At 43.0% G+C, this 176,816-nt stretch carries 162 protein-coding genes, 2 tRNA genes, 1 other RNA gene and 1 riboswitch (2 of these 166 running past the window's edge); of the genes, 76 read left to right on the top strand and 89 right to left on the bottom strand.

The window, feature by feature from the left end; genetic code table 11:
* From PBT90_RS03740 to PBT90_RS03720, 5 genes are all read right to left on the bottom strand, one after another.
* Positions 1-1,711 carry the 5' portion of a PKD domain-containing protein gene (locus tag PBT90_RS03740; RefSeq protein WP_270131662.1) on the bottom strand. 635 nt of this gene lie to the left of the window's left edge, so 1,711 of the gene's 2,346 nt are visible here — the first part of the coding sequence; its start codon is at positions 1,709-1,711; the stop codon falls past the left edge of the window.
* A gap of 97 nt (positions 1,712-1,808) precedes the next feature.
* Positions 1,809-3,080, bottom strand: a complete 1,272-nt coding sequence (locus PBT90_RS03735) for an adenylosuccinate synthase (protein ID WP_270131660.1) — start codon at positions 3,078-3,080, stop codon at positions 1,809-1,811.
* A gap of 152 nt (positions 3,081-3,232) precedes the next feature.
* Entirely contained in the window at positions 3,233-3,574 is a 342-nt protein-coding gene (locus PBT90_RS03730; protein ID WP_264809051.1) for an STAS domain-containing protein, read from the bottom strand.
* A complete protein-coding gene (locus PBT90_RS03725; RefSeq protein ID WP_264809050.1) occupies positions 3,571-4,047 on the bottom strand; it encodes a Fur family transcriptional regulator in 477 nt (158 codons plus the stop codon). Before PBT90_RS03725 ends, PBT90_RS03730 begins: the two co-directional genes overlap by 4 nt.
* A gap of 54 nt (positions 4,048-4,101) precedes the next feature.
* A complete protein-coding gene (locus tag PBT90_RS03720; protein ID WP_264809049.1) occupies positions 4,102-6,318 on the bottom strand; it encodes a RelA/SpoT family protein in 2,217 nt (738 codons plus the stop codon).
* Between the two features lie 156 nt (positions 6,319-6,474).
* Between PBT90_RS03720 and PBT90_RS03715 the strand changes: the two genes are divergently transcribed.
* The 4 genes from PBT90_RS03715 to clpX all read left to right on the top strand — a co-directional run bounded on the left by PBT90_RS03715 (position 6,475) and on the right by clpX (position 9,944).
* Positions 6,475-6,556 (top strand) — tRNA-Leu (locus PBT90_RS03715).
* An 89-nt stretch (positions 6,557-6,645) separates the two neighbouring features.
* The gene (locus tag PBT90_RS03710) at positions 6,646-7,971 is read left to right on the top strand and encodes a trigger factor (RefSeq protein ID WP_264809048.1); all 1,326 of its coding nucleotides are present in this window, start codon (positions 6,646-6,648) and stop codon (positions 7,969-7,971) included.
* 75 nt (positions 7,972-8,046) lie between these two features.
* On the top strand, positions 8,047-8,721 hold the full coding sequence (locus PBT90_RS03705) for a ClpP family protease (RefSeq protein WP_264809047.1): 675 nt from the start codon (positions 8,047-8,049) through the stop codon (positions 8,719-8,721).
* Complete coding sequence (gene clpX / locus PBT90_RS03700) at positions 8,721-9,944, top strand: ATP-dependent Clp protease ATP-binding subunit ClpX (protein ID WP_264809046.1); 1,224 nt, start codon at positions 8,721-8,723, stop codon at positions 9,942-9,944. The genes PBT90_RS03705 and clpX overlap by 1 nt, the downstream gene beginning before the upstream one ends.
* Before the next feature lie 38 nt (positions 9,945-9,982).
* Here the strand turns inward: clpX and lpxB are convergent, their stop codons facing one another.
* The 4 genes from lpxB to PBT90_RS03680 form a co-directional block, all read right to left on the bottom strand.
* Positions 9,983-11,098, bottom strand: coding sequence for a lipid-A-disaccharide synthase (gene lpxB, locus PBT90_RS03695; protein ID WP_264809044.1), 1,116 nt, complete (start codon positions 11,096-11,098; stop codon positions 9,983-9,985).
* 23 nt (positions 11,099-11,121) lie between these two features.
* On the bottom strand, positions 11,122-11,541 hold the full coding sequence (locus tag PBT90_RS03690; RefSeq protein ID WP_264809043.1) for a 6-pyruvoyl trahydropterin synthase family protein: 420 nt from the start codon (positions 11,539-11,541) through the stop codon (positions 11,122-11,124).
* 74 nt (positions 11,542-11,615) lie between these two features.
* Positions 11,616-13,538: an OmpA family protein gene (locus PBT90_RS03685; RefSeq protein WP_264809042.1), complete on the bottom strand. Its 1,923-nt coding sequence runs from the start codon at positions 13,536-13,538 to the stop codon at positions 11,616-11,618.
* Between the two features lie 4 nt (positions 13,539-13,542).
* Complete coding sequence (locus PBT90_RS03680) at positions 13,543-14,169, bottom strand: 7-carboxy-7-deazaguanine synthase QueE (RefSeq protein WP_264809041.1); 627 nt, start codon at positions 14,167-14,169, stop codon at positions 13,543-13,545.
* Between the two features lie 239 nt (positions 14,170-14,408).
* Here PBT90_RS03680 and leuS point away from each other — a divergent pair, with 239 nt between their 5' ends.
* The 5 genes from leuS (at position 14,409) to PBT90_RS03655 (ending at position 21,687) form a co-directional block, all read left to right on the top strand.
* Positions 14,409-17,183: a leucine--tRNA ligase gene (gene leuS / locus PBT90_RS03675; RefSeq protein WP_270131655.1), complete on the top strand. Its 2,775-nt coding sequence runs from the start codon at positions 14,409-14,411 to the stop codon at positions 17,181-17,183.
* 101 nt (positions 17,184-17,284) lie between these two features.
* Positions 17,285-18,313, top strand: a complete 1,029-nt coding sequence (locus PBT90_RS03670) for a glycosyltransferase family 4 protein (protein ID WP_264809039.1) — start codon at positions 17,285-17,287, stop codon at positions 18,311-18,313.
* Positions 18,314-18,921: 608 nt separating this feature from the next.
* Entirely contained in the window at positions 18,922-20,082 is a 1,161-nt protein-coding gene (locus PBT90_RS03665; RefSeq protein ID WP_264809038.1) for a dipeptidase, read from the top strand.
* Complete coding sequence (locus PBT90_RS03660; protein WP_264809037.1) at positions 20,083-20,808, top strand: VIT1/CCC1 transporter family protein; 726 nt, start codon at positions 20,083-20,085, stop codon at positions 20,806-20,808. It begins immediately after the preceding gene.
* A 117-nt stretch (positions 20,809-20,925) separates the two neighbouring features.
* Positions 20,926-21,687: a DUF5995 family protein gene (locus tag PBT90_RS03655; RefSeq protein ID WP_264809036.1), complete on the top strand. Its 762-nt coding sequence runs from the start codon at positions 20,926-20,928 to the stop codon at positions 21,685-21,687.
* A gap of 12 nt (positions 21,688-21,699) precedes the next feature.
* Here the strand turns inward: PBT90_RS03655 and PBT90_RS03650 are convergent, their stop codons facing one another.
* The gene (locus PBT90_RS03650) at positions 21,700-22,821 is read right to left on the bottom strand and encodes a DUF4407 domain-containing protein (RefSeq protein WP_264809035.1); all 1,122 of its coding nucleotides are present in this window, start codon (positions 22,819-22,821) and stop codon (positions 21,700-21,702) included.
* A gap of 309 nt (positions 22,822-23,130) precedes the next feature.
* Here PBT90_RS03650 and PBT90_RS03645 point away from each other — a divergent pair, with 309 nt between their 5' ends.
* The gene (locus PBT90_RS03645; RefSeq protein ID WP_264809034.1) at positions 23,131-23,787 is read left to right on the top strand and encodes a GDSL-type esterase/lipase family protein; all 657 of its coding nucleotides are present in this window, start codon (positions 23,131-23,133) and stop codon (positions 23,785-23,787) included.
* Between the two features lie 18 nt (positions 23,788-23,805).
* Here PBT90_RS03645 and PBT90_RS03640 read toward each other — a convergent pair whose 3' ends face one another.
* A complete protein-coding gene (locus PBT90_RS03640) occupies positions 23,806-24,384 on the bottom strand; it encodes a PorT family protein (RefSeq protein WP_264809033.1) in 579 nt (192 codons plus the stop codon).
* A 174-nt stretch (positions 24,385-24,558) separates the two neighbouring features.
* Between PBT90_RS03640 and msrA the strand changes: the two genes are divergently transcribed.
* Positions 24,559-25,659: a peptide-methionine (S)-S-oxide reductase MsrA gene (msrA, locus tag PBT90_RS03635; RefSeq protein ID WP_264809032.1), complete on the top strand. Its 1,101-nt coding sequence runs from the start codon at positions 24,559-24,561 to the stop codon at positions 25,657-25,659.
* 127 nt (positions 25,660-25,786) lie between these two features.
* Positions 25,787-26,194 carry a hypothetical protein gene (locus PBT90_RS03630; RefSeq protein WP_264809031.1) on the top strand — a complete coding sequence of 136 codons (408 nt, stop codon included), beginning with the start codon at positions 25,787-25,789 and terminating at the stop codon, positions 26,192-26,194.
* On the opposite strand, the gene PBT90_RS03625 is transcribed toward PBT90_RS03630, so the two are convergent.
* The gene (locus tag PBT90_RS03625) at positions 26,195-26,626 is read right to left on the bottom strand and encodes a Dabb family protein (RefSeq protein WP_264809029.1); all 432 of its coding nucleotides are present in this window, start codon (positions 26,624-26,626) and stop codon (positions 26,195-26,197) included.
* Between the two features lie 186 nt (positions 26,627-26,812).
* On the opposite strand from PBT90_RS03625, the gene PBT90_RS03620 reads away from it, so the two are divergent.
* Positions 26,813-27,802 carry a 2-hydroxyacid dehydrogenase gene (locus PBT90_RS03620; RefSeq protein ID WP_270131649.1) on the top strand — a complete coding sequence of 330 codons (990 nt, stop codon included), beginning with the start codon at positions 26,813-26,815 and terminating at the stop codon, positions 27,800-27,802.
* An 89-nt stretch (positions 27,803-27,891) separates the two neighbouring features.
* Here PBT90_RS03620 and PBT90_RS03615 read toward each other — a convergent pair whose 3' ends face one another.
* The 12 genes from PBT90_RS03615 to trxA form a co-directional block, all read right to left on the bottom strand.
* On the bottom strand, positions 27,892-28,086 hold the full coding sequence (locus PBT90_RS03615) for a cold-shock protein (protein ID WP_264809027.1): 195 nt from the start codon (positions 28,084-28,086) through the stop codon (positions 27,892-27,894).
* Positions 28,087-28,088: 2 nt separating this feature from the next.
* Complete coding sequence (locus PBT90_RS03610) at positions 28,089-28,373, bottom strand: cold-shock protein (protein ID WP_264809025.1); 285 nt, start codon at positions 28,371-28,373, stop codon at positions 28,089-28,091.
* Between the two features lie 10 nt (positions 28,374-28,383).
* The gene (locus tag PBT90_RS03605) at positions 28,384-29,604 is read right to left on the bottom strand and encodes a DEAD/DEAH box helicase (protein WP_264809024.1); all 1,221 of its coding nucleotides are present in this window, start codon (positions 29,602-29,604) and stop codon (positions 28,384-28,386) included.
* A 7-nt stretch (positions 29,605-29,611) separates the two neighbouring features.
* On the bottom strand, positions 29,612-30,577 hold the full coding sequence (locus PBT90_RS03600) for a fatty acid desaturase family protein (protein ID WP_264809023.1): 966 nt from the start codon (positions 30,575-30,577) through the stop codon (positions 29,612-29,614).
* A gap of 454 nt (positions 30,578-31,031) precedes the next feature.
* Positions 31,032-32,378, bottom strand: coding sequence for a hypothetical protein (locus PBT90_RS03595; protein ID WP_264809021.1), 1,347 nt, complete (start codon positions 32,376-32,378; stop codon positions 31,032-31,034).
* On the bottom strand, positions 32,375-33,421 hold the full coding sequence (locus PBT90_RS03590) for a c-type cytochrome (protein ID WP_264809019.1): 1,047 nt from the start codon (positions 33,419-33,421) through the stop codon (positions 32,375-32,377). Before PBT90_RS03590 ends, PBT90_RS03595 begins: the two co-directional genes overlap by 4 nt.
* An 80-nt stretch (positions 33,422-33,501) precedes the next feature.
* Entirely contained in the window at positions 33,502-34,218 is a 717-nt protein-coding gene (locus tag PBT90_RS03585; protein WP_264809017.1) for an acyl-[acyl-carrier-protein] thioesterase, read from the bottom strand.
* Between the two features lie 3 nt (positions 34,219-34,221).
* Positions 34,222-35,388: an MFS transporter gene (locus PBT90_RS03580; protein ID WP_264809015.1), complete on the bottom strand. Its 1,167-nt coding sequence runs from the start codon at positions 35,386-35,388 to the stop codon at positions 34,222-34,224.
* Between the two features lie 251 nt (positions 35,389-35,639).
* Positions 35,640-36,125, bottom strand: a complete 486-nt coding sequence (locus PBT90_RS03575) for a DUF6691 family protein (RefSeq protein ID WP_264809014.1) — start codon at positions 36,123-36,125, stop codon at positions 35,640-35,642.
* A 12-nt stretch (positions 36,126-36,137) separates the two neighbouring features.
* The gene (locus tag PBT90_RS03570; protein ID WP_264809012.1) at positions 36,138-36,719 is read right to left on the bottom strand and encodes a YeeE/YedE family protein; all 582 of its coding nucleotides are present in this window, start codon (positions 36,717-36,719) and stop codon (positions 36,138-36,140) included.
* Between the two features lie 173 nt (positions 36,720-36,892).
* A complete protein-coding gene (locus PBT90_RS03565; RefSeq protein ID WP_270131642.1) occupies positions 36,893-38,314 on the bottom strand; it encodes an MBL fold metallo-hydrolase in 1,422 nt (473 codons plus the stop codon).
* An 83-nt stretch (positions 38,315-38,397) separates the two neighbouring features.
* The gene (gene trxA, locus PBT90_RS03560; protein WP_264809009.1) at positions 38,398-38,718 is read right to left on the bottom strand and encodes a thioredoxin; all 321 of its coding nucleotides are present in this window, start codon (positions 38,716-38,718) and stop codon (positions 38,398-38,400) included.
* Between the two features lie 169 nt (positions 38,719-38,887).
* Between trxA and PBT90_RS03555 the strand changes: the two genes are divergently transcribed.
* The gene (locus tag PBT90_RS03555) at positions 38,888-41,869 is read left to right on the top strand and encodes a glycosyltransferase family 117 protein (protein ID WP_270131639.1); all 2,982 of its coding nucleotides are present in this window, start codon (positions 38,888-38,890) and stop codon (positions 41,867-41,869) included.
* A gap of 131 nt (positions 41,870-42,000) precedes the next feature.
* Here PBT90_RS03555 and PBT90_RS03550 read toward each other — a convergent pair whose 3' ends face one another.
* On the bottom strand, positions 42,001-42,777 hold the full coding sequence (locus tag PBT90_RS03550; RefSeq protein WP_270131637.1) for a class I SAM-dependent methyltransferase: 777 nt from the start codon (positions 42,775-42,777) through the stop codon (positions 42,001-42,003).
* 61 nt (positions 42,778-42,838) lie between these two features.
* Here PBT90_RS03550 and PBT90_RS03545 point away from each other — a divergent pair, with 61 nt between their 5' ends.
* Positions 42,839-44,074 (top strand): GWxTD domain-containing protein, encoded by a 1,236-nt coding sequence (locus PBT90_RS03545; protein ID WP_264809005.1) that lies wholly within the window; start codon positions 42,839-42,841, stop codon positions 44,072-44,074.
* Entirely contained in the window at positions 44,047-44,820 is a 774-nt protein-coding gene (gene rlmB / locus PBT90_RS03540; protein WP_264809004.1) for a 23S rRNA (guanosine(2251)-2'-O)-methyltransferase RlmB, read from the top strand. The genes PBT90_RS03545 and rlmB overlap by 28 nt, the downstream gene beginning before the upstream one ends.
* Before the next feature lie 33 nt (positions 44,821-44,853).
* Here rlmB and PBT90_RS03535 read toward each other — a convergent pair whose 3' ends face one another.
* Complete coding sequence (locus PBT90_RS03535; protein ID WP_264809003.1) at positions 44,854-45,927, bottom strand: mannose-1-phosphate guanylyltransferase; 1,074 nt, start codon at positions 45,925-45,927, stop codon at positions 44,854-44,856.
* Positions 45,928-45,935: 8 nt separating this feature from the next.
* A complete protein-coding gene (locus PBT90_RS03530) occupies positions 45,936-46,904 on the bottom strand; it encodes a KpsF/GutQ family sugar-phosphate isomerase (protein WP_264809002.1) in 969 nt (322 codons plus the stop codon).
* A 96-nt stretch (positions 46,905-47,000) separates the two neighbouring features.
* On the opposite strand from PBT90_RS03530, the gene recQ reads away from it, so the two are divergent.
* The 4 genes from recQ (at position 47,001) to PBT90_RS03510 (ending at position 52,457) form a co-directional block, all read left to right on the top strand.
* Positions 47,001-49,178 carry a DNA helicase RecQ gene (recQ, locus tag PBT90_RS03525; RefSeq protein WP_270131633.1) on the top strand — a complete coding sequence of 726 codons (2,178 nt, stop codon included), beginning with the start codon at positions 47,001-47,003 and terminating at the stop codon, positions 49,176-49,178.
* A 13-nt stretch (positions 49,179-49,191) separates the two neighbouring features.
* The gene (gene purD, locus PBT90_RS03520) at positions 49,192-50,484 is read left to right on the top strand and encodes a phosphoribosylamine--glycine ligase (RefSeq protein WP_270131630.1); all 1,293 of its coding nucleotides are present in this window, start codon (positions 49,192-49,194) and stop codon (positions 50,482-50,484) included.
* A 127-nt stretch (positions 50,485-50,611) separates the two neighbouring features.
* Entirely contained in the window at positions 50,612-52,012 is a 1,401-nt protein-coding gene (gene ricT / locus PBT90_RS03515; protein ID WP_270131628.1) for a PSP1 domain-containing protein, read from the top strand.
* On the top strand, positions 52,005-52,457 hold the full coding sequence (locus tag PBT90_RS03510) for a gliding motility lipoprotein GldH (protein WP_270131626.1): 453 nt from the start codon (positions 52,005-52,007) through the stop codon (positions 52,455-52,457). Before ricT ends, PBT90_RS03510 begins: the two co-directional genes overlap by 8 nt.
* Before the next feature lie 119 nt (positions 52,458-52,576).
* Here the strand turns inward: PBT90_RS03510 and PBT90_RS03505 are convergent, their stop codons facing one another.
* The 4 genes from PBT90_RS03505 to pgi all read right to left on the bottom strand — a co-directional run bounded on the left by PBT90_RS03505 (position 52,577) and on the right by pgi (position 56,766).
* Positions 52,577-53,761: a 6-bladed beta-propeller gene (locus tag PBT90_RS03505; RefSeq protein ID WP_270131624.1), complete on the bottom strand. Its 1,185-nt coding sequence runs from the start codon at positions 53,759-53,761 to the stop codon at positions 52,577-52,579.
* A 177-nt stretch (positions 53,762-53,938) separates the two neighbouring features.
* Positions 53,939-54,232 carry a hypothetical protein gene (locus PBT90_RS03500; protein WP_270131622.1) on the bottom strand — a complete coding sequence of 98 codons (294 nt, stop codon included), beginning with the start codon at positions 54,230-54,232 and terminating at the stop codon, positions 53,939-53,941.
* 196 nt (positions 54,233-54,428) lie between these two features.
* Entirely contained in the window at positions 54,429-54,881 is a 453-nt protein-coding gene (locus tag PBT90_RS03495) for a GNAT family N-acetyltransferase (RefSeq protein ID WP_270131619.1), read from the bottom strand.
* A 241-nt stretch (positions 54,882-55,122) separates the two neighbouring features.
* Positions 55,123-56,766: a glucose-6-phosphate isomerase gene (pgi, locus tag PBT90_RS03490; RefSeq protein WP_270131617.1), complete on the bottom strand. Its 1,644-nt coding sequence runs from the start codon at positions 56,764-56,766 to the stop codon at positions 55,123-55,125.
* Between the two features lie 203 nt (positions 56,767-56,969).
* Between pgi and PBT90_RS03485 the strand changes: the two genes are divergently transcribed.
* Positions 56,970-57,713, top strand: coding sequence for an energy transducer TonB (locus PBT90_RS03485; RefSeq protein ID WP_270131615.1), 744 nt, complete (start codon positions 56,970-56,972; stop codon positions 57,711-57,713).
* A gap of 97 nt (positions 57,714-57,810) precedes the next feature.
* On the opposite strand, the gene acnA is transcribed toward PBT90_RS03485, so the two are convergent.
* Positions 57,811-60,588 carry an aconitate hydratase AcnA gene (acnA, locus tag PBT90_RS03480; RefSeq protein WP_270131613.1) on the bottom strand — a complete coding sequence of 926 codons (2,778 nt, stop codon included), beginning with the start codon at positions 60,586-60,588 and terminating at the stop codon, positions 57,811-57,813.
* A gap of 151 nt (positions 60,589-60,739) precedes the next feature.
* On the opposite strand from acnA, the gene PBT90_RS03475 reads away from it, so the two are divergent.
* The gene (locus PBT90_RS03475) at positions 60,740-61,798 is read left to right on the top strand and encodes an endonuclease/exonuclease/phosphatase family protein (protein WP_270131611.1); all 1,059 of its coding nucleotides are present in this window, start codon (positions 60,740-60,742) and stop codon (positions 61,796-61,798) included.
* Positions 61,799-61,815: 17 nt separating this feature from the next.
* Positions 61,816-63,198, top strand: a complete 1,383-nt coding sequence (locus PBT90_RS03470) for a S41 family peptidase (protein WP_270131609.1) — start codon at positions 61,816-61,818, stop codon at positions 63,196-63,198.
* Between the two features lie 20 nt (positions 63,199-63,218).
* On the opposite strand, the gene PBT90_RS03465 is transcribed toward PBT90_RS03470, so the two are convergent.
* From PBT90_RS03465 to PBT90_RS03455, 3 genes are read right to left on the bottom strand one after another with little or no spacing between them, the layout of a single operon-like run.
* Positions 63,219-64,196: an MlaD family protein gene (locus PBT90_RS03465; protein ID WP_270131607.1), complete on the bottom strand. Its 978-nt coding sequence runs from the start codon at positions 64,194-64,196 to the stop codon at positions 63,219-63,221.
* Positions 64,193-64,945, bottom strand: a complete 753-nt coding sequence (locus PBT90_RS03460) for an ABC transporter ATP-binding protein (protein ID WP_264808983.1) — start codon at positions 64,943-64,945, stop codon at positions 64,193-64,195. The genes PBT90_RS03465 and PBT90_RS03460 overlap by 4 nt, the downstream gene beginning before the upstream one ends.
* A 3-nt stretch (positions 64,946-64,948) precedes the next feature.
* Positions 64,949-65,746: an MlaE family ABC transporter permease gene (locus tag PBT90_RS03455; protein WP_264808982.1), complete on the bottom strand. Its 798-nt coding sequence runs from the start codon at positions 65,744-65,746 to the stop codon at positions 64,949-64,951.
* Between the two features lie 852 nt (positions 65,747-66,598).
* Between PBT90_RS03455 and PBT90_RS03450 the strand changes: the two genes are divergently transcribed.
* Both PBT90_RS03450 and PBT90_RS03445 read left to right on the top strand, forming a co-directional pair.
* Positions 66,599-67,975 (top strand): TIGR00341 family protein, encoded by a 1,377-nt coding sequence (locus PBT90_RS03450; RefSeq protein WP_264808981.1) that lies wholly within the window; start codon positions 66,599-66,601, stop codon positions 67,973-67,975.
* Between the two features lie 11 nt (positions 67,976-67,986).
* Positions 67,987-68,442 carry a YciI family protein gene (locus PBT90_RS03445; RefSeq protein WP_264808979.1) on the top strand — a complete coding sequence of 152 codons (456 nt, stop codon included), beginning with the start codon at positions 67,987-67,989 and terminating at the stop codon, positions 68,440-68,442.
* 17 nt (positions 68,443-68,459) lie between these two features.
* On the opposite strand, the gene PBT90_RS03440 is transcribed toward PBT90_RS03445, so the two are convergent.
* Positions 68,460-69,374 carry a glutaminase gene (locus PBT90_RS03440; RefSeq protein WP_264808978.1) on the bottom strand — a complete coding sequence of 305 codons (915 nt, stop codon included), beginning with the start codon at positions 69,372-69,374 and terminating at the stop codon, positions 68,460-68,462.
* Positions 69,375-69,763: 389 nt separating this feature from the next.
* Here PBT90_RS03440 and PBT90_RS03435 point away from each other — a divergent pair, with 389 nt between their 5' ends.
* The 6 genes from PBT90_RS03435 (at position 69,764) to typA (ending at position 74,768) form a co-directional block, all read left to right on the top strand.
* On the top strand, positions 69,764-70,111 hold the full coding sequence (locus tag PBT90_RS03435; protein ID WP_091694647.1) for a PadR family transcriptional regulator: 348 nt from the start codon (positions 69,764-69,766) through the stop codon (positions 70,109-70,111).
* Between the two features lie 19 nt (positions 70,112-70,130).
* Complete coding sequence (locus tag PBT90_RS03430) at positions 70,131-70,817, top strand: hypothetical protein (protein WP_264808976.1); 687 nt, start codon at positions 70,131-70,133, stop codon at positions 70,815-70,817.
* Positions 70,814-71,497 carry a hypothetical protein gene (locus PBT90_RS03425; RefSeq protein ID WP_264808975.1) on the top strand — a complete coding sequence of 228 codons (684 nt, stop codon included), beginning with the start codon at positions 70,814-70,816 and terminating at the stop codon, positions 71,495-71,497. Before PBT90_RS03430 ends, PBT90_RS03425 begins: the two co-directional genes overlap by 4 nt.
* Complete coding sequence (locus PBT90_RS03420) at positions 71,494-72,117, top strand: hypothetical protein (RefSeq protein ID WP_264808973.1); 624 nt, start codon at positions 71,494-71,496, stop codon at positions 72,115-72,117. The genes PBT90_RS03425 and PBT90_RS03420 overlap by 4 nt, the downstream gene beginning before the upstream one ends.
* Complete coding sequence (locus tag PBT90_RS03415) at positions 72,114-72,812, top strand: hypothetical protein (protein WP_264808971.1); 699 nt, start codon at positions 72,114-72,116, stop codon at positions 72,810-72,812. Before PBT90_RS03420 ends, PBT90_RS03415 begins: the two co-directional genes overlap by 4 nt.
* Positions 72,813-72,962: 150 nt before the next feature.
* Complete coding sequence (gene typA / locus PBT90_RS03410; protein WP_264808970.1) at positions 72,963-74,768, top strand: translational GTPase TypA; 1,806 nt, start codon at positions 72,963-72,965, stop codon at positions 74,766-74,768.
* Positions 74,769-74,862: 94 nt separating this feature from the next.
* Here typA and PBT90_RS03405 read toward each other — a convergent pair whose 3' ends face one another.
* Positions 74,863-75,849: an aldo/keto reductase gene (locus PBT90_RS03405; protein WP_270131598.1), complete on the bottom strand. Its 987-nt coding sequence runs from the start codon at positions 75,847-75,849 to the stop codon at positions 74,863-74,865.
* Positions 75,850-76,103: 254 nt separating this feature from the next.
* Between PBT90_RS03405 and PBT90_RS03400 the strand changes: the two genes are divergently transcribed.
* Both PBT90_RS03400 and PBT90_RS03395 read left to right on the top strand, forming a co-directional pair.
* Positions 76,104-76,412 (top strand): Dabb family protein, encoded by a 309-nt coding sequence (locus PBT90_RS03400; protein ID WP_270131596.1) that lies wholly within the window; start codon positions 76,104-76,106, stop codon positions 76,410-76,412.
* Between the two features lie 155 nt (positions 76,413-76,567).
* On the top strand, positions 76,568-77,887 hold the full coding sequence (locus tag PBT90_RS03395; RefSeq protein ID WP_270131594.1) for a S41 family peptidase: 1,320 nt from the start codon (positions 76,568-76,570) through the stop codon (positions 77,885-77,887).
* On the opposite strand, the gene PBT90_RS03390 is transcribed toward PBT90_RS03395, so the two are convergent.
* The 17 genes from PBT90_RS03390 to PBT90_RS03310 all read right to left on the bottom strand — a co-directional run bounded on the left by PBT90_RS03390 (position 77,884) and on the right by PBT90_RS03310 (position 93,323).
* Positions 77,884-78,750: a universal stress protein gene (locus PBT90_RS03390; RefSeq protein WP_270131591.1), complete on the bottom strand. Its 867-nt coding sequence runs from the start codon at positions 78,748-78,750 to the stop codon at positions 77,884-77,886. The two genes, PBT90_RS03395 and PBT90_RS03390, sit on opposite strands and share 4 nt — an antisense overlap.
* Complete coding sequence (locus PBT90_RS03385) at positions 78,747-80,348, bottom strand: BCCT family transporter (RefSeq protein WP_264808963.1); 1,602 nt, start codon at positions 80,346-80,348, stop codon at positions 78,747-78,749. Before PBT90_RS03385 ends, PBT90_RS03390 begins: the two co-directional genes overlap by 4 nt.
* A gap of 150 nt (positions 80,349-80,498) precedes the next feature.
* A complete protein-coding gene (hisIE, locus tag PBT90_RS03380; protein ID WP_270133130.1) occupies positions 80,499-81,104 on the bottom strand; it encodes a bifunctional phosphoribosyl-AMP cyclohydrolase/phosphoribosyl-ATP diphosphatase HisIE in 606 nt (201 codons plus the stop codon).
* A gap of 131 nt (positions 81,105-81,235) precedes the next feature.
* Complete coding sequence (hisF, locus tag PBT90_RS03375; RefSeq protein WP_264808962.1) at positions 81,236-81,991, bottom strand: imidazole glycerol phosphate synthase subunit HisF; 756 nt, start codon at positions 81,989-81,991, stop codon at positions 81,236-81,238.
* Between the two features lie 208 nt (positions 81,992-82,199).
* Positions 82,200-82,916: a 1-(5-phosphoribosyl)-5-[(5-phosphoribosylamino)methylideneamino]imidazole-4-carboxamide isomerase gene (gene hisA, locus PBT90_RS03370; protein ID WP_270131588.1), complete on the bottom strand. Its 717-nt coding sequence runs from the start codon at positions 82,914-82,916 to the stop codon at positions 82,200-82,202.
* Between the two features lie 105 nt (positions 82,917-83,021).
* On the bottom strand, positions 83,022-83,621 hold the full coding sequence (gene hisH / locus PBT90_RS03365) for an imidazole glycerol phosphate synthase subunit HisH (RefSeq protein ID WP_270131586.1): 600 nt from the start codon (positions 83,619-83,621) through the stop codon (positions 83,022-83,024).
* A 72-nt stretch (positions 83,622-83,693) separates the two neighbouring features.
* Entirely contained in the window at positions 83,694-84,479 is a 786-nt protein-coding gene (locus PBT90_RS03360; protein ID WP_270131583.1) for a phenylalanine 4-monooxygenase, read from the bottom strand.
* Between the two features lie 300 nt (positions 84,480-84,779).
* Positions 84,780-85,799 (bottom strand): bifunctional 3-deoxy-7-phosphoheptulonate synthase/chorismate mutase, encoded by a 1,020-nt coding sequence (locus PBT90_RS03355; RefSeq protein WP_264808957.1) that lies wholly within the window; start codon positions 85,797-85,799, stop codon positions 84,780-84,782.
* Positions 85,800-85,905: 106 nt separating this feature from the next.
* A complete protein-coding gene (trpA, locus tag PBT90_RS03350) occupies positions 85,906-86,679 on the bottom strand; it encodes a tryptophan synthase subunit alpha (RefSeq protein WP_264808955.1) in 774 nt (257 codons plus the stop codon).
* A gap of 325 nt (positions 86,680-87,004) precedes the next feature.
* Positions 87,005-88,183, bottom strand: a complete 1,179-nt coding sequence (gene trpB / locus PBT90_RS03345) for a tryptophan synthase subunit beta (RefSeq protein ID WP_264808954.1) — start codon at positions 88,181-88,183, stop codon at positions 87,005-87,007.
* Positions 88,184-88,229: 46 nt separating this feature from the next.
* Positions 88,230-88,856, bottom strand: a complete 627-nt coding sequence (locus tag PBT90_RS03340) for a phosphoribosylanthranilate isomerase (protein ID WP_264808953.1) — start codon at positions 88,854-88,856, stop codon at positions 88,230-88,232.
* Entirely contained in the window at positions 88,856-89,677 is an 822-nt protein-coding gene (trpC, locus tag PBT90_RS03335) for an indole-3-glycerol phosphate synthase TrpC (RefSeq protein WP_264808951.1), read from the bottom strand. Before trpC ends, PBT90_RS03340 begins: the two co-directional genes overlap by 1 nt.
* A gap of 73 nt (positions 89,678-89,750) precedes the next feature.
* Positions 89,751-90,761, bottom strand: a complete 1,011-nt coding sequence (trpD, locus tag PBT90_RS03330; protein ID WP_264808950.1) for an anthranilate phosphoribosyltransferase — start codon at positions 90,759-90,761, stop codon at positions 89,751-89,753.
* Positions 90,762-90,791: 30 nt separating this feature from the next.
* The gene (locus tag PBT90_RS03325) at positions 90,792-91,358 is read right to left on the bottom strand and encodes an anthranilate synthase component II (RefSeq protein WP_264808949.1); all 567 of its coding nucleotides are present in this window, start codon (positions 91,356-91,358) and stop codon (positions 90,792-90,794) included.
* A 200-nt stretch (positions 91,359-91,558) separates the two neighbouring features.
* Positions 91,559-91,693, bottom strand: coding sequence for a four helix bundle protein (locus PBT90_RS03320; RefSeq protein WP_264808948.1), 135 nt, complete (start codon positions 91,691-91,693; stop codon positions 91,559-91,561).
* Complete coding sequence (locus PBT90_RS03315) at positions 91,690-91,884, bottom strand: four helix bundle protein (RefSeq protein ID WP_264808947.1); 195 nt, start codon at positions 91,882-91,884, stop codon at positions 91,690-91,692. The genes PBT90_RS03320 and PBT90_RS03315 overlap by 4 nt, the downstream gene beginning before the upstream one ends.
* 26 nt (positions 91,885-91,910) lie before the next feature.
* Positions 91,911-93,323 carry an anthranilate synthase component I family protein gene (locus PBT90_RS03310; RefSeq protein ID WP_264808945.1) on the bottom strand — a complete coding sequence of 471 codons (1,413 nt, stop codon included), beginning with the start codon at positions 93,321-93,323 and terminating at the stop codon, positions 91,911-91,913.
* A 308-nt stretch (positions 93,324-93,631) separates the two neighbouring features.
* Here PBT90_RS03310 and PBT90_RS03305 point away from each other — a divergent pair, with 308 nt between their 5' ends.
* The 8 genes from PBT90_RS03305 to PBT90_RS03270 all read left to right on the top strand — a co-directional run bounded on the left by PBT90_RS03305 (position 93,632) and on the right by PBT90_RS03270 (position 98,189).
* Positions 93,632-94,183: a hypothetical protein gene (locus tag PBT90_RS03305; RefSeq protein WP_264808944.1), complete on the top strand. Its 552-nt coding sequence runs from the start codon at positions 93,632-93,634 to the stop codon at positions 94,181-94,183.
* Between the two features lie 27 nt (positions 94,184-94,210).
* Complete coding sequence (locus tag PBT90_RS03300; RefSeq protein ID WP_264808942.1) at positions 94,211-94,441, top strand: hypothetical protein; 231 nt, start codon at positions 94,211-94,213, stop codon at positions 94,439-94,441.
* A 119-nt stretch (positions 94,442-94,560) separates the two neighbouring features.
* Positions 94,561-94,647, top strand: an RNA gene (gene ffs, locus PBT90_RS03295) — signal recognition particle sRNA small type.
* A 91-nt stretch (positions 94,648-94,738) separates the two neighbouring features.
* A complete protein-coding gene (gene fsa, locus PBT90_RS03290; protein WP_264808941.1) occupies positions 94,739-95,398 on the top strand; it encodes a fructose-6-phosphate aldolase in 660 nt (219 codons plus the stop codon).
* A 45-nt stretch (positions 95,399-95,443) separates the two neighbouring features.
* Positions 95,444-95,647: a fructose-6-phosphate aldolase gene (locus PBT90_RS03285; protein WP_264808939.1), complete on the top strand. Its 204-nt coding sequence runs from the start codon at positions 95,444-95,446 to the stop codon at positions 95,645-95,647.
* A gap of 2 nt (positions 95,648-95,649) precedes the next feature.
* Positions 95,650-96,360, top strand: coding sequence for a cell division ATP-binding protein FtsE (locus PBT90_RS03280; protein ID WP_264808937.1), 711 nt, complete (start codon positions 95,650-95,652; stop codon positions 96,358-96,360).
* 62 nt (positions 96,361-96,422) lie between these two features.
* The gene (locus PBT90_RS03275) at positions 96,423-97,835 is read left to right on the top strand and encodes a S41 family peptidase (RefSeq protein WP_264808936.1); all 1,413 of its coding nucleotides are present in this window, start codon (positions 96,423-96,425) and stop codon (positions 97,833-97,835) included.
* A gap of 138 nt (positions 97,836-97,973) precedes the next feature.
* Positions 97,974-98,189, top strand: a complete 216-nt coding sequence (locus PBT90_RS03270; RefSeq protein WP_264808935.1) for a hypothetical protein — start codon at positions 97,974-97,976, stop codon at positions 98,187-98,189.
* Positions 98,190-98,320: 131 nt separating this feature from the next.
* Here PBT90_RS03270 and PBT90_RS03265 read toward each other — a convergent pair whose 3' ends face one another.
* From PBT90_RS03265 to PBT90_RS03235, 7 genes are all read right to left on the bottom strand, one after another.
* Complete coding sequence (locus tag PBT90_RS03265) at positions 98,321-101,089, bottom strand: TonB-dependent receptor (RefSeq protein WP_264808933.1); 2,769 nt, start codon at positions 101,087-101,089, stop codon at positions 98,321-98,323.
* A 17-nt stretch (positions 101,090-101,106) separates the two neighbouring features.
* Positions 101,107-102,192 (bottom strand): phytase, encoded by a 1,086-nt coding sequence (locus PBT90_RS03260; RefSeq protein ID WP_270131571.1) that lies wholly within the window; start codon positions 102,190-102,192, stop codon positions 101,107-101,109.
* A 192-nt stretch (positions 102,193-102,384) separates the two neighbouring features.
* The gene (locus PBT90_RS03255; RefSeq protein ID WP_270131569.1) at positions 102,385-104,028 is read right to left on the bottom strand and encodes a tetratricopeptide repeat protein; all 1,644 of its coding nucleotides are present in this window, start codon (positions 104,026-104,028) and stop codon (positions 102,385-102,387) included.
* 144 nt (positions 104,029-104,172) lie between these two features.
* A complete protein-coding gene (locus PBT90_RS03250) occupies positions 104,173-104,880 on the bottom strand; it encodes a tetratricopeptide repeat protein (RefSeq protein ID WP_264808928.1) in 708 nt (235 codons plus the stop codon).
* Positions 104,881-104,901: 21 nt separating this feature from the next.
* Complete coding sequence (locus tag PBT90_RS03245) at positions 104,902-106,344, bottom strand: CCA tRNA nucleotidyltransferase (protein WP_270131566.1); 1,443 nt, start codon at positions 106,342-106,344, stop codon at positions 104,902-104,904.
* On the bottom strand, positions 106,341-106,811 hold the full coding sequence (locus tag PBT90_RS03240) for a hypothetical protein (RefSeq protein ID WP_264808926.1): 471 nt from the start codon (positions 106,809-106,811) through the stop codon (positions 106,341-106,343). Before PBT90_RS03240 ends, PBT90_RS03245 begins: the two co-directional genes overlap by 4 nt.
* Positions 106,812-106,926: 115 nt before the next feature.
* Positions 106,927-107,265, bottom strand: coding sequence for a DUF6249 domain-containing protein (locus PBT90_RS03235; RefSeq protein ID WP_270131564.1), 339 nt, complete (start codon positions 107,263-107,265; stop codon positions 106,927-106,929).
* A gap of 105 nt (positions 107,266-107,370) precedes the next feature.
* On the opposite strand from PBT90_RS03235, the gene PBT90_RS03230 reads away from it, so the two are divergent.
* Positions 107,371-107,946, top strand: coding sequence for an RNA polymerase sigma factor (locus tag PBT90_RS03230; RefSeq protein ID WP_270131561.1), 576 nt, complete (start codon positions 107,371-107,373; stop codon positions 107,944-107,946).
* Between the two features lie 5 nt (positions 107,947-107,951).
* Positions 107,952-108,356 (top strand): hypothetical protein, encoded by a 405-nt coding sequence (locus PBT90_RS03225; RefSeq protein WP_264808920.1) that lies wholly within the window; start codon positions 107,952-107,954, stop codon positions 108,354-108,356.
* 245 nt (positions 108,357-108,601) lie between these two features.
* Here the strand turns inward: PBT90_RS03225 and PBT90_RS03220 are convergent, their stop codons facing one another.
* Positions 108,602-109,006: a hypothetical protein gene (locus PBT90_RS03220; protein ID WP_270131558.1), complete on the bottom strand. Its 405-nt coding sequence runs from the start codon at positions 109,004-109,006 to the stop codon at positions 108,602-108,604.
* 882 nt (positions 109,007-109,888) lie between these two features.
* Between PBT90_RS03220 and PBT90_RS03215 the strand changes: the two genes are divergently transcribed.
* The 7 genes from PBT90_RS03215 (at position 109,889) to lepB (ending at position 117,884) form a co-directional block, all read left to right on the top strand.
* Positions 109,889-111,505 (top strand): CTP synthase, encoded by a 1,617-nt coding sequence (locus PBT90_RS03215; protein ID WP_264808918.1) that lies wholly within the window; start codon positions 109,889-109,891, stop codon positions 111,503-111,505.
* Positions 111,506-111,547: 42 nt separating this feature from the next.
* Entirely contained in the window at positions 111,548-113,353 is a 1,806-nt protein-coding gene (yidC, locus tag PBT90_RS03210; RefSeq protein WP_270131555.1) for a membrane protein insertase YidC, read from the top strand.
* Between the two features lie 403 nt (positions 113,354-113,756).
* Complete coding sequence (locus PBT90_RS03205) at positions 113,757-114,539, top strand: ParA family protein (RefSeq protein WP_264808916.1); 783 nt, start codon at positions 113,757-113,759, stop codon at positions 114,537-114,539.
* 2 nt (positions 114,540-114,541) lie between these two features.
* Positions 114,542-115,453: a ParB/RepB/Spo0J family partition protein gene (locus PBT90_RS03200; RefSeq protein WP_264808915.1), complete on the top strand. Its 912-nt coding sequence runs from the start codon at positions 114,542-114,544 to the stop codon at positions 115,451-115,453.
* A gap of 77 nt (positions 115,454-115,530) precedes the next feature.
* Positions 115,531-116,067 (top strand): DUF5683 domain-containing protein, encoded by a 537-nt coding sequence (locus PBT90_RS03195; protein WP_264808914.1) that lies wholly within the window; start codon positions 115,531-115,533, stop codon positions 116,065-116,067.
* A gap of 2 nt (positions 116,068-116,069) precedes the next feature.
* On the top strand, positions 116,070-116,792 hold the full coding sequence (dapB, locus tag PBT90_RS03190) for a 4-hydroxy-tetrahydrodipicolinate reductase (protein WP_264808913.1): 723 nt from the start codon (positions 116,070-116,072) through the stop codon (positions 116,790-116,792).
* A gap of 15 nt (positions 116,793-116,807) precedes the next feature.
* Positions 116,808-117,884, top strand: coding sequence for a signal peptidase I (gene lepB, locus PBT90_RS03185; RefSeq protein ID WP_264808912.1), 1,077 nt, complete (start codon positions 116,808-116,810; stop codon positions 117,882-117,884).
* A gap of 32 nt (positions 117,885-117,916) precedes the next feature.
* Here the strand turns inward: lepB and ung are convergent, their stop codons facing one another.
* Positions 117,917-118,579 (bottom strand): uracil-DNA glycosylase, encoded by a 663-nt coding sequence (gene ung, locus PBT90_RS03180; protein WP_264808911.1) that lies wholly within the window; start codon positions 118,577-118,579, stop codon positions 117,917-117,919.
* A 61-nt stretch (positions 118,580-118,640) separates the two neighbouring features.
* Between ung and apaG the strand changes: the two genes are divergently transcribed.
* Entirely contained in the window at positions 118,641-119,027 is a 387-nt protein-coding gene (apaG, locus tag PBT90_RS03175) for a Co2+/Mg2+ efflux protein ApaG (RefSeq protein WP_264808909.1), read from the top strand.
* The gene (locus PBT90_RS03170; protein WP_264808907.1) at positions 119,028-119,807 is read left to right on the top strand and encodes an O-methyltransferase; all 780 of its coding nucleotides are present in this window, start codon (positions 119,028-119,030) and stop codon (positions 119,805-119,807) included.
* On the opposite strand, the gene PBT90_RS03165 is transcribed toward PBT90_RS03170, so the two are convergent.
* Positions 119,790-120,386, bottom strand: a complete 597-nt coding sequence (locus tag PBT90_RS03165; RefSeq protein ID WP_264808906.1) for a TPMT family class I SAM-dependent methyltransferase — start codon at positions 120,384-120,386, stop codon at positions 119,790-119,792. The genes PBT90_RS03170 and PBT90_RS03165 overlap by 18 nt on opposite strands.
* Positions 120,387-120,410: 24 nt before the next feature.
* Here PBT90_RS03165 and PBT90_RS03160 point away from each other — a divergent pair, with 24 nt between their 5' ends.
* The 4 genes from PBT90_RS03160 to rplI all read left to right on the top strand — a co-directional run bounded on the left by PBT90_RS03160 (position 120,411) and on the right by rplI (position 122,644).
* Positions 120,411-121,340 carry a coiled-coil domain-containing protein gene (locus PBT90_RS03160; RefSeq protein WP_264808905.1) on the top strand — a complete coding sequence of 310 codons (930 nt, stop codon included), beginning with the start codon at positions 120,411-120,413 and terminating at the stop codon, positions 121,338-121,340.
* Positions 121,341-121,544: 204 nt separating this feature from the next.
* Positions 121,545-121,916: a 30S ribosomal protein S6 gene (gene rpsF / locus PBT90_RS03155; RefSeq protein WP_264808904.1), complete on the top strand. Its 372-nt coding sequence runs from the start codon at positions 121,545-121,547 to the stop codon at positions 121,914-121,916.
* Positions 121,913-122,164: a 30S ribosomal protein S18 gene (gene rpsR / locus PBT90_RS03150; protein WP_264808903.1), complete on the top strand. Its 252-nt coding sequence runs from the start codon at positions 121,913-121,915 to the stop codon at positions 122,162-122,164. The genes rpsF and rpsR overlap by 4 nt, the downstream gene beginning before the upstream one ends.
* 36 nt (positions 122,165-122,200) lie before the next feature.
* Complete coding sequence (gene rplI / locus PBT90_RS03145; RefSeq protein ID WP_264808902.1) at positions 122,201-122,644, top strand: 50S ribosomal protein L9; 444 nt, start codon at positions 122,201-122,203, stop codon at positions 122,642-122,644.
* 55 nt (positions 122,645-122,699) lie between these two features.
* On the opposite strand, the gene PBT90_RS03140 is transcribed toward rplI, so the two are convergent.
* Entirely contained in the window at positions 122,700-122,945 is a 246-nt protein-coding gene (locus PBT90_RS03140) for a hypothetical protein (RefSeq protein WP_264808901.1), read from the bottom strand.
* Between the two features lie 317 nt (positions 122,946-123,262).
* Between PBT90_RS03140 and PBT90_RS03135 the strand changes: the two genes are divergently transcribed.
* A tRNA-Gln gene (locus PBT90_RS03135) sits at positions 123,263-123,335 on the top strand.
* A gap of 53 nt (positions 123,336-123,388) precedes the next feature.
* Here PBT90_RS03135 and PBT90_RS03130 read toward each other — a convergent pair.
* The 3 genes from PBT90_RS03130 to PBT90_RS03120 form a co-directional block, all read right to left on the bottom strand.
* Positions 123,389-124,546 carry an aminotransferase class V-fold PLP-dependent enzyme gene (locus PBT90_RS03130; RefSeq protein WP_264808900.1) on the bottom strand — a complete coding sequence of 386 codons (1,158 nt, stop codon included), beginning with the start codon at positions 124,544-124,546 and terminating at the stop codon, positions 123,389-123,391.
* 58 nt (positions 124,547-124,604) lie between these two features.
* Positions 124,605-125,330 (bottom strand): EcsC family protein, encoded by a 726-nt coding sequence (locus PBT90_RS03125; RefSeq protein WP_264808898.1) that lies wholly within the window; start codon positions 125,328-125,330, stop codon positions 124,605-124,607.
* Positions 125,331-125,461: 131 nt separating this feature from the next.
* On the bottom strand, positions 125,462-128,164 hold the full coding sequence (locus PBT90_RS03120) for a M14 metallopeptidase family protein (RefSeq protein WP_396127659.1): 2,703 nt from the start codon (positions 128,162-128,164) through the stop codon (positions 125,462-125,464).
* A gap of 293 nt (positions 128,165-128,457) precedes the next feature.
* Between PBT90_RS03120 and PBT90_RS03115 the strand changes: the two genes are divergently transcribed.
* The 4 genes from PBT90_RS03115 (at position 128,458) to PBT90_RS03100 (ending at position 132,074) form a co-directional block, all read left to right on the top strand.
* A complete protein-coding gene (locus tag PBT90_RS03115) occupies positions 128,458-129,384 on the top strand; it encodes a ribose-phosphate pyrophosphokinase (protein WP_264808897.1) in 927 nt (308 codons plus the stop codon).
* 24 nt (positions 129,385-129,408) lie between these two features.
* The gene (locus PBT90_RS03110; RefSeq protein WP_264808896.1) at positions 129,409-129,993 is read left to right on the top strand and encodes a 50S ribosomal protein L25/general stress protein Ctc; all 585 of its coding nucleotides are present in this window, start codon (positions 129,409-129,411) and stop codon (positions 129,991-129,993) included.
* Positions 129,994-130,076: 83 nt separating this feature from the next.
* Positions 130,077-130,637, top strand: a complete 561-nt coding sequence (gene pth / locus PBT90_RS03105; protein WP_264808895.1) for an aminoacyl-tRNA hydrolase — start codon at positions 130,077-130,079, stop codon at positions 130,635-130,637.
* A 59-nt stretch (positions 130,638-130,696) separates the two neighbouring features.
* A riboswitch (SAM riboswitch) is annotated at positions 130,697-130,799 on the top strand.
* Between the two features lie 102 nt (positions 130,800-130,901).
* Positions 130,902-132,074, top strand: a complete 1,173-nt coding sequence (locus tag PBT90_RS03100; RefSeq protein ID WP_270131544.1) for a trans-sulfuration enzyme family protein — start codon at positions 130,902-130,904, stop codon at positions 132,072-132,074.
* Positions 132,075-132,127: 53 nt separating this feature from the next.
* Here PBT90_RS03100 and PBT90_RS03095 read toward each other — a convergent pair whose 3' ends face one another.
* The 4 genes from PBT90_RS03095 to PBT90_RS03080 form a co-directional block, all read right to left on the bottom strand.
* Positions 132,128-132,589: a CBS domain-containing protein gene (locus PBT90_RS03095; RefSeq protein ID WP_270131542.1), complete on the bottom strand. Its 462-nt coding sequence runs from the start codon at positions 132,587-132,589 to the stop codon at positions 132,128-132,130.
* A gap of 121 nt (positions 132,590-132,710) precedes the next feature.
* Positions 132,711-134,249, bottom strand: coding sequence for an FG-GAP repeat domain-containing protein (locus tag PBT90_RS03090; RefSeq protein WP_270131540.1), 1,539 nt, complete (start codon positions 134,247-134,249; stop codon positions 132,711-132,713).
* A complete protein-coding gene (locus PBT90_RS03085; RefSeq protein WP_270131538.1) occupies positions 134,249-134,986 on the bottom strand; it encodes a copper homeostasis protein CutC in 738 nt (245 codons plus the stop codon). Before PBT90_RS03085 ends, PBT90_RS03090 begins: the two co-directional genes overlap by 1 nt.
* Positions 134,986-135,966 carry an isoaspartyl peptidase/L-asparaginase family protein gene (locus PBT90_RS03080; RefSeq protein WP_264808889.1) on the bottom strand — a complete coding sequence of 327 codons (981 nt, stop codon included), beginning with the start codon at positions 135,964-135,966 and terminating at the stop codon, positions 134,986-134,988. Before PBT90_RS03080 ends, PBT90_RS03085 begins: the two co-directional genes overlap by 1 nt.
* Positions 135,967-136,121: 155 nt before the next feature.
* On the opposite strand from PBT90_RS03080, the gene PBT90_RS03075 reads away from it, so the two are divergent.
* Positions 136,122-136,883: a creatininase family protein gene (locus tag PBT90_RS03075; RefSeq protein WP_270131535.1), complete on the top strand. Its 762-nt coding sequence runs from the start codon at positions 136,122-136,124 to the stop codon at positions 136,881-136,883.
* Here the strand turns inward: PBT90_RS03075 and PBT90_RS03070 are convergent, their stop codons facing one another.
* The 4 genes from PBT90_RS03070 to PBT90_RS03055 all read right to left on the bottom strand — a co-directional run bounded on the left by PBT90_RS03070 (position 136,884) and on the right by PBT90_RS03055 (position 147,797).
* Positions 136,884-140,411, bottom strand: a complete 3,528-nt coding sequence (locus PBT90_RS03070; RefSeq protein WP_270131533.1) for an FG-GAP-like repeat-containing protein — start codon at positions 140,409-140,411, stop codon at positions 136,884-136,886.
* A 141-nt stretch (positions 140,412-140,552) separates the two neighbouring features.
* Entirely contained in the window at positions 140,553-142,283 is a 1,731-nt protein-coding gene (locus tag PBT90_RS03065; RefSeq protein ID WP_270131531.1) for a RagB/SusD family nutrient uptake outer membrane protein, read from the bottom strand.
* 51 nt (positions 142,284-142,334) lie between these two features.
* On the bottom strand, positions 142,335-145,589 hold the full coding sequence (locus PBT90_RS03060) for a SusC/RagA family TonB-linked outer membrane protein (RefSeq protein WP_270131529.1): 3,255 nt from the start codon (positions 145,587-145,589) through the stop codon (positions 142,335-142,337).
* 480 nt (positions 145,590-146,069) lie between these two features.
* Positions 146,070-147,797 (bottom strand): TPR end-of-group domain-containing protein, encoded by a 1,728-nt coding sequence (locus tag PBT90_RS03055; protein ID WP_270131527.1) that lies wholly within the window; start codon positions 147,795-147,797, stop codon positions 146,070-146,072.
* A gap of 136 nt (positions 147,798-147,933) precedes the next feature.
* Between PBT90_RS03055 and PBT90_RS03050 the strand changes: the two genes are divergently transcribed.
* Positions 147,934-148,152, top strand: a complete 219-nt coding sequence (locus tag PBT90_RS03050) for a PspC domain-containing protein (protein WP_264808882.1) — start codon at positions 147,934-147,936, stop codon at positions 148,150-148,152.
* Here the strand turns inward: PBT90_RS03050 and PBT90_RS03045 are convergent.
* Positions 148,149-149,156 (bottom strand): glycosyltransferase family 2 protein, encoded by a 1,008-nt coding sequence (locus PBT90_RS03045; protein WP_270131525.1) that lies wholly within the window; start codon positions 149,154-149,156, stop codon positions 148,149-148,151. The genes PBT90_RS03050 and PBT90_RS03045 overlap by 4 nt on opposite strands.
* Positions 149,153-149,488: a YbaB/EbfC family nucleoid-associated protein gene (locus PBT90_RS03040; RefSeq protein ID WP_270131523.1), complete on the bottom strand. Its 336-nt coding sequence runs from the start codon at positions 149,486-149,488 to the stop codon at positions 149,153-149,155. The genes PBT90_RS03045 and PBT90_RS03040 overlap by 4 nt, the downstream gene beginning before the upstream one ends.
* Before the next feature lie 274 nt (positions 149,489-149,762).
* Between PBT90_RS03040 and PBT90_RS03035 the strand changes: the two genes are divergently transcribed.
* The gene (locus tag PBT90_RS03035; RefSeq protein WP_270131521.1) at positions 149,763-150,044 is read left to right on the top strand and encodes a hypothetical protein; all 282 of its coding nucleotides are present in this window, start codon (positions 149,763-149,765) and stop codon (positions 150,042-150,044) included.
* On the opposite strand, the gene hisS is transcribed toward PBT90_RS03035, so the two are convergent.
* Positions 150,041-151,405, bottom strand: coding sequence for a histidine--tRNA ligase (gene hisS, locus PBT90_RS03030; protein ID WP_270131519.1), 1,365 nt, complete (start codon positions 151,403-151,405; stop codon positions 150,041-150,043). The two genes, PBT90_RS03035 and hisS, sit on opposite strands and share 4 nt — an antisense overlap.
* A gap of 168 nt (positions 151,406-151,573) precedes the next feature.
* Here hisS and PBT90_RS03025 point away from each other — a divergent pair, with 168 nt between their 5' ends.
* A complete protein-coding gene (locus tag PBT90_RS03025; protein WP_264808876.1) occupies positions 151,574-151,717 on the top strand; it encodes a hypothetical protein in 144 nt (47 codons plus the stop codon).
* Positions 151,718-151,879: 162 nt separating this feature from the next.
* On the opposite strand, the gene PBT90_RS03020 is transcribed toward PBT90_RS03025, so the two are convergent.
* A complete protein-coding gene (locus tag PBT90_RS03020) occupies positions 151,880-152,392 on the bottom strand; it encodes a metallophosphoesterase family protein (RefSeq protein ID WP_270131516.1) in 513 nt (170 codons plus the stop codon).
* A gap of 68 nt (positions 152,393-152,460) precedes the next feature.
* Between PBT90_RS03020 and PBT90_RS03015 the strand changes: the two genes are divergently transcribed.
* The 3 genes from PBT90_RS03015 (at position 152,461) to PBT90_RS03005 (ending at position 155,289) form a co-directional block, all read left to right on the top strand.
* On the top strand, positions 152,461-152,859 hold the full coding sequence (locus PBT90_RS03015) for a rhodanese-like domain-containing protein (RefSeq protein ID WP_270131514.1): 399 nt from the start codon (positions 152,461-152,463) through the stop codon (positions 152,857-152,859).
* Positions 152,856-154,226 (top strand): NAD-dependent succinate-semialdehyde dehydrogenase, encoded by a 1,371-nt coding sequence (locus PBT90_RS03010; protein ID WP_264808872.1) that lies wholly within the window; start codon positions 152,856-152,858, stop codon positions 154,224-154,226. Before PBT90_RS03015 ends, PBT90_RS03010 begins: the two co-directional genes overlap by 4 nt.
* An 82-nt stretch (positions 154,227-154,308) precedes the next feature.
* Entirely contained in the window at positions 154,309-155,289 is a 981-nt protein-coding gene (locus PBT90_RS03005; RefSeq protein WP_264808871.1) for a pyruvate dehydrogenase complex E1 component subunit beta, read from the top strand.
* Positions 155,290-155,583: 294 nt separating this feature from the next.
* Here the strand turns inward: PBT90_RS03005 and PBT90_RS03000 are convergent, their stop codons facing one another.
* On the bottom strand, positions 155,584-158,100 hold the full coding sequence (locus PBT90_RS03000; protein WP_270131511.1) for a TonB-dependent receptor domain-containing protein: 2,517 nt from the start codon (positions 158,098-158,100) through the stop codon (positions 155,584-155,586).
* Between the two features lie 327 nt (positions 158,101-158,427).
* Between PBT90_RS03000 and PBT90_RS02995 the strand changes: the two genes are divergently transcribed.
* Positions 158,428-159,501: a sensor histidine kinase gene (locus PBT90_RS02995; protein WP_264808869.1), complete on the top strand. Its 1,074-nt coding sequence runs from the start codon at positions 158,428-158,430 to the stop codon at positions 159,499-159,501.
* Positions 159,502-159,613: 112 nt separating this feature from the next.
* Positions 159,614-160,354, top strand: coding sequence for a LytR/AlgR family response regulator transcription factor (locus tag PBT90_RS02990; protein WP_264808868.1), 741 nt, complete (start codon positions 159,614-159,616; stop codon positions 160,352-160,354).
* Positions 160,355-160,359: 5 nt separating this feature from the next.
* On the opposite strand, the gene PBT90_RS02985 is transcribed toward PBT90_RS02990, so the two are convergent.
* The 5 genes from PBT90_RS02985 to ffh all read right to left on the bottom strand — a co-directional run bounded on the left by PBT90_RS02985 (position 160,360) and on the right by ffh (position 163,845).
* Positions 160,360-160,773: a type II toxin-antitoxin system VapC family toxin gene (locus tag PBT90_RS02985; protein WP_264808866.1), complete on the bottom strand. Its 414-nt coding sequence runs from the start codon at positions 160,771-160,773 to the stop codon at positions 160,360-160,362.
* Entirely contained in the window at positions 160,770-161,018 is a 249-nt protein-coding gene (locus tag PBT90_RS02980) for a DUF6364 family protein (RefSeq protein WP_264808865.1), read from the bottom strand. Before PBT90_RS02980 ends, PBT90_RS02985 begins: the two co-directional genes overlap by 4 nt.
* 226 nt (positions 161,019-161,244) lie before the next feature.
* Positions 161,245-161,724 (bottom strand): lipocalin family protein, encoded by a 480-nt coding sequence (locus tag PBT90_RS02975; protein WP_264808864.1) that lies wholly within the window; start codon positions 161,722-161,724, stop codon positions 161,245-161,247.
* Between the two features lie 123 nt (positions 161,725-161,847).
* Positions 161,848-162,327 (bottom strand): hypothetical protein, encoded by a 480-nt coding sequence (locus tag PBT90_RS02970; protein WP_264808863.1) that lies wholly within the window; start codon positions 162,325-162,327, stop codon positions 161,848-161,850.
* Positions 162,328-162,504: 177 nt separating this feature from the next.
* A complete protein-coding gene (ffh, locus tag PBT90_RS02965; RefSeq protein WP_264808861.1) occupies positions 162,505-163,845 on the bottom strand; it encodes a signal recognition particle protein in 1,341 nt (446 codons plus the stop codon).
* Between the two features lie 160 nt (positions 163,846-164,005).
* On the opposite strand from ffh, the gene PBT90_RS02960 reads away from it, so the two are divergent.
* Genes PBT90_RS02960 through PBT90_RS02950 form a run of 3 tightly spaced genes read left to right on the top strand, consistent with a single transcriptional unit; the run spans position 164,006 to position 167,709 of the window.
* Positions 164,006-166,417 carry a YfhO family protein gene (locus PBT90_RS02960; RefSeq protein WP_264808860.1) on the top strand — a complete coding sequence of 804 codons (2,412 nt, stop codon included), beginning with the start codon at positions 164,006-164,008 and terminating at the stop codon, positions 166,415-166,417.
* Complete coding sequence (locus PBT90_RS02955; RefSeq protein ID WP_264808859.1) at positions 166,404-167,123, top strand: class I SAM-dependent methyltransferase; 720 nt, start codon at positions 166,404-166,406, stop codon at positions 167,121-167,123. The genes PBT90_RS02960 and PBT90_RS02955 overlap by 14 nt, the downstream gene beginning before the upstream one ends.
* 58 nt (positions 167,124-167,181) lie before the next feature.
* Positions 167,182-167,709 (top strand): FKBP-type peptidyl-prolyl cis-trans isomerase, encoded by a 528-nt coding sequence (locus PBT90_RS02950; RefSeq protein ID WP_264808858.1) that lies wholly within the window; start codon positions 167,182-167,184, stop codon positions 167,707-167,709.
* A 79-nt stretch (positions 167,710-167,788) separates the two neighbouring features.
* Here PBT90_RS02950 and PBT90_RS02945 read toward each other — a convergent pair whose 3' ends face one another.
* Positions 167,789-170,263, bottom strand: a complete 2,475-nt coding sequence (locus tag PBT90_RS02945; RefSeq protein WP_264808857.1) for a S9 family peptidase — start codon at positions 170,261-170,263, stop codon at positions 167,789-167,791.
* A 262-nt stretch (positions 170,264-170,525) separates the two neighbouring features.
* On the opposite strand from PBT90_RS02945, the gene PBT90_RS02940 reads away from it, so the two are divergent.
* Together PBT90_RS02940 and PBT90_RS02935 are read left to right on the top strand one after the other, a co-directional pair.
* The gene (locus PBT90_RS02940; protein WP_264808856.1) at positions 170,526-171,401 is read left to right on the top strand and encodes a UDP-2,3-diacylglucosamine diphosphatase; all 876 of its coding nucleotides are present in this window, start codon (positions 170,526-170,528) and stop codon (positions 171,399-171,401) included.
* Between the two features lie 59 nt (positions 171,402-171,460).
* Positions 171,461-172,576: a glycosyltransferase family protein gene (locus PBT90_RS02935; RefSeq protein WP_264808855.1), complete on the top strand. Its 1,116-nt coding sequence runs from the start codon at positions 171,461-171,463 to the stop codon at positions 172,574-172,576.
* A 35-nt stretch (positions 172,577-172,611) separates the two neighbouring features.
* Here PBT90_RS02935 and PBT90_RS02930 read toward each other — a convergent pair whose 3' ends face one another.
* Together PBT90_RS02930 and PBT90_RS02925 are read right to left on the bottom strand one after the other, a co-directional pair.
* Positions 172,612-175,572: a M56 family metallopeptidase gene (locus PBT90_RS02930; protein WP_264808853.1), complete on the bottom strand. Its 2,961-nt coding sequence runs from the start codon at positions 175,570-175,572 to the stop codon at positions 172,612-172,614.
* Positions 175,572-175,940, bottom strand: a complete 369-nt coding sequence (locus tag PBT90_RS02925) for a BlaI/MecI/CopY family transcriptional regulator (protein WP_264808851.1) — start codon at positions 175,938-175,940, stop codon at positions 175,572-175,574. Before PBT90_RS02925 ends, PBT90_RS02930 begins: the two co-directional genes overlap by 1 nt.
* Before the next feature lie 323 nt (positions 175,941-176,263).
* On the opposite strand from PBT90_RS02925, the gene PBT90_RS02920 reads away from it, so the two are divergent.
* Positions 176,264-176,816: the 5' portion of an MGH1-like glycoside hydrolase domain-containing protein gene (locus PBT90_RS02920; RefSeq protein ID WP_264808850.1), read on the top strand. 2,120 nt of this gene lie beyond the right edge of the window; only the first 553 of its 2,673 coding nucleotides appear in the window; the start codon lies at positions 176,264-176,266; the stop codon falls past the right edge of the window.

Here is a 176,816-nt window from a genome sequence, read left to right as displayed (position 1 = left end):
CTTCAGCTATACTGCGTAACTCTTCATTGATAAATTGCTCACCTGCAGTATTTACTAATCTGTAATCATACAAGATAAGGTCAAAGCCAGCTATGACAGCACTGACGTCCACTGGTTCTCCTGGGGTGCATCCCACTACCCTATCCTCCACCTCAAACCCGGGGAATTCTGGGAAAACCAAAGTAATCTCATTCGACTTGGCAGGGCAATTTTTCCTATTGTAAGCATACACTTGATACACTCCTTTCTCTCCAGCTATGAGTTGAGGTGAAGCCTCTCCTTCGATCAGCTCACCATCTTTATACCATTCGTATCGGTCGTATGCTTCATTGCCCTCCGACTGGAGACTTACTGACTCGCCCCCACAAAGTCTAATTTCTGTTTCAGGATTACTTGCATCCTCGACAAATAACGTAACTGGCTCTGGCGATTCCTGAATTTTCAAGGTCATACTATTACCTGTGGAAGACTTTCCGTAATTGTCTGTAATGGTATAATACACGGTCACTTCCTGATCGGTAAAACCTTCATTTGGAAAAAAGGTAAAGTCACCTCCATCATCACCCGCTCTAAAAGTACCTTCTGGCAAAACCAGTTCTCTGGTATCTTCCCGGCATTTACCTTGGGCGCAAATATCCTCACTTTCCTCTTCGATCTCTTCCAAAGAGGCATAGAACTGAAGACATCGAATTTCAGAGTTTTCATTTGGTAAGACGACCTCCTCATCCGTAATGTAATATTGATTCTCCTGCCCTTCACATGAGGCAAAATCTGAAAAGTCCACGCCTTGCGGATTTTGTAGATCTTCCTCGTTTGAAACTTCAAGCAAAAGATTTTTTATTTCATGGATATTAGTTTCACCTCCAGTGGATGCTGCAAAGCCAATTTTTAAATTCTTCGGAGCCTGCAAGGTAAATGCAGTGGACTGGAAAATGGTAATCGTCCTGGGTTCATTCTGAACAGTGGTTACCACCATCTCTAGTTTCACCAAGTAGCCCACACCATTGGGGTGAGGCTCTAATTCAAGAAAAACTTTTCTATAGCCGGGCTGATTCAGGTCTTCTACCCGAGTAGTTCCAAATCCTCCTGAGCTGAGCGGAAACTGATATTCTACATCCAATGCAATCTGAGCGGTCCCTGGAGGCGGATCATTGGTTATCTTCCCGTTCACAAATTCGTACCCGGTAAGCCCGCTTCCTCCTCTCCTGAGGACAATGCTATTTGGAAAAAGTGAGGTGCTTCCAGCTAGGAACCCTCCATTTCGATTTTCATTGGTATTCCCAAAATTACCAAAAGCATCAAAACCTAACCCCAAATAGGCTCCGGTGAGCCCTGGTGTATTGTTTCGCTGCGCATATCCCAGCGAACCACCAAATCCACCTGGTTGAAAATTTTGTGTTTCGGCATCAAATAAAAAAACGGTTAAACCATCAGCCCCACTGCCTCCATACATAAAATATTCAAAAGAAGCCTTGATCCCATAAGCTGAAGAAAATGGCACATCTATATATACATAGCCACTTTGCTCCATCACGGATTCAGTCAGCCTCAAGGCTCCATCGACCATTTTGGCTGAGCCACCCAGAATCGTGGCCGCTTGTGTCTCCCCATCGGCAAAAGATTCACAGTAAGGAAATCCTATTTGGCCTTTTGCAATGAAGGAACCAGTTAATAAGCAAAGGAAAAGCGTTAAACGTAGGATTCTAAGCAAGCCGGTTAAATTTTGGATCTCCAAAATACACCTTTAAGGTGGAGAAATAAAAAAGCCTTTGACGAATCATCAAAGGCTTCTATATAATATGCTCTATTTACCGCTGGATAGTCTGGGTACGATCCGGTCCGACGGAAACTAATTTGATCGGAACTTGAAGTTCTTCTTCCAGGTAGGTCACATAGTCTTTTAGCTCAGACGGGAAATCATCATAGGAGTGGATGTTTTCCAAAGAACAGTTCCAACCCTTCAAAGTTTTATACACTGGCTTCACCTCCTGCTCGGTAATTTCAAAACTGAGTTTGTCGATTTTTTCCCCTGTAGGCAATTCATAATGCGTACATACTTTGATTTCTTTAAAAATATTCAGGACGTCAGCTTTCATCATGAATAATTCTGTGACTCCATTGATCATGATAGAATATCGAAGCGCCGGCAGATCCAGCCATCCACACCTTCTAGGTCGGCCTGTAGTGCTTCCAAACTCGTTGCCTTCTTTACGCATGTCGTCACCATCCTGATCAAAAAGCTCCGTAGGGAATGGACCACTACCTACGCGCGTGCAGTAGGCTTTGAAAATCCCAAAGACATCACCGATTTTGGATGGGGCCACGCCCAACCCTGTACAGGCTCCCGCCGTCATGGTACTGCTGCTGGTTACGAACGGGTAACTTCCAAAATCCACATCTAGCAAGGAACCCTGGGCTCCTTCAGCCAAAATACGTTTTTGAGCACCTAATGCCTCATTTACCACATATTCGCTATCTATCAGATTTAGGGTCTTGAAAAACTCAATGGCTTGGAAAAACTGCTCTTCCATTCCTGGCAAGTCGTCCAATGGATGATCATAGAAAGAAAGCGTGGTTTTATGCTTGGCCACAAGGCCTTCATATTTCTCTTTGAAGTCCGGGCTCAATATATCCCCTACGCGCAGTGCTGTTCTGCCGATTTTATCCTGATAGGTCGGCCCGATTCCTTTTAGGGTAGATCCGATTTTTTTATCTCCTTTGGATTGCTCCAAGGCTGCATCAAGCAATTTATGGGTAGGGATGATAATCGTGGCTTTCTTGGAGATCACCAGATTTTTCATATAATCGATGGAAAACTTACCTAAGCCGTCGATCTCTCTCTTTAGGACTATGGGATCGAGAACGACTCCATTTCCAATTATATTAAGTATCTGTGAGCGAAAAATCCCTGAGGGGATCTGGTGCAAAACATGCTTTATGCCGTCAAACTCAAGCGTATGTCCGGCATTTGGACCACCTTGAAAACGGGCTACAATTTCATATTCTGGCGCTAAAACGTCTACTATTTTTCCTTTTCCTTCATCTCCCCACTGGAGACCTAGAAGTACATCCATCTTCATTTGATGTGCGGTCTTATCTGTTACACTTGACTTTTTGAAGCGTGAAATTTGCGATAAGCCCAAAGAAAACCAAGAGAAATATGGTAATTATTTCTTTTGGGCTAGGTTGATAACAGCCAAAAAACAATCCTGAACTGCCAAATAGAAGCAAGCTAGACGCTTTTTTTAAATTCGCCTACCGAATCAAAAACTGTAAAAATATTATTCAGTTTGGTGATAATCAGCAGTTTCTTTACATGGTCAGATGGTGCAGTCAAATATACCTCTCCGTCTTTATTGCGCATTTTGGTAAGCATGGTAATCAAAAGCCCTATACCACTGGAGCTGATGTATCTTACCTTGCTCAGGTCTACCACAAATTTCTTTGCTCCCTCCTCTATCGCGTCTGATACTACCTCCACCAGCTTTGGCCCCATCTCATCTCCGATCAGGTCTCCTTCTATATATAAGTAATGTGCCAGCTCATCTTTGCTGGAGTTATAGGTCAATTTCATGATTCAGCTTCTTCTTTACGGTTTTCGCAGTTTTCTTTGGTACAGTTCCCATACAAAATCAGGGAATGATGTAGTACCTGAAAGTTTAGAATCTCACCTACGGTATTTTGGATGTTTTGGATACGTGGATCGCAGAATTCCAGCACCTGGTTACAATCTGTACAGATCAAATGGTCATGCTGCTTGTATCCATAGGACTTTTCGAATTGAGCGAGATTCTTGCCAAACTGATGCTTGGTGACCAAATCGCACTCTACCAGTAAATCTAAGGTATTATAAACCGTCGCCCTACTCACTCGATAGTTCTTGTTTTTCATGCTGATATAGAGAGATTCTACATCAAAATGGCCGGTACGGGAATAGATTTCTTCAAGGATTGCGTATCGCTCTGGCGTTTTCCGAAGTTTTTGTGTCTCTAGGTAAGCTGTAAATATTTTTTTTACCTCTTCGAAATGAATTGGGTTCAGTGGCATTATCTGGGTATTTTTTCAAATATAACTTTTGTGGTTTAGAAATGATTCAATTCATCAATCAAACCTTGTCACCTTTAAGATTCCCTCTACCTCAGTGAGTGTATCGATCAGGTTATCTAGATGCTCAGTACTGTGTACATAAAGCTTAATCGTCCCTTCAAAAATACCTGCATCTGAATCCACAGTGATCGATCGCATATTCACTTTCAATTCACTGGAAATCACCTGTGTCACATCATTAATAAGGCCTACTCTATCTGTACCTAGAATTCTCAACCCTGCCAAAAATGCAATTTCCTTTTGACTGGTCCACCGGGCTTTGATCACTCGGTTTCCATGATTAGAGAGCAGCTCCAGTGCATTGGGACAGGAAGTTCTATGGATTTTAATCCCCTCGTTCACAGTCACAAATCCAAACACATCGTCGCCAGGGATAGGATTGCAGCATTTGGCAAGGATATAATCCACTACGTCCATATCTTCCCCTATCAGGAGTTGATCGTGATCTGGGCCTTTGAGGCTTTTGATCTCTTTAGTAAATGATGATTCATCTCTTACTTTTTCTTGGGTGGATTTGTTCTGAAGCTTCTGAGTGGCCTTAAAGTCCTTGAAGGATTTGATGGAAGTAGGATCTATGATCCCTTTGCCTACTCTATAATAAAACTCATTGGCAGTTTTCAATTCGAAAAATGCCCGCAACTTCTCCACAGATTCGGAATTGAAATCCATCTTCATCTGCTTCAGCTTGCGCTGCACGATTTCCTTGCCGTCGAGAATTGAAGATTTTTTTTCTTCCCTGAGCGCATCCTTGATTTTTGCTTTAGCTCGAGACGTAACCACATTGTTAAGCCAGTCTTCCGTAGGCTTCTGCTTGTTGGACGTGAGGATTTCTACTTGATCTCCATTTTTCAGCTTGTGTGAAATAGGAACCAGTCGCTGATTTACTTTGGCACCTATACACCTCGCTCCTATTTCTGTATGGATCTCGAAAGCAAAGTCCAAGGCAGTAGATTCGAAAGGCAACACTTTCAGGTCACCTTTTGGAGTAAACACAAACACCTCGTCATGGAACAAGTTACCCCGAAAATCATCCATGAATTCTATGGCGTTCCCGTCATTCGATTCCAGCAAGCCTCTCACCTGCATGATCCAATCATCCAGACCGGAAGGAGCTTTGGAACTGTCTTTCTCTTTGTACTTCCAATGCGCAGCATAGCCACGCTCAGCGATTTCATCCATTCTTTCGGTCCGGATCTGCACTTCGACCCACTGGCCGGTATTACTCATTACCGTAGTATGAAGTGATTCATAGCCATTGGATCTGGGGGTGCTGATCCAGTCGCGAAGTCGATCCGGGTTAGGTCTATAAAAATCCGTGACTATGGAATAAACCTGCCAGCAATCTGCTTTCTCGTTTTCCAGTTCACTATTGAGAATAATCCGAATAGCAAAAAGATCATAAACTTCCTCAAAAGGAATCCCCTGTTTCTTCATTTTATTATATATAGAAAAAACAGACTTAGGCCTCCCCTTAATGGTAAATTCCAATCCGGTGTGCTTTAATTCTTCTTCTATGGGGAGAATGAAATTCCTGATAAACTTATTCCGGTATGACTTTGACTCATTGATTTTTTGAACTATATCCTTATAAGTAGCAGTGTCGGTGTATTTCAGATATAAATCCTCTAGCTCGGACTTAATGGCATACAATCCCAGTCTGTGGGCCAATGGCGCATACAGGTACATGGTCTCTGAGGCTATCTTCAGCTGCTTATGCCTTGGCATGCTTACCAAGGTCCTCATATTGTTCAGTCGGTCTGCGAGCTTGATCAAAATCACCCGTACATCATCTGACAGAGTCAAAAGCATCTTGCGGAAATTCTCAGCTTGCTGAGAGCTCCCATATTCAAATACCCCTGCTATTTTGGTAAGACCATCTATAATGGTCATTACTTTATAACCAAATTCCCGCTCAATATCCTCTAGCTCCCAGTCCGTGTCTTCAACCACATCGTGAAGCAGAGCAGCCACAATGGAAGTCGTGCCAAGGCCGATCTCTTCGACGCAAACCAATGCTACCTCCAGCGGATGATAAATGTATGGCTCACCAGATTTGCGGCGCATATCTTTATGCGCCTCCATAGACACGTTAAAGGCCTTTTTTATAAACTTAGCATCCCCTTCTTTCAATACGGGTTTGGCGTTCCTAAGTAGCCTTCTATAGCGCTTCAGTATTTCTTTTCGTTCTACTTCGGTATCAACTTCTATCATATAAGAGGAATTTTACACAAAAATGGCAGGCAAATGACAACTTCAATAATTTGATAAATATTTTTTCTCCACACTATTGTATTTTCTGTTTTAGTACCTACATTTGCATCCACAAAACGACAAGGATGCATGATCCAAGTCAGATTTGTACGTATTGCGGATGTGGCGAAATTGGTAGACGCACTAGACTTAGGATCTAGCGCCGCGAGGCATGGGGGTTCGAGTCCCTCTATCCGCACTAATACCGAACCCTCAATCACTCAACTGTACCATGCAGGAAAGGGATTGGGGGTTTTTAGTTAATCTTCATTCTTAATAGTTAGAGCTTTGGAAATCACATTAGACAAGCACTCAGCAAATCAAGCTTCAATTAAAATTAAATTAAACGAAGCAGATTACCAACCTAAGGTTGACGCAAAACTTAAGGACTTTGCCAAAAAATCAAACATCAAAGGATTTCGACCTGGCAAGGCCCCGATCTCCATGGTGAAAAACATCTACGGTACATCCGTTTTGGTAGAAGAGATCAACGGTATTCTGAGCGAGTCTCTTAATAATTACCTCAAAGAGCAAACTTTCAAAATCCTGGGCGAACCTCTTCCTGTAGAGCAGTCTGAAACCATTGACTGGAAAACCCAAAAAGATTTCGAGTTTGATTACAAAATAGGCTTTGTAGAAAATATTGATCTTAATCTTGACTCAAAGATCAAAGCTACCAAGTACCAAATTAAAGTTGACGACAAGCTAGTTAAAGAAACCATAGACAATCTTTTGTCTCAATACGGAAACAGCACCAATCCAGAAGTAAGTGAAGAAGGAGACCATATCTATGGAGACCTCAAGGCTACCGAAGGTGAATTTGAAAAAACTGTAACCCTGGACCCTACCCCTATCACTAAAAAGCTTGCTGGTAAATTTATTAAAGTAAGCAAAGGCGATGTAGTGGAATTTGACGCCAAAGACGTGAAGAAAGGCCAGTGGCAGGAAGCATTTGGATTGAGCGACGAAGAAGCTGCTGAGATCTCCGGACCGATGACGCTAACAGTCCAAAACATCAACAGAACGGAAGCCGCAGAATTGAACCAGGAATTTTTCGATAAAATTTTCGGTCCAGATACCGTGAAGTCTGAAGAAGAATTCACAACCAAAGTACAGGAAACACTTCAGTCCAACTACGATAAGGAATCTAAAGTATTCACCGAAGAGGAGCTGAAAAAAGTATTGACTGAGACTGCAAAGGTAGACCTACCGGAAGAGTTTTTGAAGGAGTGGTTGATCCTTGCAAACGAAGGCAAAGTATCTGCCGAAGATGTGGAAAAAGAATTCCCCATGTATGCGAAGCAGTTGACCTGGTCTCTGATCTCCAACAAGGTAGCTACAGAGAACGACATCAAGGCAGAGCATGAGGAAGTCATAGAAAAGACAAAGCAAATGGTACGTGAGCAGTTTGCTGCATCCGGACTAGGCGCTCAAATGGAGGACAGCATGGACATGTTTGTCGATAATTACTTGAAAGGCGAAGAAGGTCAGAACTATATGAACATGTTGACCTCAATACAAAATGAAAAAGTTCTTGCTTTTGCCCTGGACAAAATCAGCGTGAAGGAGAAAGAAATCAGCATTGATGAATTCAAGGAACTTTTAGAAAAGTAATTCGCTTAAATCATCATAAAAAAGTCCTTATTAAAGGGCTTTTTTTATTTTTGTTTACCACAACAAACTACAAAGATGATCAACAAAGAAGAATTCAGAAAATACGCCATTCACAATCAGGGCGTAAGCGGTACGGCATTTGACCAGTACACCCAGCATATTGAGAATATGACTCGCTCAGTGATTGAAGAGCGACCTCAGAATTTCCGGGAAATAGACGTATTCTCCAGATTGATCATGGACAGGATAATTTTCCTGGGCACAGGAGTGGATGATCATATTGCAAATATCATCGTAGCCCAGCTGCTTTTCTTAGAATCTGTAGATTCGAAAAAAGATGTGCTACTCTATATCAATAGTCCGGGAGGATCTGTGACAGCGGGATTAGGTATCTATGACACCATGCAGTACATTAATCCGGATGTGGCCACCATCTGCACAGGTATCGCTGCCTCTATGGGAGCAGTACTACTCGCAGGAGGCGCCAAAGACAAAAGATCTGCCCTGAAGCATGCCCGAGTGATGATCCACCAGCCATCTGGAGGAATGCAAGGTAAATCTACCGATATGGAGATCTCCTTAAAACTCATCCTTTCTATGAGAGAGGAATTGTATCAAATCCTGGCAGATCACACCGGCAAAACCTACGATCAAATAGAAAAAGATTCTGAAAGAGACTATTGGCTAAAAGCTCCAGAGGCGAAAGAATATGGTCTAATCGACGAAGTACTAGTAAAAAAACCTAAGTAATGGCTCAAGTTACCTGCTCCTTTTGTGGTAGAAATAAGAAAGATGTAGATCTGATGGTGTCAGGAATATCTGCCCACATCTGTAATTTCTGCATAGAACAAGCCCACATGATTCTTGGTGAAGAAGAAAAAACCAAGAAGCCTGGAGCAAAACCTAAAATCAAGCTTAAAAAACCAAAAGAACTGACTCAGTATCTTGACCAATATGTCATCGGCCAAGAGGATGCCAAGAAAGTTCTGACTGTGGCTGTATATAACCACTACAAACGCCTGTTCCAAAAGGAAGAGAAAGATGAAGTGAAGATTGAAAAATCAAACATCATCATGGTGGGTGATACAGGTACCGGTAAAACATACCTTGCAAAAACACTAGCAAAGACACTTGAAGTCCCATTTTGCATCGCAGATGCCACAGTACTCACTGAGGCCGGCTATGTGGGCGAAGATGTAGAAAGCATTCTCACACGCCTGCTACAAGCGGCAGATTATAATGTGGAAGCAGCTGAGCGGGGAATAGTATACATAGATGAGCTGGATAAAATTGCCAGAAAATCTGACAATCCATCCATTACCCGTGATGTAAGTGGTGAAGGTGTACAGCAGGCTATGCTGAAATTACTGGAAGGCACCGTGGTCAATGTACCACCTCAAGGTGGCAGAAAGCACCCAGACCAGAAAATGATCGCAGTGAATACGGAAAACATCCTCTTCATCTGCGGTGGAGCTTTTGACGGGATTGCCAGACATATAGGTAAAAGACTGAATACCCAGCCAATGGGATTTAGCAAGTCTGCTAATGAAAATGTGGCAGACCGCGAAAACTTACTACAATATGTTACCGCGCAGGATCTAAAAGCATTTGGGTTAATTCCTGAGTTAATCGGAAGGCTACCTGTACTGACACACTTGGATCCATTGCATGCAGATGCGTTGAAGCGAATCCTTACTGAACCTAAGAATGCCTTGGTTAAGCAATACGCCAAACTGATGGACTATGAAGGCGTAAAAGTCGTATTCGAGGAAAGCGGACTGGATTTTATCGTGGAAAAGGCGGTGGAATTCAATCTTGGCGCACGAGGGCTGCGGTCTATTTGCGAAGCGATCATCACAGATGCGATGTATGATATTCCTTCTGATGATTCTATCAAGGAACTGGTCATAGACGAGAAATATGCCAGAGAGAAATTCGACAAGTCAAAGTTTAAAAGACTCCAAGTCGCATAAACCCAAACCCTGCTTCATACGAGGCAGGGTTTATTTTTTTAGTCTAGGCTTTCTAAAATCAGCTTGGCAGTGGTCTCAGAAGCACTTTGGCTCCCTATTCTCGCCTTGATCAGATCATATCCTTGTAGCATGTGACCCTTATAGATCTGGTTGCTAAGAATTTGCTGGAGTTCGGCTTTCACTTTGGCTATGGAAAAATCACTTTGAATCAACTCCTTCACTACTTCATACTCAGCGATCAAATTGGGCAGAGATATAAACGGAACCATGATTAAATTTTTAGCGATCGCATAAGAAATAGCGCTAGTTCTATATACCACCACTTGAGGAACACGGAACAAGGCCGTCTCCAAAGTAGCTGTACCAGAAGTCACCACCGCTGCCACCGCATGGGATAATAAATCGTAAGTCTGATCATAAATCACCCGAATACCGGCCTCCAGGCCTCTTTGGTAGATCTCCTGCCCCAGGTCACCTACTCCCGCAATGACGAATTGCGCATTCGGAAATTCCTTCACCAACGCTATCATTCGGTCCAGCATTGCATTGATCTCTTGTTTTCGGCTGCCTGGCAGCAATGCTATGATAGGTTGGTAACTCAGCTCATTTTTCTGAAAGAAAAACTGATGGGCTTCAAACTTATTAATCTCATCCAGCAATGGATTCCCCACATAGTTCACTTTCAGATCATACTTCTCAAAAAAGGAAGTTTCAAAAGGAAGAATGGAATAAATATGATCGGTAAATGCTTTAAGCTTTAAGGCCCTTTTCTGGTTCCATGCCCATACTTTAGGGGGAATATAATAATGTACTGGAATCTTATTTTCCTTGGCAAAGGCGGCAATTTTCATATTAAAACCGCCATAATCCACCAAAATGATCGCATCTGGATTATATGCGAGAATATCCTTTTTGACTAATTTCAGATAGTTGAGAACTTTTCGAAATCCCAACACAACTTCTAAGAAGCCCATCAAAGCGACATCTGAGTAATCTACTGCCAGTTCCACTCCTGCCTTTTCCGAATAGCTCCCCCCCATTCCCCGAACCGCCAAATTTGGATTCTGGGCTTTCAAAGCAAGGACCAAATTTGAAGCATGTAGATCGCCTGAGCGCTCTCCAGAGATGATGTATAACTTGGTTTGAGATTTCAAATTTCAGATTTCAGATGTAAAAATTACTCACCAAAGTACTCCACAAAATTCCTCGGTGTCTCATAGAGCGTAAGCTTATGGAGCCCACCCTGAGAGGTTATCTCCTTTACTGCTGGCTCTAATATTTTCCAAAACTCCATTACCAGATTTTCACAGCTGGCTAATTTGCCCTGCATAAAATCTACGTCCACATTTAGGTTCTTATGGTCCACCTTATCAATGACTAGAGTTCGGATAATGGTACTGAGTTTTTTCAGGTCCACCACGAAGCCGGTTTCCGGATCTGGCAATCCCTTTACCATCACGATCAGCTCAAAGTTATGCCCATGCCAGTTGACATTGGCACAAGGCCCGAAAACCTCCACATTTCTCTCATCCGACCAGTTCGGGTTCCAAAGTTTGTGGGCAGCATTAAAATGTTCTTTTCGGCAAACGTAAATCATATCATTCTGAAATTCGGGGCAAAGTTAGCCAAAAAGTAAGGATTAATCGAAGCACAATGCCATATTCCCATAGCTTAAAGTACCTTAATGGTTATCCTACGATTTAAGGCTTGATTTTCCGGTGTGTTATTGGGAACCATAGGCAATTTATCCCCCTTTCCCTCCACCATCGCACGTCCCTGGTGAATTCCGCTCTCCATCAGAAATTCTTGTACACTTTTAGCACGCTGTAGACTCAGGTTCAAATTGTATGCGGCGGAGCCCACATTATCCGTGTGTCCGGTGATCAAAATGTTCACATTCGGATTTTCTCCTAGAAATTTCACCAATCGCTTTAGCGAAGAAACCGACTCATTTTTTAAGCTATAATCATCAAACTCAAAGAAGACATTTTCAAAGACAAACTCCTCTCCTGAGGCCACCGGCACCAATTCTACTTTGAGGTCTTTTACATTTTGAATTTTATCCCGCTCTACATTGTAGATCTTTGGCAAATAGCCTTTTTTCTCCACATATAGACCCGAAATAGCCTTATCTGGATATAACATCATGAAATCGCCAGTTTTACCGTCAGACTTAAACTGGTAAAGCGTGCTGTCATTTGTCAATGATACAAGCGATAAATTAGCCTCAATAGGTTCTCCGGTTTTGGAGTTAAAAACCTGCCCCTCTGTGACTGTCAGGTTCTCGCCCAGGTATATTTCCTCGGGAAACTTGAAACGGTAGAGTAAGGAGCGGTCATGCTCCTTCTCACCTGTACTCAGTTCAGTGAAATAGGCGTAATCCTTCTGAGCTGTGATGAAAAGTGCGACCTGATCTAACTGGTCGTTGATCGCCATGCCTAAGTTTTCTGGAGCGGTAAACTCCCCTTCCTTCACGCGTGAAAGCTGTATATCCATTCCTCCGAAGCCAGGGTGCCCGTTAGATGAGAAAAACAAAATTTCATTGTTGAAAAACATAAAAGGAGAAATCTCATCTTTCGGAGTATTCACCGTATCACCTAGGTTTGCTGCCACAGACCAAGAACCGTCATTCTGCATTACAGTATACCAAATATCATTGCCTCCATACCCTCCCTTTCGATTGGAAGAAAAAAACAAAATTCTTCCATCTGCCGAGAGTGAAGGCTGGGAATCCCATGACCTGGAGTTCACATTTTTGCCCATGTTTTTGGGTCTCTGCCATCTTCCATTTTGCTTGTAAGCAATGTATAGATCACAACTGCCCTCGGTATCCGGAGCATCGCAGGAGGTGTAAATCAGAATATTCCCATCTGCTGTAATGGAGCAGGTTCCTTCATTGTATGGTGAATTAATGGCATCCGCTATACCTTCTGGTTTTGTCCAGCCACCGTCCGGTGACATGAATGACATAAAAATATCCTCTTTGTCATTATTACCTACACCATCTCTTTTGGTGAACAAAATCTGCTCACCATTTGCCGTCAAAACCGGAAAATACTGGAGCTGGAACTCATTAAGCGGCGAGGCTAGCATTTCCTTTTCTATCTGCTGTGCCCCGGCTAGATGATCGGACAGAAAATCCATCTGTTCTTTCATTTCCACATAATATCCCGTGTTTTTAAAGTCCGCATCAAAAAGTGGATCGGTCTGCTGAAACTCCTCATAGGCTTTCAGAAATTCTCCTTGTTTTAAGTACAAATTGGTGAAAACCCACCCGATATCGGCCTTATGCTTAGTGGTGGCTTTTGGGTTTCCAAGTCTGGATTTTCCAGCCACCGCAGTAGCTTCGGCATCGTCCAGCATACCCATCGTAATCTGCAGCTGCGCCAGCTTCACATAAGCCTCCACAAAAGAGGCCTCCCGCTTGATGGCATCCTTATATTTATCTATTGCTGCGTCGTACTGTCTAGATAGTGTAAGATCTTCGGCTTCTTGATACATCCTGATTGCTTTCCCATCTATAATGGAATAGCTCTGGCAAAAGGCTGCCGAAAGGTTGATAAAAAACAAAAAGAACAGTAAAACAGGGCGCATGGACTTAGGGTATGTCCATAAATTTATGAGTTTGAAGCGAAATTTTCCATTTTGGGTGATTTTTTGCAAAATCAATGATCACAGGCGTAAACTTTTCGGCCTTACTCCACTCAGGTTGGAGACGTAGTTCACAATTAGAATTTACCAGCTCCGCATGCTCTTCTGCAAAAGCAAAATCACTTTGGTGAAAGACCACCACTTTCAGTTCGTCTGCCTGCTGATAAATGGATGGATGCGGTTTTTTGAATTTCTTGGGAGAAAAGCAAACCCAGTCAAAATCACCCGAAAATGGGTGAGCTCCTGAGGTCTCAATATTAGTAGTAAATCCTTTGGATTTCAAAAGTGACGTCAAAGGCCCCAAATCATACATCAATGGCTCACCACCAGTGATCACAACTAACCTACCCGGATAAGCCAAGGCATCTTCTACAATCTTTTCTATGGCTAAAACCGGCCACTTGCCAGCCTCCCAGGATTCTTTGACATCACACCAAACACATCCCACATCACAGCCTCCCAGCCGGATAAAATAAGCGGGATGCCCGGTAAATCTTCCTTCTCCTTGTATGGTGTAAAAAGCCTCCATCAACGGAAGCTCCAATCCTTTCGCTACTAACTCCTTCGTATTCATATTCATCTGAATTTTTGGTAAAGCGGGCAATTGAACCGCTGGGTGAATGATGCCGCAAAGGTAAGGTTTTGGATTGGTAATTCGAAGTTTGAAAAAATGAATGCTATTTAAGGAAATAATTAAGCCTTCTGAACAATCCTAGCTGCTTACGGAGGATCAATTATCAATTTGGATTCGAAAGCCCGTCAATTTTTCTATTTTTGCAGGCGTTCAGCTAAAAAATAAGAAAAAAGACAATCATGGCGGAGTACAACTTTAAGGATATAGAGAAAAAATGGCAGGCTTACTGGGAAAACAACCAAACTTTCCTTGCCAAGGTAAATCCTGACAAACCTAAATTCTATTCTCTCGACATGTTCCCTTACCCATCCGGCGCTGGTCTCCATGTGGGACACCCACTGGGCTACATCGCCTCGGATATTGTCAGCAGATTCAAAAAACTAAAGGGTTTCAACGTTCTTCACCCAATGGGTTACGACAGTTTTGGTCTACCGGCTGAACAGTATGCTATCCAAACTGGTCAACATCCTGCTATTACTACTGAGCAAAATATCAAACGCTACACCGAGCAACTAAAGAATATTGGGTTTGCATTCGACTGGAGCAAAGAAGTGAGAACTTCCAATCCAGACTATTATAAATGGACGCAGTGGATCTTCATGCAGCTTTTCAACAGCTATTACGATCAGGATGCTGACAAAGCATTGTCCATTGACTCATTGATTTCTAGGTTTGAAAAAGAAGGAAATTCGAATGTGAAAGCAGTTTGTGACGACGAGACTCCAAAGTTTACTGCAGAAAAATGGAATGCTTTCTCCGAAAAGGAAAAGCAGGAAATGCTCCTGAAATACAGACTCACTTTCCTGGCTGAAACCACCGTAAACTGGTGTGCTGCTTTGGGGACGGTACTTTCCAACGACGAAGTGAAAGACGGATTCTCTGAGCGAGGCGGACATCCTGTCGAGCGCAAGAAAATGATGCAGTGGTCCATGCGAATCACGGCCTATGCTGACCGCTTGTTAAAAGGGCTGGATAAATTAGATTGGTCTGAGCCGATCAAGGAAATGCAGCGAAACTGGATTGGTAAATCCATCGGTGCGGAAGTGATTTTCCAGGTGAAAGATTCTGAAGAAACTATCAAAGTCTTCACCACACGTGTGGATACTATTTATGGTGTCACCTATTTGGCTTTGGCTCCAGAATCTGATCTGGCGGCCGCACTGATCACAGAAGATCAACGGGAAAAAGCTGAGGCCTACATAGAAGTAGCAAAAAACCGCTCCGAACGTGAGCGCATGAGTGATGTCAAAACCATCTCTGGCGCATTCACAGGATCCTATGCGATCAATCCTTTCAACGGAGAAGAAATCCAGATCTGGGTAGCTGATTACGTTTTGGCGGGCTATGGAACTGGCGCTGTAATGGCCGTGCCAGCGCATGACGAGCGGGATTACAACTTTGCGAAGCACTTCGATCTGGAAATCAGACAAGTGATCGATGGCTCCATGGAAGAAGGATCTTTCCCTGGAAAAGGCGGTTTGATTATCAATTCTGGCTTCATTTCGAATCTTTACATGAAAGATGCCATGAACAAAGCCATTGAGTTCTTGGAAGAAAAAGGAATAGGAAAAGGCAAAATCCAATACAGAATGCGGGACGCGATTTTCACCCGTCAGCGCTATTGGGGCGAGCCACTACCTGTTTATTTCAAAGATGGGCTTCCATACTTAATAGCAGAAAAAGACCTGCCTTTGGTTTTGCCGGAGGTAGATAAATACCTGCCAACTGAGGACGGAGAGCCTCCACTTGCCAGAGCAAAAGATTGGAACTACAAAACTGCTGAAGGTCAATTTCCTTTGGAAAGAAGCACCATGCCAGGTTGGGCAGGATCCAGCTGGTATTTCTTCAGATACACCGATCCGAAGAATGAAACTACCTTTGCTGACAAAGCAAAAACAGATTACTGGGGTGCTGTAGATTTATACATCGGAGGATCTGAGCATGCAACCGGACACTTATTGTATTCCAGATTTTGGACCAAATTCCTATATGATCTTGGAGTAGTGAGCATAGACGAGCCATTCCAAAAGATGATCAACCAAGGCATGATCCAGGGTAGATCAAACTTTGTGTATCGTGTTAAAGGAACCAATCAATTTGTGAGCAAAGGATTGAAAGATCAGTACGACACTTTTGAAATGCATGTGGACGTGAATATCGTTTACAACGATCAATTAAACTTGGATAAATTCAAAGCCTGGAGACCTGATTTGGCAGATGCTGAATTCATCCTGGAAGACGGCAAGTACATCTGCGGAGCTGAAGTGGAAAAAATGTCCAAATCCAAGTACAACGTCGTGAATCCTGATGACATCATCGAGCGATATGGCGCAGATACCCTGAGATTGTACGAGATGTTCTTGGGGCCTTTGGAGCAATTCAAGCCTTGGAATACCAACGGCATTGATGGGGTTTTCAAGTTCCTCCGCAAGCTTTGGAATCTATACCACACCAACTCCGGTGAGTTCCAGGTTTCAGACGCTGAGCCAAGCAAGGAAGAATACAAAGCCCTACACAAAGCCATCAAGAAGATGGAGGAAGACATGGCCAACTTCTCGTTCAACACCTCTGTGTCCAGCTTTATGATTTGTGTAAACGAACTCACAGCTCTGAAAAGCAACAAACGTAAGATCCTAGAACCACTGGCACTATTGGTATCACCTTATTCCCCGCATATTGCTGAAGAACTTTGGAGCTTATTAGGTCATGAAACCTCCATCACGGAAGCTACCTTCCCGGCTTTTGACGAAAGCTATTTGAAGGAAAGTGCTTTCGAATATCCGGTGATGATCAATGGTAAGATGCGGGCAAAGCTTAATCTAGACCTTTCACTTTCCAAAGATGAGATCCAGGAAGCTGCCTTGGCCGATGAAACCGTTCAGAAATGGCTGGAAGGTAAAGCACCTAAGAAAATCATTATCGTTCCAGGCAAAATTGTGAACCTGGTAATATAACCAAGATTTACTTTTAAATAAGGAGCAAAGAACAAGTATGCTGTTTTCTTTGCTCCTTTCTTTTTTTATGCCCTATTTTTAATCGTTAATCAAATCCTGAAATGATCATCTACACATACCCTGTACGAACCGCTTTTACAGATCGAGATCTGGAGATGATCAGTCCTGAAGTGAAAATAAAGGCACTGGAGTTTACCCAAAGCCCAGTTGCACTTCCCTTCTACTTCGTTTTACAGTTTTTTCAATTGCTTTGGTTCCTCCCAAGAACAACCCAATACCTATGCTTCTTCGGTGGCTATCATTCAGTTTTGCCGGTTTGGTTTGGAAAAGTGTTTGGAAAAAAATGCACTATCCAGGCAGGTGGCACTGATTGTATCAACATGCCTGAAATCGGCTATGGAAACTTCCGCAAAAAATGGCTGCGAAAAGCGACTGTATACAGTTTCAAAAACTGCTCCTTGATTTTGCCTGTAGCTGAATCCTTGGTCAAACAAAACTACCAGTACGACCCTTCTATTTCTCCCAAGCAGGGGCTTCTAAATCTAATACCAGATCTCAAAACTCCAATCCAAGTCGTACATAACGGTTTTGATACAGAGTTCTGGAAAAATACAGATCAAGACCGGCTACCCAACTCCTTTATTTCTGTAGCCACCGGTACATCCAATCAATCCAGAGCAATCATTAAGGGGTATGATCTTATAGAACAGCTGGCCTCTCTTCACCCGGAATATTCATTTACCTTAGTAGGCGACCCGGAATATTTTTCACCCTACTCTAACATTCGTGTATTGGGGAAATTGCCGCCGGCGGATTTACTGAAATTATATAATTCGCATCAGTTCTACCTACAGCTTTCCACCTCAGAGGGTTTTCCCAATGCACTGGGTGAAGCTATGGCTTGTGGATGCATACCCATTGGATCGGCCGTGGGAGCAATACCGGAAATCATCGGAAACGAGTCACTCATCCTAGTGCAGAAGAACTTCCACGTGCTCACCCAAATTATAAAAAACCTGAGGCATCAGGAGCTGACTGAAATCCAAAAGCATTCTCAAAATCAAATCCAGCAAAACTTCAGCTATTCAAATCGAAAAAAAGCCATTCTGGAAATTTTGCAATTCGACTAGATCAACCTCCACAATTCCCAGGTTAACACCGCTACATTTTCCTAGAAGCCAGCTCCTATAGTTAACCAAAATTTAAAATACAGCTATTGAAAAGATAAATTTGACTTAGATCAAATTTCAAACCTTCGCAAAAACGGTCTTTCCGAAATTTTCGTGATGGCTTTCTCATTTTGCCCATATAATTATTTGGAAGTGTTTTTCAGGCAAACATTTAATCTTGAAAACCACTTTTTTCATTTTTAACAAAAAAATGATCCAAATGACAACTTTTTTAAACCGGATATTTCCATCTACTCAAAAAACGAAAAAAAACGAGCACAAAAAAAGGGGGCTTTTTTGGAAAAAGCCCCCAGGAGTGGGTCTATTGTCAATCTTCTAAAACCAAATAAACTTTTGTAATCCTTGCTGTTGATTTGTTTTTTAGATTATTATGTTTTGATAAACATAGGTAAAATGTTTCAAACAGCCCAAAAACAAACAATAATTTTTTCAATAAAAATTAATTTGAAATAACTCAGGCCGGGATAATTCCTACATTTATTTCAAGATCTAGCCTATTTTCTCAAATAGGCCTTTTTTACTTAACTTCCCTTGTACAAGAATTTCTCATGAAGAAAATATTAATTATCATCGGGGTCCTCGCACTTATTTACTTTGTCGCCACACTCACTATCCCTCCTTACATAGAGCAACAAAGAAACCCGGTCAAGACTGCTCCTCCCTACCAGGTTTCCACAGAAGCTCAGGCCTTATATAATAGACTGGATTTTATAGCAGACCTCCACTGTGATGCTTTGCTCTGGGGCAGAGATTTGACAGAGCGAGGCACCCGAGGTCAGGTGGACTTCCCGAGAATGCGCGAAGCCAACGTAGCATTGGAGATGTTCACCATAGTTTCGAAATCACCAGCTGGTCAAAACATGCAAAGTAATAGCTCGGAGGCATTCGACAATATCACCCCTCTGACCATCGCTAAAGGTGAATCCCCTGCCAATTGGTTTAGCCTAATCAACAGGACACTTTCCCAATCCCGACAACTCAAGGAATTTGCAGAAGAAGACGGACAAACTATTTTCGTCAGAGATAAAGCAGATTTACAGCAGCTACTGGAGGCTAGAAAATCAAACCCAAAAGTAATAGGCGCTATGCTAGGCATAGAAGGGGCTCATGCCTTAGAGGGGTCTCTAGCAAACCTGGACAAAGTCATAGAAGCTGGGGTACGTATGATCGGCCTGACCCACTTTTTTGACAATGAACTTGGAGGATCTGCTCATGGCGAAACCCTAGCAGGTTTGACAGATTTTGGTAAAGAAGTGGTGCGGAAAATGAACGAAAATGGAATATTCGTAGATCTTGCACACTGCTCACCGGCGATAGTAGACGATGTCCTGAATATGAGCACTGCCCCGGTGATCGTTTCCCACACCGGAGTGCAGGGGATTTTGGATTCGCAGAGAAATCTCAGCGATACCCAAATTCGAAAAATAGCTGCTCAAGGAGGAATTATAGGCATTGCTTTTTTTGATGGAGCCGTAGGCACTCCTGAGCTACCAAACATCATCGCCTCCATCAAGCATGTGCGAGACCTGGTAGGAATAGAATATGTGGCGTTAGGCTCTGACTATGATGGCTCGGTGGCTGTGCCCTTTGATGTCACTGGACTACCTTTACTGGTAGATGGATTGATGAAGGCAGGCTTTACAGAAGCAGAAATCAAGGCAGTGATGGGGGAAAACGTAAAACGATTCTTTCTTGAAAACCTGCGCTAGATGAACGAAAGCTACCTACACCAAGAGAGTAAATATTTCAAAAAACTCCAGGAGTACCTGCCTGAATTTGTATATGGGGGCATAGATGGAGCTGTGACCACCTTTGCGGTGGTAGCAGGTGGTTTTGGGGCGGATTTAGACCCTGGAATCATTATTATCTTAGGATTCGCCAATCTTCTTGCAGACGGATTTTCTATGTCCGTAGGCGCCTATCTTTCGTCGAAAAGTGACAATGAAAACTACAAGAAACACGAGCAAATAGAGCGCTGGGAAATAGAAAACCTACCTGATACCGAGCGGGAAGAAATCGCTGAAATCTATAGAGCTAAGGGATTTGAAGGAGAGCTACTGGAAAAAGTTGTGGATAAGATCACCTCCAACAAGGAACTTTGGGTAGCCGAAATGATGAAGGATGAACTCAATTTGCTAGAAGATGAAAAAAGCCCCTTCAAAACCGGACTGGCCACTTTCATATCATTTATCATCGTAGGTTTTATTCCCTTACTGGTTTATCTCTGGACTTTCTTCTACCCTATGGATATCAATGTTTTTCTTTGGACTAGTGTGCTTACCGGTTTGGCATTTGTGGTAGTGGGTGTCCTCAAGTCCATTGTCAATCAAACTTCGGTGGTCAAGAGCGTGGCAGAAACACTGGCTCTGGGAGTTTTGGCTGCGGTGGTAGCCTTTTACGTGGGAGATATTTTAGAAAGTTTCTTCATCAAATAAGGCTTTAAAAAGTAAAAATTCAACCTATGAAATCGAGCATGTCGGAAGCGACACACAGAGGGATGATTATAATTCATGCGAAGATTCCATGTGACCTTAAAAAAAAATTATAAACACATGAAAACTATCGATGAAGTACTGGAAAAAATGGATGAAATCGTGCAGGAATGCAAGTCCGGTGATTCCAGAATCGGCTATTTTGCTATCCTATACAGACAGGTAACCCGAAGAATACAGGATGGGATTGTCGCCGGGGAATTTGAAGACAATCCACGAATGGAAAGACTGGATGTACTTTTCGCAGGTAGATTTATAGACGCCTACGAAGATTATAAAGTGGGCAATAAACCAACAGAAAGCTGGTTTTTGGCATTTGAAGCCAGCAAAGCCAAAAAACACCTGGTCCTGCAGCACCTTTTCTTGGGTATCAATGCCCATATCAATCTAGACCTCGGCATCTCTGCTGCAGACACCATGGGTAAGGAGCCGCTAGAAGGAATAGAACGGGACTTTAATTTGATCAATGCGATTTTGGCAGAGCTGGTCGATGGAGTGAAGGAAAATATCGCGAAGGTTTCGCCGATCTTCGGTCTGCTCATCCCTCTCGCCAAAGGTCGAGATGAAATGTTACTTAACTTCTCCATTCAATTGGCTAGAGATGGAGCCTGGAAATATGCAGGCGAATATTATGAATGCGAAGACCGAGCAGCATCGATTCGGGAAAGGGATTCCAACATAGCTAAACTCGCTTCCAAACTCATCAATCCGGGAAAATTTCTATCTTTTATAATCAAAATAGTCGGGTTTGCCGAATGGAAGTCAGTAGTCAAAACCATGGACCAACTAGATGTGGTGGTCAAAAAAGTTCAAACAATTTAGGAGAATTGAGTTTTAGACATCATTATTCCACTTCCCTTCTAACTCTGCAAGTTCAGCTTCAGTTTGGGTTTTATTTTTACGGTTGGTTTTTTCTTTTTCCAACTCAGTAGCGTAAAAGTGTGTCCCCTGAAAATAGTCCACCCTTGCCTCTGACTCTCCTTTGGAAAAGGTCCATTTTTCACCTTTGAAGAGCTTCACCTTGTCCTCGTGAAGTTCCAAGTATTCATCATAAGGACCACGGGGAGAAATCAGTTTTACAAAAATCGGGGCTGTTTCAATTGCTATAAAAAGTAACATGATAAAGGTATTGGCCAAGGCCATTGCGGCACTTTCTGAAGTGAGCACACTTAAAGCATCCATCCTTGCCGCCAAGCCATCAAAACCTTCTATACCTGGCTGTTGCTTTTCAAATTCTGCCTGTCTCAATGCTATAAACTGTCTGATCTGTGCCTCCAGAGTATCAATTCTCACTTGGTTTCTTTCCCTTAGTTTTACCAATTCTACCTGGGCCGCATCCAGCTGTTCTTCCTTTTTCTTGGCATTGGTACCTAATCCTACTATCCCGCTGGTGCTGGCTGTTTTCTCACCAAATCGCTCAGCATCATATTCATCTTGAAGTTGGTTTCTGTAAGCTTCGAAAGAGGTAATCTCTGCTTGCAGGTCAGTTATTTTTGACTCCAGTTCATCAATTTCCGGGAATCCTTTGGCCAAATTTTCCTTGGATGCGGTGATAAACTCAATTCTTTTCTCATCGATTTTCCGGTTGATTTCCCTTTCAAACATTTTGAGCTCTAGGGGTTTTGAAATCACCAAAGCCAATAAAACTGCCAGCACAAGCCTAGGAATAGCTAATTTCCACTCCGACCAGGAACTCTCCTTTTTCCTCATACTCGACACAATAAATCTATCCAGATTGAAAATCATTAGTCCCCAGAGTATGCCAAAGCAAACTGCTGGCAAAAGGGTCTGGAAAACCGTAAACAAAGCGTAACCAGCCGCAAGTGCAGCCAGTACCCCGGTGAAAAACACAGTAGCTCCTATACCAATGTATTTATTTGACTCTGTAGGCGAGCGTTTTAAAATTGATAAATTAGCTCCACTACAAAACCAAAAAAAACGCGTAAGATTATTCATGCCAAGGGGGTTAGGTTGATCTAAAAGAATAACGCTAAAACTTCACCACATTCGGCATAAACATGTCTTTTTGGTAGAAAATGTGATGAAATCAGCGCAAAACCCTCCATTCTGCAGATGCGGGCAGATAAAAAGTGACGAAGAAAGCGCAATAGACTGAACGGACAAAAATCGGAGAATGTACGAAATGTTCGATACTGTGCACTTCCTGATCGCTTTTGTGCAGCCAGCCAATTTTTCCTTCTAAGATCCGCCTAGCTTAGCAGCCAAGAAAGTAGAACTTTTGATCCCTTTCCCTATCTTGTAACTATGAAAACAATACTAAAGTCCACCCTAGTAATCCTGACGATGTGCTTGATCCAGTACTCCTTTGCCCAGGAAGTCCCGTTTCAAGAAGAGGTAAATAACAGAGCCAAAGAAATCGATGCTGCCGGCTGGGAACCAGGCGGCGTGGTTTTCACCGGTAGCTCAAGTATAAGGATGTGGAAAACCCTCCAAGAGCAGTTCCCCGACATTCCTATAATCAATTCCGCCTTTGGAGGTTCTCAGGCAGATCAATTGCTCATGCATTTGGAGCAAACCGTCCTGCGTTTCGAGCCTTCAAAGGTATTCATTTACGAAGGGGACAATGATATAAATGCAGGCCAAGAAGTCTCAGCGATCATGAAAAACCTGGATGAGCTGGTCACACAAATCCAAGACAAAAATCCTGAAACTATAGTCAATTTGATCGCTGCGAAGCCTAGTCCGTCACGATGGGATAAGAAAACTTCTTACCTCGCTCTGAATGACCTGATGCGCCAATATGCCACCACTCATGATCAGGTAAATTTTGTCAATATCTGGGATGTCATGCTAGATGCATCCGGCAAGCCTATGGAGGATATTTTCATCGAAGATGAACTGCATATGAATGAAAAAGGATATGAAATCTGGAAAAAATCCTTCACTCCATTCCTGAGATAATCAATTATCACACCTGCTTCAAAACTGGAAAGACAGCGCCAAAATCACTTGTTCGGATTTGAAGCTGTCTTTTCGCTTTAAAACCTCATCAAGTGTAATCTTCTGGTCATTCAGAACCCGCTCATAGCGTAAATCCAAGCCTGCAGGACCTATATTAATCCCAAGACCAAACTGATAACCAAAGTCAACCTTACTCCCGGAATCTACTCCCAAAGCCTCCGGAAAACGCTCCTTCAAAGCGTAATGAAATGAAGGCCCTCCTACTAGGCTAAAAATTTTAAACATATGCAGCCCCACCATCACAGGAGCATCTAGCCTATCATAGCTTACTTCCCCCATTCCTGTTTCGAACTTATTATGCGTATAAAGCAGCTCTGGCCTCAAAAAAATATCATAAGAGGCGAATTTGTAGAAAGCCCCAAATTGATACCCCACTGATCCCCCTGGCTCCTCCCAGATCGCACCTGCGTCTTGAAAGTATTTGCCCGAAGTGTTGTAATTCGCACCTGCCTTCAACCCAAAGCCCGAACCTTTATGCTGGGCAAATGCTTGTATAGTAAGTCCGAAAACAAAAAGAATGATTAGGAGGTTTTTCATACGAGTCAGCAGATTGGGGATCCTTCCAAAGCATCGGGCAGTTTTAGCAATGTAAACCGAAGATTAAGTACTTTCGTAATTTCCGGTATAATTCTATTACCCAATCAGCTTGAGATCAGAACTCAAATTATAGAAAGCTTTATCACAACTTAAAACAAAAACGAAACCAAAAATATGCTTCACCCAAATAAACTCTTCTACCCTATCCTAGTTTCTTTGCTTGGACTAGTGTTTGCCTGCGGAAATACCTCAGTAAAAAATGAAGAACAATCTACAGAATCTAAGGCGATTGCGGATTACAAAGGACCAAAAGAATTGGCAACCTTCGCAGGAGGCTGCTTTTGGTGCGTGGAAGCTCCCTTCGAGGGGCTTGATGGTGTAATCGCGGTGATATCCGGCTATGCAGGTGGCAAGGAGAAAAACCCAACCTACGGGGAGGTATCCAGTGGCAAAACTTCACATCGTGAGGCGGTTCAAATCACCTTTGATCCCGAAGTTATCAGCTACTCAGAGCTGGTAGATATCTTCTGGCAAACCTATGATCCTACAGATGTGGGAGGCTCATTTTACGACAGAGGATCACAATACGAATCGGCTATATGGTATCATGACAACGAGCAGAAAAAAGTAGCCGAAGAGTCTAAAAAGCGACTGGACAAGTCCGGTAAATTCGATAAACCTATAGCTACTCCTATCCTAAAATACAGTAATTTTTACCCAGCAGAGGACTATCATCAAGATTATTACAAGAAAAATCCCACGGACTATTATGCGTATAGAAATGGGTCTGGAAGGGATAAATTCATCCAGGAACACTGGCCAGAATTGAGCGAGGAAAAGTACCCTGCACCTCCCAAGTCCGAGCTAAAAAACAAACTGACCAAACTACAGTACGAGGTCACTCAGGAAGACGCCACTGAGCTTTCCTTCCAAAATGAGTACAATGGAAACAAGGAGGATGGCATATATGTGGATATAGTTTCTGGAGCGCCGCTGTTCAGTTCCAAAGACAAATACGAATCAGGATCCGGCTGGCCCAGTTTTACCAAACCCATAGACGCACGCGCCTTGGAAAAGCCTGTGGACAAATCAGCAGGAATGACTCGTGTAGAAGTCAGAAGCAAGTTCGGAGACAGCCATGTAGGCCATGTATTCTATGATGGTCCTGAGCCTACCCAACTGCGATATTGTATGAACTCAGCCGCGATGAAGTTCATCCCCAAAGAAGAAATGGAAGCAGCAGGCTATGGAGAATACCTGTGGCTAGTAGATTAACTACCTTTTAAGAGGCAATTCAGCTACGAGTTGCCTCTTTTTCTTTGAAAAAACATTACGCGATTTTTGACAGATTTTTCCATTAAAATTCATCCCGATTTCTATCTTTATTCAAATTTAAGAACGCATGAAAAAGTTTGCTTGGATTGCCGGGATCATTTTGGTTGGAGTTTTGGCAGGAATCTTTTGGTACAAATTCTACTTTGTCTTTGGTGAAGGAGTAAAAGCCGGAAGTCTAAATTATTTCGTAAAAAAGGGAGTAATCTTCAAGACCTATGAAGGACGCGTAGTACAGGAAGGATTTCAAAGTCCTACAGCCGGCGGGCTTCAGAGCAATGAATTCAGATTTTCTGTAGTGGACGCTGAGGTTGCTGAAAAACTGGAAAGAGCTTCCGGAAAGTTTGTCGAGCTGAGGTATGAGGAGTTCAATGGTATGCTCCCCTGGAGAGGTACCAGCAATTTTGTAGTGACTGATGTGCTGACGGTCAAAGATCCGGGCAAAACCGAAGGTGCGGCTTTGCCCTTTGATCAATGATTAAGGCCTGGTCCAGAAATCGACTACAGTTACCTTGTCCAAGTGTGGACCTAGTAGCTCACCAAAAGCCTGGTGCGCAGGATGTGGCAAATAAGCATCTCTCGCTTCATCCGAGTGGAAAGTTAGCACAAAAGCATGGGTCAATCCTTGGTTTAGTCCTTCTGGACTGGAGTTGATGCCCCATTCAAAATGTTCTATTCCATCGATTTCATTCTGAAGGTTTCTGAATGCGTCGATGATCGCTTGAATATCCTCCTGAGAGGAGCTTTCCTTGAAGCTAAAAAACACATTATGCTTCAAAACTGAGTCCGGTTTACTAGTCATAGGTTCTTCTCGTATTTCTTCTGTGATTTCTTTTTCAATGATTTTTTCTTCCTTTTGCGCACATGAAAGTGCTAAAAGCAATGGGAGAAAGTAGATGAGTTTTTTCATAGGTTTTCGATTTTTTTCGAATCTAAGGACAAATCTTAGCAATGCGCAAACCTTCTGTACATAATTAGCATAACTTTTCCATAAGCGACTTCCAAATTACTCTGATTTTATAGCTCTCTCACCACTTTCATCGTTTTCCTTTGTATTTTTCGGTAAGCCATTGTTTTCAAAACCAAATTTGATTGTATGCGAGTAGCCTGTTTTTCTTCCAAATCCTACGATGAAGTAAGTTTCAAAAGCCTTCTACCCAAGTTTGAACATGAGTTCACCTTTTTTGAGCCTAAGCTTGATCTCCACACTATAGCACTAGCCGAAGGATACGATGCCATCTGCACTTTTGTCAATGACTATATCGATGAAAAGGTATTGCAAAAATTAAGCAAAATGGGGATTCAACAAATCGTTTTGCGCTGTGCAGGATACAATCAGGTGGATCTGAAAAAAGCAGCAGAGCTTGAAATAAAAATCTGCAGAGTACCAGCATATAGTCCAGAGGCTGTAGCGGAGCATGCTTTGGCACTTTTACTTACACTGAGCCGCAAAACCCATAAGGCATTCAACCGGGTCCGAGACAATAATTTTTCACTCGAAGGTCTGACCGGTTTCAACATACATGGTAAAACGGCCGGTGTGATAGGAACAGGAGCAATTGGCAAAGCATTCTGTAAAATCATGCTGGGCATGGGCTGCAAAGTACTCGCCTATGACCTCTACGTAAACGAGGAGTTAAAAGAACTGGGGGTCCAATACCTCTCCATAAAAGATCTGCTGGAGCAAAGTGAAATTGTTTCCCTGCATTGCCCACTCACGGAAGACACCTTTCACCTCATCAATGACAATACTATCCGGATGATGAAAGATCATGCCACCCTGATCAATACAAGTAGGGGTGCTCTAATCGATACGGAAGCAGTAATAAATGCACTGAAAAACAAAAAAATCGGGAATTTAGGAATAGATGTGTATGAGCAAGAAGAAGATCTCTTTTTCCAAAATAGATCAGAAGAAATCCTTCAAAATGAGCAAATAGCCAGACTGATGGGATTTCCCAATGTACTGATCACCGGCCATCAGGCATTTCTCACGCAGGAGGCACTGTCCCATATCGCTGAAACTACCTTACAAAACCTGGATGAGCTGGCCGCAGGCAAGGAACTGAGCAACCAGGTACTATAGGGGCCTTTCATGCAAACAAAAAAATGCCTGCAAATCCGAGATCTGCAGGCATTACACTAGTATTTCTGATGGGTCAGACCCAACCGGAATTACTGAACAACTTTTACATTAACTGCATTAACGCCTTTCTTACCTTGAACTACGTCATAAGTTACTGCATCGTTTTCACGGATTTCGTGTACTAGACCAGAGTGGTGTACAAATACGTCTTCACTGTTGTCTGATGGCGTAATAAAGCCAAAACCTTTAGTTGTATTAAAGAATTTTACTGTTCCTTCATTCATGATTACTCTTTTTTAAATTTGGTGTTTCTATTAAATTTTTGATGTTGTGCACTTTGCGGTCTAGACGGATTATGCGGTCTAGGGGCATTTTCTTTCTTCGGAGGCTCCGGCTCCGGCGGTGTATCAGAGATGTTTCCAAACTCATCTACATAGGCGATCATATCTTCCAGATCACCGCTCTTTGGCTGGTCCTTTCGGGCAGCCATTTTCTCTTGTTTTTCTCTTTTCTTTCTTTTTTTAAGTTCTGCTTTTTGTTTTTTGATAAATGTGTTTTGGTTTTTTGACATTGCGGCGATTTTAATTGACAAATGTTATGGCCTTACCGGTTTTTCCGGCACGACCTGTCCGGCCTATTCTGTGGATGTAACTATCCATAGACATGGGGAGCTGGTAGTTGATCACATGGGTCACATCAGCTACGTCTATACCTCTGGCTGCCACATCTGTAGCTACCAGTACTCTAGTCATTCCAGTTTTGAACTCATCTATGGTTCTGTTCCGGAAGTTTTGGGATTTATTTCCATGAATCAATCCGGATTTTATCCCTGAGTGATTCAGTTTTTTACTTAGTTTATCGGCGATTCTCTTGGTTTCAGTAAAAATGATCACCTTATCCAAATCATCTTTTCTGAACAAGTTTTCCAGTACTTCGAATTTGTCCTGACCATCCGGTACACGAATGACCTCCTGGTCTACATTTTCACTGGTGGTCCCTCCAGAATTCACCTTTACTTCCACCGGATTGTTCAAAAGGCTACTGATCAAGCTCTTCTGACTAGGTTCTAGTGTAGCAGAAAAGAGCATAGTTTGGTTCCTTTTAGACATGGGAGCTACTAACTTTTTCACGTCGTTTACAAATCCCATATCAAGCATTCGATCAAACTCATCCAGCACTAGGGTGTTTACCTGGTTCAGCTTAAGGAATTTTCTATGGTACAGGTCCAGTAGTCTCCCCGGAGTCCCTACTATAATCTGAAGCTTTCTTCCCAGCGTCTTGATATCTGTATTGATGTTAGTGCCTCCTATGAAGGTGGCAGAATACAGATTCATTCCTCTGGACAAACTCACAAACTCCTCCTCGATCTGTAAAGCCAGTTCACGGGTCGGGGTCACGATCAGCGCAGTGAAATTTCTAGGGTCTAGCTGAGCCTGCTCTATGATAGGAATCAAAAAAGCACCGGTTTTACCGGAACCCGTATTTGAAATCCCCATTAAATCTCTTCCTTCCAATAATGCAGGTACAGACTGTTCCTGAATATAGGTCATGGTTTGATACCCTTTGGACACCAGGTTTTGAAGAAGTTTGCTACTCAGATCCAAACTATCAAAATGAGTTTCGGATTTAAAACCTGCACTTCCACTAGGCTGTGCTTTCTTCACCAAAAGATTAGGATCCAATTTGGACACCATTTTTTTCTTTGGGCTTCTTTGACCCTGAGCCGGTCTTCCTTTGCTCTGATGAGCAGAAGGACGCCCGTTTCTACTGGGTCTGGAATTTCTATTTGAATTTGTATTCATTGCTTTTTTAGACTTTTACAGGCTCCAATTTTGGGCTATTTCCCAGTACATAGAGCATTTTGAAATGGTCTAATACAGCAAGAATAAAATTCGGTTTCGAATAATAAGGCACGTTGAATTCCTGTGCAGTTGCTTTTACAATAGGAGCTATTTTCCGGTAATGCACATGGCAAATATCCGGGAATAGATGATGCTCTACCTGGTAATTCAATCCTCCGACAAACCACCCGAGGGCACGTGAGTTGGGCGAAAAATTACAAGTAGTCGCAAGTTGGTGAAGCATTCTTTCTCCTTCTACAATGCCCTCATGATCAGCTACCGGAAAATCCACCACCTCTACAATATGTGCGATCTGAAAAACCATGGTAATGGTAAATCCGGTCACAAAATGCATGGCTACAAAGGCCAGTAGAATTAACCCCACTGAGAAGCTAGTGAAGATGATAGGAAGACCTAAAACGATAAAGAAGTAGATCAACTTGAATGCAATTAATTTAAGTATGGTATTTCTATAGGCGTTTTTACCCTTCACCAATCCTTTTTTATGGTAGCGGGTCAGACGGATAAAATCTTTGGCCGTAACCCAGGATAAGGTAGATAGTGAATAAAAAAACCAAGCATATAAATGCTGATATTTATGCAACCCATTTAACTCTCCATTGGGAGAAAATCTTAAAAAAAACGGTGCATTGATATCGTCATCGTGCTCATCTATATTGGTATAGCTATGATGGAGCACATTGTGCTGAATCTTCCAAACCATGGAACTTGCTCCTACCATCTCTAAGGTAGAGCCCACCAGGGTGTTGATTGATTTCTTTTTGGAATAGGAGCCATGATTGGCATCATGCATTACGCCCATACCTACACCAGCCATCCCTATTCCCGCTGTGATATAGCAAGCGAATAGTTGAAAGGTAGTGGTCGCCACGCCGGTGATTACCAAAGCGATAGGCACTAGATACAACGACACTAGCACAAATGTTTTCAAGTACATTTCGCTATTGCCATACTTAGAAAGGTCATTGGATTTGAAGTGTCCGTAAACTCTTTTCTTTAGTGTTTGTGAGAATTCAGATAAATCTGATTCAGAGAATCTTACTGTCTTAATACAACTGTGATTAAATGATAAACTTTATTTTCCCGTGGAATTAGATCTGCAAGTTTTAATCCAAAAAATGACTAGAAGCCATGTTATGAATCAAAAAAGTAGAAAGATGAAGAATTAAAACCTATGCAGGGGAAACTCTTGAATTTGCTACTTAAGCAGGTTGATAATCAACGCATACTTTATTTCAAGTAAAAAGGATGAATGCTCAGCGCCTTTATGCGTACAAAGGTGAGGAGAAGAATCGGTATATCCTAATCCTTGTTATTCCACCTTGAATTAAAGATAACAATTCGATGGAAAATTGAAAACATTTAGCTCAATTCCATCGCCAGTTTGCAATCAAATTCACATGAATAAGCTGTACTTTATTGTATATCTGCCGGGGATTTAAAACTTTATCACCCAAAGCCTCTTTGTTCATCACCAGCAGCTGAAAATCCAGTTTGTTTATCATTGCCGGCTGATATTTTACCCCGAGATTCAGCTGCCTGTAGGAGGGCATATTGTATTTGTTTGCCTCTGGCGAATCCAGGGCCGGCAACCAATGAATCCCCAGATGTGCGAAGAATTTTAGCCGGTCTTGTAGCAGGGAATACGCTGCAAATGCAGTAAGTGCATCCACGGATGAGTTCCCTTCATTTCTCTCCCTAGGTATAAAGGTGTACCAAGCGTCCTTGCCCCACTCCCTGGGACTCAACCACCTACCCTGCCCACCTACTTTAGTGTAGTTCAGATGAAAATTCCAATGGGGAACTTCATAACCGACCCTAGTGGAAAAAACCCAGTTCCTATCCTTTGGATTCTTGTATTGGAGGTTAAAATCCGGGTTACCTCCTTCCCCAAGTCCTGACTGAAAACCGGCCTGAATTCCCCATAGCCAAATGGTTGTAGCCTCACTGTTTTTCCAGCTTTTCTCAGTTTGGAGCCAGAGGGTATTGGAAATATTCTGTACTAAGGTATTGGACATATTCAGCTTCACCTCCCCCCATTTTTTGGATACTTCCAAAATACCAATCCAATCACTCGCTGTGTTTCCAGGGTATTGAGAAGGCTGTCCGTTTACGTCACGTGCTCCGGGAAACACTCCTATGCTTTCTCCCACTGAAAGCCATTCGCTCGTCCCGCGCACGCTCATTTTGCCGATTCCCCAGGCTGAAAGTCTCCAATCACTCTTTGTTTCGTACCAAATATTCCCACCTTCAATGCCTGTGGGTGAAAGTCTGCCGTCCTGACTATTTACCCAGTCTGAATGTACGCCCATCCTTCCCAAAGAAAATCCCCAGTTATCTGCGGTATAGCTCAATGATATGGATTCCAGCTTCCCAAAAAACCTATCTTCCTTGTCCAGCAAATCAAACAGCCCCACCTCGTACCGATTGCTCCCGTTGCTCACAGGATCCAATGCTGAAAGATCTGAGCTCGACAAATTGGCATAGGTTCTAAATCCTGCACGAACCTGCCATTGCTCCTTGAAACTGACTTTCCCGCCAAGCAAAAAACTAGTGCCCAAAGCATAGTCATCCTTATACTCACCTGGATAGCTCGTACTCATCCAATACACGCGCAAATGCATATCCGGAGTGAATGTCACCTGCTTCTTCTCTTGTTGGGAAAAGGATAGAAATGGCAGTACCACTAGCAATCCCAAGAAAAAATTTCTCATGGTTTCTGCGCAGCTATGATTTCTTTAAATGGGCCATACTTATGCTGATTTTCCGAGAACTCATCTGCATAGGGTCCAAAAGGATGATCCATAGGTTTTTTGGAAATATCCGGCCAATCATCCGGGAAATCCCGGTCAGGCCTCTGTAAGCTATTCACATATGCAGCCACATCCCAGGCTTCTTCATCTGTTAGAATGGGGTTTTCATAAGTTGCACCAAATGGCATATTTGCCTTTACATATCCAGCAAATTTGGAAATTCTAAAAAGCCCTGCACGCTGATTATAACTATTTGCGCCCCAGAGGGGTGGGTAAATGTATCCGGTTTGGTCAGCTTTCATCATCCCTTGACCATCCTCCCCATGGCAGGTTACACATTGTTTTTGATAGACTACCTTACCCAAAATGGGATCAGCAGCCCTATCTAAGACTGGCACCTCGTAGATCCCTGCTCCGGTGGGTTTCTGCCCTTTGGGCACTGCCTGACCAAGCCAGTTCATGTAGGCGACCATGGCCTTCATCTCCTTGCTGTTTTTAGGCAAACTTTCGCCGTTTAGGCTTCGCTGAAAACAACCATTGATCCGCATCACCACATCTTCAGAATGCCCAGACCTACCCCGAACTTTGGGATAAGTAGAGGCTACTCCGAGGTAATTGTTTCCAAGCGGTGCAGTACCTGCTTGCAGATGACAGTTTTGGCAATTCAGTCCATTGGAGATCTTCTTCACCTTCCCATTTGGCCCGAGGTATTCAGCAGTATTGGCGATTAGCTCCTTCCCATATTTGATCTCATCAGCATTTGGTTCTGAGTCTACCTTGGCCCAATCTGGTGCTGTCCAAACTTCAGCAGGATCTATCAGAGCATTGGATTTTACGGGCTCGGTAGCACTTTTGACCAATGCCTTTTCTTCAATGGGATTTTTCACTCCCACTACATCCAAATAAAGAATCAATCCAACCCCTAGAATGAGGAATGTTACCAGGCCTACCAAGCTCAGCGTGAGATTGAAGAGTTGCAATATGGGTTTCGCTATCTTATTCATTACGTATTCTGAAAGTACAAAAATGCCCATTCTGCTCCTCTCATTCTGTGATTCTCATCACTTAGCCATAAAAGGAAGACTCAGAATGCTTTTGCCAGGAACACCTGAACATTTCCTACCAGCCCTACTCCATAGTATGCCCCATCAAAGGAATAAAACGCGATGGTCAATGAGTCGCCCAACTTGCATTCAGCAAGGTAATTGATAGAAAATCGTTGGGCTTGAATGCCGTTTTCTCTTAAAATATTTTCCATCCAGCGTATATAACTGGTGTTATTCACATGGTTGTTCAGATCCAGATCAGAATACCGTACGATAAGCTCCTCCTTTTTCAAGAGTTCACCCTCCACCTTAATTTTCTCTGGCTGCCATGCAGGAATTTCATTGAGTTGAAAAAGTTCTTGAGGGAGTACCTGCCCCGGTCTTTGCAGTCGCTTAGTCTCGAAATTCAGCAAAACCCAAGAGCTCATCCCCTGGGCCACCACCTCTCCTGAAGGAGAAGTAATCAGAAACTCCCGAAAGGCAAACAATTTATCCACCCCTCTCCCAGCGGTGTACACTTTGATAGAATCGCCCCAAGAAGGTAGATTTTCACATTTAATATCCATCCGGGACAGAATCCAAGCCAGATTTTGATCCTGAAGACTTCTGCCAAAATCAGCCGAATCAGCATGTCTCCAGGCGATCTCCTGAAACAAATCAGACAAGGCTTTAATGCTCAATTTACCATCCGGATCTACTTGATAAGACCTGATCTCAAAATCCTTGTGAAACTGAAATGGCTGAGTTGACTTCATAAATCAATGCGTACTTCCCTTTACCGGGATCAGAAAAACCTGCTTGCGGAAGCTAGACAGAATGGTAATACCCAGGGCACTCACCGCTATCATAGCAAAAGATGTCTTTAAGTTAAACAAATCTGCAATAAAGCCGATCAATGGAGGCCCCAGTAAAAAACCAAAAAATGAAATGGTAGAAACTAGAGCAAGTGCAACACTAGGCGCGTATAATTTAGACCGGCCCGCTATGCTATAAGAAAGTGGAATGATTGAAGCTATCCCAAACCCAACCAAAAAGAATCCGAGTGTGGCCACCACTACCGTTGGGAAAATCACTGCCAAAGCCAAGCCCGCAGAAATCAACAATCCGCTCACCTGTATGACAGCTACTTTGGTGTATTTAGCTGCGATCTTATCGGTGATAAACCTACCCGATGCCATGGTAGCCATAAAGGCCACATAGCCCAGAGCAATGAGCGATGGGTCCGCTTGTACCACTTTTTTGAAATAAACACCTGACCAGTCAAACATACAGCCTTCGCACATCATCCCCAGAAATGCGATCAAACTGATCCGCATCAGTAGGGCATCGGGCTTTTTCAGCACCATTCCTCCTCCACCTTGAGAAGTGGCTTCTTGCTTGACTATATAACGCTGAGCAGACAGAATAATCACCAGAGAAATCAGCATCACAACGGCATAGTGTATGGCAGGAGAAAGCCCCAAGAATATCATCAGTGCTCCAATCCCGGCTCCTGTAAATCCAGCCATACTCCAGAGCCCATGGAAAGATGCTAATATGCTTTTCCCCATTTCATCCTCCAAAGCCAAGGCCTGAGTATTCAGGGAAATATTCATCACATTTCCCAACATCCCATAAAGGACAAGTACCGGAAGTAGTGTCCATATGCTGGGTGCCAAACCTATCATAGGTAATGTCAGTGCATAGGCCACACTCCCAAACATGATCACAGCCCTACTACCGTACTGGTGTACTGCCCAGCCCGCAATGGGTAGCCCGATCACTGAACCCAAGGGTAAAAAAAGCAACAAAGTACCCAATTGCCCTTCGGAAAGATCAAATTTGGACTGAATATCAGGAATACGTGCTGCCCATGAAGCGAAGCAAAGACCTACAAAAAAGAAAAATGCCCCAAGGGCAACTCGTCTCTTGGAAAGTGTGTTCATGTTCGATAGCTAGGTTTAAGAGGCACACAAAAGTAAGGAACATTCATTCAAAATCACGACTCCTTTCAAACATTGCCCCTGCAAATGGGTTACCTTAGCCTCATACACTTACACCAAATTTCCATGGAACTGCTCATAGCTGGCGCCGTAATCGTTACCGCCATTTTTATAGTTCGCTTTATCATCAAAAAAGTATTCGACTAAAAAAGCCACTCCCTTTTCAGAAAGTGGCTCCTTAAGCTCAGAGATTCTTAATTCGGTAGCATATCGGAAAATTTCCCATACACCCATGTGCCAGCTATGGCTGAGAGTAAAGTCACGAGCACCACGGTAAATCCACTTCCAATCTGAGCAAATAATGGCCCAGGACATGCCCCAGTAATCGCCCAGCCCAGTCCGAAAATGAAACCACCTATAACTTGTCCCTTACGAAACTCTTTCTTTGGAATGATGATCTTTTCGCCTGAGGTGGACTTGATCTGGAATCGCTTGATCAATTGGATAGAGATAATCCCTGTAACTATCGCCGAACCGATCACCCCATACATATGAAAGGAGTCCAATCGGAACATTTCCTGGATTCTAAACCAGGAAATGATTTCAGCTTTTACAAATACAATCCCAAACAAAATCCCTAATATCAAATACTTCAACAAGGCCAGGCCTCTTTCTCCGCTATCCTGAGAGTTTGGTGCATCGCACACTGCATCCTTGGTGTTTTTTTCTAATACTTGCATTACTGTTTTTTTTTAAAATCCTACCCAATTCATTAAAGGCCCCAAGAACACTTGGGTCATCAAAAAGCCACCTAGCATAAAGAAGATAGTGGCAACTAAAGAAGGCCATTGGAGTGAACTGATACCCATAATGGCATGCCCTGAGGTACATCCCCCTGCATACCGGGTCCCGAAGCCTACCAAGAATCCTCCTATCACGAAGAACAGCAAGCCTTTGACGGTAAACAGATTATCCCAAGAGAAAATCTCCGCTGGCATCAAGCCTGAAAACTCATTGATCCCCAGTAGTTGCAGCTCAGCTCGGGTGTCTGCCGCGATGATCAAATCATTGGGATTAGAAATAAAATTGGTAGCGATAAATCCACCTATCAAAACGCCAAGAACAAAAACCAAATTCCAGGTTTCCTTTCTCCAGTTGTATTGGAAAAAGGGGATTTTAGCAGGCACACAAATGGCACATGCATGACGTAATGAGGATGAAATCCCAAAGGATTTATTTCCGAGGATTAATAACGCAGGTACGGTCAGTCCAATAAGTGGCCCTGCTACATACCAAGGCCAAGGCTGGGTGAGCCAGTCCATCAATTGATTCATAATTCAGTCAGTTAATTCTTAAGGTGATTGTGAACCCAGTCAGGGTTCAGGGTAATGCAAAATTGCCCATTCCAGGTTTGATTTGCTGTGACTTTCATCACAGGGGGCACTAGCTAAGCAAAAATGGCAAGCCCGAAGACCTGCCAATGGGGATTAAACTACTTTTCTATTGCTTATAACAAGGTGGTAGGGCATACATAGTCTGACACCTTGAACTTTCCGGACTCTTTGATCGCCTTGAAACCTCCATCTACATCGATAAGCCGGTCATAGCCGCGTGCTCTAAGGATAGAGTTGAACACCATAGACCTGTACCCACCCGCACAGTGCACATAGTAAGTTTTAGCTTTGTCCACTTTCAGCATACTATCATTGATGTAGTCAAGAGGCGCATTCTCCGCATCTAAAACATGCTCAGACAGGAATTCACTGTTCTTGCGCACATCCAGGATGTTCAGCTCCGGGTTTTCTTGCTTTCGGTCTGCCAGTTCTTCGGCAGTAATAGACTCTATACTATCTAGCTCAAATCCGGCTTTTTCCCAGGCTTCCACTCCTCCTTCTAAATATCCCAGCGCAAAGTCATATCCCACACGTGCCAGTCTGGTGATCACTTCTTCCTCTCTTCCTTCCTCTGCTACCACCAGGATTTCCTGTTTCAAATCCGGAATCATAGCGCCGACCCATACGGCAAAGCTCCCATCGATTCCTATGTTTACCGAGTTGGGCACAAAGCCTTTAGCAAAAACCTGTGGGGCCCGGGTATCCAGAATCAAAGCACCTGTTTCGTTGGCTGCCGCTTCAAACTGGGCCGGGGTCAAAGGCTTCACTCCTCTTTCCAGCACAGCATCTATGCTATCATAGCCTTGAATATTCATCATCACATTCTGCGGAAAATAGGCCGGAGGAGGAGTCAATCCTGTGATCACTTCCTTGATAAATTCTTCTTTTGTCATTTCCTGAAGCGCATAATTCGTCTTCTTCTGGTTGCCCAAAGTATCCGAAGTCTCCTTACTCATATTTTTGCCGCAGGCAGAACCTGCTCCATGTGCCGGATAGACGATTAAGTCGTCCGGTAAAGGCATGATTTTGTTCCTCAATGAATCATAAAGATGACCTGCTAGCTTATCCTGGGTGAGGTCTTCTACCACCTTCTGAGCGAGATCCGGTCTACCCACATCCCCTATAAACAAGGTGTCACCTGTGAAGATAGCCTCAGGCTTTCCCGCTTCATTATAGAGCAGGTAGCAGGAGCTCTCCATGGTATGGCCAGGCGTGTGAAGTACTTTCACCTTTGCTTTACCGATTTGGAATTCCTGTCCGTCCTCTGCCACTATGGCATCAAAGCCCATCTTCATGCTGGTAGGGCCGTAGACTATGGGAGCGCCGGTCTTGGCAGAAAGATCCTGATGCCCTGAAACAAAATCCGCATGAAAATGGGTCTCAAATACGAATTTGATTTTGGCATTTCTACGGGTTGCCTTTTCTATATAAGGCTGAACCTCTCTCAGCGGATCGATCACCGCTGCTTCCCCATCTGACTCGATGTAGTAAGCCCCTTGAGCTAGGCAGCCGGTATAAATTTGTTCGATTTTCATATTGATAGTTATTTACTTTCTAAGTGATAGCCAAAAGTAGGACTTTGAAGCCGAGTCTTGAATGACTTTTGTCACAAATGACCTTAGGCGGTCTGGCTGATATTGGTTTTCAGCACATTGACTAATTGATGTGCCGGGACTACTCCTGATTCTCTCCAGAGAATTTTCCCTTTTTGAAATAATATCAAAGTAGGAACCCCACGCACCTGAAATTTACTCGCTGCCAACTGGTTTTTGTCCACATCCACTTTGACTATTTTCACCTGCTCACCGAGCTGCTTGGCAGTATCTTCCAGTATAGGCTGCATCATTTTGCAAGGTCCACACCAGGTAGCAAAGAAATCTACCAATACAGGCTGGTCGCCGTCAATCAGTTGCTGGAATGTTTTGGGTTGTGCACTCATGGTATTTTGATTTTTTTAACACAACAAAAGTAGGGTCAAAATCAGTTCAGCACAGTAATTAATATCACATAAGCGAGACTAGGGAGAATCACCAGAGTTTTAAAAAGTCCTAAAATCCCCTGATTTGGCGATTATTTTTTTATTTTCGCCAGTCTAATTTTCCTATTAAATGCTCAATTACAAGCAAATCAATAATCTGACCGGTTGGGTCGTTTTTGCGGTAGCTACCCTAGTATATATCCTCACTGTCGAACAGACTGCCAGCTTTTGGGATCCGGGGGAGTTTATCGCTGTGGCTTACAAGCTCCAAGTACCCCATCCTCCCGGAGCCCCTTTCTTCCTGCTAGTCTATAGAATGTTCAGTTTCTTCGCAATGGGAGATCCGTTAGAAGTTGCCTATTGGATGAATGTAGGGAGTGCTTTATTCTCAGGTTTCACCATTTTATTCCTGTTTTGGTCCATCACCCTTTTTGGCAAAAGGCTTTTCAAAATGAGCGAAGGCCAAGAAAGCAAAGGGGAAACAATCGCCCTGATGGGTGCCGGGATCGTAGGATCCTTGATTTACACCTTCTCTGACAGCTTTTGGTTCTCCGCAGTAGAAGCGGAGGTATATGCGATGTCTTCCTTCTTCACGGCTATTGTAATCTGGGCATTCCTGAAGTGGGATGTCATCAAAGACCCGCGAGAGGAAAACAAATGGATGATTTTCATCGCCTATTTGGTAGGACTTTCCATAGGTGTACACTTGCTGAACCTGGTGACTTTGCCAGCTTTGGCACTGCTTTATTACTTTAAGAAGTACGAAAAAGCCACCCTTAAAGGCGCCTTCTACGCGATGTTTATAGGAGGTGTGGCCTTGATCATCATCAACAACCTGATCATTCCTGGTCTTCCTAGCATGGCAGGCTCAATGGAGATTTTCTTTGTGAATAGTCTCGGGCTTCCTTTTGGATCTGGTATTGTGGTGTTTATGATGCTGTTTTTCGCTGCATTGTTTTATGCCTACCGGTATTCAAGAAAAAAGGAATTGGCCATCCTCAACACGGCATTGCTGAGCTTAGTCTTTATTCTCATCGGATATGGCAGCTATGCATTGATAGTGGTCAGAGCCAATCAGGACCCCATTATCAATGAAAATGCACCTAAGGATATCATCAGCTACGTGTCATACCTGAAGCGTGAGCAGTATGGCTACCGTCCATTGATGCACGGACAGTACTTTACAGCCCAGCTGGTAGCGCAGGAAGAGGGATCCCCTGTCTACATGAAGGGCAAGGACAAGTATGAAATCGTGGATTATGAACTAAAAAACACCTACGACCCTACCAAGACCACCATTCTACCTAGGATCTATTCCACTCAGGAAAATCATAAACGGATCTACAGGCAAAAACTTGGGCTGAGAGAAGGCCAAGAGCCGACTTTTGCAGACAATATCTATTTCATGTTTTCGCATCAGCTCGGACATATGTATTGGAGATATTTCATGTGGAATTTCTCCGGACGTGAATCTGATTTTGGGGATGCCCCATGGATTGGATTGACAGATGCGTTCAAGGATTATCCGGATTACATCACCGAGAATAAGGGCCACAATAATTACTTGATGCTCCCACTTTTACTGGGGATCATCGGGCTCTTTTTCCAAGCCAAAGCTGACCCCAAATCCTTTTACATCAACCTCATGCTGTTCCTGATGATGGGTGTGGTACTGGTACTCTACCTGAATTCCCCTCCGGTGGAACCAAGGGAGCGTGACTATATCTATGTGGGTAGTTTCTATGCCTTTGCCATCTGGGCAGGTATGGGTGTACTGGCTTTGGCACACATGATCGCGAAGGGAACAAAAAACCTGGCCACAGCTGGAATAATAGCTACACTCCTCACCTTGCCAATAGCTGGCTTAATGGCCGGACAAAACTGGGACGACCATAACAGAAAAGGGCGTTATTTCTCTGTAGATTCTGCTCGAAACTTCTTAGCCTCATGCGCACCCAATGCCATTCTATTTACCGGTGGAGATAACGACACCTTCCCGCTTTGGTATGTGCAGGAGGTAGAAGGGTTCCGTACAGATGTGCGCGTAATTGTTTTGAGCTACTTTGACACAGACTGGTATGTGCAGCAAATGACCCGTCCGGTCAACGAATCAGAAGCACTTCCTTTTAGTTTAGATGACTCCAAATACCAAAAAGGGACCAATGATGTGCTTTATGTGATGGAGCGGGAAAACCTGAATGCTATTTCAGTGAGAGAATATCTAAAATTGCTGAATTCTGGTTCGGATCTATTGAAAATGGAAACAGGCGGCAGAACCGTAGCCAATATGGTACCTTCGAGAAATTTGATTCTGGAGGTAGATAGCTCGGCGGTAGCCAATAAGGATATTATTCCAGAGCAATTCACCGAGCTCTTTAGCCCTCAAATGAACCTTCAGGTAAAAGGTAACTACGTAACCAAAGGCACCCTGATGTTATTGGATTTGATCACTTCCAACAATTGGGACAGGCCAATCTATTTCAACAACACTTCCCTGGCTACCATAGGCCTAAACCTACAAGACCATGTAGTGAATGAAGGGTTGACGTATAGACTTTTACCGATCAGAAAGCCCGAATACATTCGAGAGGAATTAGTCAATGCTGACCTGGCTTATGAAAACTACATGACCAAGTTCTCATTCCGGGGAATGGATAATCCTGACGCGTATCTGGATGAAGAATACAGACGCTTTGCCTCCAATCACCGAAGCGCTCTGAACAGCATCGCGATCGCCTTGCTGGATGAGGGCGATATGGAAAAAGCTGCGAATCTGCTCAACTACGGCCTAGAAGTCATGCCCAATGAAGCGATACCTTACGACCTTTCCAGTGGTCAATCTGTACCGCTGTTCTTTGAGGTGGGAGAAGATGAAAAAGCACTGGATATCATAGACAAAGTATCCAAAAAGTCCCTAGAAATGATCGAGTTTTATACTACAGAAAATAGGGACTATGACCGAGAAATGATGATTTCCATAGAAATGATCCGCTACTTCATCCCATTGCTCGAAGAACGGGGCTACCAAGAAAAGGCTCAGGAGCTCAAGCTGAGAATCGAGCAATACCTAGGTCCGCAGCAAAGTGGAGGTGGACAGTTACAGCGGAGATAAAATTCTTTTTCCTATACAAAAAGAGGTTCGATGTGAATTCGAACCTCTTTTTTTTGCTTTATCTATAAAGCATTTTAAAGCTATAATATCTTATACATAAAGTAATTCATTTACCCTTTTATCGGCTCTGACTATTTTTTCCCCAGCACATAAAACAAATCCAAGCCTATCGCCGGATCCTCAACTACAAGGTAATCTTCATGCGAAATATCAACCACACTTTTCCCTTGCTGCTGATGAAGTTTATTCCGGTTCACCCGGTTGAGAATTTCATATGGCATTCGAAGTATGGACGCCGGTAGCCGGTATTGCAGATTAAAAATATCAAAGCGCATAATCTTTTGTACAGACTTTCTATTGGCTGCATGATAAGACCACACTTTTTCATTTCCCCCTATTCCTTTAGCATCCACAGCATCAAAAATCCCTTTACACAAGTCTATCAATTGCTCCGGAGTGTACTCCCGCTCATGCCAAGGATTTCTAGATAGTGTATGGTTTATGTTTGGGGTAGATATCACTGCTTTGCCGCCAGGCTTGAGTACCCGGTATATTTCCTGCAGAAAGAGCTTATCATCCGGAATGTGCTCTATGACCTGAAAACTCACCACTGTATCGAAGGAATTATCAGCAATACCCTGGAATGGAGGAATCACCGCTTGACGAAATTCAACTTTCGGGAATTTTGATTTCAATTCATCGATCACCTCCTGGATCTTATCCAAGCCCAGATAGCTATCCGCATAGGGCAAGAGTGTTTCTACACCTCGACCTTCGCCACAGCCCACTTCCAGTAATTTACCAGATATCCATGGCTGAGCGGCAATGTATGCTTTGAGTAAGCGTTGATGTATTGGATTGTCACTGACCAACTTGTCAGAGGCGATTTCCGTTGTATAGGTAGCCATACAAAATTTTACTATTTTGGCAAAAGTAAGGTTAATTTTCAAAACCCCTGACTAACACCCGATGAACTGTAGATCAAGTCGAATTCTGTTTTTTATTTTCATTCTAATAGGCACATCTTTTCCATCCCTGGCACAAAACACCTTAAGCAATCTGAATCAAGCACTTCGCTACTCCAGGTACTCGAGATTGGGACTGAAGATACTCCCTGTAAAGCAAAGCCCCACTAGCTATAAAGTTCAGTTTCAAATTGAAAAAATCGAAGAAAATCCTGCCTTCAATAATTATAGCTTCACCTATTCTATTCTAGACAGCTATGAGGAAGAGATTCTTTCGGACAACTCCACCATGCTGACCCAGGCTGACCTCACCCGGGATACGGATCGGCATTGGGTGTTTGAGAAAACCCTAACTATCCCGGAAAACAAAGAAACAGCCATAGCACTGCTAGCTGTGCAGGATACCCGACAGGGCGATGAGTATTACTATTCCATTGATATCAAAAGCAGCTTCGTCTTCGATCAGCCCACATTCGGAGCGTATTATGCCAACAATGTAGGTTTTGACCAGAATTACCTGAATGCCGGTGAGTCACTGCTTTTCAAAACCAGTGGAGGCCCTGCACTGCACAGTTTTTACTATCCGGTGAGCCTGGAAGTGCCCTATCCTCCTATGGAAACCAAGCCAGCGCCTGTGCCCAGAGAGCTTGAGGTGGTAGACGAAGGAGAGTTCCTCTCCAATGTGCCAAAAAGTTTTGACCAGATCGGGTACTACTTTATTCAAAATGACACCAGTGCCAATAGCGGTTTGGTCCTGAAAACTACCCATGAAGCTTTCCCCAAAGTGAGAGACTGGGAAGAAATGATCGACATGGTGAAATATATTTCCACCAGAAAAGAACATGAAAACCTGGTAGCCGCAGAGGACAAAAAGAAAGCCCTGGACGCATACTGGCTTAGCCTTACCCGTAATCCCGACACTGCCAAAGAATTGATCCGGGAGTATTTCCGTCAAGTAGAATTTGCGAATATACTGTTTACCGATTTCAAAGAAGGCTGGAAAACTGACAAGGGAATGATCTACATCGTGATGGGCCCTCCCCAGGAAGTCAACTTCTATGAGGACCGGGAGGTATGGACCTATGGTGGCAGTACCGAAACTTCAAAAATTCGCTTTAACTTTGTACGGGTTAAAAACATACTTAGCCCACACTACTACACCTTGAACCGTTCCAGGGCTTATCAGCCGGTTTGGTTCAAAAACATATCCATATGGAGAAGCGGAAAGATGGCTTTTTAATTGAAAAAGGAGCCCACGAAAAAGACTTTATTTTTGGTACCAGAGCGGTCATGGAATCCATCCATGCAGGCAAGGACATCGACAAAGTCTTGGTACAAAAAGACATCAACAATGACCTGATCAAAGAACTGATTCAGCTTTGCAAAGCTGAAAAAATCCCGGTCGTACGGGTTCCGGATGCAAAACTGAACCGGATCACTCGCAAAAACCACCAGGGAGTAGTCGCTCAGATGTCAGCGATAGAATATGCATCGCTAGACCATGTAATCGAATCCTGCTTCAATGTGGGCAAAGCGCCTTTGATTCTGGTACTAGACCGGATCACCGATGTGCGGAATTTCGGAGCCATAGCCCGGACAGCTGAGTGCGCCGGAGTAGATGCCATAGTCATTCCTGAGAAAGGCAGTGCCCAAATCAACTCCGATGCGATCAAAACTTCCGCCGGAGCTTTGAATTTCCTACCTGTAGTTAGGGTTAAAAACCTCTTCTACACCTGCAGAGATCTTCAAAAATCCGGGCTGATTCTCGTGGCAATCACCGAAAAAACAGACAAAATCATGTATGAAGCTGATTTTTCTCTACCGGTCGCTATGATTATGGGTTCGGAGGAAGATGGTATTTCCAACGAAATGATGGGAATCGCAGACGAAAAAGTGAAGATCCCTATGGCAGGAAAAATCGAAAGTTTGAACGTATCTGTGTCTGCGGGAGTAGCGATCTACGAAGCGATGCGCCAGAGAGCATAATAAAGGCAAAAGAGCAAATGGGGAAGCGGGTTCTTAAATAAACTCCTCCCCTTTCTTTTTTGCATTGGAGACAAACTCCCTGAATCTTTTCTCTGAATCAATCTTGCAGATCAACAGTACATTTTCTGATTCATTGATCAGGTAATGGTCTAGCCCTTGCACCACAACCAGCTTTTCGCCTTTTACTTTGACATAGCTGTTAGACGTGTCATACAGAATCGCATTGGCCTCCACCACATTATTGTGCTCATCCTTTTCTTTCAGTTCGTGGAGGTTAGCCCATGACCCTAAGTCTGACCAGCCAAACTCCCCGAGTAGGATATACATCTCATTGGTCTTTTCCATAATCCCAATATCAAAGGAGATATTTTTCACCTGAGAATAGGCACGCCTTACAAAAGCCTCCTCTCCTGCTGTTCCGTAAACTCCTTTTCCTTCTTCAAATATTTCTGCCAAATCTGGCAAATGCTCATGCAGTTCTCGGATCAGCGTTTTTGATTTCCACACAAACATCCCTGAGTTCCAGGCAAAATCTCCACTTTCCAGAAATGTCTTGGCGAGCTTGGCATTGGGCTTTTCAGTAAAAGTTTTCACCTTGAACGCATGTGCTTTAGGCTTTTCCAGATACTGAATATAGCCATAGTTAGTCTCGGCCCGGGTAGGTTTGACACCTATGGTCAGGAGCTTTCCTTCCCTTTCAGCCACACTCACAGCACGCTGAATCGTCTTAATGTATTTGCTTTCTTGTAAGATCAGGTGATCTGAGGGAGTCACCACCAGGGTAGAATCGGGATCTTTTGAATGAATATGAAAACATGCATACGCCATACAAACGGCAGTATTTTTCCGCATGGGTTCTACTAGCACCTGTTCATCCTTCAGTTCGGGCAATTGCTTTTTCACTAAATTCTGATACTTCTTATAAGTCACTACCACGAATTGCTCCGGATCGGCCATTTCCCGGTAGCGGTCATAGGTCATTTGTAAAAGTGTCCTCCCTGTGCCTAGAATATCTAAAAATTGCTTCGGTTTTTTCCTTCTACTATATGGCCAAAAACGGGAGCCTACGCCACCGGCCAAAATAACGATATAGGGTTTATTAGTCATTGGTATTATTACACGATTCCTTCCTTCATCAACTCATGAATATGAACAAAACCAGCGATATTTCCTTCATTCATGGCTACCAGCTGCGTAATATTATGGCTTTTCATCATATTTAATGCCCTGATGGCATACTCCTGGGTAGAAATCTGCTTGGGGTTAATGGTCATTATCTGCCCAGCCTTGATGGATTGTATATCTAATGTTTTCTGCAACATCCTTCTCAGGTCCCCATCGGTAATAATCCCTTTCAAAGTCCCCTGGCTATCCACTACAGCTGTAGCTCCCAGTCTTTTTCCAGAAATCTCCAAAATAATTTCAGCCAGACCAGCATCCTCTCGAACCACCGGGATTTCATTACTTCCTAAAACATCCCCAACCTTGAGGTAAAGCTGCTTACCTAGCGACCCTCCAGGATGATATTTGGCAAAATCATCCGAGGTAAATCCTCTAGCCTCCAATAAGCAAACTGCCAATGCATCGCCCAAAGCCAAATGCGTAGTCGTACTGGTGGTAGGAGCTAGATTATTCGGACAGGCTTCTTCTTTGATGGTGGCATTGAGCACATAGTCTGCTTGCTCTGCCAGATAACTTTGGGGATTACTCACCATGGCGACCAGTTTTGATCCCAACTTTTTCAAGAGTGGTACCAAAACTTTAATTTCGGGTGTATTCCCACTTTTTGATATACACATCACCAAATCCTCCGGCAGGATCATGCCCAGATCCCCATGAATGGCATCGGCCGCATGCATGAAAAGCGCTGGAGTACCGGTAGAGTTTAAAGTAGCCACTATCTTATTGGCTATGATGGCACTCTTGCCTACTCCGCTGACTACCACTCTACCTTTGGAGGACAAAATATACTCCACACAAGCATCAAAATCCCCATCTAAGTAATCCACAAGATTTAACACCGCTTCTCCCTCGTTTTGCAATACCCGAGTGGCTGTTTTTCTAATATTTTTAGCTAAATTCAATTTTGCCTGCGTTTATAACTAATTTTGAACAATGGTATAAATGTAATCAATCATTCCTGTTTACAGGCTTTAGTCATCCATTAAGCCCCTTAACAAGTGGAAGAAAATATAAAAGCAGATCTAAAAAAAATCTTTGGATTCAGTAAGTTTCGCGGCAATCAAGAACCCATTGTCGATAACCTACTGAACCAGAGGAATACCTTTGTGATCATGCCAACTGGAGCGGGGAAATCTCTTTGCTACCAATTGCCCGCAGTAGTCAAAGAAGGAACTGCCATCGTGATATCCCCACTGATTGCCTTGATGAAAAATCAAGTCGATCAGCTGAAAGCGCTGGGAATCAATGCGCATTTCCTTAATTCTACATTGAACAAATCTGAGGCAAACAGGGTCAAAAGTGAGGTATTGCAGAAAAAAACCAAGCTGCTCTATGTGGCCCCCGAGTCCCTTACCAAAGAGGAGAATGTGGAGTTCCTAAAATCCGCCAAGCTGAGCTTTGTGGCTATAGACGAAGCCCACTGTATCTCGGAATGGGGCCATGACTTTCGTCCAGAATACCGGCGCATCAAGTCTATCATAGCACAGATAGCGCCGGATCTTCCCATTATTGCCTTGACTGCTACTGCTACGCCTAAGGTGCAGCAGGATATCCAGCGCAATCTCCAGATGGAGGAAGCAGACCTATTTAAGTCATCTTTCAACAGAACCAACCTATTCTATGAGGTGCGGCCAAAGGTGAAAAATGACTCCAAGAAGCATCTGATCAAATTCATCAAAGGGCACAAGGGAAAATCAGGTATTATCTATTGCCTGAGCCGGAAGAAAGTAGAGGAAATAGCCCAGCTACTTCAGGTCAACCAAATCAATGCAGCCCCTTATCACGCAGGATTGGAATCGGCTGTAAGGATAAAAACCCAGGATGATTTCTTAAATGAAGAACTGGATGTCATCGTGGCCACCATTGCTTTTGGGATGGGAATAGACAAGCCGGACGTGCGCTATGTGATACACTATGATGTACCCAAGTCGCTGGAAGGCTACTACCAAGAGACCGGAAGAGCGGGCAGAGATGGCCTGGAAGGGCACTGCCTGATGTTCTATCGCTATGAGGATATCATAAAACTGGACAAGTTCAACAAAGACAAACCTGTAACCGAGCGAGAAAATGCCAAACTGCTCTTGCAAGAAATGGCCGCTTATGCAGAAACCGGCGTTTGTAGAAGGAAATTCATTCTCAACTACTTCGGAGAAACCATGGATGAAGACTGTGGATTCTGTGACAACTGTAAACGCGAGCGGGAAACCTTCGAGGGTATGGAAAAAGTCCTTACCGTTTTACAGGCTGTGAAAGAGACCAACCAACGTTTTGGCCTAGCTCACCTAGTACAGGTCATCACCGGTGAATCATCTGATTATGTGCAGAGCTATGCGCACGATCAGCTACCTGTTTTTGGCAAAGGTAAAGACGATCCTGAAAAAGTATGGGTAGGTGTAATCCGCCAGGTCATGATTCTCAATATGCTCGAAAAAGACATTGAGAGCTATGGCGTGCTCAAACTGACTCCGAAAGGCCTGGAATACCTAGATGCTCCCTATGAAATCGAACTTCATAAAGACCACGATTTCGAGGCGGAAGTGGAAACAGAACAGGCAGAAGTGGAGATTAGCACTGGAGTAGCCTACGACGAAAAACTCTTTGAGCTACTGAAAGCAGAGCGAAAAAAAGTAGCTCGAAGCAAAGGTTTGCCTCCCTATGTGATCTTTCAGGACCCTTCTTTAGAAGAAATGGCGACCGTTTACCCCACTACTCGTGAGGAGCTAGCGCAAATCAATGGCGTAGGTATGGGAAAAGTCGCTAAATTCGGGTCTCCGTTTTTGAAATTGATTGCGAACTATGTGGAAGAAAATGAAATTGAAACCGCATCAGATGTAGTAGTCAAGTCCTCAGGAACGAGATCAAAAGTGAAAATCTCGATTATCCAGCAGATTGACCGCAAAATCGACCTGGATGAGGTAGCCGAAAACCTCAACATCAGTATGAGTGAACTGCTCCACGAAATAGAGCAGATCATTTATAGCGGAACTAAACTAAATATAGATTACTACATCGAGCATATCATGGACGAAGACCGTGAGGACATTCTTCATGATTATTTCATGAATGCCAGTAGTGACCAGATCAAGGAAGCTTTAAATGAATTGGAAGACGAGGATTTCGCAGAAGATGAATTGCGAGTCTATCGCATCAAGTTCATTTCAGAGCATGCCAATTAATTAGAATTATTCGATGAATATACTCTTGCTAGGAAGCGGAGGCAGAGAACACGCCTTTGCTTGGAAAATCGTACAAAGTGACGATTGTAGCCATTTATATGTAGCCCCAGGAAATGCGGGCACTGCTTCTATCGCCACGAATGTACCCTTGGGAATCACCGATTTTGAAGGTATTCATGACTTTATCCTGGAAAAATCCATAGACCTAGTAGTAGTGGGTCCTGAGGAGCCGCTAGTCAAAGGCCTCGTAGATTACCTTCATAATCAGCCAAAAACAGCCCAAACTCCTATAGTAGGCCCGTCCCAACTGGGCGCTACACTGGAAGGCAGCAAGGACTTCTCCAAACGCTTTATGCAGAGAAACCATGTCCCCACCGCTGCCTATGAGACCTTCACAGCCGATCAATTGGAGGCTGGTCTTGCCTATTTGGAAACACAAAAACTTCCCATCGTGCTGAAAGCAGATGGACTGGCTGCCGGTAAGGGCGTATTGATTTGCCTGACCTTAGAAGAAGCAAAAGCATCTCTTAAAGAAATGCTGGAAGATCAAAAATTTGGCGAAGCCTCCTCCAAGGTGGTCATTGAAGAGTTTTTGACGGGCATAGAGCTTTCTGTTTTTGTAGCTACGGACGGTAAGAGCTATAAGATTTTGCCGGAGGCCAAAGATTACAAACGCATAGGTGAAGGAGACACCGGACTGAACACTGGAGGCATGGGCGCCATCAGCCCAGTGGTTTTCGCAGATGAAGCCTTTATGAAAAAGGTGGAAGAAAAAGTAGTAAAACCCACCATTGATGGCCTGGCAAAAGAAAAAATAGCTTACAAGGGATTTCTTTTCATCGGCCTGATGAATACCGATGGAGAACCTTATGTGATAGAATACAATGTGCGAATGGGTGATCCGGAGACTGAAGCCGTATTGCCAAGAATAGAAAGTGATTTCGTGACTTTACTGAAAGGAATTGCCACCGGCACACTAGACTCCTATCAACTTCAAATTTCTCCAAACTACGCCACCACAGTAGTAATGGTAAGCGGAGGATATCCGGGTTCGTATCAGAAAGGTTATACCATTACGCTTCCCGAGTCCGTTTCAGGAGCTGAGATATTCCATGCCGGCACGGCCCTGAATGAAAACGGAGAACTTGTAAACCAAGGCGGAAGAGTGCTGGCCATCACCGGTATGGGTGAAAATATCGATGAAGCCCTAAGTAATGCATTTGCCACGGTGAAAGGGATTTCATGGGATCAATCCTATTTCCGTAAGGATATCGGGATGGATATTCTGAAATTAATGAAGAAGTAAACCCAAATAAAACCAGGCCTAGGCCTGTATCAATATTATGTCTGGATGTAGTACATGCTCAACCTCCTCAGGAGGGACCGGAGGATGCCAAAGTAACGGCAGCTGCGGCACGAGTGATTGTAATAAAATGAATGTCTTTGATTGGTTGTCACACATGGGAATTCCAGAAGTGGACAACTTTGACATCGTAGAAGTGAAGTTTAAAGGCGGGCGAAAGGAATACTACAGGAATGTAGACTATCTGGACCTTCATACTGGTGATCCAGTGGTAGTAGATGTGCCAAATGGCCATCACATTGGCTACGTATCCCTACAAGGCGAGCTCGTTAGACTTCAGATGCAGAAAAGGAAAATCAAGGATAATGACGAAATCCTGAGGATCTACCGGGTAGCCAATCAAAAGGACATGGAAAAATGGGGAGAAGCCCAAAACCGGGAAATCCCTACCCTCTATCGCTGTAGACAGATCGTAGAGGAAATGAAGCTGAAAATGAAAATGTCTGATGTTGAATATCAGGCAGACAACTCCAAAGCTACATTTTACTACTCTGCTGACGAACGTGTAGATTTCAGGGAACTGATCAAGGTACTGGCCGGTGAATTCCGTATTCGTGTGGAAATGCGTCAGATCAGCCTACGTCAAGAGGCAGGAAGGATCGGCGGATTAGGCATTTGCGGAAGAGAACTCTGCTGCTCTACCTGGCTGGTAGATTTCAAAAACGTAAGTACATCAGCAGCCCGATATCAAAACCTTTCGCTGAACCCTAGCAAACTGAGTGGACAGTGTGGAAGGCTAAAATGCTGCCTGAATTACGAACTGGACACGTACATGGATGCCATCAAGGACATCCCAAGTGTAGACCGACCGCTACAAACCGAAGCTGGCCCTGCCAAACTGCAGAAAACTGATATTTTCAGAAAACTGATGTGGTTCAGTTATAATAACGACAATGACTGGCACACCATTTCCTGCGAAAGAGTGAAGGAAATCCAGCGCAAAAATTCCGAAGGAATTAAGGTCTATAACCTAGAGTTTAATGAGGCCTCTGAAATAGAAGATTTGGCAGCAAAATCTACCCGTGAACTAGAATTGCTCGACAAAAAATTTGCTACACCTACCAAGCGCAAGAAGAAGTCCAGGAATAAACCACGAAACAGCAACAATCCAAGAAATCAAAAAGCTACGGGAAATTCACCTCAAAAGGAACAAGGCCCTGCCAGTAAGCCTGAAAATCAAGCTAATGGACCAGGAGGAAATCAGCCCAAGAAGCGAAGAAACAATAGAAACCGGAATAAGCCGAAAAATCCGCAAGGACCTAGCAATGCTCCCAAAGCTTCAGGAGCACCCCAAAACCAGGCTGAGCCAAAACAGCCAAAGCGTGCCAATGGCCCAAAACCAAAGAGAAAACCGAATCCCTCAGCTAATCAGCCCCAACAAAATCAGGGGAATGCAAAACCGGAAGGAAAAAGAAAGTTTCCTCCTAGAAAGAACCAAGGCCCAAATCCAAACAAACCTGGAAATGAGTAAAAGATTGCTTTTGGGAGTTGCGCTTTTAGTAGGAATCACTTCCTGCACGGATGAGCGGATTTATGAGGATTTCCAAACTATCCCCTCTCAGAATTGGGGAATTCAAGACAGCCTGACATTTGATCTGGGGGAAACCAAATTGACCAATTCCCCCAATCTCATCGCAGTGAAATACAATGAGGATTATGCGTTTACCAACTGCTACCTCAGAATCATCAGCAGGGATTCCAGTCAGGTTATTCTAGAAAATAAATTGGTGAACCTGATTCTTTTTGACCCAAAGTCAGGAGAGCCACTTGGTGAAGGTTTTGGAAGTGTGTACACCCGCTATGATACCTTGCCATTTCAATTGAATCCAGCCACCAAAACTGTCACCTTACTCCAATACATGCGTCAGGATAAACTCCCAGGAGTAGAGGCAGTGGGCCTGAAAATAATTAAATAACTCAAAACCAGCTAGTTCATCTCTTTTCGAAAACAAAAACTGTTCTCTACCCCAACATATTGACCGTAGTTCAGTGTTTTGATATACCCCTGCTTTTGGTAAACAAAACATCTGTTGAATTAAAAATCTATGGAATCTTTTAATGTATATATCAAAAGAACTGGATTTTCATTTTCAGGTGTTTGAAGTCTTCTCAATTTGTTCTTCAAAGGATTATCTGTCAAATCAATTTCAGATAACCTTGAATAAATAATACCCGGATCTATGTACAATATTCCTTTTCGAGGGTCTGATCCTGCTACAGAAGGAAATGTTACAAGGGGAAATAATTTATCCATATCATTCTCAAATCTTGAAATTACTTTTTTCCTTCCATTTGTAAGATTGAAATATAGTGAACTAAAATCACTTACGCCTTTATAGATAGGTAGTAGTGCATAGTTTCTTCCTGAAGAAACTGACTCACCTATTCTAAAATACTCATTCTGAATTAATTGCTCCTTTATTTCTAAAGGTTCTAATACCTTTGAGGAATCCATAATTAACGGATTTATTGTCAAATTAAACTTATGCACATCTTTGAAACCATTCCAATCCATAGAAACCAATTTTCCGGACAATTGATCTATAAAAAAGAAAAAATCATGCTCTACAGTATCAAAAAAATAGCCACTCTTGCGTGCCTTAATTTTCACAAATTCATCAGGATAATCTTCAAAAAAAGTAATCTCCTTGTACTTACCAACAGTATTAAAATTGAATTTGCCAACCCTTTCAGAAGGATTACCTGTCATCACATTTAAAAATACGACTTCGCCATTTTTCTCAATAAAATCCCCTACTAACCCAATATCATTAAACGAAATTTCTGAAATGAAATTCCCATTCCAATCAAATTTCATAAATTTCTTAGTTATACCAGCATAGACTAATAACTCGTTTCCTGAACTACTGACCCTAACAATTGAAGGTGATTTAAATTCACCTGGACCTGCCCCTTTGGAATTAATAGTAAAAAGATGTTGGCCTAACTTGTCGAAAACTTGAATATTTTTTAAAATCTGCCTATCAGTAATAACAATTTTGTCTCGGTAAATTAAAACATCACTCACAAAACCAATCAATTCATCTTCGCTAGGATGTACTATATCAAAGTCCTCAAAAAATTCAGACATTTTCACATTCTCACCTATGGTAGGGTCTAGTTCAATAGCATTCTTAAGAGTATCATTATTATTATCTTTTAAATTACAAGAACTCCACAACAAAATGAATACAAAAGCATTGAAGTAAATATTTTTCATAAATAATGCAGATACAATAATTGGTAGTAGACCTTAGGACGAGGGAATGCTGAATCCGCATGTGGCAAGCCTGAACCACACACTTTCGTATGTCGAACCCAAACCTGAAGGAGGATAAAAAAAGGTCAAATGAAATAATGGAATATTTTTACTTCATTCGACCTTGAGAATAACAAACTATGCCCACTCCATAGGACAACACCATCCCCCATCTTCACAAATGAAAGTATCTACCCTTCTAGGAATGCCAAGAGGCCCTATTTCATAATGATAATATTGCTGAGGATGATTTAATGCCACTTCAGTTCCTGGGCAAGCTACATAAATAGGATCCTGATAAGCATTTGCATTTTGGATAATAACTGAGGAAATACTCATAGGCTCCAAATCATCACTTCGCATATCCACAAAAATAAGCGAAATCAATACAATCATTGAAATTCCTGACAATTGAATAAGTCTTTTCTTCATAATATTTAATTTTTAAAAGTTTAAGATGCCTTAAAAAAAACTCGAAAAAACAACAGTAAAATCATTATAAAGCTAACAAATTGGTAGCATCTGCTTTAATTCCCGTTTGATAAACAGATTTACTTGGAATAGAGCCACAATGGAAGATAAAGTAGTCAAGAATTGAGACAATACATCTGAAATAACTCAAAACCAGCTAGTTCATCTCTTTTCGAAAACAAAGACTGTTCTCTACCCCAACATATTGACCGTAGTTCAGTGTTTTGATATACCCCTGCTTTTGGTAAAATCCTACAGCTTCCACCTGTCGCTTTCCAGTTTCCAGCACACAAGCAGAAAAGTCGAGTTCCAAAGCCCACTTTTCCAGCTCATTCAAGACTTTGCTAGCAATGTCTCTTCCTCTTGCCTCAGGCAAACAAAACATGCGCTTCACTTCCATAGCACTTTCATCGAATGGCTTGATAGCTCCACAGGCCACCGCAACTTCCCCCTCATAGCAGATCACTACATATTGCAATGAATCAATGGAATTGAACTGATGGTAAAACTCATGCTCATCACCGTCCTTTTCGGCAAGATAAGCATCCAAAAGCCTGACCAGCTTTATAAAATCAGGATGAGAAGATTCAGTACGAATAAGAGTAATCATTTACGGAAATTAAAAATTAATCTGATTATCCGCAATGCTACCAGCAGTTAAAGAATGTGGTTAGATAGTAGCAGATAATCGTCCACCTAAGACAATTCACTGCCCACAGCACGTAGAAAAAACCTTATCCTATAATTCCTCTCGCTACCGGTAAGAAATCGGATATCCATAAAAATTAATTCAACAAAAAAGCCGATGAAACAAAATTTCATCGGCTCCTAATATTGCAGATGGAAGGGCGTTACCTCATTTTTTTATACGCATTGATCAGGCCGTTAGTAGACCCATCATGAGCACTGATCTCCTCCTCTCCAGCAAGCTCTGGCAAAATACCTTTAGCCAATACCTTTCCTAATTCTACCCCCCACTGGTCGAAGCTGAAAATATCCCAAATTACACCTTGTACGAAGATTTTATGCTCATACATGGCAATAAGTGCCCCCAGTGTATAAGGAGTGACTTTTTTTACCAAAATAGAATTCGTAGGTCTATTACCTTCAAATACCCTATGCGGTGCTATCTCTTCAATCTCCTGATCACGTTTGCCTGCGGCTTTCATTTCAGCCTTCACTTCGCTCAGAGATTTTCCTTTCATCAAAGCCTCCGTCTGTGCAAAGAAGTTGGATAGTAACTTCTGATGATGATCTCCCACCGGATTGTGCGAAATCGCCGGAGCTATAAAATCGCAAGGAATCAAATGCGTGCCTTGATGAATTAACTGATAAAAAGCATGCTGTCCGTTGGTTCCCGGTTCACCCCAAATGATCGGACCAGTGGTGTAACTTACTTTTTTGCCTGATCGACTTACGTATTTGCCATTGCTCTCCATATTTCCCTGCTGGAAATAAGCCGCAAATCTATGCATATACTGGTCGTAAGGAAGGATAGCCTCTGAACTTGCCCCTAGGAAATTGGTATTCCAGATGCCGATCATTGCCAGGACAACCGGGATATTTCGATCAAACTGAGCATGGCGGAAATGCTTATCCATCGCATGCGCACCTGCAAGCAGTTGCTCGAAGTTATCAAACCCAATCGTACAGGCAATTGGCAACCCGATCGCAGACCAAAGGGAATATCTTCCTCCTACCCAATCCCAAAACTCAAACATATTTTGGGTATCAATTCCAAACTCTGAAACGGACTCGGCATTGGTAGAAAGTGCCACGAAATGTTTGGCTACTGCTGCTTCATCTTTGGCATGTCCCAAAAACCAATCACGTGCTGTATGCGCATTGGTCATGGTTTCCTGTGTAGTAAAGGTTTTAGAAGCAATGAAAAAAAGCGTGGTCTCTGGATCTACTTTTTTAAGCGTTTCGGCGATATGCGTCCCGTCTACATTGGATACAAAGAAGCACTCTATGTCAGGGTTTTGGTATGGCTTCAAGGCCTCAGTCACCATCACCGGCCCCAGATCTGAACCCCCGATTCCTATATTCACTAAGGATTTGATTGGCTTTCCTGTATAGCCCAACCATTGCTTATTTTGGATTTTGTCAGCAAAGGTCTTCATTTTGGCCAGGACTGCATTCACATCTTTCATAACATCTTTGCCATCTACAAAGGCTTCCTCAGCGCTGCGGTTTCTCAGCGCAGTGTGCATTACTGCCCGGTCTTCAGTTCTGTTGATAGCTTTTCCGTTAAACATATCTTCTATAGCATCATGCAGTCTGCACTCACGGGCCAGGTCAAAAAGTGCGTCCAAAATATCCTGGTTTAACCTATTTTTGGAATAATCTACCAGAATATCTTCTAGTGAAATGCTCAGCCTTTCAAAGCGTTCCCGCTCTTCAAACTGAGATAGAATAGTCATGTTTTTATGATCCTGAGCAAGCTGCTGTAGCCGTGCCCATGCTGGGGTTGTAGTGGGATTGATTGCGTTCATTTCTTGGTTTTAATAGGATAAAGAGACAAAAATAAGACTTATCCGCTGGGATGAAAGGCTTTTAGCTGAAACCCTATCCCAGCAAAAGGAGATTACCCCAAATCAAGTGAATTAGGATTTTCCACTTGACTAAATATCATTTTTTATTTTTAATAAATCCTAGAAGAACTATTTTTAAACGCAATTATTAATTCGATAAAAACATGCGATCAACGCTCTATTTCCTTCTTTTTCTAATCTCTTTTACCGGCCAGACTTTAGCGCAGGAGCGCAATATTACCTTTCTAAACCAACACATGTTTCCTACCAGTGACAATTCGGCTTATGCTTATAAATCTGTGTGTGTGGAATCAGCAGATGGCAACTCCATTACACGTGTATTTACGCTAAGTAATCAGCTTGAGAAAATCATCAAAGTATCCTTCAACGAAGAAGGGCAGTTTGAAGAAGAATTAACCGAAACCTACAACGCACAAGGGGAGTTAATCTCCAAAAAGGTGAAGAACCTAGCAAATGGAAGGTATCTTATCCAGTATTTCGATAACGGTGAATTCATAGGTGAAAGCGTTTTGACTGCGGATAGAAAATACGAAACATCGCTACCTGGAGTAGACAAACCCATACTTTCGGACCATGATCCGTTGGCAGCTTCCCCGCATGTAAATCAGGAGGAGTGGACTAAGCACTTGGTAAATAATCTGCGATATCCCAGCCAATCACGTAGATTGGGAGAAGAAGGAACAGTGGTTCTCGCGCTTTTAATCTCTACTGATGGTGAGCTGCATACCCTAGAGGTGGCCAACCCTGCAGGGCTGAGTAAGCATTTATCCGAAGAAGCCATTAGAGTAACTAGAGCTTATCAGGGCAAGTATTTTGCAGGAAAGGATCCAGAGGGAAATTTGGTGGAATCCTGGCTCTACATCCCAATCAGATTTAAATTGAGTTGAAAAGAAAAACCCGCCACTGCTGACGGGTTTTTCTCATTACAACTATCAAAACTAAGGATTTCCACATCGGTCACCCGACATCATACACCCAACTATTTTAATCCTTCAGGAAGTCCCGCAACACATAATTCAATATCCCTCCATGCTTGTAATAAGCAATTTCTACAGCTGAATCCAAACGGGATACGACCTGAATTTTCTTCTCTCCCGTCTCAGACTTAACCAGCACATCAAACTTCTGCGAGGGAGTTAAACCAGATTCAATTCCTGAAATACTGAACTCCTCTTTACCGGTTAGGCCTAGACTATCTGCATTTTCCCCTGGCATAAATTGAAGTGGCAGCACTCCCATTCCTACCAGATTGCTACGGTGAATCCGTTCGTAACTTTCAGCGATCACTGCTTTAATTCCTAGCAGGTTGGTACCTTTTGCTGCCCAGTCTCTAGAGGATCCAGAACCGTATTCCTTGCCGGCCAACACTACCAAAGGAACATTTGCTGCCTGATATTTTTCCGAAGCCTCAAAAACAGACATTTCTTCATTGGTAGGAATGTAGGTGGTGTATCCCCCTTCCTGAGTACTCAGCTGGTTTTTGATCCGTACATTGGCAAAGGTGCCTCGCACCATCACTTCGTCATTACCTCTCCGGGAACCATAGGAGTTGAAATCAGGTCGCTCCACCCCTCTTCCATTGAGGTATTTTCCAGCAGGGGTATCAGGTCTGAAAGAACCCGCAGGTGAAATATGGTCTGTGGTGATGGAATCCCCCAATTTCAAAAGCACCCTGGCATTCTGTATATCTTTTGGCTCAGGCACATCTACAGAAATTCCTTTGAAAAAAGGCGCTTCCTTGATGTAGGTGCTTTTTTCATCCCAAGGGTAAATCTCACCTTCACCGGATTGCAGTTCTCTCCAAATTTCATTTCCTTCGAAAATTTCCCCGTAGTTTTTCTGATAATCTCCAGGAGTCAAAACTTTACGAGCTACTTCTGCTATTTCTTCATTGGTAGGCCAAATATCCTTCATATAAACCGGCTCCAGGTTCGGATCATAACCAATCGGCTCGTTGTATAAATCCACATCTACACGCCCTGCAATGGCATACACCACCACCAGCATAGGTGACATCAGGTAGTTCATCTTCACCTGAGGATGTACTCTGGCCTCAAAGTTCCTGTTTCCGGACAGCACTGAAGCGACCACCAGGTCATTGTCCTCCACAGCCTGCGCAATATGCCTAGGAAGTGGCCCCGAATTGCCTATACAGGAAGTACACCCATAGCCTACGGTATGGAATTTCAAAGCCTCCAGGTCTTCCAAAAGCTCGGATTTTTCCAAGTAATCCGTCACTACTTTTGATCCAGGTGCAAGAGATGTTTTTACCCAAGGCTTCACGTCCAGTCCGAGTTCTCTGGCTTTCCTCGCTACCAAACCTGCTCCCAGCATCACCGAAGGATTGGATGTATTGGTACAGGAAGTAATCGCAGCGATAACTATAGACCCGTCATATAATTCAAATTTTTCGTTATGAAGCTTCACTGAAACCGTCTTCAAACCATTTTTGACCTGAGTTTTGATTTCGGTTTCTGCAGGAGCTTTTTCATGGGATTGATCTTCAGTTTGCCCTCCCCCTTCTTCTACAAAACGGGCTACTTGCTCTCTTTTATCTATGGGGATGTATTCCCGGCCATGCACGGACTGAAGTAATTCTTCAAATTTCGGCTTGAAGTTTCTCACCAATATCTTATCCTGCGGACGTTTTGGTCCAGAAACAGTAGATTCCACCGTACCCAAATCAAGTTCTACTACAGAGCTGTACTGGATCAGGTCTTCGTCCTTTCTCCAAAGCATATTCGCCTTGCAGTAATCCTCCACCAGCTTAATCTGTTCTTCAGATCTATTGGTTTTGCCCATATAATCCAAAGTGCGGTCATCAATGGGGAAATAGGTGACTGTACACCCAAACTCCGGAGACATGTTTGATATGGTGGCACGATCCGGCACTGAAAGGTGATCCAAGCCCGGGCCATAGACTTCTACAAATTTACCCACTACACCATGCTTTCTCAGCAATTCGGTAATGGTCAACACCATATCCGTAGCAGTGGTACCTGCCGGTAATTCTCCGGTCAGCTTCAAACCAACCACCTCTGGCATGATAAAGTAAATCGGCTGACCGAGAATGGCTGCCTCTGCTTCTATGCCTCCTACTCCCCATCCCACTACGCCAATACCATTGACCATTGGGGTATGCGAATCAGTCCCGACTAGGGTGTCCGGAAATACCATTCCGTCGCGCTTGATCACTCCCTGAGCCAAATACTCTAGATTGACCTGATGGCAAATCCCCATTCCCGGAGGTACCACAGAAAAATTATTAAAGGTTTTTTGTGCCCATTTCAAGAACTTATAGCGCTCTGAATTCCGCTCATATTCTACCTCTACATTTTTTTGGTAGGAATAATTGGTCCCAAAATAATCCACCTGAACAGAGTGATCGATCACGAGGTCTACTGGGATCAGCGGATTGATTTCATTTGCATTTTTACCTTTTCTGTGGGCTTCCGATCTCAGGGAAGCGATGTCAACCACGGCTGGCACCCCGGTGAAATCCTGCATCAATACCCGGGCAGGTTTATAGGGAATGTCTTTGTCTGAGGGCTTGGGTGACCAGTTCATTAAAGTCTCCAGATGCTCCTTGGTAATGGCGAAGTCATCGAAATTCCTTAAGGCATTTTCCAATAAGATTCTGATAGAAAAGGGCAAATGCTTAACTGAATGACCATTTGCTTGAAGTTTTTCCAAACTCCAATAAGTATGATCTCCTGCTGCAGTTTTTAAGGTAGATTTGATTTGGAAAGGGTCTTGACTCATAATCTAAGTGAGGCTAAAGTGAAAAAAAGATTCTATTATGTAACCCAAAATGGGCAGATGAAATTCCATCTATTTTGAATGGATCCTAAAGTCTTGCCAATAATTGACTTATTTGCACATCTTTAAGATAACATAAGAAATCAGAAAATAAATGGGAGAATTACTCTTAAGGACTTTTAGTGCGTTTTTTATCTTCGCCACTTTTTTTCCTTTGGTCAAATGGGACTACTGGTGGGTTCGGGTTTTTGACTACCCAAGGCTACAGAAAATGGTAATCATTTTGATTTTAGCTGGGCTATGGCTGTTGTTTTTAGAGCAAGCTCAGGGATACGAACCACAGCTCTGGATGGGAGCCTTGCTATTTTGCGCGATTTATCTTGCAGGTAAAGTCCTGCCTTTCACCATCTTGGGTAAAAAAATGATCGAAACCGTTCCATTTGACCAAAGCCGGGGTATTCATCTGTTGGTTGGTAATGTGTACCAATACAATGAAAACTATCAAAAGGCTGTAAACTTGGTAGATGGAACGAAGCCTGATGTAGTTTTCCTGGTAGAAACAGACAAAGCCTGGGAAAATGGCATGTCCAGCATTGAAAAGCACTATCCTTATTGCATCAAAATCCCACTGGATAATACGTATGGATTACTTTTTTACTCCAAACTGGAAATCCTTAAACAGGAAATTCATTACCTCATAGATGAGGAAATCCCCTCGCTGGAGTTAGATATGAAGCTTCGAAATGGGGAAATAATTACCCTATATGCGATCCACCCCACTCCTCCTGTACCTGGGGAAAATACGGAGAGTACTGAAAGAGATGCTGAAATTCTGATCGTCGGTAAAAAATCCAAGCAAAACCAAAAACCTACCCTGGTCATAGGAGATCTCAATGACGTCGCCTGGAGTTATACTACGGAGTTGTTTCTCAAAATTTCGGAAATGGCTGACCCACGACGTGGACGAGGGCTTTTCAATACTTTTCATGCCAAGGTGCCTTTATTCAGATGGCCACTGGACCATATCTTTCTCAGTAAACACTTTGGCCTGGCCGGGCTAAAAGTAGAAAAAGGAATTGGCTCGGACCACTTTCCTATTTCTATGAAAGCTGTTTTGACAGTGCAGGATAATACCGAAACCATGCAGGCAAACGGTGAAGAAAAAGAAGAAGCTAACGAGAAAATAACCAACGGAAAGGAAAAACAGGATTAACCTAACGTACAAAAGCAATGAAGCGAGCGTTTCAATTCATTTCAGCCATCATACTCACGCTCTCCACAGGAGTCGCTGCTCTGTCCCAATCAAGCTATACCGCTCAGGAAGCTACTGAGGATTATGAGTTTCTGATCAAACAGATCCAAACCTACAATCCTGCTCTGGAAATTTACAATCCGGATTTTGTGGCAAAATCAAATCAGCTAATCTCCGCTACTCCAGAAGAAGCTAATGCATTCGACCACTTCAAAACCATCTCGAAAATAGCTGCGCTAAGCAATGAAGGCCATTTTTTACTCGGGAACTGGGAAGATGAGGTGCACCTGCCTATTGTAGAGGATCGATTGCCTTATTTACCATTTGAGGTTTGGGTGATAGACAAACGGCTTTTGATCAGGTTAGACTTGACTAATGAAGGGGCATTTACTCCTGGAGACGAAATAGTACAGATAAATGGCAAGCCCAGCGAGGAGATTTTAAATGAACTCTACGAATGCTACCCTTCTGACGGAGATATAGTCACTTACCAGCGAGCGAAAATAGAGTCCAACTTTGCCTGGATGTACACGCTTTACATCAGTCAGGATCCGAATTTGGAGCTAGAAATCAAAAAATCAAATGACAGCGCAGTGCGTACCGTCCAAACTGCCGCATTGGTTCGTACGGTGAGATTGGAAAACTACCGGAAAAGATATCCAGATAGAGCTAATAGCAATCAGGAGGAGTCCATACAAGACTTTTACGAACTGAAAATAACTAATGGGCTTGCGACTTTGAAGTTGAAGACTTTTGACTTTAGGTTCATAGAAAAATATGAGCTTAAAGCCCCTAAGTTTTATGAGGATATTTTTAAAAAAGTACATGAAAGCGAGGTCTCAACACTTCTGGTGGACCTGAGGGGAAATACAGGAGGCAGGAATGAGTTTGCTGATGAAATGATCCCTTTTATCCTACAGTCAGAAGGCGATGAGCTGCTGAAAACCACCACTTCTTGGGAGGGAAAAGTGAGAAAATATGCTTTCCCAAAGAAAGACAAGTTTGCTTTCGGTGGCGCAATTTTTCTGCTAGTAGATGGAGAGACATATTCTGCCGGAGCATCCTTGGCCAGATATCTCAAAGAATATGGCAAGGCAATAGTAATCGGCGAGGAGACTGGCACTAGGTATGAGGGTTTTGTGGCTGGCTCCACCCAGTTAGTTACACTGCCTGCAAGTGGTATTAAGATCGGAATGCCCCGCTACCATATCCAATACCCTGATTCTAAGCAGCAAGAAACACAAAATAGAGGATTGATCCCGGACTATACCGTATCCAAAAATTTGGATGACTTGCTGGGTGAGTTTGATCCTGTATTGGACAAGGCGCTGTCCCTGATCAAAGCAAATAAAAAGCCCTGAATTTCTCCAGGGCTTGATTTTTAGTTGTTTTCCTTTGCTTCAGCTTTCTGTTTTCTTTTGAATCCTTTGTTAAAAGGCCAAGTATATTCCAAGGCTTCCATTCCTCGATTCAGGTTGTAAGTAGCAGAATCCGTGTTTTCCAAAGTGCTTTTCAAGGTTTGCGCAAACTCAGGATCGTTCAGCAGCATGCCCATAGAATTATTTGGATCGTCCAACTTCTCGGTAATTTCACTCAGCTTTTGCGTCATTTCTTCAGAGTTGGCAGCTGCCTGTCTGAAACTTTCCATGGTTTGCTTGAGGTCTGTGGCCATCGTGGTATCGCTGACCAAATCATTGAATAAATTACCTTCCTGGTTCAGTTTGGCGGTGAAGCTTTGAAGTTCTGCAATCATCCGTTTGCTGTTTTCGGAGGTTTGGTTGAGGTTATTGACGATTGCTCTGAAGTTTTCTGCTATCAAAGAGTCCGTCAAAGCCGCTCCTACCATTCCATCACCTTCAGCTAGTTTGCTGGTCAGGTTTTTTAGGTTACCGGTGATTTCTACCAGATTCTCATTGTTCACCTGCAAGGTTTCCATCATCTGATCCGTGTCCAATGGCATCACAGACTCCAGCCTATCCCCATCTTCCACAGGCGGAGCCATGGTGGTCCCCCCATAGATGACTATGATTTTGTTACCGATCAGTCCATCTGAGCTTAGCGTGGCTTTAGAGTCCTTTCGGATAAACTCCACCACTTCCTCTTCTACGTTCATGACTATTTCGACCTGCGCATCGCCGTAGAAATTGATCTTGCTTACCGTACCGATTTTCACACCGGAAAACCAAATGTTATTTCCGGCTTGCAAGCCGCCTATATCATCAAATACGGCTTTAAGCTGAATAGCTTTCACAAATTTTTTCTGCTGACCACCCAGGGTCAGAATTCCGGTCACAAGAATTGCTATGCCTATAAAGACAAAAATCCCCACTATGACTGATCTTTTATTTTCGCCTCTCATGAGTTGATAAAATTATAATCGTAAAATGATTTTATACGTTTGTCTTCTGCATTTGGGAATACTTCCTCAAAAGTCCCCACCGCATCGAATTGTCCGTCCAATAATACGGCCATTCGGTCTCCAGTCACTTTGGCACAGGTCAAATCGTGCGTGATAACTATAGAAGAGGTATTATATTCTTCTCTAACCTGCACGATGAGGTTATTGATATCCATACAAGTGATCGGATCCAGCCCGGCTGTAGGCTCATCATAGAGCATGATTTCTGGCTCCAGGATCAAAGTTCGCGCTACACCTATCCTTTTCTTTTGCCCACCAGAAAGCTCCGAAGGCATTTGATTGATGGACTGAGGAAGGCCCACGCTATCCAAAAGTCCTTCTATCTTCTTGTCTTTTTCCTTTCTAGTGAGATTTTTGATATTTCGAACCAAAGGAAACTCCATGTTTTCCTTCACAGTCATACTATCGTAAAGGGCTGAGTTCTGAAAAGAAAAACCGATTTTCAGCCTCAGTTCATTCAATTCTCTCACCCCTAGATTGGCCACATCCTTGCCCAAAACCTCCAGCTTACCTTCATCTTGCTTGAGAAGTCCTACCATAATTTTGATCAAGACCGACTTTCCTGAGCCAGATTTCCCCAAAACCACCAGGTTTTCCCCCTTGTACAAATCAAGATCCACTCCCTTGAGCACATCCAGATCCCCAAAGGACTTCATCAAACCTCTTATTTCAACTACTTTCTCTTCCATGGATTACATCATTCGAATTGCGTTGACAATCTGAAGAACCAGCAGCTCTTCAATAAATATCAGGAACATCGCCATCACCACAGCAGCATTGGCCGCACGCCCCACTCCTTCGGTTCCTTTGGAAGAATTATAGCCCTTATAACAACCTACTATTCCAATAGTAAAGCCAAACAATAGCGCTTTCAATACCGAACTGATGATATCCAAAAAGCTGATTGCTTCAAATACCTGCACAAAGAAGGTGGTCAAACTCACGTTCTCATTGGCATTGACACTTAAAAATGAACCCATCAAAGCCACAAAATCCGTGAACATCACCAGCACAGGGATCATAAAGGTGGTGGCTAACACCCGGGTCACGACTAGAAACTTAAAGGGGTTAGTCGCAGAAACCTCCATCGCATCGATCTGCTCGGTCACCTTCATAGACCCGATCTCCGCACCTATACTGGAACCTACCTTACCTGCCGCAATCAATGCCGTCACCAAGGGTCCCATGGCTCTAACTACCGCAATGGAAATTAAAGAGGGCAACCAGGACGTGGCTCCGAATTCGGACAATGAAGGACGGGATTGATTGGTAAATACTATCCCCACAATGAAACCTGTAAGGGCGATCAATGGCAAGGATTCCACGCCGATTCTATAGCACTGCTGTACCACTTCCCTAAATTCATAAGGAGGCACAAACACCTCTTTGAAGAACCGTCTTACAAAGTTCCAGGCATCCGCCAATCCGGCAAAAAACTTATCTATTTTTTTTGAAAGCAGGGGCTTTCGATCATCTGCTTTTTCAGTCATACGCTCTTTCTGATGGCTCGAAATTAAGTAAAATATTCAAAAGGACGATTGATATAATCTTTAAAGTCCGCGTATTGTGTATGGGCATGAAATCCCACTTTCAAGACTAAGGTTTTCATGGTGCTCATTTGGTATAAAATCAGAGGTAATTCCAGAGCCAAAAAACGTTTAAATTTTCCCTCTAAAATCAAGGGAATTTTTTAAATTTTAGCTACTCAGATTTTCCCCTTATGCATCCGGAATTTCTCCTCTGAAAATTTCAGGCTATACACCTTCTTGCTACAAGCAAGGATCCAAAATTGCATGCCCTTGAAATTTCTCCTCGAAAATTCCCTTCCCTAGCTACATGCAGACTTCCCTGTTCAAAGCAATAACCAAAACAGAAAATCATCCCATTGCCTAAGGAATCTCATGCTAGGGTGGGAGATCCGTATAGACTGATTTTTTGGCAAAAACTGAAGCCAAAAGAAGTGGTGAACGGGAACTTGCTAGTTGCTGCCAGAAAAGCTACTCCTTAGAATTTGGACAAAAACCAAAAGCACAACCATCCTTGATGATTGGAGGGAGATCAAGGTGTTTGTATTTTTTTTAGCCATATCTAAAAAGATTAGTCAAGACAAATTAAGCGATAGCTAAACTAGCTTTAACTAATTTTAAATCAAATAGTTAAATCAATTCATATCATCTAGAACTTACTAACCCATTGCTCGTCTACACCCAGCTTTACTTTATCAAGAATCAGCAGGTCTTTTTCCCTACCAAAGAAAATTCTGGGTTTAAAATACCTGATCAATTCTCAAAAAGCAGTCGTGTTTTTAGTTATTTTGCTCCCCGATATTTTTCTGAAAAACTATGGAAAGCCCTGAACCGCGAAAAAAGAAAAACAATCAATTACTCCGATTTTTGATTTATATCCGAGATAGATTTGACCTGCAGGAAGGCAAGGAAGACGAGCTGGACACGATAGAATACATCAGCAAAAACGTGGAATTCCGGGGAGCAAATCTTTGGATTCTGATCTTTGCCATCTTTGTAGCCTCGGTAGGATTGAATGTAAACTCTACCGCTGTAGTGATCGGAGCCATGCTCATTTCGCCCCTAATGGGTCCCATTATGGGAATAGGAATGGCCGCCGGAATCAACGATTTCGAACTGCTCAAACGCTCCTTAAGAAACCTGGCCGTGGCGGTATTTATAGCCATCCTTACCTCTTCGATTTACTTCACATTTACGCCTCTGGATGATGCCCAATCTGAGCTCCTCGCACGTACCGAACCTACGATATGGGATGTGCTCATTGCGCTCTTTGGAGGACTCGCCGGGATCATCGCCGGCTCCCGAAAAGAGAAGAGCAACGCCATACCCGGAGTAGCGATTGCCACCGCTTTGATGCCGCCACTTTGTACTGCCGGCTATGGATTGGCGACCATGAATCTGTACTACTTCATTGGCGCGTTTTACCTCTTTTTCATCAACTCGGTTTTCATCTCTCTATCCACCTATCTGATCGTACGATTCATGAAATATCCCAAAAAGGAATTTCTGGATGAGAAAAAAGAAAAGCGGGTCCAAACCTATATTACTGTTTTCACCATATTGACCATAGTCCCTAGCGTGTACCTGGCTTACGGGATCGTGGTGCGCTCCATCTGGGAGGAGCAGGCAAAGACCTTTATCCAAAATGAATTTGTGTACCCTAAAACCCAAGTACTCAACTCCGAGTTTTTCTACTCCCAAGACCCAAAAATGATCCAGGTCAATCTTATAGGAGAAGTCTTGCCCTCTTCCGAAATTGACAAACTCAGGGAACAGGCGAAAGTACAGGGCTTTGAAAACACCGAACTCAGAATCAATCAAAGCGGAAGCGGGCAAACAGACATGAACCTCCTGAGATCTGATATCCTAAAAGACCTGTATGAACGCAATGAAAAACTGATTGAAGACAAGGATGCTAAAATCGCCCTCCTGGAAGAAGAAGTGGCTAATTATGGGCAAGTCCGGCTTTTAGGAAATGAAATAGCGCGTGAAGCCAAAATCAACCATCCTACCCTGCAAAAATTCACCATGAACCGCTCCATGGTCACAGATCTGGAAAACAACACGGTAGACACCCTTTTGGTGGCTTATGCTGAATTTAACCAAAAACCTACACCCTCCGATACCAATAAACTCTTAAATTGGCTCAAGCTCCGGACCAAATCAGACACCGTAGCCTTGATCTTACAATAAATTCAAAACCCATGAAAAAGCTCTTCCTTTCCCTACTTGTACTTCTAGCTGCAGTTCCATTTACCCATGCCCAAAATGACGCCTATGAACCAGAATTGGCCGAGGAAGTCGGTGCAGATCAATATGGCATGAAAAAATACGTCATTGCTTTTCTTCACCGAGGTGATCGCGTCAGCGAGTATTCCGATGAGCAGCGCAGCGAAATACAGGCAGGACACCTAGCCAATATCAACAGAATGGCAGAAGATGGTCAGCTCGTGATGGCAGGGCCGTTCTTTGGAAATGAAGAGCTAAGAGGTTTATACATTTTTGCAGTGGAAAGCCTGGAGGAAGCAGAGGAACTTACATCCTCAGATCCAGCCATCAAAGCAGGGGTTTTGAAAATGGACCTGAAAGAGTGGTACGGCTCAGCTGCTTTGATGCTGATGAATGATCTTCATATGAAAGTGGCGAGGGAGGTGATTTAACAGATCCCACCCCTCTTTTAAAATAGGGAAAACGCCAATTTATCCGTCAACAACTCCAGCGCTCGGATCGCTTTGACGGAATTCCCTTTCTCATTGAGTTCCGGGCTCCACACGGCAATGCTGAACTTATGCGGCATTACCGCGGCTACTCCACCCCCTACTCCACTTTTGCCAGGCAAACCCACCTTGAATGCAAATTCCCCGGCCTCATCGTAAAAGCCACAGGTAAGCATCAGCGCATTGACCCTTCTGGATTGACTTTCGGTCAACACCAGTCGGTCTGCAAAAATAGAGTAGCCGTCATTGGCCAAAAAAGAGAAGGACTTGGCGAGATCTACACAACTCATCTCCATGGCGCAGTGCGAAAAATACACGTCCAGCACTTCATCTATGGGATTATTGAAGTTTTTGAAGGATTTGAGAAAATAAGCCAAGGCTGTATTCCGCTCCCCATGATTCTTTTCGGAAATCTGTACCTCAGGATTGATTTTCACGCAGGTTGCCCCTGCCAATTCATTGATAAAGTCGGTAATCTCATTAATTGGATGCTCGAACTTGCTACACAAGGCATCGGTAATCACCAAGGCTCCAGCGTTGATAAATGGGTTTCTGGGAATACCCTTTTCGTATTCCAGTTGGGCGATGGAGTTGAAAGGATCGCCACTTGGCTCCACATTCACCCGAGACCAAAGTTTGGAATTAAACACATTGAAAACCATTGTCAGCGTATGGACTTTGCTGATACTTTGTATGGAAAACGGCTTCTGATGATCTCCAACGCCGTAAACATTGCCTTTGAGATCCACCAGAGCGATGCCAAATTGGTCCGGATTTACATTTCCAATCTCAGGAATGTAATCGGCAACTTTGCCTTTCAGATTCTCTGCTTGCACCTCTTGGTACACTTCTTCTATTAGCTGCTGGTAGTCCATGCTGGAAAAGTGTGGAAAATTGGGTGAGAATGAAAGAGTTTTTTGAAAAATGCTGGAAGACGGGAGACCGAGGTCAATATGCTAGTGGCAGGTAAATCCTAGGATTCTGCTTTTAAAGCAAGTGATCTGTTGGGATACAGTTCAGCACTCAGACATAATCTTTAAACTAGGTTCTCGATTTATCCTCTTGGATCTTGGCTCTTGACTCTAGGTTCTAGATTCATGGTCAAAGGCTCTTCTGTCTTCGGTCTCCCGTCTTCGATCCTCAGTCTTCAATGAAAAATTTGGTAGCTTATCATTCTTCCAATACCCTAGAAAAAACATACCTCAGATTCTTATGTATATAATATTTTTATATATTTGAAGAAGCTAGGTAATACAGCAATCTCATGTCGAACAACAATCTGATCAAAGGCTCGCTCCAAACCATCATTCTCAAACTTCTGGAGGAGAATGAAAAAATGTATGGTTATGAAATCACTCAAAGGGTCAAGGAACTGACTGCAGGTGAAATCAAAATCACCGAAGGAGCACTCTATCCTGCTTTGCATAAGTTAGAAGCCGAAGGATTGCTTAGCACCGAAATCCAGCAGGTGGACAACCGTGTGCGGAAATACTACAGCCTGACTAAAGACGGGCAAAAGCAAGTCACCAGTAAAATGTCCGAATTGCAGGGCTTCGTGGAGAACCTACAGCGAATACTGACTCCAGATCTAAAACCAGGTTTTAACATTTGATTTTTTAAGCGTGACAATTATGAGAAAACTTACAGAACAGGAACTAGATCAGATAAAAAGAGCCATCGCTGCCAAGGAATTAACTTCAGCGGAAATTCTTCTGGAAATCTATGATCATTATATAAGTCACTTGGAGAGTTTTGAGGAATCAGAGTTTGATCCCCAGTTAGCTGAACTCGAAGGACAATGGACTTCGGCACACTGTAAGAAACTTCAATATGATCTGGAAAAATCCATCAGTAGTTCTCTTCGCTCAACCCAATGGCAAGTGGTCAAAACATATTTCACCTGGCCTAGATTTATCTTTACCATAACTATGGTAGCCTTCCTTAGTTTATTGGTCAATTTATTGGCATTTAAAACTCAGATTGTACTTCTTTTTGGATTACCTCTTGCCTATTTAGCTGGATTCGCATTGTTAGTAAATCTTCAAAACCGTGAGAGAATGGGGCCAATTAAGAATATTTTAGGCAAGCATGTGAAAAAGATCACTTCCATTTTCAATGCTAAACTGACCTTATCAATTGTCTTCCCTCTTCACTTTTACAACCTATTCCTTAATTTACCCAGACTATTTGGATGGACAGATATGATCCCTGAGTCCACTCTAAATCTTCTCAGTGTAGGCTTTTGCTTTCTGATGGTCTTGCATTCTTTGAGCATTTATGAAGCTTGGAAAATCAAATCTAAAACCGCACTGGTATGAGAAAGCTTTCAGAACAGGAAATCACATCGATCCACGTGAGACTGAAAAGTCTTCATATCCGCTATACAGAAGTGTATGAGGAGATTTTTGATCATTATTACTCTACACTGGAAAATGTCTCCCAGCAAGACTCACCAGCATTTTTCACTAATCTAAATGAGACTTTCACTTCGTCAGTGGTGAAAAAGATGAATAAGGAGTTAGAGAAAAATGTATCGAAGCAGGTAACCAAATTGCAATTGGAGATCTTTAAACCCTGGAAGCAAGGCCTACTCAGTTCTCTTTGGCTTTTTCTAACTGTTATTATTTCAATATTTATTGCCTACTTCCTAGGTGAAAATAGTTTAAGAATTTGGGTTGGAGTCATTACAATTATTACATTAGTTATCCTACTCACAAAAGACAGAGCTTTGTTTCGCTTCAACCTACCCCTTAAGGATAAAAACACGGTCAGGGCTGCTAACCAAATAGTGCTTAGTAGGTTGGGATTTGTGGTTGGCACTGGAATCTATTCGCTATTGAATCTCCAATACTTTAAATTTGAAAGAATGGAACATTATTCTGAATTCTATAGCATTGGCTACCTTTTCTATTTCTTGATGGTCATCTATGCGTTTTCCTTAATAAGAATCGTAATCTCCAGAGAGTTGGTTTCTGGAATTAAAACATATTCTTCATGAAACTCTCCCCTTCCCAAATCTCCCAAATCCAATCCTCTCTTTCCAGCGGAAATATCTACTATGATGATATAAGGGCAGAATTAGTGGATCATATTGCTACTGAAATTGAAGAAAATCTTGACGAGGGTCAATCCTTCGATCTCCTTCTTCATGAAAAACTGAGCAGTTTTAATCAGAAGAAATTCCAGAGAATTCTGCTTCTGCAAACACATCTGGGAATGCTGAAGGCAATTTTCAAGAAGATGCTTTCCTTTTGGTTGGCATTTAAAGTAATCGTAATGACTTATTTTATAGGGTTCATTGTGACTGCGTTTTCCAACTATACTCCAGAGTTTGCAGAGCAGGTTTTAAAGACTAGCTTTATCTTAATTTTCCTTGCCGTTGCAATTTTAGGTTTGATCAGAACAAGATTACTCAAGAACTCCCAAATCATAGCCGCAGGAAACATGCTATTTATGCTAGCAATGCTAAGTCAGTTTGTATTGCAGCTGGAATGGTTGCAATGGACAGGTCTTACCAATCAAACCTTATTGTATGCATTTACTTTTTGGTTCTGCCTGCTATTAGTATCGGGCTTTAGAGTACTTTCCGGAACAGTCAAAAGAGCTCAGCTGGCATGAAACTATCCCCTTCCCAAATCAACACCCTTAAAAAACTGATTTCCTACAAAGGCTATCCAGAAATCGACTTGCAATATGAAATCCTGGACCATGTAGCTTGTAAGGTAGAAGTGCTTTTGGAAGAAAAGCCAACTATGTCACTTGACGATGCTTTTCGAAAAGTGCATAGCGAATTCGGGATCTTTGGGTTTTCTGATTTGGCCGAGTCTTATACCAAGAGTATAGAAAAACGCTATCGCAGATTCTTCTGGGAGGAGTTTATAGCGTTTTTCACAAGCTACCGAATCATCTATCCGGCAGCCATAGGATTTATCCTGTATTGGCTGAGTGTAAATACAAGACCGTTTGGGTATGAGCTAAGTCTTCCCGTTTGGGGAGCAATTTTCTTTTTTGCTAGTACTCTAGGGATGCTTTTCTCCTATGGAAAAACCGGCAAAAAGCTTAAAAACTATGTAGCATTTAAAAGCTCCTTTAATGCATTTGTAATCTTAAACACACTCTTTCAGATCAACCTTTATGGAATGCGCTATCTGAAAAATCCGGATTATTCTTTCGCTTTTACTTTCCAGAGCATTGCCACCTATTTTATGCTAGTGTTTGTATTCCTGAGTTTCATTTCTGTATTTCTTATCCCAAGAGTACTGGATAGATCCATCGCTGAAACCAAAAAGTTACAGGCTGTTTATGAATCATAATTGATTCGGACAACCGTATTGCCAGAAGGCGAATGGCATCAAGAATACTTTCAATTCACGGTATTTCAGACTTTTAACATTAGGTTTTATAATTTCGTAACCTTACTGCGAAATATTATTTGTACTTTTGCGCCTTCAATCAGGCAAACCATGCAGAATATTCGGAATATCGCGATCATCGCACACGTTGACCACGGCAAAACTACACTCGTGGATAAAATCATTCATGCTTCTAAAATCTTTAGAGAGAATCAGCAGTTCGACGACTTGATTCTTGACAACAACGATCTAGAACGTGAGCGAGGAATTACCATCCTTTCTAAAAACGTATCTGTACGATACAGAGACACTAAAATCAACATCATTGACACTCCTGGTCACGCCGATTTCGGTGGTGAAGTAGAGCGTGTATTGAAAATGGCGGACGGTGTGATCCTTTTGGTGGATGCATTTGAAGGCCCTATGCCTCAGACCCGATTTGTATTGGGTAAGGCACTTGACCTTGGCTTGACTCCTATCGTAGTCGTAAACAAGGTAGATAAGGAAAACTGTAGACCTGACGAAGTCCAGGAATCCGTATTTGAGTTGATGTTCAACTTGGATGCTACTGAGGAGCAACTGGAATTCCAGACGCTTTACGGTTCAGCTAAGCAAAACTGGATGGGACCTGATTGGAAAAACCCTACAGACTCTATCATACCGCTTTTGGATGCTATCGTGGATCACATTCCAGCTCCGAAAATCGACGAAGGTACACTTCAGATGCAGATCACATCTCTGGATTACTCCAGTTTTGTAGGCCGTATTGCCATAGGTCGTATCAAAAGAGGATCTATCAAGGAAAATCAACAAATCGCCTTGATGAAAGCTGATGGCTCGATCAAGAAGGTAAAAGTGAAAGAACTTCACACTTTCGAAGGGCTAGGTAAAAATAAAGTGGAAGAGGCCTTTGCTGGAGATATCTGTGCGGTGACCGGAATTGATGGATTCGATATCGGAGATACCTTGGCAGATGTGGAAAATCCTGAAGCACTGCCTAGAATCGCCATCGATGAGCCAACGATGAATATGCTTTTTACCATCAACAACTCTCCTTTCTTCGGTAAAGAAGGGAAATTTGTGACTTCCCGTCACCTGAGAGATAGATTGATGAAAGAAACTGAGAAAAACCTTGCTCTTCGTGTAGAATCAACGGATTCGGAAGATAAATTCTTGGTTTATGGACGTGGTATCCTTCACTTGTCAGTTTTGATCGAAACCATGAGAAGAGAAGGGTACGAACTTCAGGTAGGCCAGCCTCAGGTGATCTATAAAGAAATCGATGGGGTGAAGTGTGAGCCTATTGAAACTTTGGTAGTAGATGTACCAGAAGAGACTGCCGGTAAGGTGATCGAACTGGCAACTCAGCGTAAAGGTGAATTGCTGATCATGGAGCCAAAGGGAGACCTGCAGCACTTGGAGTTCAAAATCCCTTCAAGAGGATTGATCGGTTTGAGAAACAATATGCTTACCGCTACTCAAGGTGAGGCCATTATGAACCACAGATTTTCTGCATACGAGCCTTTTAAAGGTGTGATGCCCGGTAGAACTAACGGTTCCCTGATCTCCATGGAATCAGGACAGTGTACCGCTTATGCGATTGAAAAACTACAGGATAGAGGCACATTCTTCGTAGATCCTGGAGAAGAGCTTTACACAGGTCAGGTCATCGGTGAAAACTCCCGAGACAACGACATCGTGGTAAACGTGCAAAAAGGCAAGAAATTGACCAACATGCGTGCTTCAGGATCTGACGACAATGCCAGAATCGTGCCTGCTAAAAAGTTCTCTTTGGAAGAATCCATGGAATACATCCAAAAGGATGAGTACCTGGAAATCACTCCTAAGTCTATCCGAATGAGAAAAATCTATTTGGACGAAGGCGAAAGAACCAGAATGGCTAAGAAAGATGCTTAAGAGATTTTAGAACCAAGATTCTAGAGTCAAGATATAGAAAATCCCCCAGGCGAAAGTCTGGGGGATTTTTTTGATCCTCTTGGAATAGTATTGGTTACCAAAGATGATGCACGGCTTCGCGGATGTGCTTATCATAAACCTCTTGCACCGCCTTCATTTGACCCGGGGTCAAGCCTGGTAACTCACTTGCCTTTACATTGGATTCCAACTGCGATATTTTCGATGCTCCCGGAATCACAGTGCTCACCTGCTCTTGCATGAGGATCCACCTCAATGCCAAGGATGCCAAGGGAACTTCTGCTCCAAAAACACCTTTAAGTTCTTCTATAGCCGGAAATGCCCTTTCTAATGGTACCCCCGAAAAAGTCTCCCCCTTGTCAAAGGCTTTTCCCTCACGATTGAAATAGCGGTGGTCATCATGGGAAAAAGTGGTATCTGCATTGATCTTTCCAGCTAGCAATCCGCTGGCAAGAGGCACCCGTACAATCAAACCTACGTTCTTTTCCTTGGCCAGTGGAAATAGCTCATCCGCAGGCTTCAGTCTAAACATATTATAAATTACCTGAACACTGGAGACTATATCATATTCCATAGCCATTTTGGCTTCTTCTACTTGCTCCACGCTCACCCCCATAGCAGCGATTTTTCCTTCAGCTTTCAGCTTTTCAAACAAGGCAAAAATCTCGTCGCGCTGATATACCGAGCTGGGTGGACAGTGTAGCTGGATAAGATCCAAGCGGTTTAGCCCCGTATTTCTCAGGCTATCCTCTACATGCCTACGCAGCTTTTCAATCGTGTACGTTTCATTGATATGAGGCTGTATTCTTCTGCCGCACTTGGTAGCCACATATATTTTCTCTGATCGCTGCCTTACAGCCTCTCCCACGGCTGCTTCGCTCAGGCCCGCGTCATATACATCTGCCGTGTCCACAAAGTTAATTCCACTGTCAAAAGCGGTGTGCAGGATTTCCTCCGCCACCTTGGGATCGAAGGGAGAACCCCATCCCCCACCGACTTGCCAGGTTCCAAGGCCGATTTCTGATACTTTCCAACCGGTTTTACCTAAAATTCTATAATTCATGCTAAAGAGGTTTACTTTTCAAAAAAGAAATTCAGTTTAATTCGAAGTAGATAAAAAGGCCGGAACCTTCTAAAGCAATTTAAATTTTTATCTTTAAAATTGTAGGAGATTTAGGACTTTTACGCCTATTAATTTAATCAATAAATCCTCATTCATACATTGATTTTGAGATGAAAACCAGAAGAAATTTTATCAAAACCATCGGCGTAGCAAGTGCTACCGCTGTCTTACCTATAACCACAATCGCTAAAGAAATGGCCAAACAAAAAATGATTCACCAAGTTTACTTTTACCTTCACGATGCGGCAAACACCGAAGAGTTCATGAAAGATGCAGTTCCCATGCTGGGCCGTTGCAAAAATGTAGGGAAATTCATTATAGGTACCCCGGCACCCACTGCAGAGCGGGATGTAGTAGATCACTCCTTTCATGTGTGCTGCACAGCTTTCTTTGATAGCTTGGAAGATCAGGCTGCTTACCAAGTTGATCCACTTCATTTAGAGTTCATCGACAAGTATTCCCACATGTGGAAATCTGTAAAAGTCTACGATATATCCATCTAAAGCTCCAAAGGATTCGTAAATAGTTATTCTGAATTAGCCAACAAGGAGGAGAAAAAGTCAAAAGCGACACAAAGGGTGACACTCGGATAGGCCCGGATCAGCTTTGATAAAGCCGAAATTGGCTAGAGGTCCTTTAGAAGACAAATTACATGCAGATGAAAAAGTGCCTTTGGTTACCCGTATTGCTATTAGGAATAGTTTGCTCCTGCGACAAAAAGGATGATCCAGTTCCCAATCCGGATTCCAATGAGGTACGGAATGCTATCTACGAATCCATGGCCGAATGGTACTTTTGGAATGATGAGTTGCCTGCTAGTGTGAGTCCAGGCGATTTTGAATCCAATGAAGCCTTTCTTGATGCCATTATCTACAAACCCCTGGACCGGTTTTCTTACCTCACTACGCAAGAGGCATTCAATGATGCCTTCGTGGGTAGGAATGCAGGTCACGGTTTTGGCTTCGCATTTGATGCTTCTGAGCGGCTCTACCTCACTTTCGTTTTTCAGGATGCACCGGCAGGCCTAGATGGCTGGCAGAGAGGCTGGGAAATCCTAGAAATCAACGGACAGCCAATAGCTAGCTATAAAAACAGTGCTGGAGCTTATAATTTCCAACTTGGTGCGGCAGAACCTGGAGTCAGCAACTCCTTTACCTTCAGACTACCAGACGGTACCACCACCACACGAACAAATACCAAAACTGAATACCAGTCAAATTCCGTCCTGCATCAGGAGATCATTGAACTTGAGGACAAAAAGGTAGGCTATTGGGTGTATCAAAGCTTCAAGGCCACCGCAGGTCAATCCCCCACCAAAAGTCTTGAGGTGGACGAATCCATGAAGTTTTTTGAAGAAGCGGGAATCGAGGAGTTAATCATAGACCTGCGGTACAATGGAGGGGGATCTGTGGCCGTGGCAGAGCAAATCAATAATTACCTGATACAGTCCGGCAATTCGGGTCAACTGATGTATGTGAATAAACTCAATGCCCTCAAAACAGACCTTCAGAAAAGTGTTTCTTTTGAGAAAAAAGGAAGATTGAACTTAAGTCAAATCGTATTCATTACCTCTAGAGGTACGGCATCAGCCTCAGAACTGATCATAAACTCCCTGGAGCCCTTTATCGACATCACCTTGATAGGTGACCATACTTATGGCAAACCTGTAGGCTCATTTCCATTATCCCGCTATAGCAATACCCTTCAAAAAAATAAAGTTGAACTGGTGCCTATCACTTTTGCCACGGCTAATGCAGCTGGCAATGCTGACTATTTCGATGGGTTTCCGGTTGACTTCGCTGTAGGGGATTCACCTCAATTCAACTGGGGAGATCAAGGCGACCTGCGCTTAGCTGCAGCCTTAAATGTACTGCAAAACGGTACAGTGAGCGGCAGACTTTTGAATACCTTTTACAGGCCTAAATGGGAAATGATAGATCAGTTTAAAGGATTAAGACAAGAATTCCCCGCTTATTAATCAGATTTGACTATTAGTACAGGGATTTTACGGTCGGCAGAGATCATCCGGTCTGTGACACTTCCTACCAGCAAATCATCCTCATCGGATATTCCCTTATTGCCCATGATGATCAAGTTGGCTTGATGGCTCAGGGCGGTTTCGTACAGGCTTTTGCTGATATGGTTTTCACTATCTTCCACACAGATCAATTCCTCCTGAACACCTGTTTTCTTTTGTATTTTCCGGTAGGAGCTCTCGGCTTTGGTACGAAGGCTCTTTTGGAATTTCTCCTGATTCTTGAAGTAAGGGAAGTACTGGAAGCCTGCTTTCAAAATATGTACAGGAATCAACTTTGAGGACAGGTTATTGGAAAGTCTCAAACCACGGCTGATTACTTTCTCTGAGTAATCTGAAAAGTCCAAGCCCAAGACAATACTTTGAAACTCAGTTTTGGAATTTTCCGGAACAAATAAACAGTCTGAATCAGTGAGTCGAATCACCTTACTACTAAATACACCTGTTCCATTTTGTTTCTCTTTTTTACCCAAAACCACCAAGTTGAATTGCTCTGCATCCACCCATTTGATTAGGGTATCCAGCTTGCCTCCCCAGGCGATTTTCACGTGAATGCTGGACTTTTTCTCCCCAAAAACCTTCTCTACCAGTTCGAGAACCTCATCCTCTAAAATCTCCTCCAAGGGCTTTGGAAGCTGCTCAGTCAGGTGCACCAGATCTGCGGAGTCATTTTCCAGCGCCACAAAGTGTACCAAAGTCAAAGAATGAAAGTTGAAAACATCATCCAACTTCTTAAAATACCTGAGCAAAAACTCATCTGTCTCACTCAGATCCAGAAAAATCCCAATTTTATTTAGTGGCTTCATGGTTTTTTGTCTTTATCGATTTGCTTCATGATCACTTTGGTCAGACGATTGGCATAGGACTTCTGATCCAGCTCATCAGTCAACTGCTTATCACGTGCATATTCCTTTTTCACGCCTTTCAGGAGCGAATAACACATCACCGTAAGTATCACCAGAAAGGGCAATCCTGTAGAAATCGTGGCTGTCTGAAGAGCTGTCAGCCCTCCGCCTACCAGCAACACAGCCGCCACTGCTCCTTCTGTAGTAGCCCAAAAGACCCGCTGAGGAGTAGGCGTGTTCAATTTACCTCCAGAGGTAATGCTGTCAATCACCAGCGAACCCGAATCTGCTGAAGTCACGAAGAAACTCGCCACTAACAAAATCCCTAGTATCGACCCGACCATTCGCAGGGGAAATTTCTCCAGAAAGACAAATAAGGCCGTGGTCTCATCCGCTACTATGGCTTTAGCAAATTCATGATTGCTACCCAAAAGTGCTTCCTGCATATCTATGAAAATCGCCGAACCACCCAGGGTAGTCATCCAGAAAAAGGTCAAAATACTGGGAGCCAAAAGCACTCCAAAGATAAATTCCCGAATGGTTCTCCCCTTAGATACCCGGGCTATGAACATCCCCACAAATGGGGACCAAGAAATCCACCAGGCCCAATAAAACACGGTCCAGTCTCCTTGCCAGCCTTTATTGACAAAGGCCTCTGTCCAGGTGGACACTTCCACCAGCTCGGTCATGTACACTCCCATGTTCTGTATGAAAGATTTGAACACAAAAAGAGTAGGGCCGAATATCAAAACAAAAATCAATAGCAATCCTGCAAAACGAACGTTCCATTCACTCAGGATTTTCACTCCTTTATCCACGCCTGATACCACAGAAATGGTAGCAATAGCGGTTATACCAGCGATCAGCGCCACTTGGATCCAGACATTATTGGGCGTACCAAAGACATGAGCCAGTCCTCCACTGACCTGCCGCACCCCTACTCCCAGGGATGTAGCCAATCCAAATATCGTAGCCAAAACGGAGAAAATATCAATCACATTGCCAATCCACCCATGAATTCGATCTCCAAAAATCGGGTAGAACACCGAACGAATCGTTAGTGGCATATTTCTATTGAAGGCAAAGAAAGCCAGGGATAAGGCCACCACTGCATAAATGGCCCAAGCGTGTATTCCCCAATGCAAAAAGGTAAAATTCATAGCATCTTGGGCAGAATCAACGGTAAATGGGTCAGCTACAGGGGGGCGGGCATAATGCGACACTGGCTCTGCAACTCCATAGAACAATAAGCCAATCCCCATTCCGGCACTAAATAGCATGGCAAACCAAGCTGAGGTGGAAAAGTCTGGCGTTGCATCCTTCCCTCCTAGCCTCACCGATCCGTACTTGCTAAAGCCCAGATAAAGACAGAAAATAATGAACACGTTGACCGCAAGAATAAACAGCCAGCCTGTCTTTTCTGTCACAAAGTTTTTAAAGGAGTCGAATAGGACCAGCATGGGTTCACCCACAATCATCGTGACAGCCATAAAAACTATCAACAAAATGACTGAAGGAAAAAATACGGGATTGTGAATATCTACGTACTTGTTCTTCATAAGTAAAAAACTAGGTTAAAAACTGACCTGATCACGGCCTTTTCACTATTCCCATTGAGATCAGTTCAGCAATGGAAATCATAAAAAGTTAAGAATTTCTACTTAGAGTCCAGTATCAGGACTTAGATTTTATTGAATCTATTGCAAAAATCAGGATTTTTGATGCCTAGCAATCAGCACCTCCATCACTTCATCCAGCTCATAGCCTTTGGCTTCCAGAAGCACTAAATAGTGATAAAGTAAGTCCGCTGCTTCTCCCATGAAAAGTTCCTTGTTGTCATCCTTGGCTTCAATCACGATCTCCACGGCTTCCTCCCCTACTTTCTGAGCTACTTTATTGATGCCCTTGGCAAAAAGGGAAGCCGTGTATGAAGCATCAGAAGGGTTGTTTTTCCTATCCTTGATGATTGCTCTCAGCTGATCGATAAAACCTGTTTTAGAAGAATTCACTTCTTCAAAGCAAGTATCAGCTCCGGTGTGACAAACCGGTCCACGCGGATTAGCTTTCACTAGAATCGAATCCCCATCACAGTCCACAGCGATGGAAACCAACTCCATGAAATTGCCGGAAGTCTCTCCTTTGGTCCAAAGTCGGTTTTTACTGCGGCTAAAAAAAGTCACCATTTTAGTTTCATTGGTTTTCGCCAAAGCTTCCTCATTCATGTAGCCCTGCATCAGTACTTTGCCCGAGAGTGTATCCTGTACGATTGCCGGCACCAAGCCATCCATTTTCTTAAAATCTATATTCATATCCATTCTAACCTTTGGGGTTTCCAAAACCCCGAAGGTTTTGTCCCCTTGTTTTCTTAACCTTTTGGTTTTTTACAACCCCGAAGGTTTATTTGGTTAAAACCTTTGAGGTCTGGAAGACCTCAAAGGTTATTCCTTTATTTTCTTATACTGATTGCTGCACCTGCGAGATAACTTTTCAACTCAGGAATCCCAATTTCTTTAAAGTGGAAAATACTTGCCGCCAAAGCAGCATCTGCTTTGCCAAAGGTAAACACATCTTTGAAATGTGCCATTGTACCGGCACCACCGGATGCAATAACAGGAATGGAAAGCGCAGATGATATCTCTGCCAACAGTTCATTGGAGAAGCCTGCCTTGGTACCATCGTGATCCATAGAAGTCAATAAAATCTCTCCGGCACCTCTATCGCAAACCTCTTGAGCCCATTCCTGAGTTTTCAGCAAAGTCGGCTTCCTTCCTCCATGCGTATGTACAAAGTCTATCCCATCCATATTTCTAGTGTCAATCGCCACTACTATACATTGGGAACCGAATTCTGACGCCATTTCATTGATGATCTGCGGATTTTTCACAGCAGATGAATTAATGGAAATCTTATCTGCTCCTGCATTCAAGAGCACTTTCACATCTTCCACAGTGGAAATTCCTCCACCTACTGTAAATGGAATGTTGATCGCCTTTGCCACTTTGGTCACCAACTCTGCCAAGGTCTTTCGCTTGTCAACAGTAGCCGTAATATCCAAAAACACGAGTTCATCTGCTCCCTCGTCAGAGTAGATCTTCGCCAACTCCACCGGGTCTCCTGCATCCCGAAGTTCCACAAAGTTCACTCCTTTGACAGTTCGACCTTCTTTGATATCAAGACAAGGGATTATTCGTTTAGTAAGCATTATATGAATTCAACTTTAGACACTTCATTATTCAACATTCATCATTCTAAATTAAGATTTACGAAGTACGATTTACGAGATTTCTGATAGTGTTTAGCGTCATTTTATAACCTTAATCTTTGAACAGTATAAAAGTTTAAAGATTGTCGATTGAGGTTCAGTTCAATCTCGTAAATCAAAAATCGTAATTCGTAAATGCACTGGTAAATCAAACAAACGCTGCCAATTCCTCCAGCGTCACTCTCCCCTCATAATACGCCTTCCCCACTATCGTCCCATAGACCCCGATTTTCTCCAATTCTTCCAAATCTTTCACAGAGGATACCCCTCCACTTGCGATGAGTTTAATGCCCGGGATTTCTTCCAAGATTTCTTTGTATAAATCTGTAGAAGGTCCCTGGAGCAAACCGTCTTTGGCTACGTCTGTGCAGATCACATAACTGATTCCCAGTGCTACATAATCCTTGATAAATGGAATCAAATCCACAGCAGTAGTCTCTTCCCAGCCTCCAACAGCAATTTTCCTATTCTTGGCATCAGCTCCTAAGATGATCATCTCGGATCCATATCTCTTGATCCAGGATTGAAATAACTCAGCATTCTTGACGGCAATACTACCTCCAGTCACTTGCTTTGCTCCTAATTCAAAAGCTTTTTCTATTTCTTTATCCGCCTGGATTCCTCCACCAAAGTCAACCTGCAAACTCGTTCCCGAACTGATTCGCTGAAGCACATCTGCGTTTATGATTTTCTTGGCTTTGGCTCCATCCAAATCCACCAGATGCAGTCGTTGAATTCCTGCACCTTCAAAGCGCTTGGCCATTTCCAAGGGGTCATCGTGGTATTCTTTTTTGCTGCTGTAATCGCCCTGACTAAGTCGGACACATTTCCCTCCGATGAGGTCGATTGCTGGGATGATTTGCATTTTTTGAGATATTAGAAGCAAGATCCAAAAATCAAGACTTCATTATTTAAGGTTTGAGTTATAATTGAACAAACTCCCTCCGCCGCGGCGGAGGGCGAGAGGGATTTATTTAAGAGAAAGAAAGTTCTCCAACAACTTCTCTCCCACCAAGCCACTTTTCTCCGGGTGAGCCTGAATCGCATAGTAGTTATCCCGATGGAGAATGCCTGAGAAATCATGGATGTAATGCGTTTGAGCGATGGTGAAATCACTCAATTCCGCATAAAAGCTATGCACGTAATACACGAAAGGGTTGGCTGGTAAATCTTTCAACAATGGATTGTCGGCTAGATTCTCCAACTCATTCCAGCCTACATGCGGTACTTTAAATTCCTGAGAATTTTCAGGAACAAAGCGTTTTACTTTCACAGGAAAAATCCCCAAACACTGCGTGTCGTTTTCCTCAGAATGCTCACAAAGCAACTGCAAACCCAGACAAACTCCCAAGAACGGTTGCTTCAAGTCTTTGATCAGCCCATCTAGCTTTCGCTCCTTCAGATACCTCATTGCAGTACTTGCTTCGCCTTGTCCGGGGAAAACCACTTTGTCTGCTGCTCGGATTACCTCAGGATCATCCGTGAGTTCTGCATCTACACCTAATCGCTCCAAAGCGTAAAGCACCGACTGCACATTGCCTGAGTTATATTTTATGACTGCTATTTTCATTTTTAAGATTCAAGATGCTAGACACAAGATGCAAGACTGGTAGTCTCTTTTCTTATGTCTAGCGTCTAATGTCTATTGTCTTTTCTCTAAAAGCATCTCCTCCAGCACTGACTCAATCTCCGGAAGTGACTCGTAAAGTTGCTTGTAATTTTCGATCACAAAGTATTTATCCTGAAAGCGATCCTTCCAGTATTCCTGGTTCAAAATCCTTCGAACATCATAATCAATATGCTTCGGTTCATTTGAAAGGCTGAATTTAGTCTCTCCTGCCGAACTTAGGATACCTGCACCGTATATTTTTAGCTCTCCATCCTCTTTTATCAGCCCAAACTCGATGGTAAACCAATAAATCCTACTCAACAACTGAATCGCCCATGGATTATTGATATGTTTCAGAGCAATTCCAGAAAGTTTCTCCAAGAAGTCCACATAAGGCTGGTTGGTCAGCATAGGCATATGGGCAAATGCATCGTGAAACATATCCGGCTCCTCTAGGTAGTCCAACTGCTCCATTTTCCTTAGCCAAGTGGATGATGGGAATCGCCTGTTGTTCAGCAGTCCAAAAAACAAGTCATCGTCAATCAAGCCAGGAACCACCTGAACTTCCCAGCCCGTAGTTTTTGCTAAAATCTGATTCAAATCCTCAAAGTTGGCAATTCGATCTGCTGTGAATCCAACGATCTCCACACCATCAAGGTACGCTTTGGAGGCAGCCTTTGGTAAGTTTGGCATCTGTCTTTCAAAAAGGATCTTCCAAACTTTAAAGTCCTCTGAAGTATATGCATCGTACTCCTGCCTCAGCTTTTGCAATCGTTGGTCACTGAAGACCCATTCTTTTTGTTTTGTGTTTGTGTTCATGGTATTTGGGTATATTCTGTTCTTTTTAATATTCTTCTTTTTCCGTCACTGCGAGCCGAGGGACGAGGCGTGGCAGTCTTTTTTGTGTAGACGAGATTGCTTCGCTCCTTCGTCACTCGCAATGACGCTGGAAATCAAAAAAGGCCTACTCCCGGAAGGAATAGGCCTCTATTATTTTTTACCAAAAATTCATAGTCATCCTATCCCTTCATTGAGAATGGTAATAAGAATGATGTACGAAAGTTCTTGGTGTCGGATTCATGGCTCTAATTTAAACAGGTAATTCTAGAAATCAATACTTTACAACAAATCAAATCCTTTTCGCATTGCGAAACTCTCCCTGATCCAAGCTGCAAGCCTTGCGCTTTGGGCAAAATCCAAGGTTTGCTGACCATCGGAATAAGCTTTTTCAGGAACCTCATGGGATTCATAGATGATTCCATCTGCACCGGACATCACCCCTGCCAAGGCCATTTGCGGCACATAAGCACGGATTCCGATCCCATGCGAAGGATCCACGATGACCGGTAAATGAGATTTTGCTTTCAAAATCGGTATCGCATTTAGATCCAGGGTATTTCTCGAAGCTCGCTCGTAGGTTCTGATTCCTCTTTCACAGAGAATTAACTTTTCATTTCCTCCGGAAAAGACATACTCGGCAGACTGCAAAAGCTCTTCAATCGTTCCTGATATCCCACGCTTGATCATGACGGCTTTATCTACTTTCCCTAATTCATCAAGCAAGTTGAAGTTCTGCGAATTCCTCGCGCCAACCTGATACACATCCACGTAAGGATACATCTCTTCGATCTGGGAAGTCTGCATCACTTCGGTCACGATCTTGATCCCTGCTTCGCTGGCGATTTCATGCCATAATTTCAAACCTTCCAATCCCAAGCCTCTAAAGGCATAAGGGCTACTTCTTGGCTTGAAAACTCCCCCTCTCATCATCTTGATGTCATTTTCAATACAATGCGCCACAACTGCGCGGATTTGCTCCTCCGACTCTATGGAGCAAGGCCCCGTGATCACGGCCATCTCTCCGTCTTTGATAAAAATATTATCTCCCAAATCCACAGAAGTCGGCTTTGCCTTCCATTTTTTGGAAACCAGTTTGTACTCATCAGAAACAATATGGATATCAAGAATACCGTCCATTTGGCCGATTTTTCGGATATCAAAATCCTTTTTCCCTATTCCGATCAGATAGTCACCCAACTGGGTTTTTACTTCTGTGGTTTTATAGCCGATTCCGTTGACCTCTTGGATCAATTTATCTTTTTGGCTTTCGGAAATATCGGGCTGAAGCTGAATAATCATGGTGCTTTACGAATTATGAAATACGATTTACGAGGTCATCGTAAGTTTTTGAATTGAATTTTGAACTTAGGTGTACAAGAATGGCATTTTACAATCTTACAATTTATCAATTGATCACCGATTGAATGTAGCTCTGAATATCCTCACTCAAATTTTTAGAGTCTTTGACGGTCTTAATAAAAGCAGAACCTATAATGGCTCCATTGCTGTATTCTGAAGCTTTGGAAAAGGTCTCTGCATCGGAAATCCCAAAACCTATCAATCTAGGGTTCTTCAGGTTCATTGCTTTCACTCGTTCGAAGTAAGCAATCTGTTCTTCAGAAATTCCTGCCTTAGCCCCAGTAATACTATGTGAGGAAACCATGTAGATAAAGCCATTGGTATTTTCATCGATCTCCCGGATCCGCTTTTCGGAAGTTTGGGGGGAAATCAAGAAGGTATTCACCAAGCCATACTGCTCAAAAAGCTCCTTATAGTCATCGATAAATTGCTGCATGGGAAGGTCCGGAAGTATCAGACCGTCCACGCCCACTTCTTTGCATTTCTTACAAAATTCCTCCATCCCATACTGCATGATCGGGTTGAGATAACCCATCAAAACCACTGGAATATGAATTTTGGCACGAAAGCCTTTCAGTTGCTCAAAGATCTTTTTCAGAGAAATCCCATTCTCCAGTGCGATCATATTGCTGTCCTGAATGGTCGGCCCATCTGCAACCGGGTCTGAATAGGGAACTCCTATTTCAATTATATCAGCACCTCCAGCTTGGATCGCTTCCATGATTTCCATGGTGTTTTCCAGCTTTGGAAACCCTGCAGTAAAGTAAATGGAAAGTACGCGATCGCCCTTCTCTTTAAATAATGTATGTATTCGGTTCATTGTATTTGCGATTTACGAAGTACGATTTACGAGGCTTTCTTTAGAGTTTAACATTTTTGCCAAGTCTTAGCGTAATTCGATTATGGCTCAACTCCTTCAGGGTTGGAGTAACTATTTATACTTTTCATGGGTTGCATACATGGTAATTATTTGTTGAACCACTTCAGGGTTCAAAAGCCAAATTATACACAGAAGTTAGATTACTTCACTATTCTGCCTTCAACCTTATGCATTCTCTTTCATTTTTTATTAGGAAAAGCATGATTTCTACAATTACCATGGAGGTTCAAAACAAACTCGTAAATCGTAATTCCAAAATCATCAATCAGTACTTTCCCCATTTAATATACGTTTCAAGATCCTTGTCTCCTCTCCCTGAGAGATTCACGACAATCACATCATCTTTGGAATATTCGATCAGGTTCAAAGCATAAAGCGCATGCGCTGATTCTATGGCCGGAATAATTCCCTCCAACTTACTCAACTCTACTCCGGCTGCCATCGCATCTTTATCATCCACAGCCACAAACTCTCCTCTTCCCACATCAAATAAATGCGCGTGAACAGGTCCTATTCCTGGATAATCCAAACCTGCGGATATAGAATGTGGCTCCACCACTTGTCCATCTTCGGTTTGCATCAGAATGGTCTTTGAGCCATGCAATATCCCAGGTATACCCTTGGCTGTAGTCGCCGCAGTTTTCCCGGAATTCACGCCCAATCCACCAGCTTCTGCTGCCACCAACCGAACATCAGGAGTATTGTAATAATGATAAAAAGCCCCAGCGGCATTCGATCCACCTCCTACGCAGGCAATCACGATATCGGGATTTTCTCTCCCTTCTTTTGCTTTCAGTTGCCATTTCATTTCTTCGGAAATCACGGACTGAAATCTCGCTACCATTTCCGGGTAAGGATGTGGACCTACCACCGAACCTATGATATAATGTGTGTCCACTGGGTTATTGATCCAGGCACGCATGGCCTCGTTAGTTGCATCTTTTAGGGTTTTGGAGCCGGAAGTGGCCGGAACCACCTCTGCGCCCAGAATCTTCATCCGCTCTACATTCGGGCGCTGACGGGCTATGTCAACCTCTCCCATATACACAGTGCACTCCATCCCCATCAGTGCACAAACCGTCGCAGTGGCCACTCCGTGCTGTCCCGCGCCTGTTTCGGCGATAATTCGCTTCTTTCCCAGCTTTTTGGCCAGGATAATCTGACCGATGGTATTGTTCACTTTATGCGCTCCGGTATGACAAAGGTCTTCTCTCTTTAGATAGATTTTTGCACCGTACTTTTCAGAAAGTCTAGAAGCAAAATACAAGGGCGTTGGCCTACCTACATAGTCTTTGAGCAAGCTTCTGAACTCATCCTGAAACTCCTTAGAAGCCAAAATGGACTCATAGTTCTCTCTCAGTTCCTCGACATTGGGATGCAGCATCTCCGGAATGTAAGCTCCACCAAATTTGCCGTAAAAACCCTTCTCATCTACTTTGATCATAATGCTATAGTTGGTAGTTGATAGACCATGGACTATGGACTCTCAACTATGGTCTAATTTTATTCTTAAAACTCCTCAGTTTTTCAATGTTTTTTAATCCGGGAGCATCTTCAAACTTGGAGTTCAAATCTACTCCCGTCAATTGAGGTATCTCTTTTTCAAGTTGGAGCAACTCCTCTACCGAATTTTCATCCAAACCTCCACTTAGAATAAATGGAACTTTAAACGGATAACTTTTTAATAATTCCCAATTGAATTTCTTCCCTGAACCACCATGTTTTTTGGTAGCGGTATCAAACAGAAAACAATCTACCAACCCCACATAATCCCTCAATGTTTCCCAGTCTATGCTATCTCCTACCGAAACTACTTTCCAGAGCTTTTTATCGGTTTTCAGTTTGAGTTCCCGAACGTATGCAGGGCTTTCATTTCCGTGGAGTTGTACTGCAGCTAGCTGAAATGATTGAATTTTCACCAGAACGTTTTCCAGCGTTTCGTTCACAAAAACCCCCACTTTTGGAAGATTTACTTCAGCCAATTCTTGCGCTTTCTCATCCCCCACGAAGCGCGGCGATTTGGCATAGAAAATCAATCCCATCCAATCTGGCTGGATCTTTTCTTCCAAATCCCGGATATTCTCCGGCTCCCGCATCCCGCAAACTTTGACTAGCATCAGGCTTTATCTAGAGCTGTTTCCTTAGCCAGTAGCTTTCGGTATTCCTTGATAAAGGTGTAAGCCGCCTGTTCTGGTCTTGCTGACTTCATAAAATTCTCACCGATCAGAAACCCATCGAAGCCTGCTTTTCTAAGCTGAACCAAAGTTTCTACCTGGGAAATCCCGCTTTCTGAAATCTTTATAAAATCAGAAGGAATTCGATCTACCAACTCCAGGGAAGTCTCCAGGGAAACATCGAAGGTTTTCAGATTTCTGTTGTTCACGCCTACCAGATCCAAGTCAGCGCAAATGCTACGGTCCAACTCCTCTCCATCATGTACTTCCATGAGTACTTCCAATCCTAAGCTTTTTGCAAAAGCCGCCAAGTCTTTCAGTCGCTTTGGCTCCAAAGCTGCTGCAATCAATAGAATACAGTCAGCTCCTATGGATTTGGCTTCCAATATCTGGTACTCATCCACTACAAAGTCCTTCCGAAGAATGGGGCAATAGTTGAATTTACGGGCAGCTTTCAGGTCTTCATTGGCACCGCCAAAGAAATCGGTATCTGTAAGGATAGACAAAGCCGAAGCCCCCGCCTGCATGTAGCCTATACTTACTTTTTCTACCGAGGCGGCCCCGTTGATCAAACCTTTGGAAGGAGATTTTCTTTTAAATTCAGAGATAATCCCTGATTTTTCCGGATCAGTTACATATTCCTTCATCGACACCACTTTGCTTTCAAAATAGATGCTTTGCTCAAGCAGTTTGACTGGGACTAGGCTGCTTTTTTCAGCAACTTCCTCATGCTTTTGTGCGATGATTTTATCTAAAATATTCATAGCTATATAATTGCTTTTCTAGGATGATTGGAGTTTCACTTTTAGGTGATGTGTGTTCCGTTCGGCTTTTTGATTAATGGAATGAAACTGTGGTTTTCGGGTTAACTAAACCGTTGAAAACCTGTAGGGCTCTTTTGCTCATCAGGATTTCTTCTGCTATGGCCACCGCCTCTAGGAAGCTTAGTTCTTGCCGAGCCGTCATGAGCGCAGCGGCAGAATTAGCGATCACCACCTGATTCTGTGCCTGGGTACCTTTGCCTTTCAGGATATTTTCAAAAATCTTTGCCGAGTCCTCTATGCTTTCCCCACCTTTGATCGAAGATGCAGAGAGCTTAGAAAGCCCAATGTTTTCTGGACTGTACACTTTTTCTCCTGCATTTGAAATCATCTTAAAATCACCGGTCAGCGAAATTTCATCATAGCCATCTAGGGCATGAAGTATGGAAAACATGCCCTCCATGTCCTGATAGAGGTAGCCATATAATCTGGCCAATTCCAGGCTAAAAACCCCAACCAATTGCTTCTTCGGAAAGCTAGGGTTCACCATAGGACCGAGCATGTTGAAGAAGGTTTTCACCCCAAGATCTTTTCGGATGGGGCCCACATGCTTCATAGCCGGGTGAAAGAGCGGAGCATGTAGGAAACAAATCCCCGCCTCATCCAAACTGCGCTTGATTTCATCCATGTCATTACTGAACTGATAGCCAAAGTAGGCCAGCAGATTAGACGAACCGCAAATGGATGACACGCCATTATTGCCATGTTTGGCTACATTTTGCCCTGCACCAGCCACTACAAAGGAAGAAAGTGTAGATATATTAAAGGTGTCCTTGCCGTCTCCACCGGTCCCGCAAAGATCCATGGCATCATATTCTGCAATATCCACAGGAATGCAGCGCTCCAGCATGGCCTCCCTAAATCCTGACAACTCATCTACTGTAATGCTACGCATCAAATAAACCGTCATGAAGGCCGCTATCTGACTGGTGTTATAATTTCCGGCCGTGATATTCTTCAAAACTTCTTTAGCATCCGCCTTGGTCAGTGTGCGATGCTCAATAAGCTGATTTAATATTTCTTTCATTTTATAGGTGTTGTGGGGTGAGTGTCTCTATTAACTTTCCAGCCAGTTTTTGATCAGCTGCACGCCGTTTTCAGTTAGTATGCTTTCGGGGTGAAACTGAACTCCCCTGACATCAAATTCCTTGTGACGCACAGCCATGATTTGCTGGTCAGCGGTACGGGCAATCACTTCCAAATCGGGGGAAAGGGTATTTTCGTTGATCACCCAAGAGTGATATCTGCCGATATTAAAAGTATCGGGAAGCTCCTTGAAAAGCAAGTCAGCCTGTACTTTTACCGTGGAAGCCACTCCATGCAGTACCTCGGAAAGATTGGTCAATCCTGAACCAAAAGCTTCTCCGATCGCCTGATGTCCTAGGCAAACTCCAAGAATGGACTTGCTCGCCGCGTATTTTTTCAATAAGTCCGGCATAATGCCTGCATCCTTTGGCACACCGGGACCTGGAGAAAGGATGATTTTATCGTACAGCTCCACATCTTCCAAACTGATTTTATCATTTCGGTACACATCCATCTGCGCCCCATACCCCAGCTGCCTCACAATGTAGACCAGATTATAGGTGAAGGAGTCGTAATTATCTAAGACTAAGATTCTCATCTTTTTTGTTTTAATTTTAAGTATAGTTTTAAAGTTGAATGGTTGAAAAGAGGTAAGGTTACTTCCTATCAACTTTTCTACTATGTAAATAATTAATCAAAGATTTTATTTGGGCTGAAAGTGATAACAATTCAGAATGTAATTTTTCATGTGTTTATAATTTTTTTTAAGGTCACATGGAATCTTCGCATGAATTATAATCATCCCTCTGTGTGTCGCTTCGGGTCATGCTTGATTTCATATTGATCTTGTTTAACTCTTCCTTCTTTTGCCAACAGAGCAAGTTGATTTCTCACCTCTCCTGCCGATCCTTTCGCGTAGTAGAGGAATTTCATAAATGAACTCTACTATTGTATTCAAAACCTTTAGCGATATTATTTGAGATCGACACAAGCGCTCCAATTAATTGATTTCTTGATTTATAATCATTTTTTAAAGGTGGTAAATCAGTCAACTGATAAACATCATCACCAATTTTAATAGCCTTTTGCCATATCCTAAGTTCCTCAAAACTTTTTGCTGTCATAACTTTATAACCTTACCCCTTTAAAACTAAATGTTTTCCGCTGCCCTTAGCGCGACTCTCAGCGCTTCCAGCTTATTGGAGACTTCCTGTAGTTCGGAAGGAATGGTAGATTTGGCCACAACTCCAGCGCCTGCCTGGAATCGAAGTTGATTGTTTTCGGACACGAAGGAGCGGATCAAAATAGCGTGATTAAAATCCCCATTGAAACCCAGGTAGCCAATCGCCCCACCATAAAATTGTCTGGATACATTTTCCAATTCATCTATTAACTCCATCGCTCTATATTTCGGAGCCCCCGAGAGTGTACCTGCCGGAAATGTATCCGCTACCAATTGCAGCGGGTTGGTACCTTCGGGCAATTCACCGGTAACTTTGGAAACCAAATGGATCACATGCGAGTAATATTGGATTTCCTTAAAAACATCCACATTGACTTTTTCGGATGATCTGCTCAGGTCATTTCTGGCCAGATCCACCAGCATCACGTGCTCTGAGTTTTCTTTAGGATCATCGTAGAGTTTTCTTGCCAATTTGGCATCTTCTTGGTCATTTCCAGTTCTGCGAAATGTCCCGGCAATAGGGTAAATGGTTGCCTTTTTGTCCTTTACCACAATCTGCGCCTCCGGAGAGCTACCAAACACCTTAAATGAACCGTAGTCAAAATAAAAGAGGTACGGGGAAGGATTCACTGATCTCAGCGCCCTATATACGTTAAATTCATCCCCCTTAAAACCGGTACTAAACCTACGGGAAAGTACAATCTGAAACACATCTCCCTTGAAGCAATGCTCACGACCCTGATTCAGAATCTTCAAAAACTCCTCGTCCGTGTAATTTGACTCTTCCTCTCCTACCCGCTGAAAAGAATAACTGGGAATGTTCTTGTTGTTCAGCAAACGCTCGATTTCGGGCATCATCTCGGGATTTTCGGCACCTGCCACCCTGTGCTCTAATAGATGGAGCTCGTTTTTGTAATGGTCCACCACGATGACATTTTGGTAAACCGAGTATTGCATCATCGGCACCTCATTGGGTTTGGAGTTCTGCAGCTTGATATCTTCAAAATAGGCCACGGTATCGTATTGGATATATCCGAAAAGCCCATTGGTACTGAATTTGAAATGGTCCGGTGCTACGTCAAACTTCCCCCCAAAAGTTCGTAAACACTGCATAAGCTTCTGCTCAGAACTCACCTCATAGCTTTCTTTTTTGCCAGATGGCAGGCTTTCGACCACCTTCCCGGCGTTGAATGAAAAAGTAGCCAAGGGATTAAAACAGATGTAAGAGTAACTGTTTTCCTGTCCGTGATAGTCCGAACTTTCCAAAAGGATGGGATTGGCAAATCGATCTCTGATCTGCAAATAAATACTCACTGGCGTGATGGTGTCTGCCAGTCGCTTCCGATAGGTAGTGAGAATGGGAAATTTTATTTGAGTCATTTGTGGTTAATTTTTCATGAAAAAAGGCTTACCGGAAATCCAGTAAGCCTTTTATACTATATCGTAATGCAAAATAAAATGCAGGGGCTTTCTAAACTTCCTTTTGGAAAGAGTAAGAATGCCACCACCAATATTTGTTTGCGATTGTTTTCATAAGAATGGCAGCAAATTTAGAAAGGGATCCTGAAGTACAAAGCATCCTTTCTGTTTTTTTTCTAAAAAAACACCTTAACCTATTTGGGCATCGGTTTACAGATAAAACTAAAAAACCGAAAATTCGTGAAAGATTGTTCTAAACCATGTCCGGTATGAAAAATCTTCTTACAATTACTGTATTCCTCATTTCCATGGGTTCCTATGCCCAATCCAGCTCCGGCTGGAGTACGCCTGTACTGGAAATCCCCTACCAGTCCGAGTCAGAATCGCCTGTAAGCCTGAAAATTGATAAAGGTTTTATGTATGCGGATTTTACACATAGTGCTGAAAAAGTAAGGATATTTTACAATAAGGACATTCAGAACATCCATCAGGTGAGAATAGTGGACAGTCAAAGCAATGAATTAATAGCCCGGGGAAGGGGAAGTTACTTTTTTGGCACCGCCAGATTTGTATTTGCAGATGGTGAGGTCATGAAAGTAAAGCGGAAAAAAAATCCCAATGGCTACGATATCATAGGTCCCTACGGCACCTTGTTCAAAGTGGAAAATCAGGGAATATCCCCTACAAAAACCTACAACGAGAAGGACTTAATCCTTCAAGCCTATTATGTGTTTGACAGAATCAAAACCACCCAAACACCAACAGAGGAAATCTACCAGAATTTTTCATCCCTCAATACCAGCACTTATCAGGGCAATTGATGATTTGCTACATTTGTACCAAAAGTTATGGCCAAAGCATTTTCACAATATTTCAAGCGGGTTTTTGAGGATTACCAGGTATTGGTACAGGTCAACCCCGATACTTTCACAGGGATAGAACTGATCGTACACCCGGATGGGAAAATAGAAAAAACGGAAATGGAATTTGACGAGGAGATATTTGAGGATCTGGCCGAGGATGACTTCATCCACTGCAATGTGCTGGAATTCCAACTTCACCTGGCGAAAACCAAGTAATCCGAAATTTCAAATCTTGAATTTGAAATTAATTCACCTCACACTCAGTGACAAAAGCAGATGATCAGGCAATCCTGACCAAGATTATTGTAATAAATTAATTTCTCCTTACCTTTGCGCCGGCGGCACGACCAGCTCCTGTTGAATCCCCCAGGTCCGGAAGGAAGCAAGGGTAGACGGTTGTAGCGGTGCGATGCCGCTTTTTTTTTGCCCATTTTTTTTCATAAGGGCGGATCATCGATTCCATATCCTGATTTATCTTCTAACTTTGTTCGGAATAATCAAACTCATTAAACCATGAAATTCTTTATTGACACCGCCAATCTCAATGATATCCAGGAAGCCTATGACCTGGGTGTACTAGACGGTGTAACTACTAACCCATCGTTAATGGCCAAAGAGGGCATAAGCGGTGACGAAAATGTAAGAGCACACTACAAAGCCATCTGCGACATAGTAGATGACAAAGTCAGTGCAGAAGTGATCTCCACGGATTTTGAAGGAATGATCAAGGAGGGTAAGGAGCTTGCAAAAATCGATGATAAAATTGTGGTAAAAATCCCAATGATCAAGGACGGAGTAAAGGCTTTGAAATACTTCAATAGCGAAGGAATCCGTACCAACTGCACCCTAATCTTCTCTGCAGGCCAGGCGCTATTGGCCGCCAAAGCTGGAGCATCCTATGTATCCCCATTCATCGGAAGACTGGATGATATTTCCTATGACGGCATGGAGCTGATCAGTCAGATCGTGCATATTTATGGAAACTACGGCTTCGAAACCGAAGTATTGGCTGCCTCGGTAAGACACAGCATGCACCTGCTGAAATGTGCTGAAGTGGGAGCAGATGTAGTGACCTGCCCATTGAAGGTAATCACCAGCTTGCTCAAACATCCACTTACAGACTCCGGTTTGGCAACATTTTTGGCAGACCATGCAAAAGCTGCTGGAAAATAATCACACAAAAGACCGGCAATTGTCGGTCTTTTTTCAATTTCCCTTATGTATATCATCAAAGTAAAAGGCAAAGCTAAAATTCCAGATTACATCCAGATCCGGGATGAAAACTTTGTGCTGGTTGCCTACTTCAGAGCAGACAGGCCTTTAAAGAAAATAGAAAAATTCGGACTGGGAGGAAAGGAAGACGAGCTGGAAGCGTTGATCAAAGAACTACCTTTTGGAAAATTGCAAAAACTAGAATTATAAGAATGGATTTCAGTACTCAACCCGTATTGCAGGTCAACCAGGCTACCATATTTCAAGGAGTCGACCCTATACTCTCCAATGTCAACTTCTCGGTGGAGCAGCATGAATTTGTCTTTTTGATCGGTAGAACCGGCTCCGGCAAAAGTTCCTTGCTCAAGACCCTCTATGCAGACTTGGAACTGAGAAGCGGGAGTGCAGAAGTGGCCGGCTTTAATTTAGAAAACATCAAAACAAAAGATGTCCCCTACCTGAGAAGAAAAATCGGGATTATTTTTCAGGATTTCCAACTTTTTAATGACCGCTCAGTAGCTGAGAACCTAGCCTTTGTCATGCGGGCCACAGGCTGGAAAGACAAAGCAAAAATAAATGCTAGAATGGCAGAAGTACTGCTGCTGGTGGGACTGAACAACGCATCCAGCAAAATGCCTCACCAGCTTTCCGGAGGAGAGCAGCAGCGAGTGGTGATCGCCAGGGCTTTGCTGAATGAACCATCCATTTTGCTTGCCGATGAGCCTACCGGAAACTTAGATCCAGACGTAGCGGATGGAATTTTTAAGCTCTTCCAGGAAATAAATAAAAAAGGAACTGCTATATTAATGGCAACCCATAATTATGATTTACTTCGTAAGTACCCTTATAGAGTATTGAAATGTGAAAACGGAGAACTTAAAGACAGTCAAACACATGACGTCTCTTATGGTTCTACTTATTGAAAACATAAGCATATCCGTAGGCGTTTGAATACCGTGCTTACAATCATCCAAATTTCCCAAATATGAAATCTAACCAAATCTTAAAGGCTTGCTTCTATGTAATTCTGAGCGGATTGCTGTGGAGCTGTGACAAGGACGATGAAATGGATCCTGTAGTAGAGCCGCCGGTAGTTCCGGAAAACACCCTGGAAACAGAAATAAACGGTTGGATTCGAGCTGTCATGAATGAAGTCTACTATTGGAATGAAAACATGAGAACTCCAATCGCTGCGACTTCTGAACCTGAAGACTATTATGAATCATTACTGTTTCGACCTACCGATAGGTTTTCTGCCATATATCCAGACTACCAGGAGTTGATCAATAACCTAAGCGGTATTTCCCTGGATGCAGGCTATGAATACACCCTGTATAGAGCCTCCTCCACCAGCGACGATGTAGTAGCAGAAATATCCTATGTAAAGAAAAACAGTCCAGCTGCTACGGAAGGTTTACGCAGAGGAGACGTGATTACAGCTATCAACGGGACCGTCATGAATATAGACAATTACAGAACAGTACTTGGACGGACAGAATCTACCCACACTATTTCATACATCAGATTTAATGAGAGTGAAGGTGGGTATCAGGCCCAAGCCGACATCTCGCTGACTCCTGTACAGTTGTCCGAAAACCCCATATTTCTGGATACCGTATTCAATGTGGACTCAGAAAAAATCGGGTATGTGATTTATAATTTCTTTGCGCCGGATGCTGGCAACGGCGACAAAGCCTTTGACAATGAACTAGATGCAGCTTTCGCCTCATTCAAGGCCCAACAAATCAATCACCTCATCGTAGACTTCCGCTACAACGGTGGAGGACTCGTGAGCTCCGCGGTAAATATGGCAAGCTTAATTGCCCCAGCCGTGACCGACGAGGACATATTTTCGAAGACCAAATACAATGACTTTATTTCTACCAATATTCCTGAGTTGAGTAATGTCCAAACCGCATTTAAAACCAAAGCTGAAAATCTGGGTGCAACCTTAGAAGGAAATAGAGTTTATATCATCACCTCTTCGCGTACAGCCTCTGCCTCAGAATTAATCATCAATGGGCTGAGACCTTATATGGATGTATTTTTGGTAGGTGATGTGACCTATGGAAAAAATGTGGGCTCCATCCCTTTTGAAGATGAGGAAAACGATGACAATAACTATGGGTTGCTTCCTATTGTCACCAGAAGTTTCAATAGCCTGGATGAATCCGACTATATCAATGGTTTCGAACCCAACGTAGAAGCTTTTGAATACGAAGAAAGATTGAGACCGCTTGGTGATATCAATGAATACCTTCTTCGCACCACCATAGAACAAATTACCGGTACAGCTTCCTCTGCGAGGATAGAGAAGCTGGATCGGGTGGATATAGGAAGTACTCTAGATAACAAAATAAGGCAAGGCCGAATGATAGAGTCCAATCCATTCAAATAAGGATGTTTTAAAGTGAAAAAAGCCGCTACTTCAATAGCGGTTTTTTTCATGTCCGTTCATTATCAAATTGTTAAGTTTGTAAACCTAAAAATCAAGGGGAGACTTAGCTGTTAACTTTGGGGTTCAAACAGCAATCTCATGGAAATCGTCGCAAGTTTTTTCTTAATCCTATTGATTTATTTCTTGGGAAGCCTGGCCGTGGTACAGGAGGTAATCCAGCCTAGGCAACAATTGGTGGTAGACGGGCAACCAAAGAAGAAGCAAAGGATCAGCAATCATCCTAAAATCCTTTTCTTGAGCTTTGGCCTAGCATTGCTTGGTAGTCTAATAGCACTATTCTTGTTTAACTTTTAAACTTTCTACAATAGTAATAAGGAAAGACATTCCTAATCCAATTATCATTCAATCCCAGGTACTGGCGATAAAAAAAGGTGGTTCAGATATATCTGAACCACCTTTTTTATACTTATTAGTTCCGTTTAAAACTATTCAAACAGATCAAATTTAACCCCAAAGTTCAACCTCGCGTTGTAGTACTCCATTTGCATAGTGCGGGCCTGTATTCCCTGGTAATACCGCAGTGGCTGATTAGTTAAATTATTTCCTTCGAAAAACACTCTCCACTTAGGCGTAAAAGCATAAGAAGCATTCACATCCAAAAACGTCTGCTTGTCATAAAAGCGATCTTCAAAGCTGTCTCCACCCAATTCGTCCAGGTAATCCGAGGCATAATTCAAGGATACGCGAACTACCAGTTTCTTATTTTCATAAGACAATGAAGCATTAAACATGTTATCTGCTGTACCCGGCAACTCTAGATCATCTTCATCCCTACCTTCAATGCCTGTAGTACTAGACTTGGTAAAAGTATAATTTAAGTAGATCCCAAGCCCTTTCCAGATTTGACGCTGTATCGCAGCCTCAAAACCATACACCTGGGCAGTGCCTCCATTTTCTGGGCGAGAGTATTCTAGATCCTCTCCAAAAACAGGATCACTGTATCCCTGGGTAGTGATGGTGTAGACAAAGTCATCCAGATTCTTGTAAAAGCCTCCAAAGGAAACAATCCCAACATTATCGAAGTACTTTTCACCCATCAAATCAAAATTCATGGCTGTGGTTGCCTTTAAATTAGGGTTACCTCGAGCAAGCTCCTGATCCTCTGGACTGAACTCTGCATAAGGTACTAAATCAAAATAATTGGGTCTAGCGATGGTATTAGTCCAAGCAAATCTCAATATGCTATTCGGGGTGAAATCATACTTCAAATGAACCCCTGGCATCAGATTGCTATAACTCTGTGTACCCTCGGCAGGAGACACCTCTTCGTTATCCAGGTCAAAAATATTACCTGCGTAATCAATGGCAGTATGCTCTAGTCTTAACCCTGCTATCGCAGAAAACTTGCTGTTAAACTGATGGTCCATCATGGCGTAAGCGGCAGTAATAGTCTCGTTGGCCACATAATTACCTGGCACATACTCCTCCATTAAATCAGATTCTTCAAACTGCGCACCGTTTTTGAGATTTAAACTTCCCAGAAATACAGGCGTAGCAAAAGTCCCGACCTGATATTGCGACCCGGCAAGGAAATTAGGGTCGCTGTAATTATTGGTCGGTATATCAGCTAAGGTATTCCCAAATGAATCCATGTCAATCGGTTCGTACTCAAAGAAGTTATTATCCCTTTCTTTACTTTTGCCTCTATATCTACCTCCAAACTGAAGAATTCCTTTAGAGCTATATGGTAATTTAAAGTCCAGTTTGGCATTGAGGTCCTGGTCAAAGGTATAGCCCTTCTCTTCACTTAGTTCACTAAATTCTATACCCAAGTTGTCTGCTGGGTTTTGGAGATAGGAATAAGGTTTTCTTGGATTACTGAGGTCCACATCTACCAGCTGTCCTTCCGATCTATAAGCGATGTATCGCTCATGAGGTCTACTCTCGGATGCTCTGGCATAGGTCACATTCCAGTCCATTTTCAACTTATTGAAAAGGTGGTCTCCCCCTAGCGTTAAATTGTAAACCCGCTGATCTTCTAGCCTAGAATTATCGATTCTACTATCATTTGATCCTCCCTTAGTCTGGTATTCCACCCTTGCATTGCCCGTGTATCTACCAGCACTGATTTCTGTAAAATCTCCATCATCAAACATGTCGTCAAGCTGGCTCACTTGCATTGCAAACCTATTTTCCCAGTCATCTCTATGGTTATACATCGCAGAGAAGAATAGGCTATGATTGTCGGATAGCTGATAATCCAGAGCTGCTGAGACTGACCTTCTCACCCGCTGAACTTGATACTCCCTGATTTCAAAATCCTCTAAAGCGACTCCATTGTCAGATTCGTACCAGGTAGCTTCCACATTATCTGACCCGAAATTGTGATTGTTATAAGAAGCGGAAACAATTACCCCTAGTTTGTCCTCCAGGAACCTATTGCCCACTATTAATCCTCCAGTCCAAATAGGTTTATTAGAAAGTAAGTTGACACCAGACCCTAGCGTACCTGAAACACGGAGGGCATTCGGAGCCTGACGAGTCACTAGATTCACAGATCCACCTATAGCATCGGCATCCATATTTGGCAGCACAGCTTTGTTCACTTCTATAGTTTGGATCATATCCGAAGGAATCAAATCCATCTGCACAGTACGATTGTCCCCTTCTGCTGAAGGAATGCGTTCTCCATTCAGTGTGACAGAGTTGAGCTGTGGAGCCATCCCTCTGATAATTATATTCCTAGCTTCCCCTTGGTCATTCTGCATAGTGATCCCGGGAATCCTTTTCAAGGCATCGCCAATATTGGCATCCGGAAATCGGCCGATCTGATCTGAGGATACCACATTGGTTATATTTGCATTGTTTTTTTGCTGATTCAACGCCTTTGCCTGTCCTTTCAATCGGTCACCAAGCACCACAAATTCAAGGCTTTCTATGGTGGTCTGGTCCAATTTGAAATTCAAAGTAGTAGTCTCCCCATCCTTTACCTGAGTCTGATGTGATACAGATCCATAGCCCAAGTAGGTAACCAGTACTTCGTAGGTACCTGAGGGAAGGTCTACAAAGGAATAATCACCTGTTTGACTGGTAACTGTCCCCAATGTGGTGTTAGTCAATACCACATTGGCACCGGGCATAGAAAGATTCTGCGCATCTATCACCCTTCCTTTTAGCACGCCCTGTGCTAATGCTTCCTGGCCAAAACAATAAGTTAAAACCAAAATAAGTGTACTGAATATTAGCTTTTTCATGATTTCAGGTAGGATGTTTAGTTTTTAATTTTCAGAATGTCACCTGCGATGTCTTCCCATCGGTAGATTTGAAAAGTTTTGTCGTCAGACATAGCCACAAAAACTCCATGTGGAAATTCTGATCCTAGGGACGCACTGCTGGACTCTGAGCCGTCACTTGAGATGGTACTCGCGGGGATGGTAGTGAGAAGCTTGTGTTCGTGGGGATTGGAAGGAGACCCTTCTCTGGGAAATACATGAAAAAGGTTTGCTCCTTGATCTGAAACCAGAATGTACCCCGTTTTGTCATCCAGCTTATAAATCGAAATACCTTCGTGATCATCTGTAAATCCTTCTTGAGCAAAAAAAGCCAGCTCTTCATTCCCTTTTTCTGGATCTGCATAGTATTTTTTGACACCTGCCCCTTCATCAGAATAGTAGATATATCCTAATTCTGCATCTACGGCAATAGCCTCTATTTCTTTACTGCCTGAAAATGAACCAAACTTCCTGACCAGTGCCAAGTTGATTTGACCATTCTCTGCCAAAATCTCATACTGCCAGAGATAGGTGCCATCAGTAGGGCCATTCTTTCTTCCTGCGATTACATAATTCTTTCCAGTAGTTTTGTCTTGAAAAAGAGCAACTCCCATCAGATCCTTATATTCCGGGCCAGTTTCTCCCTCATATACTTCAATTCCTCCCGGATTGATTTCTTGCATATCCGGAAGGGAATAGAATCTCAGTTTAGAGGTCATTCGTTCTCCAGTTACCGCAAAGTCAACGCTGCGATCGCCCAAGTCCAAACCATACCCCACGTCCACATTATTAGGACGCTGAATATTCCGTACAATTAATGAGTCAACAGCATTCCCTTTCAGGTCAAACACATACAGGGCTCCATCTTCATTTTTGTCTGTGCCAATAATGAGGCTTTTAGAAGCATCATCTGGATTGACCCAGATTGCGGGGTCATCTGTATCATATATGACCGAATCTGTCACATACAAGGGTTCTACATTGGAAGCCACCACTGCCTCCTTGGTTTCTTGGGTAGGCTCGCTACAAGATCCCGCAAGAATCACGATTGCAAACACCCCATAACTCAGCCTAGATTTTATCATAAGAATTGATTGATATTGATGCCACAATGTTAGATTGAGCATAGGCTATAGACCAGAATTGACTGTAATCATTTGGGCAACAAACAGCATATCAAGCGTTAACAAAATCTAAACAGAAATCAATAAAACGATCGTAAGGACTTAATAACCAGTATATTAACCAATGTTAAAAAGGAGTTAATAAATTGTAAATCATATACAAAGCAAAAATTGCTGTAAGCTTTCCCCCTTTTCAAGTTTCATTTTTTTGCGAAGCCTATAGCGGGAAATCCGAAGACTATCCATGGATATTCCTAGGGTAGACGCTATCTCTTTGGAATTGAGATTAAGACGCATCAGGCTAGCCAATTTCATCTCTGCTGGCGTGAGGCCGCCGGATTGCTGCTGGATTTTTCGGAAGAAATCCTGGTACACTTTTTCAAAACTATGCTTGAAGTCTTCCCAGTCTGTATCATGAGAAAAATTATAGTCGATCTGCTTGATGAGGTTCCGTATTTTTTTCTTTTGCTCCTTTGGTTCCTCCTCCAGAATATTTCGCAATCTCAGCTGGATATCTTCCAGCATTTGGTTTTTATCGATGACGTGCAAAGTTTGAGCTGTCAAAGCCTTGGAATGCGCCTGCTCCTCCGCTTCCATTTTCAGCTCTAACAATTTCCGGTTTTGCTTTTCTGTAGAGATCAGGCGCTCTTTTACTGCCAAGGTCTCCTTTTGCTGTTCTAGCAGGTTCTTATTGCTTCTGATCTTCAACTTTTGTCGATTGAAAATCACCCACCCCAGTACACATAATAAAGCAACCAAGAATAGTAATGCCCATTTCAGCCGGGCATCTATCACCCGCATCTGTTCCAGTTGCTTGATCTGTTGATTTTTAGTAAAAAGATGGTTCTGTGCTTCCTGAATCGCTATTTGCCTAGCGGATTCCTCAGAGTACACCAGCTCACTGAGCTCCCGGCTTTGTTCTAAAAATTTGTACGCATTGCTAAAATCCTGCATTTCAGCATAGGCTTTGGATATATCCACTACTGCACTTTTCTGCTGATCCAAAAAACCAAGTCTAGCACTGATCTGAGCAGCTTCCAGAGAGTATTTTAGGCCTCTCTCAGCCTCCATGGTCTTTCGATACACATCGCCCAGATTATTTAAATTACTGATCAAACTCAAGCTATCCCCTATCTCAAAATTCAGCTCATACGCTTTCTGAAAGTAAACCAATGCAGAATCATACTGCTCCAAATCCTCATAGATACTCCCTACATTCTCATGCACAAAAGCCAGTTGTTCTTTATGGTCTATGTCCTCAAATAGTAAGAGAGCCTCCCTTTGAAATGCCAAGGCTTTGGGGTAAGCCCCCATTTTCTCATACATTCCTCCTATAAAACTCTTGGTCTCGGCCACACCGGACGCATCATCAATAGTCTGGTAAAGCTTTAAAGCTGACTCATGACGCTGCAAAGCATCTTCTGTAGACTTAATTTTGTAATAAAGCTCCCCAAGGGCATTGTGGGTCTGAGCTAGATGGGAAATCAGGTTTTCCTGTTCAAAAATATGCTCAGCCTCATAAAATGCTTCTGAGGCGGGTTGAAAAAGGCCAAATTGGAAAAGGATTTTACCACGGATCAACTGGGATACTCCTACAAGGGTGTCCCAGTTCTGCTGCTTCCCCAGCTCCACGATTTCTGTGGCCATCAGAAAGGCCTGATCGGGCTGCCTTTTAGCCAGACTATCTACATAATTGAGCCTTTGGTGAAACTCTTCGGTGCTTTGCCCTACAGAAGCATTAGAAAAAAGCAAAGCCCATAAAAAAGCAATACTAAGAATAGGAAATGGAATTTTCATAACAGGTAAAGTTCCACTATATATACCTAAGTGGTGTTACCAAAAAGTTTCCATTCTATTAATCTTCCTTATAATCCTAAAAAAAGAAAGCACAAAAAAAAACCGACCTCAGGCCGGTTTATATTTTGCGATCGGAAAGGCTGTTTATATTGCCTTTTGCAGATTTTCTTTAGCCATTTCAAATTCTGGTTCAAGTGAAATTGCTTCATCAAAAGCGGTTTTAGCATCCGCTTTTGAGCCTTGCTCCAGATAGATCAAACCTTTCAAATTCAAAGCAGCAGCTTTCATACTGATTTCCTGGGTTTCAGTCTGCGATTTTGGAAAACCAATTTTATCCTCTGGCTTGACATTTTTCACTAGCATATCTACCGAATTCATGGCTTCCGCATACTTTTTCAGGTTGTACTGAAGAAAGGCTGATTTGTACAGACTGAAATTATCTCCAGTCAGCAAATAAAGGCTTTCGAAATGCGGTAGAGCCCGGTCAAATGCACCCAATTGCTCTAAGGAATACGCAGCGATTTCCAATGCTGGGATATTCTTGTCATTTACTTTTAATATATCCAGGGCCACCAAGGCAGCTGAAGTAGACTGTCCTCCTTCGAAGTATAAGCTAGCCAACAATTCCGGATAACGAATATCCTCTGGATTTCTCAACATTAACTCATACAAGTTTGCTTTGGCGACCTGCCGGTCATTATAGCGCATGGCCAGCTGGTACCCTGCCTGGTCAAGTGCATTCATGGATTTTTTTACGGCCGGGTCAAGCTTGACCAAGGTGGAATCTGAATTTTGGGCAAAGGATGTGCTGACACCTAGTGCCAAAAGCAGCATGATTACTACGTGCTTCATTACTATTTTAATTTATTTAGTTTATGATTTTGGGGGATAATTCTGGTACTCAAGACCTTTGGATTTAGCTATTTCCAGCATCAGTTCACGAGCCTCCGCGGCATTGTTGTGAATTTTGCCTTCCAATATAGCTTCTTTAATTTCTTCTTTGATTTCTCCGATGACTTTTGAAGGATTTATACCGAAAGTTTCCATGATTTCCTCACCAGAAATCGGTGGCTGGAAGTTCCGCACCTGGTCCTTTTCCTCCACCTCTACCAACTTCTGTGCTACTTTATCAAAATTTTCCAGGTATCGCTTCACCTTTCTGTTATTCTTAGAAGTCACATCTGCCCGGCAGAGCTTCATGAGGTCGTCTATATCCTCTCCTGCCTCGAAAAGCAACCTCCGCAAGGCGGAGTCTGTGACCTCATCTTTGACCAAAGCAATAGGACGAAGGTGCAGTTTAACTAATTTCTGAACATATTTCATCCTTTCATCCATGGGCAGTTTCAACCTGCGGAAAATCCCCGGTACCATGCGGGCTCCCTTGTCTTCATGTCCGTGAAAGGTCCAGCCCACCTTTTTATTGAACCTTTTGGTGGCCGGTTTGGCTATGTCGTGCAAAATAGCCGCCCATCTCAAATAAAGGTCATCCGACGTCTGGCACACATTGTCCAATACTTGCAGGGTATGATAGAAGTTATCCTTGTGGGACTTATCGTCTACCGAGTCTACGCCTTGAAGCTCCACCATTTCAGGGAAAAACTGATGCAGTAATTTACTGGCAAACAGCAATTTGAAGCCATAGGAAGGCTTTTCTACTTGTATTATTTTATTCAGCTCCACGATGATGCGCTCTCCTGAAATAATCTCTAAACGAGAAGCATTCTGACTGATCGCATAAAAGGTATCCGCGTCTATATCAAAATTCAGCTGTGAGGCAAAACGCACTGCCCGAAGCATGCGCAAGGGATCATCCGAAAAGGTAATATTAGGTTCTAATGGCGTTCTTATCAGTTTCTTGGAAATATCCTTCAGCCCATCAAAGGGATCCAGGAGTTCCCCGAAATTCCCGGCATTTAGAGCTATCGCCATGGCGTTGATGGTGAAATCCCGACGTTCTAAATCTTCCTGGAGGGTTCCTGTCTCCACCACGGGCTTTCTGGAGTCTGCCCGATAAGACTCCTTTCGCGCCCCCACAAACTCCAACTCCCAGTCCTCTAGCTTCAGCATAGCCGTGCCAAAATTCTTAAATACGGATAGTGGCACATGCTCATCAAACTGCTTGGCCACTTCTTTTGCCAGCTCTATGCCACTGCCTACACAGGTAAAATCAATATCCTTGGGCCCTTTCTTTTCCCTATCCAAGATCAAATCCCGCACGTACCCACCGACCACATAGGTTTCTACACCGAGGTTTGCAGCCGCCTGAGCCACCTTTGCGAATACTTCGAACTGATCCAGATGTGATTTGAAATTCATCTTTTGATAATTTTAACTTCTCCTTCAGGGCCCAGGTAAAGCTCCTTGGTAGCAGGGCTCAGGAGTGGAAATACAAGGCTGGTCTGAAAGTCTGTTTTTTCTTTGGTATCCATTTTCACCAGAACAGGCTGCGAAATCTGAAATAAGAGCTTGTTCCAGTTGGGTTCCCGGATCAAGCTAAACTTCAGGTTTCCGTTTACCCTTGGTCCATCAGCTATAATCCTGTTCGGGTCAGAATGGTAAATGGTAGGCTTGCTGCCAAACTCTACTATATCCAAAGACACTTCAGAAAAGGCTTCGCAAATGGTCCGGATCTGAAACAGGTCAAAAAGTAAATAAACCCAGTCTTCGCCTAATTCAGGATTCCATAGGTCTGGTCTCAACAAGGTAAGGACCTTACCATTGCCTTCTTTTAAATGTAAAACGCCTTCATTTCTAAAGGCTGTGACTAATCTAGAATGCTCCAAGGTGATTGATTTTTCACAAAAATAATCAGAAAATCGAGAGCAGACCGGTTTTGAGCCAAAGCAAAAAAACCTCTCCAATAAAGAAGAGGTCTTTAATTAATAGTTTAAATCCAAATTAAATGTTTTTTTCGGCTAATTTCCGGTTGAGAAAATAACTACCAAGCAAGCCCAAGCCGCCACAGATAAATATACAGGCCGAGAAAGCCACTCCTTCTTCTAAGCCAATAGTATTGAACAAAGCTCCAAACAACACACCGGCACCTACACCTATGGCCAGAAGAGCTATGTTTAAAATAAATTGACCCAGGCTGTATTTTTTACCCGAGTTAAAAAGCTTCGCATCTGCACCATTTTCAATCAGAGCAAGTCTCTCCCTATTTCTAGTGGTAAGGAAAGTGTAAATCACTCCGAAGATGCAGGAGAAAATAATAAGTGTAACTAAGATTTCAACCATGATTTGTGTTTGTTTTTCTCCTTTGATGCAAGAAAGGGTGGCTCTGGTTACAAGTATTTAAAAAAACCTGTAACTTTTTTTGATTCATAAGCATCCAAGTAGAGAATGCGCTTTCAAGAAGACCGGTATTATATAGACAAAACGCTCCAGGGTGACCTGAAATCCTATGGCCTTCTCATCCGAAAGCATGAAAACTATGCGCTTACTTTGGCAATTAGAATCCTAAGGGATAGACAGGAAGCCGAGGAGGTAGTTCAGGATGCTTTCATTAAAGTGCACCAATCCCTCTCCAGCTTCGAAGGGAAATCCAAATTCTCCACTTGGCTGTATAAAATAGTGTATAATGAGGCTTTAAGTAAACTCAGAAAAACAAAAGCCATCCACACTTCCCTGGATGAAATCCATGAATCTGAAGATGCTGAGCCGGATAGCAGCAATGGGCTACATTTATTGGAATTAGATGAAAGAAAGAATATCATCAAGAAAGCATTGGGCATGATCAAACCTACAGAAGCTGCTGCACTGACCTTATTTTATCTGGAGGAGCAAAGCATCAAGGAAATGGAAGAAATCATGGAACTGAAAACTTCTCATGTAAAAATTTTGTTACACCGAGGTAGAAAAAGCCTAATGGAAGCACTAAAGAAAATCGCAGCTCAAGAGCTTACTCATTTACTATGAAAAACATGAAGGATCAAGATGCTTATTTCAAAAAACTGCTAGTCGATGCAGGTGTAGAAGATACTGGCAAGGATTTTCACAAGGGTATTTTAGCTAAATTGAGCGGATCCACTACCACACGAGTATATACTCCTGTAATTTCAACCTCTATCTGGAAACTCGTAGCAGCGCTGGTTATTGGATTATTTTTTACAGTACTTATATTTCTACCTTCTGGAACTGAGACAAGCACCTATTTCACAGAAATAGACTTTCCCTTTATTACAGATTTAAAGATCTCTTGGCCGAAGGCCAATATAAGCATGCCTACGCTTACGCTTCCTACTTTGATGATTCAAGCTATGGTAGCCTTTGCCGTACTGGTCAATGTGGCTGTCTTTATATCACTCAGAAAATTGAAATATGTATAATTTGATTATCCGCAAGGATGACAGTTACTCTTCATCCTTCGCTTAGCTGTTCGGAAGTACGAGACTACGATTTTGCTCAATACAAGTGCCCGAATACTGTCTTTGCCGGGAGGCGGTCTTAAATCCAACATATCCTAGATCGCTTTATCCTCACCACTAGCAGAAAAGAGGATATACATAATACATAATAAAAAACGGCACCTTTTTCAAGGTGCCGTTTTTGTATGGTATAAAAAGAGGTGGGGTTATCCTCTTAGCCAGTTGATGAAAGTCTGGTAACCTACACCAATTTCTCTTGCAAATGCTGCCTTGGTCTTCTTACCTGCTGCCTCTACTTTTTTCCATTCTTCTACGATTTTGCTTTTCTCAGCATCAGTAAAAGTTCTTCTTTTAGTAGTTTTAGCTGCTGGAGCATTTCCAGTAACAAGAGCAATCAATTCATTCAGCTCATTCAAAAACTTACCTTCATTCAACGGCAGACCAGCTTTTTCAAGCTTTTTGATCACTTGGTCTTTAGGGTTTACTGGAGTTACAGGGATGCCTTTTTTGGCAGCCTCATGCAAATCTACTTTATCACCTTCTGCAGTGACATAAATAAAACCATCAGCATTTTTTAGATCCGCGATGGCCTCTTTAATAAGATCTCTCATAATTCTACTTGTTTAGTAAGTATAAAGTTTTAACAATTAATCTGCGCAATATATACAATTATTATTTTTACAAATAACTTCTGAATTAAAATCCTTTCCCTAAACAATAAAAATTAACATTACTTCAGAAATTATCAAATGCATAAAAGTTATTGATTGACAAATCACCTCCAAGAGCAACTCGGTACTTCAGAATTTGTTCGGCAAGTAGCGGATTTAATAAAACCAATTTTAGAAATGGAGATATTAGAACTTATTAAAATCAAATCTTTCTAATACAAACCAATCATTCCAAGGAGCGTAGTCAGGTAATATTTTCCCCAACCAACATACCCTACTATAGTATAAAATCGGTGCATTTTTATCTCATACCTAGCTAAATCTCCAACTGGTAACATTTAATACATAAGCTACTTAATGCTATTTTCTTGACTTACTTCATTGATTACAGGGACTTTTCAAGCCCCGACAGTAACAGCAGAAAAACAACATAACTACCTAAAAACCTATCACTTAAACATAATCTATTGGGGACTTACAGGCTAGACAATAGGCAACTGCTTAATTCCTAATCAAGTATTATAGCGAGACTTTTTCTATAGTTTTCCTCAGATTATAGGATAGAGCTAGCGTCCTTAACTGGCAGCTGTAAGAAATTCCCAGTCTGGACTTCCTGTACTAATTCAATATGTAGTTACTGATTCAGCTCTAGGAAACTCACCAAAAAAAGACCCGCACTAAGGTGTGATTAGCGCAGCACTTTTCTCAAAGAAATTTAGAAAATCTAAGTGTTATCCTGATCTCAACACCATAAATCAGGAATTTTTCCCTAATTTTGAGCCCCATAAGAATCCAATCAAATATCCCCTCTCCCCCATTCTTATGGCTTCAAGCACCAAATACATCTTTATTACCGGAGGAGTTACTTCCTCACTTGGAAAAGGAATCATCGCTGCCTCTCTGGGCAAACTATTACAAGCCAGAGGCTTCAGAGTTACCATCCAAAAATTTGACCCCTATCTAAACATCGATCCCGGGACACTAAACCCCTATGAACATGGCGAATGCTACGTGACGGATGATGGAGCCGAAACTGACCTGGATCTTGGTCATTATGAGCGATTTCTGAACATCCCCACTTCCCAGGACAACAACGTCACCACCGGAAGAATATACAACAACGTCATCACCAAAGAGCGTAAGGGAGAATTTCTAGGAAAAACAGTTCAGGTCATTCCCCACATTACCGATGAAATCAAGGCCAACTTCTATAAGCTAGGAGAAAGTGGTGACTTTGACGTGGTCATCACCGAAATTGGGGGATGTGTAGGTGATATAGAATCCCTACCATTCATTGAGGCCGTTCGTCAAGCCAAATGGGACTTGGGACCAAATAATTTTTTGGTCATCCACCTGACACTGATTCCGTTTCTCAGGGCGGCCAAAGAATTAAAAACTAAACCTACCCAACACTCCGTAAAGCAACTACTCGAAGCTGGTATACAGCCGGATATTTTGGTATGTAGAACAGAACACCACCTGCCAAATGACGTGAAGAAAAAGCTGGCCTTATTCTGTAACGTGCAACTCAACAGTGTCATCGAAGCTATGGATGCAGACTCCATCTATGATGTTCCACTATTGATGAAAAAGGAAAAGCTGGACGAAAGAGTAATGACCAAGCTCAAGCTTTCCTCCAAAGAAAATACTGACCTAGGCAATTGGAAGGAGTTTTTGGGAAAACTGAAAAACCCTACTCAGGAAGTTACCATAGGTTTGATAGGTAAATATGTTTCGCTACCGGATTCCTATAAATCCATCATAGAAGCCTTCACCCATGCTGGTGCATCTGTGGAATGCCATGTAAACCTAAAGCTGATCTCCTCCGAAGAAATCAATCCGGATAACTTGCAGTCAAAGCTGGAGGATCTGGACGGAATAGTGGTCGCTCCGGGATTCGGTGAGCGGGGATTTGAAGGTAAAATCGACACGGTGAAATACGCTCGTGAAAACGACATTCCCTTTTTAGGAATCTGCCTGGGTATGCAAGTGGCCGTAATAGAATTCGCTAGAAATGTAATGGGTCTCAAAGACGCCAATAGCACAGAAATGGATCCGAAATCCGCAAATCCGGTGATTGGATTGATGGAAGAGCAAAAAAATATTGAGCAAATGGGTGGAACTATGCGACTTGGTTCGTATGCTTGCGACCTCAAAAAAGGAAGCAGGGCTTTTCAAGCTTACGGAAAGTCTAAAATCCAGGAAAGACACCGTCACAGATATGAGTTCAACAACCAATATCTTAAGGAGATGGAGTCAAAGGGTATGATCGCTACCGGTAAAAATCCAGATACAGGATTAGTAGAAATCGTAGAAAACAAAAACCACCCTTGGTTTGTAGGGGTGCAGTTTCACCCAGAATATAAGAGCACAGTACTTACGCCGCAGCCACTGTTTGTGAAATTCATCCAGGCTGCAGTGAACAAAAAAATTAAATAAAAACACCCCGACTCATCCAATTCGGGTTTACGATTAGAATTTATGGACAGAAATCAAGCAACAGGTTTGATTCTATTTGCAGCTGTGATTTTGATCTATTCGCTTTTCTTTGCGAGTAGCCCAGAAATCCCAGAAGCTGAGACACCTACAGCATCGCAAACGGAATCAGTAGAATCTAATGCATCAAACCAAGCCTCTTCACCTGAACTTGCTGTAGCAAATGACAGCACTTTAGACGCTGCCAGACGTGCAAAATATGGCGCCCTCGCTGCGCTTACCCAAGGCGAAGAAGAAGTATTTACGCTGGAAAACGATCAAATCCAAGTACACATCTCTTCTAAAGGAGCAGGTGTAGACCAGGTGATTTTGAAGGAATATAAAAACTCCAAAGCAGAGCCTCTGGTGCTCTTCAATGAGGAGAGTTCCAAAATGGATTTCGTACTAGCAAGTAACAATGGCCCGCTGAACTTAAACGAACTGTTTTTCACCGCCAGCACGGAAAATGGACAGACTGAAGAAGGTGTGCCTACCCAGACTTTGGTACTGAAAGCATCTACCGCCAGTGGTGAGATCGTACAACGCTACACCCTGGCAGACGAAAGCTATCAGGTACAGAAAACGATTTCCATAGATAGATTCCAAAATATATTTACTGGTAATGCCATCACAGTAAACTGGGATGAACAGCTGATCGCTCAGGAAAGCAATCTCGCAGAATCCAGAAGACAATCTAGGCTTAACTACTACACCAGTTCGGGCTCTTTTGACAACCTGGGCTCAGGTGATGACCTGGAGCAGGAGCAACTAGAAGAGTCTGTCAAGTGGATCAGCTTTAGCCAGAGATTCTTCTCAGCTGCGATGATAGCCGAAGGGGATTTTCAGAATGTGGCACTATCCCAAAGCACACCAGAGGACAGTTCCATAGTCAGAAATATGACTGCCAGTTTCAACATCCCACTTCAGGATGGGCAAACTGGATTCACCTATTACTTCGGCCCTGATAAATACAAGGTCCTCAAGAAGGTAACTGATGGCTTCGAAGACAATGTAGACATGGGCTACTTCTTCGTGAGTTGGGTGAATAAGTACATCATTGTCAATCTATTCGCCTTTTTGGAAAACATCTTTTCCAATTACGGTGTCATCATTATCGTCATCGTATTTCTGATCAAATTAGCCTTGTTTCCGCTGACCTATAAGTCTTACATAGGAATGGCAAAAATGAGGGTGATTAAGCCAGAAATTGACGAATTGAAGGAAAAGTACGGAGAGGATCCTACTAAGATGCAGCAGGAGCAAATGAAGCTTTTCTCCAAACTTGGAGTTAGCCCGATCTCAGGCTGTCTGCCCATGGTGCTGCAGATGCCATTCTTGTTTGCCATGTTCTTTTTCTTTCCAAATGCAATAGAACTCCGCCAGGAGTCATTCTTATGGGCCACGGATCTTTCCACCTATGACACCTTCTTCAATCTGCCTTTCACCATTCCATTTTATGGGTCTCACGTGAGTTTATTTACGCTCCTGATGACAGCTTCGCAGATTATATACACTCATTTTAACAACCAGTTGACTACCGCTACTGGACCAATGAAAAACCTGGGGTATATCATGCCGGTGATGTTCATGTTTATTTTGAACTCCTATCCGGCAGGATTGAGCTTTTACTACTTTGTGTCAAACATGGTGACTTTTGGGCAGCAGGCGCTGATCAAACAGTTTGTGGATGATGACAAAATCAGAGCTAAAGTGGAAGAAAGCAAAGCCAAAAACGCCAATAAGAAGAAATCGAAATTTCAGCAAAAGCTTGAAGATGCTATGAAAGCCGCTGACAATTCGCGTAAAAAATAAGCCATCAAAAAAGGCTGTCCCAAAAGACTGCTCGGTGTCTGCCTGAGCGGAGTCGAAGATCATTCCCTGAATATTGGGATACATTTCGACTCCGTTCAAAGCAACATCCGATACTTTTGAGACAGCCTCTTTTTTTTACTCAATTGATTTTCTTCAATCCCCCATTCCGCTATCAACTAACTGGCATTCACCGAAAAACCTAAAACCCGAACGGATATGCAAGGCGGAATTCAACTTAGACAACACGCATAAAACCAGAATTTTCCGCAAAATTCAAGACAAAACCCAACCTGAAACGCAATATCACCGTGCATTCAAATCAGCTTAAAAAAAGCAGACAGATCAGCCGGAAAAGAATTGATTTTGCTTAATATTGAGATTCAAATACTCTTCGATACACACCATGGGAAAAATCATTGCCATTGCCAACCAAAAAGGCGGAGTCGGTAAAACTACCACAGCGATGAATCTGGCGGCTAGTTTAGCTGTACTGGAATTCAAAACCCTGGTAATTGATGCAGACCCTCAGGCAAACACCACCTCTGGGCTGGGTCATGACCCCAAATCCATCAACACCAGTATCTACGAATGCATGGTGGATGGAATAGATGTAAAAGAGATTATTCTATCCACCGAAATCGAGAACTTAGACCTGGTACCTTCCCACATAGACCTGGTAGGTGCAGAGGTGGAAATGATCAATATGGATAACCGAGAGGAAAAAATGCGAGAAGTCATTCATGACCTTCGGGATTTATATGACTTTATCATTATCGATTGTTCTCCTTCTTTGGGTCTGATTACCATCAATGCCCTCACTGCTGCCAACTCGGTGATCATCCCGGTACAGTGCGAGTACTTCGCCCTGGAAGGACTTGGCAAACTTCTCAACACCATCAAAATCATCCAGACTCGTCTCAATCAGGATCTGGAAATAGAAGGCATACTCCTGACCATGTACGACGTGAGGCTGAGACTTTCCAATCAAGTAGTAGAAGAAGTACGGGTTCATTTCAAAAACATGGTTTTTGAGACAATCATCCCTAGAAATGTCCGCCTGAGCGAAGCCCCGAGCTTTGGCCTACCGGCAATCTCCTTCGACGCAGACGGCAAAGGAGCCGTTGCTTACCTCAATCTGGCAGGTGAGATCGCCCAAAAAAATGACTTGCAAAAAGTGACCAAATAACTATGTCTGATCAAAAACCCAACCGTAAGAAAAGTGCCCTTGGAAGAGGTCTAGGAGCATTGCTCGAAGACAGTCCAGCCAAGCACAAATCAGAGGATATCTTACCTGAAGCCGTTAAAACTGGGATTTTTGAGATTCCACTAGAGCAAATCCAGGTCAATCCATTCCAGCCTAGGGTTCATTTTGATAAAGACGCATTGGCAGAACTAGCCGAATCCATTAAGATTCAAGGCATCATACAGCCCATCACCGTCAGAAAATTAGATACTGACGAATATCAATTGATATCTGGGGAACGAAGATTCCAAGCTTCTAAAATAGCCGGACTTACTCAGATCCCCGCCTATGTAAGAACTGCCAATGATCAGCAAATGCTGGAAATGGCATTGATTGAAAACATCCAACGAGAAAATCTAAATGCCCTGGAAATCGCACAATCCTACCAAAGACTACTCGCTGAATGTGATCTGAAGCAGGAGGAACTGGGAGATCGCGTAGGTAAAAACAGAACTACGGTAAACAATTACCTTCGCCTACTTAAGCTACCTCCCACTATTCAGGCGGCCATACGTGACCAGCAACTCTCCATGGGACATGCCCGTGCACTGATCAATATTGAAGATGTGGATCAGCAATTGGCGATTTTCAAAAAAGCTGTAGCTGAAGAACTAAGCGTACGTAAGGTAGAGGCTTTGGTCAAAGCCCTGAGCGAAGGCAAACCTGAGAAAAGCAATAAGCCTGAGCTGGACCCAGTGCGTAAATATGAGATCAGTAAAATACAGCAGCGACTGGCCTCTCACTTTGGTACCAAAGTAGCGTTGAAATCGAATCCCAAAAACAAGGGAGAGATCAAAATCCCATTCAATTCCGCTTCTGATTTAAATCGAATTCTGGAAATCCTGGAAATCATCTAATATTGCTTAGCTTTATTTCGCATATAAAACCCTTACCTAAAACCCTCTTTTTCCAAGTGGGGTTTTTGCTTTTATTTATGGGGTATACTGCAGGGGCATGGGCTCAGGAAGTGCAGGAAGAAGAGATTTCTGTAGAAGCTGAAGCCAAAGATGAAAAACCAGACTATTCCCTACTCCCTAAAAACCCCAAAAAAGCCACGATTTTTTCAGCCATCCTTCCCGGAGCCGGACAGGTGTATAACGGCAAAGCCTGGAAAGTCCCGCTGATCTACGGAGGATTCATTACCGATATTTACTTTATCAATTTTAATAACCGCAGGTATCAGATATTCAAGCAGGCATTGGCAGACTTTGACGAAGGCTTAGAAACTGATTTTCCCAGTCTAAACCGAGATGGATTGGTGAGAAATGTAAACTATTGGAGAAAAAATCGTGATCTTTGCTACCTGCTTTTAGTAGGGATTTATGCCTTGAATATCATAGATGCAAACGTAGATGCGCATCTCTCTGGCTTCGATGTTTCAGATGATATAGCATTGAATTTTGAACCGCATTTTGAAAGTTTCTCGGCAAACAACCGCTCCGTAGGGCTTTCTGTAAAACTCAAATTTTAATAATGAACATTCTAATACTTGGCTATGGAAAAATGGGACAACTTATCGCCCAACTTTCAGAAGAAAGAGGCCACTCCATAGCTGCCAAAATCAATATTGACAACAGAAACGAGCTGGAAAACCTAGATCCCAAAGACATTGATGTAGCCATTGAATTCAGCCAACCAGAAGCTGCTGTAGCGAACATCAGATGGGCTATAGAAAGAGGTATCCCAGTAGTATCAGGCACCACAGGCTGGCTGGATCAAAAGCCAAGCATTGAACAACTGACTTTATCCAAAAACGGAGCGTTTTTCTATGCTTCAAATTATAGCATAGGCGTAAATATCTTTTTCAAGGTCAATGAGTTTCTGTCCAAACTGATGAACGAAACTAAGGGATATAAAGCTTCCGTAGAAGAAATTCACCATACTGCCAAAAAAGATGCTCCTTCCGGCACAGCCATCACCTTGGCGGAAGGTATTTTGAAAAACAACGACGAATTAAAGGACTGGCATCTGACCGATAAGGAGTCCGATTCCGATCAGTCACTGCCCATAACTTCAAAGCGAATAGACCCGGCACCGGGAACGCATATCATTCGCTATCAATCTGAAATCGACGATATTGAAATCTCGCACACTGCTCATAGCCGACAAGGTTTTGCCCTTGGCTCAATTTTAGTAGCAGAGTGGATTCAAGGAAAGAAAGGCGTGCTTTCCATGGATGATTACTTATCTTTCTGAACTTAAAATCCTAACATGAGTAACTCAAAAAAGAAAAAATCAGCCGCCAGAGAATGGATTGATGCGCTGGTTTTTGCCGTAGTGGCTGCCAGCTTAATCCGATGGCTACTCTTAGAACCTTTCACTATCCCTACTGCCTCTATGGAGAAATCCCTGCTAGTAGGAGATTTCCTTTTCGTCAGCAAGATGCATTATGGTACCCGTATCCCCATGACCCCTTTACAGGTACCTTTGACCCATCAAAAAGTCTGGGGCACAAATATGTCATCCTACTCCGATGCCATTCAGCTTCCTTATTACAGATTGCCTGGCTTCTCAGATGTAGAGCGAAATGACGTGGTGGTATTTAACTACCCCGTGGAGTTCCAATACCCGGCAGATCTCAAAACCAATTATATCAAGCGGGCGGTAGGTATTTCCGGAGATGTGATTACTATAAAAAACGGAGACCTCTTTGTCAATGATGAACTGGCTATGCAGCCTGAGGAAATGCAGTATTCCTATGATCTCATCACCAACCGCCCTTTAAATGCAGATTTTTTCAAAGAATACGGTATCAATCAAGATAGCTACATGGCCTTTACCAACAACTCAGGTTACATGATCTTTGCTACTGACCAGGTCGTAGAGCGATTGAAATCAAACCCAGTGGTTACTTCTGTTACCAAAAGAATCATGCAAAGCGGCGGAGAAGCACAGATCTCCTTTTTGGACGGCATGGAACTGGGATGGAACCGGGACAACTATGGACCGCTGAAAGTACCTGCAGATGGCTGGACGATCGAGATGACCCCCGAAAATGTCATGAGATACAGCTTTACCATCGAAAAATATGAAGGTCTGGAAAATGTAGAAGTACGAGAATCACAGCTTTTCATAGATGGACAAAAGGTAGACAGCTACACTTTCAAGCAGAACTACTACTTCATGATGGGAGACAATAGACATGACTCATTGGACTCACGCTACTGGGGTTTTGTACCCGAAGATCACATCGTAGGCAAAGCTTGGTTTCTCTGGCTATCCCTGGACAAATACGAATCCATGTTCAGCAAAATCCGATGGAGCAGAATTTTCAAAGGAATTGACTAATCAAAAGCCCCGGGTTCGGGGCTTTTTTCTTGTCACCAATCTATAGCTTGTCTCCCATTTTCCAGCAGATAGCTATTGGCTTGGGAAAAGTGTTTGCACCCAAAAAAACCTCTATATGAAGAGAGTGGACTTGGATGAGGAGCCTTGAGCACGAGATGCCTATCTTGATTGATCAATTTGACTTTTTTCTGAGCAAAGGCGCCCCAGAGCATAAATACCACATGCTGACGGGAATCGCTGATCGTCTTTATCACTTGATCTGTAAATTCCTCCCAGCCACGGTTCTGATGCGACCCGGCCTGGTGGGCTCGTACGGTAAGTGCGGCATTGAGCAAAAATACACCCTGCTTAGCCCAGCGGGTCAAATCCCCATTTTCCGGGAATTCCTTGCCTAAATCACTCTGAATTTCTTTGAAAATATTCTGCAAACTTGGAGGAAAGGGTACCCCGGGCTTTACAGAAAAGGAAAGCCCATGTGCCTGCCCAGGTCCGTGATAAGGGTCCTGCCCCAAAATCACCACTTTTACCTGATCTAAGGGACAATAATCAAATGCATTGAAAATATCCCTCCCCTCCGGGAAAACATTTGCAGAAGAATACTCGTCCTTCACAAAGGAAATCAGTTTTGCAAATGATTCACTATCAAACACATCTTTTAAAGCTTCCTGCCAACTTGCCTCAATACGTACATTCATATAAACTATTGATTTCTAGATTTACAATTGTATATTTACGTCCTTTTAAATTGTTTTATTTATGGTAACAGCAGTTACATCTGGCATCCAGGTAAGTGTAGAAGTCACCTATCAGGCTGAGTTTTCCAGTCCACATCAGCACCACTATGTATTTACCTACAAGGTAACTATTGAAAACAAAAGCAACCACACCGTCCAGTTATTACGTCGGAGATGGGAAATTTTGGATGCAGCCGAATCCAAAAAAATAGTCGAAGGCGATGGTGTAGTAGGTCAGCAACCCATCTTAGAACCTGGAGAATCCCATTCTTACGTTTCGGGCTGTAACCTCAAATCCGGTCTGGGCAAAATGATCGGTACTTACGAAATGGAGAAAATATTCGATGGAAAACACTTCGATGTAGCCATTCCTGAGTTTCAGTTGATTGCAAATATCTTTCATAATTGAGTGCTGAATAGAGTTCATCCGCTTCTGGCCTATGTAGAATATTGGCTCAAACAAGAAGACCTCTATTCACTTCAGTCTCCCTTTCTATTTGAACTACAGCAGAAGTTAGCTGGTTTTTTGCTCGAGCAGAAAAATGAAAATCTGCAAATCGAGGAATATCGCGAGCAACTGCTACAATCCCATCATAGTGTCCCCGTGCAGGATTTTGGCGCAGGATCCAAAAAAGTAAATACTGAGCTCCGTCAAATTTCTAAGGTTGCCAAGTACAGCACCAGTTCCCGTAAATTCGCCCAGCTCTACCAATTTTTCTGCCAACAAACTCCGGCAAACACAGTCTTAGAACTAGGCACCTGTCTGGGGATTACGAGCCGATACCTGGCAAATGCGACTTCCGGTCGGGTGGTTTCTTTTGAAGGAGCACCTGAACTGGCCCAAATCGCCAGACCCCATAGCGGCTATACAAATTTGGATATCATAACGGGTGACTTGAAAAGCACCTTGCCGAATTTCCTTCAAACGCTGGAAAACTTTGATTTTGCCCTAATTGACGCCACGCACACCTATGAGGGAACGCTCAGCTATTTTGAACAATTACTCCAAAAAATCCACAAAAATTCGATTATTGTGATCGGAGACATTCATTGGTCCAGAGAAATGGAAAAAGCTTGGCGGGCGATCATCCGAAAACCAGAAGTGCAGCTCAGCTTAGACTTTTTCGAATGTGGGGTGCTCTATTTTGATTTTCCGGGTGGAAAAACAGATCTAATCCTGCAGTTTTGAATTTTCCATGATAAGAAAAACCTCTGATCCCATTCGCTCTGGAATCGAATTGTAACATGGTGAGATGGTTTTGATTTCAAAAACCGACTGGAACAATTCCTCATATTCTGCTTTGCTTCCACCAAAAGGTGGACCGTCAAATTCGAATTCCCGGTCAAACCATACCCCGACCAATTTTCCGCCTGGTTTCAATAGCCTCCGCATATGTGCTGCATATTTTGGTCTCAGCTTTGGCTCCAAAGCACAAAAAAAAGTCTGTTCTAATATCAAGTCATATGCTCCTTGATGGTCAAAAAAGTCCTGATGCAAAACCTGCCCTTCGGGAAAATCCGGGTTTTTCACCTTAAACCTCTGCAAAGGCTCTATCGAAATATCTAGTAAAAACACGTTAGAAAAGCCATTCCGGAAGGCATAATTGGCCTCAAACCCATTCCCAGCACCTGGAAACAATATTCGAACCGCTTTATTTTCAATTTGGTCTAAATATTGCACAATAGGAGGAGAAGCAAAACCTATATCCCAGCCTGTTTTGCCCGATGTATAACGATCAGTCCAATAATCTTCGTCTAAAAAAGTCATCACAAAGTCCTATTTATATCAACCATGAATACTGAATTTGGAAATAATCCTCCGGAAAAGAAAGACCAGGGAAAAAATATCATCATCATCGTTCTTGTCCTTCTGGTCATAATCAGCGGAATCAAACTTTACACAGATTACATAGACCGCACCAAAAAAACGGAGGAAATCCTATTGCTTTCTACTGAAAACAATGACCTGAATAAAAGACTGGATTCTGTCACCTATCAACTCGACCTGCGAATTCAGGAAATCGAAAAACTCGGAGGGGATATTGAAGCCTTACAAGAAGTGCGCGATCAGCTAATCGCTGAAAGAAACACATCCAGACAAAGAAGTTCATCCGAAATTTCGGCTTTGAATGCAAAAATCAACAGCTATAATGGATTGATGCAGGAAAAAGACCAAGAAATTCTCGAGCTGCGCGCCATGAACCAACAGCTCTTTACAGAAAACCAGGATCTCAAAACCACCCAAGCAGAAATTGAAGAGGAAGTGGCCCAGCTCAATATTCAAAAAGAAGACCTGCAGGCCAAGGTGACTGTAGCCTCAGCACTGAAAGCAGAAAATATTGAAATCGCCGCCATCAACTCCAGAGGTAAAGAACGGGTAGAAACCACCAAAGATTTCAAAAACCGACAGATTGAGCGTATCAAGGTAAGCTTCAATCTAGCTGATAATCAGGTAGCCGATAAAGGCCCAAGAAACATTTATGTGCAGGTCCTAGCTCCAAACGAACAGCCTATTTTTGATGTTGCCAAAGGGTCAGGAACATTTATGGTAGAGGGAGTAGAGGAATTTTACACCGTGAAGCAGGATATCATCTTTGACAACACAGAGCAGGAATTGACCTTCTACTACGAAAAAGGGTCCGACTATGCCTCAGGCACACATGAAGTACGGATTTTTGTAGATGACTATCAGGTAGGCTCAAAGACTTTTTCGGTAAAATAATTGCTAAACCTGCATCATCCCAAGTAGCTTTCAAACCAAAAGGAGGCAATCGATTAAAAATTCAAATCAAACGGGCTGCACCTCATCAGGAGCAGCCCATTTTTTTGAAAATCATCTTTTTAGCATTGCAAAGGATTTGGATAAAAGGCAGAATTCCTCTACTTTTGCGGTCTGTTTATTAAATACCTTAAACACATTAAAAAAATGTTCCAAAGAAATTACGAGACGGTATTCATTTTAACTCCCGTTTTGTCTGATGTTCAGATGAAGGATACTGTCGACAAGTTTGTGAACTTGTTAAAAGAACTGGGGGCAGATGTTATTAATGTGGAAAACTGGGGTCTTAAGAAAATGGCATATGCTATCGACAAGAAGACAACTGGTTTCTACGTTTTGGTAGAATTCCTAGCTGACCCATCTGTAATTCGCAAATTCGAAGTCGAATTTAGAAGAGATGAGAAAGTAATGAGATTCTTGACTACTGTTTTGGACAAGCATTCTATTGCTTATGCCGAAAGAAGAAGAAAAGGAGAGTTTAACAAAAAAGCTGAAGCTAAGGAGGAAGCTACCAAATGACACTAATTAACGAGCCAATCAACAGAGGCGAAATCAGAAAAAAGTATTGCCGATTCAAAAAGCACGGCATCAAGTACATTGACTATAAAGATCCTAATTTCTTGTTGAAGTTTGTCAATGAGCAAGGTAAAATCCTTCCTAGAAGACTTACTGGAAACTCTGCAAAATTCCAGAGAAAAGTGGCTCAGGCCATCAAAAAAGCAAGACATTTGGCGTTGTTGCCATTCGTAACCGATGGGTTGAAATAATTTCTTGTATCGTCCAACCACAAAAGAACATTACAAATGGAAATCATTCTAAAAACAGACATCAAAGGTCTTGGATATAAAAACGACTTGGTTGATGTAAAGCCAGGTTACGGAAGAAACTACCTAATCCCTGAGGGATTTGCAGTTTTAGCGACTAGCTCTAACAAGAAGATTCTTGCTGAGAACATCAAGCAGGCTGCCCACAAAGCAGAAAAAATCAAAACTGAAGCTGAGAACATCGCTGCTAAAATCGAAAACATCACGTTGGAAATCAAAGCGAAAATCGGTGATTCAGGTAAAATCTTTGGTAAAGTAACTACACTTCAGATTGCTGATGCACTAGCAGCCCAAGGTGTGGATATCGACAGAAAGAAAATCTCTATCAACACTCCAGTTGATGGTGCAGGAGAATTTGCTGCAGAAGTGGACCTTCACAGAGAAGTGAAAACTCAAGTTAAATTCAACGTATCTGGAGAGTAATCCCAGAGATATACTATAAATGCAAAAGCTCACCATTCGGTGAGCTTTTTTTTGTTTATGCCAAAGCCCTTTCTAGGCTTTCGATCAACTTTTGCGACACAGAGCGACTATTCTTCTCTTTGGCAGACTTTAATACCTGGACCACCTGTCCCCCCTTTTCAATTACGCCCTCAGGATTCGCATCATATTTATAGCTCCCTACGCACCATTTCAACTCATCGGCAAGAGTCAGATCATAATTCAGCTTTTCTAGCTTCTGAAATACCTCGGGCAGTGCCTTTTCTAATTTTTCGATTTGCATGATTTAAATAGTTAAGCTGTGAATTTTCATATTTTCAACAATTTTATGAAAAAATTGAGTTATTTCAATTATAACAAATCAAAAATTAACACTTCATTAACAGTAGCTTTCATTTATTAAAAAAACCACAACACTAAAAAACAAACATTGCCTGATCAATCCCTACTCGGGTTTTTTCATAGGCAATATTTCATTCTGATCTCAAGGACTTTAGCGGAAAAACCAAAAAATCTTTTGGGCGGAACTTGGAAAAAAAGACAGGAGATTCTACCTTTGTGACACTTTAAGAGAAACCAATACGGGATCTCATCCAAAACTGGCTCATGGTGTAACTGGCAACACGTCTGATTTTGGTTCAGAAGAGTCCAGGTTCGAGCCCTGGTGAGCCAACAACAGCCCTCTATTTCACGATAGAGGGCTTTGTTTTTTATGCAGCTCTTTCCTTATCCAGGCGATCTACTTCGCTCAAACACTTGAATCAAACTGGAAATATCCTCTTCAGTATTGAAAACATTGACTGCGATCCGGATCAGGTCTCCCCGAAAAGAAAGATAAACCCCGGATGCTTCGAGATTCACCTTCAGCAGATCTGCATCTACCTCCTCCGGCAGCCTTATCCCAAAAAGATGATGGGACCTGAACTTAGCCTCGACCACCTCCACACCTACGCTTTCAAAGTATTCAAAAAGCGGTCTGGTCAAGTCTCGACAATACTCAGAAATCTCTGAAACTGTCCATTCATTCAGCTGTATCAATGCCTGATTTAACATGGGCATCAAGATAAAATTGCTCATTTCACCTACATTATACCGGCCTGCCTCCTCGGTGTATTCCGGGTCATAATTCGTAAGATCCCCAAAATTTTGGGAGTTGGTTCTATTCATCCAAGATTCTTCTAGGGGAATACCATTGTCAAATGCATCTCCATAAAAAGCCATTCCCAATCCATAAGGACCAAAAAGCCACTTGTAGGTAGCACAAATCAACGCATCGATTTTGAATTTCTTTACATCCATAGGAAAAGCCCCTACCGACTGGGTTCCGTCCACGATAAATTTGGCCCCCACAGTCCTACATTTCTGCCCTATGCTTTCCAGATCAAACTGCACTCCATTCATCCAGTGGACAGACGAAAGCAACACCACAGTGGTTAATCCGTCTATGCTATCCAGGATTCGCTGATTCCAGTCCGTTCCCATACTCCGCATGTCAGCCCCAGGTTTTATTACTTCCAGTTTAGCACTATGCCGATCACACCAGCGCCGTAAAGACAAGTATCCACTAGGAAACTCATCTCCCACAGTGATTGCTTTCATACCTGGCTCGGCTGATATATTGTTTAGAGCGGTAGCAAAGCCATAAGAAGTAGAAGGAATGACCGCCACTTGCAAGGGATCACTGGCAATCAGCTTTGCGAAACGGCTTTTGACCTCTTTCACCCCCGTAAAAAAATCTGAAGGCTTTATATTGACCGGATTTCTTTCCAATTGGATAGCCTTTATACCGGCCTCCTCAGCTTTCTTCAGCAGTGGCGCCTTATAGGCACAATTCAGGTAATGAATATCAGGATCTAGGTTAAAAAGGTGCTTTTGGCAGTCCATACTTCTTTAGGTTAAATGAATGGAATGGATCAAGTTATAAAAATGGATTTACAAAGCGCTACTTTCCTTTGTTCAAAAAGCGAAGTCGATATGCGTTCATTGCCGTTTTACCGAGCAGTTCAGTAAGTCTGTAATTGGCGATTGCTCCCACGCCAGCACCCACGATTGGGATCAATTGAGCCAGTTTAGCTAAATCTATATAGTCCCGATAATCCAACTGAAAGGTCTTCCAATCAAATTCATTCAAATCCCTCGGCAAGGAATCTCGGTACTCCTCCCAGTTCTCTATCAACCCTATTAGATCATTTCTTCTTTGTTGGGAGGAAAAACTGAGCTGAAAAACATAAAGTAAAAAGAGCCTTTCCTGATAATCCCTGGTATCAAAACCATACAAAGCCGCAATATCAAACAGCATCTTCATCTTGATGGTCAGAAAGGCAGGAAAATCTGCAAACCCAAGCAATATACCTCCTGCACCAGTAACAGCCCCCTCAGCAGAAGCGGTGTTTCTGTACCATTTGATCCGGTTTCGGATTTTTAATTCACGTACTTTAAGTTCCATTTCATCAGGAGCTTTTGGCCTGATCCAAGAGGAACCCTTAATCACCACCTTCACCATATTCTCAATAGCTAAGGTTATCGCTTTATGGACTTTGTCAGGAATCCATTCATTGATTTTACTTTGGACACCATGCGTGATATTACCGAAGAGCCCTGACTTCTTCTTCATCTGTTGAAGCCAAAGCCCTAATTCCGCATTGACATAATGTAAGTATGGATCCATAGCAAACGCTCAATAATAAGATGTGAATATCAGCATACGGCAAACAAAACCAAATGATACAGGATACTAAAAAGAAAAAGGCTGCCAGAGTTTAAATCTGACAACCTTTCCCCATGTTATTTGTCTCAAAATTACCTGTAAAGCCCGTTGAAAAGCATTTTGAAAGTTCCGTGAGACTGAGCCCTGAAGGTAATCTCCGGACCGAAGGCATAGAATTTACCTTTACCTAGCTGCGCTTCAAACGCCGTTACGCCATTTTTCAGATAAGACTGCCCCCATGCCCAGCCGCTGCGCAAAGGTTCCTCCTCTCCAAACCAAGCTATAGCCTTCACACCTGAATTTGCCGCAGACGGTGCTAGCTTGAATACCGGGCTTCTGTTAAACATGATGTAGGCACTATCTCCCATCCCGTAATTAATCGACACTGAGTTATCAACCTGCATTTCCAGCACAGAGCCAGGAACATAGTATTTCTCCCCACTCAATGGCTTGATAGAACCATCGGGAGCTATTTCTGTTAACGCATCAGCCACCGGCAAATCGAGATGGTAAGCCAAAGCAGTCGCAGACCCAACCGTAATCACTTCTCCCCCATTTTGGATAAACTCCTCGATCTGAGGAACAGATGTATCCACTGTAAAACCACCCAACATGTGGTGATACTGCTCATCTATTTCCTCAGCATCTGGCTGAGATCTAGAATACCCTCTTGACCCTACTCCAGGTATACCTGAACTGATGAAAAGTAAAACGTCATATTTTTCATTTAATCCACCAGCATCTATTTCCTGAGGGAAAACCAATTGGAAATCAAAATGAAACTGCTCCAGCATCCAGCGTACCCATCCAGAAGGCATAGATCCTCCATAATAATCATAAAGGCCAATTCTAGCTGGTTTGATCTCATCAGATCCCTTTGGCATATTCCTCACCGGCACCGGGTACACTCCGTATTCCTGGGAAGCTATTTCCAGCTCCTTCTTACCGGCATTGCTCACATAAAATGACCCGGCAGGAAGGCCATCACTCATAGTACTGATTCTATATACTTTTACATTTGCCTTCAGCAGATCATTCACCGCCATAAAGCTGTTGTTATTTCTCACATCCAAAAGATAGCCAGAGCTACTGCTCAGTGGTTTCGCTGGAGGTGCTTGAATCTCTCCATAGGGAATCCGCTCAAATGGCCCGTCAAACCCTTCATAAAGGCGATCAAACTCTACCCCCATCTGCAGAGCTAAAGTCCACCCAGCTGCATCATACGGTCGTACAGGAGGCCCGCCTGGGTATTGAAAGTCATTTGGGTGATCCTGTGGCTCGAACATATCGATGACATGGGGGCGGAAAGCCTGGGCTGTTTTGACTATAAAAGAGTTGGCAGGATAGGTTTTCCCATTCACAGTGAATTCAGCACTGGCTTTTTCCACTAGTATACCTGACTTGATCAGTGCGTTCATAAATTTCACTGCCGTAGGAAAATCAGGCTGGTCAGCCGATAGGATATAACCTCTAGGGTCTCTATTTGCAGGAGCAGAATAAATAGAATCGTAATATTCTGAGGGCAATCCTCTGCGAGAAGAGCTGGAGTTTCCGTTTTGAGCATCAGCGTACGCATCTTTCACTGCCTGGGCATACTTGGGATACATGGTCACATAATCCCGGCTACCTTTATCAATGGATTTCTTTCCCATCAGCCAGATATTGTAGAGCAGCTCATCCCCATGCCTCACGGCATGATTTAGAATCGCATAATTTAAAGACACCGAGTAGTCAATAGACTGTTTGAAATGCCAATCCTGAGGTGTGACCGGGTACGGTGTGGCGTTGTCAGGAATCAAGCGATCCGGAACCAAAGGCACCTTGCCTGGAGTTGGATTCCCGATGATCTCAGTCAAAATCCCGATGATATTATGGTAATAAGGAGTGGTACGAAGTCCACCGTTCCACCAGGTAGAAAACACAGAACCATCCAAACGGGTATATCCTGGCTTGTCCTCCTGATGCATTCTATTGATCATAGCAGCACCTACTGCATCCAGACTGGTAATAATCAAAGGATCAAAAACATGATTAAATGGATCCCTATAGGGAGGTCCGGCCACTACTGTACCAGCAGGGCCTGTTTGATGATGATTATAGATGATTTGGGGGATCCACTCTACATATTGCTGGAGAGACATGTTGGCCGCCTCGCTCATATTGTTCATGTAGAAGTCACGGTTATTATCATGCCCCACATATTTCTGGTAGAGAATAGGAATATTTTGATCGCGCTTAGCTGGATCCTCTTTTCGCATGTACCAATCAGACATGATCTCCATACCGTCAGGGTTGGCATGCACCAGTAGGACAATGACATTATCAAGGATAGCAAGCGTCTCAGCATCTTCTCTTGATGCCAACTGATAGAGTGTTTCTATCAATTGATGAGGCCCTACCACTTCATTGGCATGCAGGCCTCCGTCTATCCATACCACAGGCTTGCCTTCTACGGAGAGCCGTTCAGCTTCTTCCTTAGTGATTTCGGCATGAGCCAGGGTTTGGGAGATTTTCTTATACCTACCCAGCATTTCGAAGTTCTGTGGAGCAGTCACGATCATCATAGGTTGTGATCGACCATATTCAGTCTTTCCTATCTCTACCATCTGCACCCGGTCGCTGGCTTCGGCTACCTTTTTAAAGTAAGCTTCTGTCTGGGTGAAATTTGCCAGCTGGTAATCATCCCCTATGTCAAATCCAAAATGGGACTTTGGGGTAGGAATATCCTGTGCGAATGTCTGAAGTGCAAAACACAAAAACAGGAATAAAATCGTAAATCGAATTCTCATAAGCATGTGGGTTGGTTTATATTCTAGCTGCTAGTATTCGAAAATAACATGAAAAAAGAGGCCAATCCCCTAGGAACCCCTCTTTTATTGGAAATTTACAGGATCGGAAAAAAGTAGCTATAAGCAATAGACATAAAAGGCCAGATGAAGCAAACACCTTCTTTAGAAATAGGGGATAAAATCAAGCCAATAGCAAAATATTCTATGGATTGAATCCTTCACACCTTAGCCTTCCAGTCAAAAATTACTACTTTTGCTCCGTATTCCTTTCAAAACCTTTCCTGAAAAACTAGCTAAGCATGTCCGAAGTAAAAATATTTTCCGGCACAAACAGCCAATCCCTGGCAGAGAAAATCGCCAAAAGCTATGGTAAAAAACTCGGAGACCTCACCCTCTCCAAATTTAGTGACGGAGAGCTTTCTCCCAGCTTCAACGAATCCATCAGAGGCTGTACAGTTTTTCTAGTTCAAGGTACAAACCCGCCTTCAGACAACCTATTGGAACTTTGTCTCATGATAGACGCTGCCAAAAGAGCCAGTGCTTATAAGGTTTGCGCTGTAATCCCCTATTTTGGCTATGCCAGACAGGATAGAAAAGATAGACCTAGAGTGTCTATTGCAGCCAAGTTGATTGCCAACATGATCACCTCTGCAGGGGCTGACAGGATTATGGCATGCGACCTTCACGCGGGGCAAATTCAAGGTTTTTTTGACATTCCGTTGGATCATTTGAATGGATCAGCTATTTTTGTGCCCTATTTGAATTCGCTAAGGCTTCCGAACATGATTTTTGCTGCTCCAGATGTAGGAGGAGTAGCAAGAGCCAGGGCTTACGCCAAGCATTTCGAAGTAGAAATGGTCGTCTGTGACAAGCATAGAAAAAGGGCCAACGAGATTGCTTCCATGCAGGTAATCGGTGACGTGGAAGGGAAAGATGTAATATTGGTGGATGACCTAGTCGATACTGCGGGGACGCTTTGCAAGGCATCGCAGATCGTCATGGACAAAGGAGCCACTTCAGTAAGAGCTATAGCCACTCATGGGGTGCTTTCTGGCAAAGCTTATGACAACATCAATAATTCACCCCTAGAGGAATTAGTTATCACTGACACCATCACCCCAAAGCAGCAATCTCCAAAAATCAAAGTACTGACAGTAGCTGACCTGTACGCCAAAGCAATCCATGCGGTGACTGGCAACACATCTATCAGTTCTTTATTCATTTAAGAACCAATTTTAATACAAATACATATGAAAACACTAGAGGTTATAGGGTTTAAAAGAGCAAATCTCGACAGTGCGAGCCTGACTGAGCTAAGAGAAAATGGCAATGTTCCTTGCGTCGTTTATGGACCAGGTATCAAAGAGCAGATTCACTTCTACTCACCTGCAATCCTTTTCAAGGAATTGATCTACACTCCAGAAGTTCACTTGGTTGAGTTGAACATCGAAGGCACCATCATCAAAGCGGTATTGAAAGAAGCACAATTCCATCCGGTAAGTGAAGTTCTACTTCATGCGGATTTTGTAGCTTTCGCAGATGACAAGCCTATCAAATTTGAAATCCCAGTTAAAGTAGTAGGAAACTCTCCAGGTCTTGCCAAAGGTGGTAAACTAGAGTTGAAAACTAGAGTATTGAAAGTTAAAGGTCTTGCTAAAGACTTCCCTGACTTCATCACTGTAGATATTTCCGACTTGGAACTAGGAAAATCTTTCAAAGTAGAAGATCTAAAAGTAGAAGGATTCGAAATCCAAACCAGCCCAAGCGTTTCTATCGTGACTATCGGTATTCCAAGAGCACTTAGAGGCAAGAAAACTGAAGAGGAAGCAGAATAAACTTCAGCCTAAAATCACACTAAATCCTGTCCCTAACGGACAGGATTTTTTTTTATTTTTGGACTCTTAACAATACCAGCTAGATGAAATACCTCATAGTAGGATTGGGAAACATTGGCCCTGAATACGAACTCACCAGACATAATATTGGCTTTTTAACTTTGGATAGGCTTGCTGACAAGCAAGGGTGCCATTGGAGTAGCGAGCGATTGGCTTTTAAATCTGAGTTTAAATACAAAGGAAGAGCCATCCATTTGATCAAGCCAACTACCTACATGAACCTGAGTGGTAAATCCATGAGCTATTGGATGAAAAGCCTGCAAATCCCCAAAGAAAATGTATTGGTCATAGTGGACGATGTAGCTATTCCTTTTGGGAAAACCCGCATGAAAACCAAGGGAAGTTCAGCTGGTCATAATGGACTGAAGAACATAGAAGAGCTGACTGGTGGACAAAACTACCCTAGGTTAAGAATGGGAATAGGCGACGATTTTCCCAAAGGGCGTCAAGTGGATTTTGTATTGGGAAAGTTCACAGAGCCCGAATTTGCAGAACTGCCCCTTCAGATGGACAAGGCCATAGAAATGATTTTATCTTTCTGCACTATAGGAATAGAACGCACTATGAATCAATTTAACGATTGATCAGATAATATTTGGATTTCAGTCAGCCACAGGTTTTATTTGCATCACTTCAGGCAACTGATTTATAAAGAAGAGGCGAGAGATTAGGCTCCAAGACCCTCTGGCAACCATCCCGAAAAGGAGAACGGTGCCAAATCCTACCCAATGCGGGAACTATAGATTGGCTTAAATTACAAATAATCCCTTTTTAGTTCGATTGCCGCCTTTGAGTTTGATTTTCTCAAATCTGTCTGATTTGTATGTATGAAATCTAACTAAATACTGATGAGCAAGCATTTCGAAACAGAATCCATTCGGATCTCCCCCTCCAAATCAAATCAGCGGGAGCATTCGGCACCCATATACCTTACTTCCAGCTTTACTTTTGAATCTGCGGAACAGGCCCGGGCTACTTTTGCAGATGAAATAGAAGGTAATATCTATTCCAGGTATGCCAACCCCAATTCAAGTGACCTCATCGAGAAAGTCTGTGCCGCCGAAGGCACTGAAGATGGCTTTGCCACCGCCTCTGGCATGGCTGCCATGTTTGGGAGCATAGCAGCTTTACTGCAGCAAGGCGATCATGTCTTAGCTGCCCGATCTTTATTTGGCTCCACACATCAGTTACTGACCCGCGTATTTCCAAAGTGGGGCATCACATCTACTTACGGAGACATTTCAGATTTTCAAAACTGGGATCAGCTGGTTCAGCCCAATACCAAAATGCTTTTCATAGAGACTCCTTCAAACCCCGGCTTGGAGATAATCGACCTAGAATGGGCGGGAAAGTTTGCGGCAGCACATAACCTGATTTTAGTAGTGGACAATTGCTTTGCATCACCCTATTTACAGCAACCTGCCAAATGGGGCGCTCACATTGTGACGCACAGTGCAACGAAGTATATAGATGGTCAAGGCCGGGTTTTGGGTGGTTTGATTTTGGGAAAACAGGATTTGATGAAGGAAGTGCACTTCTTTGCGCGCCACACCGGCCCAGCTATATCTCCATTTAACGCCTGGATTTTAAGCAAAAGTATGGAGACCTTGGGGGTAAGGATGGATAGACATTGCAGCAATGCCCTTAAAGTAGCTGAGTACTTCGAAGGAAATTCTGAGCTCATCGGAGTCAAATACCCTTTCTTAAAATCTCATCCGCAATACCAAATCGCCAAGAAACAGATGCTTCAAGGAGGAGGCGTGGTCACCCTAAACTTAAAAGGAGGAGTAGCCAGAGCCCAGCGCTTTATTGATCAACTTCAGATGATCTCCATCACTGCCAATCTTGGTGACAGCCGCAGTATAGTCACGCACCCAGCTTCTACGACCCACAGCAAGCTTTCACAGGAAGAAAGAGAAAGAGTAGGTATCACCGATGGCTTGGTAAGACTATCTGTAGGGCTTGAACATCAGGATGATATCATTCAAGATGTAGAGAGAGCGCTTGAAAAATCTAAGTAAAACAAAACAGGCCCTTTTGGGGCCTGTTTTGTATATGCAAGTAATGAGCCTGATTACCAGGTAGTATCCTTCAATCTAGGAAAAGCTCTGATCACATCGCTGAGACTTAACTGTCCTACTAGCTTACCATCTTTCAGCACCGGGAATCTACGGATTTTGTATTTCAAAAATTTAGATGCTGCATCAAACAAGGAAAGGTCTGGCGATATAGTCACCAAATCAGTGGACATGTGCTCTGCTACCTTTCCCGGGAATTTAGGCGTATTGGTATACTTGCCTTTGATAATTTCCTTGAGACAATCTACCTCCGAGATCACGCCTATTAAGGCACCAGATTCATCCACCACCGGAGCGCCAGAAATCTTCCTTCTAGTCAAGACTTCTAATACCTTGTCAATAGTGTCATCCGGTGTAAAGGTTACCAGATTAGTACTCATGTGCTCACTCACTACAATTTGTGGAATCGGGGCTTTTTTGGGTTCTGCCATTCTTACCCCTTGAAAACTTTTTACCATGGGTCAAAGAATTAAGGATGAAAGAATAAATTACTGAAAAAGACTAAGATTTAAAAATTTGAATTCAAATAATAATATTTTTCCATACTATATTTTTAAAATAAATACAATACCCAAAATTTTACCTGAATTGGTTTTCAAGAAACACAAAGGGTTTCCAGTTATCCTGAGCACCTTTGTACAGGTCGTCAAACTCAAATGCCCCAACGAAAACATCCACATCTCCATCCAGATCCACATCTCCAGAAGTCATCGTCAGCCAATGCCCCTTTAGATCTTCTTTGACCGAAAAGGGATCAAAACCTCCAGATGGGTTTTGACGAAAATAAAGCAAATCCTGCCTTGGCTCCTGCTTGGAGTCAGGAAAGAAAGATAACACGAACATATCCAGTCTTCCGTCCCCGTCAAAGTCAGCTATCTCCAAGCCACTTGCACCGTACATAGGATAAAAATAAGACTGCTCAAACTCATTATCTCCATCATTTAGGAAAACGTAAACTCCATGGTAGCTCTTCAGCACCTGGGATAAATCAGCATTATCCCCATTGACCACAACAATATCTCTATGCCCATCTCCATCCATATCTTCGAATCGAAAATCACTCGCCCCAAATGCGGGATGAAAACGCAGTAAACTCTTTTCTCTGAAATCCCCCTCCCCTTGATTGAGCCAAACATAGATCCCCTCCTGAGCTTGGGCCATCATTCCCAGTACATCCAAATCCCCGTCATGATCAAAATCCAAGGCAATAGACCTTCTGGCGCCGGGCTGCTTGCGCAAAATGGACTCTTCCCGCCCGGAAATGTATAAGCTCATTTTACCAAAATGATCTCCAAACTCTGCTATAGTATAATCCGGAACATCATCTGCATTCCAATCAGCCAGATCCATATCCACTGGTCTAATGAGTTTACTCAAGACAGTGTCTGGGATCCAAGCCCCTTCTACCGAGCTAAACTTGCTTACCATGCCCGAGGTATCCGGAGCAGGATCCATTCTTCCCATGGTGAGCAAATCAAAACTACCATCCTCATACCAGTGAATATCTACCGGAGACACATCAGTGGGAATAGAATCTCTGATACGAAAACCGTTTTGAGCATCCAAAATGTAAAGCGCTTTCATACGATCTCCCAGCCAGAGCTCACCAGTCCCGGGCTTCACTCTAAGCATAGTGGTCAAATCTCCTTTTACCGAAGGAAACTCTGGCCGGGAAACCTTAAAACCGGGAACACCTAATTGGGGAAGCTTTTTTTCTGCCTGGGCGGGTATTTCCGTGGGAGAATTCTCTTGGTAATAAGCCAGGATCTTTTCCCAATTTTCCTGACGGATCAGTTGAATGTCAGAATAAACACCTTGCGGCACTCCCAGATCCTCCGGCAAAGGCTGTCCGAAATCTTCTGGCAAGTATAGCCCCATGCGCTTACGCATGTCCGGCAAAACCTTTTCCGTCCAGATAAAAGTAGGAAGTAGTTCTGGTTCAGGTTTCAAATGGCAACTTCCACAATAGGCATTTGCCAACTGCTCACCATTCAAGTCAAGATCCTCCGAAGCCAATTGCTCCAAACTGGGAGGAGGCTGTTTTCGATCTGAAATAGGCTTGCAAGAGAATACACCCAAAGCAGCAAGGAGGATTACAGAGACCTGAAATCTATTCATTAGAGTACTTTCAAAAACTGATTCACCATATCGGGGTCTATTTCCAGGTGATGAGTAAATGATTTCGGATCATCTGAAAATGACAGCTCTGGATTGACAAACTGATTACCAGATGGATTCCAAATCTTGCAGGAAGCATGTATTTCCTTTAACCAGCCCCTTCGCTTAAGTTCCAGTACATGCTCAGGTTTAGAGCCACCCCCCGGCATGATACTGATCCGGTCCTCGGCTTTTTCCATCAGCGCTTTGATAGTATCCAGCCCATCCGTGACAGAATTTTTTCCTCCGGAAGTCAAAATACGCTGAAAATCACAGCCTATGATTTTTTCTAATGCATCAAAATAATCCGAAGAGGCATCAAAAGCCCGGTGGAAAGTACAGGGTTTTCCACTAGCCGTACGGATCAACGAGTCACAAGCATCCGTATTTACGCAGCCATTCTTATCCAAAACCCCAAACACAAAACCGTCTGCCCCCAGCGATCCCAAAGTCTCAATATCACGCTTCATCACCATGAGCTCCTTTTGAGAATAGTAGAAATCCCCTCCTCTCGGCCGGATCATCACAAAAACAGGAATGTCCACTTCAGATTTCAAAAATTTCAGCATTCCTGCACTGGGGGTTTCTCCTCCTTCGGGGAAATTGGCACAGAGTTCCAGTCTGTCTATGCCAAATGAAGCGGCCTGTAAAGCTGCTTCCACGTTGAAAACGGGAGACTCTAGAATAACTTTACCCATTATTTAAAATGTGAATTTGAATCAATCATCTCATTTTTAGAAAGGGTTCCCTGAGCAAAGTTAAAGCCAGGATGTACCGCATATGCGCCTACCTCGCCCTCTTTGTTCATCGCCAAAAACCCAGCTTGGATATCTTTTATGTTTTTGTTTTTAGAGATCAAACGTCTCACAGCTTCCTCACAAGCTTCCTGTGGAGAGCGGCCTTGACGCATGAGTTCAACGATCAGAAAGCTCCCACACACGCGGATGATAGCCTCACCCAAACCCGTGGCTGTGGCAGCTCCCACCTCATCATCCACATATAGTCCAGCCCCGATTATAGGGCTATCTCCTACTCTCCCATGCATTTTATAGGCCAGACCGCTGGTCGTACAGCTGCCTGAAAGCTTCCCATCCGCGCCCATACCTATCATACCTATGGTGTCATGATTTTCTATATTGATCACTGGCTTATACTGGCTTTTTACTTTCCACCTTTCGTATGCCTCCTTGGCTTTGGGACTGAGCTCTTCCTTTTCCATAGGAATGCCTTCAGCCATAGCAAACTGCCGGGCTCCTTCTCCAGCAAGCATCACATGTGGGGTTTGCTCCATCACCATTCTGGCAAGAGAAATGGGGTGTTTTACCTGTCTTACAAAAGCAACCGAACCGCAACTTCCATCTCCATTCATAATGGAAGCATCTAAAGTGGTAATCCCCTCCCGGTCTGGCAACCCTTGTAATCCCACAGATAAATTGCTCAAATCATTCTCGGTATCACGTACCCCATACTCCACTGCATCAGTAATACTCCCCCCTGCTTTCAACTTTTCAATAGCTGCGGCATTGGCGGGTAAGCCATGGTTCCAGGTAGACAAGAGCAATGGCTTTTCAACCTTTGAAAGAGCTGGTTTCACTGGACTAGCCAGAGACTGGATACCTGGTATGATTAGTGCAGACCCCATCAGGGATTGCTTGATAAATTTTCTTCTTTCTGACATAAGGGTTAATTTAGAATCGGATGTCCAAATTATTAAAATTGACTTTAAATCGTCCTACCATCCTTCAATTCATTTGAAATTCCTCAATCCTACTATTCAACACAACTGTCGATTTACTTTTAGTGATCCTTTACACTTGACGAAACAACCAAACTATGAAGCCTTACCTGCTCAAAGAATCCAATTGGAAAAACCTTGAAACACACCGTTTTGATCTGGCTGTTTTGCCATGGGGAGCTACAGAAGCACATAACTATCACCTGCCTTATGGCACAGACGTGTATGAAGCTGATGCCGTGGCCGAGCAAGCAGGTAAAAAAGCTTGGGCCAAAGGAGCAAATGTGACCATATTACCCTCCATCCCCTTCGGTGTGAACACCGGGCAATCTGATATCTACTTGGATATCAACCTTAACCCCAGTACCCAGATGTTGATTTTAAAAGACATTATTACGGTGCTGGATCGACAGGGAACCAAAAAACTATTAATCGTCAATAGCCATGGAGGAAATGACTTTAAAACCATGCTTCGGGAATTGGGATTACAATTTCCGGAAATGATGCTTTTCACCTGCAACTGGTTCCAATCCCTGGACAAAACGAAATATTTCGAAGAGGAAGGCGACCATGCCGACGAAATGGAAACTTCCATTATTATGCACTTGCACCCTGAGCTAGTTCTTCCCTTGGAGCAGGCGGGGGACGGTGCTGAAAAGAAATCCATCATTCAAGGGGTGCGGGAGAAATGGGCTTGGGCAGAAAGAAAATGGTCTGATGTAACTGATGACACCGGGATAGGGAATCCAAAAAAATCCTCCCCAGAAAAAGGGAGGAAATATCTGGAAGATGTGACAGACAAAGTCGCTCAGCTCATGCTTGATATTTGCGAAGCCAAACCCGGAGAAATCTACCGCTGATCACTTCATGCTTTTCATTTCCATCACCTCAATATTGCCTTTGTAATCGATCAGCTCCACCTGCTGCACCTCATGGGGGATAGTGATTTGTCTTCCTGACTGGGACAAAAACCCTGAACCAAGGCTGGTTTCAATCCTTTCTTTTTTGCCATTTCCAAGGTCCAATACCACCGCCATGACCTCCAGGCCCGGCGTAATAGTCTGGGTATTTTCCTGCTCAGTTTTGGACTCGTAGGTCATAAGTTTTCCTCGGTTTTGCGAGGCTACAAAGAATGGCTTTCCCTTCGGGTCAAAGATTTTCACCAGTGCTTTTGCGTCACCAGGCACCACAAAACCACTTTCAGCCGGACTCATAGGAGTAAATCCCCCTGCTCCATCTCCTATCAAAACCAAGCCTATAAAAGCATCCAGCCTACCCACAAAAATCTCATTTCCATAATCATTGCCCACCATCAACACATCCAATTTACCATCTCCATTTACATCAGCGGTAGTCATCCCATTTACCGGCGCTATTTGGGCAGGAGTTGGCAGTCTGCTGATTTCAAATTTACCTCCACCTAGATTTCTGACGAAAGCCGTTTTATCATAATTCCCAGTCAGAATCAGCGCATCCTGCTTCTCACTTTCTGTAAAAAGACTTTTCTCATCTGTCAAAGCATACAATTTATACCGCTCAAATTTCCTTCTAAACAAGGTGCTTTGTCCATACAAATCGCCCCAGAAGTGGCTAGGAAAGGAATTATACACTCCATTTCTATCCTTATAATAGGCAAAAGTAATGGGGTCAATACTGCCATTATTATCAAAGTCTTTGGCGTAGATTTTCACTGGTCTTTCAGCTGAAGGGTGGTGATAATTATTTTCACCCAAGTTCCCTACGATGAAATCCGTATCTCCATCTTGATCAAAATCTCCCGGTATTATAGAATTCCACCAACCAAAATATTGCTCAAGTCCGGTATTCTCCAGCTTAGCAAAGCGACCATCGTAATTTTTGAAAATAGTGATTTCCATTAGCTCTCCCACTACCACCAGGTCAACCTGCCCATCCAGATCCACATCCGACCAGATGGCATCGGTCACCATGCCTACTTTTCTCAGATCAGGTGCAGCCTCATCGGTCACGTCCTGAAGCACCCCATCTACATTTCTAAGCAAGAAACTTCGGTCTGGAAAGGGAAACTGTGCTATAGCAGTACGACCCCCTACGAACAAATCTACAAACCCATCTCCATCGTAATCTGCTCCACGTACGGTGGTTCCACTGGCTTTTATACCAGAAAAATCCTTGTTTAAGCTGAAGTTACCTTTACCATCATTTAGATAAAGTCTATCTGTATATTCTGCCGAACCGGCTTTGAATTCGGAACTACCGCTAACCAGATATAGATCTAAATCCCCATCATTGTCCAAATCAAACAGCAACATCCCCATTTCTTCAAAGAATTGATTCTCTCCGGGAAGCAATTCTCTTTGGGTGAATTCACCTAATCCATTCTGTAGAAATAGTTGAGGTGCATAATCTGCTGCTGAGCCTACGATTAAGTCCTGTAGCCCATCCCCGTTCACATCTCCAGCGGCCAGGCTAGGCCCATACTGACTTAACTTGTGCGGGATCACACGCTGCACGTTGAAGTCTATAATATCCTCTTCTTCATGCTGATAATTTAACCCCTTTTGATCTGACACTTCCCGAAAAACAGCATTCACTTCTTTATCAGATAGCAAAGCTACGCTGGTGGGACCGGGTTTGGCAGCATTATGCTCAAAGCTAATTAGCTGGTTAGCTGCTACATTTTCCCGTATTTCTGCTCTTCCATCAGGCCAGACCACTTCTACATTTGCCACAGACACCTGCTCTCCCAATCCAAAATGCATCACCTCATCTATTGATGACATGTATCCTCTTACCACCTGCTGCTCTTGGTAAAGTTCCTTGCCATCAGTCAATGATAACCTGACTTTCGCTCCTAGTCCCTGCGGATTCTGAGCCGTCCCTTGCAGTTTTATCCTTAGGTAATTATGTTTTTTCTCCGTGTTATTAAGCTTATTTTCAAAGACAAAAGCCGGATCATTGATATTATTGACTACATAATCTAGGTCACCATCTCCATCCAGATCGACAAAAGCTGCTCCGTTAGAAAAAGAAGGTTTATTTAATCCCCAGGCTGCGCCCTCATCAGCAAAGGTCAAATCCCCATTGTTTTTGAAAGCATAATTTGGAATCTTCACAATAGGAATGGAATCCAGAAGCTGTCGGATAGTGGCTATGCTCCCTACATCAGCTCGGTAATTTGCAAAATCCTTATCGGTAATATCCCTAGGGAAACCATTGGTAACCAACAAATCTCGGTGACCATCGTTGTCCACATCTCCAAAAAGGGGCGCCCAGCTCCAGTCAGTCTGATACACCCCGGCCATCATTCCTATTTCGCTGAACGGAACATTTTTACCGTTATTCATTTGGAGCATATTTCGTACATATTGGTATTCATATCCCCATTGTTCATTGCTTAGATAGACTTGATAGGAATTATTACCAATGGTCGTTTTCTTTCTGTAGTTATCCTCCCCTAACATGTCCAAAGTGATGATATCTGGTTTGGAGTCATTGTTGAAATCGGCGATATCTGCCCCCATGGAAAACTGGCTTTGGTGCCTGAGAAATTCTCTGGATTGATTCGAAAAAGTACCGTCTTGATTATTGATATAAAGTATATCATTTGTCACGTAATCATTACTTACGTGTATGTCCGGCCAGCCATCATTATTGAGATCTGCCACCAAAACCCCTAGCCCATATCCTTCTATAGTAATCCCTGCTTCTATCGTGACATTAGTAAATGTGCCGTCACCGTTATTTCTATAAAAAGCATCATTGTTTATGGCAGACCCATCCTCGATCTTCTTTCTATAGTTACTGGGGACACTCCTGCTTTGCTCATTATTTAGCACAAATAAATCCAGATCTCCATCTAAGTCATAATCTAAAAATGCGGCCCACATGGCATTACCAGAATCATCGATTCCATACTCAGCAGCCATTTCTTTAAAGGTGATTTCTCCATTGGCATTTTTTCCCTGATTGACAAAAAGCAGGTTATTTCGCTCACCAGGACCGGTTTTCATAGCTGAAGCTACATAGACATCCATCCAACCGTCACCATTGATATCTACCACTGCTGTGCCGGTACACCACTGATCTGCAGCTGCTACGCCTGCTAGATCTGTCACATCCTCAAACTTAAAGTCACCAGAATTTAGGTAGAGTTTATTTGGAACTTGGTTTCCTGTGAAAAATAAATCAGGCAAACCATTTTGGTCAAAATCTGCCACTGCTACTCCTCCTCCATTGAATATATACTCGTCTGTGAGAATATTAAACTCGTCTGTTTCGATTATACTATTATTAAAATCAATTCCAGTAGAAGAGGGTGATAATTGCTCGTAAAGTGTCTCATTTTTTGTGCAGGAAACAAGCGCAACCAATGAAAGGACCAACAAGGCTTGCAGGGTAAACTTCATAATAAATAAATTGGGTAAATGGGTAATGCTGAAATTAGCATTTTTGTGGCATACAAGAAAAAATAAGCCGTTTTATTCCAGAATTGTGTAAAAAAAAGGGAGACTAAAAAGCCTCCCTTTTACTATAAAATTCAGGTTGAATTAGAAACCAGGATTCTGTATTAGAATATCTGGACCTACCAAGTCAATTTGGTTCTGAGGAATAGGTAGAATCTTATGCTTATCAGTATAAGTAGCTCCACCAAGCGCGTTCAAAAGAAGCCCTCCGTCGTATGCCAAATAAGCATTCAACTCAGATTCAGCTGTACCCCAACGCACAAGGTCATAGAATCTATGTCCTTCCATTCCAAGCTCCAGCTTTCTTTCAAAACGAACAGCCATTCTAGCAGTAGCTGCATCAGTCCAAGGCGAAGTGTAAAGACCTACTTCATAGTTTGCAGCTTCACCACTACCATCAAGTTTCATGATCTTGGAATTACTCGCTCGCTCTCTGACCATGTTCACATATTCTCTGGCTTTCTCCAGGCTTCCTGCCTCGATTTCTGCTTCTGCTGCCATCAACAATACGTCTGCAAATCGGATGATAGCTACGTTGATTCCTGTGTAACCTGGAGTCCAAGAGCTGTTATCCTGAAATGATCCTACTTCTGTGGTAGAGTATACATATTTCTTCACAGAATATGGCCCAGAATAGGCTTGCTGTCTGATCCAGGATTGTCCTGGATGATCTTGCCAATCGATATAAGGAATACCTCTTCTACCTGCAGTGTGATCTACACGTGGATCAATCGGTCCCTGGTCAATTGTAAACGGATCGCCTGTTGCGATACCATAATCGTTTTTCACAGCATTGGCAGCAGAATTATAAGAACCATCCAGCAATGGAAGGCCATTAGCATCTACCCGGAATGAATTTACGAATGTAAAGCTTGGCGCAAAGAACCCACAGCAAACTCCTGGAGCGGCAGAATTGTATGGGTTGTTCAAGTCAAACTCTGGATTAGCATTATTGACAGATCCTGTACCTGCAGCCGACTGATAAGACCATACAGACTCTAGGCTATTGTCATACTCACCTCTGAACAAGTTACCATAATCATCCAGTAAGCCGTACTTCAAACCATTGCTAGTCTGGCCATTTGCGATGATATCGTCAAACAAAGTCTTAGCCTCTCCGAATTTATTTTGATACAAATAGGTCTTGGCAAGATAAGCCTTTGCAGCCCACATATTCACACGACCTACCTGGCTTTGAGTCTCGGGAAGATTGTCTGCAGCATACTGAAAATCTGCCTCTATCATAGGCCAGATATCCACATTATTTACCACTTCTTCCAATCCAGATCCATAATCTATGTTCTCATCTACATAAGGAACATTATCGAAATTTCGCTTCAACTGGAAATAGTAGTGACCTCTGAGGAATCTAGCCTGAGCCGATAGTCTCACTACATCTGCATCTGTGACATCTTCACCTTTATTTAGCAATAGTCTCAATACATTATTTGATCTAGCGATCCCTTCGTACAGACCATTCCAATTTTCTAAAAGGTTGCCATTGGTAGCATCAGTTTCAAATCGCTGAATAGGGTTAATGGTGTTGAAATCACCAGGATCCGTTCCTTTATTGGCGTCTCCACCACGAATACTTCCCCATACCCAGTTGGAAGGAGAAGCCATACGGAAGTTTCGTCCATTCACTTGTGAATATGCAGCTATCAAGGACGCATCCAATCCAGCTAAGGATGTCAACTGCGCCTCTGACAATAAGCCAGTAGGTGCAATTTCCAAGAAATCATCGCTACAACTCACCGCCAGCATCATCGCTGTGGAGGCAAGTAAAGCACCGACTTTTAATTTTATATTTTTCATAAGTTTAATCTATTATAGTTTCTATAACTCGATTCTAGTTGCTTGAAAAGCTTAGAAGCTTACGTTTAGACCGAAAGTATAACCACGGGTAACCGGATAGTTACCTACATCGATACCGAAAGTCAAATCAGCATCACCACCTACAGCTGGATCAAGTCCTTCGTAACCAGTAATAGTGAACAAGTTATTTGCGGAAGCAAATACTCTCAATCGCTCAAGCTTCCACTTCTCCAACAAGGAAGGAGGTAGCGTGTAGCCTAGCGTTACGTTCTGCAATCTTAAATATGAACCGTCTTCTACATAGAAAGAGTTACCTACGTTTGAAGTAGAGAAGTTTGCTGCTTTTTCTACAATTGGAGTAGTAGCATTAAGATTCTGTGGTGTCCAGGCATTTTTCAAACGCTCTGAAGTCGCGGCACCTTCGAAAGTGGAATAGAAATCAGTAAACCACTTGGACTGGTTCCAGATCTCATTTCCGATAGAAGTATATAGGTAAGCGGAAAGATCAAATCCTTTATAGCCTAAAGTGAAATTCATACCACCTGTGAAATCAGGAATTGGTGCGCCTAGAATTTTTCTATCGTCAGGAGTAATTTCACCATCTCCATCCACATCTCTGAACTTGAATCTACCAGGAGCCGCGCCATCCTGAATAGCATGGTTCGCTACGTCTTCTGCAGAACTGAACAAGCCTTCAACTTCATATCCAAAGAAAGAAGAAAGAGACTCACCTACCATGTTTCGGATCGGCTCTATCCCTCTGAAAGAAGGGTTGGCAGAGGTAATTACTGTCAATCCTGGAGCTAGGGAAACGATCTCATTCTTTAGTAGAGAACCATTCACAGAAACCTCATAGGTGAAATCAGAAGTAAGGTTACCTCTAAATGCTACCAAAAGGTCAGCACCCTGGTTGAGCATTTCACCGATATTCACAGCAGGAGCAGCGGCATTATAACCTGCAGTTGATGGAATTGGCACTTGGAACAAGAGGTCTTTGGTGTCTTTTTTCCAAAGATCAAAGATCACATCCATTCTGCCGTTGAAGAAAGTACCGTCAAACCCTATATTCTGGGTAACAGCAGTTTCCCATTGGGCATTTGGGTTACCGATTCTTGTTCTTCGGAAACCTATGATGGCCGAAGAGTTGGAACCATTAATATCATAAGAAGATGCTCCGATATCTCCTCCAAACAAGGAATATTGGTTATTTGGATCCACATTATTGGAATTACCCATTTGTCCCCAACCACCACGGATCTTCAGATCATCAATCCAAGTAGAACCGGAAAGGAATCCTTCAGAAGAAATCCTCCATGCCGCAGAGAAAGCCGGGAACACACCATATCTGGCATTTTCACCAAATCTAGAAGAACCGTCACGCCTTACTACTGCACTGAAAAGATACTTATCGTTGTAAGTATAATTTAATCTACCGAATAAGGAGTAGAAGTTTACACCTCTATATAGTCCAGAATTAACAATTCTAGAAGATACTGGCAAATTAGATATGGTGATAAAGTCCGGATCCTGAGAGAATGGATTTTGACCGGATGCATCAATATTTCTACCTGAACCTGTGTTCAAGGCTTCTATACCTCCCAAGAAGTCAAAAGCATGCTTATCAAATGTCTTTTTGTAAGTCAAGGTATTCGTAAAGGTCCATGCGAAGTTATACCCAGAACCTTCTGAATATCCAAAAGCGGAGTTATTCTCTAAGTTTTCGTATTGACGTCTGGAATAGTTATAGTAGTAGTAGTTATTATACTGACCACCAATGGATGTTCTGAACGTTAAGTCCTTGATCAAATCGATTTCCGCATATACGTTTCCGAAAATATTTGCATTGAAGTTTCTGTTATCTACCAATGCATCTCTTTCAGCTACCGGGTTTCTAGGGTTGTTAAACCCTTGAGCCGCAGTACCTGCATATCCACCAAACTCATCATAAATTGGGATGATAGTCGACATACGGAAAGCACCCAAAATAGAGTTTTCATCCCGCGCAACGCCTTGTCCGCCATTTCCACCTGATTGACCCAATACTCTTCTGTAAGTAGCCTGGAAGTTTTCTCCTATCCGGATTCTATTGGTAATATCAAATTCTGAGTTTGCACGAAGAGTCATTCTCCTCAAATCGTTGTTTTTCAAGATACCTGCTTGATCCTGAAAACCGAAACCGACAAAGAATCTACTAAATTCAGAACCTCCATTTACTCCTATGGAGTGCCTGTTTAAGGGAGCTGTACGGGTGATAGCATCATACCAATCGGTACCTTCACCAGTAGCAGCTCTTACCAGTTGGTAGATAGGTCCCTTACCATAATCCACATTGTATTTGGCCGCTTCTTCTGCCAATCTATCCGCAGAGAATGGACCTGCTACGCCAGCTTCGCTACCCACTCTGATATAGTATGGCAATACAGGTGTAGCACCTGTGCCAAACTGTGGATGGCTATAATTCACATCTCTACCTTCCGCAGCCGCAGCATTAGTCTCTGCTAGCCAAGTGTAAGTTGCTTGGTCCTGAGGATTCATCATATCAATCCCTTCACCTGGCGTGGTCATACCAAACATCCCGTTGTAATCTACTCTCAATTTTTGATTACCTCTCTTACCTCTTTTGGTAGTATAGATAATCACACCACTTGCCGCTCTAGCACCATAAATGGAAGCTGCCGCAGCATCTTTCAATACCGTGGTAGATTCAATATCATCTGGATTCAAAAAGTCTGTAGACCCTACAGGTACTCCGTCCACAACGTATAATGGCTGGTTACCCCCGAAGGCACCAAATCCACGAACACGAATGATTGAGGAGGTACCAGGCTGACCGTTGGTAATTACGGTAACCCCTGAAACACGTCCCTGAAGGGCCTGTTCCACGTTACCAGTAGGAATTACAGCGAGATCTTTAGCATCCACCGTGGCAATAGCTCCGGTAGTTTCTCTTCTGCTGTCAATGGTATACCCTGTAACTACCAACTCCGTCAGAGAAGTCTCATCTGGCTGCAGTTTGAGGTCAATCACACTTCTGTTCCCTACCACTTCTTCTACTTTAGCATAACCTATAAAGGAGAAAACTAAAACTGCGTCGTTGCTTGGAACTTCTAGGGAGAATTTGCCATCAATATCGGTGGTCGTACCGGTGGTAGTTCCTTTGATGAGGATGGAAGCGCCAGGGAGACCGACGTCAAATTCGTCCAATACTGTACCGGTAACGGTCTTTTGCGCGAAGGCAGCCGCTCCAGTAAGGACTAAGAGCACTAATAATGCACTTAGATTTTTGTAAACATTTTTCATATACATAGATAGATTGGGTAACAAGATTAATTTCAAATACTTGTCTTTGGTAATTGTTTTCGCAATCGATTGCGATCTTGCTTGAACTAATTGCAGGAAATCATCTCCAGGATTACAGGAAATGTATTTGCGATTATACCGTGGTTTGAAAACCAGCTAAATTAGAAACCTTTAGGTTTGAGTCTGCATCTGTAATTGATGCAAAACGAGTGGGCGTACTACAGCTAAGTAGAATAGGTCATAGGCTAAATATTTTGGGTTACGTTAATTGTACTTAAGCCTCAATGTTAAAGATTCTAAAACAAAATTCAAATCCAAACACGAAAATAAAATTTGGATTTTACTAGGTCTTATGCACTAATCATCTACTGAAACATCAAATACAGTGTCAATTTAGTGTAAAATTCCTATCAACAAAAAAATTAGAAAAATACAATTTTGAAATTTGGTATTAATCTTTTAGCCAAATCTTTAAAGAATTGTTACTTATTTTTCACTTTCCGCAACGGATGACCTAAAAATTTGAAAAAACTCTTCAGAATTCCTGATTTCTTCGAAAATCGGATCCACCAAAGCTTTTTGATAAAGTAGCTCACTGAGATGAATCGCCTTTTCCAATTGGATTAGAGCCACTTCTTTTTGGCCACTTTCCGCAGCTATCATAGCCAGCCCATAAAACCCATAACCAAAGTTTCTGCCCGACATGACCGACTCCTCAAAGGACAAGCTGGCATTTGCATAATCTTCCGCTAAAAAATAGGCTAATCCCTTATTGAAAAAATATTTGGGTTCAGCGTAATCATATTCGAAGCGTAGGGTAGCCAGTTTGAAATCTCCCCGCATAATATCCAAAGCACCCCGCAAACTTTCATTGTATTTTAAAAACTCGGGATCCCTGGTCAGTACTGATGCATCTGAAAGCTTTTTATAGGCTTCCCAGCTTTTACCCTGCAGCACCAGAATCTGCCCTTGATTATGCATGACGTATGGGTTTGTATCAATCTTTGAAGCCTGGTAAAGCAGCATATTCGCCTGACTCCATAGACTGTCCTTGCTCTGCTGAGCTAAGGTCCGCTGTGCCTGCCGCATTTTCACCACTGCTAGGTTATTATAAGGGATTACTGAGCGGAAAAGCTCGGTCATCTTACTATAGATCTTTTCCTTATCTTCTAATCTAGGACTGGTCTCTCCTGCGATCAACCAGTCTGCCAGGTCCAAAGAATTGGCTCCACTTTGGTCATCCAGGGCCTTTTGTAGCAATCCGGCCTGTACTGGATCCAATCCGGGCTGGGGCTTCGCGGCCACCTCTATCCTGACTGCACGTAGATTTGGAAACAAGTCTCTGGCTACTTGATTGAAGCCAGGAATCTTTTTCAAGTCCGCTGCCTGACTTTCATAATCAGCCTCATTCAGCAGCACCTTGTAATATTGATCCTTTCGCTGGGTAGAAAGCTTCTCATAGCTTCGCAGCAAGAGTCTGAAATCAAACCAATCGTGCCAACGGGAGGCAACCTTCAGCACTGAATCCCTGATGGAAATGGAAGATTCTTCGAGCAATTGGCGAACTGCCTCTGCCCTATCCATTCCCAGTTTACTATTTCTCCCTTCGCTGCTTTCAGGTGATTGCAGACCTGTGATGGTAAATGAGGAAATGGAGGAGTTTTCGGTGAGAAATACCTTAATTTCATCCAAAGTAGCCTTGGTGGCCGCATTTTGACTTACAGTAGAAGAACCCGGAGCAAACTTCACCAAAAACTCACGGGTGCGGGTGAGATCAGCATCCAGTGCTCCTGTGGAAATAAAAAGGCCGATTTGAGGGATGGGTTCATCGGGATAGACTTTGCCCACTTTTGCCATGAGCGGTGTGGTGATCACACCTCTGGCCAGAACCTTCTTTTCATTGGGTTCATCGATGGATTTTTTCCCCATATAAAAATGAATCTCCAGAAAAGCCCCTTCCATCCATGGTTCATAAGCTAGGATGAATGATTTATCATAGGTATACTCGGCCACCTTCTTAGTCAAATCCAGCTCGCCTAGTTCCAGTGTTTTTTCAGAAGATTTAAAGATTAAATTTACTCTAGGGTTTTTGGGACTCAGGGCAGATTGGATAGGTATGGTGCCCTTGACTGTAAAGCTTACGGTATCCCGATCAAACTTCAGCTTGGCCGGAGTCACCTCAGCATCTTGCAAAAATTCGGTTTCGGGCATCATTCTTGAGCTCGAAAGGGAGATTAAAATTGCAATGAAACAGATTACAGGATTAATTTTAAACAATCTATACACCATTCTTATTTATTGATTCACGAGTCTTTTTTGTAAATTTACCGCAACTAAACTGCCACACACCATGGAAAAGCTGAAAATATTCTTCGAAGAGCGAGCATTTGGTGTATGCTCCCGTCTTGGCGAAAAGTTTAATTTCCCGATTGACAGTATTCGTTTATTCTTTATTTATGCATCTTTTGTCACTATGGGGTCACCGGTGATTTTATATGTGTCCATGGCGATGACGATGAAAATCAGAAAATTTTTCAGGAAGAAAAACAATCCTTTACTTTTTGATTAAAGCTGTCCAAAGGTCTTCTTTCCTCTTACTCTCCAATCCCAAAACACCAGGGTCACTTTGCCTTGTCTAGGTACTTCGGGTTTATCATTTTCTACCGGAACAAATTTACTCATAGATTTTTTCTGCATTCTAAAATCTCTGTAGGCATTTAGTATGGCATCGGAATAGGCTTTTTTCCCGTCTTTGACATAATTCATGGCCGCCAGATGCTCTAGCATAGATTTTACCAAAAATATCCTTCTGAAGGCCCATACAGATTCATTTTTGTAAATCATGCTCAGGCTGTTTCTGACATTCAGGTAGAGTTTGCGGGGACTGGACCTATCAAGGGTACCGCCTCCGAGGTGAAATACCGACACCTGTCCCAGGTAAGCAATTTTCCAACCTGATCTACGCATCCTCCAGCATAGGTCTATTTCTTCCATGTGGGCAAAAAAACTTGGGTCAAAGCCGGACAATTCATGGAAAACTGAGGATTTTACCACCATACAAGCTCCGGAAGCCCAGTCTACATCTATGCTGTCATTATATTGCCCCTGGTCTTTCTCTAGATGATCCCAGATCCTGCCCCGGCAATAGGGATATCCATACGCATCCAAGAATCCACCTCCTGCTCCCGCATAGTCAAACTGAGCTTTATCAGGGTAGGAAAGGATTTTAGGTTGTGCTGCTGCGTATTCGGGATGCTTATCCATCCAGTTGATCAAGTCCAAATCCCAGCCCTCAGTCACTTCTACATCCGAATTGAGCAGAATGTAGTACTGGTACTGGTCTTTGAGCTCCTGAAGTCCCTCATCATAGCCTGCTGCAAAACCTAGGTTAGCCACTTGCTGTAGGCATTTCACCTGCGGAAAATCAGTTGCCAATACCTCCAGAGACAGGTCAGTACTGGCATTGTCTATGACCCAAATATCGAATTTACTATGCGCACAAACAGAAGGAAGAAATGTCTTCAACATTTCTTCCCCATTGTAATTCAATATGACTATCGCGCAGGATTTCATCCAAACATGCTACCTAGGTCCATCCCGGGAATGTTCGGCATCATCCCTTCCGTAGCTTTTTTCATCTCTTCTTTGATCTGCCCTTCTATGGATTCCATTGCAATATTGGTCGCTGCCACGATCAGATCGCTGAGCATTTCCTTATCCTTTGGAGAAAGCAGAGATTCATCCATATCGATTTTCACCACTTTGCGGTCACCATTTACAGTCACCTTCACCAGCCCTGCTCCGGACTCACCGCTAGCGGTAAGGTGCACCAGTTGCGCCTGGGTCTCTTTGATTTTCGCCTGGGCTTCTTTGACTTTGCCCATCATTCCCATGATATCAAACATATGTTCTTTTTTTAATTGTCTTTGTAACCTAGTAAACAGAAACTTAAGAAAGGACTGGCGGGTTCCCTCCCTTTCCTAAGCCCTTGAAAATATTTTTTATTCGGTGAATTAAATCCTGAAAATCATTGCCGGATTTTACGTAAATTTTCTTGGTTTTACTTCGATATATCAGTCAAGCCCGCTAAAACAAATGGAATGTTAAAGGAGTTTTAACACTAAGATTTCAAAACTGCCTCCTTTGCCTTGGTGAACATATTAATCAAACCTCTCGCATATGAAAACTATTGAAACCATTCAAAAGGAATCCATTTCCCAACTCACATTCTCCAAAAAAGAAGTGCTGGTCGATCCCGAAGAGAGAAAGCAGCGGATGGCTGATCTCTATCGCTCACAGACCTTAGGAAATTTACTTCAATCTAAAGTAAAGCTGATTTTCGAAACCTCCGATGGCCAAAACTACCAAGTCGACACTACGGTCTGGGCTGTCGGCAATGATTTTATTTCCCTCAAAGGAGGTATTACCATTCCGGTCCACGCTATTCTGAAAGTAACTTAATCCTTCAGTCTCTCAAGACAGGCTTCCATGCTCAGCTGTTCCTGCTCACCCGTATCGAGATTCTTCAGCGACACGGTGCCTGTTTTTATTTCCTCATCTCCACAGATCGCCACATAAGGAATAGCCTTCTTGGATGCAAAATCAAGCTGTTTTTTCATTTTAGTCACGTCGGGATAAAGCTCCGCTTTGATTCCTGCTTCCCGGATTTTTTGCAATAGTCCCATCGCATAGCTATAGGCCTGCGCATCAAAGTGCGCCAATAAAACCTTTGTACTTTGTAATTGATCATCCGGAAACAGTCCCAACTCTTCCAGTACATCATACAATCTATCCACACCAAAGGAGAAACCAACGCCGGAAACTCCCTTCAGTCCAAATACTCCGGTCAAATTATCATACCTACCTCCTCCACTCACTGAGCCAATGGAAACATGGTTCACTTTCACTTCGAAAATCGCTCCAGTGTAGTAGGATAAGCCCCTGGCAAGCATGATATCCAAATCCACGAAATCCAGGCTTTCGCCCATGGCTTTCAAAATCTGAAATACTTCCTCCAGTTCTCTCACTCCTTCAAGCCCCACTTCACTACTAGCTAGAAACTCTTTCAAAAAGGACAGCGTTCCTGCTTGATCTGCTTCAAGATGAACCAGTGGCGCCAGCTTTTCGATGGATGAGGTACCAAAGCCTCGCTCAGAAAGTTCTTCTTTTACCTTTTCCCAACCAATTTTATCCAGTTTATCTATAGCTACGCATAGCGGGCCTTCTTTTCCTGCCTCACCTATAGCTTCCGAAATCCCGGTCAGGACCTTCCGGTTGTTAATTTTTATACTGTAGTCCTCCAGCTTCAGCTTCTTGAAAACTGAGCGGATCATCAGAATTATTTCTGCTTCGCAAAGCAAACTATCCGTCCCTACCACATCGGCATCGCACTGGTAGAACTCTCTGTAACGGCCTTTTTGCGGACGGTCAGCTCTCCACACGGGCTGGATCTGGTATCTTTTGAAGGGAAAGCTGAGCTCATTCCTGTTCATCACTACGAATCTCGCAAAAGGAACGGTCAGGTCGTAGCGCAGGCCCTTCTCAGAGACCTTAGGCAGTGTGGTCTGATAGCCTGCTGTAAGGTCAGCGTCCGATACTTTTTTCAGGTAATCACCGCTATTGAGAATCTTAAAAAGCAATTGGTCACCTTCATCCCCGTACTTTCCGGTGAGGGTGTTCAGATTTTCCATGGCAGGAGTTTCAATCTGACTAAAACCAAAAAGTTGAAAAGTTTCCTTGATGGAGTCTAGGATAAAGTTCCTTCTGGCCATCTGGATAGGGCCAAAATCCCTGGTTCCTTTTGGCAAACTTGGCTTTTGCATAGCTTAATTTTTGGTGATTAGCTGCCAAATTTATTCAAAAAATGGGAAACGAAGGGATGATTCCCCAAAGTCCTTCAATTAAATCCTAAATTATTTTAGGCTAAAAAGAAATGATTGTTTACTTTTGCGACTCGTTTCGAAACAATAGATAATTTAATACATACGACCATGGCAGTTACAACTCTGAAGAGAAAACTTAGAAGAAAAAGACAATCTCAGAACACCCGTGTGATTAAGATCAAGCAGTTGTCTGCTAAGCCTGTAATCAAAAACGTGGATGTAGAAGAACTTAAAAAGTCTTTCGGGAAATAATAATTCCTGCTTAAAAACATTGAAGGCGATCATCTGATCGCCTTTTTTTTTGTGCTCTGTAACCCCAAGGGACACAGAACCGGACAAGGAGCGTAATTGCTTAGTCACTTTATTATTTGTGCAGAAAGGTCTTCGCGGTGACTGATCACTGTGACCGAAAACTTAAACATTTAACTTCCCTCTCTTCCCCAACTCTACCACCCGCAGGTTTTTCACCTGCCCAGCATCCAGCTCAAATAGCAGCATAGTCCGCATCGTATGAAACCCCTGCTGACCTATAGCCCCGGGATTCATGTAGAGACAGTTTAGCGCGGAATCAAATTGAACTTTGCAGATATGAGAATGTCCGCAGATAAAAAGCTGAGGAGCGGATTCCTTTATTCTGGCTTTGATTCCCTTGGCGTACCGGGGAGGTTTCCCCCCGATATGTGTCATCAGCACCTTTACATTTTCCAAAGTAAACTCCTGCCATTCGGGATATTCCTGCTGTGTGGCCGCATCGTCAATATTGCCAAAAACCGCCCGTACTGGCTTTCCAGGCGGTAAAGCTTTCATGACTGAATCATCCCCAATATCCCCTGCATGCCATATTTGATCTGCATCTTGGAGATAGGTCAGCGTTTTGTGATCAATGTAACTGTGTGAGTCTGAGATGAGCGCGATCTTCGTAGACATTTGATTTAATTCTTGCTAAATTTTCATTTCAATATGAAACCCCAAATGTTTACATCAAACTCAATATCATGAAAACTCCCAAATTTCTTTTGACCGTTGTTCTTCTGGTCACGCTGGCCTCGGGCTACTGTTTTGCCCAAAATCAAGCCGTCAAAACACTCAGCCCTGCCCAAACCGAAAAATTAGCAAAGGATTCTGAAGCGGTCGTGCTGATTGACGTGAGAACACCAGAAGAAGTGGCAGAAGGACATTTGAAAGGAGCAAAACCCATTGATATCAAAAGCGAAACATTTCAGCAGCAAACAGCAAAACTGGACAAAAACAAAACGTACATCTTGTACTGCAAAGCCGGCGTGAGATCCGAACAAGCTGCCAGGCGCATGCTTGAAAGCGGTTTCACTTCCATCTATTCTCTGGAAGGCGGCATAGACGCTTGGAAAGCTGCAGGAAAACCCATAGAAAAATGACACTACTCAAATCCATTAATCCTTACACTCAGGAAACACTAGCAGAATTTCCCCACCTGTCCAATGACGAAATCGAGCAGAAGCTGGATGCCGGCACGTTGGCTTTTTCGCTGTGGAAAAAAAATGACTTTGCCGAACGGTCCAAGCTCATGAACCGAGCTGCCCAGGTTTTGCGGGAGCAAAAAGAGAAATATGCCAAGATCATTTCACAGGAAATGGGTAAGGTGATCAAGGAATCCCAAGCGGAAATCGAAAAATGCGCCTGGGTGTGTGAATACTATGCTGAAAATGCCGAGGAATTTTTGGCCCCTGAGCCCATCAATCTAGCCGATGGCAAAAAAGCCAAGATACTCCACCAGCCACTTGGGATCATTTTGGCTGTCATGCCCTGGAATTTCCCGTTCTGGCAGGTGTTCAGATTTGCAGCCCCTACTCTTATGGCCGGCAACGTGGGAATGCTCAAGCACGCTTCCAATGTGCCCCAGTGTGCATTGGCCATAGAAGAGGTTTTTACCAAAGCAGGTTTCCCAGAAGGCGTATTCCAAAGTCTGCTCATCAACTCCGAGGCAGCTACTGAGCTGATTTCTGACCAAAGAATAAAAGCCGTAACTCTCACGGGAAGCGAGAAAGCAGGAAGTGCAGTAGCTGCCTCTGCTGGTAAACACATTAAAAAATCTCTGCTGGAACTCGGCGGAAGTGACCCTTTTATAGTACTGCAAGATGCAGATGTACAGGCAGCAGCTGAGACAGCGGTAAAGGCCAGAATGTTGAATTTTGGGCAAAGCTGCATAGCTGCTAAGCGCTTTATCATAGCAGAAGAAATTTATGATCAGTTTGCCACTTTTTTCATGGCAGAATTAGAAAAGCTGACCCCAGGCGACCCGCTGGACAAAAGCGCTGACTTTGCCTGTATGGCGAGACCTGACTTGGCCGAAGAGCTCTATGCCCAGGTGAAGAAATCTGTGGATTTAGGAGCTAAAATTCTTTTTGGAGGAGAAAAACCCGAGCAAGACCGTGCGCATTTCCAGCCCACTGTTCTAGCAGAAATCCCCACTTCCAGCCCTGCCTATTCCGAAGAGCTTTTTGGCCCGGTAGCTACTTTCTTCAAAGTAAAAAGTGAGCAAGAAGCTATTGCATTGGCAAATGATTCTGAGTTTGGCCTAGGGGCCTCCATCTGGACCAAAGACTTGGAAAAAGCAGAACTTCTGGCCGGCCAAATTGAATCTGGAGGAGTCTTTATCAACGCCATGGTGTCTTCCAATCCCCTTTTACCATTTGGGGGAGTGAAAAAATCCGGCTATGGCAGAGAGCTGAGTAGATTAGGTATTCTGGAGTTCATCAATTCCAAAACCGTTTATTTGGGATAAGACCCACCTATTAACATGCCTTAATTTTTGGTTTTGGGCAATTCCTTTCTATTTTTACGAGCCAAAATTTTGTCATAATCTAATGAGAGAAATACAGTTTCGAGAAGCCCTAAGAGAGGCGATGTCCGAAGAAATGAGACGTGATGAGAACGTCTTTTTGATGGGCGAAGAAGTAGCTGAATATAACGGAGCTTATAAAGTATCGCAGGGAATGCTGGATGAATTCGGCCCTGAGCGAGTTTATGATACCCCAATTGCAGAGTTGGGATTTGCAGGACTGGGAGTTGGAGCTGCGATGAACGGATTGAAGCCAATCATCGAGTTTATGACCTTCAATTTCTCCTTAGTCGCTATGGACCAAATCATTAACTCCGCAGCAAAAATGCTAGCCATGTCCGGTGGAGCCTATAGCGTGCCTGTGGTATTCAGAGGCCCTACCGGTAATGCCGGTCAACTAGGAGCCACACACTCTTCCAACTTTGAGAATTGGTTTGCAAATACTCCAGGCCTGAAAGTAATCGTCCCTTCTAATCCGTACGATGCTAAAGGGCTGATGAAAGCCGCCATTCGTGACCCTGATCCTGTGATTTTCATGGAGTCTGAGGTGATGTATTCTGACAAAGGTGAAGTACCTGAAGGAGAATACTTACTGCCAATAGGAGTAGCCGACATCAAGCGAAAAGGAGATGACGTCACTGTGATATCCTTTGGCAAAATGATGAAAGTAGCTTTACAGGCAGCTGAAGAAATGGCGAAAGAAGGTATAGAAGCCGAAGTCATCGACTTGCGTACCGTTCGTCCTATAGATTATGAAACTTGCCTAGAATCTGTCAAGAAAACCAATAGAGTGGTCATCGTTGAGGAAGCTAACCCCGTGGCTGGTATTTCATCTGAATTGACTTACCACTTCCAGCGTTATGCTTTTGATTACCTGGACGCTCCAGTGATACGAGTAAACTCTATGGATGTACCATTGAGCTATGCGCCTACCTACATTGAGGCTACTTTGCCAAGTGTGAAGCGTACAGTAGATGCCATCAAGCAGGTTTGCTACTTGGATTAATCCGCGATAAACATTCCTAAAAAGCCCGACTTCAGATCAATGAAGTCGGGCTTTTGTTTTTAAATCTGGCTGTTCTGCTGCACAAATAGAAGGTCGGATGCAGTAAGGAGACTTAATTATATTAAGTTCAGGGCTGCCAACCGCCCAGGCAGTTCAGAAGTCTTAAACCAAGTAAGCTTAAGCGTTCTCAGCATAGCCGCTGTGCCCTTAGTGGTTAAAAAAACACCAAGCATAAAAAAAGCCCGTCATCAGTTGATGACGGGTTTTCCCTTATTACCCAATCTACTATTGTTACTATTTATTTTGCATCATTTCAGCACCTTGCCCGCCTTCAGAACCGCCTTTGAGGTCATCATTATTGATTGACTTCTTTCTTCTTGGCTTCTGGTCCATACTTAGTTTACCTATTCTATAGCTAAAGTTGATTTTGAAATTCATATTTCGCATAATGTTCGTACTGTTCTGCACGATGGTAGGTGTGACGATTTCATTCTTCATCTTGAATTCTTTTGTAAGGAAGTTGTCTGCTCCAAAGCCAATAGTTCCTCTCTTCTCATCGAATTGCTTATTGATTCCCATTCCATACATGTAGAAACCTCCTGATGAACCTTGCAATTGAACTTGACGCCCTCTGGCAAAAGTAAATGCCTGGATCTGCCAGTCATTTGGAAGGGAATAGTTACCGAAGAGACGACCGCTGATCACGAAGCCATCATTGGATGCTGCGTAGTTTGGATCCGAAAGGCCATTATCCAAAAAGGCATAGTATGCATCCACGCTTCCGTTTAAAGAAAACTTGTTATTGATACTTATATTGGTGAAAATGTTTGTTCCGTAAGCTCTCTCATGACCAATGTTATCGTATGTCGTAAAAATAATATCATCATCCTGAGGTGTTCTGACAGGTTGAATTGAGCCTGTTGTATTTCTGAAGAAACCGCTGAAACTAATCATTGTACTTTTGAAGAAGGTGCTATATCCCAGTTCGAAATTATCAGTCAATTCAGGATCTAATTCAGGATTACCTTGAGTCCATTGATTCAAATTTGATCTATCAAGATTTGGATTCAAGTACCTAAGAGAGGGACGGGAAATTCTTCTATTATAGGAAGCCTTGATCATGTTACCATTAGCAAGCTTTCTGCTCAAGTTTAAGCTGGGAACAAAAGTACCATAGGCCGGAATTTCGACAGGACTTGTTTCTTTTCCGAAATTTGCATTTATGGTGGTGTACTCATATCTGATACCTGGTTTGATCGTGTAATTCTTAAATAACGTGGTAGTATAAGAAACATAGCCGGCGGTCACGTTTTGGTCGTAGCTAAAATCATTACTCAAGTCCGGATCTGGATTTTCTATGTATTCACCGTTAGCACCTTCTGCGCGGAAATACGCAAAATCGGAATAAGCCTTTCTCAAAATGTTTTTAGCACCGTATTCCAAGATTGACTGACCATCTTTGCCTAATGGATCCACGAAGTCAAGTTGTACTGTAAACTCTTCGTTCTTGTTTGGATTGTCATTTTTCAATTTATAATCAACACTTGACATATCATCTGATAAAATTGTATTGATATTTGAATTCTCTCCATTATTTCGGCTATAAAGTGTCAATAGCGCAATTTCCTTCCCCTTTTTCTCGAAAGTCTTGGTATAATTCAGACTGACATCCACAGAATTGGAGTTGTCTTTGACATCTGTTTCTCTGAATTGAGTATTAGTCAAAATATCATCTCGGAAATTCTGAACAAGCAGGTTATTCTCGCTATTTGTTCTATTTCTGATACCAAAATTCACGGCTCCAGTTATGAAATTATATTTGTCGATTTCGTAGTCCACTCCAAAATTATATCTACCAAAGAGATTATTACTTTTAGTATCAGCCGATTGTAATGTTTTAGATAGAGAATTATCTTCATTGGTAATTATTTGGGAGTTGTTGTAGCTACCATTGATATTGTAGCCCGCTCTACCAAATCCACCTAATGTAAATCCGAATTTACCTTTTCTTGCGCTTGCATTTAGCCCAAAATCAGAACCTCTTAAACCAGTGCCCGTGCGAATGTTAGCAGACATACCTTGTAGGTTGTTCTTTTTGGTTACGATGTTAATCACACCAGAAGTACCTTCCGCATCGTATTTCGCAGAAGGTGAAGTAATCACTTCCACGGCTTTGATCTCATCTGCAGGTATCTGCTTCAATGCATCGGTGATACTACTAGCCGCAATGGCTGAAGGTCTGTTATCGATCAATACGGTGATATTGCTGGAGCCACGCATGGACACATTCCCATCCAAATCCACCGAAAGCATAGGTACTCTTCGCAGTACGTCCGTACCATCACCACCGGCAGTGGTTTTATCATTTTCTGCTTTATAGATGGTACGATCCACGCGCTCTTCGATCAATTCTCTCTGGCCTTGTACAGTTACTTCTTCCAAAGCAAAGCCTTCGTCCACCAAGCTCACGTCTCCAATATTCACGTCACCCGTTTTAGAAACTACTTCTATACCTTTGACAGTCAAAGTCTCATAACCCAAAAAGCTTACTTTGAGATCGTAGGTCCCCGGCTCCATGCCTGTGATAAAAAACTTACCGTCTCCATCAGCCACTCCACCTGCTATGTTGGTATCAGAACCTGAAGTATAGAGTGCGGCAGTGGCGTAAGGGATAGGCTCACCGGAGTTGCTGTCCTTAGCAACACCTACAATTTTTGCGGGGGTACTTCCATTCTTTGCAGTCTGCTGAGCCAGCAGGCTACCAGTAGAAAGTAAGATGAAAAGTGAAAGAAAGTTTACTAATTTTTTCATTTGTAGTAGATAGTTGATTTTCCGACCGATGAATCTTGAAAGGCCATTTTTACAGGCAAGCCCATGAATTCATCGATGTTTCCAAATCGGGCTTCGTCATTTGTTACCCCAAAACAACAGGGTTTGTTTCGCCTTTTCTCAAGCAATAGACGGTTAGCGGAGTTTCATCGACAAACACCCCCTTTTGTCGGATAAAACTCATAAATTAACCGATAAACCTACTCATCTATACATTAAGGCAGTTCGTAGTGTGGATCACCTGTTTGGTAGATTACATTTTATATACAAGCTTTCGTTTCGTTAGTTTGGATACTGAAAACCAGATTTATGATCAATCTTAGTCCCAAGAGACGAGTTTCTATTCTGGTACACATTCTTGGCTGGTCCATGCTGTGTACCGTTTTACTTCTACTTTCCCCCCTTTCCTGGAGAGTGGACATCCCTATGGAGTTCTGGATTCGGCAGCTCTTTATGGCTATTTTGCTGGTGGTTATTTTTTACATCAACATGCTATGGTTTGTCCCAAATGTTTTGTTGAAAGGCAAACATGCTGTCTTTATACTCACGGTTTCCTTGGGCTGTGTGCTTTTTGTAGGCGTACTGATCTATACAGATTTCTTTCTACACCTGCCCGAACTCATGCACAAGGCATTTAATCCCGACGAGCCCTATGTCCCAAAACCTAGAAGAATCTCGGGAGACATTTTTAATATTATGCTATATCTAATGACCATAGGGATCAGTACTTCTGTAGCTTCTGTACAGAAATGGCAAAAGGATGAAGCCCTGCGCAGGGAACTGGATCAGCAAAGAATCAATACAGAGCTATCCTATCTCAAAGCTCAAATCAACCCACATTTCTTCTTCAATACGCTGAATAATATCTATGCCCTGACCAACCTGGATGTGAAAAAGGCCCAGGAAGCATTATTGAAACTATCCAGAATGATGCGGTACGTGCTGTATGAAAATCAAAAAAATGAAACCCTGCTCAGCCGTGAAGTGAGTTTTGTCAATGATTACATAGAGCTGATGAAAATGCGGCTTACCGATAAAGTAACCCTGAACATCTCCATAGATGACCCCAAGGATGACCTGGCAGTGGCACCTATGCTTTTACTTCCATTTCTGGAAAACTGCTTCAAACATGGCGTCAGCAGTCAAGAACCCAGTGAAATTTTCATCAAACTTGAAATTATGGGGAGCACGGTGTTTTTTGAAACCCGTAATCATATCTTTCCAGTGAACAAGGACAGTCCAGAGGCAAAAGAGAATGGGATAGGCTTGGTGAATACCCAGCGTAGATTGAGCCTTTTGTACCCGAATAAACATCGCCTGAAATTTGGCAAAGACGAAAGCAAACAGGAGTATTGGGTAAACCTCACGATCAATCTGGAATGAAATCGAGCATGAGCAAAACCGCGCAAGAAGGTAAAATTCTCCTTACGGGATCCCATCCCGTATCCTTCCTCAAGGGAAGAGTTATGGCCGCTAAAAGACAAATTATAAACAGATGAAACTTAACTGCGTAGCCATTGACGACGAGCCTCTAGCGCTTGAATTGCTCAGCAAATTTATCGAGCAGACCTCTTTTCTCAATTTGATCGGGAAGTTTGACAATGCCATAGAGGCTTTGGGTTTCATCAATCAAAACGATGTGCAACTGGCATTCATGGACATACAGATGCCAGACCTATCGGGAATGGAGCTTGCCAGAGTTTTGGATGGAAAAAAGAATTCAGACAAAACACGGATCATTTTTGCAACGGCCTATCACCAATTTGCCATAGAGGGCTACAAGGTGGAAGCCTTAGACTACCTGCTAAAGCCGTATAGTTATGAGGATTTTTTAAATGCTGCGACCAAAGCCTTTACTTATTTTGAGCGCCAAAGCCAGACCAAAACTGAAGCTGCACCAGCGGAATCTGCTCCTGATTACATTTTCCTGAAAGTAGAATACCAGCTGGTAAAAGTAATGCTTCAGGACATCGCCTATGTAGAAGCTTATAAGGACTACGTAAAAGTCCATTTGCTATCCAAGCCAAATCCGCTGTTATCACTTACCAGCCTGAAAAACATGGAGGAGCTGCTACCCGCAGACAAATTCATGCGCGTCCACAGGTCGTACATTGTAGCTCTGGATCATATTGACTCTGTAGCCAAAAATGTAATTCATGTGGGCCAAAACTCCATTACTGTGAGTGACAATTACAAGGAGGCATTCCTGGATTTTATGAGTAGATGGATGAATTGATAGTTTTAGCTGATACTGCTCAAATATTCCTCGGCTGTCATCACAGACAAATTCGAACTCCGGAAGTCTTTTCCATTTCGGGTGATGATAATAGAACAATTTGACTGTAATGCCGCAAAATATTGAACAGCGTCTTCAAAATCCCCAAAACTGGAGTTCAGCCCTTTTTCAATTATTTCTTCATCGACGGCACATACCTCACAAAGAATTTTGAACATTCGAAGCTTCTTCAAAACCAAGTCTTTTGACAGATATTTACCTAGCACATATTCAATTGTAGTAAAGGATAGGGGAGAAACAACTAGTGTGATTTTTTTCTGATCTGCCAAGGTTAACACCTTTGCGATTGCATCATAAAAAGGGACTCTTTCCCCCAATAGGTCCAAAATAACATTGGTATCTAAAAAAATCCTTCTCATTTGTATTTCTGCTCCAAATAGGTCGCATGATCCTTTTTGTAATCGTAATCAGCAGGAATTTTAATCCCAGATGAAAGGCTTTTTACATAGGGAGAAATTTCCAGTAGATCAGTAGCTTGATCTGAAGTCAAGGAGTTTAAGTAACTTTCTATCAATCGAGACAAGCTCAACTTCTTTTCAGCTGCAAATAATTTAGCTTTTTCAATAACCTCTTGATCAAGCTTTAAAGTCAATTTAACGTCCATATCGATAATTTTATACGTACAAATATATCATAAATAATACGTAAATCACACCAACTGGTTTCTGAGAACAAAGCTAAATTCTCGTAGAAAAAAAACCATCACCGTAAGTGGTCACTACAAGGAGGCATTCCTGGAGTTTATGAGTAGATGGATGAATTAACATGAAAAAGCAAAAAAGGCTTTGCTCCAAGTTGAAAAAAGCCACTAGGGCACCTTCCAACTCTTGTCAATCAGCCCTAAAATAAGACAATGTACCAGTACAGATTGCATTAGGTGAACATATGGGAATAAGCTCAGAATAATCTTCCACGATACTATACTCTGGAAAGTATTCAGCTCCCTCATAAAGTATCAAATCCTCCTTTGGAATATAATTCACATCCATCATATTCATATAATACATTTCATCATAGGAAATAGTAACTACCCCTTCTACAATAGTAAAAGTACCTGTAAAGTGGCCTCTATATCCCAACACTTCGTCAGAATCTACTTCTGTGGTGTAATTTTCTCCCGTGACGGTGCCATCAGAATTGAATTGCATTAGATCCACAAATCTAAATATATCTCCTCCCCAGCCTGCGTTACCTTCGTAGGACAATTCATAGACACCTACTATTCTGGAATCTGGAGATGGCTCCACCACGTCCTTACAGCTATAAATGAAGATAGCCAATGCGATTAAGGGTAAAAGTCTGCTTTTCATAATTCTAATATAGATAGTATGTGTTAAAATAAGACTCAGTTAATCATAAAATGAACTAAAATATTAGCCTCAAATAATCTCAAGATATCGGTCTATTATTGACTTTGTCATCTTACAATCCGGCTACTCTACTATCCTAACAAACGGAATAGGTTGAGCACATCTGGCATTGTCAGGGCATTTATAGGACAGTTCAGAATAGTCGTCTGATACATAAAACTCAGTGGTAAAAGTCCCCTCCATGATAGTCAAGTCCTCCTTACCCACATAATAAATATCGGCGACGTTCATCATCAATGGATCTGTGTAGGTCAATGTAGCCACCTGATCCTTCACCTGATAGTTCCCTTGGTAGCTGGCTCTAAACCCCAAAACCACGTCTCCTCCACGGTTCAAAGTAACATCTTCTCTGGAGAAGGTACCGTCTGCATTGAATATAAAATGATTGATTAGGTCATACTGAACCTCTCCAGTCTGGGAAGTCGCTTGGAGAGTTTGCTCATAAAAGCCCTGAAGTCTAAGGTTTGGAGAAATTTCTTCTACGTCTTTGCAGCTAGCAAAGAAGATAAGGACAACAAGCAAAGGGAGCAGTTTAGTTTTCATGGAAACCGGGGTTTAAATTGGCGCAATAGGATTTAGAATAAAAACCTGAATTCAATCTAGATACGAAGGCTAAGGACTAAACGCTACTGGCTTGTCTAATTAAATTATCCATCAAATAAAAAACCCAGCCATTTCTGGCTAGGTCTATAACTCTTATAACTGCTCTATTATCGCAAATCACCGTTTCCCCATTCCTGGAGGAAGCATCTTGCTCATCGCAGCTTTGGCACCTCCCATTTTGTTCATCTGCTTCATCATCTTACGCATATCAGCAAACTGCTTCATCAGGTTATTCACCTCCACGATAGTCCTACCAGAACCTGCCGCCAACCTTTTTCTTCTACTTCCATCTATGATATCCGGATGCTCACGCTCTGCAGGGGTCATGGAGCGGATGATCGCTTCAATTGGTTTGAAGGAATCATCGTCTATATCCATTCCCTTCATGGCTTTGCCCATGCCAGGGATCATTCCTAGCAAGTCCTTGATATTTCCCATTTTCTTCACCTGTTCTAGCTGAGAAAGAAAATCATCAAAGTTAAAGTTATTGGTTCTGATTTTGGAATTGATTCGCTTGGCTTCATCCTCATCGAAGGACTGCTGGGCTCTTTCTACCAGGGAAATCACATCTCCCATTCCCAGGATCCTTTGTGCCATACGATCTGGGTGGAACACATCCAGGTTCTCCATCTTCTCCCCTGTGGAAATAAACTTGATCGGTTTATTCACGACGTGACGGATGGAAATCGCCGCTCCACCTCGAGTATCACCATCTAGTTTAGTCAATACGACTCCGTCAAAATCCAATCGCTCATCGAAAGTCTTGGCCGTATTGACCGCATCCTGACCAGTCATGGAATCCACTACAAAAAGTGTCTCTGACGGATTCAAGCCCTTTTTCAGCGCCTCGATCTCATTCATCATGGCTTCATCCACTGCCAAACGACCCGCCGTATCGACCACCACCGTTTTCTTTCCGGTTTTCTTGGCGTAGGCTATCGCATTAGTTGCAATCTCCATTGCATTCTTATTCTCTGGCTCTGCATAGACCTCCACTCCTATCTGCTCTCCCAATACTTTCAACTGATCGATCGCAGCAGGACGGTAAATATCACAGGCTACGAGCAAAACCTGTCGCCCTTGCTTCTTCAGGTAGCTACCGAGTTTTCCGGTAAAAGTGGTTTTACCCGAGCCTTGAAGGCCTGAAATCAAGATCACAGCAGGATCACCACTCAACTTGATATCCTCCTTGGTGCCGCCCATCAGTTTGGTCAGCTCCTCTTGCGTTATTTTTACCAATAACTGCCCGGGAGATACAGAGATCAAAACATCACGGCCTAGCGCTTCGCTCTTGATGGTATCGGTGACTTCTTTGGCGACTTTATAGTTGACGTCGGCATCGATCAGGGCTCTTCTGATCTCCTTGACGGTTGTGGCGACGTTTATTTCGGTGATTTTACCGGTTCCTTTCAGTGTCTTGAAAGCCCGGTCTAGTTTCAAACTTAAATTATCAAACATTCCTTGTATGGCTATTTGCTGCAAAAGTAATGATTTTCATCAGGGATAGAAAGCAGAGATTCATCTATTACAGGCTGGCTTGTCCTATTTTGTTCGCTGGTTTTGGGTATAAATTCCTAATTTGCGACCGCATCCATTAATTCAAAGAAAATCCCTTTTCATGCAGCTGAATTTCAAGAAAGATCTGCTCCCTCATATTCTGGGAATCGCCATTTTCTATGCCATTGTTGTCGCTTACTTTGCTCCGCTTGTACTTCAAGATCAGGTGATTTTCCAGGGGGACATTCTCAAATGGGAAGGTTCTGCAAAGGAAGCCATAGACTTTAGAGAAGCTACCGGCGAGGAGGCACTATGGACCAATAGTGTTTTTGGGGGAATGCCGGCATACTTTGTCAGCCTGGAATTTGCCGGTGACATCACCAATACGCTGGTAAGCATACTCACCCTAGGCCTACCCCACCCGGTCAACAGCCTGTTTCTGGGCATGGTCGGCATGTATGTACTACTGCTGACTTTCAGGGTCAGACCGGCATTTGCGATAGTGGCCAGCCTGGCTTTTGCATTTAGCTCCTACAACCTCCTCAGCTTGGCAGCCGGCCACAACGCAAAGATCTGGGCAGTGAGTCTGATCCCGGTAATTCTGCTGGGAATACACCTTACTTTTATTAAAAAATGGATACTAGGAGCCGGGGTTTTGGCTCTGGGCACTTTGCTCCAATTGAAATTCAACCACGTACAAATCACCTACTATACCGTAATCATTGCGGTGATTTACAGTATTGTACGTATTACTAAGGACTGGAAAACAGAAGGAATGGCCCCTATAGGCAAGGCCATAGGCTTCCTAGCCTTAGCAGCAGTGTTAGCCGTGGGTGCCAATATTGGCCGATTGGCAACGGCTTTGGAATACGCCCCCTATTCTACCCGAGGGCAAGCAACTTTAGAGTCCAAGTCAGCCGGACTGGATAGAGAATACGCGTTTTCCTGGTCCAATGGAAAACTGGAAACCTTAACCCTTTTGGTACCGAACTTCTACGGAGGGGGCAGCAGTACCCCGCTTGGGGCCGGCTCAGCCTCAGAGAGAGCTTTGCGCAGCCAAGGACTTGACCCAGCACAAATCAATGGGTTTATTGCGGGGGCTCCTACCTATTGGGGGGATCAGCCCTTCACGGGCGGGCCGATTTACGGTGGTGTCATCTTAGTTTTCTTGGCGATTATTGGGATTTGGGCTGCGCCAAAAGAAAGTCTTTACACCTTTGGAGCTATTATCATTTTATCCCTGCTCCTTTCCTGGGGCAAAAACCTGAGTTGGTTCAATTACCTGCTATTCGACATTCTCCCGGGCTACAATAAATTCAGAGCCGTTTCCATGGCGTTAGGAATGACTCTTTTTGCCATTCCGGCTTTGGCAGCTATATCCCTGGAGAGGCTATACCAGAGCAAGGACTTCAAACCACTGTATGCTTCCACTGCCATCGTAGGAGGGCTTTTGTTGATTCTTGCAGTAGGCGCAGGGCTATTCAGGTTTGAAGGGGCAGCAGATCAGAGTTTACCGGATTGGTTAATTGATGCGATCAGGCAAGACCGCAAATCCATGCTTTCAGCCAGTGCCTGGAGAAGCTTAGGCTTTGTAGCAGCAGCTTTTGCTTTGCTTTACTTTGCCCTGAAGGAAAAAATTTCAGACCTGCTTTTAGGCTTAGGCCTGTTTGCATTGGTCTGCATAGATTTATGGTCAGTCAACCGGCACTATTTAAATGAAGAATCTTTCTCTGCCAATCCGTCCCAGCAGTATTTTGCGGAAACTCCGGCAGATCAAGAAATCCTTAAAGACGATTCGTACTTCCGGGTATTGGACCTTACCGAGGGATTGACAGCCACCGGCAAATCTGCCTATCGTTTCCATAGCCTAGGCGGGTACCACGGAGCTAAAATGCGGAGATATCAGGATTTGCTGGATCATAGATTAAATCCTGAGTTAAATGCATTTGTCACCAAGGCACAGGAAGGGAACTTTGATTTTGAGGGAATTCAGACCTTCAATATGATGAATACCAAGTATGTGATTGCTGGAAATGCCGCCAATGCTGTATTTGAAAACCCAGCAGCAAACGGTCCGGCCTGGATTCCAAATCAAATCGTATCCGTGCAGTCCAATCAGGAAGAAATAGATGAACTGGGCAAGATCAACACCAAAACTCAGGCTACGATCAATACGGAGGAATTTGGCGAGGTACCGGCAGGTGCGGGACAGATCACGCACACCTCATACGCCCCAAATGAGCTTCACTACACTGCAGACATGGCTCAGGAAGGCTTGGCTGTATTCTCTGAAATCTACTACCCGGAGGGATGGAAAGCCACCATTGACGGAGAGGAAGCCGCTATTCTGAGAACGGATTACTTACTGCGCGGATTGCTAATCCCTGCTGGCACACACGAGATTGTATTCAAATTTGAGCCGAAAAGCTACTATGCCACTAAGACTCCGATGATCATTTTCCAGTACCTGATCTTACTATGCCTGATTGGAGGTATATTTCTCACCATCAAAGAAAAAAATGCAAAAGGATAAAGATAAAGTCGTCAGTTTCTACGATCAGTTTGCAGAAAAACAGGCTGTGACAGGCATCAACTCCAGGCATTTGAGTATTCTGGACAAAGTGATGGCGGCAGGTTTGAATGCCAATGACAGTGTTTTGGAAGTGGGCTGCGGTATTGGTACGGTCAGCCACTTGCTGGCTTCACAGGTCAAGCAAGGAGAGGTATTGGCAGTGGACATTTCCCCGGAAAGCATAGAAAAAGCAAAAGTGCTCTGGAAAGATCAGACCAACTTGAAGTTTGAGGTTTCTGATATGTCAAACTTTGATAAGCCGGGAAAGACCTTTGATTTCTTTGTTTTTCCGGATGTATTGGAGCATATCCCTGTGGATCAGCACCAGCGGCTTTTCCGCAACATCCACAAGCATGCACATCAGGATTCGGTGATATTTATCCATATCCCCGCCCCTCGATACCTCCAGTGGATGATAGAAAACGAACCTCAGAAACTACAGGTAATCGACCAGCCTCTGGATTCAGGGGAATTGATCAAGAGCATCACCTCCAACGGATTTTACCTGGAAAAAATGGAAACTTATCCCATTTTTTTCAAAGAAAAAGATTACCAATACTTTGTGTTTCGCGCTAGCAAAAAACTCCTAAAATCCACACCCAGAAATAAATGGGAAGTTTTAAAGGAGCGAATCAGCATACGACTGAGACACGGAATTTTCAAATAAAAGGGATTCGGGATGATAATCCTGGGATCCGGATCTATCATTAGAAAATTAAGAACAGATGAAAATCACAGAAAATACAGTAGTGGGATTGACCTACGAACTCAAGGTAAGCAAGGATGCAGACGAGATAGAATCAGCTCCATTCAGTGTGGAAATCCGTGATTCGGAAGATCCTTTTTACTTTCTCTTTGGCGCAAGTGACCTGCCGCCAAAATTCGAAGAGTTGCTAGCCGGTAAGTCCCAAGGAGAGGAATTTTCCTTTGTGCTTCCCATGGCAGACGCATACGGCGAAGTAGATGAGGACTTGATTGTAAATCTGCCCAAAACGCAGTTTTCAGATGAAAATGGCTTTACCGGAGAGATGTTGAAAGAAGGGAATTTCTTGCCTTTAATGGATGAAAATGGATACCCTATGCAAGCCAAAATTCTGAAGGATCTGGGGGAAGAGATTTTGCTGGATTTTAACCATCCGCTGGTTGGGTTTGACTTGCACTTTGAGGGCAATATAGAGGAAGTTCGTGAAGCCACTAAGGATGAATTGGCACATGGCCATGTACATGGGGTTCACGGGGAGCATGACGAGTAGGTTAAAGGATATGATTTAAAAAACATAAAGCCCGAATCTGTCTGATTCGGGCTTTCGTTTTATGGTTGGAGCTTTTCGCTCAATCATCCTTTGGCTTATCGCGTTGCATTTCCACCATATCTACAGGAGGAGGGGTATTATCCCCTAGCAAGTGCTGCACAAAGTAATCCCCCATTCTCCAAAAGAAATACTCAGTCATGTCTCCATATCCATGACGCTGGTCAGGCAAAACCACCAAATCAAATCGCTTTCCCGCTTTGATCAGTGCATTGGCCATTCTAAGCGTATTTGCCGGATGAACATTATTATCTGTACTGCCATGAGAGAGCATCAAGCGCCCTTTTAGATTTTCTGCTAAATCCTGATTTTTATCAATCTGGTAAATGAAAGTCGTATCTCCTTTGGCATTGATCTGCTCCTTCACTCCATGGTGCTTCTCAGACCACCAGCGGTTATAGACACTATTGTCATGGTTGCCGGCGGATGAAACTGCCACTTTGAAGAAATCAGGATAAACCAGCATGGCCGCTGTGGACATAAAACCTCCACCGGAATGCCCATGAATCCCTACTTTTGATTTATCGATAAAGTCATGCCGATCTGCCAATTGCTCTACGGCGGCTTTTTTATCTGCCAATCCATAGTCTCTCAAGTCTCCATACCCATAGTTATGATACCACTTCGAGCGGCCTGGGTGACCTCCTCTGTTGCCAAGTGTAACCACTATAAAACCAAACTGGGCCAGTCGATCCGTTCTGTCCAGCCTGGCTGAAAATGCCTTGTCTACTGCTTCAGTCTGCGGCCCAGGATATACATATTCAATGATGGGATATTTGCGGGTAGAATCGAAATCGTACGGCTTATACATCACCCCATACAGATCAGTGATTCCATCGTCTGCCTTGAACTGAAACGGCTCAGGAAACTGATAGCCTGCGGCAAAAAGCTGAGACAAATCTGCGGTTTCCAGATCCATCACCTTATTTCCGCTTTTATCTTTCAGTACCGCCACCGGCACAGTATTTACTCTAGAATAATTGTCCACAAAGAAAGTAGCGGCATCATTGATCTCGGCTGAGTGATTGAAATCTCCGGAATTCAACAGGGAAATAGCTCCTCCATCCAAACTCACGCTATATAAATGCTCATAATAGGGATCCTCTCCCTTTTCCTTGCCATTTGCCACAAAGTATAGCCTCCTGCTTTTTTCATCCACACGTGCTACACGATCAGAGTGAAAAGCTCCAGATGTAAGCTGACGCTTCAAGGTGCCATCTTTTCCATAGAGATAAAAATGCCCCCAGCCGTCTCGCTCAGACCACCAGATAATTTCATCAGCTAAAATCTCCGGCTTTAGCATCTCCACATAAGTATTGCTTCGCTCCTCGATCACTACTTGCTTTTCATTTGTGGTTAGATTCCAGCGCAGCAGGTCTATGCGTTTCAAATCTCTGGAAGTGACCGAAAAGTAAAACTCATCCAAGTCTCCTAACCAAGTCACCGGCCTGAAGTCATCATCTCTTGTGTTTTCAGCAGCACTGGTGTTGAAAATATTGAGGGATTGATCTTTGAATGTCGCCACAGGAAGATTAGACAGCTCCTCCGAGTCAAAAGAATAATGCAGCAAATAGGTGATCGGCTGTTCCTTTTCTCCCGGCATAGCGTACTTATAAGTTTCCAGCGTAGGTCGTTTCTTCGTGCTATGGATCACCCAGAGATCCTTTACCTTTCTGGAGTCTGTGCGGGTCATCACAAACTGCCTGGAATCCGTACTCCAGTAAGCTCCCACACGCTTGCGTTTGTCCTTATTTTTCTCAGTTTCCACGTTATCATCCCCTCTACCACTGTACCCGTATTCGAAGTTTTCCTCCCCATCTTCAGTGAGCTGATGCTCCACGATGGTACTGTCCTTTTCATCTTTCACAGCTTTCAGAAAATTCTCCTTGTCCATCCAGTAGAGATTATGGTGCTTCGCAAAAAGCACTTTGGAAGAATCTGGCGCTATGTTCGCCCAAGACAAACGCTCTGGATCTTTTGGAGCGTCTGTAATCTCGGTAAGTTGCTGCCTGCTGATATCATAGTGAAATACAAAGGTTTTCTTTTCCATAGAATCCTTGGCGCTTTGGTCCTTCTCCTTGATCTCTGCCCAGTCTCTCTTCAAAACCTCCTCAGTACCTTTCACCTTGAACTTGATCGTATTTTCATCTTCCAAAAATTTCAGATCATCCAGCTTCAGGTGCTGCCCGTCCACGGGATCCTTGGTGATTTTGGTGATTTCCATCGCCAGTTTATCAGTGTCGAAAAGTTGGCTTTTCGTTTTTCTCACCGGATCCACGATGTACCAGTTTTTACCATCGCTGGTTTCATATTCGTACCAGAAACGATCCGATTTTTTCAACCAATGTGGATCCACTCGGGTAGAAAAAACCATTTTCTTCATTTTTTCAGGAGAAAACCTGGCTGCCAATTCATAATTACCGGAGTAGGTCTTATCCTGAGTAAACCCATTCTGGAAAATCAGCAGCAATGCAATTGCAAGTAAAGTTTGTTTCATAATGTTCTATTTGGGAAAACGAATCTAATCCATTACAAAAGTTTATGCTGAACCATTGGTATAAAATCGGAAACCACCGTCCTTCAGAATTCACTCATCTCCTCCGCATCCTAAGAAAAACCCTATAGAACCGGCTTTTTCACAGCATTTTAACCTTGGCTTTACATTTCAAAGCCTATTCGGCTCATTCTTACTTATTATTTAATATTTGAATTATAAAGGGTTCAAAATCAGGCTTTACCTTTCTACCAAAACCAGAAGTGTGAAAACCCAATTCAAAACTATAGTCATCTCTGATGTCCACCTAGGCACTAAAGGCTCCAAAGCCAAGGAAATTGCTCGGTTTCTCAAACAATATGACTGCGAAAATCTCATCCTAAACGGTGATATCATAGATGGATGGCAACTCAAGAAATCCGGTTCCTGGAAAAGAAAACATACAAGGTTTTTCAATCGCATCTTGAAAATGATAGAAAACCACGACACTAAGGTATTTTACCTGCGTGGTAACCACGATGATTTTCTGGATCAGATCTTACCCTTTCAAATGGGCAACCTCTCCATCCAAAAAGACATGATTTATGAAAGTCATGGCAAAAAATACTTCATCACTCATGGGGATGTTTTTGACAGCATCACTACTAATCTCCGCTGGATTGCCTACCTGGGTGACATGGGGTACACTTTTTTGCTTTGGCTGAACAGAGTGGTGAACCACTACAGAATCAAGCGCGGGCTCCCCTATTTCTCCCTTTCCCAGTATGTGAAAGGAAAAGTAAAATCTGCCGTGTCCTACATCGATCAATACGAGGAGGAACTAGCGAAAATGGCCAAGGCCAAAGGCTGTGACGGCATCATCTGCGGACATATCCACAAGCCCGAAAACCGGGAAATCGATGGAATCCAATACCTCAACTCCGGGGACTGGGTGGAGACCATGAGTGCTTTGGCGGAGGACCACGAGGGCAACTGGCAATTGATATACTACAATGAAATCAACTTCAAAGAAGCGAAAGATGACAGTCTGCATGAGTTTTTCATAGGAAGAGTAGAATCTCCAGTGGTGCCGCTACGAGAGGTTTCCTTTGAAGGAAAAAAGGACGACCTGGAACCACCCTCCATCAGTTCCATCCAATGAGATCAAGCCCGGGATTCCCAGGCAAGCGATCTGACCATTGAAAATCAAATTATAGCTAAATGAAGTTCGTTTTCATAGTTCAAGGCGAAGGCAGGGGCCATATGACCCAAGCGATAGCCTTCGGCAAAATGCTGGAGAATCAAGGCCACGAAATGGCGGCGGTGGTTTTGGGAAAAAGCAAAAGAAGGGAGGTTCCACCGTTTTTTTCTAAACAAATCCATGCTCCAATCTATCAAGTCGAAAGCCCGAATTTCGCTTGCGACAAGAATGAAAAAAAGATCCTGATCGGAAAAACCATACGCCAAAACATTATAAAAGCTACTACTTTTTGGCGAAGCCTACAGCAAATCAACACTATCGTACAATCTGAAGCCCCGGATGTGATCCTGAACTTTTATGATCTGCTAGGTGGGTTATACAACGGGATTTTCAGACCCAATGCAGCCTACTGGGTGATCGGCCATCAATACCTGATTTACCACCCAGCGTTTCAGTTTGCTCCCACAAAGGGTCTGAACAAATTCTTTTTCAAGTTCAACACGCGGATGACGGCTTTAGGCGCAAGCCAAAAATTAGCCTTATCCTTTTACCCACTCGAATCTACCGACAACATTACGGTAGTTCCGCCTTTGCTAAGGGAAGAAGTAAGAAATCTCACCCCTACCAAAGGGGATTTCTATCTGACCTACATGGTAAACAGTGGATACAGCACAGAAGTGATTGCCTTTGCCAAATCTAATCCACACCTGAAAATCCGGGCATATTGGGACAAAAAAGAAGCGGAAGAAACTGAAACCCCTCTACCTAACCTGAGCTTCCACAGGGTTCATGACAAAAATTTTCTTCGTGATATGGCAGCGTGCAAAGGACTGGTAAGCACTGCCGGTTTCGAATCGATTTGCGAAGCCATGTACCTAAGAAAACCCGTAATGGTCATCCCAGTCGCAGGCCAATACGAACAGGCTTGCAATGCACTGGATACGGTACATTCAGGAGCTGGAATTGCTTCAGACAATTTCGATTTCAGCAAACTGGACAAGCAAATCCAAACTACCTCAAATTCAACCAGTTCCTTTCAGGACTGGGTAAGCACCTGGCCATCAGTTTGGCAGCATATTTTACCGGAAACAAAAATGACTGAACCGGATTTTATTCTGACTCAGTCATTTTCTTGATTTTATTAATCAAAACCTGGCAGGTTTAACTAGCACTAGCAATTGTTCAAAGCTCTTTGCTCCGGGCTGAGCTCGGATACTGCTTTGAAGACATTCTTTCCGTTTTCCTCTACGCGGTAGTAAGGGAAATTGACCATTTTGACTTCTCTCCGTTCAGGAGCACCCATTCTTAGGAATTTTAATTGAAGCTCATTGTATAGTAGAAACAACGTATTTCGCTCCTCCATAGATAAGGAGGCATCATTCCGCCCTTTGTTACGCATCAATTCATATTGGTAAGAGACCTTTTTGTAATCCTCTATCTGGTCTGCAGGAGTAAGCGGCGGAGGAGGTGGAGGATATTTTTCAAGCTCTTCAGCGGTCAAATCCTTTGCTAATTTGTAATATACTTCTCCATTCGACTCAAGCTGCATGTAGGGCGCGAAAGGACGCGAAGGATACTTGACCTTTGGCTTATCATGAAATGGGATCTGGAGATACATACTCCATACTTTTGAAAACATTTCATTTAGCCTATCCTGCTCAGCTTTGCTTCTTTTGACAAAATGCGGGGCCTGATTTCGGAGAGCTTCATATTCTTGATTAGTATCGATATAAGCTTGAAATTCCTTTCTCAGGGTTTCTGCTTTTACTCCCGGAGGCCATTTGGAGGGATTTTGTGCTTTTTCATCCTGACCTGCAATTCGCTGCGTCGACCTACTTTGCTCTTGAGTGGTAGCGCCACTGACTTTTTCATTCTTCGGTACCGTCTGAACATACACTCTTTTTTCTAAGGGATAGATGTGAATCAGATGCTGCTCGGTCAGAGGATCTTCAAATTCCGACTTTTCCCCAAAGGCTTCTTCATATCCTTTAGAAGTATAGATATTCACCTGATGCTCTTGAGGAAATCTTTCACTTCTGGCGTTTTCATGTACAAAACTATCCATGAAAAAAACCACGTCTGTATTTTTCATTTTCTCCAATTCCGAATTCGGCACATGACTCCCATCTATCCAAATGGCAAAATCATCTGAATTCTTCCAGCTTTCATACTCCTGTGCGCCCGGCATTTTGGAAATGGGACTATTCGGAGCTGGTGGCAACATTTCTTGGATTTCTGCTGGCAGTTCATCGTACTGAACCTCTTCAAATTCTCCTGACGAGTTTTTTACTAATAGAGTAGCATTGAGGTAATACCTGGCTTTATCTATCGCTTGGTTTTGAATGCTACCGGTAAGCTGACTTTGCCCCACTATTGAGTAATGCTTACTGTAATAATCAGATGCCCTTTTATCCACGGAATCCCATTTATTAGAAAGCTGCAGACGTTCTTCATCTGTCAGGTCCTTTTCCAGTTTGTAATAAACCTCGCCATCCTTCCTCAGCAAAACATAAGGAGCTATGGGCGGAATAGGCTGTGTGATCTTTTGTTTCAAATCAGAATCAAATTGATCATACATCCCGGCCAACTTTATAAAAATCGAGTGCAACTTGCCTTTTTCATCCTCTGCTTTATCAATATAATGTGGTTTAGAATTTCGAAGATCCTCGTATTTTCCATACAGATTTTGATACTCCGTGAAAGGCTCTTCCATATATGCTATATCAAACATATATACAGCATTGCCACTGAAAGTTGCTGTTCCCATTGGTGGTTTACTTAATTGTCCATCCGGCCCAAAGATTTGCTGATAGAATCCCTCTGTAAATAACTTAGTCTGATAGGGCTGAGGAAACTCCTCTGACCGTGCATTTGAATGTATAGGAGTGGTAACGAAATAGACTATTTCAGATCGGGGAATTTCATCCAAATCGGAATTTGGTAGAACTTTACCATCCAACCACAATCCATATTCTTCCCCGTTCTTGAGAGCTTGATAAACGGAGTCATCAGGAGTTCTTTTGGGAGGTGCTTCTACAGCAGAAGGCAAAGCAAGCCTGGATTTCTGATCGCTGCTTAACTGCCCAAAGTCCTTGATTTCATATTGCATCTGGTCTGTTTCAATCAAAAACTTTACCTGACTATAGTACTTTTGCTTAGCTTCATCCTGAATGGAAATTTCATCAGAGTTTTTTTGGCTAGAATGGAAATATAAGCTAGAAACCTCTCCTTCAGAGTTTGAATCTTCCGGCTGCCCTACCACTCTTTCACTGAAAATATAGACTAGTGCACCTAGCACAGGTACCAAGACCAAAACCTTGATCCAGCTATGTGAATTCACTGTTTTCCTCTTCATCATTTCAAATCGTTTTTTGGTTAATGAAAAATTTAAGCTACTAGCCAAGCCGTATTTCTGCTCAGAAAGCATCATAGCTAGTAATTGACTCTCGTATTTCTCCAGTGGAGTGCTGCGTAATGCTATCTGGTCCGCTATAAATTCATGATTAAGCTTGATGCTAGCTTTGGCCCAGTGCAGACCTGGATGAAACCAAAATGGCACTAGCAAGACTTCAATAAAAAGGTTATCCCAGCTGTGCTTTTCCTGAATATGGGTGGATTCGTGAGCGAATACAGCATCGGTGAATTTCCCGTTTTCCAGATCTGATTCGGACACAAAAATGTACTTGAGAAATGAAAACGGAAGGGAATCTTCCTTCAATAGAACCAAGGTCTGCCCACGGTAATTAATCTTAATATTTCCCTGAATCTTATTCACCAGAATCTTAATATTTCTCCCAAATCGATATAAGAAAACAAAGGAAATCAGTCCATAAAGCCCAAAGAGAAGGTATTCCCAGTTAAATGGAGATTCAGGCACTGCAGCAAAAACTTGCTCCTGATTGAGATCCTGAAGTGTAGCTTCAAAGTAAATAGGCTCAGAAATCACTTCGGTAGTAGAGGGAGAAACCTCTTGTGGTACTTCAATGGTATAAAGAGGAATAAAAAAAGACGCAACCACCGAAAACAGCAGAAAGAACCGATTGAATCTATGCAATGCCTCACGCTGCAATAGCACCCGGTGAACTAGCAGCAACAAAAGCAGGCAGGCTATGGATTTAAGTAAGTATTCCATTATTTCTTTTGATTTAATTTGTCATCAATAATCCCTTTTAGTGCCAGTAATTCCTCCTCTGAGAGGTCCGTTTTCTTGGTGAAAAAAGAAGCAAACTGCGCCGGAGAATCATTGAAAAACTTCTCGATCAACCCTTTCAGGTGCCTGGAAAAATAACTCTCCTTACTCACCAACGGAAAGTACTCCCTCAGCTTTCCTTTTGACTCATACCCTACAAATTTCTTTTCCTGCATACGCTTCAGCAGTGTGGAGATCGTAGTAGTCGCAGGCTTTGGCTCCGCGTAAGAATCCAGCAGATCTTTCATAAATGCCCGCTTTCGACTCCACAGGTGATTCATCAGTTCTTCCTCAGCTCTAGATAGTTTCATGCTTCTTTGGGATATTTTACTCTACAAATGTAGATTAATATTTCAGATCTACAAATGTAGACCCTGATGATTCGCCTTAAATTCTGTTAAGAAAGATTTTCAAATACCTCAGGGTAAAATAATTTTGCACATTAACGGACGCATTGATAACATTGGGATTGAAAATTTGGTAAGCTTAATCCTAAATAGTTCAATTTGAAAAAAGTTTGGCTTTCATTGCCAAATCAAAAATATTTATGACAACTCATTAAACGGAAGTTCATTTTCGAGGCTATAATCAATAGAAATTGATAATTTCGGATATTCCGCCTTATAGAAACTACATGTCAGCTGAAAATATACGATTACAAGAAGACAAGGACAGAACCAAACATTGGAAAAAATGGGGACCATACCTTACCGAGAGGCAATGGGGGACTGTTCGAGAGGATTACAGCCCAGACGGATCTGCCTGGGAAAACGTAACCCATGACGATGCCAGAAGCAAAGCGTACCGTTGGGGAGAAGAGGGCATCGGCGGCATTTCTGATTTCAAGCAAAAACTCTGTCTAGCCTGGGGCTTTTGGAACGGAAAAGATCCTTTCATTAAGGAGAGATTGTTTGGCCTTACAGGCAACCAGGGGAATCACGGTGAGGATGTGAAGGAGCTTTACTATTACCTAGACTCTACCCCTACTCACAGCTACATGAAGATGCTATACAAGTATCCTCAGGGGGAATACCCTTATACCCAGCTGCTGGAGGAAAATTCCAAGCGGGGAAAAGTTGAGCCTGAATACGAACTCCTGGACACGGGTCTTTTTGAGGAAGACAGGTACTTTGATATTTTTATAGAATATGGTAAAAATGATATCGAGGATATAGTAGGTAAAGCTA

The sequence above is a fragment of the Algoriphagus sp. TR-M9 genome (assembly GCF_027594545.1).
Taxonomy (GTDB): domain Bacteria; phylum Bacteroidota; class Bacteroidia; order Cytophagales; family Cyclobacteriaceae; genus Algoriphagus; species Algoriphagus halophytocola.
The sequence above is the reverse complement of the archived record's forward strand: the minus strand, read 5'-3'. Positions and strand labels throughout refer to the sequence as shown.

Bases quoted from the DNA above. Each gene is read 5' to 3' on its own strand.
- PBT90_RS03075 (WP_270131535.1), top strand. From the start codon at position 136,122: ATGAAGCCTTACCTGCTCAAAGAATCCAATTGGAAAAACCTTGAAACA.
- rpsR (WP_264808903.1), top strand. From the start codon at position 121,913: ATGACACTAATTAACGAGCCAATCAACAGAGGCGAAATCAGAAAAAAG.
- PBT90_RS03020 (WP_270131516.1), bottom strand. From the start codon at position 152,392: ATGTCTACGAAGATCGCGCTCATCTCAGACTCACACAGTTACATTGAT.
- PBT90_RS03405 (WP_270131598.1), bottom strand. From the start codon at position 75,849: ATGAATTATAGAATTTTAGGTAAAACCGGTTGGAAAGTATCAGAAATC.
- PBT90_RS03505 (WP_270131624.1), bottom strand. From the start codon at position 53,761: ATGAAAAATATTTACTTCAATGCTTTTGTATTCATTTTGTTGTGGAGT.
- PBT90_RS03085 (WP_270131538.1), bottom strand. From the start codon at position 134,986: ATGGGTAAAGTTATTCTAGAGTCTCCCGTTTTCAACGTGGAAGCAGCT.
- PBT90_RS03445 (WP_264808979.1), top strand. From the start codon at position 67,987: ATGAAAAAGCTCTTCCTTTCCCTACTTGTACTTCTAGCTGCAGTTCCA.
- PBT90_RS02975 (WP_264808864.1), bottom strand. From the start codon at position 161,724: ATGAAAAGCAGACTTTTACCCTTAATCGCATTGGCTATCTTCATTTAT.
- purD (WP_270131630.1), top strand. From the start codon at position 49,192: ATGAATATACTCTTGCTAGGAAGCGGAGGCAGAGAACACGCCTTTGCT.
- PBT90_RS03255 (WP_270131569.1), bottom strand. From the start codon at position 104,028: ATGAAAATTCCATTTCCTATTCTTAGTATTGCTTTTTTATGGGCTTTG.
- hisH (WP_270131586.1), bottom strand. From the start codon at position 83,621: ATGAAAATAGCAGTCATAAAATATAACTCAGGCAATGTGCAGTCGGTG.
- PBT90_RS03580 (WP_264809015.1), bottom strand. From the start codon at position 35,388: ATGAACACACTTTCCAAGAGACGAGTTGCCCTTGGGGCATTTTTCTTT.
- PBT90_RS03245 (WP_270131566.1), bottom strand. From the start codon at position 106,344: ATGAATTTCAAATCACATCTGGATCAGTTCGAAGTATTCGCAAAGGTG.
- PBT90_RS03610 (WP_264809025.1), bottom strand. From the start codon at position 28,373: ATGTCAAAAAACCAAAACACATTTATCAAAAAACAAAAAGCAGAACTT.
- PBT90_RS03655 (WP_264809036.1), top strand. From the start codon at position 20,926: ATGAAAACTATCGATGAAGTACTGGAAAAAATGGATGAAATCGTGCAG.
- PBT90_RS03660 (WP_264809037.1), top strand. From the start codon at position 20,083: ATGAACGAAAGCTACCTACACCAAGAGAGTAAATATTTCAAAAAACTC.
- PBT90_RS03320 (WP_264808948.1), bottom strand. From the start codon at position 91,693: ATGAAATTCCTCTACTACGCGAAAGGATCGGCAGGAGAGGTGAGAAAT.
- PBT90_RS03050 (WP_264808882.1), top strand. From the start codon at position 147,934: ATGGAAAAGCTGAAAATATTCTTCGAAGAGCGAGCATTTGGTGTATGC.
- PBT90_RS02945 (WP_264808857.1), bottom strand. From the start codon at position 170,263: ATGAAACAAACTTTACTTGCAATTGCATTGCTGCTGATTTTCCAGAAT.
- PBT90_RS02980 (WP_264808865.1), bottom strand. From the start codon at position 161,018: ATGGACGTTAAATTGACTTTAAAGCTTGATCAAGAGGTTATTGAAAAA.
- PBT90_RS03285 (WP_264808939.1), top strand. From the start codon at position 95,444: ATGTATATCATCAAAGTAAAAGGCAAAGCTAAAATTCCAGATTACATC.
- PBT90_RS03615 (WP_264809027.1), bottom strand. From the start codon at position 28,086: ATGAATGAAGGAACAGTAAAATTCTTTAATACAACTAAAGGTTTTGGC.
- leuS (WP_270131655.1), top strand. From the start codon at position 14,409: ATGGCGGAGTACAACTTTAAGGATATAGAGAAAAAATGGCAGGCTTAC.
- PBT90_RS03415 (WP_264808971.1), top strand. From the start codon at position 72,114: ATGAAACTATCCCCTTCCCAAATCAACACCCTTAAAAAACTGATTTCC.
- PBT90_RS02995 (WP_264808869.1), top strand. From the start codon at position 158,428: ATGATCAATCTTAGTCCCAAGAGACGAGTTTCTATTCTGGTACACATT.
- PBT90_RS03275 (WP_264808936.1), top strand. From the start codon at position 96,423: ATGAAATCTAACCAAATCTTAAAGGCTTGCTTCTATGTAATTCTGAGC.
- PBT90_RS03360 (WP_270131583.1), bottom strand. From the start codon at position 84,479: ATGAACACAAACACAAAACAAAAAGAATGGGTCTTCAGTGACCAACGA.
- PBT90_RS03395 (WP_270131594.1), top strand. From the start codon at position 76,568: ATGAAAAAGTGCCTTTGGTTACCCGTATTGCTATTAGGAATAGTTTGC.
- PBT90_RS03465 (WP_270131607.1), bottom strand. From the start codon at position 64,196: ATGAGAGGCGAAAATAAAAGATCAGTCATAGTGGGGATTTTTGTCTTT.
- PBT90_RS03640 (WP_264809033.1), bottom strand. From the start codon at position 24,384: ATGAAAAACCTCCTAATCATTCTTTTTGTTTTCGGACTTACTATACAA.
- PBT90_RS03555 (WP_270131639.1), top strand. From the start codon at position 38,888: ATGCTCAATTACAAGCAAATCAATAATCTGACCGGTTGGGTCGTTTTT.
- PBT90_RS02990 (WP_264808868.1), top strand. From the start codon at position 159,614: ATGAAACTTAACTGCGTAGCCATTGACGACGAGCCTCTAGCGCTTGAA.
- PBT90_RS03690 (WP_264809043.1), bottom strand. From the start codon at position 11,541: ATGATTTACGTTTGCCGAAAAGAACATTTTAATGCTGCCCACAAACTT.
- trpA (WP_264808955.1), bottom strand. From the start codon at position 86,679: ATGAACCGAATACATACATTATTTAAAGAGAAGGGCGATCGCGTACTT.
- PBT90_RS03455 (WP_264808982.1), bottom strand. From the start codon at position 65,746: ATGACTGAAAAAGCAGATGATCGAAAGCCCCTGCTTTCAAAAAAAATA.
- PBT90_RS03340 (WP_264808953.1), bottom strand. From the start codon at position 88,856: ATGCTAGTCAAAGTTTGCGGGATGCGGGAGCCGGAGAATATCCGGGAT.
- PBT90_RS03195 (WP_264808914.1), top strand. From the start codon at position 115,531: ATGGGGTATACTGCAGGGGCATGGGCTCAGGAAGTGCAGGAAGAAGAG.
- PBT90_RS03065 (WP_270131531.1), bottom strand. From the start codon at position 142,283: ATGAAAAATATAAAATTAAAAGTCGGTGCTTTACTTGCCTCCACAGCG.
- PBT90_RS03280 (WP_264808937.1), top strand. From the start codon at position 95,650: ATGGATTTCAGTACTCAACCCGTATTGCAGGTCAACCAGGCTACCATA.
- PBT90_RS03550 (WP_270131637.1), bottom strand. From the start codon at position 42,777: ATGGCTACCTATACAACGGAAATCGCCTCTGACAAGTTGGTCAGTGAC.
- PBT90_RS03260 (WP_270131571.1), bottom strand. From the start codon at position 102,192: ATGATAAAATCTAGGCTGAGTTATGGGGTGTTTGCAATCGTGATTCTT.
- hisIE (WP_270133130.1), bottom strand. From the start codon at position 81,104: ATGGATATGAATATAGATTTTAAGAAAATGGATGGCTTGGTGCCGGCA.
- PBT90_RS03355 (WP_264808957.1), bottom strand. From the start codon at position 85,799: ATGATTATTCAGCTTCAGCCCGATATTTCCGAAAGCCAAAAAGATAAA.
- clpX (WP_264809046.1), top strand. From the start codon at position 8,721: ATGGCTCAAGTTACCTGCTCCTTTTGTGGTAGAAATAAGAAAGATGTA.
- ricT (WP_270131628.1), top strand. From the start codon at position 50,612: ATGAATGTCTTTGATTGGTTGTCACACATGGGAATTCCAGAAGTGGAC.
- PBT90_RS03470 (WP_270131609.1), top strand. From the start codon at position 61,816: ATGAAGCGAGCGTTTCAATTCATTTCAGCCATCATACTCACGCTCTCC.
- PBT90_RS03165 (WP_264808906.1), bottom strand. From the start codon at position 120,386: ATGACTTTTTTAGACGAAGATTATTGGACTGATCGTTATACATCGGGC.
- hisS (WP_270131519.1), bottom strand. From the start codon at position 151,405: ATGCAAAAGCCAAGTTTGCCAAAAGGAACCAGGGATTTTGGCCCTATC.
- PBT90_RS03265 (WP_264808933.1), bottom strand. From the start codon at position 101,089: ATGAAAAAGCTAATATTCAGTACACTTATTTTGGTTTTAACTTATTGT.
- rlmB (WP_264809004.1), top strand. From the start codon at position 44,047: ATGGAGAAGCGGAAAGATGGCTTTTTAATTGAAAAAGGAGCCCACGAA.
- PBT90_RS03425 (WP_264808975.1), top strand. From the start codon at position 70,814: ATGAGAAAGCTTTCAGAACAGGAAATCACATCGATCCACGTGAGACTG.
- PBT90_RS03630 (WP_264809031.1), top strand. From the start codon at position 25,787: ATGAAAAAGTTTGCTTGGATTGCCGGGATCATTTTGGTTGGAGTTTTG.
- ung (WP_264808911.1), bottom strand. From the start codon at position 118,579: ATGAATGTACGTATTGAGGCAAGTTGGCAGGAAGCTTTAAAAGATGTG.
- PBT90_RS03200 (WP_264808915.1), top strand. From the start codon at position 114,542: ATGTCTGATCAAAAACCCAACCGTAAGAAAAGTGCCCTTGGAAGAGGT.
- PBT90_RS03440 (WP_264808978.1), bottom strand. From the start codon at position 69,374: ATGGACTACCAGCAGCTAATAGAAGAAGTGTACCAAGAGGTGCAAGCA.
- apaG (WP_264808909.1), top strand. From the start codon at position 118,641: ATGGTAACAGCAGTTACATCTGGCATCCAGGTAAGTGTAGAAGTCACC.
- yidC (WP_270131555.1), top strand. From the start codon at position 111,548: ATGGACAGAAATCAAGCAACAGGTTTGATTCTATTTGCAGCTGTGATT.
- trpD (WP_264808950.1), bottom strand. From the start codon at position 90,761: ATGAAAGAAATATTAAATCAGCTTATTGAGCATCGCACACTGACCAAG.
- PBT90_RS03115 (WP_264808897.1), top strand. From the start codon at position 128,458: ATGTCCGAAGTAAAAATATTTTCCGGCACAAACAGCCAATCCCTGGCA.
- PBT90_RS02925 (WP_264808851.1), bottom strand. From the start codon at position 175,940: ATGAAACTATCTAGAGCTGAGGAAGAACTGATGAATCACCTGTGGAGT.
- PBT90_RS03040 (WP_270131523.1), bottom strand. From the start codon at position 149,488: ATGTTTGATATCATGGGAATGATGGGCAAAGTCAAAGAAGCCCAGGCG.
- trpC (WP_264808951.1), bottom strand. From the start codon at position 89,677: ATGAATATTTTAGATAAAATCATCGCACAAAAGCATGAGGAAGTTGCT.
- PBT90_RS03720 (WP_264809049.1), bottom strand. From the start codon at position 6,318: ATGATAGAAGTTGATACCGAAGTAGAACGAAAAGAAATACTGAAGCGC.
- PBT90_RS03310 (WP_264808945.1), bottom strand. From the start codon at position 93,323: ATGACTCAAATAAAATTTCCCATTCTCACTACCTATCGGAAGCGACTG.
- PBT90_RS02960 (WP_264808860.1), top strand. From the start codon at position 164,006: ATGCAGCTGAATTTCAAGAAAGATCTGCTCCCTCATATTCTGGGAATC.
- PBT90_RS03430 (WP_264808976.1), top strand. From the start codon at position 70,131: ATGAGAAAACTTACAGAACAGGAACTAGATCAGATAAAAAGAGCCATC.
- PBT90_RS03045 (WP_270131525.1), bottom strand. From the start codon at position 149,156: ATGAAATCCTGCGCGATAGTCATATTGAATTACAATGGGGAAGAAATG.
- PBT90_RS03705 (WP_264809047.1), top strand. From the start codon at position 8,047: ATGATCAACAAAGAAGAATTCAGAAAATACGCCATTCACAATCAGGGC.
- PBT90_RS02970 (WP_264808863.1), bottom strand. From the start codon at position 162,327: ATGAAAACTAAACTGCTCCCTTTGCTTGTTGTCCTTATCTTCTTTGCT.
- PBT90_RS03670 (WP_264809039.1), top strand. From the start codon at position 17,285: ATGATCATCTACACATACCCTGTACGAACCGCTTTTACAGATCGAGAT.
- PBT90_RS03230 (WP_270131561.1), top strand. From the start codon at position 107,371: ATGCGCTTTCAAGAAGACCGGTATTATATAGACAAAACGCTCCAGGGT.
- PBT90_RS03725 (WP_264809050.1), bottom strand. From the start codon at position 4,047: ATGCCACTGAACCCAATTCATTTCGAAGAGGTAAAAAAAATATTTACA.
- PBT90_RS03475 (WP_270131611.1), top strand. From the start codon at position 60,740: ATGGGAGAATTACTCTTAAGGACTTTTAGTGCGTTTTTTATCTTCGCC.
- msrA (WP_264809032.1), top strand. From the start codon at position 24,559: ATGCTTCACCCAAATAAACTCTTCTACCCTATCCTAGTTTCTTTGCTT.
- PBT90_RS03250 (WP_264808928.1), bottom strand. From the start codon at position 104,880: ATGAAGCACGTAGTAATCATGCTGCTTTTGGCACTAGGTGTCAGCACA.
- PBT90_RS03685 (WP_264809042.1), bottom strand. From the start codon at position 13,538: ATGCGCCCTGTTTTACTGTTCTTTTTGTTTTTTATCAACCTTTCGGCA.
- PBT90_RS03090 (WP_270131540.1), bottom strand. From the start codon at position 134,249: ATGAATAGATTTCAGGTCTCTGTAATCCTCCTTGCTGCTTTGGGTGTA.
- PBT90_RS03570 (WP_264809012.1), bottom strand. From the start codon at position 36,719: ATGAATCAATTGATGGACTGGCTCACCCAGCCTTGGCCTTGGTATGTA.
- PBT90_RS03680 (WP_264809041.1), bottom strand. From the start codon at position 14,169: ATGAATACGAAGGAGTTAGTAGCGAAAGGATTGGAGCTTCCGTTGATG.
- typA (WP_264808970.1), top strand. From the start codon at position 72,963: ATGCAGAATATTCGGAATATCGCGATCATCGCACACGTTGACCACGGC.
- PBT90_RS03535 (WP_264809003.1), bottom strand. From the start codon at position 45,927: ATGACTAATAAACCCTATATCGTTATTTTGGCCGGTGGCGTAGGCTCC.
- PBT90_RS03100 (WP_270131544.1), top strand. From the start codon at position 130,902: ATGAGCAAGCATTTCGAAACAGAATCCATTCGGATCTCCCCCTCCAAA.
- PBT90_RS03270 (WP_264808935.1), top strand. From the start codon at position 97,974: ATGGAAATCGTCGCAAGTTTTTTCTTAATCCTATTGATTTATTTCTTG.
- PBT90_RS03645 (WP_264809034.1), top strand. From the start codon at position 23,131: ATGAAAACAATACTAAAGTCCACCCTAGTAATCCTGACGATGTGCTTG.
- PBT90_RS03390 (WP_270131591.1), bottom strand. From the start codon at position 78,750: ATGAAGCCACTAAATAAAATTGGGATTTTTCTGGATCTGAGTGAGACA.
- PBT90_RS03300 (WP_264808942.1), top strand. From the start codon at position 94,211: ATGGCCAAAGCATTTTCACAATATTTCAAGCGGGTTTTTGAGGATTAC.
- PBT90_RS03485 (WP_270131615.1), top strand. From the start codon at position 56,970: ATGCGATCAACGCTCTATTTCCTTCTTTTTCTAATCTCTTTTACCGGC.
- PBT90_RS03055 (WP_270131527.1), bottom strand. From the start codon at position 147,797: ATGATGCCCGAAACCGAATTTTTGCAAGATGCTGAGGTGACTCCGGCC.
- PBT90_RS03735 (WP_270131660.1), bottom strand. From the start codon at position 3,080: ATGAAGATGGATGTACTTCTAGGTCTCCAGTGGGGAGATGAAGGAAAA.
- acnA (WP_270131613.1), bottom strand. From the start codon at position 60,588: ATGAGTCAAGACCCTTTCCAAATCAAATCTACCTTAAAAACTGCAGCA.
- hisA (WP_270131588.1), bottom strand. From the start codon at position 82,916: ATGCAAATCATCCCAGCAATCGACCTCATCGGAGGGAAATGTGTCCGA.
- PBT90_RS03385 (WP_264808963.1), bottom strand. From the start codon at position 80,348: ATGAAGAACAAGTACGTAGATATTCACAATCCCGTATTTTTTCCTTCA.
- trpB (WP_264808954.1), bottom strand. From the start codon at position 88,183: ATGATCAAAGTAGATGAGAAGGGTTTTTACGGCAAATTTGGTGGAGCT.
- PBT90_RS03545 (WP_264809005.1), top strand. From the start codon at position 42,839: ATGAACTGTAGATCAAGTCGAATTCTGTTTTTTATTTTCATTCTAATA.
- pgi (WP_270131617.1), bottom strand. From the start codon at position 56,766: ATGAACGCAATCAATCCCACTACAACCCCAGCATGGGCACGGCTACAG.
- PBT90_RS03110 (WP_264808896.1), top strand. From the start codon at position 129,409: ATGAAAACACTAGAGGTTATAGGGTTTAAAAGAGCAAATCTCGACAGT.
- PBT90_RS03215 (WP_264808918.1), top strand. From the start codon at position 109,889: ATGGCTTCAAGCACCAAATACATCTTTATTACCGGAGGAGTTACTTCC.
- PBT90_RS03070 (WP_270131533.1), bottom strand. From the start codon at position 140,411: ATGAAGTTTACCCTGCAAGCCTTGTTGGTCCTTTCATTGGTTGCGCTT.
- PBT90_RS03315 (WP_264808947.1), bottom strand. From the start codon at position 91,884: ATGACAGCAAAAAGTTTTGAGGAACTTAGGATATGGCAAAAGGCTATT.
- PBT90_RS03495 (WP_270131619.1), bottom strand. From the start codon at position 54,881: ATGATTACTCTTATTCGTACTGAATCTTCTCATCCTGATTTTATAAAG.
- PBT90_RS03035 (WP_270131521.1), top strand. From the start codon at position 149,763: ATGAAAACTATTGAAACCATTCAAAAGGAATCCATTTCCCAACTCACA.
- PBT90_RS02985 (WP_264808866.1), bottom strand. From the start codon at position 160,773: ATGAGAAGGATTTTTTTAGATACCAATGTTATTTTGGACCTATTGGGG.
- PBT90_RS03400 (WP_270131596.1), top strand. From the start codon at position 76,104: ATGGCCAAACAAAAAATGATTCACCAAGTTTACTTTTACCTTCACGAT.
- PBT90_RS03220 (WP_270131558.1), bottom strand. From the start codon at position 109,006: ATGAGAGATCTTATTAAAGAGGCCATCGCGGATCTAAAAAATGCTGAT.
- PBT90_RS03435 (WP_091694647.1), top strand. From the start codon at position 69,764: ATGTCGAACAACAATCTGATCAAAGGCTCGCTCCAAACCATCATTCTC.
- PBT90_RS03205 (WP_264808916.1), top strand. From the start codon at position 113,757: ATGGGAAAAATCATTGCCATTGCCAACCAAAAAGGCGGAGTCGGTAAA.
- dapB (WP_264808913.1), top strand. From the start codon at position 116,070: ATGAACATTCTAATACTTGGCTATGGAAAAATGGGACAACTTATCGCC.
- PBT90_RS03125 (WP_264808898.1), bottom strand. From the start codon at position 125,330: ATGGATCCATACTTACATTATGTCAATGCGGAATTAGGGCTTTGGCTT.
- rplI (WP_264808902.1), top strand. From the start codon at position 122,201: ATGGAAATCATTCTAAAAACAGACATCAAAGGTCTTGGATATAAAAAC.
- lepB (WP_264808912.1), top strand. From the start codon at position 116,808: ATGAGTAACTCAAAAAAGAAAAAATCAGCCGCCAGAGAATGGATTGAT.
- trxA (WP_264809009.1), bottom strand. From the start codon at position 38,718: ATGAGTGCACAACCCAAAACATTCCAGCAACTGATTGACGGCGACCAG.
- PBT90_RS03625 (WP_264809029.1), bottom strand. From the start codon at position 26,626: ATGAAAAAACTCATCTACTTTCTCCCATTGCTTTTAGCACTTTCATGT.
- PBT90_RS02930 (WP_264808853.1), bottom strand. From the start codon at position 175,572: ATGGAATACTTACTTAAATCCATAGCCTGCCTGCTTTTGTTGCTGCTA.
- PBT90_RS03120 (WP_396127659.1), bottom strand. From the start codon at position 128,164: ATGCTTATGAGAATTCGATTTACGATTTTATTCCTGTTTTTGTGTTTT.
- PBT90_RS03140 (WP_264808901.1), bottom strand. From the start codon at position 122,945: ATGCAAATCGAAAAATTAGAAAAGGCACTGCCCGAGGTATTTCAGAAG.
- PBT90_RS03130 (WP_264808900.1), bottom strand. From the start codon at position 124,546: ATGGACTGCCAAAAGCACCTTTTTAACCTAGATCCTGATATTCATTAC.
- rpsF (WP_264808904.1), top strand. From the start codon at position 121,545: ATGTTCCAAAGAAATTACGAGACGGTATTCATTTTAACTCCCGTTTTG.
- hisF (WP_264808962.1), bottom strand. From the start codon at position 81,991: ATGCTTACTAAACGAATAATCCCTTGTCTTGATATCAAAGAAGGTCGA.
- PBT90_RS03420 (WP_264808973.1), top strand. From the start codon at position 71,494: ATGAAACTCTCCCCTTCCCAAATCTCCCAAATCCAATCCTCTCTTTCC.
- PBT90_RS03575 (WP_264809014.1), bottom strand. From the start codon at position 36,125: ATGCAAGTATTAGAAAAAAACACCAAGGATGCAGTGTGCGATGCACCA.
- PBT90_RS02935 (WP_264808855.1), top strand. From the start codon at position 171,461: ATGAAGTTCGTTTTCATAGTTCAAGGCGAAGGCAGGGGCCATATGACC.
- PBT90_RS03620 (WP_270131649.1), top strand. From the start codon at position 26,813: ATGCGAGTAGCCTGTTTTTCTTCCAAATCCTACGATGAAGTAAGTTTC.
- PBT90_RS03565 (WP_270131642.1), bottom strand. From the start codon at position 38,314: ATGAAAATCGAACAAATTTATACCGGCTGCCTAGCTCAAGGGGCTTAC.
- PBT90_RS03000 (WP_270131511.1), bottom strand. From the start codon at position 158,100: ATGAAAAAATTAGTAAACTTTCTTTCACTTTTCATCTTACTTTCTACT.
- PBT90_RS03500 (WP_270131622.1), bottom strand. From the start codon at position 54,232: ATGAAGAAAAGACTTATTCAATTGTCAGGAATTTCAATGATTGTATTG.
- PBT90_RS03305 (WP_264808944.1), top strand. From the start codon at position 93,632: ATGAAAAATCTTCTTACAATTACTGTATTCCTCATTTCCATGGGTTCC.
- PBT90_RS02950 (WP_264808858.1), top strand. From the start codon at position 167,182: ATGAAAATCACAGAAAATACAGTAGTGGGATTGACCTACGAACTCAAG.
- PBT90_RS03225 (WP_264808920.1), top strand. From the start codon at position 107,952: ATGAAGGATCAAGATGCTTATTTCAAAAAACTGCTAGTCGATGCAGGT.
- PBT90_RS03325 (WP_264808949.1), bottom strand. From the start codon at position 91,358: ATGAGAATCTTAGTCTTAGATAATTACGACTCCTTCACCTATAATCTG.
- PBT90_RS03450 (WP_264808981.1), top strand. From the start codon at position 66,599: ATGGAAAGCCCTGAACCGCGAAAAAAGAAAAACAATCAATTACTCCGA.
- PBT90_RS03665 (WP_264809038.1), top strand. From the start codon at position 18,922: ATGAAGAAAATATTAATTATCATCGGGGTCCTCGCACTTATTTACTTT.
- PBT90_RS02955 (WP_264808859.1), top strand. From the start codon at position 166,404: ATGCAAAAGGATAAAGATAAAGTCGTCAGTTTCTACGATCAGTTTGCA.
- PBT90_RS03235 (WP_270131564.1), bottom strand. From the start codon at position 107,265: ATGGTTGAAATCTTAGTTACACTTATTATTTTCTCCTGCATCTTCGGA.
- PBT90_RS03460 (WP_264808983.1), bottom strand. From the start codon at position 64,945: ATGGAAGAGAAAGTAGTTGAAATAAGAGGTTTGATGAAGTCCTTTGGG.
- PBT90_RS03025 (WP_264808876.1), top strand. From the start codon at position 151,574: ATGGCAGTTACAACTCTGAAGAGAAAACTTAGAAGAAAAAGACAATCT.
- PBT90_RS03730 (WP_264809051.1), bottom strand. From the start codon at position 3,574: ATGAAATTGACCTATAACTCCAGCAAAGATGAGCTGGCACATTACTTA.
- PBT90_RS03160 (WP_264808905.1), top strand. From the start codon at position 120,411: ATGAATACTGAATTTGGAAATAATCCTCCGGAAAAGAAAGACCAGGGA.
- PBT90_RS03060 (WP_270131529.1), bottom strand. From the start codon at position 145,589: ATGTATATGAAAAATGTTTACAAAAATCTAAGTGCATTATTAGTGCTC.
- fsa (WP_264808941.1), top strand. From the start codon at position 94,739: ATGAAATTCTTTATTGACACCGCCAATCTCAATGATATCCAGGAAGCC.
- ffh (WP_264808861.1), bottom strand. From the start codon at position 163,845: ATGTTTGATAATTTAAGTTTGAAACTAGACCGGGCTTTCAAGACACTG.
- PBT90_RS03605 (WP_264809024.1), bottom strand. From the start codon at position 29,604: ATGAATACAAATTCAAATAGAAATTCCAGACCCAGTAGAAACGGGCGT.
- PBT90_RS03010 (WP_264808872.1), top strand. From the start codon at position 152,856: ATGACACTACTCAAATCCATTAATCCTTACACTCAGGAAACACTAGCA.
- PBT90_RS03080 (WP_264808889.1), bottom strand. From the start codon at position 135,966: ATGTCAGAAAGAAGAAAATTTATCAAGCAATCCCTGATGGGGTCTGCA.
- PBT90_RS03095 (WP_270131542.1), bottom strand. From the start codon at position 132,589: ATGGTAAAAAGTTTTCAAGGGGTAAGAATGGCAGAACCCAAAAAAGCC.
- PBT90_RS03595 (WP_264809021.1), bottom strand. From the start codon at position 32,378: ATGAGAAATTTTTTCTTGGGATTGCTAGTGGTACTGCCATTTCTATCC.
- PBT90_RS03585 (WP_264809017.1), bottom strand. From the start codon at position 34,218: ATGAAGTCAACTCAGCCATTTCAGTTTCACAAGGATTTTGAGATCAGG.
- PBT90_RS03005 (WP_264808871.1), top strand. From the start codon at position 154,309: ATGAGAGAAATACAGTTTCGAGAAGCCCTAAGAGAGGCGATGTCCGAA.
- PBT90_RS03510 (WP_270131626.1), top strand. From the start codon at position 52,005: ATGAGTAAAAGATTGCTTTTGGGAGTTGCGCTTTTAGTAGGAATCACT.
- pth (WP_264808895.1), top strand. From the start codon at position 130,077: ATGAAATACCTCATAGTAGGATTGGGAAACATTGGCCCTGAATACGAA.
- PBT90_RS03590 (WP_264809019.1), bottom strand. From the start codon at position 33,421: ATGAATAAGATAGCGAAACCCATATTGCAACTCTTCAATCTCACGCTG.
- PBT90_RS03650 (WP_264809035.1), bottom strand. From the start codon at position 22,821: ATGAATAATCTTACGCGTTTTTTTTGGTTTTGTAGTGGAGCTAATTTA.
- PBT90_RS03015 (WP_270131514.1), top strand. From the start codon at position 152,461: ATGAAAACTCCCAAATTTCTTTTGACCGTTGTTCTTCTGGTCACGCTG.